Genomic DNA, 211804 nt, shown 5'->3' with positions numbered 1-211804 from the left:
AGACACAGTTCCAACACCCTGCTTCCTTCATTGAGAACGTTTCTATGACACGCTCTATATTTACTGCAGTTGTTGGAGCAATTTTGATATATATGCTCACAAGAGATGGATCCCCGGATTTTCCTTGGATTTCTCAGCTTTCTGCACTTACACCCGCGGATTTGGCAATTATAATCCTATTTAGTTCACTGATTAGCTCGTTTTATGGACCGAAGTTGCGCTCACGAAAATATTACAATGCTGGTCAAGAACATCAGGAATTGTATGATGAGATTTCTGATTTTATAGAGATGGACATTTCCAACCCCCGAAAGAATAACAAAGAGCTTCGTGAACGGTTGGATGAATTAAATGTACGACGCCATCGGCTCAACCAATCAACCCCTCAGCTCGGGGGGATCTGGTATTATGGTATGAAAATCTGGGGTTGGACCACTGAAAAGATCAACAAATCCTACTGTCTAATTGCCCCGTGGAAACAGACTCCACAAGGACTTTATAACACAATCCATCCATGCAATAATAATGACGATGATGACGATCCAGACACGTCGAAAGATGAAGACAAGAAGCCGGAAGAAATACTCCGTAAAAAAATTGTAAAGAGGAAGGAAGCTGAGCGGGCTGTAGAAAGGGGCCTGAGTGATACGGCATATCAGTCAGAATATTTCAAAGCTAGCTGAGTTGAGCAGAACCACAAATTGGATCTGCTCAGTTGGACGCGTAGTAATTGCAGGATTGGCTAATCGGACATGATTTACAGTGGGGTGTCTTTGAGGTACAGACAAGTGCCCCAAGGTCGAGAATAGCCAGATTGAAACTTCTCGCCATCTCGGGATTCCCGGGAGTCAAAGCTTCCAGAAGGGAATACACCTCATCGCTCTTGTGTGGCTGCTGAGGCATGTCGTACCCGAGTACCCGACCGATCACCCGGGCGAAGTTCGCATCCACAAGAGCTAGCGGTTCCCCGCGGGCAAACAGTTGTGTTCCCCGAGCCGAGTAGGTCCCAACGCGCCAGGGGAGCTGCAACTCGTCGATATTGTCCGGAAGCTCCCCATCGAACTCATCAGTGAATATTTCTCCCACTTCACGGAGGCTCCGTGTCCGCTGGTTAGCGAATCCAAGTGAGTGAACGGATTCCCGTATTTCTTCTTTTGAGGCATCGGCTAACGCTCCGGGGCCGGGAAACTGGTCAATAACGCTATCGTATACATTTTCAACGGCGTCTCCCCGTGTCCGCTGTAACAGGATCTCGGCAATATACACTTCCCACGGATCCGTACTCTTTCTCCAGGGGTATTCGCGTCCGTGAACTTCTAGCCACTCCAGTAGATCCGGAACACTGTGGACAAACTCGTTGATTCTCTTTTCTGGATCGGCTACACCACCCTCTCTGGCACAGCTAATTGCTCTGTCGACGTCGATCTGAGATTCATATACTTCTACAGAAACAGCCGTCTTTCCGAATGGTAGCAAGCACCTGTCAGTCACTTTTTCAGATCCTCAATGATGTTCTCGCCTTTTTCAGTGGAATTCCATAGACGTCCTTTCTTTCTATCTGGCGTTATGCATTCAGCCATACCATGATCTTCGAGGTCAGATAGGACATTGCTAACGTGGCTGAGGTAGTAATCCGTCATCTCGGACAGTTCTTTCGGGGTTCGAGGTTTGTCATCCAGTGCAAGTAGAATACTCTCTCGGTAGTCGCTAGCTTTCACCCAGGCGTACTCTTCAACGTCCATTCAGACCTGACAGTAGTCCATTGCGGAGTATTTAACTTGATTACATTATACACACAATATAGAGACATGGTTCGAACAGCAAGTTTAAACGACCATCACCACATTGGAGAGAACATATGACCGACGATCGCCTCACTGCAATTGACCTCTTTTGCGGAGCAGGAGGGCTCTCTCAGGGATTATCTGATGCCGGGTTTGAGACTCTCTGGGGTATTGATCACGAAAAGAACACCAAACCGACATACGAGGCAAATCACGGATGTGAAATGACGGTTGGTGACATCCGTGAAGAAGAACCACCGGACCTCGGGCTCGAAAAAGGCGAACTGGATCTGGTTGCGGGAGGACCACCCTGTCCGACGTTTTCTCTGGTGGGCAAGAGCAAGATCAATTCTCTTGAGGGAAGAGACAACCAGAGCGACGAGCGTCACCTTCTCTATGAAGAGTTTCTTCGGTTCGTCGATCACTACCAGCCGAAGGCCTTCCTGATGGAAAACGTGGAGGGAATGCTCTCGGCAGAAAATGAAAATGACGAGCCAGTGGTCAAGACTATCAAAGAACAGATGCGGGGCGAGAGACAGGTTGCGGATCTGGATCTGGATCTGAACTACACGGTTCGAGTCCAGCTTCTCGACGCTGCTGACTTCGGCGTCCCCCAGCACAGAAAGCGGCTGTTCTTCATCGGGAACCGGATCGGTGCCGATAATCCCGATATGGTGGAGTGGCAGTCTCACCGCTCACCCCGGAATGAGGAAGAAAAGAAAATCAAATACAAACAGGACCCATCAAAGCGTTCCAGCGAGGACCAGCATACTCTCGAAGGGTTCGTTGAGGAAGAGGAAGAAAGAGAATTCCCAACATTCCGAAAAGACATAGACAGCAAAGAGCCATGGAATACGGTTGCTGATGCTATCCTTGATCTACCACCAGTTTCACCAGACGGAAATACCCCACCCACGAAAGCAGAAGAATACGAACTTGGACCGATCTCCGAGTATCAGTACTGGGCCCGAAATCTCGAAGAGGAAGCCGACTGGGAAGATCAACCCCTGCTGAACCACGAGTGCCGTGGACACAATATGAGAGATCTCACCCTCTACAAACTGCTGGGTGAGGGGACGTCCTACATAATCGGAGATATTCCTGAAGAGCACCAGCCCTACAGAACAGATATTTTCCCCGACAAACTGAAAAAACAGAATCCAAAGGAGCCTGCTACCACGATCGTGGCCCATCTCTACAAGGACGGACACATGTTTATCCATCCGAACGAGGCCCGATCAATTACTGTCCGGGAGGCTGCCCGACTGCAGTCGTTCAAAGATACTTTCGAGTTCCCGGTCGCCCGTACCCACGCATTCAAACAGGTGGGGAATGCCGTCCCACCGCTACTGGCTCAGGCCCTGGGGACTGCGATTCGTGCAGAAATATTTGACAGGCCCGTTCAAGAGCAGGAACTTCAGAAAGCGGATTAAGTTGGGCCGGGATGCGGTTCCATAGGGTATCCAGATGAAAACCCCTTCTGCTTTCTCCAGATTTGAGCTGGTCGGATGCAAGGAGGATGAGATCGGAGCATTATGAAGACGGAAAACACCTAGTGATGCACTGGTCTAGTTGTTAAATTAAGACCGGTTGGCGAGGGATCTCTTGAATTGCTCGAGCTTTTGTGGGCGAACAGGGAATCTTGACCGTTTACACTATTTTGATGTCAACTTGCACCAGATCCTTCTCTCCGAGCGCTGCAATATCCTGTAACAGATTTTCGCGATCTCGGTCAAATTCTTGAGTTACTTCATCCCAGACAGACTCCGCTTGTTGGTCCTGATCATTTCGCTCGAGTAAATAAGTGAACAAATCCTCCTGCTCCGGTGTCAATTTTTCCCGAATCGGCTTGCGGACTTCTTCTTCAAGTTCTTTAGAGGATCGGAATAATTCAACAAGTTCTGCTGTCGAATCTGCGGACCGGGTATCATTTAACAGCCCATTCAGTTCGGACTTTTCCTCTTCTAAATCAAACTTTGTTGCCAACTGCCGTGTCGTCTCGATGTTCGAGGCCACCACCTTTTGTAACTCTTCCAGTTGCTCCTCAAGCTCGTCCGTGCTCTGTTGAACACTTTCGATATTGTCTTTGATGTCGCTAGTAGAATCCGCAGCGAAACTGCCATCCAACGCTTCTACCGCCTTCTCAACCTCTTGATCCAGTGCGGATACCTTCGTCTCGATTTCACTGGGCACCTCTCCGTCTGGGCCCCGATATTGCTCAAGTGAGCTGATACTGACTGAATCGAGTTCCTGCAGTGCCTCCTTCACAATCTCCAGAATAGAGACATACCGATTGATCGAATTCGATGGCCCTACCTCTTCCTCAACCAACTCAAGCGCGTCCTCAGCTGTGAATGATCCATCCGGCGCTTCAATTCTCTCAGCAAGGCTCTCGATATTCCCCCAGCTGCTGTTTATTTTGTCCAGCCATCGCGTCCAGCGTTCTGATGTCTGATTAATTGAAATCGCGATTGCATTAATCGAATTCTTTTTGGACACCTCTTCAGCCAGATTTTGCTCAAGAAGGGCCAAGATATCCCGGTAAAGTGTTTCCCCTGCACCCGTGGAATACTCAAGATTCCAATCGCCAACCCATGCTTCTTTCAATCGTGTTAATTCTTCCGCTAAACTCTCGAGGTCACTGACCGATGACACCGACCTGACATCCTCAAGAATCACCTGGTCGATGTCTTCCTGTGAATCCCCCAGAAGGCCTCGCAGCTGGTCATGTGCCCTCTTCGCATCCTTTACAGCCTGATTGGCCGCATCAATATCCTCTTTGACAACCTCTCGGAGGTCGTCCTGGACCTCGTCTGACAGCGGGGGGAGCCCTGTCGCGAGTAACCAGCTAAATATCTCATCAACAACAGCCTCCGCCTGCGGGCTGCGAAGAATCTCTGTCAACTTCTCAGCAACATTTCCTGTGGTCGTCGGAAACTCTTCAAGTTTGAGGTCATCATCGAGTAGCGTTTGGATCTCCTCATGGGCCACTTGTTGGAATGCCTCTTTCACTTGCTCCCGGTCATTTGGCTCCAGACCCGGGTTACTGCTACCGACTTGCTCTTCGAACTCGTCTTTGAGCTTTTCAATCGTCTTTGCTGCATTCTCATGCGCCGCCAGACTAGAGGAGACGTCATATCGAGTAAATACTGCACCGAGGCTGTCAAGTGTCATGCCGTATCCTCCATGAGGCCAATCACTGTTTCAAGCGACTCTCGAGTCCGTTCTCGTTTTTGTTCGATTTGCTGGATCTGCTGGTTAAATGTCTCGAGTTTATCTATTGGTTGCGCGAGGCTAACCAAATCCTGTTTGGCCTCATTGATGAGCTGCTCCCACTCGTCAATCGTCGCATCGATCTCGTCATCATCTTTATCCAAGTCAATCACTGGGAGATCAGACTTGAGTTCTTGCAACCTATCATCCCATCTTGAGTCGAGGTCCGTTTTCACCTGCTCTACCGGCGGCACGTCAATCGTTACGGAGGTGTCCTGAATTTCCTCGTAGATACGATCGATAGTGTTCAGGTGGCCATCTTTTGTTTCGTTGAGTTGATCCAGTTCATTAATGAGCATATCAATCTCGGAACGTCGGTCCTGTAACTGGGTATGGTACTGGCCAATACGCGTTTCGATAGTCGTGAACACAGATGTTCGCTGCTCTCGTTCGACGCCAAAAAGATATCTTATAATCTGGGAGTTGATCTGGTCAACACGTTCGATTACGTTCTCGAACTGATCAATTTCCGCAGAGGAGACCTCGATTTTTTCCGATGTGAAAGTATCATTATGCGATTGGAGTCGAGTGATTTCTTTTTGAGTATCCTCAATCGTCTCCCTGAGACTGTCCCGTGTCTCCGTGTACTCGGAATCAATATGTTCGCGATGGTTCTGGATTGCGCGAGTACCGTTAATTGTGCGAAGAAGGCGCTCAGCGATTTTTCGGTCATTCCCGGCAAATTGGCTGGTGAGCAGCCGTTCAATCGGGGCCTCATGGCTGTAAATTTCGCGGATGTCGATTTCCGGGTCGACCCGATTTAGAACGTTGAACAACTCTCCCGTCGCGCCCTCTTCGTATAATTGCTGGGCAGTCCGGAACTCATCCCGGAACCCATCTGTAGGGAGATCGTATGATAGACTGAAAACACGTTTGTACCCCGAAATATTGTCCGAACCGCCCGATATGTACCCCGAGTCATCAATATCGTTTTCCCGGAGAAATTTAACCAGGCTTCGGACATCCTCTGTTGCATCCGTTGCACCTGAAGCAAGCAACAAGTAATCAATGATTGTCTGATCAGTGACAATATCTTTTTCCAGCCTGTCATTCATATCACTCGCCCGATCAGTCTGGACTTCAATGGGGAACATCGAATGGAGAGACGCCTCAATTGCGTCTTCCTGTGTTTCGACTAGTTCGGTGACTGTATCGACGACACGTGGAAGATAGTAGTCAATTTTTCGTTCGTCCTCATCGGTGATCCGATCACTCTGAATGGTCGCTTGAAGATCAGCGTCAGGATCCGTCTCGAGCATGTTGTACAAAAGACTGGTTGTGAACGTATTGAGACGGCGTTCATCAAGGGCTTCAACGCGAAGTTTCCCAATCTCAAGTGCCTGTTCGACGGTTGGATCTTGGTCGCGGGCAACCGTCGTGACCGTCTCAACCGCTTCAGATGCTTCCTCACCAAAGAGCAAGATAAGAAACTGCTTGTTTGGGATCAGCCCCTCTTCCGAGACTGTCGACTCAAGGAATGATTCAACAAGCTCGTCGACTTCAGACTCACTTCCCGGGACGGGATAGAGTTCAACACTCATTGTGACTCTCCCTGTAGAATCTGACCAAATTCACGCAGTCGCTGCTCTGCGCTGTTATGATCCTCAAGCTGCTCTGCGAGATTAGCGAACTGTTCAGTGACACTCTGGCCTGTCGCAGCAAAGTTGAGCCGTGGATTCGTAATCAGACTTGGGAATGCTACTACTAATGTCTGCAGGCCGGGGCCAACATAACTCTCTGTCGTCAGCTCGTCGCTTTCAGAAAAGAGATCAAAAAACTTCCCGAATTCGCCGGCTAACTCTTCTGCAGTCGTGCTCTGGATGAACTGCAAGAGTTCGTAGAGGAAATCTACAGTTTCCTCCTCACCATCGCCGCTCTCCTCAAGTGCAATATCATGGATTCTCTCAGCAAGTGGTGCGAGCATGCGGTCTTTGCAAATAGTCCCGCGCTGGAACATCGGTGTTTGTGCAGCACCAAACACAAGCTCACCATCGCTATTTGATATCCCCCGTAGAATCCGTATGAGGAATCGTCGGACTAATTGATCCGATACGACAGCATCATCGTACTTGTCGAATCGATGAGTCCCTGCAAGGAAGGCATCTGCAACTGCATCAAGGCTCTCTGTGCCACTGTCAGTCAATACAGGTGAATCACTGGTAGCCAACTCGTCTACTGTTAGTCCCGCCATATTTTTGATTTGTGTGGGTGCTGGAGTAAACAGTGTAGCTGCAGTAAGATCTCGTTCCGTCTCCGTCAAGTCTTGAAGATATTCCTCAAGTTCCTCAAGTGCGATAATGTCCACTCGTGACATCGCCAGGTTCGGGATATCCGCAAGTGTATTGTAGCTTCCCTGAAGGCCATCTGGACGCATTTCGTAGCCCGAATTCGCAATTTCCAGCCATCCCGGCCGGCCGCGTGACATCCACCAAATAAAGTTTCGCTGTTCCGGAGTAATCTCTGATGCAAGTACTGATGGAATACTCTGGGGTTTTATGATTGGGAGAGTTACAGGATTGACACGCCGGTATTCTGCTTCCCCCAGTTCGTGAACACTTGCATACCCGAATCCCCCAATTAGATAAAACGAGGAGTTGCCTCGCTCGACTCGTTCGACGACCTCGCGTAGCGGTCCAGTTGTCTGGGCAACCATCTCGCCCAGCCGATTGTAACTTTCCTCCATTTCATCTACGATGAGGATGATCTCATCACTCTGCGTGGCAATCTCACTAAACTCATCTTTGGAGATTCCGAGAATGTCTGCATACTTTTTGACATCTGAGAGACGACCAGCATCCAATAAGTAGTCTCCGCGGTCGAAGTTGCCCTCGTCAGTGATCGTTGAATTGATATCGTCGAGTCGTGATCTGGCCACATCTTCCATTAGATCATGTAGTTTTTCTTGTGAGATTACCCCTGTTTCAGGGTACTCGTCATGGGATTCTAGGTCATCAAGAAGCTGACCCATCGTGACATACAGCGCTGGCTTTCCGGTGTTTGCATATGAGTATCTAAACAGATGAGACAGAAGTTGTGTTTTCCCAGCGCCAATGGCACCTATGATATAGGATGCTTGAGTGATTTCTTCGGGCCAGTTTCGAATACTGTTCTCGATTTCTTCACGACGCGACTGGTGTTCATCAGTCAGATCCTCCCAGTCAGTTTCCAGGGTTGGTGTCCGCTGTCCCTCGGTTCCGCTCATAAATAATCACCACCTTTGCTGACCACAAAATAGTTTGGATATAATACGTGCACAGATTGTGCAATTTTATTTATATTACCGTCGGTTCTCGAGTCCAGATATAACCGCCTGATTTCTGCCCGAAGCCTTGGAGGCCAGCGTACATAATCATCAAAAATTACCTCCTTTCGGTAGGGAGAAACCCATCTGATGATACTACAGCCTATTGTTGTATTCCTAGAGCCATCCAACCCCTGCTACAGGACTGACTCTATATCGACGGAACAAAACAGGTCTGAGTTACAGCACTGTTCGAGATACGAATTAATCTGCTCTACAGGGACCCCTTCCAGATACAACCCCATTTCAACAGCATTTTGCAGACTCTGATTAGTAAGATTAGCACTACCAACATACGATCGGTGACTGTCTACCACCATTGCCTTAGCATGCAACGACGCATCTTGGAACGCTGTCGTATCAATCTCAAACACACTGAATTTCTCCAGTTGTCCACCATCACGAATCCGTGACGCTAAACGTCCAATGTCATCTGCATTTGACTGATCACCTTTTTCGATATCTCGCGTGATCATCCGCAGTGACACCCCCCGTGCTGTAGCAGCAACGAATGCATCCAGTAACAGATCAAGCCCACCATCAGTGAAAAATGGGTTCACTACAACAACCCTTTCCGATGCTCCCGCGATCATTTCTATCATCCTGCCCGTAATACTGGAGTGCGGAATTCCCTCAATTCCTGACGGCGAACTCGTTACCACTTCGATCTCTGCAGGAGACTCTGTAAGAATAGAGTCAATAGCATCTTGGTTTTCCATAGACGAAAACCAATGAATTCGCTCAATCACCGTGTCGAACACGTTATAATTAATTTTATACACTCCGTCTTCCTCACTCAGCGCTAAAGCATCTACCAATACCAGCCGTTTTAGCACTGTCCGAGTCAGTTCCCGCGATACACCAAGTTCATCAGAAATCGCATCAACTGTTACGCCACCCTCAACGGCCCCAGCACAGTACTCAATCACTGCACCAAACATTCGCGGCGGAACACCCAACGACTGCAGGTTGTCCGAGAGATGTGCGATTGACTTAACGTCCATTGGTTAGCTCCCAGAAACCGGTGACGTCCCGGCTTGTTGTGGCTTCGCCATACAAATGCCCGCGACTCAAATTTTGATTGAAGTGCTGGCAACTAACTTCACTTATGTGCGTGCACGCATGACACGTCCCGTTCTGTTCAGCGCAAACCGGATCATATAGACAGAATCGGGATTCTTGCCGTACATCAGACAGCCAGTTCTCCAGATTCCGTTCAACTAGTGTATAAAGTCCTCCAATTGTAAAGGACTCCGTATGGTTTGAATAAATTGCTATGGATAATGCCTCAGGGAACAGGAACTCGGCAAGGCTCGTTCTCTCTATTCCCGAAAGCTGTGCAGCTTCTTTGATTAGCTCATGTGAGACCGTATGTAGCAACCCATGCACATGCTCTGTCACCTCGTCCATTTCGGACAACTCCGAGTATGGTCCAACAGTCTCCATACGATTATACACCAGTGCTCTTGTTTCCGCATCACTCAACTCCGCAGGGTCTTTAGACACCAGATTATTTATATATAACCACTCCGCGACAGCGATTGGGTCAAGCGACAACAAAATCGCCTCCGTCTCGGTCCGTGTTGCATAAATTGGAAGACCATTATCTTTCTGCGGAAACGCTTTGATTGCTGGGAAACGCCCCTCCTCAGGATCATCGAACGTTCGATGATACCCAAACACCCCTGTGAGAATCGGGAACTCGCTTGTCAACCGTAGCTCCGCAATCCCCGTTTTCGCGAACTCTGCCTCCCAATCAACCGGTCGATCAACATCCGCAAGGAACTCCGCAGTACGCTCACTCTCAATCTCTTCCAGTGTCCGCAGGAAATTCAAATGATTCCGTGACAGCTCCCGATCCGCATCTACAAGTTCATTCACCTGTTCCTGGACCTCACCTAGCTGCTCGGATTCCTCAACGAGGTCCCCGTACTTTTCTTGAAGAGCAGCCTTCTGTTCAGGCGACAGCGTATCGTCATTCAAGATATCTTCAACACCACTATCTCCGCCTGTATCCCTCTCCACGAGTTCCTGAACTTCTGTATCTGGATGTTCAAAGAGCCCGAGTGCAGCGCCAAGTGATACTTCCCGTACAGTGTCTATTTTTTCGGAGCCTTCTTCGAGGTCGTAGTGATGGTGGATATGAACATCTGTGAAACTGTGGATGCGATAGGCCATCGAAGCGCGATGAACAGTCGGTTGCATCGAGTTGCCGCAGTCACATTTACGGTATAGTCCGCTTGAAACTTCCTCATCACAGATCTTGCAGACCCAGCGGAAGTTCTTGTAACGCTCAGCACTGCTGTCAAGAATCATCCACTGGTCGTTGTGCCCATTCCGACAGCGCGGAACCGGAATCGATTCCATCTCCGAACACTCATCACAAACCATCACGTGGTGAATCTGCCAGAGCCGTCCGCTCCCGCAATGACTGCAGTTCACCGGCTCTGAGGCCAGTGATTCACGATTATAGGTGTGATCGACGACATGGCCACAATTCCGACACCGGAAAACGAGTGGAAATACTTTCGTAATGACAGAGTCTGGCTGCTGAATTGTCCAGAATTCTCGTTCTGGCGGAAGAAATCCTTGCGCTGGACCGTCCCAGTTATCCACTTTCGCCCGTACACTTTTAATTAGGTAGTCGGTATTAACCTCGTCTGAGATGTCGGTACTGGAGATTCCTTTGACTTGCTCGATTGTATCGTTCTCCGGGTTATCAAAGGTTTTCCCGGGCATAAACTGATACAGAACTTGCGCAAGGCCTCGCTGCATCAGTTCTCACCCCCTTTGTCGGCCAGATTTTCTACGATGTGTCCATCCTCTCGGGTTGGGAATACCTGAACTGACTGGTCGACATCTCGGAGGCTGAACATGGTTCCATGGTCGCCGGGAAGACTATCACTGACGAAGTTCTTTTGTTTGCTGTCGATTGCGCTCATGAACTGAGTGACTTTCCTCTCGATAACGTCTCTAAAGACCGGGCTCTTGTGTTTATCAGTACCATATATCTCGCAAAGATCTTCGATTAATTCTTTTTCGGAAATCATCCCCTGGGCGTGTGCCTTTGCGATCGTTTTTGTCTGGTAGGGAGACCCGATTTCTTGATAAATCTCGGTGTAGTGCTTCTGGAGGAGCAAGGACATGAACAGGCCGGGGAGGGTTCGTTTCACACTGAACTTTGCCCACCGATTGACTGGCACTGGCTCGACAAGCCAGTCTTGATATTCATGATATTTATCAAAATAATGGAAGTGACTACGATCACGTTCACGGATCGGGTGGAACGCGTCAACGATAATACCGGGGTATTTTCGGCCCACACGACTGCTGGACTGGATATATTCGGCAGTCCGGCGAGGCATTCCGAAGAAAATCATGAAGTTCAGAGCATCTAGGTCGACACCGTGGCTGATCGTGCTGGTCGCAATGATGACTTCCTCAGTGTCCGTATCGGGGTTATCGGGCAGGGATTCAAATCGATCAAGCATCTCCGAAACGGCCTGGAAACTGCTGTCCCCGCTGAGAGACATTCGATCGATCTCGTCGTATCCGTCTCTGGTGAGATCCTCATTAATCTGAGTTTCAATAGAGGTGTAGATCCGAGCGCCTTCTTTCTTGCTAATAACATAATTCACGGCGGTCTCATAGAAGCTAAGCAAATCACTGAGTTCGCTCAATGTATCAATAGTGTTGAAATCCTCGATTGAGAGGTCCTCGGCTGCCTCAAAGTTGTCCCGCAGATCTTGAACCGCGCGTTGCTGAGCCTCAAGAATGCTGACAACACTGTTGATGTGTGATCGATTCCACGGGGTAATTCCAAGAAAATATCGCTGGACTTCATTGGGGTCCTCAGTAGCGTAAAACGATTCCCGATATTCGGGTCCGGGGACTGGAAACAGTGTGGCGTCTCGCTGATAGAGATGCGAGATCTGATTCTCATAGGCTTCGATCGTCGCTGTAGCCGCGATCAATTTCGGTTTCTCGTGGTTGCTCCATTCGATGACTTTCTCCATTGCACTCCAGTAATGCGATTCAAATGTACCCAGTTCTTCTTTGACAAGGTGAAGCTCGTCCTGAATCTGGAGCCCGGGCACCGGATCCTTCGGGTACAATGACTGATGTTCATCAGCGTCAATCGAGCAGAAGTACTTCTCTGTGCATTCTGTCCCATCAGTAAACCCATGATCTGGACAGCGTTCCTCAACGTGCCCGAGGAGCAGCCGGAATTTCCGCTCGTACCCAAGTGCTGCGAGTTTATCCTGCGTGCCGATAACCATCGTCGGCAGGTGCCGGTAGATTTCGTTGTCGATGACGTAGATTGGCAACCGATCCCAGCTACACTCATTATTGATGCACGTATGATCGACAGTTAATTTATCTGGATTAAATTCAGTGATCACATCACCACTACATTTCGGACATTTGTTCAGGAACTGGTGGCCTTCACGAGAGATATTATGCAAGGAATCGTTCTTCCAGCGGTCCGCTAGCTCCTGTGCTTTCTGGAGATTCTTGGCCGAGTCTCTCGCATCAAGACTGCTCTGTGCAAATTCTTTCTTGATCAGATCACGTAGTTTATTTTCCGTCCCTCCCGTTAGATATCCGACCGAATAGCGGTCTCCACCAAGCGAGTGCCGTTCGCGGATTTCATCCGCGTACATAAACAGTTCCGTGATCCGCTGGAACTGCTGGAGACTCAATAGCCGCAACGGATACCGCATCATCGACGTTAAACCGATATTCTTCCCTCGAATTCGGTCAAAATGCATAGCCGTCACAACGAGGCCGAGATACGCCTCCGTTTTCCCTCCGCCAGTGGGGAACCAGAGCAGACTTACCTCCTCGCTCGGCGATACTTCCTCCGCGAGACTGGCGTGTTCGCGGGCAGCAAGGTCTGGCAGATTGGAGACTATAAATACAATCTGGAAAAGCCTCCACGAATCATACGCCCGGGACCCATCATCCTGTAGCACTTTCACGTCGAACGTTTCGTTCATCAACTCGAACGCCCATCGAATATCCTCGTATTCCTCGAGTACCTGGATTCCGCGTTCAAACCGCTTAATCTCGGCCTCAAAATCTGCCATCTGCTCACGGGCCTCCTCAGCCACCGAAGATCCGTATTCCGCTTCCAGTTCTGTAACTTTCGTACTCCAGACCCGGTCGCGATAGGCTTCCATTTCACCCTTCAAATCTCGCAGGATCTCCAGTGGCTCATCAGCCAATCGCTGGAATCGGGGTACTGACTCATCATCCTCCGGTTCTCGATGTCGATACCGATACTGCTCGTGAATCGGCAGACAGGTAGTCTGGAGCGTTTCTTGTTCCGCATCTGTGACGCGTTCAACTGAACAGTTAATCCCGTACCCCTCCAGTTCGCGGTCATAGCGGTAGTCTTCTGGCAGCCGCGTAAACCGGAACGGGGCAAACGAGACATCATTGATTTCGGACACTGAAAGGCCAGCACCGAAGATCGTGTGCTCGATCAGGTCTGGGTCCGGAGCATCACTGGCGATATTTTCCAGACTGAGCTTCAATTGTAATGGCCCTGTGTCATTCGGATTCAGCACATCGAGTGCTACTCGCACATCGAACTTGGGAGTCTGTAATTCGCGGTTAGCCTCTGCGGCATGCTTACGATAGGTTCCGGCGTCGTCGAACTCACCCTCATGAAAATCATCGATCAACTGCTCCCCAACCTGACCACTGCTGTACTGGAGCGGATCATCACGAATGTCTGCATGCACATCTTCTAATGCATCACCAATTGCATCTGCAATCGTGGCTTCCGCATCGTCCAGCGATCGCTCTATAGCTGCTATATCTGCTTCCGGCCCCGGCAGCGATACTGTGACAGGCTCTATATTGGGAGACAGTTTTCGATAGACTGACTGTTCTGTGTCGATGCCCCGGTCTTTCCACCGTGGAAAGATTCGATAGAAGACATCAAAATCCGGCTTGATTGCCACCTGTGGCCCGTCATCTTCTCGAACCACACGAATGATCATGTGCAGTGCACTTGGTGAGATTCGAGAATAGATATCATCGTCATCATGCTCGATATCCGCACGAGTCGGTGACAGCGCCCCCGAAAAATAGGTACTCGATGGAGCACTCCCAATGTGTGCGTCTTGATGGCCAATATGATCTGAAGTTGCTTGATTAGTTACCTCGTCCAGTAGGTACTCGGAGATAGCTTCCATATCCTCGATGCGCGGCGTTTTTTCCGTTGACTGTTCAAGCATGAGATATGTACCCTCTGGTCAGCACACACTATATATTCTTGGGAGAGAATCACTGCGGGAGAAACAAGATGTCGAAGATGCGGTGTTCTACGACTGTATGGGACAGCAGAAGGTTTTTATCTGATGCGCTGAGAGTATTGAATAGACCGTCCTTCCGTAATGTCTAATACAGATCCAACGAAGGTTGCGCTTTACCTCACTGGGGAATTGCTCGATCAGCTCCCCAATGGTACGCACATATACAAACTGGATCTTCACAAGATCCTATATCTGGTCCAAGCGAATCTGGGCGAAGATAATGATATTTCGAAAGCTCTTCCATTTTACTGGTATCTCCATGGACCCGTCAGTCAGCCAGCCTTCGATGCAGGTACCAGAGCCGCCCGTACCGGCGTCGCATCTGTCGAAGAGACAGGAGATGCGACAAAGTTTATGCCGGGGCCAGAGACACCGCCAGAGCCTTCGATCGGCAGTGCTGATCTGGACGAAGCGGTAGACCAGCTCGGAAGAGTAGTAGAGGAGTATCGGTTCCGCGAGCAACGCGATCGAATGCTTCAGGACGAGATCTATGTAGATGCGCCTTACGAGTTCCAACCGGAGTTCAAATTTACTACCCTGCCCGCACTGCAAAACTTTGCTTGCGAGGAGAACCGTACTGCGTCGGATCTCGAGCAAGTGCTGTACAGGGCGGAAGGGAAACTACCACTTGATCCCGCGTTTGAGGCGTTTAACACCCGTTTCAGCCGCTTTGTGTCACTAGCTGATACATTCCTCACAGCGGAGACGAACGAGTATCCTCTCCTGCGGGCCGAACTGACCGAACTTACTGAGACCACGTGGCAGGTCTTCTGCAATCGCCTTAGATACGAAACTGCCAGTGGAACGGATGCAGAAACGCTTGAACGGTGGGAACAACAGGCAAACCAGTCGCTAGCCACCTATGAGCAAAGTCTCACTGACTTTGAATCACGGTTGCTGGATGCAGGGATATACGCACAGAACGCGTCGCGTGCCACGGAAAATGAACCATGGGCGAAAGTGACAAAATCAATCCTGAACGAGAGTTAGCCAGTCTGAAGGGTCATTCCAAGCACTTCCTTGATGCTAATCTCTTGATTGGGTTCAGTGTGAAATGGGATGATATGCACTCGGCGAGTGCATATTATTTCGACATCTCGACTGCAGAGTACGTGACCAGCATCCGTGTCCATGAAGAGGCACGAAAGGTTGTCGAAACGTGCCGTCGGCGAACACTTCAGGTCGCCGCCCGTGTGGCGGATGACTTCTCAATAGGTGAAGAATACCGCTTGATAGATGATCTCCAACGGTTTGTCGACCGAGAATTTGACGATTTAAAATCGCCAGTAAAAAAGTACATTTCCCATCGAGAATCGATCTTTCAGCAACTTGCTCACAGTCCCCCAGACAACCTGAAGAATGAACTCCAACAGCAAATCAAGCAGGATTTTCAGGTGGCTGTCGCATTTTTGCAGAAACTCAAGACCCCCGAGAGCAGTCTCCATATCTGGACGGATGCACCCGAAGATCACTCACCAACTTATCCCGGGAAATTCAGCGATTTAAATCAGATTATGGAGAATAGCGATGATCGGGATTTGCTCCTTGATGCATACCATTATTTTGAAAAGCAGCAAGAAGATTCCCTGTTAATCGCCACATTAGACCGGTCGGATTTCGTTGAGGATCGATCAGCGCTTGAAGACACGCTGAGATCAATCAGGATTCTCGATCTGCTTGGCCTGTACCGGGTGACGGCCGGCCAGACTGCCACCCATGACCATTGAGAATCTCGAAACCAAGGCACGAGCATGCAGACAAGGCGATCTGCAGCCTCGGTATTTGACGGGGTGCAGGAACTAGTATGTCCGGATCTACAGACCGCGTCGAGCAACTGCTCGATAATTACGATCAGGTAGAAGGGGATCGACGGTGGGCGATCATCGACGAGCTCGAGCACGTTTTGGAACGACACCCTGAGCGAGTACTCCCATATACCAGCCGCTTTCTCAATTTATTCCACAATTCCAGTGGCGGTCTCAAAACGCGACTTGGGAAATTCCTTCAAAATCTGATACAGACTGATCCGGAGGTTGCCACAGGCGTTCTCGAAGAATTGGGCAGCGAGTACACGTCAGACGGAGAGGTTACGAGAGAAACATATTATCAGGCGGTTGAGACTCTTAGCGAAGTAGGGTCTAATGACGTTCTCAATGAGGTTTCTGCAAATGCTCTCAGCCCATTACTCCAGGGCAAAATCGACCAACGCATCGCGACCTACAATTTGCTTGCCCGTATTGGCGGCACGGAGAGTGTCAAGATACTGCTTGATTGGCGTGATGACGAAACCGGAGCCCCGGAAGAAGCCGCAGCCGATGCACTCGAAGTGATTCACGAGCGGGCCGTTACAGACCTGAATGCCGGAGAAGATTTGCCAACTGCTTTAAAGACGTTACAATTAATCGCAGCCGACCAGCCGGATCGACTACATGTTGATTTCGATCTACTGTATGAACTAGTCTGTGAGGGCGACGACGATGTTGCGACAACTGCAGCAGATATCCTTGTTGTCGTTTCCGAAAGTCCTGACGTTGAGACGGGTCTTTCTGTCTGGCAGCTGGTCACTGACCTCGATAAGACGGATCTCCGGGCACATGGCCGGGTCGTAGGCGCTGTTGCAGCCGGCGAATCAGCCGAGTTATCTGCAGTGATCAGCGAGCTCGTTGACCGACTGACTGGTGCCAAAGACAGATCTGAGCGGGAGCAATTGCTGGCTGCCCTGATTGAGGCGGGACGCATAAAATCCAGCAAAGAATTTCCCAAACTGGATCATATTGTGGGGCTTTCACGGGATGCAGAGGGATCGACTCGCGCCCTTTATATGAAACTGTTTGGCGGACTCACGCAAACAGTAGCCGATCCGGGTAGCCTCATCCCCGAGCTCCTGCGGGGATTGCAAAGCGAGGATCCGAAGATTCGTCGAGCGGCGAGCCATGCGCTCTCCGGGGTAAATCTATATCCAACGCCAGATGCGCTGGCAGCTTCCCAGGAGGACCCTGATCCAGATGTGCAAGAGCGAGTCGATACTGCGACCAATCAATCAGCTCCCGAAGGTTGTCTTCCCCTTCGCTTTGATTCAGAAGAGGAAAGCCGCCTGTTGGGATTGCAGGCATCATTGAAATATGCAACAGTGCAGGGGCGGTGGGATCCGATCGAGTTTGACGAGTACCACCAAGCACTGTTCCGTAATCTCGCGATGATGTATCAATCAGGTGGATCTGGCCGAGTTTTACTCCCGTATTATGTCCCTCATGCTGGTGTCCTTGTGCCACTGGAGCTTGCACTACAGGGAGCTCACCAATATGAGGGGGTCCGGGTAGCTGTGTATACGCCCGGAACCTCCGTCCAGTGGGGAACGCTCAAAGATTTTAGAAAAGCTCTTTCATCATATGGGTTTGGTGAAAAGGATAACATATCTGGGACAGCTCTGCCGGCGACCGAGTGGCTAACAGTAAGCCGTGTACAGGGAGACTCCGTGACTCCCTACAACACAGACGCCAGCGGACCAAATGAAGTGGTCTTGACAAAGTCACTGGAAGGATTAGCAGCAATAGACGCCCCCGATGTGATTGTTTGTAATCTCCAAGCCCACACATCAAGAAGTGAACCAGAGCTAATTGATGCAATTCGTGATGTCGCGCCAGAGACATCGGTAGTCTTCCAGTATAGTTTCTTCACGAAACACGACGCTGGGTATGGCTGGCCACGGTATGGGTATCCTGAAGAGCAAAGCCAAGGAATATCACGGATTGTATCGCGGCTACCAGCTCAGGCGCTGGGAACAGCAGGGCCGGAGACTGAAGAGGATCACATCGTGCCCGCTATTGATCAAGCCCGGGCGCAGATATGCCGGTTGTCCGATCCACGGTCGTTCATGCTCCATAGCTTCGGAGCCGGCGAGCTGATTGACCACATCAATGGAATTTACGAAAAGTACGTCGACCTTGACGAACCAGCGACAGAGGAGCTCGCTGGGACGATTCGGAGTCGGTTGTTTAATATACAGCGGCTCTCTGTTCCGACAGATCTGTACAACGAGTGGGTTCGAGAAGAATCTGTCAGGCAGGGCCGGTATTCACCTGAAACAACAGAACAGTTGCTTCACTCACTGGACCAGCTGCGTGATCAGTACGAGCAAGCGTACGTTCCAGCGACGGTCAGTGAAGTGATTGACCACCTCGAGGCGATGTACGACGCACTCTCGGAGTCGAATCCAAAATTCACATATCTTACAGAGCAACTGACGGAGGCGACGCAGACCGATGAGCGTATCGCGATCGTCTTTTTGTCTGGCCACATGCAGCAAGTGTTTGAGTATGCGATCCGTCAAACCACGTCGTATACGCCTGCAGATCTTGAGAAACTCGGAGTATATCTTTCTCAGCCCGACCAGTTCCGTGATTTTGATGTAGTTGATCGGGTACTCTTACCGGCAGATGTTCCGCCGCCTCTCGCGAATTATTATTTTGCGCCCAATGCCGAGAAGCTCGAGTTGCTCACTTATGGGACCGATCGCCAAGACCGTCTCGAGGGGTGGATTGACGAACAGGCCACTCGTATCCACGATCAACTGGGAGTACCCAATGAGATCGAGTGGCCAGCCCAACCGGAACTAAACGAACAGCCACATGGCCGCGACGTGGAGGAAACAGAGAAACCGTCGGAGGAATCACCGTTTCCGGACGTGGAAACATTCCAGGATACCAGTAGTGCGTTCACAGCCACTGGGCGCGGAATGGGTGCGTCGGGGGGTCCAGAGGCTCATGAGTCGGGCAAAGTAAGGATCTCAACCACGGATGCGAACGAAGTAGAGCTCGATTTTAGTCGATCAGTCTTGCTAAAGAAATCAAGCGTCGGGGAGAATAGCTCCGAGTTTACGTGGATAACTGCTCATGATCTTGTCACTGGAGATACGGTCAAGATTATCCCCGATTCAGTCCGACAAGAGCTTTACCAAGATGCACTGTCAGAACTCTACGGGGAAGGCCCATCTGGGTCTGAAATTATAGAGTCACTGGAAACGTGGTGGTCGACGATGCGGGAGATCTACAGTGAGTATGAAAATATCGGTGTGATTTACAGCTTACTTGATCGACACGGTATCGATAAAACGGAGGGAACTGTCAGAGACTGGTTCCGTGCTGTGATGGCAGCTGACGAACCAATCGACCTGGTCGAAAATCCAGATCTGACGATTGGGCCGGATAGCACGAGTGACATATATATCATCGGACAAGCTTTCGAGAAAGAGGAATTCACGGAGTCTGCAAATATCATTCAGAATGTTATGAAGCGGTTCCGGAAAGAAAACCGTGATCAGGGGCGCGAACTCAACCAACAAATCGCGAATAGCTTGACTGAACTTGACGCAGATATATCATCGCGAATCGTCACCCATACAATTGAGGATGTGACTCACCAGATAGATCGTTGAGACGGGTACTGTTCAGTTGCTTGATTTCTCACGTTAGGCTGCGAACTCTGGAACCAAATAGTCCCTTGCAAGAGCATCTGTACTCACGCGGAAATATCAGCATTTCCGATCTCAGACTCCACACCCGTGAACTCCACTACATCTTCTATGAATTGATCTGCTGGCCGAAGCGTATAGGAGAGATCATCGGCGTCATGGTACCGATTCCAGACAAACGAGTCCCGGGGGACATAGATCCGACTACCGTCGTTGCTGATATCCTCTAACTTCTCACGTGAAACATCAGCCATCAGAAGAGAGACAAACCAGACCTCATCAACACCAATCTCGGCTTCACGGGAGAGGCTCTGCCGGAACCGCTCTCGAAGCGTTCGCTTGCAGGAAAATCCAATACTACCCTCGGGTCCCTCGACCATGTTATCAATCTCAAGATCCCCGAAGTGTGCGGGATCTCCAGTTGCCGGGATCTCGAACCGGTCGAAGATATGCTGGAGTCCGGTCTCAAGAACGTTTCCTGCAGTCGATGCTCTACTCTGTCCAGCTCGACGTTCGTACTCCTGGACGATACCAGAGACAATCCGGGCTACTTCTTTTTCTCCGATGTGAGATTCTTCATCGAGATCGTTCATCATTTCGTGCACATAATCGATTAGAGGCTCCCGCTGAGCACCCAGTTGATAGGCCTCTCCGTCAAAATCGACATTGTACAGAGCATCATAGGCTTTCGATGGATCGAACCCCCCGGACTCCGTCCGGAGTGTCTGGTCCACTATCTCCACAATCTCATCTTCGCCATAGCTGGGAGTTGTATCCAGAATCTCACTGGTCCGGACGACTGCGTCAATAGCGATCTGGAATTCCCTGACGTCGTCCTCGTCGTCAATTCGACGCAGAATCCTTTCGACAAGGTCCTCCGTCTGGCGGTATCGTTTGGAGATATCGCCAGCATACATCTTATTTACTGAACCGGTGATGAGATCCCGGATCAGCTGTTTCTGTTCATCAAGATCTGACTCTCCATCCCAGCTGTTATCATCAAATGTACTGTCGAGGTGTCCAGAGAGCTGTCTCAGCATCCCTGTTTCCTTGGTAGCATAACTGCCATACGACGCCGCAACAAGATCACGAGCAAACCAGTACACCTTGAATTCTGAAGGATCTCCAGAGTAGTCTGCCATTCATCCTTCAGCAATTCACTAAAACGTCAATAGAACAGGTTACAATATTCACACATTATGGTTACATCCGTGCAACCAGACCCGCCTGAGCAAGCTTCTCACACCATTCCTCAACTCGGCTCTTGCTCGTGTTGAACTTCATCACTACTGAGTTCGTCGCCGGAGTTTCCCACGAGCGATTTCCGAGATGCTCAAGGATCCGTTCGTCAAGCGTACATGCCCCGTGGGCGGGCTGTTCATTCCCTCCAGCTCCGCAGACTCGCTCACAAAAGTTCGCTCCGGTGGACTCGTCGGGACTGAGCAAACGCGGTTTGTTTGCGAGGGTCGACGAGTTCATTGACTGACGAGCGAAGCGAGGAAGGAAATGGACTCGTCGGGATTTGAACCCGAGGCCTTCCCCGTGCCAGGGGGATGATCTACCGCTGATCTACGAGCCCGCGTCGCCAACAATTGATTTACCGCGGGCATAAATAAACCCCTCGAAACGCCCTCTGTCTCAGGGATCTGTCAGCGATCGAGCCTGCCGCCGGTAGTACAGATAGAGGATCCCCGCAGGAACGTTGATCGGCGGGATCCCGAGCAGTACACTCCAGAACCAGGGGCTCTGTCGCCAGTCGGTTTCGGTCGCAAGAGACCAGGCGTCCAGTGCGGTCACGGCTGGCAACACCACCAGCGTCACGAGAGCGAATCCGACGACCCACCACAGGGAAACGAAGCCAACGAGGAGCGAGGCGTAGAACGCGGCTGAAAACGCAAGCCCAGCCAGGATACCGACGATACCTAGGCGTGAGCCTCGGGGAGGGTGATCGGGAACGATCGGTACGTAAAACCCCTCCTCGACGGTGAGGAGTACGCGCTGTCCGTTGAGGTCCGCGAACGCTCCGGGATCAATCTCGAGTGTCGCCAACCAGCGTCCCAGCCGTTCGTTGGTGCCCGAGTCTGGATACTCGAAAAACGTGGTCACAGTCTCGTCGCGAACCGACAGTTCGATAGCCAGCGCCGTGTCGGTCTCGATGTCGACGGGGAACGCATCCGGGACAGCGTCGGCATCGACACGGCCAGCTCCCGTTACGCGTGCGACGATCGAGTCATCAACCTCGGTTGCGGCCGTCGGAGCGAGATCCGATTCAAGATCAAGAAACTGATCGGCGGTGACGTCCGCATCACGGGTGGTGAGGTCAGCCTCGATCGCGTCCATCGACGGCGCTTGTTCGTCGTCTGGGGATTCCTCTGCAGGCGCCAGTTCGTCGGCGGCGGAGTCCGCGTCGGTTTCGACAGTCTTCTTGGAATCCTCGTCAGTCATCAGAGCAGGCCTGTTACGAGAAGGTAGACGCCAAAGACATTAAGAATGCCCCCACTGGCAAGCCAGACAGGTGCCTGGCGGCGAAGCGTCTGCACGGTAGTGTCTTCGGTGCCCGAATCCGAGACGACGAAGCGATTGGTCATCTCGTCTTTGGTGATGAGGAGCCGATCTTCGGTCTCAATCGCGTCGGCAGCCTTGTTCTCCTGCTCACGGGCGTTCCCGAAGACGTAGATCTCCTCACCCGGTTCGATGTATCGCTCGACGTAGCGCCGTCGCTGCCGCGAAAACAACCCGAGCGACATGAAGAGGTTGAGAAAGGGCGAACTGACGTAGGCCCAGTATTTGAGCAACGTCCGTACCGAGATGTTCGTCGGGTGGAAATCGTCCTTTGTTCGCTCGATGAACCCCTTATTGTCCCCGTCGATGTCGTGGTGCTCCTCGAACTGTTGTACGTCTGGTGGTGTTCGCTCGTCGGTGCGTGCCGTTCGGGTTCCCGTGCCGTTCTCGACGAGGAGGTCGAGATCCGAGGGATCCACAGGCACTCGCCCGGTATCGTCTTCGATATAAAACGGCTGTCCGATGTCTCCGCGGCCTACTGTCACCCAGACAGGGATACGCATGCTTTTTCGATTCTTTCCGGTTGGAATCCGGATGATGCGCCGTTCCTGCACTTCGTACTGGCCATAGACGCAGTCACCATCCGAGAGCGGTTTGGGAACCGTGCCGTTTGCCGGGACAGCTTTCCCTTCGAGTTCTGCTCGCCCACCAGCCACCGATCGTGCCTTTTGGGTTGGTGTATTTGCGATGAGCTGGCTCGTCTGGTATTTCCTGAGACCGACGTAGCCAATATACAGGCCGAGTGGGACCAGCAGCAGCGGCCACATGATCGACTCCACGAGCAAGACCACCACGAAATCAGCCATTGGAAGCGAGAGCGGGTACATACTGTGCTCAGACGTTCAGGGCTTCTTCGTAGTCGGGTGCGTCCTTTGCTTCTTCCTCGGCCTCGAACTGTTCTTTGTTGTCGTAGCCTAACTGGTTCGCGATGAGAATGTACGGGAACTGCTCGATTCGGGTGTTGTACCGTGTCACTCCGTCGTTGTAGACAGTCCGTTTATCCTGGAGATCGGCCTCGATCGCCCGGACGCTCTCGATCTGGTTGAACATCTCTTCGGTGCCGTCGAGGTCTGGATGGTCCTCCATGCGCATCTCGAAGTTCATCATTGCCTGCTGGACCTGCTGGTCGGCCTGTGCCTGTTCGGCGGGGGTATTGGCGTTCCCTGCCGACTCACGGGCTTCGGCCAGTTCGATGTAGAGATCTTCCTGATCGAGGGCCTTCTTGGCGAAGTTGATCACGCCATCCAGTTCGTCGTTACGCCGCTGGAGCGATGTCTCGATGTCTGCGTAATGCTTGTCGACGCGATTCTTGAGATCGACGAGGTTGTTGTAGAGGTTGATTCCGTACCAGACCGCGCCTGCCCCGATTAAAAAGAGGACAAACACGATCAGGAGTATAACGATGGTTAGCGTAGACACCATGTGATATCGATGCGGGTTCGATTACATAAATCCATCTATACTATTTCTTTTTAAAATACTTTGGAGCGTATAGGAAAAGTCCAACAGAGAAAAACACCGTTCCCCCAACGACACCGTAGTTGACGCTCAACTGGAAACTATTGGTCGTGGGGGGTAACAGGTGTATCATCCAGACAGAACAGTTCGACATGCTTTTGTTCCGGCGCGACAGGAAATGTACGTGGGAACAACACGGCCGCAAATCTGACTCGCCGTCCACTCGGGCGGCTTGGGATTGCGGAAGTGAACCCGGCCACGTGGCCGGTCTATCGTTTAGCGGTCTGTGCGGTTCCTATCCTCAAACTATGGCACGAATGCATACCAGTCGCCGTGGATCGGCCGGTTCCGATCACCCGGCGGCAGACGAACCACCGGAGTGGAGCGACGTCGACGCCGACGAGATCGAAGCGCGCGTCGTCGAGCTAGCAGAGCAGGGACACAGCGCGAGCGAGATCGGGCTGGTCCTGCGTGACGAGGGCGTCAAGGGGACGCCGATTCCGAACGTCAAGCTCGCGACGGGCAAGAAAGTATCCGAGATCCTCGAAGAGAACGACGCTGACCCCGAACTCCCCGACGATCTGTACAACCTGCTCGTCCGTGCAGTTCGACTGTACGAGCACGTCGAGGAGAACCCACAGGACCACCAGAACAAGCGCGCACTGCAGAACACCGAGTCGAAGGTTCGCCGCCTCGCGGACTACTACCGCGGCGACGCGATCGACGAAGACTTCCAGTACACCTACGAGAACGCCGTCGAGATCATATAGATGTCTACGAGCGGGCGAGCAACGACCGACGCTGACGCTACAAGTGACATCGCCGCCCAGCTACGTGAGGCCGGATTCGTCAGGCTGTTCGCGCATGCTGACGGCGATTCGCTTGCAGCGAGTGGCGTCCTCGCCCGTGCACTCGACGAAATCGGCTCGCCGTTCCAGGTGAGCGTTGTCGAAACACGCGACGCCTACATCCGACGGAGTGAACGAGTGGACGACGCGCTCGTCGTTCCGATCGGTATCGACCCCGGTCAGACCGACGAGTCGGTGCTATCAGCGATTCGACCAACGACTCGCCCGACAAGCGCGACTGCGTTCGAGATCGCACGCGACCTCGGAGTAACACCCGATGCTGTGCTCGCCCTCGCGGGTGCGGTCGCGAGTGGAGCAGCTATCGGTGCAGATGATACGGCCGGGGTACTGGACGCCGCAGTGGAACGTGGCGTCGAACAGCGCCCCGGTGTCGGACTCCCGGTCGACGACCTGTCGGACGGACTCGCCCACTCGACGCTGTTTCACGCTTCCTACTCGGGACGCCCCGAGGCGGTACAGGCGACGCTCGCAGAGCTCGCGTTGCCAGCCGAACTGGACGCCGATGCACATCGGCGTATCGCGTCGCTCGTCGCGCTGGACGCGACGGCTGTCGACGAGGGACAGGCTCGCGCCGCCGAAGCGATCGAAGGCGCGCTGTCTCCCTACACGATTCCGGACGGTCCGTTTGCGACGGTCGAAGGCTACGCTGACGTGCTCTCGGCCGTTGCGAGTAACGCGCCGGGGACCGGTATCGCGCTGGCACTCGGGTACGACGCCCGGTCGGATGCACTATCGGCATGGCGTACCCACGCTGCTGCAGTCCACGACGGGTTGCAGAACGGGACGACCGGCCGGTACGACGGCCTGTTCGTCGCACGCGTCGAGGACGCTCCCGTTCGGACAACGGCACGACTACTGCTGCAGTACTGCTCGCCGGAACCGACCGCACTGGTCGTCTCCGCCGACGAAGCAGCTGTCGCTGCCGTCGACGAAGCAGGCGATGCTTCCGTCGAGGACGCACTCGCGAGTGCTATCGAAACGACCGGCGGCGAGTTCGCTGGTACGAACCGACGAGGCTACGCCAGATTCGAGGGCGAAACAAAGTCTTTCATCGCCGCGTTCAGGGAGGCACTATGAAACGCGCAAGCATCCGAACGACATCCGAGTACGCCGAAACGATCGCACGAGCGATCCGGCCGGACAACACGGACGAGATGGAGACACGCGTCGAGAACGCCGCCGACGTCGACGACACTGACCGTGTCGTCACGATCATCGAGCGCGAGACCACTGGTGGACTCCAGACGAACGTTGACGATTACGTTGTCAATGTAGATGTCGCAACACAGATCGTACAGCACGCCGACCAACATACCAACACACAACCATGAGTGAACGATCCGTATCCAAGCAAGCACAGGAAAAGCGGTGGTACACCGTCCACGCTCCCGAACAGTTCGACCGCGAGGAGCTGGGTGAAACACCCGCCGACGAACCCGACAAGGTTCTCGGCCGCAACATCGAAACAACGCTGGGCGACCTTCGAAACGACGCCAGCGAGAACAACACGAAACTGAAATTCAAGATCAACGACGTCGGTAGCGACGCCGCGTACACCGAGTTCATCAAACACGAACTCACGCGGGACTACCTGCGTTCGCTGGTCCGCCGTGGTGCCTCGAAGATCGAGGCCTACGTCACGGTCCTGACGACCGACGATTACCGTGTACAGGTCCAGCCCGTCGCGTTTACGACGAAGAAGGCTGACGCCAGCCAGGAGCAGGCGATCCGCCGCGAGATGATCGACATCGTCGAGGAAGCGGGCGCAGAGCGCTCGTTCGAGGAGCTCCTCGACAGCATCGTCGAGGGTCGACTCTCTAGCGCGATCTACGGCGAGGCAAAGACCATCTACCCGGTCCGCCGCGTCGAGATCCAGAAAACTCGACTCGAAGCACGTCCCGAGGAGGTCGCAGCCGAAGAGGAGACCTCTGTCGACGTGGACGAAGAAGACGTCGACGTCTAGCGGTAGCGCTCGAAATTTTTGTGAGCAGTACCGACAGGTGACAATGCTCAGTCGTCAGTGACGACCACGACCCCAACCATCCCGCCACGCTCGTGTGGAATACAGACGTAGTTGTACTCACCGGGGACCTCGAAGGTGGACCGATATGTACTCTGAACGTCGATATTTCCTCCAAGATCCCTGTGCCACGAGTCCCGAGCGGCCTCCTCGCTCTCGTACCCGCCCGAGGCGAAGTAGTCTGCGCCGTCGGGAATCGCGTTTTCGTAGGCGGTCACGGTATGGGCGCGTGAGCTCGTGTTTCGCCAGACGACGGTCTCGCCGACCGACGCCTCGTAGGTCTCGGGCGTGAACCCGTTGGCAGTCATCCCGATGTCGTACTCGGCGTCGCCGAAGGCTGTACAGCCAGCAAGCCCGGCGAGCGTCCCAGCGCCAAGCGTGGCGAGATAGGTCCGGCGCTCCATACGAACAGATGAGGATTTGAAGAATATAGGTCGCCCGATCTATCGGGATCTGTTCGCCACTCCCCGTCGGGTCGAATGTAAAAACGTAAGTTACGTCTGGGCATTTCACGGGCATATGCAGCCACGTTTCGTCGGCCGGATGAGTCTCGCCGACGCAGTGACCATCTCCAACGCTGCACTGGGATTTCTGACCGTGGTGGTCGCCTTTTCGGATCCGATGGCCGCGGCACGACTGCTCCTGCTGGCCGCGATCGCTGACGGCCTTGACGGCGTCGTTGCGCGCGCGTACGGCGGCTCACCGGCTGGCGAGTACCTCGATTCGCTCGCGGACGTGGCATCGTTCTCCGTCGCCCCCGCAGTCATCGTCTTCGTGGTTGCCCGCGACGGGCTGGCCGTAGGCGGTCCCGCACTGACTCCCGAAGCGGCGCTGGTATTCGGACTACCTGCCCTGTTCGTCGCGATGGCAGTGCTTCGGCTTGGGATGTACACCGCCTACGACACGCGCGATTCCTACACCGAAGGAGTACAGACGACGCTTGCTGCGACGATCATCGGTGCAGCGATTCTCGCTGGGCTCGGTGACCCGTACTATCTGCTCGGGGCAACGGCACTGTTCTGTTATCTCATGGTCGCGCCGATCGAGTATCCGGATCTACTCGCCCGTGATGCGTTTATAATGGGCGTCACCCACGCGCTCGCGATCCTGATCCCGACGTGGGCCGGACGCACCTTTCCGTACGCCCTGTTGATCCTCGGACTGGCGTATCTGACTCTCGGGCCGCGGTTCTACTGGCGCGACGATGTGTCGGGCACAAACGGAAACGCTTAGAAGGCCTACGCCAAGATATAGAGCTATATGAGTCCGGTCACGCTCCGACGTAGCGGGCAGGGCATGGAGGGGTCTACATGAGTGACGATGATACCGGCGACGACGGCGAGGCAGAGGTCACGATCGAACAGCTCCGGGAACGGCTCTCGGCGATCGAGGAACAACTCGACGAGGCAGAAACCGAAATCGATCTCGACGAGATAGAGAGCGAACTGAACGCGCTCGAAACCGATCTCGAAACAGCTGATCTCCCCGAGCCGGACGACGAAGACGAGGAACCTCCGGCGGAGGAACTCGAAGACGAGAAAGCGGAGCTCGAAGACCAGCTCGAAGAAGCACGCGGTCCATACGACGAGGACGTCATCGAGGAGATCGACGCTGCGATCGAGGAGATCGAGAGCGCGGAGTGGACCGAGGCCGGTCTCGATGAGATCGAGAGCGCGGTCGAACGGTTCCTCGATGGCGTCAATGACGAACTCGATGCTGGCCTCGAACTCGCCGCTGAACCGGAGATCGAGGACTTCGTCGCGGGGCTCGAAGACGCTGCCGACGCCATCGAGTCGACCGGGCTGGACGCCGACGCCGACGAGGAGGCAATCGGCACGCTGCTCGAAGCGGCCGAAACGCTCGTCGACGATATCGACGCCGCCGAGACGTGGAGTGACCTCTCGGTTCGCGAAAAGCTCGACCACCACGGTTTCTACGACGTGCTGGACCATCGCAAGGACTTCCCGCCCGAATGGCACTCGCTGAAGGTGTTCGAGAAGCGCGGCGATGTCGAGAAGATCCTCATCGCGCTCGACCTGCTCGATTCGGATTTCATGGAAGAACACTGCCTCGAAGCCCTCGAACGGATGGGCCGCGAGGAGGCCGTCGAGCCCATGATGGAGCGCGCCCAGAAGCGCGATCAGGACGCCATCCGTATTCTCGGCAAGATCGGCTCCGAGGAACCAGTCGAGATGCTTGTCGAGTACATCGACGGCGACGGCAATCCCGGCCTCCAGAAGGTCGTCATCAAGGCGCTGGGCGAGATCGGCTCCGAGGACGCGACGGAAGCCGTTGCCCAGAAGCTCGACTCCGACACCGAGGAGCTCCGCAGTCGCGGCGCGCGCGCACTCGGTCTGATCGGCGATACCCGCGCGATAGAGCCGCTCGCCGACACGCTCGCCGAGGACGACTCCGACACCGTTCGCGCCAGCGCGGCGTGGGCGCTCAACCAGATCGGCACCGAAGACGCGCTGGAGGAGGTCAGCCAGTACAGCGACGACCGGGCGTATCTGGTGCAGGCGGAAGCTGAAAAGGCGGTCTGAAGGGGTTCAATCTTAACTGTCGCCACGTTCGAGGCTGAGATCGACTTCCGTGCTGCGGACCACAACCTTGTCAGCGGAAGGATTCTCACACGTTGCAGTAACCTCATCTCCGGACTCAATATCATTGAAGTCACCTTCCCAGTCGTTGGCATCGAAGTATCGAGCCCACGCGTCAGCATGTGAGGATCCCTCAATAGTGATCTCAATTTCGTTATCGTGTGTGTGCGCCTGTTGCTCCTCCTGTATCGCACCGATCTGCATCGTGCTCTCGCTGCCGACCGCCGTAGGACCGTCTCCCTCGATACTGGCGTCAACAAAAGAGACGATCGCACGAGTCTCATCGGGGTCTTCGAGTTGCCGACAGACGAACTCCGGCTCACGGATCATTACGCTGTTTTCGTCGTCAGAGCGGAATACAGCCCCGAGTTCGTACGAAATGCGGGTGTTATCGTTGTCATAGTGCATCGCACCCATATCTTGATCGTTCAGTTCACTTATTCCATCAACCGAAATTGTTGGAGAAGACTCATCGATACTCATCCGCGCACCCCGTGGATTCAACTCGGCCAGTCGCTCCTGACCGCGATTCGTCTGGAGATCGTTGAACGACGCCCCCATCGAGGAGAAGGCGCGTTCGGCGTTGCGGTCCTGCTGGGCCGCCTGCGCGTCGCCGAGCGCACCGAGACCAAAGATGTAGACGACGCCGACCGAGGTGATGATGATACCAAAGACGAGCACAAAGGCGAGCAGGTCGCTGACTGCGCGGTCGCGCGCCGATGGGGTGTCAGTGGAGTCGGGTCCAAATGTCATGGCCGATCATTCCGTAGTTCTAGATTGTCGCCGTCGTGATGGATCCAGATCTCGCCGCCCTGTACCGGTGAGCCAGTATCAACGTCAGATTCAATAACAAGCGGCACCTCGACGCTGTCTGTCTGTCCCGATTCGAGTTCAAGACAGTAGCGATCTGGGTTTGTTCCCGAGCCCTCCCAGACCTTGCAGTCGTCAATTAGCGTGACGAAATACTGCCCGCCCGAGAGCCGTCGCGGATGTTCGGTCCGAACCGTTATCTCTCCGTCCGACTCCTGCTGTGCCGCCTGATCCACTGCCGTAATCTCGCCTGCCAGACGATCACCGATCGTCGACTTCTCATCGTAGGTCGCCCGATCCTTCTGGCTATCCAGAAGCGTCCCCGTCCCGATCAACAGCCCCGAAATCAGGATCGTCGTGATCCCGATCGTGAGGACGTGCGTGATCGTCACCGAGACGGCGCGGCGGTCGGCGGGGAAGGATTGTTTTCGGCTCATTAGTTGAGGTCCTCCAACTCAATCTCTCGATCGATCGTCGCCGATCGTGTTTCGTAGACTACAGTGACTGTAGCACTCTCAATTTCATTTTCATCTTCATCTGTTTCTGCATCAATACTTACATCGGCAATGGTAGGTCCGGACTCGGCGTACCGTTCGGCAAGTAGCTCTGGATACTCGTCTTCGATATCGTCCTCGAAGTCATCCACATCGTACTCATCGTCGTTCACTCGGTCGGCGTACTCGAGTACGGTCCGCTCGACATCCGACTCCAACGCTCCCGCATCTGACACCCCCGCATTCGCCGAACTCGACGCCATATTCGCAGTAAATAACGTCGTCGAGAAGACGACCACGATACCGATCAGTACGAGCGAAAAGACGACTGCTCCGGCGAGGATGAGCTGTCCTCGGTCATCAGTGTGTCCCATCATGGTTATCGGATCGTCAGTCGCACCTCGACGACGTTGTAGATCTGTTCCGTGTCATCTGTATCGCTGATCGGGTACGGTGTATCTTCCTGATCTAATTCACCGAGATCGTCCCCACCGCTGGGATTACATCCGTCATTCTCGATGAGGGAGTCATCGTTATACAGAGTCACCGTGCGAGTCACACTGACGCCGTCCCGCGTCGACGCACCCTGATAGACGATTCGACTGGCGTCGTCGTCGTAGCTTGTCTCTCCGTCAGCAAACTCGACGTTGTACGATCGATCGCGGTCCCCAAATGTCTCTTCGAGCATCGTCCCGAACTCGTTGTCGGGCGGTGCCGTCGATGGACCGGTTCCTCCGAACCATCCCTCACTCTCCGTGTCGTAACACCGTACCGTCTCCGAGAGCAGCTCTTCGTCGGCAGCGATCTGCATGATGTCTTTCGCCTCCTGTTCGATCTGGGCCTGATTCCCGGTCTCGCCGGTCGAGGGGAGTAACACGGCGGAGTTGAGCGCGAAGAGGACAGCAGTCAGCAGTATCATCGCACCAATGACGCCTTCGAGCGTGAACGCCTGTCCGCGTGTGTCCGACATGATTACCAGACCCTCACTGTGAGTCGGCAGGCTGGATCGCAATCATCCTCATTAACGTCGCCAAACTCTTCGTGATTAACCTGTACGATCCGGGAGATAGACGACGCATCCTGTTCCTGATGTTCGTGGCCCCCTCTTGCTCTCTCCTCACCGTCTGGTTCCAATTCAGTTAATGTAATTTCGACTTGAGACGTAGAGGCTAGCCCGAAATCTTGCTGAAGTTGTCCACCCTCTTCGTCAACCCACGACTCGTCAGTGAGGACATTTCGATCCTCTTCACCATCGACGATCAACATCCCAACACGTTCGGCCTGCGCACTGGTATCCTCACCCTGAATCGCCTGTCCGTAGGGGGTAAACAGCGTCGGGAAGTACGCAAACACCGCGCCGACGACCAGCAGGAAGATGCTGATACCGATCGCAAAGTCCTGGGCGGTCTGGGCGCGTTCTTCGGTCCAGAAGTTCGTCGTTCCCGCCATGTTAGGTGATCAACATCCAGGTCACCAGTGCGATTGTCATGAGGACGATCACGAACTTCATCCCGCTGAGGATCTCGGCGTCGCGGATGTAGCCGCTGATCATCCCCGAGAGGATCGCCTGCATCGTCACCGCGTGCAGGAACAACATCGACATGAGCTGCGTGTCGACGTCCGAGCCAAGTGCCTCGGGACCACCGCCAGCACCAGCCCCGTCAAGTTCGCCAGCATCGGCCGCACCCTCTGTCAGGCCGGCCATCACGTCGAGGAACTGGGTCTGGAGGATCGCCATCACGGCCAGCAGCGTCAGGTAGGTCATGATAATGATGACGACCTGCATCAGGGTCCGGGAGCGACGCTCGCGCTCGATATCGTCCTGGTTCTCGCTGGCCTGTGCAGCCGTCGTGAGCACGTCGGTGATCTGGCTGGAGGCCTCCTGAGCCTTGCTGATGAGTTTGATGGTCCGGGCCATCCGCGGCATGTGGTACTTGTTGTTGAACTCCACGAGGGCATCCCGGAGACTCATCCCGTAGTTGACCTTCGCGTACATCGTCTCGAACTCCGTGGCGAGCTTGCCCGAGGACGTATCCGAGACCGTGCTAAAGGACTCCAGGAGCGTCATCCCCGTGTCGTTCGCACTGGAAAGCTTTCGGAGACTGTCGGACATATCGCTGAGCACCTTCTTTCGGTGTCTGACGTTCCACTCGTAGAAGATCGTCAGTGGAATAAGAACGATGTACAGCGGCAGGTAGACGTAGGCGAACGTTCCCCAGACGGCGTTCTCTTGCATTCCCTCCCACGAGGTCGGCACCGAGCCGGATGCCAGAGCCGTGACGACGACGACGAGTGCAACGGGGACAGTCAGCGCGAGCGTCATTAGCGGGTTATCCCTGAAGAAGATATGTGGCCGGCGGATGATTTTGAGCGTTTCGTAGGTCCCCTCGCGGTCTTTCATGCGGTCGAAGACGCCGAACTCGCCGGTGTACTCCTCGACTAACCCGAGGTTGAGAATCCCGGTATCAGTATCGACCTTTACCCACTGACTCGAGCCCTCCGGATTGAGATAACCGTCACCCGGCTCGTCTTCTTTGACCGTCGAGATCAACACGAGGAATCCGAGACCGGTCAGGGGGACCAGCGCGTAGACGGTTCCGTACAGCATCATCGTCTGGTCCTGCCCCATCATTTCCATGATGACGAGAATGATAATTAGCAAGAGCGGGAACAGGGAGAGCGTCATGTACATCTCCCCGAACAGCTCCAGGGTTTCGAGGGTCATCTCCTGTTGCTGTTTGGCGGTTCGCATGTGCTTTTCCTTTTTGTCGTCGAGGAAGCTCTGCATGTCCCCGCCGCTGTTGACGATCGAGAGCATATCCGTCAGAAACTGACTCAGCTCGTCGCTGGGCGATGTCATCGCCTGGTTCCGGATCGCACTCCGGTAGTCAGTATCGAAATACTCGGTTTCCTGCACGATGGTCTGGAACTCACGGGCCACCTCGCCATAGGTGTCTTCGGCGTTGGCCATCGCTTCGAGGATTTCGAGTTGATTCAACCCCCCCACCGAGAGGGCGTACATGAAAGAGACCGCGTCGGGCAACAGCATGTTGATCTCGCGTTTCCGTGCGGACGACCGGGAGTACGGGACCGCAACGAGTGCGCCAAAGCCGACTGCAAACCCGATCGTCCCGAAGACGAGTCCAGTAACGGCGATAACCAGGGGGACACGCAGGCTGATAACCAGTTCCAGCAGGGCCTCGTTCGCGATTGGGATGCCAAGCAGTGGGTCCTGCCCGAACAGCCCCATGGCGACCAGTGAGTAGCCTAGCAGCGTCCCCAGCGCCCAGAGGATGACGCCGCTGATGACGCCGATCGCGAGCGCCCGCGAGATGTACATCTCGACCGTCGACGGCATCCGGGACTCGGCCAGTTTCTGCTCGACGTCGGCGACGAAGTCGCTATCGTCGGCGAACAGTCGCTCGTACAGCGGGTAGAACGCATCGCCAAGACCGTCACCGGAGCCAACGCCGCCACCGGAGCCCCCAGTCCTGTCGAGGCTCATCGTCAGTCCTCACCGTCCTCTGCGTCGAAGTCGACGTACTCGAATCCTTCTATCCGCTCGTCGATCACGCCACCGTCGTGTTCTTCGCCCTCATCGCTATCGATCTCGTCGAAGACGGTACCGTCCTCGTCGCTATCGATCTCGTCGAAGACGGTACCGTCCTCGTCACCCTCCGCCTCGGGGTGATCCGGCTCTGTACCCTGTTCGCTGGGCTCGTCGGGATCGACCGTCTCCCTGGACTGGTCGACCTCCCGTTCGACGGGAGCCGGACTCTCTGAAGGGGGTTCAACCTCCGGTTCGTCGGGAGTCTCAGTCCCCGTGGATCCATTGGCGGATTCGGTAGTGTCAGACGCTTGCTCGCCCTCTGTCGTAGCCGCACCCTCATCCGGAACTTCGATCGTAATCTCCGGTTCGGACTCGTCGTCCGCGGGCTGCTCCGCTTCCCCCTCGGGTTCTGTGTCCGGTTCTGCTGGCGTGGACTCCTGGGGATGCTCGACGTCGGTCTCGACCGGCCCTGCATCCTCGCCGAACGGTGCTTCGTCGCGATCATCGAACAGGGAACCGCCGTCCGGATCGTCGCGCTCACTGAACACACCAGACTCGGGCGTCTCCCCGAAGACGCTCGCGGTGTCGTCGGCAGGTTCTCCGTCCGAATCGTCGTCGCCCCCAACGTCAGAATCGCCGCCTGTGTCGTCATCCCACGTGGGGCTAACCGGCTCGTCGGTGTCTGCAGACGCCTGTGTTTCTGTACTCTGTTCTGGCGGCTCGTCAGGGACGGGAGCATCACCGCTGTCGGCCGGCTCTCCGCTCTCCGTCGCCGCTTCCGGAGACTGTGGAGCATCAGTCGATTCCTCAGCAGTACCATCACCCCCCGTTTCCGTTGATTCGGTGTCCGATCCCACTGCAGGAGTGTCGACCTGTTCGTCTTCCGGAGGTGAGGGAGCCGTTCCCGATGCGTCCGGGGCGGTCGAATCGGCAGTCGCAGTCTCTTCGGACTCCTCGTCAGGGACGGTCGCCGGTAGGTCGGACCCTGACTCCGTGGTATCCTCGACATCGGTAGCCTCTGCCGAAAGGTTCTCGATCGCATCCCGTGCATCCGTTGCAACCGTATCGGCTCCGCCCGCGTCCGCACTCGCTTCCCCTGTTACATCGTCGCCGCCGAAGAAGAACCCGTCCTCCTCCGAGAGCCAGCCAGGATCGTCGACATCGTCCATACCGAAGTCGAAGCTGTCTTCATCCACGCCGAACGCGTCGTCCGCCGCGTCGAACTCGAACTCGTCGGTCTCGCCGGTGACCTCCGTGTCCTCCGGCTCTGCCATGTCGTCCAACGTGGTAGAGAGTCCGCTCGGCGTCTTCCCACGATACTCCTCGAAGATCGACTCCTGTGCGCGTTCGAGAATGTCTGTGGCCTCGTTCATCCCTTCCTCGTTGGCGGATGGGCGCGGAACAAGCGCTTCCTTTTCGGGATCGACATCGATCAGAACGCTTTCCATCTCGCGGAGGTCCTCCAGACTGTCCTCTAGCTGTCCGTTGGCGATCAGCGTGAGAATGGTGTCCGGATCGTTGATGTACGCCTGGATCGTCGCCGCGACCTTGCTGTACTCGCTGAGATCGTTCTTGATCAGGTACGCCAGGATCGTCCGCCGTTCCTCCAGCTCCCGCTCGAGTCGCTCCTGACCCCACCCACGATCGAACTTGATCTCTTCTAAGGTGTTCGACTCACCCATCTTGAGGAACTCGTCGGTCTCGGCCTGCCACTGATAGACATCCTGAACGTTGATCTCGTCGTTCTCGGCGTCGTAGTGGTTGACCTCGGTGAGTTCCTTGTTCCGACGGACCTTGTGACCCTGTACCCGTGTCTGGGTCTGGATCGAGACCAGATCCAGCGCCGTGAACATCGTCTTCGAGACGTTGATCGGTTCGGTCGTGAACCGTTTGAGCACCTCACCGACGCTGTCTGCGTGGAACGTCGTGTAGGTGGTGTGGCCGGTCGACATGACCTGAAACAGCGTCCGACCCTCCTCACCACGGATCTCACCCATGACGATGTAATCAGGGCGCTGTCGCAGTGCGGCCTCCAGCAGGTCGAACTCGTCGACGTCGCCCTCGTCGTCGTCGGAGAAGGAGGGTCGAGTGATGCTGGCGATCCAGTTTCGCTGTGGCAACTCGACCTCCCGGGTGTCCTCGATGGAGACGATCTTGGTGTTCGAGGGGATGAACAGCGACACTGCATTCAGGCTGGTCGTCTTCCCAGATGCGGTACCGCCGGCAAAGATCAGGCTCTTGTGGTTCTCGATACAGAGCCAGAGGAAGGCCATCTCGTCGAGGCTGAAGGTGTTCCAGTTGATCAGGTCGATCGGCGTAAAGGGGACGTCTTTGAACTGCCGGATCGTGTAGTTCGTCCCGTGGTCGGACACTTCCCGGCCCAGTGTGAGCTGTGATCGTGAGCCATCGGGCAGCGTGGCGTCGACCTGTGGACGCCGCTTGCTGATACCCTTCCCGGAACGCTGGGCCAGTTTGACGACGAAGTCGTCCAGTTCGTCCTCCTCGTGATAGACGTTCGATATAATCTGCTCGTAGTCGGTGTGATAGACGAAGACGGGCGAGTTGTAGCCGTCACAGGAGATATCCTCGACGTTGATGTCGTGTTTGATACCGTCGATCCGCTCGTAACCGATGAAGTCACGTTTCAGCAGGTAGAGCAGCTTCTCGACCTGATACTCCGTTAGTGACTCCGGATCGTCGGCAAGGACGGCGGGTTCCGGGCGGACCTCGATCCCCTCTAGTTGCCGCTCCTCATCGTCATCTTCGACGTCTTTCCCCATCAGCTTCTTGATTTCGTCGACGATGCCGCTTTCCTGGTCGGCGGTAGCGCTGAACAGATCGTAGCGTCTGAGAAGCCGCTTTGTCTCTCGATCAAGGACGTCCTTACGACTTTCCTCGTCACCGGCGGTCGCTATCTCGTCGTCAGCGTACTTGATCGCCGTCCGGAGCTTTCCAGTGAGGAAGTCCCGGAGATTGTCCTCGATCTCGTTCTGGTGGGGCTCGATCAGGTAGTACTTTTTCTCGTTTTCCTTCTCGGAGTGAAAGAGGATGACGAAGGCGTAGGGTTTGTTGACCCAGTACCGGTTCTCCTCGCGAAAGTGGAGCTTTTTGGCCATCGGCACGGCCTTTTCGAGATCGTACCGATTGACGACCGTTGTGTAGCCACTGTCGGTAGTGAAAAACTCGTCTTCCTCGACCTCCTCGCGAACGTTGACCGTTCGTTCATCGATGAGATCGGAGAGTATCTCCGCCCGGTCGCCACCGGCATGTAGACGGCCCTCTACGGTGTCCGGATCGAAGCCCAGATAGTCCGATGGTTCCCAGGGAACCGGCTCGCCATCCGAGTTCTTGGGCGCTTTGACGTCCGTACCACGGCCCTCGTAGTAGAACTCCTGTTTGAAGTGTTCCCACTCGTACTCGTCTTTGACCGCGGCAGTCTGCATCGGGTCGATATACGACCAGAGCGTCCGGTCCCAGTCTTTCGCCCACGGTGCGGCAAAGTCGGCGACAACATCGGTAAAGCCGTCCGGCTGGAACCCGAGATAGGTGGCCGGATCGAGCGACGTATTCTGCCAGTCATCGCCAGTCGGCTTCGGCGGCTCGAGCTCCTCGTCTTCGCCACTGTCCAGACCGAGTTCTTCTTCGGGGGGATCCGGATAGAGATCGTCGACTTCATCACCGTAGCCAAACTCCTCCATAAAATCGGCCCACGTGTACTCCCCGACACGCACAGCATCCGAGGACGACTCCTGCTCGTCCTCGGCGGGAGCGGCCGACTCATCGGCGGATTCGAATCCACGTGACCCCGACTGGTCGGCGTCATCAATAGCCATTCGCTACCACCTTTACCTGATCAATCAAAAAACCTTCCGGCAATTATTATTAATGATAACTGGAGATGCAACGACTGCAGTTTCGCGATATATCCGGTTGTAGACGCTATGTGATGTAGTTTGCTGATTCAAAAGCAAAAATTTTTGCTGTGTATAGTAGTTATATGAAAAATCAACCCCAGGGAACGAGAGGTGTCATTCACCGATTGAAAAGTTCACATGTCCTCACTTCCAGTTCGGCATCTGGAGTCACTGGAACACTGCGCCAGCCGGATACGTGCTACAGCTTTCCGGCTCGTAGCCCGCATCGGAGAGTCCCGATCCCAGTGCGAACACCGTTTCACCGAGCATCGCCATGGAGGCCTGACCGCCAGCGTCGCTGACATCGTCGATGACTGTGGCGACCCGTGGCGTCAGTAACTCTGCTTCCCGTGCGAACCCACGCGAGGCGTAGATGAAACTCGAAAGGGTCGGTTCCTGTACGAGCAGTGAGAGTGCCTTTTCTCCGGCGCTGTTGAGCTGCTCGCCGCGCTCGTCGAGCACCGACTCCGTCGATAGCTCGTCATAGTGCAGGTATTCTACTCGGGCGCGCGATGGAACCGCATCGAGCATGTTGTGCTGTGGGCCGCCCGGTTCGAGTCTGATCGGAATCCCGCCTTTCGCCTGGGCAACGACATCGCCGAGGCCAGTCCCCGCCTGTACTTCCGCACCGTGTGCGATAGTGATCAATTCGTTCTCCGAGAGCCCCCGATCCAGAACCCGATTGGTCGCAATCGCTGCCCCCAGCGCGAGTGCCCCCGAAACACCAAACCCAGCACCCAGCGGCAGGTCGCTTTCTGCATCGACGAGCACGTCCGCGTTCAGGGCGTCGAGGACGCGGTCGACCGATTCGACCTCGATACTGGTATCGTCGAGATACACGGCACGCTCGTCGGCCGCCCGCACGGTGACGGTCACGCCATCGGACAGTGCCAGGCCAGCGCCCTGTGACCCGGCTTTCGTCGGATCGTCGTCCTCCGAGATGGTGAAAAATCCCGTAATATGTCCCGGGACGAACACCGTCGCTTCGTCGGTCATCGACTCGACCCTCGTGAATCCGCATCGCTCATGCCCGCGGTCTTTCGTGCCGATCCCAATAAACGTACAGTTTCGACGACGGGGAACGACTCGGAACGCAACTCCTCCTCAGCTAGCTGGACACGTCCATCCGGGTGCTGATCGGCATCCTAAACGAGTTCGTCCCGATCTTGCCACTCCTGTGAATCAGCCACGACAGCACGGAAAAGCGTGGGGGCTACCGGTCGATTCGGTCAGTTCACCGGACGGAGTCGAGGAGTAGGCGCTGCTCAACCCGTTTTATTTCCCGCTGGACGTCCCGCACCGCGTCGATATTCGCACTGATCGAGGAGACGCCCGCCTTGACGAGAAACTCGACCATCTCCGGTTTCGATCCGGCCTGCCCACAGATGCTGGTGTCGACGCCGTGTTCGCGACAGGTTGCAATCGTCGACTCTATCAGCTCAAGCACTGCCGGGTGAAGTTCGTCGAACCGATCCGCGACGACCTCGTTGTTTCGGTCGACGGCAAGCGTGTACTGGGTGAGATCGTTCGTCCCGAACGAGGCGAAGTCGATCCCTTCATCCGCTATTTCCTCGATCTGAAGCGCGCTCGCAGGCGTCTCGATCATCACGCCCCAGTTACGTTTGTCCGGATCGATCCCGACCTCCGACAGCAGAGAACGAACACGACGCACGTCATCCGCATCGGTCACGAGCGGGAACATTATCTCGATGTTATCGTAGCCCATCTCGTGCAGGCGCTTTACGGCCTCAAGTTCGTGACGGAACACGTCTGGCCTGTCGAGGCTCCGCCTGATCCCCCGGTAGCCGAGCATCGGATTGTGCTCGTGGGGTTCGTCGTCCCCACCCTGTAGTTCACGGAACTCGTCGGTTGGCGCGTCGAGCGTCCGGACCCGGACGGAGCGGGGGTAAAACGCATCTGCGACCGTTCGAATCCCGTCGATCAGTTCGTCGACGTACGCGTCGGCACCGTGATCAGCAACGTAGCGCTCGGGCGTCTTGTCGAGCGACAGCACCATGTGTTCGATCCGTAGCAGTCCGACACCATCCGCACCCAGCGCGGCCGCACGTTCCGCAGCGTCCGGGACCGAGAGGTTGACTTTTACCTCGGTCGCGGTCATCGGCTTCGTCTCCGCGGGCATCGCCTCGACATCTGGGGTGGGCTCCGAACTACTCGCGCTGGTTCCACTCGTGATGGCTCCCCGCTTGCCGTCGAGAGTGACTACCTGCCCGTCATCAAGCTGGACCGTCGCACTCTGCGTTCCGACCACGGCGGGCACGCCCAGCTCCCGGGAGATGATCGCCGCATGGCTCGTCATCCCACCTTCGTCGGTGACGATCCCTGCAGCCCGTTTCATCGCAGGGACCATGTCTGGCGTCGTCATCTCGGTCACGATTACGTCGCCCTCGTTGACCCTGTCGAGTTCGTCGAGCCTGTCGACGACCCGTACCGGACCCGTGACCGTTCCCGGACTCGCACCGAGTCCGTTGATAAGCTCCTCGCCTTCACCCGTCTCCTCCGAAACCGTCCCGCTCCCATCGGTTGTACCACTGTCTGGTGTGCCAGTATCGAGTACGTCAGTAGTCGATGCGGTCACGCCCTCCCGGTCCTCTCCCTCGCCGATCGTCGTGATGGGACGGGACTGAAGCAAAAATAGCTCGCCGTCCACGATCGCCCACTCGACGTCCTGTGGGCTTCCGTAGTGGTCTTCGACGCGCTCGCCGAGGGCGACCAGTTCGTGGAGCTCCTCGTCCGAGAGGACCCGTTGCTGTCGCCGGTGTTCGGGAACGGAGCTCTCGACAGTCTCACCGGTTTCTGCGTCTCTGACGTGCATGACCTTCTTGTCCGCGACCGTCGCGGTGAGGACATCCCCGTCCGCTCGATCAATCACGTAGTTGTCCGGCGAGACGGCACCAGAGACGACGGCCTCGCCCAGTCCCCACGCCGCCTCGACGATCATTCTGGGATCCCCTGTCGAGGGGTGACTCGTAAAGAGCACACCGCTCCGATCCGCGTCCACCATTCGCTGGACAACGACTGCGATGTTTACGCTCCTGTGGTCGAACCCCTGTTTCTGCCGGTAGTAGATCGCCCGCTGTGTGAACAGCGATGCCCAGCACTCGCGGATCCGTTCGAGCAGGCCCTCCTCGCGGATATTGAGAAACGTCTCCTGTTGCCCAGCGAAACTCGCGTCCGGCAGGTCCTCTGCTGTTGCACTCGACCGGACCGCGACGAACGGCTCCGTTCGTTCACTCCCGTCACTGACTCCGATCGAACGGTACGCGTCGAGTATCTCCGTCCGTACATCCTCGGGGAACTCCGTCTCGACGATCAGCGTCTGCGCTCGCTCCGCTGCATCGGCCAGCACAGCCGAATCTTCGACATCGACGTCGACGACGGAGAACAGTTCGTCGTCGATACCCGCCTCTTCGATAAACAGCCGATACGTTCCGGCACTAACCACGAACCCCGGCGGAACGGGGAGGCCCGCTCCCGTCATCTCGCCGAGCGATGCTCCTTTACCACCGACAATATCCAGATCGTCTCCCCCTATCTCGTCCAGCCAATATACTGGCATCTGTACTCGGAGTGATTACGAGCGAAGACAATAATTTACCGGAACGATCATGATAAATACTACTCGGTAGCGAGTAGCTCTTCCACAGCCCCTGAATAGATCTTCCGACCAACGTTTATTAAGTCAGAGTGAATGGTTTCCGGCGATGCAACTGACAGAAGCGTTACGATGGACAATCTACTACCGTGGTATCGCACTCGTCTCGTTCCTTCTCGGCCTCGCGCTCGCCGTGACAGGAGTGTGGTTCGGCTTCGTAGACATCGTCATGAGTCAGCTCCCGGGCCAGTCCGGTGGGGGATCGATCGAGATTACGAACATCGTGCTCGGATCCCTGTTGATCCTGTTTGGATTCGTGGTCTGGCAGATCGGCAAGACCGCAGCGTTCTACATGACGCTTACGGAGGCCACGGAGTCGGAGATGGCCGATCGGTTCGACACCCAGACGGTCAAAAGTGAGATCCTCGACGTGCTGGACGACCGACTCGCCGACATCCACGCCGACGTCGAGACGACGCGCCAGCAGGTCGGTCGCCTCGGCGTCGACGAACACGCCGAGGCCCTGACGACTGATCTGGAGGACGAGGGCGATCCGACGCCGACCGAACCGGATACTGGCGACGAGCCGCCGACGCCCGACCAGCCGACGAACACGCCGACAGACAATCAGTAGCGGGACCGACCCGTTCCAACTACACCTCGACGATCTCGTCGTCTTCGGCCGGCGGAACCGCCAGTTCACCCTCCAGAGAAGTAACCGCGTGGCCGCCGACCCGAATCCCGTCACCCACCCGAACGCGAACTGTGCCCGGACGATCTAGCACGTGCCCTTGCTCGAACAGCATCTCCTCGGGAAGCTCGCCCCCAAAGGCGTTCATCTCTCGGAGGTAGGCTCCGGCTGCCGCGCTTGCTGTCCCCGTTACGGGATCTTCCGATATGCCCACCGGCGACGCGAACGCCCGGGCGTGCAGCGTCGAGTCGGGATCGAGCGCGTCGAACGTGAACGCGTAGATCCCGGTGGCGTCGACCGCGGCACAGAGTTCGTCGATCGCGGCGTCGTCCGGTTCGGCGTTTAGCAACGCCTGAAGATACGTGACCGGGACCATCAGGAACGGTTCACCGGTCGAGGCGACGGCGGGCGACAGTTCGACCCCCGGTTCGCTGAGCGCAATCTCGTCGATCCCGAGCGCGTCAGCCAGTCGTCCGTACTCGATCTCGACCGGCCGTACCGTCGGAGAGTCACCGCCCATCCAGACGACGCCGTCGTCGGTAACCTCGATCTCGATACTGCCGACGTTCGTCGCGAGCGTGTGGGTTCCCGGTTCGATCGCGCCAGTTTCGGTCAGGTGGGCGTGCATGGCGACAGTCGCGTGGCCGCAGAGATCGACCTCTTCTTGCGGCGTAAAGTAGCGAATTGCCCGATCCGCCTCGTCGCTCTCGCTTACGAACGCCGTTTCGCTCACCGATAGCTCCCGGGCGATGGCCTGCATCTGCTCGTCCGCGAGATCGTCTGCCTCGGTGACGACTCCCGCGGCGTTGCCGGTCAGTGGCTCCTCGGTGAACGCGTCGACCAGACTGACTTCGATCGTCTCCTCGTCGTTCATGGCAGGACACACGGGGACCACTGCATTAGTGGTGACGACCGCGGGAAAAGGGGTGGCGCTCCCGGTACGGCGAGTGGATCCGCCGGTCCGACCGCAAACCCAACTGCTTTAGAGACTGCGGTGTGACCTACCGAGTGATACCGATGTCCGACCTTCCGGACGACTTCAACTGCACGATTACCGACTGGGAGTACATTTACGGGCTCTGTCGCGAGGTCAGCGACGACATCAAGACCGCCGAGTTCGAGCCGGACGTTGTCGTCGCGCTCGCCCGTGGGGGATGGTTCGCCGGGCGATGTCTCTGTGACTTCCTTGGACTCGACGATCTGGCGAGCCTGAAGATGGAACACTACGTCGGCACCGGACAGAAAGCCGACGAGCCACAGGTCCGCTATCCGATGCCCGAGGGAAGCGTCGAGGGTAAGGACGTGTTGATCATCGACGACATCGCCGACACCGGTGGCTCGATCAAACGCGCCGAGGAGTACGTCGAGGAGCGAAACCCCGGCGAGGTCCGAACGGCGACGCTCCAGTTGCTCGGTACAAGCGAGTTCCAGCCCGACTTCGTCGGGGAGCGACTCGACGAGTGGGCGTGGATCGTCTATCCCTGGAACTTCATCGAGGATATGATCGATCTCCTCACCGGCGTGATGGAGAAAGCCGATCAGGAGACGTTCGACGAGGAGTCGTTGCGACACCATCTCGCCGCATTCCACGACGTCCAGCGCATCGAGATGGAGATCGCACAGCCCGGTCGGATGGACGAGGTGCTCACCGAGATGGAACGCCGTGAAGAGATCGAGTACGCCGGAACTACTGACGCGGGCGAGGACTGCTGGCGGCTCTCCTGAACGGGACCGTCTACCGCTCCACAGCTCACCGACGCCGCCCGTCGTCCCGCACGTACTGGAGTGCAGTGACGTAGCGGTCGAGATCGATTCTGTCTCCCGATTCTTCGAGCCGCTCACGCATTCGTTCGGGTGTCATACGATACCATACACCACGACAAAATATAACACTTTCTCTCAAATGGAATGAGTAACGAATCTGGGATCGGAGGTTCGTCAGTCCGCCACTGCCTCTTCACTGCCGGTCACCGCGTTCGGATCCCGAACCCAGAGGTCGCCGAACAGCTCGTCCTGTTCGAGCCGGACGTGCCCGCGGTTCGCCAGAAAGAGCAAGGATAAATACGTCATCACGCGGCTGCCACCCGCGGTCGAAATTTCGGCGTAGAGCACCTCCGCACGCCCCGCCTCGTACTGTTCGCGCAGCGTCGCATGGACGTCCTCGATTACCGTCTCGATGTCCTCACCGTGGGTGTTGCTGGTTACTTCCGCCTCGGTCGGCTCTTCGTCGGCCCGGAAATCATCACCCGAGTGGTAATCCAGCGTCTGGGTGCCGCGCTGGAACCCCTGTGGCGAGCCGCTGGTGTCGTACTCGCGGGATTCTTTCCACCGCGAGTTGCGCTCGGCCTCGCGCAGTTCCCGGACCAGTTCGTCCAGGGTCTCGGGATTCCCACGCGCACTCTTGCGGTCGAGCCGACGCTCCATCTCGGCTTCGAGTCCTGCAACTGGATCGATCCCGGCGGGAGCATCGGCTGGAGCCTCCTCGAAGGCGGTTTCCCATGGCTCGGGCTCCGGATCGGACTCGTCGGGCCCCGCAAGCAGCTGGTCGCCTTTCATCCGCAACAGGACGCTCGCGTAAAACAGCGCTCGTCCCGATGTCCGGAGGTCAGCTTCGTCGAGTAGATCGAGGTACTTGTCGGTGACCGCGACGATGTCGATATCCCACGGGTCGATCTCGCCGTCTTCGGCCATCCCGACGAGCAACTCGACGGGTTCGACCCCGTCCTCGTCCGTATCCGTCACGTCGTCACCGTTTCCCGTATCCCCTTCGTCGTCGACAAACTCCTCGGGCAGCGGCGATTCGCTGTCCGAGCGAGAGTCGTGACCCGTGATATCCAGCGGAATGTCCTCTTCAGTCATCCGCGCTCACCTCGGCGTCACCCTCCAGTTCGCCCAGCTGGATTCCCGTTACCGCGCTGACGTTGTCGTCCTGCATCGTAACACCAATCGCACGCTCGGAGCGGTCCAGCATCGCCGAGCGATGGGAGACGACGATGAACTGGGCGTCGCCAGCGAGTTCATCGACCATCTCGCCGACGCGCTCGGCGTTCGCGGCGTCGAGGAAGGCGTCGACCTCATCGAGCGCGTAGAACGGCGCGGGGTTGTACCGCTGGATCGCGAAAATAAAAGCGAGCGCGGTCAGTGACTTCTCACCGCCGGACATCGAATCGAGGCGCTGAATCGGCTTGTCGGCCGGTTCGGCCTTCATCGTCATGCCGCCCTCGAAGGGGTCGGCCTCGTCTTCGAGATACAGGTTACCAGTACCGTTCGAGAGGCGTCCGAAGATATCCTGAAACTCCGCGTCGATCGCCTCGTAGGCGTCCATGAACGTCGCCTTCTTTTGAGCCTCGTAGGAGTCGATCCGCTCTTCGATGCCGTCGCGCTCCTCGACGAGCGTCTCCTTGCCCTCAGTTAGCTCGTCGAGTTCGGCCTCGACGTCGTCGTACTCTTCGATTGCCAGCATATTGACCGGCTCCAGCTCCTCCATCTCCGATTCGAGGCGCTCGACGGTCTCGGTCACCTCGTCATGGTCAGGGATCTCCTCGGGGTCGTACTCGCCGACCGCGCTTTCGAGTTCGTCGATCTCCCAGTCCAGACGCTCTGCTGTCTCGCGCTTCCCGGAGAGCTTGCTCTCGACACGACTCACGTCATCTGCTCGCTCGTCGCGGGCGGATTTGGCCTCACGAAGCTCCGCTTTGAGCGCCTCGCGCTCGTCTTTGAGTTCGGCCAGTTCGTCTTCGAGATCGAGGACCTCCTGGCGCTTTTCTTCGAGCTCCGCTTCTTTTTCCTCGATCCGTTCTTCGTACTCCGCGATCTCTTCTTCGCACTCTGCTTTGCGGTTCTGTGCCGATTCGACGGTCTCCTGAAGCTCCTCGATGGCGTCCTCGGCGTAGCCCTTTTCGAGCTGGTACTCGTTGAGATCGGCATCGAGGTCGTCCTGCTGGTCTTCGAGGTCGTCGATCTCGCCCTCGATCTCCTCGATTTCCGCCGTGAGTTCCGGGATCCGCGAGTCCGCGAGTTCGGACTCTAGCTCGTCGATATCGGCGTCGATGTCGGCAAGTGTCGACTCCTTGCTGTCGATCTCCTCGTCCAGTTCGGTCATCCGACCGTCGACGTCCTCGCGTTCGTCGCGGAGTTCCTCGAGTCGATCCTCCTTGCGCTCGATCTCCGTACGGATCTCCTCGATATCGCCCTCCGTGGACTCGATCTTCGACTCGATCGACTGTACCTGCTCTGCGGCTTTCGTCTGCCGGTCGCGCGCGTCGTCGAGGCGTTCCTCGACCGACTGGAGGTCCTCCTTGAGCGAAGCGCGTTCGTCTTGCAACTCGTTTATCTCCTCTGCGACCCGTTCGAGCTGTCCCTTCCCGCTCTTCGAGAAGGAGTATCGCGACCCGCTCGTCGAGCCGCCGGTCATCGCGCCGCTTTTTTCGACCAGTTCGCCCGACAGTGTCACCATGCGGTAGTCGCCCATGTACTGCCGGGCGGTCTCGATGTCCTCGACGACGAGCGTGTCCCCGAGCACGTACGAGAAGATCCCCGCGTACGAGGAGTCGAAATTGACGAGGTTGTACGCGAAGTCGACGACGCCGGGATCCGAGGGCTTCGAGGGGAGGCTCCGGCTGTGCATCTCGGTCATCGGCAGGAAGGTAGCCCGCCCGGCGTTGCGGGATTTCAGGTAGTCGATACAGTCCTGGCCGACGCCGTCGTCGTCGACGACCACGTTCGCCAGTCGCCCGCCTGCGGCGGTTTCACAGGCCGTCGCATACTCCTTTGGAACTCCGCCGAGCTGTCCGACGGTCCCGTGGACCCCATCGAGATTCCCGTTGAGAATCGTCGAGACGGCTCGGCCGTAGGATGAGTCCCCACTCTCGTCGGCGCGAGCGTCCAGTTCCGCGTACTCCTGTTGTTTGGCCTGGATCTTCTCGTCGAGTTCGGAGAGTTGCTCCTGGGTCGAACGCTTCTCGCGTCGCAGGTCGTCGACGACCTCCTGGATGTTCTCGCGGTTGGCGGTCGCTTTCTGCAACTCGGCGTCCAGATCTCCGATCTGGGATTCGAGCTCCGGAATTCGCTCTTCGGCGTCGTCGAGTTCGCGTTCGAGATCGGAAATCTCGTTCGAGCGTCGACGCGCCTCATCGAGCAGGCGATCCTTCTCGCGCTGGAGGTCGTTTCGCTCCTCCTTGATCGACTCGCGGTCCGCCTTCCGCTCGGCCAGTTGCTCCTTTAGCTCGTCGAACTCGGTGTCGATCGCGTCGATCTCGGCCTCGACCTCCGCGAGTTCGGACTCCTTGCTCTGGATATCCGCGGCGATCGAGGACTTCCGGACTTTCGTCTCGCGGATCTCGGCTTCGAGATCGTCGATCTCCTCCTGTTTGCGATCGATCTTGACAAAGGCCTCGCGCCGACGGTTTTCCGCCTCGTCGCGTTGTTCCTCGGTCGCCTCGATCTTGTCCTCCAGACGGGCGATATCGCCTTTGATCCCCTCGATTTCGCTTTTGATCTCCAGCTGTTCGTCCTCGCCTTTGCGCTGGATCTCTGCGTTCAGGTCTTCGAGGTCTTCTTCGAGACGGACGACCCGTCCCTGCCGTTCGTCGAGTTCTCGTTCGAGTTCATCGAGTTCGTCCTCTAGCTCCTCGATATCGTCTTCGACGCCATCCAGATCCGCGCGTTTGTCCTCCAGTTCGGCGGCCTTGAGATACCCCTCGTACTCCTCCTTTTCTTCGCGGAGGGACTGGTACTCAAGGGCAGTTTCTCGCTCGTCGCTCAGCTGTTCGAGGCGCGCTTCCTTCTCGTCGATCCGAAGCTGTATCTCGTCGATCTGCTCTTTGACGGCCTCCAGTTCCTCGAAGGCGTCTTCCTTTTTTGCATCGAACTCGGCGACGCCCGCGATCTGGTCGATGATCTCGCGGCGCTGGTGGGGCGTCATGTTGATGATCTCGGTCACGTCGCCCTGCATGACGACGTTGTACCCCTCCGGCGTGACGCCCGCCTGTGCGAGCAGATCCTGAATGTCCGAGAGATTGACCGAGCGTCCGTTCAGGTAGTAATAGGAGTAGTAGTTGTCCTCGGTCTCTTTGACACGGCGGCGGATGGTGATCTCCTCGATATCGCCGACATCCTCCGAGCCCGCGGCGTTTACCACCTGCCCCCGGTCGAGTGTTCCGTCGGCGTTGTCCAGCACGACCTCGACGCTGGCCTCTTTCGGTCCCGCAGCGGCGTCGCCGTCGTCGTATCCGGGGTTGTAGATGAGGTCGGTCAGTTTCTGTGCGCGGATACCGCGTGCACGGGCCAGTCCGAGCGCGAATAGCACGGCGTCGATGATGTTGGATTTTCCGCTGCCGTTCGGCCCGCTAACGGTCGTAAAGTCCTGATAGAAGGGGATCCGCGTCTTTCGTCCGAAGCTCTTGAAGTTGTCAAGAACGATCTCTTTGATATGCATGGTGAGTGACGCGGACGTGACGGTCCGAGTCAGGCGACGATGATGTCGTCGCCCAGCCCGGAGTCGTCCGGTTCGTCCTCAGCGTTGTCCTCATCCGTCTTATCGGCTTCGGCTGCGGCCTCCTGTACGTCCTCGGGCGCGGCTTCCCCCTCGGGTTCTGCTGGCATGCTCTCCTCCGACCCCGTGGAGCCAACCGTTGCGGCCGGTTCGGGATCGACTTCGTTCTCCAGCATTCGGACGCGCTCTTTGGTTTCGACGAGCTCCTCGGTCAGGCCACGGATCGTCGACTCCAGTTCCGACACCGTCGCTTCGAGTTCTTCGACGCGGTCGTTCGACATATCTATGACACGTACGCTCTGGCCTCATAAATCCGCGTCAGACAATGTATAACTTTCTGATGTGATTCTATCGCGCTACCAGCCGTCAGCGTTGTGCTTTGCCGAGCCGTAGCCGATCATGATCCCGCCGGTGAACACGAACAGGACGATCCAGAGCGCGTGATCGAGCGTGACGTCCTCGGCGAAGTACAGCACGAGCGAAAAAAAGCCGATACCGAACAGTAGCAGACCAAGCGACTGGAGCTGTACTGGTGACAGTCCGAAGGGGATGTCGGTCGGATTGGAGTCGGACATATTGGTAGGGATCCATCGGTGGTGGAAATATGTTGTGGATCGGCCGACCCGCTGTGAACGAGGGAGCAACTATTTGAATGTGTGGGTACAACGTACATACATCCATGGGGACAAGACGAGTGAACTTCCGGCTGCCGGAAAGTCTGGTCCAGAAAGCGGATGTCGCAGCCGAGATCACCCATAAAAACCGAACGGAGATACTCAAAGAGGCACTGCACGAATATCTGGAATCGGTAGAGGATGACGACCGGTTCAGGGAAGCAGTCGTTGATCTGTATCTCGACGGACGGATCGACTTCGAAGTCCTCGATGAGTTCGTCAGTCGACAGGACGCCGAAGCGATCCGTGCCTCGAAGCAGCTGCTCGAGAGCGGTGAAGAGATGGCCGACGATCTGGCAGGACTCTGATGATCGTCGCGGATACCAGTGCGCTTGTTACCATCGCCAGTATCGATTTGCTCGACGTCTTCCTCTCGGAGTTCGAGGTACACACCACGGAAACGGTCATCCAGGAGCTCGGAAACACGGCGGAGTACGACGACGTTCACGGCGAAGCAGCACGCACTGTGATCGAGAACCGATCGTCGATCGAGCGACACCCGACCGACTGTTCGACGGTGCAATCCTCCCGTATCGACGAGGGGGAAGCGACTACCGCCCGTCTCGCGAACGATCTATCGGCGGATTTCCTCATCACTGATGATCTGCGAGCACTGCCCGAACTCCAGTCCGTCGTCGACGGGCAGGTGGCCATCTCCCCGATAGTCCTGAAAGCACTCGTACAGCGCGATGTCCTGCCTCGCGAAACGGCACTCGAAAAACTCGATCGCGCTGCAGAAACTCGCGACTGGCTGGAATCGCCGATATACCGCAGAGCCAGGACGCTCTTCGATTGAGCCGGTATGTGCGGTCGTTTCGGTGTCGTTAGCCTTTAGCAGTCGGACCCCGAAGCGACTCACAATGACCGCGCAGGCGACCCAGCAGGACGCCGACCTCACCGTCGTGATCGGACTGGAGGTCCACGTCCAGTTAGAGACCGAGACGAAGATCTTCTGTGGCTGTTCGACCGACGCCGACGAGTCCGGGCCGAACACGAACACCTGTCCCGTCTGTCTGGGACTGCCCGGCGCGTTACCCGTACTGAACGAGGGGGCGGTCGAGGCCGCCGTCAAGGTCGGCAAGGCGCTGGACTCGGAGATCCCCGAGGAGACCCGCTTTCACCGGAAGAACTACTTCTATCCTGACCTGCCGAAGAACTTCCAGATCACCCAGTACGACGAGCCGATCTGTCAGGGCGGGGCGCTGGAAGTCAGTGTCGAGGGCGACCGCCGCGCCATCGGCATCGAGCGCGCCCATCTCGAAGAGGACCCCGGTAGCCTCCAGCACGTCGGCGGCTCGATCGACACGGCCGACTACACGCTGGTTAACTACAACCGCGCGGGCGTCCCGCTGCTCGAAATCGTCACGAGACCGGACTTCCGCAGTCCCGACGAAGTACGGGCATTCCTCGCGAAGATGGAGGAGGTCCTGGAGTATCTGGGCGTCTTCGACAGCACGCGCGATGGCAGCCTGCGCGTCGACGCCAACATCTCGCTGATCGAGGCTGACGAGCGTGACGGCGACGGCGAACTCAGCGACGAGGCGCTTGCTGCGGCCAACCGTACCGAGGTCAAGAACATCTCCAGTCACAAAGGGGCCGAAAAGGCGCTGGCCTACGAGGTCACGCGCCAGCGCAACGCGATCCAGCGCGGCCGCGGCGTCGAACAGGAGACCCGCCACTGGGACGAGTCCAAGGGGATCACCGTCTCGATGCGCTCGAAAGAGGAAGAAAAGGACTACCGCTACTTCGAGGAGGCGGATCTGCCCCCGCTGCAGGTCGCCGACTGGAAAGAGCGCATTGAGATCCCCGAACTCCCTGCTGCCCGCCGCGAACGGTTCCGTGAGGAGTACGGGCTCGGTGAGGAAGCCGCGAGCAAACTCACCTCGACGAAACAGGTTGCTGACTTCTACGAGGACGTCGCCGAGGCGTTCGACCCGGACCTCGCCGCCACGTGGGTCGCGGACAACCTGCTGGGCGAACTCAACTACCGGGATATGGCCATCACGGACGTCGCTGATCGCCTCGACGAGTTCATGCGGCTGGTCGAACTCGTCGACACCGGGGAGATAACGGTCAAAAACGCCGAGGAGCTCGTGCTCCGGGAGATGCTCGACGAGGGCGAGGATCCGGAGACCGTCGTCGAACGCGAAGGGCTGGAAAAGACCGCCGGCGATGCCGTCGCGTCGGCTGTCGCGGACGCTATCGACGAGAACCCCGACGCAGTCGAGGACTACCACGACGGGCAGGACGACGCGCTAAACTTCCTCGTCGGACAGGTGATGGCCGCGACCGGCGGAAGCGCGGATCCGGGAACGGTTAACCAGCTACTCCGCGAGCAGCTGGCGGACTAGAAACGTCCGGCACGCCGAGATGTGTATTCTTGAAGCCCAGCACACATGTCTGCAGAAAATAATGAGGGGAGAGGTTTCAAGTTGATAGGTGTCGGAGGGTGAGTATGGACAAAGAGAGTTTTCACGACCTGTCTACGGAGTCCAGTGCGACACTGGATGGGACGTCGCTCGCAGCCGAGGGGCCGAAAGCCATTTTCGAACCGGACGGTAGTGGATCGACCGCTGAAGCGGTCGTTTCGCTCGTCGCGGAAACCGGTGACCGCGATCCGCTCGATCTACCCCCACTCTACGATGCAGTCGATCCCGAAGCGCTCGACAGACTCTGTGCACGAACCAGTGACTCCGAACTGCGAGTCTCCTTCGAATATGCGGGCTATACGGTCCTCGTCGAGGGGACAGGGATCGTCCATCTGCTCGACGAAGAGTAGTCCCCCATTCGGCGAAGCCCGGCGTTCTCTTGTGGTTCCCGACCCCGAAAGCTTTACCAGCGGTCTGGCTCTACTGCTGACAACGACCGACACATACTGTCGGGGGTGGTTTGCTTGGAACTGATCATTACCGAAAAGGACAACGCAGCGCGTCGAATCGCCGATATCCTCAGCGGGGGCTCCGCCTCGTCGTCACGCCAGAACGGCGTCAACGTATACAAATGGGGTGGCAAGCGGTGTATCGGCCTCTCCGGTCACGTCGTCGGGGTCGACTTCCCCGAGGAGTACAGCGACTGGCGCGACGTCGAGCCCGTCGAATTGATCGACGCCGAGGTCGAGAAACGACCGACACAGGAGTCGATCGTCGCCTCGTTGCGTTCGCTCGCACGGCAGGCCGACCGCGTCACGATCGCCACTGACTACGATCGCGAGGGCGAGCTAATCGGCAAGGAGGCCTACGAACTCGTCCGCGAGGTCAACGACTCCGTGCCGATCGACCGCGTGCGATTTTCTTCGATCACGGACAACGAGGTGCAAAACGCCTTTTCCGAGCCCGAAGAGCTCGATTTCGATCTGGCTGCAGCGGGCGAGGCCCGGCAGGTCATCGACCTGATGTGGGGGGCGGCGCTCACCCGTTTTCTCTCGCTGTCGGCCCGCCAGCTCGGCCAGGACTTCATCTCGGTCGGCCGCGTCCAGTCGCCGACCCTGAAGTTGATCGTCGACCGGGAACGCGAGATTCAGGCGTTCGATCCCGACACCTACTGGGAGATCTTCGCCGACCTCGACAAGGACGGCTCGGCCTTCGAGTCCCAGTACTTCTATCGCGACGAGGACGGCAACGAGGCCGAACGCGTCTGGGACGAGCCGGTCGCCGAGGCGATCTACGATCGAATCGCCCGAGAAGACGGGCAGGTTACGGTCGACAGCGTCTCCCGGCGAACCCGTACCGACACGCCGCCCGCACCGTTCGATACGACACAGTACATTCGCGCCGCGGGCTCGCTTGGCTACTCCGCACAGCGGGCGATGAGCATCGCCGAGGATCTCTACACCGCGGGCTACATGACCTACCCGCGAACCGACAACACGGTCTACCCCGACGACCTCGAGCCCGAGGACCTGCTCGATTCCTTCGTCGGCCACCACACGTTCGGCGAGGACGCCGAATCACTGCTCGACCTCGACGGACTGGAGCCGACCGAGGGCGACGAGGAGACCACCGACCACCCGCCGATCCACCCGACCGACGAACTCCCGAAACGAGCCGACCTTTCCGAGGACGAATGGGAGATCTACGAACTCGTCGTCCGTCGATTTTTCGCGACCCTCGCCGAGGACGCCACGTGGGAGCACCTGAAAGTCGTCTCCGAGCTTGCCGGGGCGGTCGACGTCGAGCTCCCACACGAAACGGAGGCAGTGACGTTCAAGGCCAACGGCAAGCGGCTGCTCGAAGCGGGCTATCACGACGTCTACCCGTACTTCAGCACGAACGAGAACTACGTCCCCGACGTCGACGAGGGCGAACAGCTGTCGATCGTCGATAATCGTATCGAGGAAAAGGAGACCCAGCCCCCGCGGCGATACGGCCAGTCGCGACTCATCGAGACCATGCAGGGGCTTGGGGTCGGTACGAAGTCGACCCGCCACCACACGATCGAAAAACTGTACGATCGCGGCTATATCGAGAACGACCCGCCGCGACCGACACAGCTCGCGATGGCGGTCGTCGAGGCTGCCGAGGAGTACGCCGACCGCGTCGTCAGCGAGGAGATGACGAGCGAACTCGAAGCCGACATGACCGCCATTGCGGAGGGCGGGGCGACGCTCGACGACGTCACTGCCGAATCCCGCGAGATGCTCGAACGCGTTTTCGAGGATCTCACTGACTCGCGCGAGGAGATCGGTGACCACCTCCAGAAGTCACTCAAGGCCGACAAGCGACTCGGCCCCTGCCCGGAGTGTGGCGAGGACCTGCTCTTGCGCCGGAGCCGCGGCGGCTCCTCATTCATCGGGTGTGACGGCTATCCCGAGTGTGAGTACACGCTCCCGCTGCCGAGCACGGGCAAGCCGCTCATCCTCGAAGAGGTCTGTGAGGACCACGGCCTGAACCACGTCAAGATGCTCGCGGGGCGCAGCACGTTCGTCCACGGCTGTCCACAGTGCAAAGCCGACGATGCGGGCGAGGGACCAGTGATCGGGGCGTGTCCCGAGTGTGGCGACGAACACGACGGTGAACTCGTCATCAAGCAGTTGCGAAACGGCTCCCGACTCGTCGGCTGTAACCGATATCCCGACTGTGACTACTCGCTGCCGCTCCCCCGGCGCGGCGAGATCGAGGTCACCGACGAGCGCTGTGACGAACACGATCTTCCGGAGCTGCTCGTCCACAACGACGACGAGCCGTGGGAGCTGGGCTGTCCGATCTGTAACTACCGGGAATATCAGGCCCGCGAGAGCGACTCCGGGACGGATCTGGAAGCACTTGAGGGGCTGGGATCGAAGACCGCCGAGAAGCTCGCCGCGGCGGGCATCGAGAGCATCGACGACCTGACCGGCGCGCCAGCGGACGACGTGGCTGGTGAGGTCGACGGCGTCAGTGCGGACCGGATCCGGAAATGGCAGGCCGAAGCCTGACGAGTGTCGACAACAGCACTTTTAAACGCACGGGCCTTTTTACCGGTAACAATGGCTTTTGAGGAGCTCCTCGAGGATCCCGTCATCCAGAAGTACTTGCACGAGCTCGTCGGTCCGAAGGGAATGCCGGTCGCGGCGGCCCCCCCGGACGGCGAGGTAACTGACGAGGAACTGGCCGAGGAACTCGACATGGAACTCAACGACGTCCGCCGGGCGCTGTTTATTCTCTACGAGAATGACCTGGCGACGTATCGACGGCTCCGTGACGAGGATTCCGGCTGGCTGACTTACCTGTGGACCTTCGAGTACGAGAACATCCCCGAGAATCTGGAAGCGGAGATGCACCGGCTGTACGAGGCACTGGACGAGCGCCGGGAGTACGAGCGAAACCACGAGTTCTATCTCTGTGAGGTCTGTTCGATCCGCTTCGAGTTCGGCGAGGCGATGGACTTTGGCTTCGAGTGTCCCGAGTGTGGCTCCCCCGTCGAGGCGATGGAGAACACCCATCTCGTCGATGCGATGGATCGACGTCTGGAGAACCTGCGGGACGAACTCAACCTCGACAACGAGGTCGAGGTCTGATGGTCGTTCTCGCAACGAAGCTGTATATCGGCGGTGACGCGCGCGATCGCGCACAGGGCTCGCTGCGCTCGCTCGTCAACAACGATATCGGCGATCTCGACGTCGAGTTCGACATCGGCATTCGCCACGACGACTTCCCCTCGGTTACGATCGAGGGGCCGGACGCCGTGGCTGCCCGGAACCTCCTCACCGAGGAATGGGGAGCGGTCACCGACCAGTTCGAGTCCGGTGAGACCTACGTCGGCACGCTCGAAGGGTGGACTGACGACGGGTTCGTGCTCGACGCCGGACGCGAGGTCCTGATCCCGGCGTCCGAACTCGATCTCGGCCGTGGCAGCCCCGACCAGATCGTCGAACGGTTCGGGCTCGTCCAGCACATGCCCATGCGCTTTGTCTACGATCCGGACGGTTCCCGCCTCGCCGACGCGGAGATCGACCGCCTCTACGAGTGGACCCGCGGCGACGGGCGGGTCAACGTCAACAGCGCGACCCGCGCCGAGGTCCGGGCGACAGTCAACCGCGCCGGGCACGCACAGGACATCATCACCGTCGAGCGGCTCGGCCTGCTCGAACAGAGCATCGTCTGTCCGGAATCGACCGATCCACCGGGACTGATCGCCAGCATCGGCCAGTATCTGCCCGCCGAACTCCGGGCAGTCGTCCCCTGATCGCCCGCCTTCCACCACATGAACACGCGTCTGCTCGTCGCCACCGTGGCTGTTGCCCTGCTCGCCGTTACCGCCGGGTGTCTCGGCGGCGGCATCTCCGACGAACAGCTCGACGAGGAGGCCGAGTACGACTGGGAGACCGAGGAAGACGTCGTGATCGATATCTACGAGCCCGGCGGCTTCATCAGCGACACCGAGTATCGCGCGGTCTACAACGTCTCGGGACAGGATCGACTGACGCTGTATCAGCGTGGCATCACGACCGATAGCCCGGTCCAGATCCGTGCGGTCCAGTACCGCTCGGCCGACGGTGAGTTCATCAACGGCTCCGATCTCGACGTCGACTACGGCGACGACAGCACCGTCATTCACCTCCCGGACGACGAGGAGGGACAGCTTGCCTTCACGTCCAGTACCCAGTCCAAACAGCTGAGCCAACCGGCCTACGTCTCCGGCTCCTATCGAGTGATCCTCCCGGAAGGCTACGCGGCGAGTGACTTCCTGATCGGCCACATCAGCCCGCGGAGTGGCGAGAGTCAGGAGATCGATGGCCGGACCCACATCGTCTGGGACTCGGTTAGCTCCTCGCTCTCCGTGCAGTTCTACCTCGAACGGAACCAGTACATCTTCTGGGGATCGGTTGCGGTCTTCTCACTGGTCGCGCTCGGGGGCTACGTCTACTGGAAACGTCAGATCGAGGCGATCCAGGAGAAACGCGAGGAGATGGGCCTGAACGTCGAACAGCCCGACGAGTTCGACGACGACGAGCCACCGCCGGGGATGGGATAGCGCGACCCGTCCACGGCCACCACGTCGGATACTGTTATTATCGTTCGTTAACAATACTGGCGCATGACCAACGGGTACGATTACAGCGAGTACGACCGAGGGCGTGGCGTCAACTACTGGCAACTCGACCGGACGCTTCGGCGTGAACTGGCGCGCGTCTACGAGGACGACGAGTTCGAGTGGGCCGAACCCCGGCTCTCCGCCTTTGGCGCGGCATCGGGTCACGTCATCGCGGATACCGCGGACTACGTCGACGACCACGGCCCGGAACTGCGCACCCACGACAGGTACGGCAGCCTGTGCAATCGCGTCGAGTACGTCACAGAGCAGTTCGAGAACGAGCGGTTGGCCTACGGTTCCGGAGTCATCGCCGACGTCTTCCGCGCTCCGCCGGGCCGCTCCGAGCCGATGCCGATGAGCCACAACCTCGGTCTGCTCTATCTCCTCTCCTACAGCGATCCAGGGCTCGCCTGTCCGGTCGCGATGACCGGCGGCGCGGCGCTGGTGCTCGAACGGTTCGACAACGGCGAGCTCGACGAGTACTTCGCGGCGCTGACCAGCCGCGAGTACGACGAGCTGATCGAGGGGGCGATGTTTCTCACCGAGGAACAGGGCGGCAGTGATGTTGGGGCGACCGAGACGACGGCCACATACGACGACCAGGCTGACTGCTGGCGGCTCACCGGCGAGAAATGGTTCTGTTCCAACATCGACGCCGAGGGGACGCTCGCGCTCGCCCGAGCCGAGGACGCACCCGAGGGGACGGCGGGGCTCTCGATGTTTCTCGTCCCGCACGGCGACCCACACGAGGGCGTCCTGACCAAGGAACGCCGCGCCGAACGGGCGGATGCCACTGTAGACCGCGGCCTCAATCACCAGCGCTACCGGCGATTGAAGGACAAGCTCGGTACGATCAGCGTACCGACGGGTGAGGTCGAGTTCGAGGACACGAAGGCGTATCTCGTGGGCGAGGCCGAAAACGGGTTCAAGCAGATGGCACAGATGCTCAACCTCGAACGGCTCTCGAACGCTGCGGCGGCCTGCGGGATCATGGGCCGTGTCCTGTTAGAGAGCAAAGTGAAGGCGGTGAACCGCGAGGCCTTTGGCGAGACGATCGACCAGTACCCGCTGATGCGCGAGGATCTCGTCGATATGGCTGTCGATCACGAGGCGGCGACCGCCTTTACCTTCGAGACGGCGCGGCTGTTCTCCGAACACGTCGCCGCGGAGCGGGCTGGAGAGTCGGCCGACGAGGCGTATCGGCTCATGCGCCTCCTCACACCCATCGCGAAGCTCCGGACGGGACGAATGGCGGTCGAAACAGCCTCCTACGGCATGGAGATTCAGGGTGGGAACGGCTACGTCAACGAGTTCGTCACCCACCGACTGCTCCGGGACGCGCAGGTCCTGCCGATCTGGGAGGGCACGGAGAACATCCTCTCGCTGGACGTACTGCGCGCGCTCGATCGGGAGGACGCGTTCGACCCCTTCGCCGTCGCCGTCCAGGAGCGTCTCGACAGCGTCTCCCATCCGGGGCTTGCAGAGGCCGTCGAGACCGTTACCGAGGAGTTCCACGACCTCACCGCCGCGGTAGCCACGCTCGCGACGGAGGACGGCGAGTACGCACAGCTCTCGGCCAAACGGTTCGCCCACTATGCCTTCGACGTGTTCACCGCGAGTCTGCTCCTTGCGGAAGCCCAGGCCGAGATCGAAGCGGGTGATGGCCGTCTGGCCCTGGTCGCTCGGCGGTTCGTCGACCGACAACTGACATCACGCGATGCCCGTGGGATTACGAGTGGCGACCGGTTCGCGATCGAGCAGTTCGATCCGATCGTCCGGTGTTCGACCGTCGATCCGGCGGATCTGGCGGTCGACAGGGAGTCACCGACAGCGGCTGACGACTGACTTCGAAATCTGTAGTAGTATACTTCAATATATGTAGTAATACACTACAAAATCTGTAGTATTACGCTTCACAGTTCGAAGTGTTGGAGGAAGGGGGCATCACCGATCGGCTCCCGGCGCGTTTTTATTCTCGACGCCGTAACGACCGGGTATGCACGTCGCGCTGGTCAACGTCGGTGACGAGATACTGACGGGTGACACGACGAACACGAACGCGACCTGGATCTGCGCGCGCCTCGACGAGCGCGGCGTCGACGTCGGGCGGATCGCCGTCGTCCCGGATCGTGTCGGCGAGATCGCCCGCGTGGTCAACGAGTACCGCGTCGAGTACGACGCCGTGCTCGTCACCGGTGGACTCGGGCCGACCCACGACGACAAGACGATGGAGGCTGTTGCAGCCGCGTACGGTCGGTCAGTCGAACCGAACGAGGAGGCTCTGGAGTGGATCGTCGAGGAGGGCGGCTACGCTCGCGACGATCTCACCGAGGGCACGAGTCACATTCCGGCCGGTGCGCGCCCGCTGCACAACGATGTCGGGGTCGCGCCGGGCTGTGTCGTCGACGACGAGGTGTACGTCCTGCCGGGCGTGCCCGCCGAAATGAAGGGAATGTTCGAGTCGATCGCCGCCGAGTTCGTCGGCGAGGACCGGTACGCCGAGACCGTCTCGATCGACGAGCCGGAAAGCGCCCTCCTCGATCGGATCGAGGAGCTACGCGAGGGGTTCGACGTCGGTGTCGGCGTCTATCCCGGCGAGTACGTCCGCATCAAGCTGACAGGCACCGACATCGCTGCAGTCGAGTCGGCGGCCGGATGGCTCCGCGAGCGTGTCGACGTTCGGGTCGAAGAAAACGAGTAGCGAGTTATCGGTACAGGAAGAACAGCCACGCGAGCGTGAGCAGGATACTTCCGCCGAGGACGACGAGACTGGCTTCCCACATTGGCAGTGCGGTTTCGAGAGGCATCGGGTTCATAGGCTCGTGTTTCCAGCGTGGTCTCTTAAACTTTGAGAAGCATTCTGGGGCCTCTGGTTTACTAAGCCGCGAGCACGTACGGGACCTATGGACGCGCAGGCGACCGCACGCCTCGTGATCGATCGTGTGAGCGAGGACAACGTCACGTTTCTGGCCGCCAGTATCGCCTACTACGCCTTCTTTTCGATCGTCCCGTTACTACTGTTGACGCTGTCGATCGGTTCACTCGTCGGCGGCGAGGCCTTCGCCGAGCGGATCGTCGCGGTGGTCGAGCAGCACCTCTCCTCGTCGGGCGAAGAACTCGTCAGCGACGCCGTTGGGAACCCACAGGGTCGGGCAGGGGCGTCGATCGTCGGCCTGCTCGGGCTGACCTGGTCGGCGATCAAGGTGATCCGCGCGGTCGATATGGCGTTCGACCGGATCTACGAACCGGATGTGATGACCACCCTGCCGCGCCAGATCCGGAACGGGCTAACAGTCCTCCTGCTGGTCGGGCTGGGGGTCGTCGTCATGGTCGGCGTGGGGGCGCTCATCCGTCGACCGACTGTCGTCGACCTTCCCTTCATCGACGTATTCGGCTGGCTCGCCCTGATACTCGGCCTGATGGTCGTGTTTCTGCCGCTGTACTACGTGATGCCGCCCACGGGGATGACCGTCCGGCGGGCACTGCCCGGCACTGTCGTGGCTGCCGTCGGCTGGATCGGCCTGCAGATCGGTTTCCAGATCTACACTGCCTACGCCGCGAACTTCGAGGCGTACGGGCTACTCGGCGGTGTCTTGCTCTTCCTGACGTGGCTATATTTCGGCGCGATCCTGATTCTGCTCGGTGCTGTCGTGAACGCCGTCCTCAGCGAGGAGGCGACGCCGACGGTCGGGACGGAGTCCGCGGCGGTCGCCGAGTAACCGACAGCCGGTCGGTAGCTGGCTGCGAATACCTGACAGCCGCCCTTTTATTGGTTGCCACGCTACACCGAGGTATGCGTCGTATCGGCGTCGTCGTGAATCCGGTTGCTGGCATGGGCGGACGCGTTGGCCTCAAAGGAACCGACGGGAAAGTCGTGGAGGCGATCGAACGCGGAGCCGAGCCGCGGGCGGTCGATCGGGCAGTCACGGCGCTCGACGCGCTCGCACGTCACGACTCATCGGTCGAAGCGTTTGCCGCAGGCGGGGTGATGGGAGCCGACGCCGTGCGCGAGGCAGGGTTCGATCCCGTCGTGGTGACCGATCCGGCGGGGGGCGTACCCGGAGAGACGAGCGCCGAAGACACCCACAGAGCGGTTCGGGCGTTCGTCGACCGCGAGGTCGACCTCGTGCTGTTCGTCGGCGGCGACGGTACTGCGGTCGACGTGGCGAACGCCCTCGATGAGGCGGACGTCGAGACGCCCATGCTCGGCGTCCCCGCGGGCGTCAAGGTCTACTCGTCGGTGTTCGGCGTGACACCGCGGGACGCGGGGCGAATCGCGGCGACGTTCGACCGTGTCGAGGACCGAGAAATAAACGACATCGACGAGGACGCCTATCGGGGCGGTGCGGTCGAGACGGAGTTACGCGCTGTGCGACCCGTGCCAGTCGCCGACGAGCTACAGGCAAGCAAACAGATCGGCGGGGGCAGCGTCGAAACACTTGCAGCCGGGTTCGCGGCGTCAGTTATACCGGGCACGACCTACGTCCTCGGCCCTGGAAGTACGGTCGGCGCGATCAAGCGGGAACTGGGTTTTGCGGGATCCCCACTTGGCGTCGATGTCTGGCGGGCAACGGCGTCCGAGGATGGGCCTGCAGGGGAGTTGCTGGTTACGGATGCAAGCGAAGCCGAGATCCTCGACGCGCTGGGCGAGCAAAACGTTGCTGTCGTCTCGCCGATTGGCGGGCAGGGGTTCGTGTTCGGTCGTGGCAACGATCAGATCTCCCCCACCGTACTCAACCGGTGTGACGTGGAGATCGTGGCCTCAAAGGCAAAGCTGGACGGGCTGGACGTACTCCGTGTCGATACGGGCGACGAGGAGACGGACGAAGCCCTCAGTGGGTGGACGAAAGTCCGTGTGGGACGGTTCGAACAGCGGATGATGCAGGTTCGCTAGCCCTGCGAGTGTATTCACGCATATTATCACTCACGCGCGAATATTATGACTTCTTCTCAACGTCTCAAATATAGATAAGACTAAGGTCCCCACCACGTTATATGGGGGCATGGAAACGCGTAAGGTGCAACGACTCGGACCGTCGACGCTTGCAATGACCCTGCCCGCCGAATGGGCCGCCGAACACGACGTCGAGAAAGGCGACGAGGTGTCCCTGCGAATGAGCGGCAAAGGAACCCTGACAGTGCTCTCGGAGTCGGCAAACACCGACGACTCGGAGGCGATTATCAGGGCCGACGATCTCGATGCGAATGCTGTCGAACGCGCGATCGTGGCCCAGTACGTCCTCGGCCGGCGCGTCATCCGGATCGACCAGACCGAGGGCGCGCTGTCGAGCGACCACATCAACGCGGTCTACCGCGCGGAGACCCAGCTGATGGGCCTTGGCGTGATCGAGGAAACGCCCGAGAGTATCGCGATCCGGTGTTCGGTCGATCCCGAGGATTTCACGCTCGATAACCTGCTGGAACGGCTCGAATCGACGGGCTCGACCATGCGCGGTGAGGCAGTCAAAGCCCTCGCACACGGGAACCCGGATCTCGCTCAGCGCGCGCTGAACCGCGAGCGGCAGGCGAACAAGATCTTCGTTCTCCTCCTGCGGCTGATCTTCACCTCGTATCAGAACCCCAACCTCGCGCGGGCCGTCGGACTCGGCGACGGCTTCCCGCTGATCGGCTACCGGTCGATCGCGAAGAACCTCGAACTGACCGCCGACAACGCCGAGGACATCGCCGAGATCGTTATGGAGACCGACGACCACTCACTGCACGTCGACAGCGATACCGTGCGTCGGATCCGGGAGTTCACCGACGACGTCGACGAGCTTACCGAACTCGCGGTCGAGAGCGCGGTCGAACGCGACTACGACAAGACTATCGAGGCGAGACAGCGCTTCCACGAGATCGGCGACCGCGAACAGGAGATCCTCTCGGATCTGCCCGAGATGGACAACGAGGACCTCCTGCAGGTCCGTGAAGTGCTCGTGAGTCTCAAACAGACGGCCGAACACGCGATGCGCACCGCCGAGATCGCGGCGAATCTCGCGCTCAACGAGGAGTCCGAGCACACGACGATCAAGTAGCTACGTCTCGTTGCCGAAGATATCCGTCTCGATGGTCTCCTCGTGATCGAGCGCCTCGACGGGTACCTGGAACGTCTCCCCACCCACCTCGACGGTGAGCCAGAACTGCATCTCCAGCTCGGTGGTCTGTTCGTTCTCCAGATGTGTCACCCACCACTCGTCGAGGCTGTCGTTGTCGATCACGGTGACTGTCTCGACGGTCTCCTCGGCGTCGGGTGCAATGACGTACTCGCGCTCGGTCGAGCCACCCCCGACCACCACGTCGTTCATCGTGATCTCGTACTCTAGCTGTGTGACGGTCAGCGGCACCGGCTGGGGGTTGTACGCGACAAAATCGATCTCCATCGGCGTCGCCTCCTCGGAGACGTCGCCCCATTCACCGCTCGTCTCGTTGATATAGAACAGGGGATCGGAGACCTCTGTGAGCAGTCCCAGTTCCGAGTCGTCGTCCGGGCTCACTGGCTGGGGTTCCTCGGAGTCGAACTCGCCGATCAGATCAGTTTCGACCTCCCGATCGTACTGGTAGCTGGCGGTACGGCTGAACCGGTCGTGGGTGATATCGGCGTCGACGACCATCTCGCTTCGCTCGCCACGGTCAATGTGGCTGGCCCACCACGGAGGAATCGCCTGATTATCCATCTCCGTCGTCAGATCGACGGTCGTGTTCCCGGTTCCGACCTCGACGCCCTCGCGCTCGCCTTCGGCGAGTTCGACATCGTTCATCGAGACGGTGTACGCGACCGTCGCGTCGCCAAAGCTGATCCCGATCGGGTTCGGATTGTCGATGATCAGCTCCGTTTCGATCTCCGTGGTCGAGTCGTCCACCGCACCGAACTGGTTGTGTACGTCCGCAACTCCGGGGACACCGATGACTCCCAGTCCCGCTGCGAGTCCGACTGTTCCGACGAAGCCGACCAGCACGACTCCCGCGATCTTCAGCTTGCTGCCGAGCAAGACAGCTTTGAGCGCGCCGAGTGACATCTATCTGCCAGCCTCGGCAGCGACGCATAAAAATCCGTCGTGGTGCTGTGGCGTCTGGCAAGAGCTAAGTTTCCCCCGGAAAAACCTCGGTATATGACTACACAGTCGGCCCAGCCGACGGACAAGGGAACCGGATATGCGGTACTGTTCGGCGTGCTCGCAACGATCAGCGCAGCAGTGATGTACGTCGGAGCGACCTCGCTCGCACCGCAGATGGTCGGGGCTGCCGGGTTCGCCGCGGTGCTCGTCTTCGGCGCGCTGGCGATCCTCGCGCTGCACGTCTACAGCTAGCGCGAAAAGTGTTAAGCGCCTTGATGCCTAATCAGGGGGTAGGATGACCGAGTACACGGAGGAAGAGCGACGTATCGTCGCGCACTTGCGGGAGAGCGCCTCCGGAGGAGAGGGGTATTTTCGAGCGAAGGAGATCGCCGAATCGCTGGGACTGACGGCAAAACAGGTCGGTGCACGGCTTCCCACGCTGGCCGAAAAGGCAGATGAGGTAGATATCGAGAAGTGGGGACGCTCGCGCTCGACGACGTGGAAAGTGACGGTCAGCTAAACCGTTCCAGCGGATTTTTACCCGCGTAGTCGTCAGGGTAGTACATGACTGTCCGGGTGGAGCGAACGTTCGAGTTGCCCGTGCCGCCGGAACGCGTCTGGGAGTTCATCGTCGACCCGGAGCAACGAGCCCGCTCGATAAGCGTCGTCTCCGATTTTACCCTCGACGACGAGGATGGCCGGAAAGCGACGTGGACGGTCGACCTGCCGATCCCGCTCGTCAACAGGAGCGCGAGCGTCGACACGGAAGACGTCCGCCGTGATCCCCCCGAGTACGTGAAGTTCGTCGGTCGCTCGAAACTCATGCGGGTCACCGGCGAACACGAAATCGAAGCGACCGGGACGGGAAGTCGGCTCACCAATCGATTCATCGTGGACGGTCGGCTCCCGGGTGTCGAGCGCTACTTCGAGGCGAACCTCGACGACGAACTCGCCAATCTGGAAGCGGCGATCCGGGAGGATACAACAACGAACCCATGAAACTCACGCTGGCCCAGATCGAGGTGGAGGCTGCGGACATCGAAGGAAACCGCCGTCGTGCCGAAAGCGCCATCGAACGCGCGGCGAGTCAGGGTGTCGATCTCGTAGCCCTGCCCGAGATTTTCAACGTGGGCTACTTCGCGTTCGATGTCTACGAGCGGTACGCCGAGCCGCTGGAGGGTGAGACGCTGACGCGGATCGCCGACGCGGCGGCCGATCACGGGATTGGGGTGATCGCCGGGAGTATCGTCGAAGATCTGGGAGCGACCGAGACGGCATCGACGCCAGCCGAATCCGGACTCGCCAACACGACTGTGTTCTTCGACCGGGAAGGCAATCGGCAGGGAATCTACCGCAAGCGCCACCTCTTTGGCTACGACTCCGCGGAAGCCGAGTTCCTGGTGCCCGGCGAGCGCGACACCGTCGTCGAGTTCGAGGGGTTTGACGTCGGGATGACGACCTGTTATGATCTGCGCTTTCCCGAACAGTTCCGACGGCTCACCGAAGCGGGCGCGACGCTCGTGGTCGTGCCAAGCGCCTGGCCGTACCCGCGGGTGGAACACTGGGAGACGCTCTCACGGGCCCGCGCGATCGAAAACCAGCAGTACGTCGCTACGGTCAACGGTGCGGGCTCCTTCGACGATACGACGCTTCTCGGTCGCTCGACGGTGTATGATCCGTGGGGAACGACGCTCGCGTCCTCGGACGACGAGCCCGCGCTGGTAACCGCGGAGATCGAGTCGGACGTCGTCGAGCGCGTCCGGGAGGAGTTTCCCGCCCTCCGGGATCGACGCCAGTGACGGAACCGTAGATTTATACGGCGACGACCCAAAGCAGGGATGCTGGCAGCACGACGCTTTTCACGTCGCGCCAGCAATCAACGCTCGTCGCGCTCGACCCGTCCACGCCGGGGCCATCCTAGGTGGCTCCGGTACTACGGCCTCGACTCCACCCCTCTCACTTTCGAAACCGCCAGCCCCGGCTACTCTTCGCTCGTTTTGATGTCTGCCGAGAGCCCCTGTGCCATCTCGATCTCGTTGCTGTTGTTCAGCGTCCAGGCGGTCCGATCGGTCACCGATTCGATCACCTCGCGGGCGCTCGGCGAGCCGGTGCCGGACTTTTTGACCCCGCCGAAGGGAAGCTGGACCTCCGCACCGATACATGGCAGGTTGGCGTACGCAAGCCCGACCTCCGCCCGGTCGCGATAGTAGTTGAGCTGTCGGTAGTCCTCCGAGACGATGGCTCCTGCAAGTCCGTAGGGCACGTCGTTGTGGATCTCCAGTGCGCGCTCGATATCTCCCTCGTACTCGATCAGGGCGACGTGCGGCCCGAACACCTCCTCGCGGAGACAGCGATGCTCGGGGCTGTACTCGATCTCGTAGACGAACGGGCCGACCCAGTTGCCGTCGGTGTCGGGCACAGCATCGGCGTCCAGTTCGGCCCGGTCGACGAGGACCGTCGCGCCCTCCTCCCGGGCCAGCTCGTTGTACCGGGCGAACTTCTCGATCTGTTCTGCGTCCACGAGTGGCCCCATGAACGTCGATTCGTCGAGTGGGTTCCCGACAGTGACGTCCTCGGCAAGCGCCACAAAGCGCTCTTTGAACTCGTCATAGACGTCGGTATGAACGATCAGGCGTTCGCTGGAGACACAGCGCTGCCCGGTGGTCTTGAAACTCGACATGACAGCGCTGTGGACCGCGATATCGAGGTTCGCCTGCTCGGTGATCACGATGGCGTTTTTCCCGCCCATCTCGCAGGCAGCCGTCTTCCCCGGTTCGCCGCCGACCTGATTCGAAATTCCGTGACCGACCTCCGCCGATCCGGTAAACAGCACGGTGTTCACGCGGTCGTCGTCGACGATCGTTGCCCCGGCGTCCCCAAAGCCCTGTACCATGTTGAATACGCCGTCGGGAACGCCGCTTTCCTCGACCATCTCCGCGATGATCTGGCCACACCACGGCGTCTGTTCGGCGGGTTTCCAGACGACGGTGTTGCCCTCCACGAGCGTCACGGCCATATGCCAGAAGGGGATCGCGACCGGGAAGTTCCACGGCGTGATACAGCCGACGACGCCCCGTGGTGTACGCCGCATATAGGCGTCCTTCGAGCCGATCTCGCTCGGTACCACGTCTCCGTGTGGATGCCGGGCGTTGCCCGCCGCCCACTCGACCATGTGGGCGGCCTCGACGACATCTGCTCGGCCCTCGCTGATCTCCTTGCCACACTCCCGGGTGACGATTTCGCCGAGTTCGTCCGTTCGCTCGCGTAACTCGTGATAGATCTCCCAGAGATACTCGGCACGGTCGACGTAGGAGAGCGCGCGCCACTCCTCGAACGCGTCGTCTGCAGCGGCGACGGCCTCGTCGACTTCCCGCCCGGTTCCGCGGTGGAACTCGGCGAGGGTGTCGCCGGTTGCGGGATCCGAACTCTCGAATCTCTCCGATCCGTTCCCGTCGGTCCATTCGCCGTCGATGTAGTGGCCATATGTCATGGTCGAACCTGATTGAAGTTGATCGTCGACCGTGAAAAAACCATCTCTGCAGGAAGTAATTAGACGTGCGTATGAGAATGTATGGTTTTACTGTCCGGTCGTGGTTCGCGGTGCGTCAGCCGCTTTTTCGATCTCGCCTTTGACCTGCATGGCGTCGAAGTCGTGATCGGGGCGCAGTTTGACGAAATCGAGGAACTCCCGGGCGGCAAGCAGGTCCTCGACGGAGTTGTGCGAAAGCGCGTGCTCGACTGCGGCCTCGGCATCGATCGCTGGCGCGAGGACTGCCAGCGCGCAGGCCAGATCGTAGGCGCGTGCGCCGTCCATCCCGTCCTCGCGCACGCTGGTCGCATCGATGAAGTAGAGCTCGCCGTCGACGACGAGCACGTTCTCGGCTCGCAGGTCGCCGTGTGCCAACCCGTGGTCGTGCATTCGGGCGAGCGACTCGAATAGCTCGTCGGTGTAGGAAAGCTTCTCCATCGGCGAGAGATCACCGAGCGAACGGAAGTCATCGAGATACTCCAGCACGACGACGCCAAACTCCTGGTACTCGAAGACACCAACCGGCTCCGGTGTGTTGAGCCCGATCTCGCCCATCCGCTCGTTGGCGTCGAGTTCGTGACGCCCCATCTCAACGGGCCCGTCAAAACGCTCGAAAAAGCCCGCCGTCCCACTGGAGAACGCGCCGATGTTGCGCGCGCCAGTCAGCACGGCGTGGACGAACGCATTCTGTGGCGTGATGATCTTCACGAACCACTGCTCGTCGACGACCAACGGCGTCGACAGCCAGTTATCCGCCTCCAGAAACTCGATACGCACCGACTCCTCGTCGGCGCGTTCAGCGAGTTCACGGCCGACGCCCTCCAGATCGGACCAGTCGACCGTCCCCCGCACGAGACCACGCAGATCCATTACTGCTGGCAAGGTCGGCGATACTTAAAATTCTCCCGGCGAACGGGTTCCTGCATGATCGTTCGTCGTATTTATGTCCCATCCTGCTCTACCTCGTAATATGGACTTTCGGATCCCCGACGAACACCGGATGATGCGCGAAGCCGTTCGGGAGGTCTGTGCGGCCGAAATCGAGCCGATCGCCCAGGAGATCGAAGACGAACACCGGTTTCCCACGGAGGTCTTCGACGAACTGGCCGCGCTCGACGTCATGGGCGTCCCGGTGAGCGAGGAGTACGGCGGGCTGGGTGGGGACCAGCTCATGTACGCGCTGATCGTCGAGGAACTGGGTCGGGTGTCGGGCGCGGTCGGACTCTCCTATGCCGCCCACGTCAGCCTTGCCTCGAAGCCCATCGAGGCGTTCGGAACCGACGAACAGAAAGAGCGCTGGCTCCGCCCGCTGGCCGAGGGCGAGCATATGGGCGGCTGGGCGCTGACCGAACCGTCGAGCGGAAGTGACGCCAGCGACATGGACACGACCGCCGAGACGGACACCGCCGAGCAAAGCTCGGCGAGCTCTGCGCCGGAAGCGACGCAGAACGGCGACGAGTGGGTACTGAACGGCACCAAGCAGTTCATCACGAACGCCAACGTCGCGGGGTCGATCCTCGTCAAAGCGGTGACCGATCCCGGCGCGGGCTACGACGGCATCTCGACGTTTATCGTCGATCCCGGCGACGACGGCTTCGAGGTCACCGCCGTGTGGGACAAGATGGGGCTGAACGCTTCCCCGACCTGCGAGATTCAGCTCGACGACGTCCGGCTGCCGGCGGATCGCTTGCTCGGCAAGCCGGGCGAGGGCTGGACGCAGACGAAGGTCACGCTGGATGGCGGGCGCATCTCCATCGCGGCGCTCTCGGTCGGGCTCGCACAGGGGGCATACGAGGCCGCGAAATCGTACGCGACGGAACGCGAGCAGTTCGGCCAGCCCATCTCGAAGTTCGATGCCATCCGGAACAAGCTCGTCGCGATGGACCGGAAGATCGAGCGCTCGCGACTGCTGACCCACAAAGCGGCCTGGATGTACGACCAGGGCGAGGACGTGACGAAGGCGAGTTCGCTGGCGAAACTCGACGCCAGCGAGACGGCTCGCGAAGTCGCGGAGGAAGCCGTCCAGACGCTCGGTGGCTACGGGTACACCACCGACTTCGCGCCCCAGCGGTTCTATCGGGACGCCAAACTGATGGAGATCGGGGAGGGAACGAGCGAGATTCAGGAGCTTGTGATCGGTCGGGAGCTGGGGCTGTAGTACCTCTCTGATTAGGTTTCTATCTTTAGGCCTGCGGGGATGTAGAGTCTTCAGAGAGCGGAGTGAACGCAGCCACCGACCAGCGCGGACAGGTCGGCGTCGAGACGCTGATCGTCTTCATCGCGATGATCCTCGTCGCCGCCATCGCCGCCACCATGATGATCACGACGGTTAGCTCCCTGCAGAGCACCGCGGAGACGAGTAGTCAGGACTCACAGGACCAGGTGACCAACCAGCTCCTGATACTGAGCGCGACCGGGACGGTGGACACGAGCGCGTCTGAGCCACGGATCGACCGGGTTCGGCTAAGCGTGATGCCCGCGCCGGGGGCGAGCGAGATCGATCTGTCGGGGGCTTCGATCGAGTACATCGGGAGCGACGGCGTCCGGAATTATAGCTACGAGGCTGCCTACGGCAACTCCTTCGAGGTGATCGCCTCGGCGGATCCGGATGGGACTGCGCCGGTACTCACCTCCAGAGACGACCGGTACACCATCGCGTTCGATCTCGACGCCGGCGGCCGCGATACCACGCTGGCGACCGGCGAGAGCGCGACACTGCGGATCGTGGGAGCCTCCGGCGCGGAGACCACCTGGATCGTCACTGCGCCCCACTCGCTGGACCGGGCCGACGACGGGGACGTCGTCGAACTCTAATTATCATGGGCCGTTGCAAGGCTCGCAGGGCTTCCGTTGGTCGGGATCCCCGTCCAGCCGATCTTCGACCTGCTGGTGGCTCACCTCGTACTGCTGCTCACGTCGGTCGCGAGCTGTTCTTTCGTCGTCGTCTCCTGGGCCGAAATGACGATCCCGTCGAGGACGCGAAGCAGGATCTCGCCGTCGTCCGCGGGGTGCTCGCCGATGACGTAACCTAGCTCGACCGCTTCGAGTCTTTCATCGGTCGGGTTCTCGATCGCATGGACGATCGCCGACTGGCTCAGCGTCGTCGTCTCGTCGATGTGCTCCCAGCCGAAGCCTCGGTCGGTGCCGTAGGTCGATCCAACAGGGAGCGTGAGCTCCCCACCGATGCGTGCGCCCGCTGTAATTTCCCATTGATCGCTCACCTCCGTGGGCGGGACCGGTTGCGCAAACTCTTCTTCGAGTCGCTCTCCCTCAGCCGAGCCGGCTGTCGCAGAATACATGAGATAGCCGCCACCAACAGTGACGGCTCCACCAAGCACATATGGATTGGACAATACCGAGAGAGTTCGTCGTCACCGCGGTCACCAGATGCCCACTCGGTGAACCGCCTCGGGGTCAAGCCCCGTGGCATTCGCCTTGAAATTCTGTAAACCCCTCGAGCTCGCGCGCAGCGTTGCGTCGATAGTTCCCGCCGTCGCCACCGCGGCCTTTCCCCTTGTCCTGAAGGTAGCGCTAGAGGGAACTCTCTAGTGGCTGATCAGCGCGTTCTCTGGGTGTCATGGTTCCTCGTTCGCGTACTGGTAGGTCGGACGGACATCCGTGAGGAGCTCTTCGACAATTTCCCAGAGAATCAGGGAGGGAGTCTCATGTTCGAGTGTGATCCCCCAGCGGTCCTCCGTATCAGCGGTTGAGTACTGGAAATGCGCGTGACCGAGATCAGGATGATCCTCATCCTGGTGCCAGCCAGCGTGAAAGCCTGTGTTCGGATCGTTGTAGTTGATGCGGAACCAATCGTGTGGCTCCTGTCGATACCACTTGACGGTCAGTTCCGGCGAATCAGGGCCCGTTGGGGGATCCAGACGGACCGGATCGAAAGTTGCCCGCAGCTGTTTTCCCTCGATATCGTCTGGAATGTACTCGACCGCCGTGATCTGTGGCACGCGGTCAAGGACGTCTCGTTTTAGCTGGTCGTAGAGGTTCGCGTTCGGATCACCACCTGGATGCGGGACCGACATCCGTTAGCTGCTGGCCTCAGCAGGTTCTGTCGTTGGGGCCAGAAAATCCCATTCGCGTATGGCGAACCCAACGATTTGGATGCGGCGCTGGAGGTGGTCCCACTCGCGGGCGATCTCACGACGACGATCTTCCTCGTCGCCATCAAGAGATTCGTCAGCGAGCGTCCCACGAAGCTGATTTGGTGATTCAATGCCGAATTCGTCCTCCCAGTCGCGAATCTGCGCCTTCATAGTGGCGAGCCGGTCCGTAAGCTCCTCGACAGTGTGTCCACTGTCTCGAAGACGCATCGCCTCCTGCATTGCCTGGCGACGGTAATCAGGGTAGTATGTCGTGTGAGTACCGCCGTCGTCACGGTGGAGGATGCCGTCCTCGACGAGTCGCTCAAGGACGCGCTTGGTTGGTTCGTGTGACCAGCCCGCTTCGGAGGCGATCCAGTTAGCCGTCTGTGGCTCCGACAGCTGCCGAGCAACCATCCGCACGCGGTCTTCACCTGTGGTCTGGCGTTCCATCAGGCCCTCGGAGTTCGATTCATCTTCGGTCATACACCATCGTTCGGGCCCTGTCTTAATATAGATTGAGGTCAGTAGTCCCATATCGGATAGTTCAACGTAGTCGTAATTGACCTAAAACACAGTCTGGATACCGATCACTCTGAGCACTTCTTCTTCAAGTTCGTAGTACTCGACGACTTTTCGCTGCCAGTGGGATCGCTTGGCTTCCGTTGGTCGGGGTCCCCATCCAGCCGATCTTCGACCTGTTGCTGGCTCACCTCTGTCGCGAGCTGTTCTTTCGTCGTCGTCTCCTGGGCCGAAATGACGATTCCGTCGAGGACGCGAAGCAGGATCTCGCCGTCGTCCGCGGGATGCTCGCCGATGTCGTAGCCCAGTTCGCCAGCTTCGAGTCTTGCGTCGGTCGGGTTTTCGATCGCATGGCCGATCGCTGATTGGCTCAGTGTCGTCGTCTCGTCGATATGCTTCCAGCCGAAGCCTCGGTGGTTACCGTAGGTCCTGCCAGCAGGGAGCGTGAGTTCCCCACCAGAGTATGGCGGGAACGGCCTATCCGGAGCCAGCACGTTTTGGTCTTCGGTAATCGTTGCAGGAACTGGTCTGACAAAGCGCTGGGTCTCCTCGCCTTCAATTGGTTCAGGTGAGGAGGTCACTTCGACATATGCATACGTTCCTGGACCTGCTGCAGTCGACGTCCCTGCCACAAAAATAGCAAGTTTAGCATATCCAGCGGTTGCTGGTACTCGGCACTGTGGGGGTACCCGGAGTGGCTCCACGCCAGAGACCACGGCGAAGCCACGGACCACCGCGCCCGTGGTACTTCACATCGTTAGCTCTTTGGGATACTCAGTAAGGTTTTCGTAGCCGTTCTCGGTGACGACCACGAGATCCTCGATGCGGATCCCGCCGACTTCGGGATCGTAGAGACCGGGTTCGATCGTGATGATCTGGCCAGCCTGTAGCTCGCCGCCAGTGGGGTTCAGGCGCGGGAGTTCGTGGACGTCCAGACCGATCCCGTGACCCGTCCCGTGGATGAAGCCGATCTCCGTGGATGGATCGTCCCTGAGCGTCGCGTAGCCGGCCTCCTCGTACACGTCACAGACAGCGTCGTGGACGTCCGCCCCGGTCGCACCGGCTTCGACGGCGTCGAGTGCGGCCTGGTGTGCCTCGTGAGTAATTTCGTAGCGCTCGCGGAGTTCGTCGCTTGCGGTCCCGCGAACGAACGTACGGGTCATGTCGGCGTGATAGCCCGTCTCCTTGTCCCGCGGGAAGATGTCGATGACGATCGCCTCGTCCGCTTCGAGCGGGCCGCTCCCGCGGTCGTGGGGATCCGCACCGTTCGCGCCGCAGGCGACGATCGTCTCGTCGAGCGCACAGCCGCGGCGCAGCAACTCGATCTCGATGGCCTCCTTGACGCGCTCGCTCGTCAGCACGTCGCCGTCGTGGACGAGCTGGCCATCCTCGACCGTCGCGCCCTCGATCAGCTCCTCGGCGCGGGCCATTGCGGCTTCGTTGGCGCGCTGGGCGCGCCGGACGTGTTCGATCTCCTCGTCGGTCTTGACCGAGCGGATTTCGGTGATCACGCCCTCGCGCTCGACGGAGATGTCGAGGCCGTGTTCGCGCAGACCGTCGGCGGTCCCGGTCGGGAACCGCTCGGGGACGAGCACCGACTCGACATCGTGATCAGCGAGGAAGGCGGCGATCGTCGCCAGCCGGGCCGCTCGTGGACCATCCTCGGCGGCTCGTTCCTGATAGTGGTACTCGTCGAGCCGAGAGATCGAGTCTGCACGGCTCTCGGAGACAGCACGGCCGTACTCCAGCCCGGAGACGAGCAGGTGTGCGCCGGCCCCATCGTACAGAGCAATGAAGGGATCCGGCGCGTCGAAGCCACAGACGTAGGTCTGGTCGGAGTCGTCGTGGCCGTCGAAGAGGTAGCCGTCCGCGCCGCGGTCGTCGATTGCGTCAGCGAGTCGGGAGAGGTCGGGTTCCATACGACACGGTCGGGACCGAGCGAGTATATAGCTCGGGGCTTTTGTGCCGTGGCATCCTCACTACGGTTCTTCGCGATCGTCGTCGGCAGTCATGTTCTGGAGTTTCTCGGCGGCGTCATCACTGCTCTCGGTTCGGACTTCCGTAACGTTGTCCGGATCGAGGCCGGTGGGATCCGAGGACTCGCTCTCGTCGTCCTTGTCGGCCTCGTTCGTTTCCTCTGCCTCGGAGCCGATTCCCAGCCACGATTGCAGTCGATCGAGTACTCCCATACCGGACCTCTGTGTGCCGACCGACTTCGATGTTCGGATGGCGTTCCGGTACTGTGATACCCCTCCCGTTCGTCGGGGCGGATATGAACGTCGAAATCACGCCGTCGACCGTCACCGGGACGGCAAAGGCACCGCCGTCGAAGAGTTACACTCACCGTGCCGTCCTCGCTGCAGGCTACGCCGACGGCGCGCTGGTCCACGATCCGCTCGACAGCGCCGACATCCGGGCGACACGCCGGGCCGTCGAGGCCTTCGGCGGTGCGGTGAGTGAGACCGATGGAACACTCGACATCACGGGGTTCGGGGGGCGACCCGAGGTGCCCGACGATGTGATCGACTGTGGCAACAGCGGCACGACAACGCGGCTCGTCACCGCGACCGCGGCGCTCGCGGATGGTATCACCGTGCTCACGGGCGATGCGTCCCTCCGATCACGTCCCCACGGCCCGCTGCTCGACGCCATCGACCAGCTCGGCGGCAGCGCCCGCTCCAGTCGCGGGAACGGGCAGGCGCCGCTCGTCATCGAGGGGCCGATCTCGGGTGGGACCGTCTCGATTCCGGGCGATGTCTCCTCGCAGTTCATCTCCGCGCTGCTGTTTGCCGGCGCGGTGACCGACGAGGGGATCGATATCGACCTCGAAACCGAACTCAAATCCTCGCCCTACGTCGATATCACGACCGAACTGATGGCAGCCTACGGTGTGGATGCCCGCCGTACTGACGAGGGGTTCACGGTCGCAGGCGGTCAGTCCTACGCGCCCGGGGGGGGCGAGTACTCCGTGCCCGGCGACTTCTCCTCGATGTCGTACCTGCTCGCGATGGGGGCAGTGGCTGGCGAGGACGCCGTCGAGGTGCAGGGTGCCCACCCGAGCGCGCAGGGCGACAGCGCTATTGTCGGGATCCTCGAAGACATGGGCGCGGTGATCGACTGGGATCAGGATGCGGGAGTGATCACCGTCGAGCGCAGCGACCTGACGGGTACGACCGTCGATGTCGGCGACACGCCAGATCTGCTACCGACGATCGCCACCCTCGGCGCGATCGCGGACGGCGACACCCGAATCGAGAACGCAGAACACGTCCGGTACAAGGAAACCGACCGGGTGAGCGCGATGGCCGACGAGCTGGGCAAGATGGGCGCGTCGGTGACCGAGGAACACGACGTGCTGACGATCCACGGCGGCGAGACCGAGCTCTCCGGCGCGACAGTCGACGGCTGTGACGACCACCGGATCATCATGTCGCTCGCCGTGGCGGGACTCGTGGCTGACGGTCCGACCACGATCACCGGCGCGGAGCACGTCGACGTCTCCTTCCCCGATTTCTTCGACGTGCTGGCGGGGCTTGGTGGGGACGTATCCGAATCTGAGTAACGCGTCGACACTCTCCGACATACTTTTTGTCCAACATCTGTCACTGTCGCGTATGGAAGATGCCACAGTGCAGTTCGAAGACGATTCGGAATCGAGCGTCGAAATCAACGAGCGCATGTTCACGCTGATCGGGGCGGCAGGGGCGGTGATGAACCTCGTCGCATTCAGTGCGGTCGGCTATCTCGCGCTGGAGAGTGTCGCCTACGGTGTGATCGTCGGGGTCTTCGGCAGTGTCGGCTCATATCTGTTCTTGCCGTGGTTCATGGGAATCTCGGCGGTACAGGAACAGGTCGAGGAGGAGATCGGATTTACGGAAGCGAGCCGTCTGGTCCCGGCGAGCGCACAACTAGGCGTGCTCGGTGCGGGGCTCGAAGTCGGCTCGATCGTCGCGATCGGGGTTGGACTTTCGCTTGCCGAACCGGACCCGCTGATCGGCGCAGGTGCTGCCATTGCGACGACGCTCGTGATCTACCTCGTCGGATCGACGCTGCTGGACTTCTAGATCGCGGCTCCTTCGCGTTCTCCCCCTCCCTCGGGAGAAAGTGTAACATTGTGTACAATGTAACATATCGTGATATCGAATGACAATTGGGTAGGGGGCAACTGTCAAGACCCCCACATTGATACTCGGGGCGTCCAGTTGTGCGAGGTAATGAGTCAGGCGACGCTCTCGGCAACGGCGTACCGGAACTCGAACCTGTTTTCGGGCTACTATCTGGACGAGCGTGTCGAGGATCTGGATGCATGGGACTGCGACGAGGAGGCCGAGGCGGTCTTTACGGAGCTACAGGAGCTCTGGGAGCACGAACGCGACCTCGTCAGCTCGTACAAGGAAGACGAGCTACTGGGGAGCTGGATCGACGAAGTGCTCGACGTGCTCGGGTTCGGGACGCTTTCGGAAACCACGTTGCCCGATGGCAGTGGCTACAACGACCGCCTGCTGTTCGAGTCCGCGGACGCGCGCCGCGGCGCGTCCCTGAAGAAGAAATCGGGCGATAGTCAGGCGATGTACAACCTCGCGAGCGCGGTGCTCGAAGCCAAGCAGTGGAACGCCGACTTCACCGAGCGCTTTGCCGAGCAACGATCCTATCGTGACGCTTCCCACCAGACCAAGTACTATCTGGATCACACGCCAGAAGATCTGCGCTGGGGCGTCCTGACGGATGGGCGCAAGTGGCGGCTGTACGGCACCAAAGACTACGCCACCGAAACGTACTACGAGGTCGACCTGCCCGAGTTGCTCGAACGCGGCGATCTGGAGGCGTTCAAGTACTTCTATCTCTTCTTTCGCCCCGCGGCCTTCCGCGAGGTCTCGGGCACGACCTTCCTCGATACCGTCTGGTCGGAGTCCGAGACGGCCGCACAGGAACTCGGCGAGGACTTACAGGACAACGTCTTCACCGCCCTGCGCGTGCTCGGCGAGGGGTTCGTCGAGACCAACGATCTGGGGATTGACCCCGACGACGCGGCCGCCCGCGCGGAACTCAAAGAGCAGTCCCTCGTCTTGCTCTATCGTCTGATGTTCGTCCTCTACGCCGAGTCACGTGGGCTGATCCACCCCGACGACCCCGCTTCGGAGGCCGAGTACGAGGAGCACTTTAGCCTCGACCAGTTGCGATTCGAGATCCACGAGGAGATCGACGCGGGCGGCGATTTCGAGGACTACAGCGAGCACTCGACCACCATGTGGTCGCGCCTGCAGGATCTCTTTCGCCTCGTGGACTCCGGCGAGAAGTCGCTCGGCATCCCGCCGTACAACGGCGGCCTCTTCGACGAGGAGACCCACGAGTTCCTCGCCGACAATCAGGTCGCGGATCGGTACATCGCGGAGGTGATCTACCGCCTCGGCACCACGGAGGCCGACGACGGCTCCTTCGTGCTGGCGGACTACGCCGACCTCGATACGCGCCATCTGGGGACGATCTACGAGGGCCTGCTCGAACACGAGTTTCGCATCGCCGACGCGGAGATGGCCGCGGTCGCATCGGACGGCGGGCAGGTCTGGCAACCCGCCACCGAGGTCAGCGTCGCCGATGCCGTCGAAACCGTCGACCGGGGAAGCCTCTACGTGGTCAACGACGACGGCGAGCGCAAGGCCACCGGCGCGTACTACACCCCCGATTACGTCGTCGCGTACATCGTCGAGGAGACGATCGACCCCCTGCTTGCGGAAATCGACGAGGAGCTTCGCGCCGATGGACTGGAGCCGGGCGACCGCGAGTACTTTGCCCGGTACTGGCGGCGCGTCCTCGATCTCAAGGTGCTCGATCCCGCCATGGGGTCGGGCCACTTCCTCACCAAGGCCACGGGCTATCTCACCGAGCAGGTGATGCACGTGGTCCGCGAGCAGGAGATCCAGAGCTACGACGAGCAGGAGATCCGCCGCGATATCGCCAAGGAGTGCATCTACGGCGTCGACATCAACGGCATGGCGGTCGAGCTGGCCAAGCTCTCGATGTGGCTCGAAACGCTCGCCGAGGACCAGCCGCTGGCCTTCCTCGATCACCACCTCAAGGCGGGCAACTCGCTGGTCGGCTCGGACGTCACCGAGGTGCTGGCCGACGACACCGAATCGGAGGGCGGCCAGCTCACCCTCACCCAGGCGCTGGCCCGCGTGCGCCAGCAAACCCTCGAACACGTCATGGAGCTGATGCAGGATCTATTGGATATCGAGAATACAACGCTCGATGATATCAAGGACATGGAGGAGCTGTACGCGGAGATCCGCGAGGACGATCTGTACCAGCGCCTGTTCGCGCTGGCGAACGTCCACACCGCCGAGCAGTTCGGGCTGGATGTGCCGGAGGGCGCGTACGAGGAGATGGCCGGAGCCATCGAGGACGCCGACGACTGGGCCGAGATCGAGGGTGAGGACTGGTTCACGTCGGCGCAGGCGATGGCCGCCGAGGAGGGCTTTTTCCACTGGGAGCTTGAGTATCCGGAGGTCTTCTTTGGGGCTGGTGGGGAGAAGGCTGAGGATAGTGGGTTTGATGCGGTTGTTGGGAATCCGCCATGGATGGACTTTCAGAAAATATCCGATCTAGACCGGCAATATCAGCGAGATCAGTTTGGATCAGCAAAAGGAAAGTATGATTTATATGTCGTATTTGTTGAACGTGCATTAAATCTTCTTCCAAAAGGGTCAGGAGAGTTTGGTTTTATTATTCAAAACAGGTTCTTGTCAAGCGAATATGGAAAAGGAATAAAAAAGATATTGGAAAAAGACACTAATGTCAAATCACTATTTGATTTTGAAGATGCAAATATCTTCGCTGGGACAACTACCTATCCCCTGATTTTATTGACTACTAACAGTGAAATACAAGAATTCGATTATGTTCATATGGATGACGCTACTCCGAAAGAAGTATCTGAGTTCCTAGGATCCAATAAAAGCCGGAATAAAATATCAGTTGATAAGCTAGATTCGGGTAAAACCTGGATTTTCCCAACAGCTGAACAGCAAGGGGTCGTAGACAAGATTGAAAATGCAGATTTCGTCAGACTATCGAAGATTACAGAAGATATATCGACAGGGGTGAAAACAAATTTCAAGGAAGCTTATGTCTTTGAGAAGCCGATCGAGCAGATACCGGTAGAAAATGAGTTGCTACGACCAGTTCTTGACGGTGGCGATATAAAACGCTACTCACACCCACAAATTGATAAGTACATACTGTATCCTTATAAACAAATTGAGGGCGGAGAAATTAAAGTAATCGAATTGGAGGAATATCCGTTGGCATCTGAGCATCTTACAGCTTATGAAGAAGAACTTCGAGACCGCTTATTCTATGAAAAAACCGTGATGGAGATGGGCAAGGAGTGGTTTGAATATCCTTATACAAGCGAGAATCTTCTTGACTCAAAATTACTTTTCCCAGACATTTCACCGGAACCACGTGCGACTTTCGATTCGACTGGTGAGATATTAGTTCTCAATACTGCATACGGAGCAGTACTTAAAAATGGAGTAGAAATGGATGAAAAGTACGTTTGTGGGTTGTTTAACTCTAACGTCCTTAGATTTATGTTCACAATGATAAGTCCCAAACTGTCTGGAGGATATTATCGATTCCAAACGCAGTATGTGGGTCAACTCCCTATAATTGATCCCATAGACTCTGGAGAAATTGAAGCAAGCCAGATTGAGCAAATTGAACAACAAATATCCAAGGAACCAGCGAGCGACATTCTTTCGAACTTCGATAAACTTGGTTCTCCGACACGGATCACACATGAAGTTATTAAAGAACAATCTACCAAGATGGTGCACCTTTCAGAACAAAAATCGGACCTCAACCTCTCCCTGCGCGACCACCTCGGCACCTACGAGGACGGCCAGACGCTCGCGGACGTCGGGCTGACCCAGCCCCCGAAGGGCGCGGCGGACTCGATCCTCCAGCAGACCGCGGCGGAGCGCCCGAACCTGCGCGTCGGCGAGGCGAGCGTCAGGCGGGAGTCCGAGTCGACTGTCGAGATTCGGCTGACGGCGCGGTACAAACCGGACGACGAGGACGACCACGAGACCGACCAGTGGGGCTACACCGAGACGCACCCGATGGCCGCGTTGCGGATCACCGACCTCACAGAACTGGAAGCGGACCTGATCGAGCAGTTCGTGCCGATGGCCGTCGACGAGGCCGGCGGCTTCGCGGGCTTTCGCGAGACCGCGACGAAGACCAACTCGCTGGTGGACCGCTTGCGCTCGCTGACCCTGCCGCGGGTGGCGGACGTGGAGGCCGGGCTGGAGAGCTACATCGAGACGAAAGCGCGCGCCGAGGAACTGGAAGAGAAGATCGAGAAGACTGACGAGTTGATCGACGAGATCGTGTATGAACTGTACGGGTTGACGGACGAGGAGATCGAGATTGTCGAGGAGGCTGTGGGAGAATAGTATCCGCGGCCGAATCCTGTGAGGCCGCGGCCTTTTTCGCCCACCGGAAGACTCGTCTTCCGAGCCTTGCTTCGCTTCGCTCAGCAAGACACGTTTTTGCGCCGAGTGGTGGAGGAGCACCGCGGGGGCACCCAGGTGGAAAAAGGTGGTCGCAGGTTGTCGAGGAGGCTGTGGGAGAGTAGGGTCCGCGAATAGCGAGTGAGTAGCCGAGCGGGACATCAGCAACCAGAAAGCCCCCGTGGCGCTCGGGTCGGACTCAGTTGGACACACTACAGCCAGAAAGCCCCCGCGGCGCTCGGGTCGGGCTCAGTTGGTCACACTACAGCCAGAAAGCCCCCGCGGCGCTCGGGTCGGACTCAGTTGGTCACACTACAGCCAGAAAGCCCCCGCGGCGCTCGGGTCGTCTGCAGCCGTGCGCTCCTCACATACGTTGCGGTGCTACTGGCTGCGGACTCCCCGACCGCCACGGCCCCTTTCGATCCCTCCCACCGCAGCCACACCCTCCCCAGCCGATTCCTCGCTCGCAGGACTCGCTCGTCATCCCTCGCACGGCGCTGGCTCGTCATAGACGACTCGCCAGCGCGCGCCGAAGCGCTATCCGAGCGATCGACACGACTACTGAATCGACATGCTGGTGTACAGGCTGTGTGGATCGACTGGGGACTGCGCGTAATCCGCGAACAAAGTGGCAGCACCGAGATGGAAAAGGTGGCCGTGAGTAGCGCCACGAATGGGGTGTTGCCGAAGTTTACAATCGTATGGGTGTAAGGCATTATCGGCGGTTGTTCATCAATAGAGAACAATACGGGATAGATCACGGTACCTCCGGGTCCACTGTGTTCTCCTGACCGCGAGTATAAATAGGAACTATCGATCCGCACGTCCGACCGGCGGTAATGGTACTGACTCACACATTGTTCACCGATAGTGAATGACAGAGGTGAAAATAATTATAATTATTGTTAACTATAGATCTGTACAGGAGCTATTGCTGGACTACAGCGCCCAGATCGCTCGCTTTCGGCAATATACGTCTACTAGAATGTTGTTCCCTGATAGTGAACAGAGATTGCGAGCGACAGACAGCCAGCTACGCACCGAGTAGCTACTCGGCAGGATGGAGTACTGGTCAACAGGGGTAGTCGGGAGTGATCCCGTGAGTGGATATGGATACCCTGTCGTGGACTGACGAACGGTCGGCAGATGTAGTCTGCCAGACGGTAACAGTATCCGCAGCTAAAAATAGATTTTGATATCCCCTACTGCTCGGCCAGCCATCCGACCGCGTTTCGGAGCAATCGCCGATACGATGGCTGTTCGAGGGCTTCGGGCGTGTGGCCCAGCGAGGCGTAACAGATGCGTCCCGCGCCGTGGGTCTTCGTCCAGACGACCGGGTACCGGTCGAGCTCCTCGTGATCCATCCAGGCGAGCACCTCGACATCCTCGTCGTGAGCGAGTTTGTACGGCTCGTCGAACACGCGAAAGTCCGAAACGCCGTCGATGATCGGATGCTCCCGCTCGACGATCTCGACGCCGAACTCGGCCTGCTCGGGGTGGCCGAGAAAGTGCCCGCCGAGGAACGCTCGCAACTCGGGCAGGGGCTCCTCGCGTGGAGTGACACTCCCGTCGCCGTCCGGCTGGCTCGTGAGGTCTGCGGCGCAGTGGAGGCCGAGGTAGCCGCCGCCGGACTCGATAAAGGAAAACAGACCAGCGCGCTGCTCGTCGGTGAGCGCGCTATCCGTGAGATAATCGACGACGATGTCGTACGCCGAGAGATCGGTCAGCGCAGACCTGTCCGTCGTGCTGGTGATGACTGTCGTTTCGCCGAGCGCGTCCTCGATGTGTGGTCCCATCTCGTCGAGCGAGTGGAAGGGAAAACGGGTTTCGCCGACAAGCAGGACGTGTGGCTGGGTCATGGTGATATAGAGTTGTCACCGTAGCATCATTGTCGTTGTGGTTTCCCACCGAAAATATGGGGCCAGCTATCCTTCCATGCCGCCGAAGGACAGCCCGCTCTCGACGTAGCGCTGACTGAAGAAGTAAATCAGCGCCACCGGCAACGCATACACCAGCGCGAACGCCGAGAACTGACCCCACGGCGTACTGAACTCGTCAATCAGCCGATACAGACCAACCGACAGCGGATGATTATCCGCACTCAGCAGGATCTGGACCAGAATGAACTCGTTCCACCCAGCCAGGAACACGAAGATCAACACCACCGCCAGCCCCGGCTTCGACAGCGGCAACACGATCTCCCACATCACACGCCACCGCGACGCACCATCCATGATCGCCGCCTCCTCATACGACTCCGGGATGTTATCCATGAACGTCTTCAGCAACCACGTGTTGAACGGAATCGCACCCGCCGCGTACAGCGCCGAAACAGCAAGAAAGCTGTTCAACAGCCCCAGCTGGTTGAACACCACGTAGATCGCTATCAGCGCCGCGATCGAGATCCCACCACCCACCTGCGTCAACAGCACATAGCCGTACAGCAACGGTTTACGCCCCTTGAACTCACGCCGCGAGAACGCGTACGCAGCCGGGATGATCAGGATCATCGAGAACACCACCGTGGGGATCACCAACTGCAGGCTATTCGCCAGGAACGACCCGGTAAACGCTTCCCACATACCCACAGTCGGAGCCTCCTGATAGTTGGGCCGGAAGAAAAACCCGGAGTCGTACCACAGCCACTCGAACGCAGCCAGGTTGTACTCCGTCGGCGACGCGAAAAAGCCCTCCTCGTACAGGCTCGCCGCGCCCGTCCCCGCCGCCAGCGCCACGTTGATCATATAATACAGCGGGAACAGGATGATCAACAGGAGCACGATCGCACCCAGCGTCGCACCCGCTGTCAGCCCAACCTCTCGATAGGACGCCCGGCCATCCCGGAGCGCTCTGATCGTACCGATCACTTCACGACCCGCGCGGATCGGTGCCTTTGCCCCGTGGACGATGTCATCCTTGAGATCACCAAGGATGCTTTTGCTCATACTCATTGGTCCGAGAGTCCCTCCGCGAGTCTACCTTTTCTGACGTTGATCCACATGAACATGCCGATGAAGATCAATGCGATCACCATGATCGCTGCACCGATCCCCATCCGCGGCGGCGACTGGAACGCCTCCCGGTATCCGTACAGCAGGATGAACTCGTTGTACCGCGACGGGCCACCGTTGTTGAAAATAAACGGCACCAGGAACTGCTGGAACGACGTCGCCCCAGTCAGAATCGACGCGAACCAGACCGGCCGCTTGATCGCCGGCAGCGTCACGTGGATGAACCGATGCAGATAGCCCGCACCGTCGACTTTCGCCGCATCGTGCAGCTCGCCGGAGACATCCTGGAGGGCGCTGACGATAATGATCAGCATGAACGCATACGCCAGCCACAGCTCCGTAATCACATAGGAGGCAAACGCCATCCAGCGATTGAAGAACCAGCCGATCGGCTCGGGGTTCTGCCCAAGGAAGCCGGCAATATTGATATAGGCCTCGTTAGCGATGCCAAAGCGTGCCGGACTGAACATCTGTCGCCAGACGGTGATCGTAAAGACCGGCGGTAGGCCAAGCGGAATAATCGCCAGCGCGCGCATGTAGCGCTTGCCACGCACGCGGTCGTGCGTGAACACAAGTGCCATCGCTACGCTGAAGATGATCTTGAGGACGACACTGACGAAGACGAACAGCCAGGTGACGCCCATCGAGGTCCAGAACTGGCTGTCCTGAACGAGTCGACCGTAGTTATCGAGCGCAACGAAATCGTACGTGCCCCGAATGAGATCCTCTGCCCCACCGGCGTTGGTAAAGGACAGAAAGATCAGATACATGATCGGGTAGAGCATGAAGATCCCGTAGGTCAGCAAGCCGGGAAGGACCAACAGCCCCGCCTGATCATCTTTCGAGGGCAGACGCTGTGCTACCCAGGACCGGTCGGCGTTTTCACTGGAAAAACTCATGGAAGAATATAAAACGTTCGTTAGATGTCTTCCCACGCGTCGCGGACATCTTCAGCTGCCTGCGTGAACCGCTCTTCGATGTCGGCATCCCCGGTCAGCACTTCAGACAGTGCGTCGTATGTTGGCTCCCAGACCTGATTCATCTGTGTGTCGGCTGGCATCGGAATCCCCATCTCGAAACTCTCGGAGAACGCTTCGAGTTCGGTCGGTAGCTCGTCGCTTCCAACCAGGTTCTGGTGAACCGGGATGTAATTGTGATCCTCGACAAGACGCAGAAGCACGTCCTCGTTTGTCGTCATCCACTCCGCGAAGTCGACTGCGACCTCCCGTCGGTCCTCGTCTTCGGCGTTCGCGTCCGCGAAGTAGTACATGTCAACGCCCGTGTACGGTCGCGGCTCGTTACCGTCGATCGTCGGCAACGGCGCGACCCCGAGATCGACATCCTCGGACTCCTGAAAGTCGTTGACGGCCCATGGACCGTTAATCATCAGCGGTGCGTTTCCGTTGTCGAACGTACTGAACTGCGGGTCGTACTCCAGATCTGCAGGCGCGTACTCGTACAGGACGTCCCGGACGACCTCGATGCCGTCCCACATTTCGGGCTGGTCGAGTCCCGTATCACCGACTTCCTGATCGTAGTAGTAGCCTCCGAAGGCGTGGTTCGCGAACGTGACCATGTACTCGTTGAACTCCATCGCGAAGCCATACTCACCATCACCTGGGCTGTGGAACTCCTCCATGATGGCTTCCATCTCGTCGAGTGTCTCCGGAGGTTCGTCGATCAAGTTCCGGTTGTACATCAGCGTCGGCACTTCGCCACCGGTCGGCAGGGCGTAGGTCCCGCCCTCGTACCTGATAGCGTCGACACCGGTGTCGACGAACTCTTCTTCGACGTCGATCGTCAGATCGTCGCTTATTTCGTACACGAAGCCTCGGTCGACGTGGTCACCGAGCCAGTCGTGTGCCCAGTCGTAGAGCTCCGGTCCTTCACCTGCGGCGACTGCCGTCTCGATCCGGTCACCGAGTTCGCCCAGCGCTTCGTCGGCGACCTCCCAGCCTTCCTCGTTCTCGTCGTTGTACTGTGAGATGATATCCTCGACCGTGTCGAGTTCGGACCCCTCCCGCTCGTGCCAGATCAGCGCATCGCCGGATGGTTCGTCGTCGCCCCCGATACAACCGGCGAGCATACTTGCTGCTGCGATACCGCTGGCTCCTTTAATAACCGCTCGTCTATTGAGTGCCATTGATACTTCGTGCGCATATTGAGGCCTGTACTACATAATCGTTTGGGTTGTATACTGGACAGTGAATCCCGATGTCGAGTAAATACGCCGCCTTGGCCCCCGTCGAGTACACGTTCGATCTTCACAGATTGATCCCTGCGTTGCCTCGATTCCGGCGTCCAGATCTGTGGAATCCTATCTCGGGACCTGCAGGATCGGAGAACTTAAGAGACTGATCGGCCTCTACCATACCATGTCGATAGGAGTCTGTTACTTCCCCGAGCACTGGCCGAGCGAGCGCTGGGAACAGGACGTCGAGGAGATGGTCGAAGCTGGAATCGAGTACGTCAGGATGTCGGAGTTCGCGTGGGCACAGCTAGAGCCCGAGCGTGACGAGTTCGACTTCGAGTGGCTCGACACGGTCGTCGATCACCTGCACGAGCAGGATATTGATGTCGTCCTCTGTACGCCGACCGCGACGCCACCGCGCTGGCTCGTCGACGATCACCCGGACATTCTACAGGAAGAGGACGACGGGACGAAACGGGAGTTCGGAAGCCGCCGCCACTACTGTTTCAACTCGGAGTCGTACCGGCTGGAAACTGCCCGGATCGTCGACGAACTCGGCGAACACTTCGCCGATCATCCCGGCGTCGTCGGCTGGCAGATCGACAACGAGTTCGGCTGTCACGGCACGCTCCGGTGTTACTGTAATGACTGTTCGGCCGCGTTCAGCGAGTGGCTCGAAGACCGCCACGGCGACATCGAAGCGCTCAACGACAACTGGGGGACCGACTTCTGGAGCCAGCAGTACGACCGCTTCGAGCAGATCCAGCCGCCACGTCACACCGCAGCGTGGCACCATCCGTCGCTCCTGCTCGATTACGCACGCTTTACGAGCGACAGCGTGGTCGAGTTCAACGCCCTGCAGGCCGACCTGCTGAACGACCACAACGACGACTGGTTCATCACGCACAACTTCATGGACCACTACCCCGAACTCGACAGCTACGACGTCTGCGAGTCGCTCGACTTCGCGTCGTGGGACTCGTACCCGACCGGCTTCGCCCAGGAGCGCGGCGACCCCTCGACCGACGAGCTACTCGTGGGCGATCTCGACTGGGTTTCCTTCAATCACGATCTCTACCGCTCGGCGGCCGACGCGCCGTTCTGGGTGATGGAACAGCAGCCGGGCGACATCAACTGGCCGCCGTACTCGCCCCAGCCCGCCGAGGGTGCGGTCCGACTGTGGGCTCACCACGCGATGAGCCATGGTGCGGAATCGGTCGTCTACTTCCGCTGGCGGCGCTGCCGCGAAGGGCAAGAGCAGTATCACGCCGGACTGCTCGACGCCGACGGCAGCAAAGCGCGTGGATACGAGGGTGCAAGCGAGGCCGCGAGCGAGCTGGTGGGACTCCCCGATCCTGGTGAGGTCTCGTCGTCGGTCGCCGTGCTTCACGAGTACGACAACCTCTGGGCGGTCGACGAGCAGGCGAACACCCCGGACTTCGAGTACTGGGAGCACCTCCACGGCTACTACGCCGTGCTTCGGCGCCGTGGCGTCTCTGTGGATGTCGTCGAGCCGACCGCGGCGCTCGACGAGTACGACGCCGTCGTTGCACCGACGCTCTACCTGATCAACGAGGAGCGGGCGGACGCGCTCGAATCGTACGTCGAAGACGGGGGCGAGTTGCTCCTGACGCTCCGCTCGGGCGTCAAGGACCGACACAACAAGCTACTGAACGCGTCTGCGCCCGGCCCGCTGGCCGACCTCGTCGGAACGACTGTCGACGAACACGAAGCCCAGCACCCGAAACAGGAACAGGTCGTCGAGTACAGGGGGGAGACTTACGGCTACCACACCTGGAACGAGCGGCTCTCGCCCGACAGTGCAACCGTCGTCGGGACGTATGCCGCAGGCTCGCCTGACGGGCTGGCCGCGATCACCGAACACGAGTTCGGGGCCGGATCGGCGGTCTACTGCGGGCTCTGGCCCGATGAGGACCTGACGGATCGGCTCGTCGACGACTTGCTCGACAGAGCCGGCGTCGAGGCACTCTCAGAGCCGCTGCCGGACAACGTCCGCGTGACCGAGCGTGGCGGGAAGACATGGGTCACGAACGGTACCGGCGAGTCCGTCGAGATCGACGCATCCGCGGACGCCGAGTTCCTGCTCGGCGAGGCGACCGTCCCGGCCTATGACCTCAGTATCGCGGATGGTCCTGTCACTGGCCTCGACGTCAAGGTCGACGAGTCACAGTCGTAAGCGGTACCGACGGAGGAATCCGTTCGACCCGTCGTTTGGCAGTGTTATCGATTCCCCTGGCACGTCACAGAGCGTTCAGTTCGACGGCTCCACTCCGCAGGCGAACCCTTATTACCAATCGGCAACTCCCCGACATCATGCGCATACGAAATATACCGGGCAGCCGGTCTTCAACAGTGTTATCCTGGTATGGGGGTGCTATCGTCGACGCGCTTGCAATCGGAACGCTTCGGCGACCGGTACGGGTGACGAGATGACGCCCACACCCCGACCCGACGGGCCGAGCGACCGGCAGTCACTGAACGGCATCTGGGAGTTCACTGCCGAAACAGCAGAGGGTCCCGACCAACTCGACGGGAACTGGAACCCGCACAGCGTTCCCGCCGAGTGGACCCACGAGGGGTACGAGGTCGATTCCTACCTCGGTGAGGACGGCTGGAAGGACGTCGGCCCCTCGGACTACGAACGGGGCTGGTATCGCCGCGAATTCGCAGTTGATGACGACTGGGACGGGAGCCGACTCAAACTCCGCTTCGGTGCGGTCTACACCCACGGCGAGGTATGGGTCAACGGCCAGCGTCTGGGCGAGCACGACGGCGGCTACACCCCCTTCGAGTTCGACGTCACCGGAATCGTTGACACCGGCGAGAGCAACACGATCACCGTTGCTGTCGCCGAGGAGACCCTCGCGACCGATATGGGCTGGGGTACCGGTCGGGGCGGCATCACCCGGGACGTGACGCTCTTTGCCGTCCCGGACTGTCACCTTTCGGCGTGTCAGGTCGAGACGGAACTTCCGGACGAGGACGGCAACGCTATTGTCCGCGTGCTCGCTACGGTGACCAACGAGGGGGAGGTGAGTGTCGACGACGCCGTCCTCACCGTCGACCTCACTGATCCGGACGGCAACCGCGCCGCATCGGTCGAGGAAGAACTTGATCTGATCGATCCCGGTGAAGAACTCCAGCACGTCGTCGAACTCGAACTCTCGGAGTACACGACGTGGGATCCCGTCCATCCGGAGCTGTACGATCTCGACGCCACGATCTCCGCTGGCGGGGAAGAACACGCAGTCGATCAACGAGTCGGGATCCGCGAGATTGACGTCGAGGGAACCGAGTTGCTCGTCAACGGCCAGCCAGTCACGCTTCGCGGCGTCAACTGGGAGGAAGTCCACGAGGATCACGGCCAGTCCGTCCCGGCGGAGCAGACCTACCAGGACATGAAGCTGCTCCGCGAGGCGAACGTCAACTACGTTCGGACAGCCCATCACCCGCCCTCGGAGGCGCTGCTCGACGCCTGTGATGAGCTCGGATTGTTTGTGGAAGTGGAGGCCCCGTTCTTCCAGCTCGACGCTGCCGACCCGTACGACGATGACCTCATCGTCCAGCAGACCGCCGAGATGGTCGAACGCGATCGCAGTCACACCTCCGTCTTCTGCTGGTCGCTCGGCAACGAGGGGGACCCGGGCGGTATCGAGGGCCACTACGACGCCGCAGCGACGGTCGATCAACTGGACGGCACGCGACCGGTGATCTACCACTACGACCAGTGGAACTTCGCCGACGACACCGTGGATCCGCTGGATCTCGGCGTCGACGTAGCGAACCACCACTACCCCGCGACACGGCCCGGATTCGGCGTTCAGAACTTTGCAGCGTTTGAGATTCCAGTCCTGTTCGGGGAGTTCGGTCACACCTACACGTACAACGGTCACGAGCTAGCAACAGATCCTGGCGAACGCGACGCCTGGGTAGCGGTCTTCGAGAAGACGTGGGAACAGGTCCGGGACGTCGACGCCTGCATCGGCGCGGCGATCTGGGCAGGTGGCGACCAGATCCAGCCAGCAAGGGGAGTAGAAGACGGCAAGATCGTTGGAGCCGACGAATACCGGTGGGGACTGGTGGACGGCCTCAGACGCCCCAGACCCGAACTCTGGCACGTCACGAAGATCTACTCACCAGTACAGGTCGTCTCGACCGACTGGTCCGACGACGAACTCGTCGTCGACGTAGAGAACCGCTGTGAGTTCTCGACGCTCGCGGAACACACCGTCGAGTGGCAGGCAGGCGACGACAGCGGCGAACTCGACCCCGAGATCGCTCCCGGTGAGACCGGCACGGTGACGATCCCCGTCTCATCGGCCGAGGAGGCGGTACTGCGAGTCGACGATCGACGGGGGTTCACCGTCAACACGTTCGAGTTCACCCGTCGCGAGGCGAGCGTCGACGCCCCGGCGACAGAACTGGGATCGGACGCGGTCTCCGGGACTGCCAACGCAATCACTATCGACGGTGCCGACTACACGGCCACGATCGATCGAGAGACCGGCCACGTCGAGATTACGCACGGGGACGATCCGGAGCCGATCGTCGACGGGATCGATATCGGCATGACGCCCTCCGAGGATGGCGAGTCACCGCCGTACTACGGTGACGCCCTCGAACACCGGCTCGATGGACGGTCCCTACAGGACGTACAGGTAGTCGAAGGCGGTGGGGCCGCCGAGATCACAGTCGAATACGACGTTGCAACCGGTACCGTACTCCTTCGCCCGCTTGAGGAGGGCATCCACGTGGAGTACGAGTACACGCTCACCGAGGAGCAAGACAGCAAAGAAGCAGGTATCGTGTTCTCGATGACGGAGGATCACGAGACGCTCTCGTGGACGCGCGATGCGGACTGGAGCACGTACCCTGACGCGTACGATCATATCGGACGGGAGAACGGGACTGCGAGAGCGTTCCCGACTGGCGAGCGACCGGAGGATGACGTCGCCCGGTTAAACCGCGACGTCCAGTGGGCCGACGGCGTGACGAAACACGGCTCGAACGACTTCCGAAGCACGAAGCGGAACGCACTGTCGACAACGCTCACGAACGCCGACGACGGTCTCGGTGCGCAACTATGGCCACGGACCGGTCAGCACGTCCGATCGATGGTTCGTGACGATACGGTAGACATGTTCGTCCTCGATCGACGGATCGGCGGTGTCGGCCTGAGCTTCCTCGATCGGCTGATGCTCCTCGGTGAGGACGCGACAGTCGAATCAGGAACCGGGTTCTCCGGTGCCGTGACCCTCGGGGTGGCGGTGGAGAACTAACGCACGATCGGCAAGCAAGCGGGACGGGTGACGATCATTCGATCGAAGCCCTCTGGATCGTCTATATCTAGATTGTACAAGAGGAATATTTATTAACAATCAACATTACGTGTGATATATGCCCAAACGGGTTACAGAGACGTCAGTAGACCGGCGTGCAGTATTGACATCGGTCGCAGGAATCGCCGGCGGTGCAATCGTCGGAACCGGGGGAGGCAAAGCGGGTCAGTTGTCGGAGGTCGAAGCGCTCGACGGTGACGTCCTCGACGGAGTACGGCTGACGCCCCGGCCGGCCGCGGACGGCGACGGGCGGCAGTCACTCAACGGCACCTGGTCGTTTTCGGCCGCGACGGTCGATTCTCCCGACGCTCTCGACGACAGCTGGAGCGACCACGAGGTCCCGGCCGAGTGGAACCACGAGGGACACGAGGTCGACTCCTATCTTGGCGAGGACGGCTGGGAGGATCTCGACCCCTCGGACCACGAACGTGGGTGGTATCGACGCGAATTCGAGGTCAGCGAGGACTGGGAGGGGAACCGACTGAAACTGCGCTTCGGCGCGGTCTACACCCACGGCGAGGTGTGGGTCAACGGCCAGCGCCTTGGCGAACACGACGGCGGCTACACCCCGTTCGAGTTCGACGTCACCGACGAAATCGAGGTCGGGGAGACGAACACTGTCGATGTCGCGGTCACCGAGGAGACCCTCGCAACCGACATGGCCTGGGGAACCGGCCGTGGCGGCATCACGCGGGGTGTAACCCTGTTTGCCGTCCCCGACTGTCACCTGTCATCGCTCCACATCGAGACGGAGCTTCCGGACGGGGACGGCCCGGCGACCGTTCGGCTCCGTTCGACCGTAGTCAACGAGGGGAGTGGGACAGTCGAGGACGCCGTTCTCAGTGCCGACCTTGCAGACCCGGACGGCGATCACGCCGCAGCGGTCGAGGAGACGCTCGACCCGATCGATTCCGGTGGAGAAATCGAGCACGTCGTCGAGATCGAACTCGACGAGTACGAGACGTGGGACCCAGTTCACCCCCGCCTGTACGACCTTGACGCGAGCGTGACTGCGGGCGGCGACGACCACGCGACGAGCGAACAGATCGGGATCCGAGAGATCGAGGTCGATCACGTCGAGCCGGAGTCGAACGAGTCGGAATCGGAGGAAGACGACGATGGGATCTCCCCGGACCCCGAGGACGCCCTCGCCTGGCTGAACTTCGAGGATGTCGAGAGCTCGATGGCGACTGACGAGTCCGGAAACGGGAACGACGGCGAGCTGGTCAACGACCCCGCACTGGTCGACAGCCCCTCGGGAACGGCGGTCGACTGTGCTGGCGACGGCCACGTCGTAATCGGAGACGGAAGCGCTCTCAGCTTCACCGAGCCGGGGTTCAGTGTCCAGATAACGTTCCAGTACACCGGTGACGGGCATCTGTTCTCGAAGGATGACCAGTATGCGGCGGGCATCTGGGGCGGCGAACTGGACTTCTGGGCAGAGGGCGAGGGAGGCTGGCCCGGTTCCGCTGGCGGCGACCTTTCCGTGGGTGAGTGGTACACCGGAACCATCGCAATGGATGACGACGAGATCCGTCTCTACGTCGACGGCGAGCAGGTCGGCTCGGCAAGCCACTCCGCTGACTCGCTCGCCGAGTACGACGATGCGCCGCTGTACATCTCCCAGGACTGGGACGACGACGCCGAACCGGTCGTCGACGAGTTCCTCGTGTTCGATACCGCACTCGGAACGAGCGAGGATTCCGACGACGGGGGCGAGTCGGAACCGAGCGACGCCTCGGAACTGCTGATAAACGGCGAGTCCGTTACGCTGCGTGGCGTCAACTGGGAGGAGGTCCACGAGGATCACGGCCAGTCCGTCCCGCCCGAGCAGACCTACGAGGACATCGAGATGCTCCGCGAGGCGAACATCAACTTCATTCGAAGCGCACACCACCCGCCGTCGGAAGCACTGCTCGATGCGTGTGACGAACTCGGGCTGGTCGTTCAGGTGGAGGCTCCGCTCTTCCATCTCTGGGAGGAGCCATACGACGACGATCTGATCGTCCAGCAGACCGTCGAGATGGTCGAGCGGGATCGCAACCGGGCCTCCGTCTTCTGCTGGTCGCTCGGCAACGAGGGATGGCCCGAAGATATCGACGGCCATTACGAGGCCGCCGAGGCGCTCGCAGGGCTGGACGACACCCGGCCGACGATCTACCACTTCGACCAGTGGGGGTACGGCGACGACGTCGATCATCTGGGCCTCGGCGTTGACCTGGCGAACCACCACTATCCCGCGACACGGCCCGGCTTCGGCGTCGACGAGTTCGACGATCTCACCGCACCGATCATGTTCGGGGAGTTCGGCCACACCTACACGTACAACGGTCGCGAGCTGGCAACCGACCCCGGCGAGCGCGACGCCTGGGTAGCGGTCTTCGAGAAGACGTGGGAGCAGGTCCGGGATGTCGACGCCTGTATCGGCGCGGCAATCTGGGCCGGTGGCGATCAGACGCAGCCCGATCGCTGGTGGGAGGACGACGACCTCGTCGAGGTCGAGGAGTACCGCTGGGGACTGGTCGACGGTTACCGGCGCGTCCGTCCCGAACTCTGGCACGTCAAGAAAGTCTACTCACCGGTTCAGGTTCACTCGACGGAGTGGGGCGAGGAGGAGCTCACCCTCGACGTGGAGAACCGCTGTGAGTTCTCCGACCTCGACGAGCACACCGTCGAATGGGAGACTGACTCGGATGGCGGCGAGCTCTCGCCCGACATCGCGTCAGGCGAGACCGGGACCGTATCGATTCCCGTCACCGTGGACGACGAACAGGTCCACCTTCGGATCGAGGATCGTCGCGGGTTCACCGTCGACACGCTAGTCGTCGAACGAGAGGATGACGAGCTGGACGTCCCTGCAGAGACACTCGGATCTGACGCCGTTTCCGAGGGAGACACAGTCGAACTCGTTGCGGGCAACTACGAGGTGTTGGTCGACCGAGAGACCGGCGACATCGAGGTGACCCCTGCTGGAACCGACGATCCGATCGTCGAGGCCATCGATCTGGGAATGACGCCCTCCGAGGGCGGAGAATCACCGCCCCACTACGGCGACGCGCTCGAACATCGGCTCGATGGCCGCTCCGTCGACCGCGTTGATCTCGTCGACGACGGGTCGGCCGTCGAGATCGGGATCGAGTACGAGCGAGTGGACGGCATCATCCGTCTGTCCCCGCTCGACGGCGGCATCAAGGTGGAGTACGAGTACTCCCCTGCGGAGGATATCGCGATCAAAGACGCAGGCATTGTTCTCTCGGTTGCGAGCGACCACGAGACGCTCTCGTGGGACCGCGACCCCGACTGGAGCACCTATCCGGAGGAGTACAAGCACATCGGTCGGCCCGAGGGGACTGCGGCGGCGTTCCCGAACGACGAGCGCCCCGACGATGACGTCGCACGGCTCGATCGGGAGGTACAGTGGGCAGAGGATGTGACGAAACATGGCTCGAACGACTTCCGCGGGAAGAAACGCCACGTTCGTTCAGCCTCGCTCACCGACGCGGACGACCACGGTCTCGACGTCTGGCCGGGCAGTGACCAGCACGTCCGTGCGATGGTACGGGACGACACCGTTGAGCTGTTCGTGCTGGACCGATCGATCGGCGGTGTCGGTCTCGACTTCCTCGATCGGCTCATGCTGCTCGAACAGGATGCGACGATCGAGTCCGGCACGGAACTGAGCGGGACAGTGACGATCGGGCTGGCGGGCTACGACGCACCGGACGATGGGAACGGTGACGACGAGCCGCCGGAGGACGACACTGCAGACGATGACGAGACCCCCGGTTTCGGCGCGCCAGCAGCGGGCGGAGCGGTTACCCTTGCGGGACTGTACAGGGCGTATCGCTCGACCGACAACGAAGCGGAGTAGGCCCGTCCCGGTTCGGCGATAGTGAACAGTTTTTTGCGCACTCGATTCGTTGCTATGGCCATGCCCACCGACAGCATCCCGGTGCAAGCCCTCGCGACGACGGCTGCAGTCGTCGAGACGCTCGACGAGCGCGACGGTGCAGGCGTCACGGAGGTCGCACGCGAACTCGACCTGACCAAAAGCGTCGTCCACAACCACCTGAACTCGCTCGTGGAGCTGGGGTACGTCGAGAAGCGCGGGACGACCTACCGCGTCGGTATCGGCGTCGCCGGGCTCGGGCTGACTGCCCGTCGTCGGTCGCCGGTGTTCGCCGCTGCCAGGGAGCAACTGGAGAGTCTGGCAACGACGACAGGCGAGGTCGTGACGCTCGTCGTCGAACACGAGGGGCGGGGGCTCTGTCTGTACGCGACTGGTCACGAGGCGATCAGTGACTCCCCGGAAGGGACGCGAACGCCGCTGCACACGACGGCTCCCGGGAAAGCGATCCTGGCCGAATATTCTCGTGAGGAGGTCGGCCGGATCGTCGAGCAACACGGCCTCTCCGGACGAACCGAATACACGATTACCGACAGTGACGCACTGTTCGACGAGCTTCGGACGGTCCATGATCAGGACATCGCGTTCGAGCGGGACGAGTACGCCGACGGGCGGCGTGGACTGGGTGCCTCGATCGTCGACAGTACCGGGACCGTTCTCGGTGCCATCGGCGTCCATGGCCCGGCAGAGAGCCTGAGCGGTAAGCGTCTGGAAGAGGATCTGGTGGGGCTCGTAGTAAGCAAGGCGAAAGCGATCGAACTCGGACTCGACTAGGACGGTGTTCATCACTGGAGAACATCTCCGGATGGACGGCAGTGTATTGACAGACATATGTATGTAATACGTCGGTGCTCAACCGACACGCCGACAGGCGTTCTTCATTAATGAACAGGTGGTGCAGAGCGCGTGAACCGGTCGAAACTGCTGCGGGCTGGTGCTCGCAGCCGAGGAACTGGCACAACTGTTAAGCACTCGCCGTCGGAACTCGTGGTATGGAGTACGATGTTGCAGTCATCGGCACCGGTACTGAGCCCGACGACCCCGGCCGTGACGGCTACGCGATGGCCTACCATCACGCCGCAGCCTACGAGAAAATCGACGGCTGCGAGCTTGTCGCGTGTGCAGATATCGTCCCCGAGAACGCCGATGCCTTCGCCGAGGAGTTCGGGATCGAAGACGTCTTCGAGGAGTACGATCGGATGCTTGAGGCAGTCGAACCGGATATCATCTCGGTCTGCGTTCCGCCCGCCGTCCACGCCGACATCGTGGTCGACTGCATCCGTTCGGGCATCCCCGAGGCGATCCACTGCGAGAAGCCGATGGCCGACACGTTCGGCGGCGCTCGACGGATGGCCGAGGCGGCGGCCAGCCACGACGTGCAGGTGACCTTCAATCACCAGCGGCGGTTCAGCGACGCCGTCCGGACCGCAAAGCAACTGCTCGAGGACGGCGAAATCGGGGAACTCCGACGCGTCGAGTTCTCCGCGATCGGCATCTACGATTACGGCTCTCACTCCTTTGACCTGTGTAACTACTTCAACGACGAGCACTCCGCGGAGTGGGTTATGGCGCAGGTCGACTACCGGGAGGAGAACGTCCTCTTTGGCACGCACAACGAGAATCAGGCGATCGTCTTCTGGGAGTACGACAACGGCGTCAGCGGAATCGCCGGAACGGATGAGTCCCACGAGGGTCCCGCCGCCGCAATCGGCTGTCACAACCGGCTTGTCGGCTCGGAGGGGACGATCGAAGTCGGCTCCGAGGCCGAGGACGCACCGCCGCTCCGGATCCGCCGTGACGGCGGGGACTGGGAGACGGTCGAGACCGAAGACGGGCTTCACGGCTGGGCGTTCATCGATCGGGCGATCGCCGAGAACGTGCGATGTCTCCGTGAGGACGACGAACCGGAGCTGTCCGCCGAGAACGCGCTGACTGCGACCGAGTTGATCTTCGGCGCGTACGAATCCGCACGCCGCCGCGGGCGCGTCGAGTTCCCGCTCGACATCGACGACAACCCGCTCGAAGCGATGGTCGAGTCCGACGACCTGACGCCCGCCCCGCGAGGTAAGGAGTAATGGTGCGCCTCTCGGTCTGTCTCGATATCGTGTACGACGACGAGCCCTACGAACGCCGGATCGAGCGCGCAAGTGCCGCCGGTGCCGACGCGATCGAGTTCTGGGACTGGCGCGAGAAGGATCTGGAGGCCGTCGCGGCCGCCGCGGACCGCGAGGGATTGCCGATCGTTGGCTGCACGGCGGGCGGGACACTGACCGATCCCGCGAGCGTCGAGGACGCCGTTGCGACGATCCGCGAGTCGATCGAGACCGCCGCGGAGTACGGGATCCCCACGCTCATCGTGACGACTGGCCCCGATCAGGAGGCGCACGACCGACACACCCAGCACGAGACGATCGTCGAGATACTGAAAACGGTTGCGCCGGACGCCGAAACCGCGGGCGTCACGCTCGTACTCGAACCGCTGAACACGGCAGTGGACCATCCAGGCTACTACCTCACCAGCACGGCAGAGGGCATCGATATCGTCGATGCGGTCGATTCGCCACGGGTGAAACTGCTCTACGACGTCTACCACCAGCAGATCACCGAGGGGAACGTCATCGAGACGATGACCGAGTACGTCGATCGGATCGGACACGTACACATCGCCGATGTGCCGGGCCGTCACGAGCCCGGAACCGGCGAACTCGCCTACGGCAACGTCTTCGACGCGCTCGATGACGCCGGGTACGAAGGTTACGTCGGCTGTGAGTTCCGCCCGACCGGCGATCCGGACGATGCAGTCGAGGCGACACTGGATCTATAATAACAATTTTGTACTGGGCCATCAAATCAACTGACAACACAATCAACTATGCATATCACAGACTACGAACTGTTCGAGGTGCCGCCGCGGTGGCTGTTCCTCAAAGTCACGACGAGCGACGGGACCGTCGGCTGGGGCGAACCCGTCGTCGAGGGGCGCGCGAAGACCGTCCGCGGCGCGGTCGAAGAGCTGATGGACAACTACCTGCTCGGGGAAGACCCTGGCCGGATCGAACACCACTGGCAACGGCTCTACCGGGGCGGCTTCTACCGCGGCGGGCCGATCCTGATGAGCGCAATCGCAGGCATCGATCAGGCGCTCTGGGACATCAAGGGCAAGCGCTTCGACGCGCCAGTCCACGAACTGCTCGGCGGCGCGACCGCCGACCGGATCCGCGTCTACCAGTGGATCGGAGGGGACAGACCCGCTGACGTGGGGAACGCGGCGGCACAGAAAGTCGATGCCGGGTTCACGGCGCTGAAGATGAACGCCACCCCCGAAATGCGTCGGATCGATACGCCAGCAGCGGTCGACTCCGCACGCGACAGGATCGCGGAAGTTCGCGATGCGGTCGGCGACGATGTGGACATCGGCGTCGACTTCCACGGCCGTGTCTCGAAATCGATGGCCAAACGCCTCGTCGAGGCGCTCGAACCCTACGAGCCGATGTTCGTCGAAGAGCCCGTCCTTCCCGAGCACAACGATGCACTCCCCCAGATCGCCCAGCATACGACGACGCCCATTGCGACGGGCGAACGGATGTACTCGCGCTGGGATTACAAGGAGCTGTTCGAGCAGGGCGTCATCGATCTGATCCAGCCCGATCTATCTCACGCTGGAGGGATCACCGAAGTGAAAAAGATCGCCAGCATGGCCGAAGCCTACGACGTGGCGATCGCACCGCACTGCCCACTCGGCCCGATCGCACTCGCCTCGTGTCTCCAGGTTGACGCCTGCACGCCGAACACGCTCATTCAGGAGCAGAGCCTCGACATCCACTACAACGAGACAAGCGATGTGCTCGACTATCTCGAGGACCCCGACGTCTTCGAGTATCACGACGGCTACGTCGACCTGCCGACCGATCCCGGTCTGGGTATCGAGATCGACGAGGAGACGGTTCGCAAGCGCGCCGAACAGGAGGTCAACTGGCATAACCCCATCTGGAAACACGACGACGGCAGCGTCGCCGAGTGGTAACCATGCCGGAGTACACACCTGTTGAGGGGCGATTCGAGGACTCGGTCGTCGTGGTGACCGGTTCGACGCGCGGGATCGGTCGCGGCGTCGCGAAACGGTTTGCGGCCGAAGGTGCGTCGGTCGTCGTCACTGGCCGTTCCGCGGAGATTGGCGAGGACGTCGCTGCATCGATCCGCGAGGACGGCGGCGAGGCCGTGTTCGTCGAAGCAGACATGCGCGAACCGGACGACATCGCCGCGCTGATGCAGGCGACCGCCGAGGAGTACGGCGGCATCGACGTGCTGGTGAACAACGCCGGTGTCCAGACCGAAACCAGCGTGACCGAAGCGACGATGGAGGACTGGGAGTTCGTCCTCGAAACGGATTTCCGGGCCTACTGGCTGTGTGCGAAGGAGGCCGTCGAGTATATGGACGAGGGTGTCATCCTGAACATGTCCTCGAACCACGCCCTGCTGACGATGCCGAGTCACTTTCCCTACAACGCTGTCAAGGCGGGTATCAACGGGATGACCCGGGCGATGGCGCTCGATCTCGGCCCCGAGATCCGCGCCAACACGATCAGTCCCGGCTGGATCGAGGTCGAACGAACCCGTGAGGAACTCCCGGAGGGACGAATCGAGGAGGTCGAGTCGATCCATCCAGTGGGTCGGATCGGGACACCCGAGGACGTCGCGGGGGTCGCCACGTTCCTCGCCAGCGACGATGCCGCCTTCATCACCGGCGCGAACCTGCTCGTCGATGGAGGGCGTACTGCATCGATGCAGGACGATACGCTTCCCGACTACCGGGAGAAGTGAGAATGTTCGTTTCTCGTTGATATTCTTGCAGTCTATTATTTGTACAGTATAGCAGTTGATATAGTAGAATTTGCACACATTCTACACATTGTACAGTTATTTTTGGGCTGGGAACATCGGTACTCGATCCGCTCGAAACTCGACTGTCTCTGGACGCGTGGCCTGTACCCCCAATGCGTTTGACTGACGTTTCTACAGCCCCCGATAAAAGATATTGTGAAATTAGATGAATTAGAATTGTTCCGCATATTTACATTTGCGCACTACAGAGACAGATGAGTCGACCCTCGACACGACCCGAGTGTTACTGCCTACATCTGTGTTTTGTCGTCCAATCTATGATAGGGCCGAACACACCAACAAAGACGGAGAAACGAGAATATATGTAGGTAGAGCACCCATAATCCATGAAAAAGGAGGATCTCCTCATCTGGCCGCGGTTACTAAATATAAAAATTTTATCATACATGCCAGAACTATAGTTTGCTGTGAGCTGTCGCACAGATCGCCCGAACCGGAACGTTATACACGACGGACCTACTGTTGGGGAACGATGAGTACGGAGACGCAGATCACGACAGTCGAGGACGTCCCGGACGATACGACCGTGCTCGTGACTGTCCGTGACGTCGAGTCGGGCGAGGAACGCGAGGCGATTCTGACAGAACTGGACGACGGCGTTGCTGGATGGCTGAACTCCTGCCAACATTTCACCCACATCGCCCTGGACAAGGGGTCGGGCGCACCGATGCGGAACGGCGAGATCATCTGTGCGAACCACGGAGCGTACTTCGAATCCGAGAGCGGTCTGTGCACCCATGGTCCCTGTGAGGGCGCGTATCTGGAAGCGCTCGACGTGACGACGGAAAACGGGGCGGTCTATCTGTCTGATGACGACTACGAATTCGTTTCAGAGGGAGGCATCGACGGGGATGATGCCGATCGGACGTCGACGTCGAACGTCGAGTTCTAGTCGATCCGGAAGGCTGGTTCTTCGATCCCCTCGTGTTTGCAGTCGGGACATCGCGAGGGAACGTTCGCGAGATCGTCGAACTCGTCGAAACCACACTCCCGACAGGTCGGTGGTGCGACGAGGAGCTGTTCGTCGCTGCCATCCAGCGATCGTGCGAGATGCTGAACGTGGGTCAGCACGCTCCCGACCGAGACGTCGAACTCGGCTGCCAGTCCGCTCGGCGTCTCGGTGCGTTCCCGGAGCGTCCGGGCGATCCGTTCGCGAGTCGTTTCCTCTGCTTCGCGCATGGGTGTCTGATCGTCGTATCGTCGCAAAACGCTATCGGTCGCCGCGTTAATCACTGGCCGCTCGTCGAACCATCGTCGAGGGCGTCCGCCCGTGCTGACGGCTGACCGAACATCCCGAGCAGCTTCCGGGCATGCTCACGCTTTGCGAGGAACACCTCGCTGAGCGTCGGCGGATTCTCGATTCCTGCCCCGTCGATGATCGATTCCGGGACTGCGATCGTATCCGGCGGAATCCCCGAATCGCCGTGAACCGAGAAGTGCTGTCGGTCGAGTTTCATCACCAGCGGTGCGTCGAGACGCTCTACCCCATCACCGGTCGCGTACAGCTCCTCGTTCACCTGTTCGTGTTGCTCTCGCTGCATGACCGCCCGATCACCGTCGAACGGTTCGACGTACAATCGACCGAAGTAGTAGCCGCTGGAGAACTCTTCGAACATGCTATATGGTAACAAGAACCGCGATTGGGTATAAGCCTTCCGGCAAAAGCACTGCTTGCGCGGCACCTGGTGTTCTGGCGGATGCGCATTTGGATCATACACGCCCGGTATTACGCAATCTCTGCTCGTTTTAAACTCTCATATGCCGTATCAGGCGGTTTCTCGGGGTCGATGAACGGAACGAACAAAAGTGCGCTTTTTTACGAGTAGTGATGGTAGGACTGATCAATGAGACCCCGTCGTGCCCTCGTACTCGCCGCGGTTGCCGCTCTCGGTATCATCGCCGTCGTCTCTCTCACAGGGGCGACAGCGGTGGCACTCGACGAAGGGGACGAAGCCGAAAGTGCCGAGAACGCGAGTCTCGGCATGCAGACCGGTTCGTTCATGCAATCGAGCAGTGCGGGTGCGGAAAGCGCGGTGAGTGAAGGGATGTTTGACGCCGAGTACGACCGGGCCGATGATCGGGCAGCAGTGCTCGAAGATCGTGCGATGGGACTCGACGCCAGGCTGACAGCACTCGAACAACAGAAAGCATCGCTCGAAGAGCGTGAGGAGGACGATATCAGCACGGAGATCAAGATGAGCCGTGTTGCGAGTCAGATTCACTCGATCGATCGCGAAGTGAACAACTCCGCCGCGCGCGCGACGCAAGCGGGCCATTCCGGTGCAGCCTTCGATGACCTCTCCCAGGGCGTCGCCGACCTCCGAGGGCCCGAGGTTGCTGCGGCAGCAGGCGCAACTCCCGGCGGCCCCGCCCCTGAAGACGTCGGCCCCCCAGAGGACGTCCCGGCGCGAAACGATAGTCCGGGCGACGATACCGAGCAGGGCTCCGACGATCAGCAAAACGATGAACCGCCGGAGACCGGGCAGTCCGACCGTGACGTCCCGCCTGCCGACCCGTGAGTCTCGGTAGAGAGCACCGGCTACCAAGCAGACACGCTTTTGATCACTGACAGCCAACTTACGGTAGATGGACTCTGCAGCCCTGCTCGATCTCCTCGGTAACGAAAATCGCCGACGGATCCTCCGGCTTCTCGCGCACAAGCCCTGCTATGTCACCGAGATCAGCGAGTATCTCGACGTCAGTCCGAAAGCGGTGATCGATCATCTGCGAAAGCTCGAGGAGGCAGGGATCATCGAGAGCCGCACGGACAGCCAGCGGCGCAAATACTTTCATATCTCCCGCAATCTCCGTCTCGAAGTCAACGTCTCCCCCTACGAGTTCGGTACGAAAAGCGCGTACCCGCGCAATCGGGCGCTGGACGTGACGACGTGGCGATATCTCTCGCTCGATATCCACGCCAGCCGCGACGGCGACGACAGCCAGTCGCTGGCTGCCGAGCTGCGCGAACTCGAACGCCTCGAAAACGAACTGTCGATGGCCCAGCGCTGGGTGCAGGGCCGGCTTACCGACGTGCTCGATCGGCTCACTGACGAACTCGAGGCGACCGAGAACAGCCGCCTGTACGCCGACGTATTGCTCGAATTAGCCGAGCGACCGCGGGGCACCGACGCGATCAGCGACGCCGTCGACGCGCCGCCCGGAATGGTCGAGCAAGTCCTCGCCGAGATGGCCGAAGAAGGACTCGTCAGCCGCGTCGAGGACGGGTGGACGCTCGTGGAGTGATCAGAGGTCCTGTGTCAGGCCGACGCGCAGGTCGCGCCCGAAGTAGACGCCGAGGACAGCGAGGAGGACACCCGCCGCCGCACCGATGCCGGTCAGCGTCAGCATCGACCCAGTCACGGTCGCGAGCGTAAGGTTTCCGAAGAGGACGCCGAGTGCGCCGACCAGCCCACCGGCGACGGCGGATTCGCCGTATCGTCGTTTCCCGCTCACGAGGCCGACCGTGAACGCGCCGACAAACACGCCGAGTGGCCCGCCGACGAGGGGGACGAACATGCTGCCAAGCTGGCCCAGGACGGTGAGGACGGCAAAGACGACCAGAAACAGCTTCGGAGCGAAATACTCCGCAAGCCGTGACTCCGCGGTGGAATCGGTGGAGTGCTCTGCCTCGGGCGTCTCCGGCGAATCGTCGAGGATTCCCTCGTCGAAACCGCCGCCGTCGACCTCCGGGTCGCGGGATCTGGAGAGCTGATCGGTGCGTTCGCTCATACCTATGAGTTGACCGCGACGCCAATGGGCTTTTGGGTTGGGGGCAACTCGCTCCGGTCGCTTCCGGCTGCGAGCCGACGAAAGGGTGGGTTCAAGTCCCGCCGGTCTGAACCATGGCGTATGAACGCAGGCGATCACGTGCGGATCGACCGCGATGGACAGCACTACGAGGGCGTCCTCCTCCCCTCGACAACCGCCGAACATCTGGTGGTCAAACTGGCGGGAGGCTACAACGTCGGTATCGACCGCGAGGGGGCCACTGTCGAGGTTCTCGAATCGAATGTCCACGAGATCGAAGAACCCGGAGACGAGGGGGGTTCGACCGTCGAGTTCGACGAAGAACTGCCGACCATCTCGCTGATCTCGACCGGCGGCACGATCGCCTCGACCGTCGACTACCGGACCGGCGCAGTGACGGCCCAGTTCGACGCCGAAGACGTCCTTCGCGCTGTGCCGGATCTGGCTGGACGCGCGAACTACCGCGGGCGCGTCGTGGCGAACATCCTCAGCGAGAACATGACGCCCGACGTCTGGATCGATCTCGCCGAGGCCGTCCACGAGGAGATCGAGGCCGGGGCCGACGGCGTCGTCGTGATGCACGGCACCGACACGATGCAGTTCTCCGCGAGCGCGCTGTCTTTCATGCTCGATACGCCGGTACCGATCGTCTTTACCGGCAGCCAGCGCTCGGCTGACCGCCCCTCGTCTGACAACGTCATGAACGCCGTCTCGGCGGTCGAAGCCGCGAAAAGCGACTGCGCGGAAGTGCTCGTCTGTATGCATGCCGACGAGTCCGACGACCGCTGTGCCCTCCACCGCGGGACACGGGTTCGGAAGAATCATACGTCCCGCCGGGACGCCTTCGAGACAGTCGGCGCGGAGCCCCTCGGCGAGATCGACTACGACGACCTCGAAATAGAGTGGCGGCGCGACTACGTCGAGCGGGATGAGACGGATCTCGATATCGCGGCCGACCTGAACGCCGAGGTCGCACTGGTGAAGTTCACGCCCGGTTTCGATCCGGCGATCCTCGATCTTGCGGCCGAGAAAGACGGGATCGTGATCGAGGGGACGGGGCTGGGACACGTCCACTCCGACCTGATCGAACGGATCGGCGAGATCGTCGACGCCGGGACGCCGGTCGTCATGACGAGCCAGTGTCTCGACGGGCGGGTCTGTGATCGCGTCTACGACACCGGTCGAGACCTGCTCGACGCCGGCGTGATTGAGGGCGAAGACATGCTGCCGGGAACGGCAAAAGTCAAACTGATGTGGGCCCTGGCGAACAGCGACGATCCCGAGACGGCGATGCAGCGGCCGCTCGCGGGTGAGATCACCGAGCGATCGGTACCCTGGGAGTAAACCGATGCCCGAGTTCAGCGTCCGTCAGGCGCGGCTCTCCGACTACGAGGCTGTCGCCGGGTTCACCGCGGACACGTGGCCCGACCAGGCGACGGGCGACTACATCCCTCGCGTCTTCGAGCAGTGGGTCGAGAGCGACGGTCCTGACCAGCGAACCTTTGTTCTCGAAGCTGACGGCGAGGTCGCCGGGCTGCTGCAGGGCGTCATGCTCTCTCCGTACGAGGCGTGGGCACAGGGGATGCGCGTCGCGCCTGCGGCCCGCGGTCACGGCGCGAGCCGACGCATGAACGACCGCGTCTTCGACTGGGCAGCCGAGCGGGGTGCGACGGTCTGTCGGAACATGGTCTTTTCCTGGAACATGGCCGGACTCGGCACCAGTCGTTCGGTCGGCTACGATCCCGGCACGGAGTTCCGGTGGGCGCTGCCGACGCCGGACGCCGACGCGACCGCCGAGACCGATCACCGGGTCGTCGAGTCGCCCGACGCGGCGTGGACCTACTGGACCCGGAGTGACGCGAATGCCGCCCTCGGGGGACTCGCCCTCGACGTCGACGAACCGTGGGCGCTGGCCACACTGACCCGGGAACGACTCGCGAGGGACGCCGAGCGAGTCCTTGCGATCCAGAACGACGGAACCGAGGCGTTTACCTTCCGACTCCGACACTACGACCGGGAGAACGAGGACGGCGAGGAGCTGACGTGGGCCGAGTACGGGGTCGCCGCGTGGGCCGACGTCCCCGCTGCCCGCGGGCTCTTTGCGGCGATCCAGCGTGACGCCGCGAGTGTCGGTGCCGATCAGACTCGCGTCCTGCTCCCCGAGACGCCCAGACACGTCACCGATGCTGTCCACATCGGGAGTGGGGTGAGCGAGGATCCGGATTTCGTGCTGGAAGCCGACCTCTCGACGCGGAACTGAGGGGAACATAGTCTTCGGTAGTCGCCGGGAGCCGTACTTTCTTGATGGTCTATCCTGTCGGTTCGACGCATGGAGATCAGCGACGACGACGGAGTCCGCACCGTCACGTTCGACCGGCCCGGCGTGATGAACGCCCTGACGATGGAGACGGCGACGGAACTGGCCGAGACGATCGAGGACGTCGAGCCGGATACACACGACGCGGTAGTCATAACCGGCGAGGGTGAGGCGTTCTGTGCAGGCGGTGATATCGAGACGATGGTCGATACCGAGCCAAACGCCGTCGAGACGTTCGACGGGATCGCCGAGACGTTCGGGCGCGTGGTCGAGTCCGCACTCACCTCGCGCGTCCCCGTCGTCGCAAAGGTAAATGGCGACGCGGTGGGTGCGGGGCTCGCACTCGCTGCAGTCAGTGATTTCGCATACGCTGCCGAATCCGCGAAACTCAGCTGTGCGTTCGTGCGTGTCGGCCTGATTCCCGACACCGGCGGAACCTTCCTGTTGCCGCAGCTGGTCGGACTCCGAACTGCGAAGCGACTAACAATGACTGGCGAGTTTATTTCGGCGGCCGAAGCGGCCGAACTCGATCTGCTCAACGATGCCGTTCCCGACGACGGCCTCGACGGCCGTGTCGAGGAGCTACTGGAGACCCTCCGGAAGCGACCCACCGAAACCGTCGGGCTGACCAAACGCGCGCTCCACGAAAACGCGAGCAAGCACTGGCGAGAGGCGCTCGACCACGAGAATACGGTGCAGACAATGGCCCGTGATACGCCGGAACACGAGGAAGGCGTCGCGGCGTTTCTCGAAGGACGCGACCCCAAGTTCTAGCTACCCGCCGCTGACCGGCGGAAACAGCGCCAGCTCGTCGCCGTCGTCGAGCGTCGTATCGAGACCGTTACCGTTTGCGCCCACGTCCGAACCGTTCCGCAGGACGTTGATGTGCTCTCTGAGCTCTCCCTCGTCGGTCAGTACCCGCGACTCCAGCGCCTCGTGCTCGGCGAGGAGGGCGTCCAGCGCGTCGCCAACAGTGGCCCCCGACCCGACATCGACCTCGACGTGCTTGCCGCCCGCGTGTTCGGCGAGATCAGCGAACAGTTTCCACTCCATACGAGGCGGTCACCGCCCCGCGAGCAAGTAGCTTGCGCCTCGCATTCCGACGCCGGTTTATACGATACCCGCGTTACGCATCACGTATGGCCTGGAGTCGGAAACTGCTCGCCGCCCGCGCGGCGGTCGGGTTGACGACGCTCGTCGCGGTACTGTCGGTCCTGACCGGCATCTTGCACATCGGGAACGTCCGGTTCGAGGCAATCATCCCGCTGGAGCCGTACATTCCGAACGCGATCCAGCGAACCGCTGGCTTTACCGGCACGCTCACCGGCTTCCTCATGCTCGGCGCGGCGTACGGCCTCAAGCGCGGGCTTCGGGTCGCCTGGTACGCGGTCATCGTCCTGTTGCCGTTCACTGCCCTGCAGGGGCTGGTCCAGTCGAGTCCAGTCTCGCTCCCACTCGTCTTTCTCTCGCTGCTCTCGATGCCCACGGTCGCTCTCCACCGACAACAGTTCGAGCGTGAGCTCGCTCTCTCGACGACCCAGCTCGCCGCGGCGATCGCACTCATTGGCACGCAAGCGTACGGAACGGTCGGAACATATATTCTCCGTGACGACTTCCAGGACGTCAGTACGATACTCGACGCTTTCTACTATACTATCGTCACGGCAACGACGGTCGGGTACGGTGACGCACATCCAGTTGGCCCCGAAGGACGACTCTTCGCGATGTCGGTCGTCGTGTTCGGCACGGCAAGTTTTGCGGTCGCACTCGGGTCACTTTTGGGGCCCGCCATCGAAGCCAGACTCAGTCAGGCACTCGGAAAAATGAGCGATTCACAGCTAGAACTCCTCGAAGACCACGTCCTCATCCTCGGCGATGGCGATCTCACTGATCCCATCATCGGAGGGTTGCAGGACAGCGAGACGGATTTCGTCGTAATCACGACCAACAGAGACCGCGTGTCGACGCTCTCGGAACGCGGGATCAAGGCGTTTGCCGGGAACCCGAGCGACGAGGGGCCGATGCACAGAGCGAAAATCGGGAAGGCGCGGGCGCTGGTCGTCGCGACCAATGACGACGCACAGGACGCACTGGCGATCTTGACGGCCCGACAGCTTCAACCAGATATCCGGATTGTCGCCGCAGCGACCGACCGTGATAACGTCGCCAAGCTTCGCCACGCGGGTGCCGATACCGTGATCAGTCCAGCGACCATCGGCGGACAGATGCTCGTCGACTCAGCGCTTGGGGGGAACGATACCTCGGTCCCGGGACTCTCGAATATGCTCGGAGACGACAGCGAAGATGAATGATGACGAACAGACATAAACTTCGACTACGGATCGCATAACCGCCGTCCAGAAGGACTCCAATCGGATTATACAACCTGGTTGCAACAGTACCACAGTTTGGGCATCTTTTTATTATTGGATCGTGGAAGTCGGACTACAGCCGTTCCGTCACACGGGGGTGTGGGGGGACAGAGGGATTCCAATGATGGCCGGACAACAGCACGAACGACAGCTACGCATCGAACGAAACGATAACTCGTTTGTCGTCGACCACGACACGCCAGAGCGGACGCCAACTGTACTGATCGAGGCCGTTGCCTCGCTACGTGATGTCGACCAGACCACACTCGAACCGCTTTATAATACGGTTGATCCGGAAGTACTCGGATCACTCTGTACAGGCACCGATTGCTCACTTCGGATATCGTTCCAGTACGAAGGGTATGCCGTAACCATCTTGGGTGACGGCCGGATCAGACTCGTCGAGGAACCCGAAGATAACTAGAACAGCTCGCCGTATCTAGTTACACTGCCACGAAAGCAACCAAGTTCTGCAACCCACAGACACAACGATTATAGTTCCTGCCTGCATGGTAGAAAATGGCATGGCTTCTCCACAGACAGCGAATGCGGGCCACTACCGGATCGGGGAGCCACAGTTACAGCAGGGCTGTTCAGGCATCGAGTGTACCGTCGGTGAGATTCTTTCTTCGGACCTATTTCTGGTCGCGATCGCGGCAGTTGCGACGATCGCGCTCGTCGCGTTCACCTATCTCGCGAGCGCTCGCAGAGAGTGTTCAGAAGAAACGGAGCGGGTTCGGGCCGAAAAGCAAGCGTTCGGACGCTTCGTGAACGAGATCAGCGAACTACAGCCGTCGACGATGCAACCACAGATGGTGAGCAACGGCGGTGCGACGATGAGCCGGACCAACACCGGGCCAGCATCGACGCAGCTGCACGACGTCTACGAACTGTACGAAAATACCGTAATGGACGTCCCTCACTACGAAGCGGATTACGGCGAACCCCTGCGGGAAAACATGGCGATCGAACTCGGCGAGGAGGTTACCACAGCGCTCGATACGACATCCGAGTTCACCCCCCAGATCAAACAGGCCCTCGTGCGGAAAGGTACCGAGACAAAAACGAGTCGGGAACGGTTTCTGCGGACCCTCGAAGCGGAATCCGATTCCATCCAGCGGACACACGACGCGCTGGCAAACATCGACCGCCGGGTCGAGGATATCGACGAGGACAGACGCCTCGGGCAGTCCTACGAGGAACTCGAACACCACTGGCGGGAACTGGACGCGCTGGAAGACGAGTGTGAGTCCGTACTAGAACGGCGACAGGGACAGGTCCGTTCCGGAGTTAGCGCGTCACACTGGCGCGGCGACGGCCACAGCCTCTGTGCATACCTCTACGAGTCCCTGCCGGTCGAGTATCCGGCACTCGCGGAGGGAACGCTGCTGTTCGACCGCGTCAGGACGACGAAACGGAAGTTCACGGAGTCGCTGACTCGGCGGGTGTAGCTCCCGCAGGACTCCTGTTCCTCGTTTTCCAGAAATTGTTGCCGGCTACTACGACGATAACCCTAACGCTGGGTAGTTAGATCGTTCCCGTTCGTGTCTGCTGATTCTCGCCCAGAGACAGTAATAAAAAGAGTTCATTTGTCGGGATAAACAGTCGTCGGAAGTAGATCGGATTCGTGCGCCTTTCCCGGAGCAGGGGAAGGGTTTCCCGTTACAGTAGCTGCATTATACAGAGGAGAACGAAACGGATGACAAGCCATGACCGAGCTACTATCCGGCGTATGGACACGGTGGTCAACGGACCGCTATGAGGAGGGACAGCAATGACGCTCGACAGCCCGGTGTTTGTCGATCCGTCGTGGGTCGAGAAACACAGCGACGTGACGCTCGTCGACGTTCGCGAACGGCGAGAGTACCGGGATGTCGGCCACGTCCCTGCGGCAGTAAACGTCCCGTTCGATAGCGTCCGGGATCCCTCAAGCGTCGCGACGGGGATGTTACCCGGCCGGGAGGCGTTCGAGACGCTGCTTGGCGACGTCGGAATCTCGAACGGCGAGACGCTGGTCGCCTACGACGGCGGTGACGGGGTCTACGCCGCCCGATTCCTGCTGACCGCGGCTGTCTACGGTCACGGCGGGAACCTGTATCTGGTCGATGGGGGCTTCGACGCGCTGCGCGATCGACTCGGCGTCACGGCCGATCCGGTTGACCCCGAGCCGGCCGAGTACGACGCCGACGAACCGGACGCACAGCTCCTCGCCGATCGCGATGACGTGGAGGCGGCGGTCGATGCCGAGACGACACAGGTCGTCGACACACGGACTGCCGCGGAGTACGACCACTCCCACGTGCCGACCGCCACCCAGCTGAGCTGGGAGCGCTTCGTCGACGACGATGGTCGGCTCCGGCCGACAGACGAGATCGAGTCGATCCTCGACGAGCAGGGTCTCTCTCCGGAGACGGCGATTGTCCTCTACTGTAACACCGCCCGGCGGCTCAGCCACACGTTCGCGGTCCTGACGGAACTCGGTTACGAGGACGTCAGCTTCTACGAGGGCAGTCTTACGGACTGGGTTCGGGCAGAGTCGCCCGACTGGGACCCCGAACGGCTCTACGAGCGCGTCCGGGCGGTCGCCGCCGACGGGTTCGAGGCGCTTCCTCACGAGCTCGGCGAGGACATTTTCGGCCGCCTCCACCTGATCGGGCTGTACACCCAGAAACAGGACGGCTACTTCATGCTCCGGACGAAGGTGCCAAACGGCGTCCTGACTGCCGAGCAGGCCCGCACCTACGGCGAGATCGTCGACGAGTTCGCTCGCGCACCCGGCGAGTACGGCGGTACAGAGCAGAACCCCGAGTTCGGCGACGGCTTCCTCGACGTGACGACCAGACAGGGCCTGCAGGCCCACTGGGTCCGCGTCGAGGACATGCCCGAGATCTGGGACCGCTACGAGGAGGTCGGCCTGACGACGATCCAGGCGAGCGGCAACACGCTCCGGAACGTCGTCGCCTGTCCCGCCTCCGGGCTGGGCGAAGAGGTCACCGACGTCCGGTCCCTCGGTGAGGACATCGCCGATGCGTTCGAGGGGAACCAGCGCTATGCGAACCTGCCGCGCAAGCTCAAGGTGAGTCTGAGCGGCTGTCACGAGAACTGCGGCCGGAGCGAGATCCAGGACCTCGGCTTTACGCCTGCTATCAAAGACGGCCGGGACGGCTTCCACGTGAAACTCGGCGGCGGCCTCTCGGACGGGCCGCGAGCAGCCACTGATCTCGACATCTTCGTCGAACCGGAGCAGGTCGAGCCGCTGACGCTCGCCGTCGCCGACCTGTTCATCGAGCATGGGAGCTACATCGACACGGCGGTCAATCGCCTGAAGTTCATCGTCGAGGAGTACGGAATCGATGGGTTCCGCGAGGAGCTAGAGCGGTACGTCGACTTCGACTTTGAGGACGCCGGGAAGGACCTCACCACGAGCTACCGGGGCGACCACGTCGGCGTCCACGAGACCGAGGACGGCTACTACGTGGGCCTCAACCTCCCGACCGGCCGCATGCGGGGCGAGGAACTGGTCGAACTGGCCGACCTCGCCGAGCGGTACGGGAGCGGCGAGCTCAGGCTGACCGCGAACCAGAACGTTGTCATTGCAGGAGTCCGCGAGAACGCGCTCGACGACCTGCTCGCCGAGCCACTTCTGGAGCGGTACAGTCCCGATCCGGGGCCGTTTACCCGCGGGATCGTCACCTGCACCGGGGCGGAGTTCTGCAAGTACGGCGTCGTCGAAACCAAATCACGGGGGATCGAGTGGGCGCGCATGCTCGATTCCTGGCTCGCGGAGACCGACCGCGTCGACGAGTCCGACCTTCCCGACGCCGTCCGGGTCCACATGTCCGGCTGCTCGGCCTCGTGTGCCCAGCCCCAGATCGGGGACGTCGCCATGCGCGGCGAGGCCAAACGAACGCCGGAGGGGACGAAAGACGCCGCTGACGTCGGCCTCGGTGGGGATCTCGGCCGGGGTACGTTCGCCGACTGGATCGCCGGGTCGGTCGTGCTCGATGACGTACCCGACGGGATCACACGGCTCGTGTCGGCGTACGCGGCCGACGGCGGTACAGAAGCGTTCTCCGGGTGGACCGAGCGCGTGCCAGACGCCGATCTGCGGCAGCTGATCCGCGGGGAAGCCCGTGCGGACGCGGTCGTACAGGACGGTGACCGAGCAGCGAGTGAGGTGAACTGATATGTCCGAGCGCGACCCTGGTATTCCAAGCAGTACAGCGAGCAACCGATCCGTGCCGAGCAAGGGCGGCGACCCGCGGGAGCAGGCGGCCGAATCGGCGGCCCCACCCGGCAAGACGTGGTTCCGCGATCTCGACGAGGCGGTCATCGAATCCGACCGCTGTACCCAGTGTGGGACCTGTGTCGCCGCTTGCCCCGCCGATTCCATCGGCATCGACAGCGAGATGGAGCGGCCGACCCTCGTCAAAATGTGCACCGGCTGCTCGCGCTGCTGGGACTACTGCCCGCGCAGTGGCCTGCGCTACGAGCGCCTGATCGAGGACGTCGAGTCGGCGGTTCCGGAAGGCGTCGGGGCGACCTACAGCGCCCGCGCCGCAGACGAACCGGTGGCTGCAGCCGGACAGGACGGTGGCGTCGTTACGACGCTGCTGGCCGAACTCATCGACGCGGGCGAGATCGACGGCGCTGTAGTCGCCACCAAGAGCAACGAGCCGCTCCACGGTACGGCCACGCTGGCGACGACCCGCGACGAACTGGTCGAGAGCGCTGGCAGCTTCTACAACCAGACCATGCAGGCCGGTCGGATCACCGAGTTGATCGAGGCCTCGGAGCTGGACGATCCTGCTGTTGCTGTCGTGGGGACGCCCTGTGTGATCGAGGGCGTCACCGCGCTCTCGGAGTACGGCTACGAGGGCGAACTCGACGAAGTCGTCCTGACGATCTCGCTGATGTGTACCCGCGCGTTCGAGTCGCGACGGCTCCGCGATGCGATCGCCGAACTCGGCGTCGATCCCGAAACGGTCGCAAAACTCGATGTCGACGGCGGAACGCTCTTTGGCTACGACGCCGACGGCGCGGTCCTGTTCGACCGGGACGTCGATGCGTTCGGCCACGCTGGGCTGAAGGGCTGTGACGAGTGTGCGGACTTCGTCGGCGGGACAGCCGATATCTCCGCCGGGAGCGTTGGCAGTAGCGACGGGAAGACCACGCTACTCGCTCGAACCCAGCGAGGCGAGCGCGCGGTCGAGACGGCTGCAGACACGCTCGAACTCGCAGCCCTCGAACAGGAGCCAGTGCTGGAGAAAGTCAGTTCGTGGAACGCAAAGCGTGCCCGCTCCATCATCCCTCGCGAGTACGATCCGGAGGGGGACCTCGACATCTCCCACGCGGCCCACCACGAGGCGTACGACGGTACCGATCGGGAGGCTCAGCCGCTCAATCCGGCACGCGTCCACCAGTACGAGGAGTGGTGTTGATCGGACGGCACCACGCCGTCTCCCCGGGCCACGCCGGTTGGCGCTCTGAGATAACAACGGATCGAACAGACCGAAACCCATTCGGTCGCCGCCGCGCGACTGGCTAGCCATGGACTCGCGTCGCGTCTGGCTCGTCGCGATCTTCCTGTTCGTGATGGGCGATGCCGTCGCGACGCAGATACGGGGGGCGCTTCTGGAGAGCTTTCAGTCGTCGTTCGGTGTCTCGGAAGCGCTCCTTGGACTGGTTGCGCCCGCCGGGACGGTCGGGTTCGTCGTCGCGGTGCTTGCGATCGGGTTCGTCTCGGGACGGATCGATCTCAAGCGGACACTCCTGATCGGTGTCGCAGCGACGACCGTTTCGTTGCTCGTGATGAGCGCCGCTCCAGTCTACTGGCTATTTCTTGCGGTGATGGTCGGACAGGGTGCGGCGGTCGGTGCGTTCCGCGGCGTCGACCGGCCGATCCTCTCGCATCTCTATCCGAGTCGTCGGGGGCGGATCTTCGCGCTGTACTCGCTGGCATGGGCGCTCGGTGCGGTGACAGGTCCGGTGCTTGTGAACGCCGTTCTCTCGGTGACGGACTGGCGCGTCACTTACGCGATACTCGGCCTGTTTTTCGTCCCGATCGGGCTGCTCATCTGGCGAACCGAGCTCCCGGCCAGCACTGACAACGAACAGTCGCTCTCACTGGACGCGCTACGGACGCTGGTGCGACGTCCAGCGGTGCTCGGAGCGATAATCTGTATGGCACTTCTCGGCGGGATAGAGGGTATCTTCTTTACGTGGCTGCCCTACTACGCGAGCACGATCGTTCCGCGGGACCTCGCTAACCTGCTACTATCGACGTTCCTGCTGGCGTACATCCCCGGTCGCGTACTGAACACGTGGATCATCGAGCGGGTGAACTATCTCTACCTGAGTTTCGGGTTCACGCTGGCATCGATCCCCGTACTGCTGGTCACGTTCAGCGGCATCGGTGGATGGGCCCTCTTCATGTTGGTTTTCCTCGCTGGGTTTCTGATCTCCGGGCTGTTTCCGACGCTGCTGTCGTTCGCCGTCGAAGCCAGCCCCGAGTACAGCGGTCCGATCAGCGCGATGACGACCGGCGGGACGTACACGGGAATTGCGCTTGCTCCACTCGGCGTCGGCGTCGTCGCTGAACTCGTGGATATTCAGGCCGCGATGTATCTGACCCTCGGTCTCGCTATTGCATTGCTGATCGGGACGGTCGTGACGTGGGCCGCGACACGTGGCTCCGCCGGGGCCAATGCCACCTCGGCGTGAACCCGGCAACAGGATCAAGATAGCTCGGAAATGTGTTTCAGGATATGCTCCGACGCGCTCGCGAGAACGGACCCGCCCTGCTCGTGCCGCTCGCCTGGACGTTCGTCACTGCGGTCCATCTGGATCTGGCGAGCGAACACGCACTGCTGATCGCCCACCTCGTGATGGCGACGATCATCGCCGGGTTCACGCTCCTCTCGTGGGGCGAGATGGCGGAGGGCGTACTATTGCTCTGGCGACGCGTCCTGCTGGTCGGGTTCGCCATCACGCTGGCGGGTATCGTCGGGTTCGTTGTCGACAGCCTCGCTGTCCTGTTGTTCACCGCGAGCCTGATCGGCTGGATGATCGTTCCCGGTATCGCGCTGGTGAGGACGGGGCGACAGGTCCAAGTCGGCCCGCGTGTCTACGTGATCGGTGGAGGACTGAGTCTGGCCGGGGCAGCCGTATACGCCGCCGGAGCGCTGGTTGGTGGTGGCGTCTGGCTGTCCGTATTCGGCCTGACACTGGTCAATATCGGCCAGACTGCAGGGATCGTCAACGCGGTCTACCGGTACTGAGAGAACTGCACGAAGGACTGGTTTTATACGTTATCTGGCTGATGTATATGTATGAAACAACGACTCAACCTGATCTTCAATCGGGCGAAGTACGCGGCGATCGGTGCGGCGGTCGGCGCAGCAGTCGGTGGGATCGTCAGCAAGAACGCCGCGAGTACCGGCGGCGCAATCGGCGGCCTCGTTGGCGCGGTTGTCGGCGAGACGCGTGTTAGTGCCGAAACGGTGTACGAGCAGTTCAAAGATAGTCTGTCCGACTACGAACTCGGCTCCGGAAGCGAAGCCCCCGAGACCGAGTAACACGACGTTTACTCCGGACTACCGGATTCCCGGTCCCCGATCTCGGCGACGCGATCGGCGATATCCGTCCCGCTGCTTTCGCCGGGCAGAATGTCACCCAGCGACGCCCCCAGCGCTGCGGCTGCCCAGATAACGGTGATCCGTGCCAGCATCTCGAAATTCGACGGTCCCTCGGCAGTGAGCCGCCCCCACATGAGCATCGTCCCGGCGGCGACACAGAGGGAAATCAACAGCACGGCAGTCAGTCGTTTTGGCAGGAATCCAAACAGCAAGCGGACCTGCACGTTGCGGATATCGGTGAAATAGAGCAGACCGCTCACCAGTCCCACGATGAACAGCACGTTGATGACAAAGAAGATCGGGATAGAGGCCACGGTGAACTCGACGAACCACTCGGCGATCTCGAAGACGCCGTCCTCGACGAGAAGTGGGAGCGCAAAGATAATTCCGCCGACAAACCCCTCTGCGATATCTCTCGACGTGTATTTTCTGATGCGGTCACTGCCGGGCACTGATTCGAGCATCCGCCGCGTTCGACGGACTTCCTGTCGCTCTTTCGAGGTATCTACCGTTCCCTCCAACTCGTCCAGTTGCCGCAGGACGTCGTTGATATCGTAATCGGTCGGTGATTGTCTCTGATCTTTTCCCTCGGAGCTCATATCGGCTACCAGAGATCGGCAATATAAAAAAGCGTATACCTCGACAGCCCCCTCCCGACTCCCGGAGCGCGAACCGTATTCGGCTGCTGGTCCGCAGGCACGAATGATTAAGTGTGTCGACCGGGAACAGACCGGTAACATGGGGAACAAAAACAAGACGATCTCGTTTCGGGTGAACGAGGACGCCTTCGAGACGCTCCGGGAGATCGCCGAGGAGCGCGATATTTCGCTCTCGGCCGTCTTCCGGGATTACGTCGACCAGCTTGTCGCCCACGACGGACAGGTACAGGTCGTCCCCGAGAACGAACTGGGGCCAACCGCCGAGGACGGCGAGTTCCCACCGAGCGTCACTGTCCCGAAGAGTTTCATTCGGGAACACGAGCGTCTGGAGCTCGAAGCCGAGCACCTCCGCGAACAGCTGGACGAGTACAAAGGCTACGTTGCACATCTCCGCGAGCAGGTCGACGAGGATGAAGCGGAGGACGTGATCTATCTCGAAGACCTCGATGACGAGAGCGGTGAGTCCGACGAAACGGTCCGACTTGGTTAGCGCGACAGTTCCCGTTTTGCCGTCCGGGCGGCCTCCTGTGCCTCACGGTTGCCATCGACCTTCGCCAGCTCCTCGGTCGCTTCGAGCGTCCGGACGCCCTGGTCGAGAAAGGAGAGGATATCGCCCGGATAGGCATACAGCATGTAGTCGTCGCTCATCACGTCCACGATGGCGTCCGGCCCGAGGCCCTCCGCCCGGAGTTCGAGCAGGTAGCGGATGAACTTCCGCTCGGGACAGCCACAGTAGGGGTTGTTATCGCAGTCACAGTCCAGAAAGTCCTCGGCGAACTCGAGCACGCGATCCCGCGTCGCGTCGTCGAGTTGTTCGAGCCCACCGCCCTGAAAGAGGATATCGAGCGTCGCCCCCTTGAACGCCCCCTTCGGAATGTTTGTGTCGAGCTGGGAGCTGAGCTGCCGGTGGTTCTTGACGTAGATCTTGTCCGTGATCGCCACAGTTGGATTCTTCTACGCCGCTGTGGGGCAAAAGACTCCCGATCTCCCACAGAGGCGTGTGAACACCTCGCGTAGCGCCCCCGAGGCGTAACCTATTTTAACGGAGCATAGACTATTTCGAGGTACGTGTCCGGGTTGGGGTAGTGGACTATCCTTCAGCCTTGTGGAGGCTGAGACGCGGGTTCAATTCTCGCACCTGGACCTTTTCGCTGGGAACGGACGTGACCAGCGTAAAGTCCGTCCAAGAGAATTGAAGCAGGGAGTGGAGCGGAACGACCGGGGTTCAATTCTCGCACCTGGACCTTCCTGCGACGGTCTCGTGAGAGAGCGAACGAGACGTAGTGGTGGCTTGCCACCACCGAAAACGGACGTGAGGAGCGGACGGTGTGACGTGCGAGATTGAACCACGCGAGTCGAACGGAGTGAGTCTCGCAGTCAGGTTCAATCTCGCATCTGAACCCCCCGTACCAGTGCTGTGACCAGAAAAGCACCGCCCGCGCCGCAACGATTATACTGGCGGCCCAACGACACGGGATAATGGCTACTGGATCCCGCTCCTCTATCGAGGTTCTCATCGTCGATGACAATCCCCGGTTTGGCGAGTTGGCGGAGATGTTTCTCGAAGACGAGTTCGACGATCTCGCGGTCACGACTGCAACGAGCGCTGACGCGGGCGAGCGGCTGTTAGCTGAAAACGATATCGACTGTATCGTCAGTGATTATCAGATGCCGGAACGCGACGGAATCGAGTTCTTGCAGGCCGTTCGGGAGGATTCGCCGGAGCTCCCGTTCATCCTGATGACTGGGAAGGGTGACGAGACGGTTGCCAGTCGGGCGATTACGGCGGGCGTCACCGATTACATCAGGAAGGAAGCCGGGAGCGAACACTACGATCTGTTGGCTCACCGGATCCGAAACGTCGTCGAGCAGCGCCGGACCGAAGCGGCAAAGCGAGCGCGTAACCGGCGGATTCGACGCGTCTATGAACGGATCGATGACGGCTTCGTCGCGCTGGATACGGAGTGGCGGCTAACGTATATGAACAGCCATGCCAGCGAGTTGCTCGACAGGGACCGCAAGGAGCTGCTCGGTCAGTCCATTGCGGACGTGTTCCCAGGGATCGAAGAGACCGAGTTCTACGACGCGGCGACGGACGTCCTCGCGGAAAAGGAGGCGTTCACCGTTGAGGAGCACTACGACATACTCGACGCGTGGATCGAAGCGAGGATCTACCCGGATATCGACGGGCTCTCGGTCTACTTCCGTGATATCACGGAGCGGAAAGAGCGCGAGAAGTCGCTGGAGCGGTCTCGAAAGCGATATCATGCACTCGTCGATACAGCTCCGACCGCGATCCTGGTAACTGATGCGGAGACAGGTGAGATCGTGGAGGCGAATCAGGCTGCAGAGAGCATGATCGGCTACTCTACCGACGAGCTGTCCGGAGAGCATCATAGCAAGATCCATCCAGAAGAGGACAGAGAGCTGTACGAATCGCTCTTCCGTGAGCGTCTGAATAGCGGGTCGGGACTGGTCAACCGTCACGTCGACGGCTCACAGATATACATCGAGCGGGCGGACGGCGAGCGGATCCCGGTCGAGATCTCCGCACAGGTCATCGAGCTAGCGGACGAGCGGCTTGTCCAGAGCGTCATCAGAGACGTGGTCAAACGGTCGTGACCGGGGTTATCGGACCGGCTCGGTCTGGTCCCCGAGTGACTCCACACCGGACGACCGAATGACATCCAGCGCAGTCATCAGGTCGGTGCGCGAGACCAGCCCCACAACGGTTCCGAACTCGTCGACGACAAGGAGTCGGCCGATATCTTCCTGCTGGATGGTCGTGATCGCTTCCATGGCGTCGGCATCGGGCGAAATCGTTCGGAGGTCACGTGTCATGATGTCATCGACGGTGTATGCGTCCCGTTCGACGGGCTGGACCTCTCTGGCGTCGTCGAGCGTGACGACACCGACAGGCCGCCCATTGGACATTACTGGGTATCCGGTATGACGTTGTGTGAACATCTTCTGAAGTAGTTCGGAGACCGCCATCTCCGGCGGGACGGTGTGGAGTCGTTCTGCGGGCGTCATCACGTCCGCGACGGTCACGCCTTCGAGTGCGGCCTTCGTCAGCACTTGCCTCGCCTCCGTCGACGCCGCGATGTAGACGAAGAAGGCGACACCAATCATGATGATGTTGAACGAAAACAGACCGAACAGCCCCAGCAGCACGGCGAAGAACTTCCCGACCTCGGCGGCCGTCTCGGTGGCGCGGGCGTACGGTCGGTTTCTGGCGAGAAACGCCCGGAGAATCCGTCCTCCGTCCATCGGGAACGCCGGTATCATGTTGAAGACGGCGAGGACGACATTCAGGACGGCGAGATAGCCGAGTACGAACAGCGTTCCGAAGGACACGACAGGTGTGGATTCGAACGGGTCGACGAGCAGGACACCGACGAACAGACCGTAGCAGACGAGGCCGACGAGTACGCTGACGATCGGCCCCGCGATAGCGATATTGAACTCCTGTCGCCAGTCTTCGGGCATCTCCGAGAGCGCGGCGATGCCGCCGAAAATCCAGAGGGTGATCGAGTCAATGGGGTAGCCGTATCGCATCGCGACAAAAGAGTGGCCGAGTTCGTGCAACAGAATGCCGACAAACAGCCCGACCGCTGCAGTAAATCCCAGGATCCACGGTGTCAGCCCGGTGGTGATCGCGTCGACTTCGATCCCCGCCGCGATTGCATCGTTGAGCAACTCCGTGGTAGCCGTGATCTGAGACCCGATCAGATACGCGAACAGCGGTAGTACTAGCAAAAAGGTGAGATCGAGCTTGATCGGGATACCGAATGCGGTACCGATCCGGAAACTTCGCATACCCTCTCTTGGGGTGGGACGGCCTTGAATCTCCGGCCATCGCCGTGACCGGTACTACGCTTCGACGTCGATATCGTCGTCCTGTGTGTCGTCAGTTGCGTCGGCTTTCGGGACGTGGATCTCCAGGGTGCCGTTCCCGCTGATCGTTGCGGTTGCTGCATTCGGGTCTACCTCGGCGTCGGACGGAAGCTCTACTTCGCCCGTGAGCGCGAGTCCGCGGCCGGGAAACACTGTCTCGAACCCGTCGTGCCCCTCACGGAACCGGTCGATACGGACATGGAGGCTTCCTTCGCTGAACCGCACCTGAACGTCGTCCCGGGCAGTTCCGGGTGCATCGAACACAGCCAGAATGGCGTCGTCGCTTTCGAGCAGGTCAACCGGGATCGCCTTGCTCTCCTGTACATTACTGGAGACACGTCCGACGCCGCGAAGGAGCGTATTACTGACTGAGCGCCCGATCTCCCGGAGCGTCATACGACGATCTCCTCGAGTACGGACGAACGCTGACAGTACGGACAGACGAAGTCGTCGACTCCCACGTCATCGGGCATATCGTAGGTGTAGTGTAACTCCAGCATATCAATCTCGCACTCATCGCTCGTACATTCGACTTCCAGAGTCGGTGGCATATCAACTCCTTGGGGCGTCAGGGAAAAACCGTTTTCGGCGGCGGTGGTTCAGGCGGGGAACGTCACTGTCCGCGTCGACTCGACATCGTCAGGGTGTATCGTTCGCCCGTCGACCGAGACCGGCTCGCCGTTCGAGAGTTTTCCGAACGCTGGCCCATCGGGGACGCCAGCCTCGCGGGCGAGTGAGGGATCGAACGCCGTCGTTTCCGCGATAATTTGCCCGTTCTCACGGCGAACGGTCTCGTACTCCTCTGCGAGCACGTCGACGAGCGCGTCGATGAGCACATCGTAGTTGGACGGCTCCGAGACGGCCACCCGACCACGGACTCGGTTGCCGTTCTCGACGGTCTCGAAAGCCAGCGTCGTCCGCTCGACTGCACTCCGTACCGTTTCGGACGCGATCCCCTGTGCCTCGTCGAGCAGGCCAGTCGGGAGCTCGTGAATGGTGTAGTCGTCCCAGTTGTCAGGCACCGTTCCGAATCGTAATCCGCCATCGATCGGGGAAAGCGCCGATTCGAGATCGTCTGCAAGCGCGAGTGGAACGTCGTCGACTTCCCGGAGCCACGTCTCGCTCACGATCCGGTAGCCCGATTCCGAGAGCTCCCGCCTGACATCGTCGAGATCGCGGTCAGTATCCGCGACGAGCGCGAGCTCGCCCTCGCTTTGCCTGAACGCTTCGTCGAGGACATCGCGGTGTCGCTCCGGGGACCCGAGCTCATCGAGCGTCCAGTCGGCAGCGATGTGGCCGACGTGCCAGTCGGTTTCACGGATAAGCCGTTCGAATCGCGGCGCGTAATGACCGCCTCCGATCCCGACGAGGTGTCGCCGTGGCGGTTCGCTGTTCGGTGCCCCGATATCACCCTCCAGACGCTTCGCATGTGGCTCCACGCCCCGGAGGTCGAGGATCGAGCGCGCAACGGCGGCCGCGGCTGTGGAATCTGCCCACTCCGCTTCGCCGCTTCCCAGTTCGACGAACATGGAGGGGATGTCGATCTCGGTCGGACCGTGGTGGGTACACTCGATCCCGGTGTCGTAGTCGGCTGGAGCGTGTTCGTCGAACGCCGAGAGGATTGTCGAGAGGGCGTTCGGACAGGTGGGGGCAAGCGAGCGATCCTGACCACCGAACTCGGCCGGGCCGAAGTTCCCGGTGAAATGAGCCGTCAGCAGAGGTCCTGTTTCCCCAGAATGCCGGGACGCAAAGACGAGGAGGTCCGGATCCTCAAACGGCTCGGCGGCATCGTCGAGTTCGAGATGCCAGTCGTCGAAGGTGCGAAGCTCGAAGCCATCGATTCGGAAGACATCGCCGCCGCCAGCGGCGTCCTCGCGGCCTTCGTCGACGCGTCTGTCCCAGTCCCGTGCTGCCAGTAGCTGCTCGAAGATCTGTTCGGACGCGGAGTCCGCCCTGCTGACGACGATCGCGATCACGATACGTACGAACGGTCGAGGGGAGTAAAGCGCATCGTTACCTGTGAGGGCCTGGCTCCGGACGTATCCGACCCCGCTCCGAACCGCTTATGGCCCGGGAATGGGTTCTCACGGCCATGGACGTGTACGGACTTCTCGGCAACCCGGTCGGTCACTCGCTGTCCCCGCCCATGCACGAGGCGGGCTACGAAGCGCTCGGTATCGACGCTCGATACGTTACGTTCGAGCCCGAGCCCGCAGAACTCGGTCGGGCGATCGATGGCGCGGAGGCGCTCGGTATCTCCGGACTGAACGTCACGATCCCGTTCAAACAGGACGTACTGGACCACGTCGACGTCGACGAGATGGCGTCCCGGATCGGCGCGGTCAATACGATCGACTTTACCGGCGAGACGGTGACTGGCCACAATACGGACGCGGCGGGCGCGCGACGTGCCTTCGAGCGCCACGGTGTCTCTCTCGACGGCGAGACCGCAGTGGTCGTCGGTGCGGGCGGCGCGGGCCGTGCGATCTCGTTCATGCTCGCGGATGCTGGCGCATCTGTTGATATCGCCAACCGAACGGAATCGAGTGCGCACGACCTCGCCGCAGTAGTGCCTGAGGCGATGGGACACGGGCTCGATTCACTGGAGGCACTGTTGGCGGACGCCTCGGTGCTGGTCAACGCGACCAGCGTCGGTATGGAAGAGGATGCAACCCCGGTTCCGGCCGAGGCCCTCCACGGTGATCTGGCGGTTCTCGACGCGGTCTACCGCCCGCTTGAAACCCGGCTCCTGCGCGATGCGGCGGCACAGGGAGCGACGACGATCGATGGCGCGTGGATGCTGCTGTATCAGGGCGTCGAGGCGTTCGAGCGCTGGACCGGCCAGGACGCCCCGGTCGATGCGATGAACGAGGCGCTCCGCGCAGCGCTGTGAAGATCGAGCCGGTGTCGGACGGGTTTAAGTATAACGACTATCAAGTATCCTGCAATGTCACTGTTGGACAAGCTGAAGTCGCTTCTCGGGCTCGGCAGCACCGACGAGAAGCAGCGCCAGGACGTTGGCGTGACGGTCGAACGAGACGTCGGTGGACACGATCCCGACGCAGACGCCACCGAAACGGGCGGCGACGTGGATGTGGACGAGGACACCGCCGAAGAAGACACCGACGAGGAACCTGACGACGCAATCGGGGAACCGGAAGAGGAGACCGACGCGGAGGACGAACCGGTCGACGAAGACGAACTGATCGACGAAGCAGAACCGGACGACGAAGTCGTAGAAGACGATGTCGCCGAGGACACCGAGTCGGAACACGCAGTCGAGGAAGATGACGATCCGGAAGACGATGCAGACGTTGCTGCGGATGACGACGACACAGAAGACGACGAAACAGCGGAGGACCCGACAACCGAGAAAGACGAACTCGAAGATATCAAGGGAATCGGGCCCGCGTACGCAGAGCGACTCGCGGATGTGGGGATCGAGTCGATCGCCGACCTTGCCGACGCCGACGCGGCCGAGATTGCGGCCGAAACCGATCTGTCGGAGTCCCGCGTCGAAAACTGGGTCGAGCAGGCAAAAGTCCGGTAAGGTATTGATCGAACCGGAAGACCATTATTCGGCGCGTCCCTTCCCGCAGGCATGGACACACCGTCGGTCGTAACTACCAGCAAGGAGTTTCGAGCGACGGCCACGGATGTCGATCCGGGTACGCGAATCCCGGTCGAGGTCCGCGTCGAGGTCGAGGATCCCTTCGAGGCGTATCGGCGGGCACGGGATGGCCCAGGGGGTGTCATCCTCGAAACGACCGGCGGTCAGCCGGGATGGGGATACTTCGCCGTCGATCCGGTCGAAACGATGACGGCCCGTCCCACTGCCGCGATGTGGGACGAGTCGAACCGGGACCGGGGGATCGGCGTCTCCGGCCACGAATCCCCGTCGCTTGCCGCTCTGCAGGGCCTACTAGATGGTGAGACACTCGTGAGAGGCGAGTGTTCGGTACCGTATCCCTGCGGTGCGTTCGGCTGGTTCTCTTATGATCTGATCCGGGAGATCGAGGACCTGCCCGAAAGGGCAGTCGACGATCGCTCGCTTCCGCATCTGCAAGTTGGCGTCTACGACAGGGTTGCTGCGTGGGAAGAGCCGAGAGCGGGCAAGACGACCCTTCGAATCACCGCCTGCCCCCAGGTAGATCCTGCCGATCCCGACCGCGCGTACGAAACGGGGCGGGAACGAGCGCTCGCGCTTGCGACTGCTGCCCTGAAGGGCGATCCAGCGGTCGGTTCGCCGCCAGTCACGGGCGACACTGCGGAGTTCACAAGCGATTGTGGGCAGGAAGCGTTCGCCGGCCGCGTCCGGACGATCAAGGAGTATATCCGCGCCGGGGATACCTTTCAGACGAACGTTTCACAACGTCTGACCGCTCCCGCGGCGGTCCACCCGGTCGACACGTACGCGGCCGTCCGGTCGGTCAACCCTGCACCGTACTCCGCACTGCTGGAGTTTCCCGCCGCAGATCTGGTCAGCGCCAGCCCTGAACTCCTGCTGGAGCGCGAGGGCGACCGGATCGAGACCGAACCGATCGCCGGGACGCGCCCGCGCGGTGCGACCGAGGCCGAGGACGAAGCACTCGAAGCCGAACTCACGGGCGACGAGAAAGAGCGGGCAGAACACGCGATGCTGGTCGACCTGGAACGCAACGACCTCGGAAAAGTTGCTCAATACGGCAGCGTCGACGTCTCCGAGTACCGGCGTGTCGACCGGTACTCCGAAGTGATGCATCTCGTCTCCCGCGTCGGTGCAAAGTTGCAAGCAGATGCCACGCTCGCGGACGCCATCGCCGCCGTCTTCCCCGGCGGGACGATCACCGGCGCACCGAAACCCAGAACCATGGAGCTGATCGACGAGGTCGAGGCGACCCGACGGGGGCCATATACCGGCTCGATCGGCGTCCTCGGCTTTGACGGGCGGGCCACGCTGAACATCGTCATTCGGACGCTCGTCCGGCAGGTCGACGAGTACCATCTCCGGGTCGGTGCCGGAATCGTACACGATTCGGAGCCCGAACAGGAGTACGCCGAAACGCTCGACAAGGCACGCGCGCTCGTCAGGGCCGTAGACGAGGCACTCGGCGAGCAGGCGGCGATGGAACTCGACGCCGGAGGTGGGGAGTCGTGATGCTTGTCATCGACAATTACGACTCCTTTGCGTATAACCTCGTCCAGTTCGTCGCGGAAGCCGAGGCGGGAGAGTGTGATTTCAGGGCGACCGATCAAGAAAGGGTCATCGTCCGACGAAACGACGAGATCGATGTTGAAGGGATCCGTGAACTCGATCCCGATGGGATCGTGGTCTCTCCCGGTCCCGGCACGCCGGCCGACGCTGGTGTCTCGATCCCGATCTTTGCTGAGACAACGTATCCGACGCTCGGTGTCTGTCTCGGGCATCAGGCGCTGTGTGCGGCCCACGGCGGGCCGGTGGTGAACGCGCCCGATGTTGTCCACGGGAAACCCTCGACGATCGATCACGATGGGCAGGGAATCTTCGACAACATGCCCGAACGGTTCCGGGTTGGGCGCTATCACTCACTGGCAGTCGAACGAGAGGATCTCCCGGACCCGCTCATGGAGACGGCCCGAACCGACGACGAGCGATCGATACTGATGGCCGTCCGGCACCAGGAGCGCCCCCACATCGGCGTCCAGTTCCATCCCGAGAGCATTCTGACCGGACCGGTCGATCGCGACGACGATCGGGACGGCCTCGATCTGTCGGTCGGCAAACGTCTGATCGAGAACTTCTGTTCGTTCGCGAGACGCGCCGACGGGGGAGCCAAATCATGAAGTACCACGTCGATGGCGAGCTCGTCCCGGAGTCAGAGGCCACGGTGAACGTCCGCGATCGGGGCTTCATGTACGGTGATGCTGCGTTCGAGACGATGCGCGCGTACGGCGGTTCCGTCTTCGAGTGGGAGGCTCACGCCGACAGGCTGGCGAACACTTGCGAGACACTCGGGATCGACCACGGGATCGATGACGAAGAACTCCGCGAACGCGTGCTCGAAACGCTCCGGGCCAACGACCTGACCGACGCGTACCTCAAACTCTCTCTCTCACGTGGCGTCCAGCCCGGCAAGCTAACGCCGGGCCCGACCACGGACCCGACAGTAGTCGTCATCGTCGCAGAACTTCCACGCGGGGGCACGGAAGGAGACCCCGTCTGGGACGGTCCTGCGACCGTCCAGACCACGATGACCCGGCGGATCCCGGACGCCGCAATCCCGGCCAATGCGAAGACGCACAACTATCTCAACGGCATCCTCGCACGGAACGAGTTGATCGATGACGCCGACGAGGCACTGCTGCGTGATACTGACGACTACGTCGCGGAGGGAGCGACGAGCAACGTGTTTTTTGTCGGCGAGGACGGGCTTCACACGCCGAGCCTCGACGGGCCGGTGTTGCCGGGGATTACCCGGTCAGTCGTCATCAGCCTCGCAGACGAGGCCGATATTCCGGTCTATACTGGCCAGTACACCCCCGACGACGTTCGCTCGGCAAAGGAAGCGTTTCTGACGAACTCGACGTGGGAGCTCCGACCGATCGAGACGCTTGATGGCATCGAGATCGGCGGCGGACCGGTGACCACGCTGCTCTCCCGCCGGTTCGACGCGCGTGTCGAACGGAATCACTACGAGTAATCAGTGGAATTCGAGCAGTCGGCCACGTAACGTTTAATCCCCTCGGCCGAGGACTCGGAGATAGATGCAGGACGACCGGATTGCACTCGGCCTCGACCTCTTGCGCTCGCTGGAACACGATGAGCTGAGTGTCGCCGATGCCGTAGACAGGCTGGAGACCGTCTCCACACATCCATCAGTCACCAGAGAGATCCTCGATACCGCGGAGAAACGCGGGATTATCGAACGTGAGGATGGGATCATCCGCCCGAAACACAGCGAGTTTGTCAGCTACGAGAGTCAGGTCATTCAGAAAGACGGTGAGTTCGAGTGTCAGCGCTGCGGGTCCGGCCTCTCGACCGGGCACTTCATCAAGTACGATGCGGGCGAACTGGGGCCCTTTGGCTCTTCGTGTATCCGGAAGGTCACCGGCCGCGACTGAGCTCCTCGATCAACCGCTCGATCGCCTCGCGCTGTTTGTCGAGCCGCTCGTTCTGATGTTCCACGACGGCCCGGAGCTCGGCGAGTTCCTCAGCGATGTCGTCACCGTCCGGATCGCTCTCGGCCGGTTCGAAGCCGACATCCTCGAAGTCGAACCCGTCGTCATCGGCTGTCTCCGTCGACGCTTCGTCCTCAGTCGTCGGCCCGGGGTCGTCAGCCGATTGTGAGCGGTCGTTGGCACCCACCGAGTCCGACTCGGTCGCGTCAGTATCAGGCGCTTCGGTCTCCGCAGGACCGTCCGATGGATCCGCTGGCTCAGCTGTCTCTACTGCCTCCGTTCCACCCGAGTCGTCTATCACCTGTTCAGCAGAGAGCTCCTCGTCGCCCTCGGTCGACGGTGGGTTCGCTTCAAGCGGATCGACGCCTTCGCCGAAGGCCACCCCACCAGCACCCGGCTGCTCGGCTGGCTCCTCTTCCTCGGACGCGTTCGCGGTCCGTAGCTCCTCGATCGAGTTGACGCCGTGGTACGCGGTCAGCGCCTCGGACAGTTTGCTCTCGACGTCCCGTGCCTGATCGTTCGGGGCTTTGATCCGCTGCTGGCGACCATTCACTTCGAGGACCACCTGTGTAGCGACGCTCCCCTTCTCGAAGGTCAGGTCGGTCACATCGTCGTAGTGGAACTCCTCATAATCGGTATCCCAGACGGCTGCACCGATGTGTTTGACCAGCCGCTCGCTCGTAACGATCAGCGTCAGCTCGCTGAATCGATAGGTCGACAGCACCGTCTCGCCCGGTTCGGTGATCCCTGCGGCGTTCATGATCCCGGCCACGACGGGATGGGTTACGTCGTCAGCACACTTCGAGGGAATCGTGAACTCGCGGGTCCCGTCGACCGGATAATCGAGACTGAACCGTGTTTTGCGCCGGCCCTCAGAGATGGTCAGCCGCTCCGCATCGTGGGGATACTCTTCGACCGACTCGTCGCTCAACAGGCCCTCGGCCCGGTAGATCAGCGTTCGGGTCGGCGTGATGTACAGTTTGTCCTCTCCGCCCAACGGCACCGACGCGGCGACCGTCTCTCCGTCGAGAGCGGATTCTACGACACCGGGTTCGCTCATGCACGTGTGTTCTTCCCCCATGGCTTAAAACTGCAGGCTCCGATCGCGATGTGAATGAATGACACACGAACCCGAAGCAGATGAGAAGCTTAAAGATAATCAGCGGACAACTCGCAGGTGAGCCCGGGTGGCTTAGCTGGACATAGCGCCGCACTCATAGGGTTCAGAGATTCGGTGCGGTTCCTTGGAAGCCTCTCATGTCCGTACGAGGACTGCCGAGCCTCGAACCTGGGACATGCGGAGATCGAGGGTTCGGAGCCCTCCCCGGGCATTTTCACGACGTCACGAACGTCAGTGAGTGACAAGGCTGTGAAAATGCCCGAATGATGCGTAGAACCCGTTGGTCTCACGCGAACGGAGTGAGGGTGAGGCAGGAAAGACGAGCGAAGCGAGTCTTTCCGAGGTTCGGAGCCCTCCTCGAACCACGTTTCCACGGACATCCCGAACGTCCGTCCCGAAGGATTTTTTGTCCAGTGTCTACCTTCCAGCGTATGTTCCGATCAGGCACGTTTGTCGCCGAACAGCTTTCTTCCGTTACCGACGAGCAGATTCAGCCGAATGGGGTCGACCTGACCGTCGCGAACGTCTTCGAACAGACGGAGCCGGGGCGGATCGGTCGAGACGGGAAATCGATCGGCGAGCGCGAAGAGCTAGCCCCGTCAGCCGAGACGGAGACGTACCACCTCGATCCCGGACATTACATTGCCCGATACGGAGAGACGATTTCGATCCCCGAGGGACACGTCGGGTTCGTTCTGCCGCGATCGTCGCTTATGCGAAACTCCGCGATGCTTCACACTGCGGTGTGGGATGCTGGCTACACGGGCCGCGGCGAGGGACTGCTCGACGTCAACCACGAACTCGAACTCCAGCAGGACGCCAGAATCGCCCAGCTCGTCCTGTCCCGTGCCGAACACGTCGGATCCTACGATGGATCGTATCAAGAAGAGAACCTGTAGGAGGTGCTTACTCGGATCTATATCGGTGTGAACAATCCGAGACGGTTTCACACTCAGACTGGCAAGACTGTGCGCTACTCTCCGACGTCGCGGCACTCACTCGAAGAAAAATCTGCTTAAAAGCGAGAAGTCACTGGCAATCCGCTCGACATCCCTGTGAACGGTTATCCGTCATTAAGAGGCCTCCGATGATAGCGTACGTCGGCACAATATGAGCCAAACCATGTCGTCAGACGAGACAGGGTCCACGATGGAGGCCGGTGCGGACACGGCCCTCATTGCATCGGTAGTATCGGTCGGGCTGGCACTGTACGCCTATTTTGCGCGTGGTGACCGCGAGTTGGGGATCTTCGTTGGTCTCTGGGCACCAACGATACTGACGCTCTCGAACCACTTCAAGCAGCGCGACATCGAACAACAGCTTCAGTCGATGCCCCTGGCGGGGTCGTCCGGGAACGTTCGTGAGACGATCGAAGAGCTGATTCAGTCCCGGAGCTGACCGAACCTACTGTTTTTTGCCGACTGTTTGAGTACTTGACGACCAGAACTACTGTAGTCTCCCGTCCTCTGAGTTTCGAACAGGCATGTTGGTAGGCGTCATCTCGGACACGCACGACAACGTATCGGCCGTAGACCGCGCCGTATCGGTCTTCGAGGAACGAGGTGTCGAGACGGTCATCCACTGTGGTGACGTGATCGCACCACCCGTCGTTCGCTACTTCGATGGGCTGGAAGTCCACGGCGTTCTCGGGAACAACGACGGCGAGCTCGATGGACTGGAGTCCGCTTTCCGTCAGCTCGGGAACGGAAGCAAACTCCACGGGCGCTTCACCAAACTGGAGTTCGACGGGACGACGTTCGCCGTGCTTCACGGTGAGCGTCTGGACGACGTCGAGGCACATGCCGCATCGGGCGAGTACGAGTACGTCTGTTACGGCCACCATCACGTCGCCGAGGAACGCGAGGTCGACGGAACGACCGTGCTGAACCCGGGTGCTCACTTTCCGACAGTACCGGAAGAACACCACAGCATCGCGATCGTCGACACCGAGAGCGACGACGTCGAGTTCGTCGCCGTCGCAGAGTAATAACACTGAGGGCAATCCCAAACAACGCACGGTCATGGACAAGCAGGACCTCCGCGAGCGCATCTGGGACGAGCTAGAAGAGAGTGGCGAGGCGCGGTTCCCATTCCCGCCACATGGCCGGATTCCCAATTTTGCAGGTGCTGACGACGCCGCCGAGCGTCTCTCTGAACGATCCGAGTGGAGAGCCGCCGATACCATCAAAATCAACCCGGACTCCCCACAGCGGCCGGTCCGGCAGCGAGCACTCGAAGCGGGGAAGACGCTGTATATGGCGGTCCCGCGGCTCCGCGACGCCGATTGCTTCCTCCGACTGGATCCGGATGAGATCGACGACTACAATCGGGCCACGACGATCGCCGGATCGAGCGAACTTGGGGTTCAGGTCGGTCCCGACGCAGTCGAGTCGGTCGACCTGATCGTCTCCGGGAGCGTCGCCGTCACCGATGACGGGGCGCGGATCGGCAAGGGAGAGGGATACAGCGATCTGGAGTACGCGCTACTGGATACGCTGGGACTGGTCGACGACGTGACGCCGGTCGTCACGACCGTCCACGAGTTACAGGTCGTCGACGAGGACGTCGCGGTCGACGAGCACGACGTCCCACTCGACCTAGTCGTGACGCCGGACCGAGCTATCGAAACGAACACGAGCTATGATCGATCGGACGGGATCGACTGGTCGGCGCTCGACGACGAACGGATCGAGGAGATGCCGGTCCTGCAGGAGCTACGAGAGGGCTAGAACGGGTGGCCATAATTGGGCAAACAGGCGACACGACGCCAGCCCCGAGGTGGTGTGTCGCGCTACGGCAATCCACAGCGGGTGGGTTGACGGAGGATACCGAGGGATTGCCCCGGTTTCGTATATATACCTGTGCGCGACGAATACCTCAGGGAGCTACAGCGGCGTCGCCAGCGCCCAGGAGTCGCTCGTTGGATCGATCCGGTGGGGTTCCGCGCCGCGCTCGGCGAGAATCCCCGCGTGGTAGAGCAACGCTTTGAGCTGGAAGATCGTCGCCGAGTGATAGACGGTTCCGTCAGCGAGCGCCTCCCGGTCGAGGGTATTTTCGTCCGCGAACACTCGCTCGCGGGCGTCCTCGGTCCCACGAACGAACAGCTCTATCGCGAAGGCTGGGTGGTGTTCGTACAGGTGGAGCACCAACTGCCGCAGCGACGGGTCGGACCGTCCGGCGTCGGCGAGTGCCTGTAGCTCCTCGACCAGCAGGGGCGTCGCGGGATACTCGGAGAGCACACGACGGGTGAACTGTCCCCACGCTGGCGCCTGCTCGGCGAATCGCTGTCGAGTCCGTCGCCAGTTGTCGAACTGAGCCAGGGCGTCGTCGAGCGATCCATCCGTCCGTTCGAGCGCGAATCGAACTACTTCGCGCCCGAGTGGCGTGACGTGAACGTCCCCGCTCGGCTCCGATTCGATCAGACCGAGAAACCGTGCACCGGTTCGGGCACTGTCGACCGCTCCGACGACGTTCTCCTCGATCAACGTCTCCGTGGGGCCGTCGTGATGAACCGCCAGCGGGTATGCGAGGTAGTTCTTCGGGTGGTTCAGACCGAACGACTGATCGGCGACGCCCTGTGCGCTCGTCTGGAAGCGGATCGCACTGGCAGTCATCGGCGACTCCGCACCGACGAGCCGTGGCGCTTCGAGGACGTCAATGTCACCGTTCCCTGCGACGCCGAGAACGCCCACATTCAGGTCCTGTGCAAGCGATTGTGCTGCGGCGCTGATAGCATCCTGCGGCGCGGCGAGATAGGCGGCGTTCGCCTCCGCGATTCGGTCGTGCGCCTGAACGATCCCCTGTTCGACATCGACGTAGTCGTCCTCACGATGCCCCTTCGCCTCGACGGCGATCAGCGGTGGGTGATCCCGCGCAGGGTCGCCAAAGACCCACTCCTCATCGAGCCATCCCACGCCGACGAGGTCGGGATAACCCGTGCCGATTTCGATCCTGTTGAACGGCGACAGCGACTCCGTAATCCGCGGGTCGACGCGCCGCTCGGCGAGCCACCGTTCGGTCGCGAACTGTGTGTCGACGACCGCGTAGCCGTGCTCCCGATTATCCCCGGGAAAGAGGGCGCGTTTCGTGTGGGCGAGTACTTCGGGTTCCGTTGGCCCGATCTCGCCAGTCCGTACTGGCATCTCGTGTTCGGTTTCGGGCTGTGGTACGTATAGCTGTCGGCTACCCGAACTGATCGAGACCGGTCTGGGGGTCACTCTCCGGCGCGTCGACCGGCTCGATTATCTCGGGGGAGTCGTTTCTGGGATCGTTCACCGCAGCGGAGATTGGGTACTTCTCGAAGCCGTCACCCGAGTGTGGGTCGAGCAGTTCCGCTTTCGACTGTGGCGACTCGCTCAACCATGCCCGCTCCTCGTCGGCGTCGAAGACGACTGGCAATCGGTGATGGAGCGGCTCCATGAGCTCGTTCGGTGACGTCGTCAGCACTGTCGCGGTGATCGTCGAGTGATCGCCGTCGGTCCAGCGCGACCAGAGACCCGCCATCGCGAACGGCTCCCCATCTACCCGTTCGATCCGGAACGGTTGTTTGCCGTCCGTGCGCTCTTGCCACTCGTAGAAGCCGTCGGCGAGCACGAGACAGTGTCCCCCGGTCGGGCGGTCAGCGTCCGCCTGTTCGTTCCGGCTAAACGCGTCGCGGAAGGCTGGCTTCTCGTCGACAGTCTCGGTCCGCGCGTTGATCAGACCGTTCCACTCACCGGGATTGTCAGTCCAGTGTGGGACAAAGCCCCACGATCGGAGTTCGACGTTTCCGGACGTCTCATCCCGGATGACCGGGACGTCGTCCTCGGGAGCGATATTGTAGGACGGGTCGTACGAGGCAGGTACTGACACGTCGAACCGTGACTCCAGTGTCTCGGGCGAGGCAAACAGGGAGCTGCGACCACACATATACGTCAGTACGGGTCGGTGGATGGAAAACCCTCTCGGGAGTACTCGGTTCGTGGTGCCGAGATGCGCCATGAGGAGTGTCGGAGCTGGCAGTAGACTAATATCATGGTAGTTCGTAGCATTGCATATGGGCCACGATGATGAAGAAACAGGATTCGTCCTCCTGGATGACGAGGAACCGACCGAGTTCGTGCTCGTAGAAGAGGAGGTGGAGACGGGGATCGTCGCTGTGCCGGACGCCGATGCGCGGTATCCCGGACTCCAGCCGGTCGAATCGATTGGCGAGACCGGTTTCGTGATCGTCGAAGAGCCGGACGACTCCGGCGAAACTGACTTTGTCCTCGTCGAGGAGGAGTCGGACTCGAAGCTCCCGGTGCGACATCCCGACAGATCGTTCCCGGGGATCGACACCCGGTAAGCTACTCGGCTGTTTCGCCAGCTATGACACCGCCGATCGCCCCGAAGAGCGCGGGGAAGACGAGCCCGGCGAGGAAGATCCCCGCCACGAGGTCGGGTGCTGCGCTCGCGTCGCCAAGCGTCACCTCGAACAGGAAGATCCCCGCGACCGAGAGGAGCAAGTACCCGGGGATGATGCTCAGCCCGGCGATTGCACCGTCGTTTGCGTTCTGCGCTGCGCTGTATCGCGCCACTGCCAGTCCGCCGCCGATCAGGAGCAGCGGTGGGATCACGTAGAGAAGCATCGTGAACCCGTCCTCGCCGCCGATGAACGCTTCCGACCCGAAGAAGGGAACGTTCTGGAACGTCGTATCGACGAAGTGGGCGTTGTAGAACACCCAGCCGACCATCTCGTAGGTCGCTGGGTCCTCACCAATAAAATCGAGGAACTGATTGAGCTCCGAGTCGCGGAGTTCACTTCCGGCGATCAAGTATGTGAACAGGTAGCCGAGGACCCACGTCAACAGTCCAGCGACGCTGCCCTGGACCAGCGGTACATTCTGGAGGCGGCTGTCCGATTGGGACATATCTACCCTGGGTCGTCCCGCACAAAAATACCTGTTGGCCAGGACCGAAACCAATGTGATGGGTGGCCGACAACGCCTGACTATGGACGTCGAAACGTATCTCGACCACTACGCGGAGACACAGGGCGTGCTGCCCGAACGGCTCGACGCCTTCGGTGAGCAGTTTCGCGAGCAGGGGTATCTCACGCGCGACCAGCTATACGATATCGCCTACGAATCCTCGACCCGGAGCGCGTACCACGTCGAGAAAAATCCGGAAGATCGCTGTGAGACGGTGACGGCGAACGTCCTGACACTCGACGACGACTTCTCGCAGATCCAGCTGTTGACGGGCCTTTCGGGATTCAAGGCCCCGACAGCGTCCTGTATCCTCGCTGCACTCGATCCGGAGCGTCACGCCGTTGTCGACACCCGAGTCTGGGCCTCGCTCGACAGGCTTGGCTATCTCGACGGGCGCAAAGAGTCGTTCGACGCCGACGATTACGTGACGATGATCGGCCCGATCCGCGATATTGCGGCGGACACCGGATACTCCGCTGCAGAGGTCGGGTACGCGTTGTTTGCCTACGACGTCGAGAAACGAGAGGGAACGCTCCACTGACCGAGCACGTAAGACGTGAGAGAACCTCCACAGAGGTATGCACCCGTATCCGTCGATCCCGTCACTCGATTCGGCTGCCGACGAGCTACTCGAGGATGGACACCTCTGGATTCAGGAACTGATCGACGGGGACTTGCTCCGGTTCCGGATTGACGGTTCGGGCGGTCTTCAGTTCGGCGATCGATCTCGACTACTTTCGCCAGACGACATCCCGATGGAGTACCGGTACGCTACACAGTGCGTCGAACGATCGCTCGATTACGAGGCAGCCCTGAGCGCCGATCTCGATGGCGTCGTCTTCTACGGTGTCGCGACGTACCAGCGGACCGTTCCGTACGACTGGGATCGGATCCCGCCGGTGCTGGGAATCAACGTCTGGGACGGCGAGCGGTTCCTGCCGCCGGACACCGTCGAGCAGGCCTTCAAGCGCCTCGGCCTTGACCCAATAAATACGTTCGCAAGGGAGGTTCGGGCCACTGACTTCGACCCCGAATCGTACACTGTTCCCGAGTCTAACTGGTACGACGGGCAGGCCTACGGTGTCGTACTTCGCTCAAAAAGCGGGAACCGCGCAGCGATCCAAGCCGAGCAGTTCCGTGAACCTGAGGAGACGCAACCGACTGCCCCAGACCCGGCCAAGATCGTCGACGAGTTCGCCACGCCGGGGCGACTGGAGCGCGCGGCAGCGACGCTGTCCGAGCAGGGGGGTGCGCCCGAGTCCGACGCCCTGTTCGACCACCTGTTCGACCGACTGCTACGGCAGGAACATCGGGCGCTAGTCGAGGGGAACGCCGACCTCGGGAGAGTCCGGGCACGGCTTTCCAAACGGATCAACGACTCGCTCACGAACTGAGCGTCGACGCGATAACCGAAAATAGCGAGACGGAACTCAGGGCTGTTCGCCGGTCTCGATGGAGAACTCGCCGCGGGGGTACGCGACACACGTTAACGTGTAGCCGTCTTCGAGCTCCGCATCGCCAAGCATCGACTGGTCGTCGTGCTCGATGAAGTCGTTGGTGTTGCCGTCGATCTGTCCAGCACACGAGACACATGAGCCTTCACGGCAGGCGTAGGGCAGATCCCACCCCTCGTCTTCGCCCGCTTCGAGAATCGTCTCGTTGTTTGCGACCTCGATCGTCTCCCCCTCTTTCACAAAGTCGATCTCGTAGTACTCGATCTCGTCTTCGGGGATATCTCCCGGGCCACTCTCCTCTTCGACCGCTTCGCCACCCTCCGCGAGTTCGCCACCGGCTTCGCCGCCGCCGATGGCACCCGCGGGTGCGCCGCCGCCGATCGACCGGTTCATCGGCTCGGGGAAGTCCGTCTCGGGTACCGACTCCGCGCGCCGTTCGAGAACTTCCTGGGAGATATCTTCGTTCGATGTCCATCCCGTCCCACGGGAGAAATGCATGAGCACGGCGATCAGGGTCAGACTGAACCCGATCGCGATCCCCAGCTCGTTAAACATGAGAGGGGGTTCGGATTGCGGGTTTAATTGTATTGTGATTATTGGCGGATCGTCCGCCAGATGCGGACGTTGATATCGGCGGACAACCACGGGATCACATGGACGTCGACAGCCCCACTACGCTCGAGATCCTCTGTTATGACGGGTTCGACGAACTCGACGTGGTTGGACCGTTCGAAGTGTTCACCACGGCCGCGGATCGCGGATGTTCGATCGACGTTCGACTCGTGACGTTTGCCCCAACCGATCGGACCACCGCCAGCCGCGGCCTGACGATCGAAGCGGATGGCCCGATCGGGGACGACCCCGACCTGCTCGTCGTCCCCGGCGGCGGGTGGAACACACGCGGCGAGGCAAGCGCGTGGGCAGTCACCCAGAACGAGGTAGCACTCGATGCGATCCGACGTCGCCACGACGCGGGAACGACAATCGCCGCCGTCTGTACTGGTGGGATGATCCTGGCAACCGCAGGTCTGCTGGATGGACGCCCGGCGACGACGCACGCCTCGGCCCACGATCAGTTATCCGACCACGGTGCAGTCCCTGTCGACGCTCGCGTCGTCGACAACGGCGATATCCTGACAGCAGGTGGGGTCACGTCCGGGATCGACCTGTCGCTGTGGATCATCGAGCAGATCTGTGGTGCCGATATCGCAGACGGGGTCGCGACAACGATCGAGCATGACCGGAGCAACGACATCCGTGTCATCGAGTGAAACCAGCCGGTCGCCTGGCTAGATGAGAGAGAACCGTGGCCGAGCCGAGTGGTTACTCCTCGCGCGCTACCTCGTGTCGCCCGAAGCCGTACCGAAGCCGGTTCGCGAGCCGCCGGGAGAACCGGTCCGAGCGGCTCCCGAAGCGCTCGGCGAGCGCCTGATAGATCAGCGGCGTCGGCACCTCCTGTTCGAGCGCTTCCTGCACCGTCCACGTCCCCGTTGAACCACCGGCGACGTGATCGGCTACGTCGCCCAGTTCGTTGCCCTCCTCGCGGAACGCCTCCTCGCAGAGCTCCAGGAGCCACGAGCGGATGACTGCGCCGTTGTTCCAGGTGTTGGCGACGGCTTCGAGATCCAGATCGTACCGGCCGTTCGCCAGAAGCTCGAACCCCTCGCCGTAGGCCTGCATGAGCGCGTACTCGACGCCGTTGTGAACCATCTTGACGTAGTGGCCGCTTCCGGCGGGACCCATTCGATCGTGTCCCGCGGGACCCGTGGCGACGGCGTCGAATACGGGCTTCAGTTCCTCGTACGCCCATTCGGGACCGCCGATCATCAGCGAAAAGCCCAGTTCGGCACCGGCCGGGCCGCCACTCGTTCCACAGTCGAGATACGCCACCTCCGTCGACTCGGCGCGACGCACGGAATCCTGGAAGTAGGAGTTCCCGCCGTCGACGACGATATCGTCGGCGTCCATATGTGGTTCGAGGTCGTCGAGCGCGGCGTCGACCGCCCCTCCTGCGGGGACCATCAACCAGATCCGCTTTTCGGTTCCCAGCTGTTCGGCCAGATCGACAACTGACTCCGCCGGGGTCGCGCCAGCGTCGACTGCCGTTGCGACGGCTTCTTCATCCAGATCGAACGCGACGACATCGTGTCCCGCATCGAGCACGCGGTCGACGACGATCTGCCCCATACGCCCAAGACCGATAACGCCCAGTTGCATACTACCCGATCCATGCCCGGGGGGCCTATGCGTTGCGATTCGATCGGACGAACTGTCGCGACGCCACTCTCTCGGCGGGTGCAAAACAGGGAAAAAAGACGAACGGACTACAGCTCAGTGAACCAGTCGCGTTTGTCGAACAGGTAGACTGCAGAGCCAGCGAGGACGACCAGTGGCACCGCCCAGCGAATGACCCCGTCAGCGTAGCTGATCGGCATGCTCTCACCGGTGAGTACCCACGCGATCAGCCCGGCGAGGATTGCGATCTGTCCGACCAACACGACCATCATGGCACCCCATGCCCACGACTCGATGTTCCAGACGCCCTGGATGACGTACAGCTGTACCGCGACCAGTACCAACATTCCGAAGATGAACCACGTGATACCATCCACTCCGGCAAGGCTGAAGTCCAGCCACACCGTTCCGTCCATGTCCGCGATACCGAGCATTGCAAGCGCCATCCCGAGCAGGACGAGATAGGCGTCGAGCACACAGATGCCCCGGATACCGGATGGGATCGAAGTAACCCGTTCGTGTGACGACATACCGCGCCCTACGATCGTTTGTTGTAAATATTTTTCTAACTTTATCTGATGCGCCTCATCAGACGAGCGCACCCGAAGACAGCAACCCGGCAATAACCAGCAAGAGGATGCCGACTACCGACGCCGCACGGAACCAGCCGAGCGTCTCGTGAGCGGGTGCGCGAACCTTCTTCGCCTGCAACCCGTCGACGAGACGACTACCACTCACTTCGATCAGTCCCATCAGGACGAGCCATAGCCCTAGCATCGCGAGAACGAGCCAGCCGTTTGGCGTGCCAGTCAGGTCGGCGGCCGTATAGAAGCTCGCGGCCATGTGGCTGCCGGTGAGCAACAGGATCACGGCACTGACTCGGGAGACAGTTCGAAGCGTCCCCGTCGCCATTTCGACCGGCTCGGGTTCGAGGTGACCCTCTCTGGCGAGCGGCAACACGCCAACAGTCATGAATACAACACTACCGACCCAGACGGCGGCGAACACCTGATGAAGGGTGATCGAAACCGCGTCGACCAACGTCATGAACGGGATGTATTAATCGGGGGGCTATCAGGCTTGCTGTCCGCGCTCGCTACTCGGGGAGACAGTCCGCACAGACCAGATTGACCCGCCGGTCGTCGCTCGCTTCGGTTGTCGTCTGGAGGTCAACGACCGAGTACTGCTCGCCACAGACCTCACAATCGGTCGCCGCGCCGTCTACCAGCGACTCAATGCCGATTTCGGTGAGCCCGTTCGGCCCAGTAAACAGGTTATCGATGCGGTCGTCGACGCTCTGGACGGCTCCGCCGTCGCTCGCCATGTCGTCGGCCAACCCCTCCGGAAGTGCGCTGCTCCCGCTACCGAGGTCAAGCGGCGACTCGGGCTCGTCAGGGCTGTCTGCTTCCGAGGACGTGGTGTCTGTCGACCCATCACCGACGAGTTCGACTGCCGAGAGAACATCGGTCTCCGCCCGTTCGAGACGCTGTTCGACCTTGGCAAGTGCCTCGCTGAAAAACTCCGATGCCAGCTCGCCCGGCAGCGTGTCCGCACCGTAGATCTCGTCGACAATCTCCGTTCTGAGCTGCTCGGGCGTCATCCCATGTCGTGTGGCTGTCGCCGATAGCGCGGTGTTTTCGCGTTCGAGGCGGGTCGAGCCGTCGGCAGTGAGATAGTGACTCACGATCAGCGATAGTCTGTCGGCTGTCTCCTCGCTTGCGTCCCAGTCGGCCGGGAACACGTCGTCGATTGCAGTTCGAATCGTCCCCGGCGAATCGGTGGTTGAAGACGCGGACCCGGATGGGTCGTCTCCCGTCACATCGGTCACCGTCTCGTCTGTATCGGGAGCCGAGGCAGTGACTGATTCAGAGCCTGACTCCTCGGTATCGAGTTCGGCTTCCGCCAGATCACAGATGACACTCAGGCTCTCCTGGACAGACGAGGAATCGTAGCCCCGATACTCGCGGAACAGTCGCTCTACACGGTCGTGTAGCTCTCGGGGTATCCTCGCCTCAACGTACGGATCGTCCCCGTCTGACTGGTCCCGCTTCATACACTATTACAGGATTCTCCACGTACAAATAAATTTCCGTACCCGTGTATCCGTCGTCTTGTCGGCTCTCGTGCGGTTACCGGTACAGGATTGCTAGCACACTGCGCTCCCCACTTCCTTCGTACTTATTTTATCCCGGCGACGGCATGGCCGATCGGTCGACGAAACGCAGTGTACACCAGTGAGACGACGATCCCGGTCACTGCCAGATACCGGATCGCACCGTCGAAAATGACGAGGGCGGGCACGGCAAAGACCACTCCGGCGACAAAGTCCTCGGGCGCACCGTCGTACCGGACCCAGCGTTTCGCCGGAAGCCATCGATCCGCTGCATGGAGGTAAACCGCGTGATCGAGGTCCGATTCCCACGGAACTGCCGACGGTGTCCCCCCGAGCGCGTCGCTGAGGGAGTGAACTGCAGCGGCGACCAGAAACGTTGCTATGCTCACAGTAACGACATCGGTGACGACGTACGCGAGCCCCAGTGCGGGGAGTGCGACCATCGTGTAGTAGCCCGGAAAGTGCAGCGTCCGCCGGTGTTCTGCGAGGACGTCCAGATCGGGGAAGATCCCACCCGCGATACCGCCGATCGCTGCGGCGACGGCGAACTCGGGAGCGATCACCGCGACGACTGCGGCGATCGCGAGGCCGACGAAACCGTGGGTGGTCGCCATCATCGACCGAGCGTATGTCGATTGTCGATATATGCCTTGTGTCTCCGCGTGAGTAACTTCTTTCATCATCCCCTCACAATAGAGGTGTATGAGCGTCACGCTGTACCAGCTTGACGGCTGTCCGTTCTGTGAGAAAGTCGCCGATCGCCTCGACGAGGTCGGCGTCGAGTATGACTCGGTCTGGGTCGACGCGATGCACTCGGATCGGAACGAAGTAAAACGCGTCTCCGGCCAGCGAGGTGTCCCGGTCATCGTCGATGAGGACCGCGGAATCACGATGTCCGAGTCCGACAATATTCTGGACCTGATCGACCGGACGTACGCCTGAGACGGAAGTCGTCTCGACACGCGGGAACGGAACACCACACTGATACTACCCCCGTGATAGCTTGAGGTATGCAACTCGAGGAGTACTGGGGCGTCGGACCGAAGACCCGCGAGGCGCTGACGGACTCGATCGGCGTCGAGGACGCGGTCCGGGCCATCGAGAACGGGGACGTGCGGGCGCTTACCGAGGCGGGGCTTTCTCGTGGGCGGGCGACACGGATCCTCCGCCGAGCCAACGGCGGCGAGGGGATGGACGTGCTCGCCACGGGCGACGCCCGGGACGTGTACAAGGAACTGCTCGATCTGATCCAGACCCACGCGGTGACCCGCGGAGCTGCCGACCGGATTCGGGTCCTGACGCCGCTGCTCGATACCGACGAGATGACGGCCCGACTTGATACCGTGCTGGCGACACGGGACGCCTGGACGGCGCTTGACGAGGCCGACCGCGAACGGGTTCTCGACGCTTTCGCGGCGTACGACGAGGCCCAGGAAGGCGAGCGTGCTGCCGTCGACGCGGCTCTAGCGCTGATCGACGCGGGCGTCGTCGCGGCGAGCGAGCAGGCGACAGCAGGGGACGGCGAGGACGTCTTCGCGCCGCTCGGGAATCTCGACCGGGACGCACTGGCCGACGCAAGCGCCGCGCTCGCCGGGCTGGACGGTTCGACCGTCGTCGAAGGCGTCGACGAGGAACTCGACTCGCTCCGGGACTCGCTCGCCGTTGTCGAACGCCTGGACGCGAACGCGCTTGACGTCATCGAGGCGCTGCGCGAGGACGGCGTCGGCGGAACCGAGGAGTTCCAGACGGCGTTCGTCGAACACGTCCGATCGGAAGCCGACGTGACCATCGACCGGGTGCGGGACGCGATGCCCGGCGACGCTATCGACGCGACCGACTTCGTCGGAACAACCCTTCGCGAGCTCTCGACCGACCTCCGGAGCGCCGTCTCCGAGCGTCGCGAACTGGTCGCCAGCGACCTCCGCGGCGACGTCGCGGCGGCCCGCGAGGACGTTGATGCCGCTGTCGAGACCGTCGACGACATCGCCTTCTATCTCTCGCTGGCGCGGTTCGCACTGGCCCACGAAATGTGTCGCCCCGAGTATATTACTGCTGACCGGGAGACAGTCGGCGTCGTCGATGCACTCAACCTCTCGCTTGCCGCCGAAGACGAGAGCGTCCAGCCGATTACCTACGCTATCGGCGAGCACACGCTCGCGGAGTACGACGACGTGCCGCCACGCGCTGACGACCGGACGCCGCCCGCCGAGCACCGCGTCGCCGTGGTGACTGGCGCCAACAGCGGTGGGAAGACGACGCTACTGGAGACGCTCTGTCAGGTCGTCCTGCTGGCCCAGATGGGGCTACCGGTCCCTGCCAGTCGCGCACAGGTCTCGACGTTCGATTCGATCGTATTCCACCGCCGTCATGCCAGTTTCAATGCGGGCGTGCTCGAATCGACCCTGCGCAACATCGTCCCGCCGGTCTCGACCAACGAGCGCACGCTGATGCTCGTCGACGAGTTCGAGGCAATCACGGAGCCCGGTAGCGCCGCGGACCTGCTCCACGGGCTTGTTCGATTGACGGTCGATCGGGGCGCTCTCGGTGCCTTTGTCACCCACCTCGCGGATGACCTCGAACCGTTGCCAACCGCTGCGCGAACGGACGGTATCTTCGCGGAGGGGCTCTCGCCGGAGCTGGAACTCGAAGTCGATTACCAGCCACGGTTTGGAACTGTGGGGCGCTCGACGCCGGAGTTCATCGTCTCGCGACTGGTCGCCAACGCGGACGACCGAAGCGAGCGCGCCGGCTTCGAGACGCTCGCCGAGGCAGTCGGTCACGACGTCGTTCAGCGGACGCTGGCTGACGCCCGCTGGAAGGAGTGAGCACCGAGCGTATTATCACCCGACCGGTAGTACTGACGTTCATGTCCCCCGACCCGTTCGACACGTCCTCCACGGAGCCAGCGGAGCCGAACAGCTCGACTGACGACTTCTCGAACCCGATCGCGAACGCGATTCTCGGGGCTGTCGTCGGTATCTTCCTCTCGTTTATCCCCTTTGCCCCGCTGCTGGGCGGTGGTGTTGCCGCCTATCTTCAGGGTGGGACGCCGAGTGACGGCTTGCGGATGGGACTGGCCGCCGGGCTGATCATGCTGATCCCGTACCTGTTTGCGGCTATGTTCGTGACTGTTCTCCTGACAGGTATGGCAGCGCAATCATCGTTCGGACTGGTCGTCCTCGGTGCGCTCGCGCTGGGGTCGCTCTACACGGTCGGGCTCAGTGTTGTTGGTGGCTACCTCGGGATTTATATTCGACAGGAACTGTAGCGGCTCAGGCATCGCCTTGCTTGCGCCCATCGGCGGTCCCAATACCTGGAATCGCGACGTGGGACTCGACCCGATCCATGATTTTCGTCGCCGTCAGTACGATACCGAGGTAAACGACCGCGAGGAGGCCGAAGATCGCCGTGTACTCGAATGTCTGGGCCGCAATATCGCTCGCCACATAGTAGAGCTCGGGGACAGTAATGAACGCTGCCAGCGAGGAGTACTTGATCAGGTAGACGACCTCGTTCGTCCACGCCGGAATGGCGTACCTGAGCGTCTGTGGCAGGACGACATAGCGAATCCCGTCGTACTGTGAGAGCCCGACTGCGCGCGCCGCGGTGAGCTGTCCCTCGTCGACGCTTTCGAGCGCGCCGCGGATGTACTCGGCCTGATAGGCCGAGCCGTTGATCGTAAAGCCGATAATTGCGATCCAGAACGCCTGTTCAGGGATCGAGCCGTAGCCGACCAGCGGCGCGTCCTGCAGCCAGATCGCCAGCGGGAGGCCATAGTAGAGCACGAACAGCTGGGCGAGCAGCGGCGTCCCGCGGATCAACTCGGTGTACGCGAGTGCGGGCCATTTCAGGGGCCCGCCGTAGACGCGCAACACCGCGAGTGGGACGGCGATAAAGAAGCCGAGAATGATACTGACGCTGGTCAGAACGATCGTGTACCACGCCGCGCCCGCGAGTGCTGGTGCGAGATCGACGGCGATAGCCACGGTCGACAGCAGCGTCGCCGCCCACTCGATCGGAAGCCCGACCATGCCGAGCCCCTCGGATACGTCGCCGACCGACGCTGCTGCGGCATCGAACGGTTCCCGTGGCACGAAGTTCTCTCCGGCACCCGGGCCCACGCCGATCCGGGCGAGCACCCAGTCGTTGAGCCAGCGTGTGACGAGCCATCCCCAGAATGCGACCCCTGCGAGGGCGCCAAGGACGGGTCCGGGCTCCGCAGACGTTGAACGGAACCGTCCGGTCGGTGACTCGGTCGTCTCCGCTCCACTCATCCGATCTCACCGGGTTCACTCATGGCTGATACTCTGGAAGAACTGCGCGGTTCGTTCCTCTTCGGGGTTCTCGAACAGCTGTTCGGGCGGTCCTCGCTCGACGATCTGTCCGTCGTCAAGGAACGTGATTCCGCTCGCTCCGCCGCGCGCAAAGCGCATCTCGTGGGTGACGACCAGCATGGTCATCCCCTCCTCGACGAGCTGGGCCATCACTTCGAGCACGCCGTTCGAGAGTTCCGGATCGAGTGCGCTCGTGGGCTCGTCGAACAGCATCACTTCGGGATCCATCGCGAGCGCGCGGGCGATGCCGACGCGCTGTTTCTGGCCCCCCGAGAGCTGTGCCGGATACGAGTCGGTCTGGTCGCCGAGCCCGACGCGATCTAGCTCCTCGTTCGCTCGCGTTCGGGCGGCGTCCTTGTCCATCCCTTTGACTCGTCGGAGCCCGAGCATGACGTTCTGCCGGGCGGTGAGATGGGCAAAGAGGTTGATATCCTGAAATACCATTCCGATCTGCTGGCGGACCTCATTGGGATCGGTGTCGTCCGCACAGACGTCGACATCGCGCAGGTAGATGTGGCCGCTGTCGACCTCTGTGAGCCGGTTGACACACCGCAGGAGCGTCGACTTGCCGCTCCCGCTGGGACCGACCAGCACCTCGACATCACCCCGCTCGATGTCGAGATCGACGCCACGGAGCACTTCCTCGTCCCCGTAGGATTTCCAGAGGTCCTCAATACGGAGAAGCGGCGCTGTCTCGGATGCAATACGACTGGATCGGTCGGTCTGGGAGTCTGTCACGACGATTCACCTGGGATTGCGAAGTATTGCTCGACGTAATCGAGCGTGCGGTTCGTCCCGAACGTCAGGATGAAATACAGCAAGCTGGCAAAGAGGAATACCTCCAGCACGGCGGTCGTCTGCTGGACGAACAGATCGTCGCTCCGTTTCAGCAGTTCGCCAAGACCGATCGCGAAGGCGATCGAGGTATCCTTGAGGACGATCGTAAACTCGTTTTGAAACCCGGGCACGGAACGGCGAAGCGCCTGCGGGACGACGACGTGTCGGATCGCCTCGAACCGACTCATACCGATCGAGCGCGCGGCTTCCATCTGCCCGTCATCAATACTGCTGAGCGCACCACGGAAGATCTGCGACTGGTAGGCTGCACTCCGGAGACCGAGGGCGAGCGTCGCGGCGAAAAACGCCGTTCCGATCCCGTCAGGGGCGGCAAAGGGCGTCGGACCGAGCAGGACGTCGAGTCCACCGAATGCCGCGTTGATCGGACCGAGCAGATACTCGATCGGCATGACGAAGTACATGTAGATCATGATCACGAGGATCGGCGTGCCACGGAGCAAGATACCGACGTTCCGGACGGCGCTTCTGAGATAGCCATCCCCGTAGGTCTCGATCGCACCCGCCGGGAAGCCGAGTGCAAATCCGAGGAGAATACTGACGACAGTCAGCACGATGGTGATGACGACCCCACCAAGCAGGTAGTCCGCGTTCCGGAAGACGAACTGCCAGTCCTCGCCCAGCAACGACCAGACCGTCTCCACCACGAGCGGCGACGTCTCTCCCGCTATCGCCCACAGGGATGTCGTCAACAGCGCTGGCAGATCCATCTATGTGTACGCTTACTCGCCGAACCAGGTCGACGTGATTTCTTCGTATTCGCTGCTTTCCTCGACTGCAGCGACACCGTCACTCAGCGCGGCCTGCAGATCCTCGTCCTCCTGTCGGATGCCGAAGCCGTACTCCTCGCCAGTCTCGTAGACGAACGCGACCTCGACGTCCCGCTCGGCCTCGAACGTCTCCGCGACCGGCTCGTCCAGTACGACCGCATCGATCAATCCGCTTTCGAGGTCCTCGACGGCGAGCACGTAGTTGTCGAAGGAGGTGTAATCCCCCTCGTCGATAATCCCGGCCTCGATCAGATCGTCGCGAACGACGGTTTCGCCAGTCGTCCCGCTCTGTGCACCGACAGTTTGTCCCTCGAAGTCATCCAGCGACTCCGGCTGGAAGTCTCCACCGGTCTGGACGAGAATCGACTGATCCGAGCTGTAATAGGGATCGCTGAATGCGATCTGTTCCTGACGTTCCTCACTGATGGTCATCGCTGCTGCGATAACGTCGATGTTCCCGTTGTCGAGCGCCGGGATCAGGGAATCGAACTCTAGCTGTTCCCATTCTGCGAGCTCGTACTCGGTCTCGTCGACGACAGCTTCGAGCAGGTCGATGTCGAAACCGACCAGCTCGCCGTCCTCGACCATCTCGAATGGCGGGAAGCCGGGTGCGGTCCCGGCAACGATCGTGTTCTCGCCGTCGGCTTCCTCGCCGTTCTCGTCGTCGCCTTCGAGACAGCCAGCGAGTCCAGCGATGCTGGCAGCGCCCGCCAGTTTCATGTAGTTTCTCCGATCAACGAACCGGTTTCCCTGAGTCATGTGTAATTACAGTGTCGCCATCCGTCTTAGGAGTTAAGATATATATCTACATGTGTTGCTATTATTTACCCAACACTTTCTTTCGTCGTAGCTGCATCAGACACTGAAGTTGCGCGGAAGCCAACTTATTTTGTATTCGGGATGTGATACTGACTCGTGCCAACGATTTCCGATCTATTCGTCCATCCGGTCAAATCTCTCGACTCACACCGCGTCGACTCGGCACGGCTCCGCGAAAGCGGCGCGCTCGACGGCGACCGACAGTACGCTATCGTCGACGAGGACCGCGAGTACGTCAACGGGAAGCGCGAGCGGGCGGTCCACCGTATCGAGTCCTCGTTCGATCCCGAAGCGCGGGCGCTGACCGTGAGCGCACCAGATCGGGACGCCGCGACGTTCAGCCTCGACGCCGAGCGGGGCTCGCTCAACGCCTGGCTCTCGGAGTACTTCGGCTACCCGGTGAGCGTGATCCGAGATCCAGGGGGGATGCCCGACGATACGGACGCATCGGGACCCACGGTGATCAGTCGAGAGACGCTCGACGCGGTCGCGGGCTGGTTCGACGGCATCGATGCGACCGAGATGCGTCGCAGGCTCCGCCCGAACATCATCATCGAGGCGGGCGAGCCGTTCTGGGAGGATCAGCTATACGCCGATCGCGACTCCGTCGTTCCGTTCCGACTTGGCGACGCCGAACTCGCTGGTGTCAACCCCTGCCAGCGCTGTGTCGTGCCGACGCGCGACCCCGATACCGGTGCGGAGACCGAGGGGTTCCGGGAGCGCTTTGTCGAGCGCCGGGAAGCGACGCTTCCGGAGTGGGTCGACCGAGACTGGTACGACCATTACTTCCGACTGATGGTCTGTACGCGCCTCGGAGAAGACGCCGCCGGGTCGACACTCCGGGTCGGCGACGAGGTTACAGTGATCGAGTAGTATCGGCATATTCCAGCTTCGCGCTTGCGTCCCGCAACAGCCCGTCGAGAATCTCCGGGGTCGTCGGATGGTACGAGCGATCCGGTATCTCCCGCACGTCTAGACCCATCTCGACGGCTATCTGCATCGTCTTGGCCATGACGTCGGCGTGGTAGTGCAGACCCTGATAGCCAAGGACGGTCCCGTCCTCGCCGACGACGAGCGTGGCCCGCCCCTCTGGGACTGCTTTGGTCTTGAACACGCCGTCGTCGCTGGCGGATCGCGTTACCGCGATGTGATCGATCCCTGCTGCTGTGGCACTGGCTTCGGAGTGGCCCACTCGGGCGTACGGATAGACACCCAGTCCGGAGAAGACGACGTGATGATGGACGTTCTCGTACCCATCTGTGGGATCGCCTCGTGAGTGCGCCAGAATGTTCTCGGCGGCTTTGAACCCCTGCTCCTTGGCGACGTGCAAGATTGGTTCGTGCCCGTTGGCGTCGCCCACGACAAACACACGTTCGTCGTCACGCGCCTGCATCGGGTCCTCGACCCAGTCCGGGCCCGGCTCCAGTGCGGTGTGGTCGAGTCCGAGCCCGTCCAGTGCGGGTTTCCGACCGGTAAAGAGGAACAGCTCGTCAGCCTCGATGACGTCGCTGGAGGCCTCCCCGTTCGGTGGCTCGTGGTCAACGTGCAGTCGAACGCCGCCCTCATCAGTCGATTCGAGCCGTCGCTCGTGGGTATGTGTCCTGACATCGATATCGAAGTTCTCCTCGTAGATATCCAGAAGCTCAGCGCCGTACTCGGAATCGGCTTCGTCGAGCGGGACAGCGTCGTGTTCGATCACCGTGAGATCGGTCTCACCCGCCTCGGCGATGTAGGGGGCCAGTTCCAGCCCGACGTAGCCAAAGCCCATGACGATTCCCGAGTCCGGGAACCCGGTGGTGTCCAGCACGTCCGCACTGGTCGAGAAGTCCGTCTTGTCGATTCCGGGCAGGTCGGGGACGTCGACGGTCGAGCCTGTCGCGATTACGAGATAGTCCGGCTCGATCCTTCGGTCGCCAACTGCGAGCACACGATCGTCGACCAGCCGTGCGGTGTCGTGGATGAACTCGACGGTCTCGCGCTCGGCGAGGTCGTGAACCGCCGCGCGACGATGTTCGGCGAACCCGAGCGTGTGATCGTCTTTCGTGGCGACGACCTGATCGAGATCGATCTCCGGCGTGCCACGCACTCGATCGTCGTGTCTCGTTTTGAACCGTGCTTCTCCGGCCGACAGCACCTCCTTGGAAGGCATACACCCATCCAGAATACAGAGCCCGCCACCCGGATCGCCGTCGTCGATCAGGGTCAACTCGACGCCGTCTACGTCCACGAGATCGCCGGCTACTGCTACACCGGCGCTGCCGTACGCGCCGATGATCGCTACGTGTACCATGTCCGAAAACGAGGGGCAACGGGCTTAGTAGTTTGTCCGGTTGGGCGATACTATGCACAACCAGAGCGGCTCCCGGTGGCCGCCAGCTACCGCGAAATATCCTGCATGTCGTCGCCGATCACTGCCTCGACCTCCGGTTTCGTCACGGTCGCGATATCGCCCGCGATCGTGCGTTTGAGCGACGCCGTCGCCGCCGCGTACTTGAGCGCTCGCGGGACGTCATCTCCCGACAGGCGACGCGCCAGGAACGCCCCGACGAACGCATCGCCGGTCCCGATGGCGTCGTGAGTGTCAGACTGGTAGATGTCCTGTTCGTAGACTGTGTTATTGTGCCACGCGAGCGACCCCTTCTCCCCGTTGGTGACGATCACCGTCTGCAGATTATACTCGGCCGCAAGGTGATGGGCCAGTTGCCGTGGGTCGCGCTCGAAGTTCAGCACCTGCTGGGCATCGCGGAACGGAACGACGAGGATGTCGACCGCCGGAAACAGTCGAGTGAGTGTTTCTCGGGCTTCTTGTTCCGACCACAGGCTTGACCGGTAGTTGACGTCGAAGGCAGTCTTCGTCCCCGACTCTTTGGCAGTTTTGAGCAGTTGTGCGGTCGTCTCCCTGAGACGGTTCGAGAGTGCAGGGGTGATACCGCTGGTGTAGAACACACGCGCCTTGCGGATCGCATCGAGATTCAGCTCCTCGGGATGGGTCGTCTGGACTGCCGCACCTTTCCGATCATAGATGACATTCGTCCCCCGTGGCTTGCCCCCGTATTCGAGGTAGTACGTCCCCTGTCGTCCCTGATCGCTCCACGCCACGTCGACATCGACGCCGTGCTGTTGAAGCCCCGAGACGACCCGCCGCCCCAGCGGCGAGTCAGGGAGTTTCGAGAGCCACGTCGCGACAGCGCCCAGTCGCTCGGCCGTAACTGCGACGTTGCTCTCCGCGCCCGCGGCGCGAAATTCCAGTTCACGCGCCGTCTCGACACGCTCGCCCTGTGGTGGCGAGAGTCGAAGCATCGTTTCGCCGAAGGTAACGAGATCGCTCATGGCTCGGCCAACGGCCGCGTGTAGTATAAGTTCACCTACTTGCAAAATCCGGGGGTATGGCCCCCCACCCGACAGGACGGCTCAGTGGGGGCCGTGCGGCGCAGCGGACACCGCCGCATACTAGTTGCCGTTGGCCATTGTCATATGCTTTGTGCCGTCAAGAGCAGCCAGCTACCCGCTGTGGCCTGGATAATCCCGCTCGAACCGATCCTCCAGTTCCGTTCCATCGATCTCGATGACGACCGGTCGTCCGTGCGGGCAGGCATAGGGGTTCTCACACTCGTCGAGGCGGTCGAGCAGGTCCATCACCGACCCCTCCTGAAGCGAGGTATTACCCGTGATCGAGGGGTAACACGCCAGATCGCCGATGAAGCCATCGGCGAGCGACTCGACTGCTTGCTCGCCCGCGCTCTCGTCGGCGTCGATGACCGACGAGAGCACGTCTCGCAGACGCTCGGGTGCGAGCGTCTCGTCGAGGACTGCGGGGACCGTCGTCACGCTGACACGGTGGCCCTCCCGGTTCGCATAGAAGCCGAGCGACGCCAGCGCTTCGCGGTAGGAATCGAAGAGTGCCGCCTCGCCTGCCGTCAACTCGATCTCGACTGGCTGAGCGAGCGACTGGGCAGTCGTGTCTCCCGAAAACGCCTCCTGCAAGCGCTCGTAGTTCACCCGCTCGTCGGCGGCGTGCTGGTCGATCAATACCAGTCCGTCGTCCGTTTCGGCGACGATGTAGGTGTCGTGTAACTGACCGAGTACGCGCAGTCGTGGCAGGCTGTCGTAGCTCGCCTCGGCGGTGGCGACCTCACCCGATAGCGTCTCCTGGTCGTGCGGGCCGGTGAACTTCGCAGAGTCGGTACTGGCCGGGGAGTGCCGGGAGCTGTCCTGCGGTTCCGGTCGATCCGTGCTCCCAGCACCCGACTCCGGACTCGATGCGCTGCCGGAATCCGAGTCGACGACGTGAGCTGTCGAGGTGTCCATCGGCGTCGAAGCGGGTGTCGGATCGGGTTCCGCAGTCGTATCGGCGTCGTGGGTCGATCTCTCAGTCGCCGATCCCGTCGTCCGCGATGGGCTATCCGATTCCGGGCGGGACGCCGCTGCAGTCGAGTCTCCGTCGTTAGTATCTGGCCCATCCGTCGATGGCGAAGTCCCGGTAGTCGACGATGCAGACTCCCTATCGTCGACTCCCGCCCCGGACTCCCGCTCTACGGATTGGTCCGACGCTGATTCGCCATCCGACGGGCCAGCGCCCGAGAGCATCGTTTCCGTACTTGGCGTCACCTGCGTCTCATCGGGGGCCGAACGCCCGCGCGGGGCCGACGACCGGACCAACCCGTGATCCAGCAGGGCGTCCTCGACTGCAGCTTCGAGTTGCCGCTTGAATCCTGCCTCGTCGTCGAACCGGACCTCCATCTTTCGGGGGTGGACGTTGACGTCGACGGTATCGGCGGGGACCGACAGATCGAGCACGACGAACGGGTAGCGTCCGTTCCCCAGCTGGCCGTCGTAGGCGTCCATGATCGCCTCGCGGGCCGCGCCGGAGGTGACGTAGCGGCCGTTGATGAACGTCGAGACGTACTCGCGTGTGCTCCGGTTGGTCTCCGGATGGCTCACGTAGCCCGAGATACCGTCGAGGGGTCCCTCCGGGAACTCGGAGCCGACCGCGGGCTCGGCGTCGACCGGGATCATGTCCGTGGCGACGTCTTTTCCATAGACCGAGAGGATCGTCGACTGGAGGTCGTCCTGTCCGGTCGTCGCAAACACCTCTCGACCGTCGTGTTCGAGCGAGACGGCGACGTCCGGGTTCGCCAGCGCGTACTGAGTGACGACCCGGTTGACGTGGGTGAACTCCGTGGTTTCGGTCTTGAGGTACTTCTTTCGGGCGGGAGTATTGAAAAACAGATCCGTTACTTCGACCGTCGTTCCCTCGGGACAACCCGCGGGCTCGACGGACTCGACCTCGCTGTCGACGAAGACCAGTTTCGTCCCCGCCCCCTCCGCGCCACGGGGCTTCGTAGTGATCGTCAGCCGGGCGACCGCCCCGATCGTGTGCAGGGCCTCGCCCCGAAACCCGAGCGTGGCGACGCCTGCCTCCAGATCGGAAACGTCGTCGATCTTGCTCGTCGTGTGCTCGCGGACCGCGGCGCGGACGTCCGCCTCACTCATGCCCATTCCGTCGTCCCGGACCCGGATCGACTCGGTTCCACCGGCCTCGACTGAGACGTCGATACGCGAGGCGTCGGCGTCGAGGCTGTTCTCGACTAGCTCTTTCACTGCGGAGGCGGGCCGCTCGACCACCTCGCCCGCAGCGATTCGCTGGACGGTTCGCTCGTCTAACTGCTTGATATCTGTGTCCGTCATGGTGTCATCGACGCCGACCTGGGCGTCGTTCGAGTATCACGTTGGTTACGAGCGGGGGATCATGAAGCCTGTTGCTCGCTCGGCTGTCTGCACTCTCCGGGTAAATAGCTTCGAAAAGTGTAGCTATTTACTTCGAACTTTGTAGTATTATGACCGGGCACTTCAGACGGTGCTCACGACCCTCTCGCCGAGCATCTCGTCGAGGTCCTCCTCGGGCTCGCCGGTCGGCTGCAACCCGAATTCGGCCTGTATTTGCTCGACGAGATTCGGCGTGAGGAACTCTGGCAGCGTCGGGCCGAGGTAGATGTCCTCGACGCCGAGCGAGAACAGGCCCAGCAAGATGGCGATGGCCTTCTGCTCGAACCACGAGAGCACGATCGAGAGGGGGAGATCGTTGACGCCACAGTCGAGTTCCTCCGCGAGCGCCGTCGCCATCGAGACGGTCGAGATGGAGTTGTTACACTGGCCGAAGTCGATGTACCGGGGGATATCGGTGCCGGGGACCGTCCCGTAGTCGATGTCGTTGAACCGGAACTTCCCGCAGGAGGTCGTCATGATGACACAGTCGTCCGGGATCGCCTTCGCCAGTTCGCGGTAGTACTCGCGGCCGGGCGTCGGGGCGTCACAGCCGGCGATCACGAAGAAATGGCGGAGCTTGCCAGCCTCGATGGCGTCGACGATGGCATCGAGCTGACCGAGGAGTGGCTCGTGGTGAAAGCCAGTCGAGATGGTCCCGTCACCCTCCCAGTCGACCTCGGGGGACTCCTTTGCCGTCTCGATGACCGGGCCGAAGTCGTCGGTGTCGACCTCCTCGACGCCGGGGAGTCCGGCGATCCCGCTCGTATAGAATCGATCGACGTACTCCGCTTTGGGCGGCTGGACGCAGTTCGAGGTCCCCAGAATTGCGCCGGGGAACTCCTCGAACAGCGTGCGCTGATCGTGCCAGGCCTGCCCGACGTTGCCTTTCAGGTGGTCGTATTTGGCGAGTTCGGGGTAGCCGTGGGCCGGTAGCATCTCCGAATGTGTATAGACGGTGACGTCCTCGTCTTTCGACTGTTCGAGGAGCTGTTTGAGCGCGTAAAGGTCGTGGCCGGTGACCAGAATCGGATGCCCCTCGACGTCGTTCTGGGGCACTTCGGCGGGTTCGGGAATCCCGAGTTCGGTCGTGTGGGCCTCATCGAGCAGTTCCATCGCGCCGACCGCCGCCTCGCCGACGTCCATCGCCACGTCGAAATGGGAGTCGGGATCGAAGTTGACGTTGGTAAGCGACGTGTACAGCCCCTCGTGAAGCAGCTGATCGACCTCGGGATCCTGATAGCCCATGTCGCGGGCGTGGGAGGCGTAGGCGGCGACGCCTTTCATCCCGTAGGTAATCAGCTCCTGGAGGCCCTGAATATCCGGCTCCTTGCCACAGACGCCGCGGGTGGTACAGCCCCCGACGGGGGTCTGCTCGCATTGGTTACAGTGCATCACCAGCGGCTCGGCGCTACAGCATCCTAAAAGACGAACCCGGCTCCTGCTCGGTGAGGCCACCACCGAACATGTTCGGCAACAGGATCGAGCACGTCGACGAGTCGCCTCAGTCGTCGAGCCGTTCACGCCACTCTTGGACCGCGCTCATCAGCTCTATGGGCGATGTCTCGGCGATGTCGACCGCGCTCAGCTCGTCGAGCACGTCGGCCGCGTCCTCGCCGAACTGCTCGGTAAGGAGGTCCGAGCCACCTGTCTCGCCCGGATCCGCCGCGTCAGCAGTTGCCGCGTCCCCGCCGTCCGCCGACGCCGTCGTCATCTGCCCGCTCCCGACGTCGAAGACGACCTGTTTCGTCTCCGCGGACCCACCACCGCCACTGCCTTTCGCCTCGATGGCCTTCTCCTCGCGCAAGCGCTGGAGGACGGTGTTCGAGCGGTCGACCACGGGTCCGGGAACGCCCGCCAGATCGGCGACGTGGATGCCGTAGCTTCGATCCGTGGGGCCGTCCCGAACCGTCCGGAGAAAGGTCACCTCGCCGTCCCGTTCGTCGGCGGCAACGTGAACGTTCGCCACGCGGTCGAGGTGATCCGCGAGCGTCGTCAACTCGTGATAGTGCGTGGCAAAGAGCGTCTTCGCGTGGACCTCGTTGTGCAGATACTCGGTTGCCGCCCAGGCGATAGAAATCCCATCGTATGTTGCGGTTCCCCGCCCCACCTCGTCCAGGATCACGAGTGACTCGTCGGTCGCGGCGTGAAGGATCTTCGAGAGCTCCTGCATCTCGACCATGAACGTCGATCGACCCTGCGCCAGCTCGTCCAGCGCGCCGACACGCGTGTAGATGCCATCGACCAGCCCGATCCGGGCCGATCGGGCAGGAACGAAACTGCCGATCTGGGCCAGCAGGACGATCAGCGCCGTCTGGCGCATATACGTCGATTTCCCGGACATGTTGGGGCCGGTGACGATCAGGAAGACCCGTTGCTCGGACAGCGAGAGGTCGTTCGGGACGAAGTCGGTCGTCTGCTCGACGACCGGGTGTCGGCCCGCTTCGATGTCGATGCCCTCGCCCGGCGCGGCGAGTGTCGGACATGTCCAGTCGTTCTCGACGGCGTGGACCGCGAGGCTCGCCAGGACGTCGACCTCGGCGAGCGCCCGCCCGACGTCCTGTAAGGTCTCCGCGCAGTCGGCGACCTGCTCGCGGAGCTCACAGAACAGCTCGTACTCCAGTTCGCCGCGCCGTTCCTCGATCCGCATGATCTCGCGTTCCCGTTCGGCCAGCTCGTCGGTCCGGAACCGCTCGGAGTTTTTCAGCGTCTTGACGTTCTCGTAGTGGTCGGGGGCCTCGTCGGCCGCCGACTTGCCGATCTGGATGTAGTAGCCGTCTGTCTTGTTCCGGCCCACGCTGACGTGGCGCAGGTCATACTGGCGGCGTTCGCGCTCTTCGAGCGTGTCGAACCACCGTTCGAGCTCCTCGTGGCCCTCGATCAGCTCGTCCAGTTCCTCGTCGTAGCCGCGAGTGAGCAGGCCACCTTCCTGTACCGTCTTCGGTGGGTCCTCCGCGAGCGCGTCGTCGAGCGTGTCGCGTATCTTTGCGGCCCGGTCCCGATCCGGGCGCTCGATGATCGCTTCGAGCGGCGTGTCGGAAAGCTGTGGGGCGTTCCCGATGATCTCCTCGACGGCGGGCAGGACAGCGAGGGTATCCCGCACCGCCAGCAGATCGCCCGCGTCCGCGCTGCCCGATGTCGCCTTGCTTGCCAGGCGCTCCAGATCGTAGGCGTCCCCGAGCACCTCGCGGAGCTCCTCACGGGCCAGCGCCGCCCCGGTCAGCGCGTCGACCGAGGCGAGGCGCTCGTCGAGGGTGTCGCGTGACTGGCGGGGGCGCTGAAGCCACGACTTGAGCCGTCGCCCGCCGGGGCTGGTGACGGTGTGATCGAGAACGGAGTACACCGATCCCTCGACCCCGCCCTGCATCGTCTCGGTCAGCTCCAGATTGCGCTGGGTCGTCGAATCGAGCTCGGCGAACGCGGCGTCGCCGTAGCGCTGCAGCCGCGTTATCGATGCCAGCAGGCCGGTTCCGGTTTCCTCGACGTAGTCGACGATCGCTCCCGCGGCCCCGACCGTCGCAGCCGCCTCGATGTCGACGCTCTCCAGACTGGCCGCGCCGAACTGCTCGGTGAGGGCGTGTCTCGCCTGTCCCGGGGCGAACGCGCTTGACTCGTGGAGCGTGAGCGTCGCACTCGTCCGGTCGCGGATCGTCCCGAGCAGGTCGTCGTCCTCCCGAACTCTCGGCCCGGGCAGCACCTCGACGGGATCGAACCGGTAGAGTTCGGTGAGCGCGCCGTCGCGGGCATCCTCGTCGTCGACCGTCGTCACCGAGAACTGGCCGGTCGTGACGTCGGCAAAGGCGAGCCCGTAGACGCCGTCGTCTTCGACGACGGCTGCCACGTAGCGGGCGTCGGCATCGGTCACATCGAGCAGGGTGCCGGGCGTCACGACGCGCGTGATCTCGCGGACGTGGCCGGACTCGGTCTCGCGCTGGTCTGCGACGGCGACCCGGTAGCCCCGCTCGACGAGCGCTTTCAGATACGGCGTCAGCTCCGAGACGGGTACCCCTGCCATCGGATACTTGACGCCCCCAGAGGACTTCTTCGAGGTCTTGAGATCGAGTTCCTCGCCAACCAGTTCGGCGTCGTCATCGAAGAACTCGTAAAAATCGCCGACCTGCATCGCGAGCACGTCGGTGTCGCTGTCGGCTTTGAGCGACTTGAACTCGCCGACGATCCCTTCGGCTTCGGTCATGCTCGTAGCACGTCCTCTCGCGAATAAAATACTGCGGTTCCGAAAATGGGGCAGGGTCACGCAAATAGATGATTGTATGAAATTGTGAGCGGCACGGAGAGACAGACTCTACAACAACGTCTGTTGTTACCGGATATATACCGGATGAATCCTGTCGGTAACTAATGCATGATTTTATATTACTTCAGAGAATTGTAGCCGACTATGCTGAATTTGTTCCGCCGGATCGTTCCTAACCGGATACGTAGTAGCTACGCGGCGAAGTTCGCCATCGTGGTGCTCATTCTCGCAATCTCCGTGGCCGTCGTCGGGGGTGTCGCCACGGCACTGATGTCCGATCAGGTCGAACAGAGTGCAAAAGAGGATCTCGAGTCGACTGCCCAGTCCGACGCACAGAGCGTCGATAACTGGCTCGAGCAGAGCGCGATAGAGGTTCTTTCGTTGTCACGAGAGGATCGCCTTCAGGCCGATACGAGTGACGAAGGCGTTAACACCTATCTCGAGGAGTTCCGTGGTGACCGGGGTGACGACAACAGCGCCAACACGCTGACACACGTCCATCTGGTCGATACGTCGACCGGTGATATTGTCGCGTCCTCATCACCCATAGAACGTGGTGAGAGCTACACCGCCGAGGATCGGCCGTGGCTCGACGAGCCGAACTTCGAGCACAGAAACGTCGATGTTACGGAGATGTACGAGTTAGATGATGATCCGTATATAGCGTTCCATCGTAGCGTTTCGGGTGACGACGATCGAATCATCGTCGGAGTTCACAACATGGAACCAGTCGGGACGAACATTCTCTCTGGAGATCGGATCGGCGGTGCAAGCGGTAATTCCTACTCGTTTACCATCGATGAGCGCGATACGATTCTGATGGACGATGTCAACGTCGGTGAGGACGTCGGCCAGACGTATCCGGAAGACAGCCCGGTACTGGATGCCGCACGCGATCTTGATCGCAACGAAGCAGCATCGATGGAAGTCGACGCGCAGTTCGTCCCCGATAAATCCGGTGTCGGGGACGAGGACCATGTCGTCGGCTACGCAGCACCCAGAGATAGCGACTGGATCGTCGTGGTCCACTCCCCACAGAGTCAGGCCTACGGGTTCGCTGACACCCTGACGACGTACGGTGCCTTCGCGACGGCAGGCGGTGTGCTTCTCATCGGGATCATCGGACTCGCACTCGGCCGGAACACCGCCGTCGCGATGGACCGGCTGACCGCCAAGACCGAGGAGATGGAGCAGGGGAACCTCGACGTCGACTTCGAGACCCAGCGGATCGATAACATCGGCCGGCTCTATGCAGGCTTTGCCAACATGCGCGATGCCCTGCGCGAACAGATACGCGAGGCCCAGCAGGCCCGCGAAGAGGCCGAATCCGAACGCGAACGCGTCGAGCGGATCAACCAGGATCTGCAAACCTCAGCCAGAGAATACCGTGCAGTGATGGGGCAGGCAGCAGATGGCGACCTCTCCGTCAGGGCGACCGTCGACGCCGACAACGAGCAGATGCGTGGCATCGGGGAGGACTTCAACGCCATGCTCGACGAAATCGAGGCGACCGTCGAACAGCTCAAACGGTTCGCGACGGAGGTTGCGACGGCCAGTGAGGAAGTGACCGCGTCCAGTGAGGAGGTTCGGAGCGCAAGCGAACAGGTGACCGAATCGATCCAGGAGATTTCAGACGGTGCGGAGCGACAGAACGAGTCACTGCAGTCGGTTAGCCAGGAGATGAGCGGCCTCTCGACGACGACCGAGGAGATCGCTTCCTCGTCGAACGAGGTGGCCGACATCGCCGAGCGCACCGCCCAGACCGGTCGCGATGGCCGCGAGGCGGCACAGGAAGCGATCGAGGGGATGGCGACGATCGAGGCCGAAAGCGAGCAGGCAGTCGAGGAGATCGAGGCGCTCCAGGAGGAGGTCGCCCAGATCGACGAGCTGCTGGAGTTCATTACCGAAGTTGCAGAGCAGACGAACATGCTCGCGCTCAACGCCAACATCGAAGCCTCTCGCTCCGGCGAGTCCGGCGAAGGGTTCGCCGTCGTCGCCGAGGAGGTCAAAGAGCTGGCTGCAGACACGAAAGACGCTGCAGAGGATATTGAAGACCGGCTCGAACGGATCAAATCCCAGACCGACGACACGGCGGAGGAGGTTCGTAAAACCAGTACCGAGATCACGGACCACACGGAATCCGTCCGAAAGGCCGCGGAGGCGCTCGACGAGATCGCCGACTACGCCCAGGAGACCAACACCGGTGTGCAGGAGATCTCGGCGGCGACCGAACAGCAGGCCGCGTCCACCCAGGAAGTCGTCGCGATGGTCGACGAGGCGGCGACGATCTCCGAGGAGACCACCGCGGAATCCGAAAACGTTGCCGCGGCAGCCGAACAGCAGACGACCGCGCTTACCGAGGTCTCACGCTCGGCCTCCGATCTGGCCAATCAGGCCTCACAGCTCTCCGAAGCACTTGATCGCTTCGAGACTGATGCGGATGCCGAAGGCGGAGTCGGAGACGATGGGGACAGCGCGCTCCCGGCCGCCGAAGACGAGGCCGTTGAACCGCCTAGCGACGACAGTACCCCCGGTCAGACAACTGAGGAATCCGGTGCGGACGACCATGTTGACGACGACCCGCTCGACGCAGATGAGGAGCCGCCAGAATCAACCGAGGAACCACCGGCGTTCGATACGGAACCGGAAGAGGAGAGCGGGTCGGATCCCGCATCGCTGAACCGGACCTCCTCGGGCGACGATGCGATCAACTTCGGAGCCGATGATTCTGAGGCGGGCGACGAGGATGCAGACCTCGACGCTACAGCGCAGGCGGCCGCCGATACCAACCCGTTCGCTGACGACTCTCCCGACGAGCAAGTGAGTGAGTCAGCGACCGAAACGGACCCGCTCGCCGAAACCGCATCACAGGACGCTGCGGGAGCGCCAGCGAGCGAGGGGGACGCAGAAACAGAACCGGAACAAGACGCCGAAGTAGAACCGGAACAAGACGCCGAATCTGACAAAGAAGAACCGCCAGCCGAGTCGGACGGCGAGGAAAGCGAGGACAGTACGAACGACGATATGTTCTCGTTCGTCGAGTCCGGTCCCGATACGGAGCCGTCCGACGATAGCTGATCGCCCGGTCTGCTGATTTTATTGCTCTTCGCGTTCGAGTTCACCAATCTCCTCAGCAACTGCGTCCACTGTCGAACCGCAAACGGAGTACACCCGGGTCTCCCCACGTTCTTCGAGGACGATCGGATCTTCAGTAGCCCCTGCTGCAGAGTCCCGACACGCGGATCGAATCGGTGCGTCCGCGCTGTAAGTGTGCCGGGTGGACGGGAGGTGATCCGGGTCGGTGTCGAGCGTCACCGAGACAGCAAACCGTACCGTTGGAATCGCATCTCGGACGCCGAGGAGCCGCTGCACGACTCGCTCGTCGGCAGTGTTTGACGAGCGAGCAGCTCCGTCGAAGGCCACCGTGTCTGTTACGACGTCCGCTCTGGATTCCGCATACCGACTGGCGGCGGCGAGGTGTACCTGTGACCCGCCACCGCCGATCTTCCGGACTCGCTTTGCGAGCGTTTCGAGTCGCTGGTCGAGCTGTCGTTGATCCGCACGGTTTCGAAGGTCGACCAGGTGGTGAACGGCTCCGGCCCCCTGTCCGACATCGTGGTGGTAGCGGACTGCACTGTGCATAAACTCGGTCCCCCACTCGACAGCGTCGAGGACAGAATCACCGTTCGCAAGTCGAGCAGCGACCGCACTCGACAGGGTACAGCCCGAGCCGTGCGTTGCGTCCGTGTCGATTCGAGGATGTTCGAACTCCTCGATGTCCGTTCCGGTAACGAGCACGTCGACGACTGTTGCTTCGTCCTCGTGGAGATGGCCTCCCTTGACGAGCGCGGCCTCTGCACCCATGCCGACGAGTGTTTGGCCCGCAGACCGCGCGTCCGCGGTCGTCTCGATGGATTCGCCAAGCAACACCTCCGCCTCGTCGGCGTTCGGTGTGACGAGCGTGCTTTCTCCGATCAATGTCTCGTAGGCATCCTCGGCGTCGGCGTCGAGCAGCCGATCGCCGGAGGTCGCGACCATCACCGGATCGACGACAGCGGGAGCGCTCGCAGTCGCCACCCGGTCGGTCACGAGTTCGATCACGTCGGCGCTTGCGAGCATCCCCGTCTTGATTGCTGCAACCTCGAAATCGTCGAAGACGGCATCACACTGCGCGTCGATTTCGTCAAGTGGCAGGATCTGTGAGCTGGTCAGCCCGGTCGTGTTCTGGGCCGTCACGGCTGTGATTACGCTGGTGGCGAACGCCCCAGTCGCTTCCATCGTCTTCAGATCGGCCTGAATGCCTGCACCGCCGCCGGAGTCGCTTCCGGCGATCGTCACCGTCACAGGGCGTCGCTCGGGGGCTGGGGGTTTCATGCGCTGTAATATAAGTTCGAGATATAAATGGGTGATGGGATTTTGCAGTTGGCGACAGTCCACGGAGGCTGTCCGGACGACATATTATCTCTCGCGGGTACAATCGCATATGCGAAACTTCACGATCGGATCGATCACGAAGATACCGATCCGGCTGAACATCACGCTCGTCGTCTTCTTGCCGCTGCTTGCGTATCTGATCAGTCGACCCGAACAGCTGGCGGCGTACGCGACTGCCGTCGAGCTGGTCTCGCCTCATGCCGTCGATGCCGACGCGCTCGCGAGCGGGCAGACACCGCTCTTACTCGGGGCCACGGCCGCAGTCGGGCTGTTCGCTAGCGTGCTGGTCCACGAACTCGGTCACTCATGGACTGCACGCTACTTCGATGTCGGGATCACGTCGATCACGCTGTGGATCTTCGGCGGGATGGCCCACATGGAAGAGCTTCCGGAGGACTGGAACGTCGAGTTCTGGATCGCCATCGCCGGGCCGATCACGAGCCTCGTGCTTGCCGGGGGGTTCTTTGCGGCACTCCAGGTCGTCCCAGCGTCGGCTCCGCTCGTCCTCTACGTCGTCGGCCTGCTTGCGGTTCTGAACGTCTCACTGGCAGTGTTCAACATGCTTCCTGCGTTCCCGATGGACGGGGGGCGGGTGCTGCGCGCGCTCCTCGCGAGACGACGCCCCTACGCATCCGCAACCAGGACCGCGGCCGCAGTCGGGCAGGGCTTTGCTGTCATGATGGCGATCTTTGCCGTCCTCTCCGGAGCACTCTTGCTCCTCCTGATCGCCATGTTCATCTACGTCGCGGCCTCCGCGGAGTCGCGGACAACGGTCGTGCGTGATCTGCTTCGCGGGATCACGGTTCGGGACCTCCTGACCGACCGCGGTGATGCCGTGGACGCGGACGACACCGTCCAGTCGCTGCTCGAACGGATCGTCACCGAGCGCCGGAACGGCTACCCCGTCGTCGAGGGATCCGAACTGGTCGGCCTCGTCACGCTGGCCGAGCTGCGTGACGTCGACCCGGGCGAGCGCGACAGTCGCCGCGTTTCTGACGTGATGCGTGCGGATCCACCGACGATCGCTCCAGACGCGGACGCCTTCGAGGCACTCATGCTCATCAGCAAAGAGCGAACGGATCGCATCGTCGTCGCCGAAAACGGGCAGGTGCACGGAACGATCTCCCAGCGCGACCTGATGACCGCACTGGAGACGACTCAGGGACTGGGCACCGTTTCTGCCGCCGATCTGGACGCCGACGGCTACGCCTGATCGGCAGTCCCTGTACGACGAATAGCTGCCTAGACGCCCTCGATCAGCCGTTCTAGCTGTTCGGGCGGGACCGCACCGCGGGCGCTGTGGTCGTCGTACACGAAGGTCGGCACGCCGGTGACGCCACGCTGGTAGGCAGCCTCGAACTGCTCGGAGACCGTCCCAGCGAGCTCCTCGTCCTCGATCGCCGCCCGGATCTCGTCACCGTCGAGTTCGGCGTCCACGGCGATCCCGGCGAGCACGTCCGGGTCGCCGATGTCACGGCCATCCTCCCAGAGCGCTTCGAGAATCGCTATGTCGAACGCGAGCCATCGCTCGTATGGGTACTCCTGTTTCACGTGGTAGGATGCGATCTGGGCATTCAGCGAGTCGACGTCCCGCGAGAGATCAAGCGCCATGTCGGCGTCGTACCGCTCTGCGAGCCGCTGTACGTTCTGTTTTGCCTGCGCGAAGTACGCCTCGTCCTTGCCGTCGTCCACGCTCTCGTCGATCTCACCGTCCGGGCCGCGTTTCTGTGCCCGGAGATCGAACGGGTGCCAGTCGATCTCGATCGGCTCCTCCCGACCCGCCTGATAGCTGTCGAGTGATTTGCGTCCGAGATAGCAAAACGGGCAGACATAGTCGGAATAGATCGTGAGTCGGTCGTCGGTCATAGATGGGCTAGTGGCCTGTGCTACAAGAGAGTGACCCCCACCCGCGCGAACTACCGGTTTTCGACGCGGCTACTCCGGTCCGGTAGTTCGATGCAGCTACTTCGCGTCCCGGAATCGAACCTCAATCCCATCGGGATCTTCGATCGCCAGCGCGTCGTCGACCCACCGTGCTCCGGACAGATCGTCGGCGAGCCGCTCAACGACTGACTCGGGGACGACCACCTCGAAGTACTCCAGCCCGCAGTGGTCACCCACGGGCTCCTGTCGACCGTTCCAGCCGTTGATGCCGACGTGATGGTGGTAGTCCCCGGCGGCAAGGAAGGTGGCGTTCCCCGGAAAGGCAGCCGATATCTCGAACCCCACATCGTCGACGTAGAACGATCGGGCACGGTCCAGATCGGTCGTCTCCAGATGGACGTGACCGATGTCGGTCTCTTCGGGGACCGACCGGTCGGGATCGCCGTCGGGGAGCGCCCCGCGTTCCAGCGGGAGCGTGTCCATCGCGACACGCCCCGCCGAATCGCGCGACCACTCCGATTTCGGCCGGTCACAGTAGATCTCGACGCCGTTTCCCCCGGGGTCGGAGAGATAGAGTGCCTGACTGACCAGATGGTCGGACGCGCCATCGAGCACCCATTCACGTTCGATCCGCACGAGCGCGTCCGCAAGTGCAGCCTCGTCCGGAACGCGAACGGCGATGTGAAACAGCCCTGCGGCTTCGGATGGGCGCTCGGCCGCATCCGGATCACCGTCGAGTTCGAGGAGTACGTCGCCGCCAGCGCCGAGCGTGGCGTAGTCCGAGGAGCGATCCAGCGATTCCAGTCCCACTACGGTCTCGTAGAACTCGACGACGCGCTCCAGATCGTTCACACGGAGCCGGACTCGACCGATTGTCGTGTCGGCGGGGAGCGTACCGGTCATGATATACAGTTGGGACCGGATCAGCAAAAAGTCGACTGCAGAACCGTCTGCTGGGTACTCGGGAGACCAGAAAAATCGGCGTCGAAACGCGTCTACTTGCCGCGGTTGCGGTCGCCGCTGATCGATGGTTTCGTGTGCTCGGTACCCTTGCCACGACCCTGCTGGCCACGACCGCGCTGACCGGCGCTGGTCTTGCCACGGTAGGACCGACCCTGATGGGTATCGTCGCAGATCCAGTTGAGATCGTCGTCGTTCTGGATGGCGGGGTGGTTGGGGTCGATGAGGATTACCTCGAACCACTTCTGGCTGCCGTCCTCCCCGACCCAGTAACTGTTGAGGACGCGGAGGTTCTGGAACTTGCGGCCGGAGCGCTCCTCGGCGATCCGCTGGAGGTTCTTCCGGCGGGTGACGCGGTTGACGCCCTGTCGCTTGGTTCGGCGACCGGCCTTGTGTCGCACCTTGCGGGCCGATCCTTTGCGGACCGACACGCGGGCGACGACGACGCCCTGCTTGGCCTTGTAGCCGAGTTCGCGTGCTTTATCCAGACGGGTGGGTCGATCGACGCGCTCGATCGCTCCCTGATCCCGCCAGTCCTGTTTGCGCTGCCACTGGAGTTCGGCAAGTTTGCCGTCGCCCGGGTTCTTCCAGGCTTCCTTGATGTGTGAGTAGAAACTTCGTGCCATATGTTTCACCACGGGCGTTGGGTGGTTCAGCCGGGAGTCCGGCCACATTCCGTCCTGTCGATGACAGGTGCCCGCTGGTGCCCGTCGTCCAGCGAGTTACTTGGGGATACCGCTGTTCGGAGTTTAAGGCCTTCGAAAGCAGCTTCGATCCATCATCGAGCGTCGAGTAAGACGGGGTTTCGCCCGGTAATACCGTCGTGTGCTACTGAAAGCTCGCAGTACTGCTAATAGCAGTAACATTACAAAGAGGCCAATCATCCTACGAGAGTCTATGGCATATGCCAAGCTGTTCGGCTATACCGGCTGGGAGTCGATGATCGAGAGTGTTCAGTTCCTGCCGGTACAGCTGACCGGCGATTTCCTCCAGTGGGCGATCCTGTTTTTCGTCCTCGCGATCATCGCCGCTGCCGTTGGCGCACGCGGCATTGCAGGCGTCTCCATGGAGATTGCCCGGATCTTCATTCTGATCTTCCTCGTTCTGGCGATTATCTCGCTGTTGCTGTGAACCAGTAGGGGAGACCACTGGGTGATTAACCATGAGCACAAAAGACGATGCAGAAAGCGCACTTCGATCACACGTAACAAAAGTAAAAGAAGACCTCATGACCGGGGTCTCTTTTATGATACCGTTCGTAACTATCGGCGGTATCTTCCTTGCAGTCGGGTTTATGGTCGCCGAGCTGCCGTTTACCGCCGGCGATACCGAGACCCTTTTTGAGGAAACGGGGTCGCTGGGCTGGTATCTCGGGGAAATCGGCGTCCTCGGTCTGGAGATCATGATCCCAATTCTGGGCGCGTACATTGCGTACGCGATCGCTGATAAACCCGGTCTGGCACCCGGTTTTATCCTTGCCTACGCGATCCAGCAGCCACACATCGTCGAGGCTGCCGGTGAGACTGTTGGCTTTACCGCCGACGGTGCAACTGCGGGCTTCCTCGGTGCGATCGCCGCCGGTCTGCTAGCGGGATACGTTGCTCGCTGGATGAAAAGTTGGTCCGTTCCGTCGATGCTGAAGCCGATGATGCCGATTCTGGTCATTCCCGTGCTAACAGTGGCGTTGCTTGCGCCGCTGGTTGTCTTCGGGCTCGGCGTCCCGATTGCCATCGTCGACGACGCGCTGACGTCGACGCTCGATGGAATGCAGGGTGCTAACGCCGCATTGCTGGGCGTCATCCTCGGGGCGATGATGGCCTTCGACATGGGTGGCCCGGTCAACAAGGTTGCCTACGTCTTCGGCGTCGCACTGGTCGCAGACGGTATTACTGGTCCGATGGCTGCAGTGATGATCGCGGGGATGACCCCGCCGCTCGGACTGGCAGTATCGAACCTCGCGTTCCCGCACAAATACCCCGACGAGATGCGCGAGAACGCTATCGCCGCGATCCCGATGGGCCTCTCGTTCATCACCGAAGGGGCGATTCCCTACGCCGCTGCTGATCCGCTTCGCGTGATCCCGAGCATCATGGTCGGTAGCGCCACGGCAGCAGCGACCGCGCTGACCCTCGGCGTCGGTATGCCTGCACCGCACGGCGGCATCTTCGTGGTCGTGCTGGCCGAGAACGTGCTTGGCTTCCTCGGTGCGATCGTGCTGGGTACTGTTGTGACCGCTGCGATGGTCACGCTGCTCAAGCCAGACCAGGCCGCTGTCGACTCCGTCGAAGCAACTGCAGACTGATCACGCTAACGTCTTTTATTACCCAACCCGAAGACAAACTATGACAACTGAAGGTGGCCACAAACCGTTGACGACTGATCTGATCGCCCTGGACGGTGCACCGACTATCAAAGAGCCGTGTATCGAATTCCTGCTCGATCTGGCCGTTGATGCCGGGCGAGTCACGGATCGAGAACAGGCACTGGAGGATCTTCTGGCACGTGAGGAGGATGCAACGACCGGTGTCGGCATGGGTATCGGTATCCCCCATGCAAAAAGCGCAGGCGTCGAGTCTCCAACGATCGCGTTCACTCGAGTCGATGACGGCATCGACTTCGATGCGATGGACGACGAGCCCGCCACGCTGATCTTCATGCTCCTCGTGCCCGAGGAGGGTGGTGAAGAACACCTCTCGATGCTCAGTTCGCTCTCCCGATCACTGATGCATGAGGAGAACCGTGACGCTCTCCACGAGGCAGAATCCCCAGAGCGTGTCGAAGAGATCATTCTGGAGGCGATCAACAAATGATCGAACGCACCGTCACAATCGTTCCCGAGGACGGCCTTCACGCCCGCCCGGCCTCGAAGTTCGTCGAAACGGCAAACGAGTACGACAGCGAAATCACCGTCAAGCCAGAGGGGGGCGACGCCGTCAACGCGGCGAGTATGCTCGCCGTCACCGGACTGGGTGCAAAGTCCGGCGACGAAGTTCTCCTCACGGCGGATGGTCCGGACGAAGAAGACGCGATCGAGGCGGTTGCGAAGGTACTCACAACACCGGAATCCGAGTATGAGTAAAACACTTCCAGGCGTCGGCGTCACGCCACTCTCCGGGCTCGGCCAGGCGCGGTGGTACCGTCCCGACGAGCGCCCGGACCCGGAATCGATCGAGGCCGGTGAGCCCGACGCCGAACTGAAACGGTTCGCGGACGCACAGGAGCAGGCACGCGAGGAACTCGAAACCGAGCGCGAACAGACGGCAGAACGCGTCGGCGAGGAGGAAGCCGCAGTCTTCGACGCACACCTTCAGTTCCTCGACGATCCACAGATCACCGACGGCGTCGAAGCGGCGATCGACGACGGCGCGGCCGCAGAGGCGGGTGTCGCCCGTGCATTCGGTAGTGCTATCGAGCAGTTCGAGGGGATGGAGGGGATGATGGCAGAACGAGCGGACGACATGCGAGATATCCGCGACCGTCTGCTCCGGATTCTCTCCGGCGGCGAGCGGATGGATCTGGCTACACTCCCCGAAGGGACCGTGCTGCTCGCAGAACGGCTCACGCCGAGCGATACAGCACAGCTCGATCCCGACCGCGTGGCAGGGTTCGCAACCGCAACCGGTGGACGAACCTCCCACGCCGCAATCTTCGCGCGGTCGCTCGGGATTCCGGCCGTCGTCGGCGTCGGCGAGGACCTGCTGGAGATCGATGAGGGTGCAGACGTCGCAGTAGACGCCACGAACGATGACGTCATCGTCGATCCGGACGAGGAGACTCGCAAGCGAGTCACTGCCGGACGAGACGTCGAGATCCGCACGGAGCCCGTCGAGACTGCAGATGGCGTCGAAATCGAGGTCGCTGCAAACCTCGGGACGACCGCCGAACTCGACGGGGCCGTCGAACAGGGCGCGGACGGGATCGGCCTCTACCGAACCGAGTTCCTGTTTCTCGACCGGGAGCAGCCGCCAGACGAAGACGAGCAGTTCGAATCCTACGCGGAGGCGCTCGAAGCCTTCCCGGAAGGACGCGTCGTGGTTCGGACCCTCGATGTCGGCGGCGACAAGCCGATCCCGTATCTCGATGCCGAAGACGAGGAGAACCCGTTCCTTGGCCATCGTGGAATCCGACGCTCGCTGGAGGACGACAGCAATCTGTTCGAGACCCAGCTTCGTGCACTCTTGCGTGCGGCTGCAGAGGGAGACGGCCGGTTGTCGGTGATGTTTCCCCTGGTCTCGACCGTCGACGAACTCGATGGTGCGCTTGACGCCGTCGATGCCGCTGCCGAGTCACTGTCGGCCGACGATATCGAGTACGAGCGACCGGAGCTCGGGGTGATGATCGAGACTCCAGGTGCGGTACTGATGGCGGATGAACTCGCCGAACGAGTCGACTTCTTCAGCATCGGGACGAACGACCTCGCACAGTATGTCATGGCCGCCTCGCGCGAGAACGACGCCGTGGCCCATCTGCACGATCCGCTACACCCCGCCGTGTTACGAGCGATCGACCGGAGCGTCGACGCCGCTCACGACAACGATACGTGGATCGGGATGTGTGGCGAAATGGCGGGAGATCCCACGGCAACGGAACTACTCGTCGGGCTGGGACTCGACGAGCTCAGCATGAGTGCAGTGACGATCCCGGAGGTCAAAGCGAAGGTTGCGGAAACTGATACGCAAGCGGCTCGGGAGCTCGCAGAACGGGCAGTGAGCGCCAGTACTATCTCCGAAATACGTGAACTACTAACTGATACATCATGAAATTCGTAGCAGTCACAGCCTGTCCGACCGGTATCGCGCACAGCCAGATGGGTGCAGAGAACCTGGAAAACACCGCAACGAAGCGCGGTCACGAGATCGACGTCGAGGTACAGGGTGCGATGGGGACCGAAAACGAGCTATCGGCAGAGGCCATCGAGGCAGCCGACGCAGTGATCATCGCAGCGGACACGTCCGTCAGCCAGGATCGCTTCGAGGGGAAACCCCTCGTCAAGTCCAATATCAAAGGCGCGGTAAACGATGCCGACGGCCTGATCGACGAGGCAATCGAGAAAGCCGGTGGGGACATAGGCGGCGAGACCGAGGAACAGATCGACGAGTCGACTGCCGAAGACTCCGAGGACCCGGACACCGAAGACCACGAGGAGCCAACCCCGGAAACGTCGGAGTCTGACCAGACAGCCGTCGATGACTCGTCGGACCGCGAGAAAAGCGGCGGGCTACTCGGCAAGCTCAAGAGCATCTTCTCCTGAGCGGTCATCCGGTTTCGAAACCGCTCTTTTTTGTGGAGACGGCACGGAACCCACACTCATTTATCCTTCACTGACCGGTGTGTCCGGCCAACTTCTCGACGTGTGAGGGCGTACAGGCTGCCGGTAATAGTCACGGAGAATGAAACCGTTCTCATGTCTGGTGGCTAGCTCAGATGCAGTAGTTGTGACTGGGTTACTCGATGTATATGATCCCAACTACCCACACGTCACTAAACAAGTTTAGTTGTATTATACCAATCTCATTAGGAAAGTTTTATGTGATAGTCACCACCACCAGATATTGCGGCTAAAATAGAGAGCCCCCACATATGGGGTTAAGAGCCTGGAGGATTAATTAGTGACAACTATGGACTGCCCGGACTGCGGGAACGAGCAAACACGCGTCATCGATACAGGGACCAGTGCCGACAGAACCTCCGTCAGACGGCGCCGCGAGTGTCAACGCTGTTCGTTCCGCTTTACGACGTACGAACGTCCGGAGTGGGAGTCCCTCCAGGTGAAAAAACGCGGCGGAACCATCGAATCGTTCGACCGGCAGAAACTCCGCGCAGGGATTGAGCGAGCCGTTGAGAAGCGTGATGTGACCGAGACAACAGTGACTTCTCTCGTCGACGATATCGAGAGCGAACTACAAGACCGAGAGGCACGTATCGTCTCTTCGAGTCTCATCGGCGAACTCGTCTCTGAGAACCTCCGTGCGCTCGATAAGGTCGCTTACATTCGATTTGTCTCTGTTTATAAAACATTCTCCGAGCCGCAGGAATTCCTGAGAGAACTTGATGCAGTCCTGGATTCAGAACTTGACGACTTCGAAGCCCCAGACGAACCACAATGATACAAACACACGTAGATCAAGCAGATGTTCGGTCAATCCTTGACCGGACGAGCATAGATCATAAACAGACGTACAGAAAGCGACACAGGTGCATTCGAACGCACCGAACCAACCAACGACGGGGACAGAAGCCAACCTGCAGAGGACGATTCCTCCGGGTACGTGACAATGACTGAAAACAAAACCACAGGCGGAGATACGGAGACCGACATTTTCTCGGAACGAACACAGCTAAAACCGTATGAGTACACCGATTTCCTCGACTACAAGGATGCGATACGGAACAGCTACTGGGTTCACACGGAATTCAACTTTTCAGGGGACGTTCAAGATTTCAAGGTCAATACAACTCGTGCCGAGAAGACCGTCATCAAACGGACGATGTTGGCTATCGCACAGATCGAGGTGCAGGTAAAGACATTCTGGTCAGATATCTACGAAGAGATGCCCAAAGCAGAAATAGGCAGTGTCGGCATGACCTTTGCAGAGAGTGAAGTGCGACACATGGACGCTTACAGTCACCTGCTCGATGTGTTAGGGATTACAGACGATTTCGAGCAGGTGACTGCAGTGCCGGCTGTAAAAAACAGAATAGAGTATCTCGATGAATGTCTGGGAAGTACTCACAGTGACGACAAAGAAGAATATGTGATGAGCATCCTTCTGTTCAGTACGTTCGTCGAGCATGTCTCACTGTTCAGTCAGTTCCTGATAATGACAAGCTTCGACAAGTACGAGAAGAAATTCAAGGGAATATCCAACGCTGTCGAAGCAACCAGTAAAGAAGAACAGATCCACGGGCTGTTCGGAGTGGAGCTGGTAGATACGATCAGAGAAGAGAACCCAGAGCTGTTCGATGATGAATTCGAGGCGGATATCCAAGAGGCCTGTAAGCAGGCCTACGAGGCGGAGATGGATATACTGGATTGGATATTCAGTGAGGGAGAACTGGAATTCCTTCCCAGAGAGTGGATAGACGAGTTTTTGAAAGACCGATTCAACCAGAGTCTGGAGAATGTCGGAGTAGATCCAATGTTCGAGACAAATGATGACCTACTTGACGAAACTCGCTGGTTCGATGAGGATATTATGATGACGAAGGACAACGACTTCTTCAGCAAGCGATCGACCACCTACAACAAACACACGCAGAGCGTTACAGCCGAGGAGATGTTCTGACAATGGCGCAAACAGAGCTCACACAGGTCAGAGAACAGCACAAAGAACCGTTCTACTGGTTGAATGAGGACAGCAAAGAGTTCCTCAGAGAAGGATACCTGGTTGAAGGTGTTGAACCGAAGGAAAGAGTCAGACAGATAGCAGAAAACGCTGAAGAGATCTTGGATGAAGAGGGCTTCGCAGACAGGTTCTACGACTACATGAGTAGAGGGTTCTACAGTCTCGCAAGCCCGATCTGGGCGAACTTTGGACTGGACAGAGGTCTCCCTATCAGCTGCTTCGGCAGCTACATGGAAGACGATATGGAGAGTATTCTCTACACGCATGCCGAAGTCGGTGAAATGACCAAGTTGGGCGGAGGCACAAGCGGATACTTCGGTGAAATACGGCCAAGAGGCAGCCCAATAACGAACAACGGAAAGAGCAATGGGAGTTATAGTTTCACAGAACTGTTCGATACTGCTATCAATGTGGTGAGTCAGGGTGAAACTCGAAGAGGTCAGTTTGCAGGGTATATCGATGTTGAACATGATGATCTCGAAGAATGGCTCAACATCAAGACCGAGGGTGACCCGATACAGGATATTTTCTACGGTGTCATCATCGGTGATGAATGGTTCCAGGAGATGATCGATGGTGATGAAGAAAAGAGAGAGACGTGGGCAAAGATCATCGAGACACGAATCAATATCGGCGTCCCCTATATTATTTTTAGAGGCAACATGAATGAGGGGAAGCCACAGGTCTACAAAGACAAGAACTACGAGATAAACGCATCCAACCTGTGTACCGAGATAGCACTACCTGCCACACCGGATGAGAGCTTCGTCTGCTGTCTCTCAAGTATGAATGCTCTCCACTACGACGAGTGGAAGGACACGGATGCAGTTGAAACTCTGACGCGCTTCCTTGATGCCGTGATGGAGGAATTCATCCAGAAAGCAGAAGGGACACAGTTCATGGAACGGGCTGTGCGGTTTGCAAAAAGACACAGAGCAATAGGAATCGGCGTCCTCGGTTGGCACAGTTACCTCCAGAGCAACATGATCCCTTTCGACAGCATGGAGGCAATGCAGAAAAACGAAGAGATATTCCGGACGATCAGAGAGAAAAGTTACGAGGCGAGCAAAGAGCTTGCCGATCAGTTCGGTGAACCAGAGGTACTTGAGGGATATGGCAGGCGCAACACGACGACGATGAGTGTGGCTCCGACGAAATCGAGCAGTGTCATTCTGGGCCAGGTCAGTCCGAGTATTGAACCGCTAAAGTCGAACTACTTCGTGAGAGATGGAGCAAAACTCAAATCGACTCAAAAGAACAGATTCCTTCAAGCAATACTGAAAAGGCAAGGTAAAGACAAGAGAGAAGTCTGGGACAGTATCGCGAATAAAGATGGTAGCGTGCAGCATCTCGATTGTCTGACGGACGAACAAAAAGAAGTCTTCAAGACATTCGCTGAGATACCACAGATGGCAATCATTAACCAGGCAGCGCAGAGACAGAAACACATAGATCAGGCACAGAGCCTGAACATCTCGATTGATCCAAGTGAAGTGAGCGTCAAAGAGATCAATCAACTCTACATAGAGGCCTGGAAGAAAGGAGTGAAAAGTCTCTACTATCAGAACAGCGTGAATGCTGCACAGAAATTCAGCCGAAATATTCTCGAATGCAAGGCCTGTGAGAGTTGATCACCCATCGGCCGGTATGATAGAATAGTCCGTCTACATTCTTGGCACGAGTGCCAGGCAGTTCGCCGAGTACGTCGAACACATCACCGACTGGCACCCTGAACAACTCGACTTATTTGAACAGTACGGCACTGACAATTCGTTTCCGTGGATGTCCGAGCAAGTCGACCTGTACAGGGGGAAGAATTTCGTCGAGACGCAGGTAACTGAATGCCAGAGCGGGGGTAGCGCTCGACCACGTTCCGTATAGCAACGTGGTCCCCTGGCTGTCTTCGAAGCATAGCTGTATCTCCTGACGGAGGAGACCTTACTGCGTCTCTTGAGGTTGTTCCCAACTAGTGCCAACAGAGCAATCGCGACGGGCTGTCTTTCAAACTATCGCACCAGCCAGATAGTTTTGATATAGCTCCATATAGTTTACTGGTGGATAGTTGCCACCCTTACGATGGACGGTCAAACTCCAGGAGGGGCGTCGATTCCTGCCCGTAGTGCGGCGAACGACGTCAGAACGTGTGAGTTTCGACCCGGTCGAACTCGTTATTCTCGATTGAATCGGCCAACGCCGGCACGTCGTACTCCTCGACGTGCTGGGGATACTTGCGGCGGAAGTAATTCACGATGTTGTCGACATCCCGTTCGAGGAACTCCTCGGCGTTCTCGTGGTCGGCCGGGATCGCCTGAGGCCAGTCGAAGATTGTGATTCCGTCAGTGCCGACGAAGACGTTGTACTCGCTCATGTCCGCATGAACCCACCCCTCGCGGTAGGCCGTCTGCATCTCGCGGAGGACGAGATCCAGAACTGGGAGTACCTGTTTGTCTTCCAGCCCTGTGCGCGAGAGCTCGACACCGTCGATCTTCTCCATCACGATTGCGTGGCGGTTGTGATCGATTGGGCGAGGCACGGAGACATCCGGATACAGGGTTTCGAGCGCCTCGTACTCGCGTTCCGCTGCCTTCCGTGCGGTGTAGAGCCAGGAGACGTGCTGACGATCCGAGGTGTAGTCACGTTCTTTCATCACCTCACGGAAGTTTGTATACCCCTCACGGTGGAACTTCAGTGCCATTGGCTCGTAGGACTGAACCTCGAACACGTCGCTTTCCTTTCCGACGCCGAGCGACGCCCCGAATCCGGTGATCGTCTCTCGCTCGGCGAACGTCCGCAACGCCAGCGCATCGTAGCCCTCGAACGTGAGCGTGTACCCCTCGTACTGGATCGTCTTCCGTTCGATCAATCCCCGGTCGAGACAGCGATCAAGTCGGTACTCGACCTCCTCGGGAGTGAGATCCGCAAAGTCCGGGAGCTTCTCGCGCGATACCCACTCGGAAAACCGCATTCCCTGTTCGACTCCCGACAGGAGATAGAAGTCCTCGGGGTCGAGCTCCGGGAGGATCCCGGCGACGTTCTGTACCATAGGGAGACGTATCGCCTGCGCGTGCATAAGCACCATGCGTTGGTCCATACGTAGCTAATAAATCATATGCTGCGATATAGAATTGGAACACTGCCAATATTCTTCTTTTGGAAATATAGCGACACTGTATATCGGAAAGACGATTCGATCAGACAATAGACGTGGTATTTTTGCTCCTCTGGGAACGGAATACCTTCTACAACGAGCGATTGCGGACCACGAGTCGGCAGCGGAGACAGGTCTCGAAAAACGACGGTCAGTACTTTGGCTCTGCGCCGGTCGTCTCGTATACCTCGTCCATCAGTTCGTCACGACGACCCTGCCAGGCGTCGAAGCCCTCGGGTGAGGATGGGTAATCATCGTAATGTTCCAGTAACTTGTCGGCAAGTCCTTTGGTCTGGTAGAGTTTGTAGATGCTTCCCCAGTGACCAAAGCTCCTGTAGGCGGTCTTGAGCTTCACGGACAGCGGGATCGACGTCGATCCGGAGTACAGCGATTCGGCGATCTGTTGTCCCGGTAGGGCCGCCAGCAGACTCGTTAGCTCGTCGAGTTCGCCGCCCGTGATGTGGATGTTGTAGACGTCGAGTGCGGCGTAGCGTCCGCCGAAGTGATCCATCACGCGCTCGTTGTACTCCCACAGGGCGTCCTCGGTCGGGCCGCCGTTCGAGAGCGCGTCGACGATGGTTTCGGCGGCGTACTGGCCGGCGTAGGCCGCACCGGCGATCCCCCCACCAGTCGTCGGATTAACGTGGGCGGCGGCATCGCCGACCGCGACGTAGCCCGGCGCAACCGCGGAGTCGTAAGGACGTCGGGTTGGGAGCGATGCGCCGAGTTTGTCCTCGACTTCTGCGCCCTCGAACTCCTCGCGGTTCTCCAGATCGTCTTTGAGATCCTCGACCAGCGTCATCGGTTCCTCGTTCATCTGGAAGCCCAGTCCGACGTTGATCTCGGTATCGGTGCGCGGGAAGTACCAGAGATAGCCCGCGGCACGCTCGGTCGGCTTGAACACCAGCGCGTCGTCCCACTCGACGGGTTCCTGAACGTGGACGATCTCACGGTAGGCCGAACAGAACTGCGAGTATCTGACGTTCGTATCGAACGTCGCGTCGTCGAGTTCGGCGAAGTCCTGGAGTATCGACAGCGCGCCCGCGGCGTCGACGACGACCTCGGCCTCGTAGGTTCGTGGCTCTCCCTTCCGGGCCGTCTCGATGCCCGTCACACGACCCTCATCATCCTGATTAACATCCTTGACGACGGTGTCGTAGTGAAGGTCGGCACCGGCTTCTTCCGCGCCCTCGATAAGCAGACGACCGAACTCCCAGCGGTCGATCACGGCGAGCTCCCCCGGCACCGGGATCTCCAGCACCTCGTCTTCCTGTGGAATCTCGAAGCGGCCGTGGTCGACTTCGGTGTTGGTGAAGGCCGGCTCGATTTTCGAGCGCGGAATCGAGTCGGGGAAGTTTGATGCCCCTTTCAGCGCGTCACCGCAGGCGATGTGTCCCGCTTCCTCGCTATCTTTGCGGTCGACGATGACGACGTCGAGTCCGGCGTTTGCGGCGGTCGCAGCAGCGTAACAGCCCGAAGTCCCCGCGCCGACGACAACGACGTCGTACTCCGATGTGGTCATAAAGACGGGTCGTATCCCCACGGTCAAAACGTTTTACTTGTCGGATACACTCGTCCGGTGCCGTCGACGACAACCTATTTGTTCCAAACTGGCCTCTCCGGAGACGTGAGCGACTACGAGTACACGACGACGATCGAAAAACGGTACAACGATTTCGACACTTACGGCCACGTCAACAACGCGGTGTATGTCACGTATCTCGAATCGGCGCGGATCAAGTTCTTCCGGGATGTGATCGGTGATCGTGACGTCTCAACGGTGATCGCCCACGTCGAAGTCGATTACGAGTCGCCCATCCTCGTCGACCACGAGGTCACGGTCGCCGTGCGCGTCGCCGAGTTCGGCACGACGAGTGTGACACTGGACTACGAGATCCGTGCCGATGGCGAACGCGCGGCGACAGCCCGGACGACCCAGGTGATTCTTGACGAGGATGGCGATCCCCGACCGGTGCCCGAGGAGTGGGCGGAGCGGCTCGCCCTCGATGTCACGTAGTGGGCTCCAACCCCGTCGGCGGGCCAGTCCGTGTTGTACGGCCCGGCTCTCCAGTGATTGAAATATCAATATTTTAATACACGCCACGCGTACAGATCCTATGCGACGACGAATACTTTTGAGTGTAGTTGCCGGTGCGATCGGGACGGCCTCGGCCGGCTGTCTGGATGCTATCGATACCGGCGGCAACAACGAGGAGGATGCAACCAACGCCGTCGAAGGGTTTTACGACGGGGTCGTCGACGACGATGAGGCCCAGATCGAGGCGAATTACTGGGGAGACATCGACCGCGTTCGACAGGAGGCGGGTGTAGGGATCCACCCGATCGGCGTTGGCTACAGCGAAGTAACGGCTGTGAATCTACAGACGATCGAGGGGCACTCGCTGGAGGAGTTCCTGTCGTTCCGGACCGGGCAATCGGGCGGCCAGCTGGACGAAGAACTCGACCGCTGGGAGGAAGGCATTCCGACGTATCTGGAGGATATCGGTGTCGATAGCTATCAGCTCGTCTACGTCGAGGCCAATACCGAGGTGTTCGGCGAGACCGAACTGGAGACCGATTACCTGTTCGTCGTCGAATCCGACGGTGAGTGGTACGTTGCGGACATGCCCGCCACGAATGACGTGTCGCTCTTTCACGTAGGGATGCAGGCGATGGCGTTCGAGCCGGAACACCTGACTGTCGAGGTTGGACGCGAGGTCGTCTGGCGGAACACTGCTGCTCGTGCCCATACCGTCACAGCCGTCTCCGTTCCGGAGGGGGCCGCGTATTTTGCGTCCGGGGGCTCCGCCTCCTACGAGGACGCCGAGGCAGCCTATCACGACGACTTCATCGGTTCGCTCGATCCGGGTGACGAGTACAGCCACACGTTCGCGGTTCCCGGAACCTACGAATACGAATCGATCCCGTTCGCGGGTGAGGCGACAGGGACAATCGTCGTGGAGGAGTGATCCAGGGGAATAAAGAGTTTTATCGGGTTCGTTCGTAGCAGGGGAGTATGACCGAGCACACCGTCGAGTTCGTGGGCCGCGACGAGTCGATTACGGTATCGGAGACGGAGACGATTCTCAGCCGCTGTCTCGAAGAGGGGATCGCACAGGAGTACTCCTGTCGCGTCGGGATGTGTCTGGCCTGCACGGCGGAAATCGTCGAGGGTGAGGTAACCCAGCCCGCTGCCAGAGGTTTTACAGAGGCCGAGGCCGAGAACTACGCGCTGACCTGCATGGCCCGTCCGCAGTCGGACGTCAAACTCGATCGCGGGAAGTACCCGCCGAGCATCGACGAGGACGTCGCCGCCGAAGCAGGCGCGGGCGACGCCGCTGCCGACGACTGAGCCGTGCGGGTACGCCACGAGAGCGAGGGCGGTTCTGCAGTACTGGCCTCGACCGTCGACCGCGCAACCGGGGTTCTCTCACGAGGCCGGGGACTCATGTTCCGGCGATCGATCCCCGACGACTACGCGCTGGTGTTCGAGTTCGACGGCGTCGCCTCGCGCAGTCTCCATATGCTCTTTGTCCCCTTCCCGATTGACGCCATCTGGATCGCCGGTGGCGAGGTCACGCGGGTCGAGACGCTGTCGGCGTGGACTGGCCTGGGGAAAGCGAAGGCTGATCTGGTGATCGAGTTGCCAGCGGGTGCTGCGGCTGACGTCTCCGTCGGTGACCGAGTCTCAGTGCTCGAATAATCGCCCAGCGGACAATACTACAACTTTCGAAGTATAATACTTCAATTTACGAAGTTAGTCGTATCCGCCGTTGCTGGGACCATGTCGGGGCGGGACGACGGGATGCTGTGGAACCGTGAGGTTTATCAGCCGTGTGCGCTTGTATCACGATGGATATGACACGAGAGGACTCCTCTCAGTCGGATTCCGAGGATAGAGGAAGTCGGGGCAACCCGGCTGGGCGCGAAATTCTCGGGGACGAGTGACCAACACGTGAACCCTGGAGATTCGCGCGGCTTCTTCGGCGGCGACCCCGCCACGAATCCGCTGTACGACGACGAGACAGATGTATCGCTCCTTGATACGACGCTACGCGACGGCGAGCAAGCGCCGGGCATCTCGCTGACGCCCGACGAGAAAGCTGACATCGCCCGAGCGCTGGATCGTGCGCAGGTCGACGTCATCGAGGCAGGTAGCGCCTGCACCGGCGAGGGCGAGCGCCGTACCATCAAACAGGTAACCGACCTCGATCTGGACGCGACGATCACCAGCTTCGCCCGTGGCGTGCAGAACGATATCGACCTCGCGCTCGACTGTGACGTCGACGGCGTCACTATCGTCGTGCCGGGAAGCGATCGCCACATCGAAACGAAAGTAAACACGACCCGCGAGGAAGTGATTGCCGACACGGCCGAACTGGTCGAGTACGCGCGCGATCACGGCCTCTGGACCGAGGTGATCGGCGAGGACGGCAGCCGTGCGGATCTCGGATTCCTCGAAGAGCTCATGGCGACGGCCTTCGACGCCGGGGCGACCCGCGTCTGCTACGCGGACACCGTGGGTCACGCCGGGCCGGAACGATCCTACGAGATCGTCTCCACGCTCGCGGAGTACGGCCCGGTCAGTGCTCACACCCACGACGATCTCGGGATGGGCCTGACGAACGCGCTGGCGAGCGTCGCGGCTGGCGCGGATCTGGTTCACGGCACTGTCAACGGGCTGGGCGAACGTGCGGGCAACGTCGCGCTCGAAGAGGTCGCGATCGCGCTCGATCACAGCTACGGGATCGAGACGGTTGATACGACGCAGCTGTACAGCCTCGGACAGGCCGTCGCACAGGCCACGGGCGTCCAGCTCCCGCCGAACAAGGCGGTGACCGGCGAGAACGCCTTCACCCACGAGAGCGGCATCCACACCGACGGGACGCTCAAGGACGACCGGATGTACGAGCCCTATCCACCGGAGAAGGTCGGCCGAGAGCGCCGGATCGTGCTCGGCAAACACACCGGTCGCGCCGGAGCACGCGCCGCGCTCGAAGAACACGGCGTCGAGGTCGACGACGAGGAGCTTACCCGGGTCGTCAAGCGCATCAAGGAGATCGGCGACCGCGGCAAGCGCGTCACGGACGCCGACCTGCTCGCGATCGCGGAAGACGTCAAGGGGACCGACCGGGAACGCCGCGTCGAGGTGCTCGATCTCACTGCCGCGAGTGGGGGCGGCATCCCAACAGCGAGTGTTCGGCTGCGGGTCGACGACGAGGAACGCGTCGCCTCGGGCACCGGCAGCGGGCCGGTCGATGCCGCCGTGACAGCGGTTCGCGAGGCGATCGGCCAGGTCGCAAACGTCTCACTGGACTCCTACGAGGTCGATGCGATCACCGGCGGCACGGACGCCGTCGTCACGGTCGAAGTCGAGATGAGCCGGGGCGACCACTCGGTAACTGTCGCAAAAAGCGATACCGACATCACCTCCGCGTCGGTCAGCGCAATGGTCGATGCGATGGATCGGCTCCTGACTGTGCCGGGCGAGGAGCCGGACGTGCTGGCCGACGACTGAACTACGGCACCGACTCCGTTTTCTTCGATTGGCAAGCCAGTCAGGCCCGTCAGATCGGTCAATCTTCGCCGTAGGGGCCGACTACTATTATCTGGATAGTCGTCTGTTGAGACGATGGCTGCAACTCTCACCATCAGCATCGAACTCGAACTCGGCTGGGGCGTCCACGATATCGACGAGTGGGGCCACCTCAGCGATCGCGGCCGGGCGGAACGGGAGTATCTCCACACACTGCTCGATCTCTGTGACGAAGCCGAGGTGCCGATCACCTTCGACGTGGTCGGGCACCTGTTCTCTACTTCGTGTGACGGCGACCACGGTGGTCCAGCGCCCGAGGGGTGGTTCGACGCCGATCCTGGAACCGACGTCGCGACCGATCCGCTGTTTTACGCCCCCGATATGATAGAGGCGATCCGCTCTCGATCTGTCGGTCACGAACTCTGCACACACACATTCTCGCATCTTCCGGCCGCAAAAGCGACCGACGCAGAGATGGCACGCGATCTCGCACTCGCACAGCGCCAGCACGAAGACTCTCTGGGAGAGCAAACACCGTCGCTCGTCCCCCCTCGTCATTACGTCCCATCCGCCAACGTGATGCAGGAGGCTGGGATCGAAATCGTCCGTGAGAGTCTCCCAACTGGGACCACCGGTATCCGGCGGGCAACGGAACTGCTCTTTGCGCCACCGCCAGCGATCGAGCCGACAATCCAGGACGGCATCGTCAGAACCTACTGCTCGACGCCCGCCACGCTGACAGCGCCGGCGCTTCCGTCGGGCCAGCGATCCACCCATCCCGTGTTCCGACCGCTTCCCGTGCGCCTGCGCCAGCGACTTCACGCTCGTGCGCTCGATCAGGCGACCGGTCCTGCGATCCGCGAGGACGGGCATCTCCACCTGTGGTGTCACCTGTACGACCTCGCGAACGACGCGCAGTTCGAGCCCATCGCCGCCTATCTCCGCCGCCTCGGCGATCTCGCCGACAGAGAACTGGTTGAGATCGTTCCGATGGCGACGCTCAACGAACGCCTTCGCAGTCGTTACGACAGCGCCGCGAGATCCGTGACAGCAAGCGACCAGGAGTCGTAGCCCACTTAACTCGTGTCCTGCTCGGCAAACGTGATCGACCAGTTAGCGAGCGTCTGCGCCGGGCGAACTGACGCCGGCCAGCTGTCGGCCTCACGTGTGGCCGGGCGAGCGACGAGCGTCGTCGGCGAACTCACCGCGGACAGCGGGAGCCGCGTGTCCGAGAGGAAGCCAAACGCGGTACAGACGTGTTTCGGGAGGGTCTGAGGTGCCAGGATCGCATCTGCGTCGGGATGATCGTCGATCACGGTTGCGAGCAGCGCTGCCGTCGTATCGTCTGCTGGTGTCACCGGGACCACATCGGTGAGTCGGACGTGTCCTGGCTCCGTGGCCTTCCTGCCTACGACAGCCCCAGCGACCGGTTCGCTGCTCTCGTGGACGAGATAGTATCTGTAGATCCAGTCCGGGTTGTCGAAACGCCAGTTCCAGAACTGCTCGTCCCTGAGAACGTGTATTTCGTCCGGAGCGGCGTCTCGGTACAGCGTCAGTAACGCATCGACCGGGGCCTGATCGTGTTTCGAGACGGTCGTCCCGCTCGGTGGCTTCGTCAACGCGTCCCTGATTCCGAGATACGCTCGCTGGACGGTCCGCACGACTGCACCCCCGAACCGCTCCGCCGTCGATCCGTTTCCAACGCGCCTCGGGAGTCGATGGAGCCGATATCGCGTGGCGATGTGTCCGATCGGCTTCCAGCCCAACTTCTCGTAGCCCCCCTGGGAGTGCCAGTTTGGAAAGTTGAAAAACAGCGCAGCTTCGTGATCGGCGTATCGCTCGATGGCACGCGCGGTCATCCGCGTGAACAGTCCCTGACGCCGGTGATCGGGATGGACCATGGTGTCACAGGGTTGTAACGCAAGCTCACGATTAGCCGTGACCTGCAGCGCCAGCGCGAGAAACGGCCGGGCACCGACGATCCGGTCGTGGCCGTTCGTCGCAACGATGATCGGCACGTGATCCACGTACGGGTTCTCCCGATACTTCCAGTCGAACCACTCTGTGCCCTGTTCGGCACCGAACACAGTCTCGTACAGCTCGCGGAACGAAGCTCTGTCCCCCGACTCGAACTCCCGTATGGTGTATGACGTACTCCGTTGTGTCATTGTTCCGAACTACGTCCACCGCGAACGAAAACGTACGTGTGGACCCGGACAGGCGACGGTCGACCGGTTAGCCATCAGGTCTATATTTGCAGACCCGTTTTCGTACGAGTACAGACTGGTATGTCCCTCTATACTGTTCTCTGGGATGAAGCGAGCAACGAACTCGCCCGCGAGGCTGTCGGGCCGACAGCGCCTGCGTTCGACCTGATCACGCATCTCGGCGACGGGGCGTTGCTGGTCGTCCTCGGCGTTCTCATCTACTGGTTCGGCGCGCCGGACAACCGCCGGGATCGGGCGTTCGTGATCGCGGTCGGCATCGCCGCGCTTGCCCTGTCGGCCGGACTCAAAGGGATCTTCCAGATCCCCCGCCCCGAGTTGGCGTTCTCCCCCGAGGCCTATCCGGGCTACACCTTCCCGAGCGCCCACGCGATGGGTGCAGCAGCGTTTTACGGTGCACTCGCCGTGACAATGGAGTGGGGTCGTCGTCGGATCAGATACGTTCTTGCCGGAGGGATCATCGGCCTTATCGCCCTCTCGCGGGTCGTCATGGGCGTCCACTACGTCGGTGACGTCCTCGTCGGCGTCGCGCTCGGTCTCGCGCTCGTTGCCGTCGGCATCTGGCTGGCACGGGAGGGTGTGTTCGATCCTGGACCCACCTTTGTGCTCGCGGCCGGAATTGCGGTCGGGGCGCTCTTGCTGGGTTCGCGGCAGTTCGTCTCGCTCACCCTCGGAGCCTCGCTGGGTGGCACTATCGGCTGGTACTACGTTCGGGATCGACGGACTACTGATACCGGTGCAGCGGTGCTGGCGATCGGGGTACTCGCACTCGTCGGAATTCTGCTCTTGCGCGTGATCTCCGAGTTCCTCGGGATCTCCGTGCCCAGCATCGCATTTAGCCCGCTGGTCATTGGAATCGAGATCATCGGATTCACGTTGCTGACGGCGGTTACACTCGTACTTCCTGCGTTCGCCATTCGGATCGAGGATCGACCGACAGTACAGCGCTTACAGCGGGCGCTACCCTTCCGCGGACGTCGGTTCGAGGCCGAGGACACCCCACTCGGTGACGATTGAGGTACTCATTTACGAGAGATCGGCTTCTGCCGGTTCGTACACCTGAACCCAGCCATCGCTCCGCACCTTCACGAGATATCCGGTATACTGAAACTCGACGGTGCCGACACCCTGGCGCGAATTCTCGGTAACGTCCGGGCCAAAGAACGCCGCTTCGATCGCTGGCACGTCTACCGACTCGTACAGCGGTGGCGATTTTATTTCGCCGGGGGAGCGGTCTTCGGCTTCCGCAATCGCGTAGACAATAACAGTCGTGAGCTCTCTTTTCCCGTCAGGTCTGTAGTGCCGCTGTGCTACCTGCGACCAGTGGGTGTTGGCCTCCGAGGGTGGGTCGTCGTCGCTCATGGTACCGCCGCTAATTTCCTTCGTCATGCATCTCACTCCGTGCGTGTGCTTCCTGATTGGCGTCGACGCTGGCACCGATCCCTTCGAGCGCGGTAAGGACCTGTTCGGTGTGCTCAGCGGGTGTGATCGTTTCCATGGCATCATCGAACGCAATCACGCCCTCGTCAACCAGCTTCGGGACGTGTGCGTGGTACAGCGACACACTCACCGCCTCACGCTCGCGCTCGCTTACCTCGTGTTCAGGGATGTCGTTCTCCCACGCCGCGATCTTCGTCGCCAGCTCCGTCAGTGACCATTCGGTATCTTCGAGCAGTGTGTAGCAGAGATACCGACGTCGGGGATGGCCCAGTGCCTCGTACGCGGGGTCGATTTCCAGGACGTCAGGCGGCAGTGATCGGCCATCAGGCGATGTGGACGTATCGGACCGCGTCTTCTCGTTCGGGTCTGGTTCGCCAGCCATGAGGGAATCAGGCGATACAGGAGTATAACACTTCCCCAAAGCCACCTTAGAGAGGCTCTATCCCCAGTTACGTCTATTTGTGTGCCAGCAGGTTGCGTATCGGCAGCTATGGTTTCGACGCTCACGAGTGCGAGGGACACGGAGGTCTCTCACCGGTCGTTGCGTCGATAGAAGCGCCGAGGAGGAGATTTGAACAACGCGAAGACGGTCGCTCCCCCCGGTCGCGCTGCGTCTTCTCTCATTCAAATCTCCACGTGACCGTTTACACTCAGCAGAGGCGAGCGACACAGCGGTCGCTCGCCGTGTTGCTTCGTGAAAACGCCGAGGAGGAGATTTGAACTCCTGTGTCCGGATGGACAGTTGCTCTCGAAGCAACCGCCTTGGCCAGGCTAGGCTACCTCGGCTCAATCATTACTTCCCGGCCGCACAGTTTATCGGTTTCGGTTCGGGCGTCGAGTGGCATCGGTACACATATGTGGGGCGACTGTCCCTACCAAACCATGGACGTAGCTGAAGCGAGCGAGGAGTGTGAAGCCGTCCTCGACTCCATTTCTGGTGCTGTCATCGCTGATCGTGAGTTTCTCGAAACCGTACTGCTCGGCGTCGTCTCCCGCGGGCACGTCCTGCTGGAAGACGTTCCGGGGACCGGAAAGACGCTCACCGCGAACAGCTTTGCGTCGGCGCTTGGACTCTCTTTCTCCCGGGTCCAGTTCACTCCCGATCTGCTGCCGACCGACGTGACGGGGACCCACATCTTCAACGAGCAGGAAGGCACGTTCGAGTTCAGCAAAGGACCGATCTTCGCGAACGTGGTGCTGGCCGACGAAATCAATCGTGCACCGCCGAAAACGCAGGCCGCCCTGCTCGAAGCGATGGGTGAGGGCCAGGTCACCGTCGACGGCGACACCCACGAGCTACCGGATCCGTTTTTCGTCATTGCGACACAGAACCCGGTCGATCAGGAAGGGACGTTTCCGCTCCCCGAGGCGCAGGTCGACCGCTTCCTCGTCAAGAGCTCGATCGGCTACCCCGAGGCAGCGGGCGAGGAGGAACTCCTGCACCGCCGCCTCGGGCGCGTCGAGCAAGTGCCGAGCGTCGAGCGTGCGATCTCCGAGAAAGCGGTCTCGGAACTCCGTGAGGTACCCGAAACCGTCCAGGTAACCGACGATATTGTCTCCTACCTCGTCGAAATCGTCGGACGGACCCGTGCATTACGCCAGGTCTCGGTCGGCGTCTCACCACGCGGGACCCAGAGCCTGCTTGAGGCATCACGCGCTCGCGCCGCGATGGTGGGCCGTGACTACGTGACGCCCGACGATGTGGCCGAAATCGCGAAACCGGTGCTGGCCCACCGCCTCGTCCTGACGCCCGAGGCGAAAGTCGACGGCGTCTCGAAGGGCGCACTCGTCGACGACGTGCTCGACGCCGTTCCCGTGCCGACGGTCGAGTAGCGACCGGGTTACCAATCGTCGCCGATCTGTTCTCGTTCCCGTTCGTAGCCAGCCGCCGTCCGCCACGACCGACCGGTAGCGACGTGTTCGACGCGATACCGCTCGCCACACACCCCACAGCGTCGTGTGTTCGGCTCGGTTACGGTCACCGACGCGCGAAACCGGTCTGCCGACCAGTCACAGTCCTCGTCGGTACAGACGAGTCGAAGTCGTGGCTCGCTGAACGGGCTACAGTGTCGCGGTGCATCGATTTCCTCAGCTTTGTTCCGAAATCGCTCGCCGTGACCGGACGCGCCAAATTGCTGGAACTCCCAGGCGTGGACGAGTTCGTGGCGGATGACGTCGGTTATCTCCTCCCAGCCGTGCTCTCGGTAGGCGTCCCAGGCGAGCCTGATCGTGACGTCTCCGCTATCGCTATCGTACCGACAGGAACCGGCGCGACGCCTGGCCCGATGAGATACTGTCCACTGGACCGCGCCGAGATCGACGTCGATCGGGATGTCCTGGGCATACGCCCGTGCTCGATCCAGAACGTCGGCTTCGGACCCTTCAGCCTGGTCTGTCTCCGAGTGCATATGAGTTTGAGCTACGGTTGGTGTTCACTGTGCTTAGTTTCAGGGAACGAAACGCGGGTGCCAGTGCAACGGAACCCGAGCCGGTCCCTCAGACGTCGAACGACGGTGCTGAAATATTCTCGTCTTCGGCAGTCTTCCAGGACTGTTCTGGTTCCCAGCCCAGCGTCGCCGTCGCCTTCGCGTTCGTGTAGGCGGACTCGTCACCCTCCAGCCTGCACTCTTCGGGAAGCGAGCCGTATCCCGCCTCGATCGCATCGGCCGTGTCGACCCCGAGGAAGTTGTCGGGACCAAACACGTTGTACACTTCGTGCCCCTCTGGAGCCTCGTCAATCGCCGCCTCAACGAAGGAAACGACGTCCCGGACGTCGACGTAGGACCAGAAGTTCCCGAATCTGCCCGCACTCTCGAAGTCGAACGCCTCCCTGATCGACGTGATCTGATAGCGACCCGGATACTGGATCCACGTCGGCCGCATCGTCGTGACCGCCACGTCGAACGCGTTGGCAACTCGCTCTGCAGCGGCTTCGCCAGCCAGTTTCGAGGTCTCGTAGCCGTTCCAGGGGGCGACGGGATGCTCTTCATCGACGGGGAGATACTCGGGGAGTTTTGGCTCCGGCCAGTGAGTTCCATAGACTGTCTCGCTCGACGCCCAGACGACGTCCGCCCCGGCACGCCCAGCCGCTTCCAGTACATGAAACGTACTCACGGCGTTGTTCTCGTAGACGTCGCCGCCGGCGTGGTTCTCCTCGTGAGGAATATTTCCAAAGTGGACGACGGTCGACGGATCGGCGTCAACGATCGTCTCCCAGACCGGCCCCTGCTGGGTCAGATCCACCTTCTGAAAGCTTACCCCTTCGATCCCCGTCGTCGCCGGAAGTCGCTGATCAAGCGCAACGACCTCGTAGTCGGCTCTGAGCCGATCGACGATCCATTTTCCTGCTCCTCCGAGTGCGCCTGTAACGACGATAGTCTCCATCATACCGGACTATTGTGCTCTATGTGTATAATCATTCATTTCAAAATGGCTCATGCCTGGGTCCTCTCTTTTTTAGCTCGGTCACGAACGGTTGTGTATGGAGTACACTACACTCGGCTCCACGGGCATGGAAGTCTCGAAGATCTGTCTCGGCTGCATGAGCTTCGGTAGTGAAGAATCGTGGATGCTCGACCGGGAGGAAAGCCGCGAGTTAATCGAACGAGCGATCGATCTCGGAGTGAACTTCTTCGATACCGCCAACGCCTACTCCGATGGGGAGTCCGAGGAGCTTCTTGGCGATGTCCTCGCCGAGTATGACCGCGACCGACAGGTCGTCGCGACGAAGGTCCGGTTTCCGGTCGGCGACGAACATCCGCATGCGGCCGGCCTCTCCCGGAAGACGATCGAGCAGGAACTCGAAGCCAGCCTCGATCGACTGGGAATGGAGACCATCGATCTCTATCAGACTCACCGAATAGATCCGAACACTCCACCGGAAACGACGCTTCGAGCACTTGATGATGCGGTGCGGCGCGGGGACGTCCGGCACGTCGGAACGTCCTCGATGTGGGCACACCAACTCGGCCGTCGTCTGCGGATCAGCGAACGGGAAGATCTCGTCCAGTTCGAGACGATGCAGAACCACTACCACCTCGCCTATCGGGAGGAAGAACGAGAGATGTTGCCGCTGTGCGATCGCGAAGATATCGGGGTGATCCCGTGGGGGCCACTCGGTCAGGGCTTCCTCACTCGTCCGTTCGATGCGCTCGAACGTACCGACCGTGGCGATCCGGACAACCACCATAACCCGACAGCCGACTACGCTCGTGGGGGTGGTCGGGAGATCAACGAACGCGTGGAGGAACTTGCCGACGAGTACGGCGTCACGATGGCTCAGGTCGCACTTGCCTGGCAGTTCCAGAACGAATACGTGGATGCCCCCATTGTCGGCACGACCTCGGTCGAACATCTGGAGCAGGCAGTCGAGGCGCTCACAATCGATCTCTCGGAGTCCGACGTAAAGTATCTGGAGGAACCGTACGAACCACAGCCAATCGTCGGTCACGAGTGACGCCGTGCGTGCGGTGATCAGGGGGGAGCCCCAGTGTCACCGGAGGGACTTTGCAATACTCCGAGTAGATAAGATCGATATATAAAAGAAAGTTTATATTTCGGTGTGTCAAGGATGTGGTTGTCGCTACGATATAGCTGTCGATCAGTCGTACTGTTCATCCTACTGTACGACAAACCACGGTCGTCAGTCTCAATCCATAACCGCCGTAAATAAGCTCAAACAAGTTGGTGGGACCGTTGCAGTCAATTAGGTAGCTGGCGTGTTGCCTGCTATAGCTGGGATATCTGTCGTACTCCGTACCGGATGAGTTTGATTGGGGAGATTGTGCATTAATCTTGTGAGATATAAACAATATATTGAGGTACTGTACTATATCACGAAATCAAAAATAGTACTGACTTCTGTCACAAAAATCGTTGATTTGGTCAATTTCAGGTAATTTGTGACCCGGTCCCCAGCTTGAACTCCTCTGCTATACAGCAGCCAAATATTGTGGCATTCTTGCAATTATCGCCGTATTTGCGCAATCGCCAGTTGTTCAAGACAGAAAAAATATGATTAATGGAAAATGACAAAAATAAATGATTGGATTTAAAATACTGGAGTCTACAGATAAGCAAGGCGATTGCCTCGGGGTCGTTCGAGAGAGCGAAGCCCTCTCGTGATGACGAGACGCTCTGCGTCTCGAACCACTTGACCCCGAGGCGGTTCACCGGAAATAGCTGCAATTCGATCGAGGGACACTGTTCGTTTGCACGGATACGTGAGCTGTCCCGGATATCGAGTAGCTGTCGATCCTGCGGCTGAACCGGCCGCAATAAATTACAGACGTATGCATGTAAATCCTGCACAGGGTATGAACACCGTCAGGAACTCATTACGGGCATATGTCTGTAAACAACTTCTGTATTCGCGTGACAAGAATATTGGTGGGATTGCCTCCCTGTTTTATTCGTGAGAAGTCCGGTCGATAACCGACAAAATGTATAGCTGACGGATGTTGGTTGTGTTCCGAATTCGCGTCTTACACTGTTACCGTAGTAGCCTGCACAGTGCGATTGCCACGACCCCTCTGCTCAATCGCGGCTCCCTCTCTTGCGTTCCATTGTTGTCCGGTGTACCTGAGTCACCTGTCGAGACTGGTGTTCGTTACTATTGCAAGTCATCAACCCCCAACAGTCTACAATAAACATTACATAACTAATATTATATTTTTGCTTTTTGGATCACATAATCTAAAACCGCAATACATCAACCGTCCAAAACCATATCTTAAATTATGTGTTAGGAGCTATTAGACATTTTTATTAAAATATCGGTTTGGACATGCTTATATGCTATTAGAGAGCTACAGACTTCTTGATGCCCTTCTAAAGGCCCGCTGACTACAAAGGTAATATTCATATCCTATCTTATAGTATTGCTGTTGAGTCAACCCCCCGCCACGCGTGTGACTGCAACCGATATCCCTCCTCAACTAGAATCTCCAGAGCTCCTGACGACGATCAGATCTATGAGGCAAAACAAGCACGGTCGTGAACGTGAGTTCCGACATCACCGGTGTAGTTGTCCCGATTTTTCGGCGTACCGCTATGTACAGACACTGCTACTCCAGGTACCGGAATGGACCCTACTGTGAACAGTCGGATAACGACTAAGGAAAATAATTATATAGTATGACTATGAACACCTATATGCAATGGGAGACGAAAGCATACCAGCCGATAGAGCAGTCGCATCGAAAAAACGCAGGAGGGTACTTCAAGCTGCTGGACTAGTGGGTGTGTCCAGTCTTGCGGGATGCTTCGGTAACGGCGATGACGGGCCAGGAGAGGAGGAAGAACTCCCGGACCCATCGGAGACTGAATTCGTGGACACGGAGTTTGTGACGCCGGTCGTCGTCCCGCCACAGAACATGCAGTTCAATCCATATAACGACAGCAACTACCCCTGGCGCCCGGGCCTGGTGCTGTTCGATGACCTTGTTTATCTGGAAAAACTCGACAACACGTTCCGGCCCGGCGCCGTGGCTGATTGGACGGTCACGGAGTCGGATGTCACACTGGAGCTCCGTGATGGCCTCACCTGGCATAACGGCACTGACATTACCGCCGAGGACTTGGTTCGGAAGTTGAAGCTAGAGATCCACGACGGGAGCAATCTCGGGAACTACGTTGACCTCGACACAATCGTAGCCTCGGACGATTCCACCGTCGAGATGGAGTTAGAGCAGACAGTGGGCGAGGAGATGTTGCTCAACTTCTTTATGGAGATTACACTGGATACTCCTGCGGAGTACTATCAGGAGTTTCTGGAGGACTTCGAGGATGGCGGCGAAGGCGAGAACGCGGACGGTGAAACACTCGGCGAATTCACGATCGAAGAACCGATCGGGAGCGGGCCATTCGCCTTCGAACAGACAGTCGAACAGGAGCTCCATCTCGAACGGTTCGAGGACCATCCCGACGCCGACAACATCAATTTCTCCGGATACCACTGCCGGTTCCTCGATACGAACGAAGGGCGCTGGCAGGAACTTGAGGCCGGCGAAATCGACGGCCTCCATACTGTGTTTACGCCGCCCCATATCGTCGACGGGTTCCCGGATCACGTCCGTGAATTCCTTCTTGAATCCAACTTCGGAATGGGGATCCTCTGGGACCACGATCACAAACACTTCGGGCAACGGGAGGTTCGCCAGGCGATCGCCCACGTTATAGATCGTGAGACGGTAGCCTCGAACGCCGGCCCCAACACCGAAGCGCCGGTGAGCACGCCGTCGGGAATCCTGGGCAATCACGACGGAACAGCCGACGAGTGGCTCGGTGACCACGCTGATGGCTTTAACCAGTACGAAGTGGATACCGATCGTGCAGCGGAACTGCTCGAAAGCGCCGGGTTCGAGCGCGAGGATGGCACGTGGGTCGACGAGGACGGAGACGTTCTCGAGTTCCCCGTGAAAGCGCCGTCCGGCTACAGCGACTGGGTCGATGCGATCCAGACGTTCAACGACGCTCTCAACGACTTCGGCATCGAGGCGGAGTTCGTCTCCCGGGACGAAGCCGCGTTCTGGGGCCAGGACATTTATGGCGACGAAGGCTTCGATGTTGCGCTTCACGAATGGGCGAATGTCCAACGCCATCCGTACTTTAGTCTGGAATGGCTCCTCGATAGCTGGGATACGGAGAACGTTCGGAACTACGATAATAGCGAAATCGAGTTGCCCCCTGTCGGCGAAGAGAGCGGCTCCGAAACGTTCGTCCCGGAAGAGGATCTCCAGGAACTCGCTACAGCAGCTGATGCCGAAGAGGAACGCGAGTACGTCCAGCGGCTTGCATGGGTCGTCAACCAGGACCTCGTGATGTTGCCGGTCATGGAAAAGCAGGATCAGTCGTTCATTTCCAGAGATCGGTTCATGGCTGCCTCGACGGATGATCCGGACGCACACGTCGACTTCCCGACAACCTACCTCGTCCGAAAAGGGAAACTCGTTGCCAGAGAAGAATGAACTGCCAGTCCACTCCAAGTAACGTATGAAACGATATCTCGTGGAACGCACCGGGCAACTGGTGGTCACCATCTTTGCAGTGATGTCGCTGACGTTTTTTTTGATTCGGGGACTTCCAGGCGGACCTGCGGATGCAATACGGGCTGATCTCATCCAGAACAACCCTGAGATGAGTACCGACCAGATCAACCGGCGAGTCGAGGCCCAACTGAACGTCATGCCCGACGCCCCGCTCCACGAGCAGTATGTCTCCTACGTTGCTGCACTACTCCGTGGAGACATGGGGCAGTCAATTTCACAGGGGGCGCCGGTCACCGAAATCATCGCGAGCGCAGCTCCGTGGACGATCTTCATGATCGGAACCGCTGTGGCGTTCGCGTTCGTGATCGGGATCTCGGCTGGTGCCATCATGGCCTACCGCGAGGGAACGAAATTCGATACCAACTCGACTGTCCTGGCGATCCTGATGAACTCCATTCCCGATTACATCTACGGGCTGATCTTCCTCTGGGGACTCTCGTACCAACTGGGCGTCTTCCCGACTGGAGGACGATTCTCCAGCACGACCGAGCCGACTGTCAATCCGCTTGCACCGGTGGAGACGTTGACGTTCTTCGGTGACGCTCTCTACCACGCCGCGTTGCCGATCACGTCGATTGTGTTCGTCGCCTGGGGCGGCTGGGCACTCGGGATGCGTGGGAACAGCATCCAGGTGCTCGGCGAGGACTATCTCCGTGTCGCTCGTCTCCGTGGGCTCCCACAGCGACGGATCGCGTTACGGTATGTCGGTCGCAACGCGATCCTTCCGATGTACACGTCAATGCTGATCACGATTGGGTTCCTACTCGGCGGATCGATCATTATCGAGCAGGTGTTCGCGTATCCGGGAATGGGCTACTACATGATCGAAGCACTGCAGCTACGCGATTATCCACTGATGATGGGTGTGTTCCTGATCATTACGATCACCGTCGCGCTCGGCGTGTACGTTGCAGACCTCACGTACGGCATGATCGATCCACGCGCCAGCGTAGGTGATTCACAATGAGCAATCGAACTGACTCGGTCGACCTGCTGGAGAGCACCGAGGCAATCGAAACGGTCGCTGACGAAACACTGGACAGACGCGAGCGGTGGGCACTCACCATTGAGCGTAGCCTTCTTGCTCCAGCTCGAATCGTCTGGGCAGATATGCGGGCTCGCGTCGGTATCGTAATTATCTCTCTGTTCGTCGCGATGGGCGTGATCGGCACGCGTATCGTCGACGAACCGCGAACCAACCAGGGAGAACGTCTCGAACCGGCGTTTCAGAGTCTCGCACACCCGCTTGGAACGGACGCCGTTGGGCGTGATGTTCTCGGACAGATCGTCCACGCCACACCGAACATGCTGTTGATGATCCTTTCAGGCGGGCTGTTCGTTACGGTGATGGCGACCGTTGTCGGGACAACTTCGGGCTATCTCGGCGGAAGTACGGATCGATCGATCATGGCAGTTACTGATATTGTGATGACGATCCCTGGACTGCCACTCGTCGTGATTCTGGCCGCAGTGCTGACACCAACAAACCCAATCGTAATCGGCGTGATCCTGACGATCAACGCATGGGCTGGTCTAGCACGGGCCATTCGATCACAAGTCCTGACGATCCGGAGGAGCCCTTACGTCGAAGCATCGAAAGCAATGGGGATGTCGACGGCATCGATCTCACGACGTGACATTCTACCGAACATCATGCCGTACGTGCTGATCAACTTCGTCAACGCGGCACGAAACGTCATCTTCGCATCCGTTGGTCTGTACTTCATCGGTGTGCTCCCCTACGACGGCGTCGTCAACTGGGGCGTTATGATCGATCTGGCCTACCAGGGCGGTGGGCTCCAGTCGATGGCGGCAGCACACTGGCTGTTCGCCCCGCTGATCACGATTACCCTGCTTTCGTTCGGGCTAATCATGTTCTCACAGGGTACAGACCGGATGTTCAATCCACGTGTCCGCGCTCGACACTCGACGACGACGAAGACCGACGACGAGGACGGAGCAGCATCGGCACCCACAGGTGATCACGCATGAGCAAACAGGAAGAACTCGACCAGACGACCGGTAGCCCAGACCCGATCCTTGAGATTCGCGATCTGAACGTTTATTTCGAGATGGACCGCGGGAGATCGCGGGTAATCGACGACGTTGATCTCGACATCCAGCGAGGCGAGATCATCGGGATCGTCGGTGAATCCGGATCTGGGAAGTCGATGCTTGCCTCCTCGTTGCTCGATGCGGTCGTCGAGCCTGGCGTCACTACTGGCGAGGTAACCTATCGGACGACGGACGGTGAGGAAGTCGACGTGCTCGACCTCCCCGAGGAGGAGCTCCGGGAGTTCCGCTGGGAGCAGATCTCGATGGTGTTCCAGGGGGCGCTCTCCTCGTTTAATCCGACGATGGCGATGCGCGAACACTTCGAGGAGACCCTCGAAGCGCACGGGTACGCCGTCGACTCGGGGATGGAGCGCGCGGCAAACGTGCTGAGCGATCTGTATCTCGATCCAGACAGAGTGCTGGACTCGTATCCACACGAGCTGTCCGGCGGGATGAAACAGCGGGCGCTGATCGCGCTGGCACTCGTGCTGGAGCCGGAGGTGCTCGTGATGGACGAGCCAACAGCAGCACTCGATCTGCTTATGCAGCGCTCGATCGTGAGCCTGCTATCGGAGATCCGTGACAAGTACGATCTGACGATGGTGTTTATCACCCACGATCTGCCGCTGGTCACGAAGCTCGCGGACCGGATCGGCGTCCTGTACGCCTTCGAGCTCGTGGAGCTTGCGGACACGGAGTCGATTCTCCGGGATCCCGCACACCCATACACACGAGCGCTATTGAATGCGACGCCAAACCTCGATGCGCCACTCGAAGAGATGCGCCCGATCGAGGGCTCCGCACCCGACCCGGTGAACGTCCCGGCGGGCTGTTCCTACCACGAGCGGTGCCCGCTGGCCACTTCCAAGTGTGAACGCGATCCACCGTCGTTCGAGCGGATTAGCGAGACTCAGGAGGTCGCCTGTCACCACTGGGAAGACGTCGACGAGATCCCGCTGACCACGGAGGTCGACCAATGAGCTCCGACGAGACGGTCGTCTCGCTGTCCGGTGTGGACGTCCACTTCGAGTCCGAAAGCGGCAGCCTCAACCCATTCAAAGATCCACAGACGGTTCGGGCTGTCGACGACGTCGATCTCGAAATCGCCGAAAACGATGTTATCGCCATCGTTGGGGAATCCGGCAGCGGAAAGACGACGCTCGGGAAGGCCGCGGTTGGACTCCAGAAGCCGACGAACGGAACGATCAGCTATCGGGGACAGGACATCTGGAAAGCACAGAAACGTTTCTCGAATCCGGATATTCCGTTTTCCGAGATCCGTCGCTCGCTCCAGATCATCCATCAGGATCCGGAGTCGTCGTTGAACCCCCACAAATCGGTTCGATCGTCCCTGGAACAGCCCCTGAAGAAGTGGCAAACGAGCCTCGGACCGGAAGACAGAGAAGCCCGGATCCTCGCCATGCTCGAAAAAGTCGGGATGTCGCCCCCACACGACTACGCGGAGCGATACCCACATCAGCTGTCCGGCGGCGAAACCCAGCGTGTCGCTCTCATCCGGGCCCTGCTGATGAACCCCGATCTCATACTCGCCGACGAGGCCGTGTCGGCGCTCGATGTCTCCTTGCGCGTGGAGATGATGGATCTCATGTTGGATCTGCAGGACTCGTTCGATACGTCGTACCTGTTCATCAGTCACGACCTCTCGAACGCGCGTTACGTGGCCGAGCATGCGGATGGGTATCTCGGCGTGATGTATCTCGGCGAACTCGTCGAGTTCGGACCCGCAGAGGAGGTCCTGCAGAACCCACAACACCCCTATACCAAGGTGTTGCGGTGGGCGACGCCGTCTCTCGAGATCACGGATGCGACGGAGCCGCCGGTTCGGACGATTGACATTCCGGACCCCGTGGATCCGCCCTCGGGATGCCGGTTCCACACGCGATGTCCGCACGCGACCGCGCACTGTCGTGACAACGCACCGAAGAGCCGATCGACTGACGTCCCGGAGCATCGCACTGCGTGCTATCGCGTCGACGAGCACAGCGAGTACTGGAATGCGGAACCGCTGGAGGGTGCCAGCCTTGACCGATAATCACGTCGCTTCGGATGTCGGGCGGGGGCCGGATACAATCCGTGCCCCCCGACGCGACGTACAGCCTTGCGAACACTACATACGGTAACAACACAATGGATACCAATACCCAAACCAGACAGAAGCGAAACAGTATCGATATCGAGGAGAAGCTCGATCAGCTCAGCCTCCGAGAAAAAGCCGGACAGCTTGCGGGAACGTACGTCGGAACAATGGGTGAAACGCGCACCGTAGAGGATGTCGTTGAGCTGATGCGAGAGTATGGGCTCGGATTTGCAACGCCGTTTGGCTACGGTGCTTCGCCGATCAGAGACCCAGTTGAAGCTGCTGAAACCGTAAACCGACTCCAGCGGATCGCTGTCGAGGAGACGGAGCATGGTATCCCGCTGGCTGTGCCGGTCGACGCGATTCACGGGAACGCCTACCTTCAGCAGGCGACGATCCTTCCGCACAATGCTGGGCTGGCGGCCACACGAAACCGAGAACTTGCTACTGAGGTTGGGGAGCTGACGGCGACTGAAGTGGCAGCGACTGGTGGGAAAGTCACGTACGGGCCAACCTGTGATGTCGCACTGGACCCACGCTGGGGCCGAACGTTCGAGAGCTTCGGCGAGTCGCCGTATCTGTGTGGTGAGTTCGCCGCGGCGAAAGCCCGTGGCGTGTCCACAGCAAGCGAGCCGGTCGCGGCCATGGCAAAACACTTCCCGGCATACGGCGACCCCAGTCGGGGCGAGGACGCAGCGCCGGTCGATAAATCACGGTCTTCGATCCGGCGTGATTTCCTTCGCGCGTTCGAGCCCGTCCTCGACGCCGGGATCGATGCGGTGATGCCGAGTTACAACTCGATCAACGGTGTACCCTCTCACGCATCCTCGCATTTCCTTCGGGACGTTCTTCGCGACGAGATGGATTTCGACGGCTACGTCGCCTCGGACTGGAACGGGGTGAACATGCTGCACGAGCACCATGGCGTTTCAAGTGATCGCCGCGGATCGATCAAACAGTCGATCGAAGGAGGCGTCGACGTACACTCGCTCGGCGAGGGCGAACATGTCGAACACGTCGTCGACCTCGTCAAATCCGGTGAAATCGACGAGGCGCTCGTCGACGAGGCTGTCCGTCGTATCCTTACCCTCAAAGACGACCTTGGACTCTTCGAGGATCCGTACGTTGATGTCGACCAGGTGGCGACAACGCTCGGGCGTGAAGAACACCAGGATGTCAATCTCGAGGCGGCCCGTCAGTCGATGACCCTGCTGCGAAACGAGGAGGAGACACTCCCCTTCTCGACGGATCTCGACGAGGTGCTCGTAACCGGCCCCAACGCCGACGAACTTTCACACCAGGTCGGCGGATGGAGTCTCAAACCCGATGAGGGCCTCGAGGGTGAGACGGTACTCGACGGCGTCGAATCCATCGTCTCCGATGACACGACGGTAACGTACGAACGCGGCTCGGGAATCCGAGCGGAAGATGACATCGAAGCGGCCGCGGCCACTGCTGCGGACGCCGACGCTGCGGTTGTCGTTCTCGGTGAGAACTGGTACCTCCACGAATTCGGACCACAGGATGTTACCGGGCCGACAGGAGAGTTCCCGAAACGGACTTCGCTCTCCTTACCGTCCGCCCAGCGTGAACTGCTCGAAGCGATCGTCGAGACGGGGACTCCCGTCGCTCTCGTTATGATCGCCGGTCGGCCGCTCTCGATCTCCTGGGCAGCCGAACACGTCCCCGCGATCGTCCAGGCGTACTATCCCGGTAGTGCGGGTGGCCGTGCAGTGGCAGAAACAGTCTTCGGAGAGATCAATCCGAGCGGCTCGTTACCGGTGTCGGTTCCCCGGTCGACCGGCCATCTTCCGGTACGGCACAACTACCTTCCCGGGCCAACGCCAATCGGCGCTGACGAACACGAGTCCTCGTACGATCCGCTCTGGGCGTTCGGACACGGACTCTCCTACACGGAGTTCGAGTACCGGTCGCTCGAAACTGACATCGCTACCGTCAGCAGCGACAGCACGGTCACGGTCGATGTCACGCTCGCGAACACCGGTGATCAGGCCGGCGCGACGGCAGTCCACGTCTTCGCCAGCCGGCCGGTGAGTTCCGTCGTTACCCCGGCCAAGCAACTGGTCGGATTCGACCGCGTCGAGCTGGCCCCCGGCGAAGAACAAACAACCTCGCTGGAGGTCGACGCAGAGCAATTCACGGTCGTCAGGCCGGATGGGGAGTCGGTGCTCGAACCGGGTCGCGTCGAATTGTCGTGCAGTGAGATGACTCGCACTCTCGAAATCGAATAGCGCTGCTGCAGGAGCGATTCAGCGTTCGGATCGAGAGTCGGTCCCTCCGCGGGGCTGCTCGTTCTCAACCGCTGTACTCGATGTTGAGGACGTCGACCCGTCGCGCATTGATATCCTCGAAGACCGCAGCCCAACCGCCCACACTGACCATCTCGTCACCGGTATCGATGACCATCGTTGCATAGGTCGCCAGTTCGGTGAGAGACGGTTGGTGCTCGTCTATCTGTTGCTGTGGGTAGGTCATCGACTCCACCCGTCCAGTGATGGTGATATCGGAGTTGGTTCGGATCTCTGAACCACTGACCTGGATAATTACATCGAAACCGTCCGCCTGTACTACCGAATAGAAATCCCGCAAGAATTCTTTGAGACTTACGTAGGCTATCGTTGTCGGGTCGTCCCGATACACAGTCGGATACAGGTTCCAGAGGCAGGTCAGAAAGTACCAGTGGAAAATGAACGGAAGGATCCGATCGTGGATCAACACCCCGTAGGTCTCGTCGGACCGACTGTTCGGGGCGAAACAGACCCGGTGTCGATCGAGAATAACCAGGAAGGGGCCGGGGATCGAACACGCGCGAAGTTCAGAGACAGCCCCTTCGAGCATCTCGTCCTCGATCGGTATATCACCGTGATCCGGGAGGTATAGCGTCGTCCTGACGATAACACCCCTGTCTCGGGCATCCTGCAGTTCCGGGAGCAACTGTTGCAGTTGGGCAGGGGTCGCAGCGATTTCGACGACTGTATCCGCATCTTCGATCCCGGCGAGTGCCTGCTCGACCGCGCTCTTGGGATGTTTCGTGACACTGATCCGATAATCGACGGTGTCCGGCTCTCGATACCGTTCCTTGATGTCGTCAGCCGCGTCCGTCAACAGCTCCCCCCGCGACGCCAGATCATCGAACACCGTTTCCGGTGGCTCCGGTTGCGCGTACAACTTTTCCTGGTCCATCGTCTCGATATACTCACGTTCCTCTAGATTCCGAAGGACATCGTATATTTGAGAGGATGGCACAGAGCATTTCCGTGCGATTTCGACGGCTGGAGCCGCACCCAGATCGAGCAACGTCAGATACGCGTCCGCCTGATACTCGGTTAGTCCGGCGTACTTCAACGCTTTCCTGACGTGTTCGCGGTCCATATCTGATCGTTGTCTCGGGATGGGAAAATTCTATGGTATTACATCTCATAGACACCTCACACATTGCTCCTCGATTAGTGATTCCTTGATAGCTGTGCGCACGGGACTACAGAGTACGTTTCGGCACTCGGAAGCCAGACAGGGCCCCGTGGAAGTTGGCCATGCCTCATCGGTTACTACAACGGTGCAAAACGTACAAACAGAGGATGGTCGTCGAACCAATGATGAGGAGATTAAAAAGCATAATTCCGCGGGTATACTCATCGAAGGACCCAAACGCGAACGAGAACGCCGCCAGACTGAGAAGGAGTACATTCACAGCGAGTACCCCAAACCAGATGGGTCTGTATGCACAGACGTGCTTCCAGAAACGGTCGCCGAATGAGTCGGCAGTGTCCATTGCTACTGTGTAGGGAGTATCGGCTTTTTGTTTTATCGCTTTGGTTGGACAGCAACACCGTCTCTGTTCTCGGATACAGGGGTGTATTCAGATACACGGCCCTCCGTGGTTTGGTACTAGCTCGTGTGATTGACGTGACTGCACTGCCAGTCGGGTTGGCGATGCCGATATTCCGAATGATTTATATTAACTGTATATGTACATATTGATTGATGCAGAGATACATCAGCCGCCGTTACCTCTTAGGAGCCAGTGCTACAGGTCTAACGGCTACGATTGCGGGCTGTTCGAGTAACGGGACAGACAACGGCGAGCCAAGCGACGAGGAGTCCGCTAACGGCGAACCGGGCGACGAAGAGTCGGAGCAGGAAAGTGATGAAGACGTTGTGTCAGTTGGCAATGCCAGCTACCGAACGACGAAACCAGCCGATAGAGGTCAGCCACCCACAGAGGTCTATGTCAGCGAGGAACGTCAAGGCGATCCCCTTCCGACCAATAATTGGTGGGGAGCGCTCATGTGGGAGGGGCACCTACTCGACAACGACGCGTTTCTCTGGAGCCACCCACTCGTGAGTTCGACTGGCGAGCAGGGGTTCGTATTCGGCGGTCAGGGTGACTGGCACGTCGGGGACGGACCAGCCGGCCCGAACTTCGCGACGCGTCCGATCGAGCTCGCGGCGACCGTCGGCTTCGAGGGGGCGGAGTTCGAGGAGTCCGTCGTGACCGACTGGACGGACTGGTCAGTCTCGTTCGCGATGGAGAGCCCGAACGGGCGGATCGATGCGACGCTCGTTCGAGGGTCGCCGTACGTGTACTTGCGCGCAAACGGCGACGACATCAGTATTGAATTCAACGAAGCGGATGCTGACCCAGTCGTCTGGGCAGATACTGACTCAACAGTCGGCCTCAGCGTCGACAATGCTCACTACGGGCTGTACGCCCCCTCCGATGCGGAGTTGTCGTTCGATGGCGACGAAACGTTTGCCTCGTCGCTCGGCGACGGCGATTACCTGACGATCGCGTTGCTGCCCGAGGGGAATGAGGACACGCTCGAAACGTTTGGTGAGTACGCTCACGCTCACGTCGTCGATACACAACTCGAATGGAAGTACGACGAAGACGCGAGCGAGGTCCACACGACGTACCAGTTCGAGACAGAAGCGATGGAAGGCGACGCATCGGGGACGATCACGGGTATGTTCCCACATCAGCACAAGTACACCGACGAACAGTCGCTCGGATACACGTACGAATCGCCACGCGGGACGCTGCAGACGATCGAGACCAGTTCGTACCGCGTCACGCATACCTACCCCGGTATCCTTCCCCATCTGCCGGATGTCGGTGGATACGACGACGAGCGTCTCGCTTCGTATCTCGCCGACGAGACGAGCAGGCAGATCATCAGGCCCGGGCTCGAAGGCGATGGGGAGGGAGCCTACTGGGCGGGGAAGAACTTCAACCGCACGAGTGATCTCATCGGTATCGCACAGCATCTCGACGACGCGGACCGATCCCAGCAGCTCCTCGATGCGATGCAAGAATATCTCGAAGATTGGTTTCAGGCAACCGACGAAGACGGCTCACTTGCCGACTCTCGCGTCTTCTATTATAACGAGCTATGGGGCACACTGATCGCGTATCCAGCTCTCCACGGCGCGCCCGAACTGCTGAACGACCATCACTTCCACTACGGCTACTATATTCGTGCAGCAGCCGAAATTGCGCGTACTGACCCGGAGTGGGCCAGTGAGTCCGAGTGGGGAGGGATGGTAGACCTGTTGATCCGGGACTATGCGAACCCCGATCGTGACGACGATACCTTTCCGTTCTTGCGAACGTTCGATCCCTACAGTGGCCACTCGTGGGCAGGCGGTCCATCCGGGGGTGTCTTCGGGAACAACCAGGAATCAAGCTCTGAGGCGATCAACGCCTACGCGGCGATCATTCAGTGGGGCGAGTACACGGACAACGAGGAGCTTCGAGACCTCGGCGTCTTCCTGTACACTCGGGAGGTAAACGGCGCTCGTGAGTACTGGTTCGACGAGGACGGCGACTCCTTACCGGAGTTAGAGGACTGGCAGTTCGACCAGGCGACGATGGTCTGGGACAACGGTGTCGCGTACACGACATGGTGGACTGACAATCCCGAACCAGTTCACGGCATCAACTGGTTGCCGGTCGGCGGCCACTCGCTCTATCTCGGACTCAATACATCGTATGCTGATGCCAACTACCGAACTGTCGAGGATGCCGTCGATGGTAACTTCTCGTACTGGGAAGACGTGATGTGGAAGTATCGAGCGCTCTCGGATCCGGACGACGCAATCGAACAGTTTGACGCTGACGGTGAGGAGTACGATCCCGAGTTCGGCACCTCACGAGCCCACACCTATCACTGGATCGCTACTCTGGGCGAGATTGGATCACCCGATCCGACGGTTACCGCTGATGCCCCCCTGGCAGCCGTCTTCAGCGAGGACGATGAGCGCACGTACGTCGCATACAACGCCGGCGAGGAAGACAGAACAGTTTCGTTTTCAGACGGAACGACAATCGAAGTCAGTCCACACGAGCTGAAAACCAGCCACCAATAGGCTGCAAGCCGCCCCCAGTCCAGTACCCGGTACGCATACTGGACACCAAATTCACGTTTCACTATAGATATAGGATTGAATAATTAACAGTTATAGCACATGTTAGTTTGACCCGGTCGGGAAGATCACGAGACAATATCGTGAATTGCCAGAAAACAAGTAGAGTGCTTCTACAGCGATTTGAGGGAAAATTATACGTTATTCCTGCCGACCGAAGGTCGGTCCCAGCCAGCCGTCAAAACATAGGCTTTGAGCCCGATAACCGCGTTATTAGCCCAGAACGAGGAAGTCTGTCGATCACCTTGCACAACCCAAAATCCTAAACACTAACCACCATACAGCGCTACGATTTTATGCCCAACAATCCGATCTTCGATTTATTCAGTGCTATAGCGTAGTGGAAGGTTGTACCCTCTGTTGTGCATACAAACCGGCTGTGTTAACGTGTATTATTTCAATATATTCTTGCAAAGTTATTATTTGGTGGGTGGCGTTGTAGTCAAGCATCGAAAGTCATCTGGAGTCCGGTGTTACCGATTGTTCCACAATCTTTCCCGTGATAGTGTCAACCGGATCAACGAGGTATTTGTTTCACCCTCCGCGTTTCCGGTACCAGACCCGCTCGCCGACGGGAGATTCTCCCTCATCGATCGCCAGCCGGCTCACGAACAGGTCTCGGATAGCGAACGTCACGATGAGCTCGACAGTCTGGCTGTCCTCAGTACGGACCTCCACGATACAGTGACCGTCTCGTTCTATGACCCGCTCGATCGTTCCGACGGACCAACGGTCGATGTCGTGTGTTGGCTTCTTGGCATGGATTCGGTCGTGTGGCACAACCAGATGTTGGTGACGGGGGTGCTTGGTGCTGCCGGGAGCGTACTTTCTGCCTACTTTGAAAGCACTATTGAAATACTAAAATTTAAGTTAGAAAAAAGAGCATAGAATTCCTATGCACGAGGGAGCATCGCTGGAGCTGACGACCGATCCCGCCGAGTCTATGACTCGCTCGGAGGGGGCCGTCCCCCCGCCGCTATCGCCTGATGATTCGGAAGCGTGGTACGCTCCGAACGTTCGGGAACAGTACGAGATCCATCCCGGGGTCGTTGCAACGATCCGGGAGCACAACAACGAGTTCAGGTACGAGATCCGAGAGCCGTCACTGTCAGAGACGGATCGGAAACAGCTCGAAACCGTCCGATCACATTTCGAGGATGCGAACCTTGCCCGTCCACTGACCAGGGAGGGAACGATCGAACGAATGGATCAGGGGTTTGATCCGAAATATCGTGACGTACTTCGACGATTACTCGACTGTTCCACTCCGGCACGACGCCGTCTTTCCTATCACATCCTCTGTGAACTCCGTTGTCTGGGAGATCTCACGCCGCTCGCACTGGACGAGCGGATCGAGGTAGCAGATAGTTCGGGTGAGCAACTCGTCGTTCACACCGAAAACTACGCGCCTGCAGGAACCCCATTTTCCCCGAGCCCGGAGTACATCGATCGGTTCGTCAGCGAACGGCTCACGACCTATCACGTCGAGTTCAGCGGGTTCGAGATACCGGTCGTAATTTATCGGGAGAACCTCCTCGGGCGAGACTCGTTTACGACGAAGTACGCCGTACAGGAGCCCGATCTGTTGCCGAACGACGAGGCACTGGTCGCGGAATGCAAAGAACGGATCTGGGAGGCAAACGTCGATGGCTTCGTTGAGGACCGAGAATCGTTCGTTCGGGACCGCGCCCGGCGGGTCCTCTCCAGATTACTGGCTGCGCGGCGTACACGCGCATGGCCTGACGCCGTCCGTTTTCGTGCCCGGAGCGCGCTCGCTGAGTACGACCTTGCAGTCCCGCCGGTCGACAGCCGGTACTCCGACGACCGACTTTCGGATATGATCTACTACGTCCTCCGCGACTATGTCGGTGAGGGGAAACTTACAGTTCCGATCCGCGACCGCCATCTCGAAGATATCGAGGCCAACCGCGTGGGCGAACGGATCAAAGTCGTGCCGCGGGCCGACGTGGGTCACGGCGACCGGATCCCAACGAACCTCCGGTTCGAGGACGAAACGAGCTTTATTAATGTCGTTACACAGTTGGCGGCCGCAGACGGGACCGAGTTGAACGCCTCGAATCCTAGCGCGAAAGTGAACCTCTCTCCCGATGGCGTTGATGACGAGGTGACGATCCGCTGTGCAGTTGCGCTCGGCGTGATCAGCGAGGACGGTCCTCATATTTCGGTTCGCAAACAGGCACCCGAAGCGATGACACCGATCGACCTGATAGAGCAGGGCAGCATTTCGACTGAACTCGTCGCATTGCTATGGATGCTATACGAGCAGCACTCCGTCGTTCTGTTCTCCGGAGCAACTGGCGTTGGGAAAACAACCCTGATGAACGCCCATATGCCGTTTGTCGACTTCCGGGATCGGCCGATCAGTATCGACGAAGGCTCCCGCGAAGTCCGCTTGCCACACGAGACTGGTGTCTCGCTGACCACGCGAGAGCACGAAAACGAGTACAAGCAGGTGACGATGGCCGACCTGATGACCGAGTGCAACTATCTCAATCCGGACGTCGAAGTGATCGCAGAGATCAACACCGCCGCGAGCTTTGAGACGTTTGCCGAATCATTGAATACCGGCCATGGAATCATCGGAACCACTCACGCCGAAAACGTCGAAAAGCTCGTCAATCGGGTCGTCGAACAGGGACTTCCTCCGTATCTGCTGCGCGAAATCGATCTCGTCATTTTTCCAAAACACGTTGGCGGACACCGATACGTCGGTACCGTTATCGAGTTTCTGTCTCCTGAGGAGTATGAGCAGGTCGGCGGTGAGTGTGGTATCATCGACAAGGAGGGTACGGAGGTCCACTGGAACCGGATCGGGGGTCGAAACGAACGGGGAGAGTTCACCTTCGAGTATTCACATCCGAAACTGGAGACGACGAGCGATGGGCCGCCCGAGGAGTGGCCACACCACTCTGCCCGGCAGCAACCGATCCTCAACGACTCACGGTTCGACGGCGACACGTCCGGACGTACAGCGTCTACCGACCCCGAAGATACACGAGAGTGTGGGCTCCGGACATTCCATTCTATTGCCAACAGATCCGATCGCCCGGTTGCGGCCGTCGAGGCGGAGTTCCATCGAAAGCACCGGTACGTCCGCTATCTTCGAGAAGACGGCGTTGACGAGTTTACCGAACTGTTCGAGTTCCTCGCCGATCTCCGTACCAACGAAGCCGCAACCGTCGAACGAGCGAGTGCCGATGCCGTAGGGGATACCAATGGGTAGTTCGGCATCGGAGTCAGAGCGTCGTTCCCGGAGTGCCCGGCGGCTTCCGACAATCGACCGTGGCCTGTACGCACTGTTCTCCCGACATGCGGATCGCCGCCGACACGATACGGATCGTCGAAACTATCGCGGCACCAATATCCGTACGAGTTTCGGCGTGTATCTTTCGCGAGTATACGCTGTCTCGTGGCTCGCGTTTGTGATCGTCTCTGTCTGTGCAACGCTGGTCATGCTCTCGGTTTCGTCGTTCCCGATCGAGAGCGCGGGATCAGTACCGCTAATTTCTGTACTATCGAATATCCAACGGCCGTATCTCGCAGTCGGGCTAGGAGTCGTCGCCGGAGCGGTTGCGAAGTACGCGGTCATCCACCTCGGCGGTCAGTACCTCCGCTGGACAGCGAGTGCACGACGGACGGAGATCAATCACACGCTCCCCGGAGCAGTCCGATATCTCCGAGTGCTCTCAACTGGGAGTGACAATCGACGCGGCATGCTCCGGAAAGTCGCCGCAAACCGGGACGCCTACGGGCAGACAGCAGTCGCGTTCCGGAAGGCGTTGAACAAGGCAGCGTTGACCGGAAGCCTTGACCGAGGGCTACGAATCGTTGCCCGTGATACACCGTCCCGAAACGTCCTTGCCCCGTTTGTTCTGAAGTTCCGGGAGCACGCCGAGCAAGGTGGCGAAGAGCTAACGAGTTATCTCCGGATGGAGAGCAGGATGCTATCGCATCAGCAATCCCGGGCCCGGGACCGCGCCGAGTCGTTTCTGGAGCTACTGGCGGAGCTGTTCATCGTGTTGCTGGTACTACCGGCACTCCTCGTCATCGTTGTCACCGTGTTGAGCGTTCTCTCGCCGGGGCTCTCCGATCCGATCGGTGCTCCCATAGGGACTGTCACTGGCCAGCAACTCCTCATCTATGGGAGCGCCGGATTCGTCCTCATTACTGGACTGGTTGCCGCAGCGCTCGTCTCGCAAGTTCGCCCACACGATCACGCCGAGCCCAGTTATAATCGTCCTCCGGATATCGTCGGGCATTTCGTTACTGCAGGCTCGAACCCGGCAAGTGCATCGGTCGTCTTTGCCCCCCTCGCAGTACTGGTCGGAGCGGCGCTCTATATGAGCCGCGTAACGCCGATTAATGTCGTGTTGCTGACCTACGTTTCGTGGACCGTCCCGGTTGGGATCGTTGCAGTGCGCCGTGCACGACGTAACGAGGCGAAAGATCGGGAGATAAAGGACTTCATCCATGCGGTTTCGGGCCACGTCAAACTCGGCCGTCCGTTTCCAGAAGCGGTCGCGCGTGTCGCGGCCGATGTCGACCTCGGCGCGCTCGACGATGACGTCAAAACCCTCGCGTTCAACGCGAACCTGACGACCAAAGACGGAAATCTGCGAACGGACGCACTCGACTCGTTCGTCGATCGAATCGGGACGCCGATGGCCGAGCAGACGATCGGGCTCGTGACCGGCGCACTGGAGGCGGGCGGCGATGCGGAGGATATCTTCGAGACGTTACAGACCGAGGTTGGTCGGCTGCATCACGAGAAGCAAGCGCTCCGCAACGCGATGCTGGTTTACGTCACGGTCGGGTGGACGACGGCGTTGTTAATTATCGGGATCATGGTCGCGGTAGACAGCTATGTCATCGACGGGTTTGCTCAGCTATCTGCAGTTTCCGAGCCCACCACGGGCGTCGCTATGGACGCCTCGACGATCGACCCTGAGCGCGATCAGTTCCGGTTTTACGTCGTGACACAGGCGACGATGCTCGCGTGTGGCTGGTTCGCCGGTGTGGCCAGCCGCGGCCTGTACGAAGGGTTGTTTCACTCGGGTGCACTGGTGTTTGTTGCATATCTGGTGTTTTCGGGGGTCGGGATAGTATGACACCGATAGTATCGGACGATCGCGGACAATCCAACGTGATCGGCGTCGCGCTCTTGCTTGCGATCACTGTTATCGGTATCGGAGGGATGGCTGCCGGGATCGGTGCGGTTATTGACGAGAACGCGGACGCCGCCGATGCGACGACCGTCGCGGACGGTTTCGATGATAGCCTCCAGCCGACATCGACGACGGGTCATCGGATCGGAGAGGTGCGGTTCACCAGCGGACAGGTCGGAATTGAGCCCCGACAGTTGCGCGTGCTGAACGAGACCGGTCCGATCGAGACAGTCCCGGTCGACGCACTGGTCTACAAGTCCGGAGAGACGCGTGTGGCGTACCACAGCGACGCTGTTGTGCGCGGAGCGCCCGGAAACGCGTGGTTCCGGACCGAACCACCGATCACTGTCGATCAACGATCGGAGGGCCCGATCGTGATCAGCGCGGCACAGTTGAATGCGAGCCATATCGGTATTGGTGGTAACTCCGATCAGCCAGTACAACTGGAAACGGATGTCTCACACGAGCGCCACGACCTCGGTACGGACAGCTACCGCATCGCCGTCGAGACGTCGACGCCAGGTCCGTGGGAACGGTATTTCGAGGAGACCGGTGCGACGGTCGAGACAACGGATCGCCAGTTCGCCGGGGATAGCGAGACGAGCGTCGTTGCCAGCGTCGATGGGGATCGAACGGCGTACTTGATCACCCACGACCTGCGACTGGAGGTGAGCCATGGCTGATAGGGCGGTGTCGGCCGTTGTCGGCAAAGCACTGGAAGCCTCGATCGTGATCATCTACATCGGTCTGCTTACGACGACGCTATACGCTGGGGTGCTCCCCGAGTACCGGACAGCCGCCGCGACGGAGGTGGCGGATCGGACGGTCGCTGACGTGAGCGGTGATCTACAGACGGCAGTTCCGTCGAGTACAGCCACGAACCGGACGGAACAGCAGGTTGATCTCCCCACTACAATTCGGGGCGAGACCTACTGGATACGCGTCCAGAACGGTGAAATCGTACTCGAACACCCACATTCGGATGTTGCTGAGCAAGCACCGATCGTCTTGCCTCGATCGGTCACATCGGTTGAGGGGGAGTGGCGAAGCGACGAGCAGCCCGTCATCACGGCCGAGCGGTCGGATGATACCATCGAGGTACGGCTCGAAACGGGTGAGCGATAATGCAGGGCGACTCGCCAGCCCGTGGTCAGGCCAACCTCGTGGCACTGGCGGTTGCCGTCGTCGTTCTTACTGCCGCACTGGGTGTCGGGCTCGCGATCGCAGATGGTGCGTTCGGCGACGCGGAGCGGGATGCGACCGAACGGGCGACCGCAGCGAGCCTTGCCGAGACGCTGGTGCATCCGGACTCCTCGCTCTCCGCCCGCCACAACGTCCTCAACGCTAGCGCTGTGGCCCAGTTCGAGTCACAGGATATCGATACCCGCCATACAGGACTCGAAGCGCACGACGTTACGGTACGACTGGACGACGAGACGCTCGCAACGACTGGAGATACGACTGCTGGCACGACAATCAGACGAGTCGTACTCGTCGAAGAGCGACAGTCGGCCACACGGATGCCGGGGCTATCGGGGGCGGGTGACCCCGCCGTGACGCTACCGCGCCGTACCGATCGAGTCGTTCTCACGCTCGATCCGAACGACGACACGACGGTGTCCACTGTTCGGATCGATGAACGGGTCGAACTGCACAACGAATCCGGACTCGCAGGTGAACACGAGGTAACGGTCTCGCCACTGGAAACGGCGACACTCGGGATCGAAGCGAACGGGGAGTTGTCCGAGGGCGACGTCCGGATCGAGTACTTCCCGGTTCGGACACGGTCGGCTGTACTGGAGGTGACAGTTGATGCGTGACGGCCGAGGACAGCTCTCGACTCCGGTTGCCGAGGCGGGCCTCGGCGTGATCCTGATATTCGCCGTCGTCTCGACGTTTGCCCTTGGTGTTCCCGCACCGGACACCCAGCAAGCCCAGCTCGATCTCTACGCGGAGGATACGGCGACAGTTCTTTCGGGAGAAGCCCCCCGACATCAGGACGCGACGCGTCTTACCGAACTCGCCCGGAGCGAGGACGCATTCGAGCGCGAGCACGAGCACGCCGACCGTCGGCTCGACGAGTTGCTCCCGGATAACGTGCTGTATCAGATCGAAACCGACCACGGTATCGCCGGAATGGAACGCCCCGGCGGCGTTCCCTACGGTAGCGCAACGGTACCGACCGAGCACGGGGACGTGACGATCAGAGTGTGGTATGCGTGACTGATCTCACTCCGGACGCACGGGGACAACTTGTCTTGCTGGCCGCGGCCGTGATCGCGTTTGCGCTGGCGACCGGCGCGCTGGCATACCTGCAGGTCGGTTCACATCCGGACATCGACCCGCGCAGCGAGGAAGGCTCTCCCGAGCGCATTGTGGGCGCGCTGGATCGGAGTGTCCACGACGCCACGGCATCCGTGCCCGAGCAGTACGACTGGGACGAGCGCGAGTCGGCAGTCGGTGAACTTGAAGACGACCTCGAACCGCGTGTCGAGACGCTCCGCGTCTCCGAACTGGAGCGATCAGTCGTGCATGAGATTGCTTACGACGAGACCGATGCAGCGACATGGGCGGCTGACGACTGCCCGAGCGGCCCGGATCGACAGTTCGGCGACTGTGAGGCGATCGGCGGGATCGTCGTACAGGAGCGGGCGGGGGGGACGCACGTACTCGGAGTGTCGTTCGAGATCCGGAGTACTTCGGAGCGGGTCACACACGAGACGAGCGTTCGAGCGACTGGCCAGCAGTAACTACTACCGTTCCAATTTTCAGTAGCTTTCAGTAGTACACCGTACAAAACGGGTACACTGCTGGACGACTGGGCCGCATCCATCACTACTATCCGAATTCGACTCGGGCAAGGCGACAGCAGGCGCTATGACAGCCGACCCACCACCAGTGGCCGCCTCAGCTTGATCGGGTTCGTAGGCAAGAACGCCACGCCCGAATGTGAGCCGCGTGCCAGCGTCAGAAGCGAGTTCTGACGAGGATCGCAGTCCATCGGACTGCTCACCAGCGGAACGGCCAGCTAGCACGATTTCAGAATCCCCCCTGTAGGAGGATG

At 60.1% G+C, this 211804-nt stretch carries 193 protein-coding genes, 4 tRNA genes and 2 pseudogenes; 114 read left to right on the top strand and 85 right to left on the bottom strand.

Translation table 11 applies throughout. The annotated features are described in order from the left end of the window. On the top strand, positions 1 to 683 hold a 683-nt coding region (locus AArcSt11_RS11950), incomplete at its 5' end, for a hypothetical protein (RefSeq protein WP_250597325.1). Positions 684 to 711: 28 nt separating this feature from the next. Here AArcSt11_RS11950 and AArcSt11_RS11945 read toward each other — a convergent pair. Together AArcSt11_RS11945 and AArcSt11_RS11940 are read right to left on the bottom strand one after the other, a co-directional pair. Then, positions 712 to 1491, bottom strand: a complete 780-nt coding sequence (locus tag AArcSt11_RS11945; protein WP_250597322.1) for an HhH-GPD family protein — start codon at positions 1489 to 1491, stop codon at positions 712 to 714. Next, on the bottom strand, positions 1488 to 1742 hold the full coding sequence (locus tag AArcSt11_RS11940; RefSeq protein WP_250597320.1) for a helix-turn-helix domain-containing protein: 255 nt from the start codon (positions 1740 to 1742) through the stop codon (positions 1488 to 1490). The genes AArcSt11_RS11945 and AArcSt11_RS11940 overlap by 4 nt, the downstream gene beginning before the upstream one ends. Before the next feature lie 116 nt (positions 1743 to 1858). On the opposite strand from AArcSt11_RS11940, the gene AArcSt11_RS11935 reads away from it, so the two are divergent. Next, positions 1859 to 3217, top strand: coding sequence for a DNA cytosine methyltransferase (locus tag AArcSt11_RS11935; protein WP_250597318.1), 1359 nt, complete (start codon positions 1859 to 1861; stop codon positions 3215 to 3217). A 217-nt stretch (positions 3218 to 3434) separates the two neighbouring features. On the opposite strand, the gene AArcSt11_RS11930 is transcribed toward AArcSt11_RS11935, so the two are convergent. The 6 genes from AArcSt11_RS11930 to AArcSt11_RS11905 form a co-directional block, all read right to left on the bottom strand. Beyond that, positions 3435 to 4958 (bottom strand): hypothetical protein, encoded by a 1524-nt coding sequence (locus AArcSt11_RS11930; RefSeq protein WP_250597317.1) that lies wholly within the window; start codon positions 4956 to 4958, stop codon positions 3435 to 3437. After that, complete coding sequence (locus AArcSt11_RS11925) at positions 4955 to 6598, bottom strand: hypothetical protein (RefSeq protein ID WP_250597316.1); 1644 nt, start codon at positions 6596 to 6598, stop codon at positions 4955 to 4957. The genes AArcSt11_RS11930 and AArcSt11_RS11925 overlap by 4 nt, the downstream gene beginning before the upstream one ends. Further along, positions 6595 to 8259: a hypothetical protein gene (locus AArcSt11_RS11920; protein ID WP_250597315.1), complete on the bottom strand. Its 1665-nt coding sequence runs from the start codon at positions 8257 to 8259 to the stop codon at positions 6595 to 6597. The genes AArcSt11_RS11925 and AArcSt11_RS11920 overlap by 4 nt, the downstream gene beginning before the upstream one ends. Positions 8260 to 8495: 236 nt before the next feature. Beyond that, the gene (locus AArcSt11_RS11915) at positions 8496 to 9362 is read right to left on the bottom strand and encodes a phospholipase D-like domain-containing protein (protein WP_250597313.1); all 867 of its coding nucleotides are present in this window, start codon (positions 9360 to 9362) and stop codon (positions 8496 to 8498) included. Then, on the bottom strand, positions 9352 to 11133 hold the full coding sequence (locus AArcSt11_RS11910; RefSeq protein WP_250597310.1) for a DUF8724 domain-containing protein: 1782 nt from the start codon (positions 11131 to 11133) through the stop codon (positions 9352 to 9354). The genes AArcSt11_RS11915 and AArcSt11_RS11910 overlap by 11 nt, the downstream gene beginning before the upstream one ends. After that, the gene (locus tag AArcSt11_RS11905; protein ID WP_250597308.1) at positions 11133 to 14606 is read right to left on the bottom strand and encodes a helicase-related protein; all 3474 of its coding nucleotides are present in this window, start codon (positions 14604 to 14606) and stop codon (positions 11133 to 11135) included. The genes AArcSt11_RS11910 and AArcSt11_RS11905 overlap by 1 nt, the downstream gene beginning before the upstream one ends. A 159-nt stretch (positions 14607 to 14765) precedes the next feature. Between AArcSt11_RS11905 and AArcSt11_RS11900 the strand changes: the two genes are divergently transcribed. The 3 genes from AArcSt11_RS11900 to AArcSt11_RS11890 all read left to right on the top strand — a co-directional run bounded on the left by AArcSt11_RS11900 (position 14766) and on the right by AArcSt11_RS11890 (position 20118). Beyond that, positions 14766 to 15674, top strand: a complete 909-nt coding sequence (locus AArcSt11_RS11900) for a hypothetical protein (protein WP_250597306.1) — start codon at positions 14766 to 14768, stop codon at positions 15672 to 15674. Further along, positions 15635 to 16411, top strand: a complete 777-nt coding sequence (locus AArcSt11_RS11895) for a hypothetical protein (protein ID WP_250597304.1) — start codon at positions 15635 to 15637, stop codon at positions 16409 to 16411. Before AArcSt11_RS11900 ends, AArcSt11_RS11895 begins: the two co-directional genes overlap by 40 nt. Before the next feature lie 77 nt (positions 16412 to 16488). After that, positions 16489 to 20118: a DISARM anti-phage system protein DrmE domain-containing protein gene (locus AArcSt11_RS11890; RefSeq protein ID WP_250597302.1), complete on the top strand. Its 3630-nt coding sequence runs from the start codon at positions 16489 to 16491 to the stop codon at positions 20116 to 20118. An 83-nt stretch (positions 20119 to 20201) separates the two neighbouring features. Here AArcSt11_RS11890 and AArcSt11_RS11885 read toward each other — a convergent pair whose 3' ends face one another. The 5 genes from AArcSt11_RS11885 to AArcSt11_RS11865 form a co-directional block, all read right to left on the bottom strand. Continuing rightward, complete coding sequence (locus tag AArcSt11_RS11885; protein ID WP_250597301.1) at positions 20202 to 21296, bottom strand: PDDEXK family nuclease; 1095 nt, start codon at positions 21294 to 21296, stop codon at positions 20202 to 20204. Between the two features lie 365 nt (positions 21297 to 21661). Then, positions 21662 to 21733 (bottom strand) — tRNA-Ala (locus tag AArcSt11_RS11880). Positions 21734 to 21792: 59 nt separating this feature from the next. Continuing rightward, the gene (locus AArcSt11_RS11875) at positions 21793 to 22599 is read right to left on the bottom strand and encodes an L-rhamnose-proton symporter family protein (protein ID WP_250597300.1); all 807 of its coding nucleotides are present in this window, start codon (positions 22597 to 22599) and stop codon (positions 21793 to 21795) included. Then, positions 22599 to 23522, bottom strand: coding sequence for an E3 ubiquitin ligase family protein (locus AArcSt11_RS11870; RefSeq protein ID WP_250597299.1), 924 nt, complete (start codon positions 23520 to 23522; stop codon positions 22599 to 22601). Before AArcSt11_RS11870 ends, AArcSt11_RS11875 begins: the two co-directional genes overlap by 1 nt. Positions 23523 to 23550: 28 nt before the next feature. Then, the gene (locus AArcSt11_RS11865; protein WP_250597298.1) at positions 23551 to 24138 is read right to left on the bottom strand and encodes a LemA family protein; all 588 of its coding nucleotides are present in this window, start codon (positions 24136 to 24138) and stop codon (positions 23551 to 23553) included. 344 nt (positions 24139 to 24482) lie between these two features. Here AArcSt11_RS11865 and AArcSt11_RS11860 point away from each other — a divergent pair, with 344 nt between their 5' ends. Genes AArcSt11_RS11860 through AArcSt11_RS11845 form a run of 4 tightly spaced genes read left to right on the top strand, consistent with a single transcriptional unit; the run spans position 24483 to position 27006 of the window. Then, complete coding sequence (locus tag AArcSt11_RS11860; RefSeq protein ID WP_250597297.1) at positions 24483 to 24944, top strand: 30S ribosomal protein S15; 462 nt, start codon at positions 24483 to 24485, stop codon at positions 24942 to 24944. Further along, positions 24945 to 26120: an exonuclease RecJ gene (locus AArcSt11_RS11855; RefSeq protein WP_250597296.1), complete on the top strand. Its 1176-nt coding sequence runs from the start codon at positions 24945 to 24947 to the stop codon at positions 26118 to 26120. It begins immediately after the preceding gene. Next, positions 26117 to 26374 carry a KEOPS complex subunit Pcc1 gene (locus AArcSt11_RS11850; RefSeq protein ID WP_250597295.1) on the top strand — a complete coding sequence of 86 codons (258 nt, stop codon included), beginning with the start codon at positions 26117 to 26119 and terminating at the stop codon, positions 26372 to 26374. Before AArcSt11_RS11855 ends, AArcSt11_RS11850 begins: the two co-directional genes overlap by 4 nt. Then, on the top strand, positions 26371 to 27006 hold the full coding sequence (locus tag AArcSt11_RS11845; protein ID WP_250597293.1) for a 30S ribosomal protein S3ae: 636 nt from the start codon (positions 26371 to 26373) through the stop codon (positions 27004 to 27006). The genes AArcSt11_RS11850 and AArcSt11_RS11845 overlap by 4 nt, the downstream gene beginning before the upstream one ends. 47 nt (positions 27007 to 27053) lie before the next feature. Here AArcSt11_RS11845 and AArcSt11_RS11840 read toward each other — a convergent pair whose 3' ends face one another. Continuing rightward, entirely contained in the window at positions 27054 to 27467 is a 414-nt protein-coding gene (locus AArcSt11_RS11840) for a cupredoxin domain-containing protein (RefSeq protein ID WP_250597291.1), read from the bottom strand. Between the two features lie 115 nt (positions 27468 to 27582). On the opposite strand from AArcSt11_RS11840, the gene AArcSt11_RS11835 reads away from it, so the two are divergent. Together AArcSt11_RS11835 and AArcSt11_RS11830 are read left to right on the top strand one after the other, a co-directional pair. Next, a complete protein-coding gene (locus tag AArcSt11_RS11835; RefSeq protein WP_250597289.1) occupies positions 27583 to 28296 on the top strand; it encodes a protein sorting system archaetidylserine synthase in 714 nt (237 codons plus the stop codon). A gap of 77 nt (positions 28297 to 28373) precedes the next feature. After that, positions 28374 to 29606: a HEAT repeat domain-containing protein gene (locus AArcSt11_RS11830; RefSeq protein ID WP_250597288.1), complete on the top strand. Its 1233-nt coding sequence runs from the start codon at positions 28374 to 28376 to the stop codon at positions 29604 to 29606. 12 nt (positions 29607 to 29618) lie between these two features. Here the strand turns inward: AArcSt11_RS11830 and AArcSt11_RS11825 are convergent, their stop codons facing one another. From AArcSt11_RS11825 to ppsA, 9 genes are all read right to left on the bottom strand, one after another. Continuing rightward, positions 29619 to 30416 (bottom strand): DUF7289 family protein, encoded by a 798-nt coding sequence (locus AArcSt11_RS11825; RefSeq protein WP_250597287.1) that lies wholly within the window; start codon positions 30414 to 30416, stop codon positions 29619 to 29621. Continuing rightward, entirely contained in the window at positions 30413 to 30910 is a 498-nt protein-coding gene (locus AArcSt11_RS11820) for a DUF7266 family protein (protein WP_250597286.1), read from the bottom strand. The genes AArcSt11_RS11825 and AArcSt11_RS11820 overlap by 4 nt, the downstream gene beginning before the upstream one ends. Continuing rightward, positions 30910 to 31344 (bottom strand): DUF7261 family protein, encoded by a 435-nt coding sequence (locus AArcSt11_RS11815; RefSeq protein ID WP_250597285.1) that lies wholly within the window; start codon positions 31342 to 31344, stop codon positions 30910 to 30912. The genes AArcSt11_RS11820 and AArcSt11_RS11815 overlap by 1 nt, the downstream gene beginning before the upstream one ends. Before the next feature lie 2 nt (positions 31345 to 31346). After that, a complete protein-coding gene (locus tag AArcSt11_RS11810; RefSeq protein WP_250597284.1) occupies positions 31347 to 31937 on the bottom strand; it encodes a DUF7288 family protein in 591 nt (196 codons plus the stop codon). 2 nt (positions 31938 to 31939) lie between these two features. Continuing rightward, positions 31940 to 32416, bottom strand: coding sequence for a DUF7287 family protein (locus AArcSt11_RS11805; RefSeq protein WP_250597282.1), 477 nt, complete (start codon positions 32414 to 32416; stop codon positions 31940 to 31942). Between the two features lies 1 nt (position 32417). Then, positions 32418 to 34472: a type II secretion system F family protein gene (locus tag AArcSt11_RS11800; RefSeq protein WP_250597280.1), complete on the bottom strand. Its 2055-nt coding sequence runs from the start codon at positions 34470 to 34472 to the stop codon at positions 32418 to 32420. A gap of 2 nt (positions 34473 to 34474) precedes the next feature. Next, entirely contained in the window at positions 34475 to 38350 is a 3876-nt protein-coding gene (locus tag AArcSt11_RS17095) for an ATPase, T2SS/T4P/T4SS family (protein WP_353617764.1), read from the bottom strand. Between the two features lie 249 nt (positions 38351 to 38599). Further along, positions 38600 to 39427, bottom strand: coding sequence for a pantoate kinase (locus AArcSt11_RS11790; RefSeq protein WP_250597278.1), 828 nt, complete (start codon positions 39425 to 39427; stop codon positions 38600 to 38602). 238 nt (positions 39428 to 39665) lie between these two features. Next, entirely contained in the window at positions 39666 to 42008 is a 2343-nt protein-coding gene (ppsA, locus tag AArcSt11_RS11785) for a phosphoenolpyruvate synthase (protein ID WP_250597277.1), read from the bottom strand. 145 nt (positions 42009 to 42153) lie between these two features. Here ppsA and AArcSt11_RS11780 point away from each other — a divergent pair, with 145 nt between their 5' ends. Then, a complete protein-coding gene (locus tag AArcSt11_RS11780) occupies positions 42154 to 42678 on the top strand; it encodes a hypothetical protein (RefSeq protein WP_250597276.1) in 525 nt (174 codons plus the stop codon). A gap of 19 nt (positions 42679 to 42697) precedes the next feature. Here the strand turns inward: AArcSt11_RS11780 and AArcSt11_RS11775 are convergent, their stop codons facing one another. Next, complete coding sequence (locus AArcSt11_RS11775; protein WP_250597275.1) at positions 42698 to 43609, bottom strand: PhzF family phenazine biosynthesis protein; 912 nt, start codon at positions 43607 to 43609, stop codon at positions 42698 to 42700. Positions 43610 to 43752: 143 nt separating this feature from the next. Here AArcSt11_RS11775 and AArcSt11_RS11770 point away from each other — a divergent pair, with 143 nt between their 5' ends. Continuing rightward, on the top strand, positions 43753 to 44460 hold the full coding sequence (locus AArcSt11_RS11770; protein ID WP_250597274.1) for a phosphoribosyltransferase: 708 nt from the start codon (positions 43753 to 43755) through the stop codon (positions 44458 to 44460). A 213-nt stretch (positions 44461 to 44673) separates the two neighbouring features. Here AArcSt11_RS11770 and AArcSt11_RS11765 read toward each other — a convergent pair whose 3' ends face one another. The 4 genes from AArcSt11_RS11765 to AArcSt11_RS11750 all read right to left on the bottom strand — a co-directional run bounded on the left by AArcSt11_RS11765 (position 44674) and on the right by AArcSt11_RS11750 (position 49803). Further along, positions 44674 to 45594 carry a segregation and condensation protein A gene (locus AArcSt11_RS11765; RefSeq protein ID WP_250597273.1) on the bottom strand — a complete coding sequence of 307 codons (921 nt, stop codon included), beginning with the start codon at positions 45592 to 45594 and terminating at the stop codon, positions 44674 to 44676. Next, positions 45587 to 49171, bottom strand: coding sequence for a chromosome segregation protein SMC (gene smc / locus AArcSt11_RS11760; protein ID WP_250597272.1), 3585 nt, complete (start codon positions 49169 to 49171; stop codon positions 45587 to 45589). Before smc ends, AArcSt11_RS11765 begins: the two co-directional genes overlap by 8 nt. A gap of 29 nt (positions 49172 to 49200) precedes the next feature. Further along, on the bottom strand, positions 49201 to 49509 hold the full coding sequence (locus AArcSt11_RS11755) for a DUF7518 family protein (protein WP_250597270.1): 309 nt from the start codon (positions 49507 to 49509) through the stop codon (positions 49201 to 49203). A 75-nt stretch (positions 49510 to 49584) separates the two neighbouring features. After that, complete coding sequence (locus AArcSt11_RS11750) at positions 49585 to 49803, bottom strand: hypothetical protein (protein WP_250597269.1); 219 nt, start codon at positions 49801 to 49803, stop codon at positions 49585 to 49587. 104 nt (positions 49804 to 49907) lie between these two features. Between AArcSt11_RS11750 and AArcSt11_RS11745 the strand changes: the two genes are divergently transcribed. The 13 genes from AArcSt11_RS11745 (at position 49908) to AArcSt11_RS11685 (ending at position 63449) form a co-directional block, all read left to right on the top strand. After that, complete coding sequence (locus AArcSt11_RS11745) at positions 49908 to 50210, top strand: ribbon-helix-helix protein, CopG family (protein ID WP_250597268.1); 303 nt, start codon at positions 49908 to 49910, stop codon at positions 50208 to 50210. Beyond that, entirely contained in the window at positions 50210 to 50698 is a 489-nt protein-coding gene (locus AArcSt11_RS11740) for a PIN domain-containing protein (protein ID WP_250597267.1), read from the top strand. Before AArcSt11_RS11745 ends, AArcSt11_RS11740 begins: the two co-directional genes overlap by 1 nt. Positions 50699 to 50762: 64 nt before the next feature. Further along, entirely contained in the window at positions 50763 to 52253 is a 1491-nt protein-coding gene (gatB, locus tag AArcSt11_RS11735) for an Asp-tRNA(Asn)/Glu-tRNA(Gln) amidotransferase subunit GatB (protein WP_250597266.1), read from the top strand. 104 nt (positions 52254 to 52357) lie between these two features. Further along, entirely contained in the window at positions 52358 to 52681 is a 324-nt protein-coding gene (gene ddfA / locus AArcSt11_RS11730; RefSeq protein WP_250597265.1) for a DdfA family disk-determining factor, read from the top strand. Positions 52682 to 52795: 114 nt separating this feature from the next. Further along, positions 52796 to 55315, top strand: a complete 2520-nt coding sequence (locus AArcSt11_RS11725) for a DNA topoisomerase I (RefSeq protein ID WP_250597264.1) — start codon at positions 52796 to 52798, stop codon at positions 55313 to 55315. Between the two features lie 51 nt (positions 55316 to 55366). Continuing rightward, positions 55367 to 55897: a transcription factor gene (locus AArcSt11_RS11720; RefSeq protein WP_250597263.1), complete on the top strand. Its 531-nt coding sequence runs from the start codon at positions 55367 to 55369 to the stop codon at positions 55895 to 55897. After that, on the top strand, positions 55897 to 56565 hold the full coding sequence (locus AArcSt11_RS11715; RefSeq protein ID WP_250597261.1) for a DUF2110 family protein: 669 nt from the start codon (positions 55897 to 55899) through the stop codon (positions 56563 to 56565). The genes AArcSt11_RS11720 and AArcSt11_RS11715 overlap by 1 nt, the downstream gene beginning before the upstream one ends. An 18-nt stretch (positions 56566 to 56583) precedes the next feature. Further along, positions 56584 to 57354, top strand: coding sequence for a DUF5803 family protein (locus tag AArcSt11_RS11710; protein ID WP_250597260.1), 771 nt, complete (start codon positions 56584 to 56586; stop codon positions 57352 to 57354). Between the two features lie 63 nt (positions 57355 to 57417). Continuing rightward, positions 57418 to 59259 carry an acyl-CoA dehydrogenase family protein gene (locus AArcSt11_RS11705; protein ID WP_250597259.1) on the top strand — a complete coding sequence of 614 codons (1842 nt, stop codon included), beginning with the start codon at positions 57418 to 57420 and terminating at the stop codon, positions 59257 to 59259. A gap of 151 nt (positions 59260 to 59410) precedes the next feature. After that, complete coding sequence (locus tag AArcSt11_RS11700) at positions 59411 to 60115, top strand: competence/damage-inducible protein A (protein ID WP_250597258.1); 705 nt, start codon at positions 59411 to 59413, stop codon at positions 60113 to 60115. Between the two features lie 202 nt (positions 60116 to 60317). Beyond that, positions 60318 to 61133 carry a YihY/virulence factor BrkB family protein gene (locus AArcSt11_RS11695; protein ID WP_250597257.1) on the top strand — a complete coding sequence of 272 codons (816 nt, stop codon included), beginning with the start codon at positions 60318 to 60320 and terminating at the stop codon, positions 61131 to 61133. 74 nt (positions 61134 to 61207) lie between these two features. Then, entirely contained in the window at positions 61208 to 62308 is a 1101-nt protein-coding gene (locus AArcSt11_RS11690; protein ID WP_250597256.1) for an ATP-NAD kinase family protein, read from the top strand. A 109-nt stretch (positions 62309 to 62417) separates the two neighbouring features. Next, on the top strand, positions 62418 to 63449 hold the full coding sequence (locus tag AArcSt11_RS11685; protein ID WP_250597255.1) for a phosphate signaling complex PhoU family protein: 1032 nt from the start codon (positions 62418 to 62420) through the stop codon (positions 63447 to 63449). Here the strand turns inward: AArcSt11_RS11685 and AArcSt11_RS11680 are convergent, their stop codons facing one another. Continuing rightward, complete coding sequence (locus tag AArcSt11_RS11680; protein WP_250597253.1) at positions 63450 to 64430, bottom strand: LEA/WHy family protein; 981 nt, start codon at positions 64428 to 64430, stop codon at positions 63450 to 63452. Positions 64431 to 64523: 93 nt separating this feature from the next. On the opposite strand from AArcSt11_RS11680, the gene AArcSt11_RS11675 reads away from it, so the two are divergent. Genes AArcSt11_RS11675 through AArcSt11_RS11660 form a run of 4 tightly spaced genes read left to right on the top strand, consistent with a single transcriptional unit; the run spans position 64524 to position 66268 of the window. Next, positions 64524 to 64721: a DUF7525 family protein gene (locus AArcSt11_RS11675; RefSeq protein ID WP_250597251.1), complete on the top strand. Its 198-nt coding sequence runs from the start codon at positions 64524 to 64526 to the stop codon at positions 64719 to 64721. Between the two features lie 43 nt (positions 64722 to 64764). Beyond that, entirely contained in the window at positions 64765 to 64989 is a 225-nt protein-coding gene (locus tag AArcSt11_RS11670; protein WP_250597250.1) for a DUF7123 family protein, read from the top strand. Between the two features lie 44 nt (positions 64990 to 65033). Continuing rightward, entirely contained in the window at positions 65034 to 65468 is a 435-nt protein-coding gene (locus AArcSt11_RS11665; RefSeq protein ID WP_250597249.1) for an SRPBCC family protein, read from the top strand. Beyond that, entirely contained in the window at positions 65465 to 66268 is an 804-nt protein-coding gene (locus AArcSt11_RS11660) for a carbon-nitrogen family hydrolase (protein WP_250597248.1), read from the top strand. The genes AArcSt11_RS11665 and AArcSt11_RS11660 overlap by 4 nt, the downstream gene beginning before the upstream one ends. A 182-nt stretch (positions 66269 to 66450) precedes the next feature. Here AArcSt11_RS11660 and AArcSt11_RS11655 read toward each other — a convergent pair whose 3' ends face one another. Then, a complete protein-coding gene (locus tag AArcSt11_RS11655; protein WP_250597247.1) occupies positions 66451 to 67959 on the bottom strand; it encodes an aldehyde dehydrogenase family protein in 1509 nt (502 codons plus the stop codon). Positions 67960 to 68046: 87 nt separating this feature from the next. Continuing rightward, entirely contained in the window at positions 68047 to 68868 is an 822-nt protein-coding gene (locus tag AArcSt11_RS11650; protein WP_250597246.1) for an RIO1 family regulatory kinase/ATPase domain-containing protein, read from the bottom strand. A gap of 100 nt (positions 68869 to 68968) precedes the next feature. Between AArcSt11_RS11650 and AArcSt11_RS11645 the strand changes: the two genes are divergently transcribed. Both AArcSt11_RS11645 and AArcSt11_RS11640 read left to right on the top strand, forming a co-directional pair. After that, positions 68969 to 70156 carry an acyl-CoA dehydrogenase family protein gene (locus tag AArcSt11_RS11645; RefSeq protein WP_250597245.1) on the top strand — a complete coding sequence of 396 codons (1188 nt, stop codon included), beginning with the start codon at positions 68969 to 68971 and terminating at the stop codon, positions 70154 to 70156. A gap of 62 nt (positions 70157 to 70218) precedes the next feature. Beyond that, on the top strand, positions 70219 to 70812 hold the full coding sequence (locus AArcSt11_RS11640; protein ID WP_250597243.1) for a flagellin: 594 nt from the start codon (positions 70219 to 70221) through the stop codon (positions 70810 to 70812). An 80-nt stretch (positions 70813 to 70892) separates the two neighbouring features. Here AArcSt11_RS11640 and AArcSt11_RS11635 read toward each other — a convergent pair whose 3' ends face one another. The 7 genes and pseudogenes from AArcSt11_RS11635 to AArcSt11_RS11605 form a co-directional block, all read right to left on the bottom strand. Next, on the bottom strand, positions 70893 to 71297 hold the full coding sequence (locus tag AArcSt11_RS11635) for a hypothetical protein (protein ID WP_250597241.1): 405 nt from the start codon (positions 71295 to 71297) through the stop codon (positions 70893 to 70895). Positions 71298 to 71344: 47 nt separating this feature from the next. Further along, positions 71345 to 71577: pseudogene (locus AArcSt11_RS17220) on the bottom strand (hypothetical protein); the annotation flags it as partial. Continuing rightward, complete coding sequence (locus AArcSt11_RS11625) at positions 71574 to 72032, bottom strand: hypothetical protein (protein ID WP_250597239.1); 459 nt, start codon at positions 72030 to 72032, stop codon at positions 71574 to 71576. The gene AArcSt11_RS11625 and the pseudogene AArcSt11_RS17220, both read right to left, overlap by 4 nt. 3 nt (positions 72033 to 72035) lie before the next feature. Then, on the bottom strand, positions 72036 to 72575 hold the full coding sequence (locus AArcSt11_RS11620; RefSeq protein WP_250597238.1) for a DUF7342 family protein: 540 nt from the start codon (positions 72573 to 72575) through the stop codon (positions 72036 to 72038). Between the two features lie 104 nt (positions 72576 to 72679). Further along, positions 72680 to 73243 carry a hypothetical protein gene (locus AArcSt11_RS11615; protein WP_250597237.1) on the bottom strand — a complete coding sequence of 188 codons (564 nt, stop codon included), beginning with the start codon at positions 73241 to 73243 and terminating at the stop codon, positions 72680 to 72682. 117 nt (positions 73244 to 73360) lie between these two features. Continuing rightward, on the bottom strand, positions 73361 to 74530 hold the full coding sequence (locus AArcSt11_RS11610; RefSeq protein WP_250597232.1) for a M24 family metallopeptidase: 1170 nt from the start codon (positions 74528 to 74530) through the stop codon (positions 73361 to 73363). 60 nt (positions 74531 to 74590) lie between these two features. After that, positions 74591 to 74800, bottom strand: coding sequence for a hypothetical protein (locus AArcSt11_RS11605; protein WP_250597230.1), 210 nt, complete (start codon positions 74798 to 74800; stop codon positions 74591 to 74593). A gap of 83 nt (positions 74801 to 74883) precedes the next feature. On the opposite strand from AArcSt11_RS11605, the gene aroA reads away from it, so the two are divergent. The 3 genes from aroA (at position 74884) to AArcSt11_RS11590 (ending at position 81070) form a co-directional block, all read left to right on the top strand. Continuing rightward, the gene (aroA, locus tag AArcSt11_RS11600; protein ID WP_250597229.1) at positions 74884 to 76173 is read left to right on the top strand and encodes a 3-phosphoshikimate 1-carboxyvinyltransferase; all 1290 of its coding nucleotides are present in this window, start codon (positions 74884 to 74886) and stop codon (positions 76171 to 76173) included. 52 nt (positions 76174 to 76225) lie between these two features. Continuing rightward, entirely contained in the window at positions 76226 to 76675 is a 450-nt protein-coding gene (locus AArcSt11_RS11595) for a hypothetical protein (RefSeq protein ID WP_250597228.1), read from the top strand. Positions 76676 to 76825: 150 nt separating this feature from the next. Then, positions 76826 to 81070 (top strand): Eco57I restriction-modification methylase domain-containing protein, encoded by a 4245-nt coding sequence (locus AArcSt11_RS11590; protein WP_250597227.1) that lies wholly within the window; start codon positions 76826 to 76828, stop codon positions 81068 to 81070. A gap of 1259 nt (positions 81071 to 82329) precedes the next feature. Here AArcSt11_RS11590 and AArcSt11_RS11585 read toward each other — a convergent pair. The 4 genes from AArcSt11_RS11585 to AArcSt11_RS11570 form a co-directional block, all read right to left on the bottom strand. Further along, positions 82330 to 82986, bottom strand: a complete 657-nt coding sequence (locus tag AArcSt11_RS11585; RefSeq protein ID WP_250597226.1) for a ThuA domain-containing protein — start codon at positions 82984 to 82986, stop codon at positions 82330 to 82332. 66 nt (positions 82987 to 83052) lie between these two features. Continuing rightward, positions 83053 to 84078, bottom strand: a complete 1026-nt coding sequence (locus tag AArcSt11_RS11580) for a sugar ABC transporter permease (RefSeq protein WP_353617762.1) — start codon at positions 84076 to 84078, stop codon at positions 83053 to 83055. Beyond that, positions 84075 to 85037 (bottom strand): carbohydrate ABC transporter permease, encoded by a 963-nt coding sequence (locus AArcSt11_RS11575; protein WP_250597224.1) that lies wholly within the window; start codon positions 85035 to 85037, stop codon positions 84075 to 84077. The genes AArcSt11_RS11580 and AArcSt11_RS11575 overlap by 4 nt, the downstream gene beginning before the upstream one ends. Before the next feature lie 20 nt (positions 85038 to 85057). Beyond that, positions 85058 to 86281, bottom strand: a complete 1224-nt coding sequence (locus AArcSt11_RS11570; RefSeq protein ID WP_250597222.1) for an extracellular solute-binding protein — start codon at positions 86279 to 86281, stop codon at positions 85058 to 85060. Positions 86282 to 86513: 232 nt separating this feature from the next. Here AArcSt11_RS11570 and AArcSt11_RS11565 point away from each other — a divergent pair, with 232 nt between their 5' ends. The 9 genes from AArcSt11_RS11565 (at position 86514) to AArcSt11_RS11525 (ending at position 101390) form a co-directional block, all read left to right on the top strand. Then, positions 86514 to 88526, top strand: coding sequence for a beta-galactosidase (locus AArcSt11_RS11565; protein ID WP_250597220.1), 2013 nt, complete (start codon positions 86514 to 86516; stop codon positions 88524 to 88526). A gap of 253 nt (positions 88527 to 88779) precedes the next feature. Beyond that, positions 88780 to 91629, top strand: a complete 2850-nt coding sequence (locus AArcSt11_RS11560; protein ID WP_250597218.1) for a glycoside hydrolase family 2 protein — start codon at positions 88780 to 88782, stop codon at positions 91627 to 91629. A 118-nt stretch (positions 91630 to 91747) separates the two neighbouring features. Continuing rightward, positions 91748 to 95560 (top strand): glycoside hydrolase family 2 TIM barrel-domain containing protein, encoded by a 3813-nt coding sequence (locus AArcSt11_RS11555; protein ID WP_250597216.1) that lies wholly within the window; start codon positions 91748 to 91750, stop codon positions 95558 to 95560. A 60-nt stretch (positions 95561 to 95620) separates the two neighbouring features. Beyond that, positions 95621 to 96370, top strand: coding sequence for an IclR family transcriptional regulator (locus tag AArcSt11_RS11550; protein ID WP_250597214.1), 750 nt, complete (start codon positions 95621 to 95623; stop codon positions 96368 to 96370). 218 nt (positions 96371 to 96588) lie between these two features. Then, positions 96589 to 97671, top strand: coding sequence for a Gfo/Idh/MocA family protein (locus AArcSt11_RS11545; RefSeq protein WP_250597212.1), 1083 nt, complete (start codon positions 96589 to 96591; stop codon positions 97669 to 97671). Further along, entirely contained in the window at positions 97671 to 98420 is a 750-nt protein-coding gene (locus AArcSt11_RS11540) for a hydroxypyruvate isomerase family protein (protein WP_250597210.1), read from the top strand. Before AArcSt11_RS11545 ends, AArcSt11_RS11540 begins: the two co-directional genes overlap by 1 nt. A gap of 48 nt (positions 98421 to 98468) precedes the next feature. Beyond that, on the top strand, positions 98469 to 99620 hold the full coding sequence (gene dgoD, locus AArcSt11_RS11535) for a galactonate dehydratase (RefSeq protein ID WP_250597209.1): 1152 nt from the start codon (positions 98469 to 98471) through the stop codon (positions 99618 to 99620). Between the two features lie 2 nt (positions 99621 to 99622). Continuing rightward, positions 99623 to 100417 (top strand): SDR family NAD(P)-dependent oxidoreductase, encoded by a 795-nt coding sequence (locus tag AArcSt11_RS11530; RefSeq protein WP_250597208.1) that lies wholly within the window; start codon positions 99623 to 99625, stop codon positions 100415 to 100417. A gap of 553 nt (positions 100418 to 100970) precedes the next feature. Next, positions 100971 to 101390, top strand: coding sequence for a Rieske (2Fe-2S) protein (locus AArcSt11_RS11525; RefSeq protein WP_250597207.1), 420 nt, complete (start codon positions 100971 to 100973; stop codon positions 101388 to 101390). On the opposite strand, the gene AArcSt11_RS11520 is transcribed toward AArcSt11_RS11525, so the two are convergent. Then, the gene (locus AArcSt11_RS11520; protein WP_250597206.1) at positions 101387 to 101677 is read right to left on the bottom strand and encodes a transcriptional regulator; all 291 of its coding nucleotides are present in this window, start codon (positions 101675 to 101677) and stop codon (positions 101387 to 101389) included. The two genes, AArcSt11_RS11525 and AArcSt11_RS11520, sit on opposite strands and share 4 nt — an antisense overlap. A gap of 50 nt (positions 101678 to 101727) precedes the next feature. Next, positions 101728 to 102114 (bottom strand): DUF5802 family protein, encoded by a 387-nt coding sequence (locus AArcSt11_RS11515; protein WP_250597205.1) that lies wholly within the window; start codon positions 102112 to 102114, stop codon positions 101728 to 101730. Positions 102115 to 102342: 228 nt separating this feature from the next. On the opposite strand from AArcSt11_RS11515, the gene AArcSt11_RS11510 reads away from it, so the two are divergent. Beyond that, the gene (locus tag AArcSt11_RS11510; RefSeq protein WP_250597203.1) at positions 102343 to 103017 is read left to right on the top strand and encodes a hypothetical protein; all 675 of its coding nucleotides are present in this window, start codon (positions 102343 to 102345) and stop codon (positions 103015 to 103017) included. A 67-nt stretch (positions 103018 to 103084) separates the two neighbouring features. Continuing rightward, positions 103085 to 103741 (top strand): ArsR/SmtB family transcription factor, encoded by a 657-nt coding sequence (locus tag AArcSt11_RS11505; RefSeq protein WP_250597202.1) that lies wholly within the window; start codon positions 103085 to 103087, stop codon positions 103739 to 103741. Here AArcSt11_RS11505 and AArcSt11_RS11500 read toward each other — a convergent pair whose 3' ends face one another. After that, positions 103742 to 104227, bottom strand: a complete 486-nt coding sequence (locus AArcSt11_RS11500) for a DUF8526 domain-containing protein (RefSeq protein WP_250597200.1) — start codon at positions 104225 to 104227, stop codon at positions 103742 to 103744. 120 nt (positions 104228 to 104347) lie between these two features. Here AArcSt11_RS11500 and gatD point away from each other — a divergent pair, with 120 nt between their 5' ends. From gatD to AArcSt11_RS11485, 3 genes are all read left to right on the top strand, one after another. Continuing rightward, entirely contained in the window at positions 104348 to 105589 is a 1242-nt protein-coding gene (gene gatD / locus AArcSt11_RS11495; protein ID WP_250597198.1) for a Glu-tRNA(Gln) amidotransferase subunit GatD, read from the top strand. 4 nt (positions 105590 to 105593) lie between these two features. After that, entirely contained in the window at positions 105594 to 106505 is a 912-nt protein-coding gene (locus AArcSt11_RS11490; RefSeq protein ID WP_250597196.1) for a GNAT family N-acetyltransferase, read from the top strand. 69 nt (positions 106506 to 106574) lie between these two features. Beyond that, positions 106575 to 107336: an enoyl-CoA hydratase/isomerase family protein gene (locus AArcSt11_RS11485; protein WP_250597194.1), complete on the top strand. Its 762-nt coding sequence runs from the start codon at positions 106575 to 106577 to the stop codon at positions 107334 to 107336. On the opposite strand, the gene AArcSt11_RS11480 is transcribed toward AArcSt11_RS11485, so the two are convergent. Next, positions 107337 to 107615 (bottom strand): ubiquitin-like small modifier protein 1, encoded by a 279-nt coding sequence (locus AArcSt11_RS11480; protein WP_250597193.1) that lies wholly within the window; start codon positions 107613 to 107615, stop codon positions 107337 to 107339. It lies immediately after the preceding gene. Between the two features lie 86 nt (positions 107616 to 107701). Between AArcSt11_RS11480 and AArcSt11_RS11475 the strand changes: the two genes are divergently transcribed. The 8 genes from AArcSt11_RS11475 (at position 107702) to AArcSt11_RS11440 (ending at position 116511) form a co-directional block, all read left to right on the top strand. Next, positions 107702 to 108874 (top strand): NAD-binding protein, encoded by a 1173-nt coding sequence (locus AArcSt11_RS11475; RefSeq protein WP_250597192.1) that lies wholly within the window; start codon positions 107702 to 107704, stop codon positions 108872 to 108874. Between the two features lie 181 nt (positions 108875 to 109055). After that, positions 109056 to 109358, top strand: a complete 303-nt coding sequence (locus tag AArcSt11_RS11470; protein ID WP_250597191.1) for a HalOD1 output domain-containing protein — start codon at positions 109056 to 109058, stop codon at positions 109356 to 109358. Between the two features lie 100 nt (positions 109359 to 109458). Continuing rightward, on the top strand, positions 109459 to 110385 hold the full coding sequence (locus AArcSt11_RS11465) for a DUF7260 family protein (protein ID WP_250597190.1): 927 nt from the start codon (positions 109459 to 109461) through the stop codon (positions 110383 to 110385). 323 nt (positions 110386 to 110708) lie between these two features. Next, a complete protein-coding gene (locus AArcSt11_RS11460) occupies positions 110709 to 113120 on the top strand; it encodes a ferredoxin-like domain-containing protein (protein WP_250597189.1) in 2412 nt (803 codons plus the stop codon). A 1-nt stretch (position 113121) separates the two neighbouring features. Further along, on the top strand, positions 113122 to 114375 hold the full coding sequence (locus tag AArcSt11_RS11455) for a Coenzyme F420 hydrogenase/dehydrogenase, beta subunit C-terminal domain (protein WP_250597187.1): 1254 nt from the start codon (positions 113122 to 113124) through the stop codon (positions 114373 to 114375). Between the two features lie 109 nt (positions 114376 to 114484). Then, complete coding sequence (locus AArcSt11_RS11450; RefSeq protein WP_250597185.1) at positions 114485 to 115657, top strand: MFS transporter; 1173 nt, start codon at positions 114485 to 114487, stop codon at positions 115655 to 115657. Between the two features lie 44 nt (positions 115658 to 115701). After that, positions 115702 to 116214 carry a hypothetical protein gene (locus AArcSt11_RS11445; protein ID WP_250597184.1) on the top strand — a complete coding sequence of 171 codons (513 nt, stop codon included), beginning with the start codon at positions 115702 to 115704 and terminating at the stop codon, positions 116212 to 116214. A 51-nt stretch (positions 116215 to 116265) separates the two neighbouring features. Further along, positions 116266 to 116511 carry a YMGG-like glycine zipper-containing protein gene (locus AArcSt11_RS11440; RefSeq protein ID WP_250597183.1) on the top strand — a complete coding sequence of 82 codons (246 nt, stop codon included), beginning with the start codon at positions 116266 to 116268 and terminating at the stop codon, positions 116509 to 116511. Between the two features lie 8 nt (positions 116512 to 116519). Here the strand turns inward: AArcSt11_RS11440 and AArcSt11_RS11435 are convergent, their stop codons facing one another. Beyond that, positions 116520 to 117170, bottom strand: a complete 651-nt coding sequence (locus AArcSt11_RS11435; RefSeq protein WP_250597182.1) for a DUF2391 family protein — start codon at positions 117168 to 117170, stop codon at positions 116520 to 116522. A gap of 139 nt (positions 117171 to 117309) precedes the next feature. Here AArcSt11_RS11435 and AArcSt11_RS11430 point away from each other — a divergent pair, with 139 nt between their 5' ends. Continuing rightward, positions 117310 to 117720 (top strand): DUF8146 domain-containing protein, encoded by a 411-nt coding sequence (locus tag AArcSt11_RS11430; protein ID WP_250597181.1) that lies wholly within the window; start codon positions 117310 to 117312, stop codon positions 117718 to 117720. On the opposite strand, the gene AArcSt11_RS11425 is transcribed toward AArcSt11_RS11430, so the two are convergent. Further along, positions 117717 to 118172 carry a DUF5814 domain-containing protein gene (locus AArcSt11_RS11425; protein ID WP_250597180.1) on the bottom strand — a complete coding sequence of 152 codons (456 nt, stop codon included), beginning with the start codon at positions 118170 to 118172 and terminating at the stop codon, positions 117717 to 117719. The two genes, AArcSt11_RS11430 and AArcSt11_RS11425, sit on opposite strands and share 4 nt — an antisense overlap. A 129-nt stretch (positions 118173 to 118301) precedes the next feature. Between AArcSt11_RS11425 and AArcSt11_RS11420 the strand changes: the two genes are divergently transcribed. Both AArcSt11_RS11420 and AArcSt11_RS11415 read left to right on the top strand, forming a co-directional pair. Next, positions 118302 to 118374: transfer RNA gene (locus tag AArcSt11_RS11420), tRNA-His, on the top strand. A 335-nt stretch (positions 118375 to 118709) separates the two neighbouring features. Further along, complete coding sequence (locus tag AArcSt11_RS11415; RefSeq protein WP_250597179.1) at positions 118710 to 119852, top strand: PAS domain-containing response regulator; 1143 nt, start codon at positions 118710 to 118712, stop codon at positions 119850 to 119852. Positions 119853 to 119858: 6 nt separating this feature from the next. Here AArcSt11_RS11415 and AArcSt11_RS11410 read toward each other — a convergent pair whose 3' ends face one another. From AArcSt11_RS11410 to AArcSt11_RS11395, 4 genes are read right to left on the bottom strand one after another with little or no spacing between them, the layout of a single operon-like run. Beyond that, positions 119859 to 121049, bottom strand: coding sequence for a CBS domain-containing protein (locus tag AArcSt11_RS11410; protein ID WP_250597177.1), 1191 nt, complete (start codon positions 121047 to 121049; stop codon positions 119859 to 119861). A 54-nt stretch (positions 121050 to 121103) separates the two neighbouring features. Further along, positions 121104 to 121523, bottom strand: a complete 420-nt coding sequence (locus AArcSt11_RS11405) for an Hsp20/alpha crystallin family protein (RefSeq protein ID WP_250597175.1) — start codon at positions 121521 to 121523, stop codon at positions 121104 to 121106. Beyond that, positions 121520 to 121678, bottom strand: a complete 159-nt coding sequence (locus AArcSt11_RS11400; RefSeq protein WP_238477372.1) for a DUF7559 family protein — start codon at positions 121676 to 121678, stop codon at positions 121520 to 121522. Before AArcSt11_RS11400 ends, AArcSt11_RS11405 begins: the two co-directional genes overlap by 4 nt. Before the next feature lie 48 nt (positions 121679 to 121726). Continuing rightward, positions 121727 to 123103 (bottom strand): D-aminoacyl-tRNA deacylase, encoded by a 1377-nt coding sequence (locus AArcSt11_RS11395; RefSeq protein WP_250597173.1) that lies wholly within the window; start codon positions 123101 to 123103, stop codon positions 121727 to 121729. A gap of 116 nt (positions 123104 to 123219) precedes the next feature. Here AArcSt11_RS11395 and AArcSt11_RS11390 point away from each other — a divergent pair, with 116 nt between their 5' ends. The 6 genes from AArcSt11_RS11390 (at position 123220) to AArcSt11_RS11365 (ending at position 128207) form a co-directional block, all read left to right on the top strand. Then, positions 123220 to 124020: a shikimate dehydrogenase gene (locus tag AArcSt11_RS11390; protein WP_250597171.1), complete on the top strand. Its 801-nt coding sequence runs from the start codon at positions 123220 to 123222 to the stop codon at positions 124018 to 124020. Between the two features lie 54 nt (positions 124021 to 124074). Continuing rightward, positions 124075 to 124677 (top strand): helix-hairpin-helix domain-containing protein, encoded by a 603-nt coding sequence (locus AArcSt11_RS11385; RefSeq protein WP_250597169.1) that lies wholly within the window; start codon positions 124075 to 124077, stop codon positions 124675 to 124677. A gap of 51 nt (positions 124678 to 124728) precedes the next feature. Beyond that, positions 124729 to 126264 carry an aminodeoxychorismate synthase, component I gene (gene pabB, locus AArcSt11_RS11380; RefSeq protein ID WP_250597167.1) on the top strand — a complete coding sequence of 512 codons (1536 nt, stop codon included), beginning with the start codon at positions 124729 to 124731 and terminating at the stop codon, positions 126262 to 126264. Continuing rightward, positions 126264 to 126929, top strand: a complete 666-nt coding sequence (locus AArcSt11_RS11375) for an anthranilate synthase component II (RefSeq protein ID WP_254714824.1) — start codon at positions 126264 to 126266, stop codon at positions 126927 to 126929. The genes pabB and AArcSt11_RS11375 overlap by 1 nt, the downstream gene beginning before the upstream one ends. Next, on the top strand, positions 126926 to 127786 hold the full coding sequence (locus AArcSt11_RS11370; protein ID WP_250597163.1) for an aminotransferase class IV: 861 nt from the start codon (positions 126926 to 126928) through the stop codon (positions 127784 to 127786). The genes AArcSt11_RS11375 and AArcSt11_RS11370 overlap by 4 nt, the downstream gene beginning before the upstream one ends. A 64-nt stretch (positions 127787 to 127850) precedes the next feature. After that, positions 127851 to 128207 (top strand): DUF5830 family protein, encoded by a 357-nt coding sequence (locus AArcSt11_RS11365; RefSeq protein ID WP_250597161.1) that lies wholly within the window; start codon positions 127851 to 127853, stop codon positions 128205 to 128207. Here AArcSt11_RS11365 and AArcSt11_RS11360 read toward each other — a convergent pair. Next, positions 128191 to 129324 (bottom strand): DUF7115 domain-containing protein, encoded by a 1134-nt coding sequence (locus tag AArcSt11_RS11360; protein WP_250597159.1) that lies wholly within the window; start codon positions 129322 to 129324, stop codon positions 128191 to 128193. The two genes, AArcSt11_RS11365 and AArcSt11_RS11360, sit on opposite strands and share 17 nt — an antisense overlap. Before the next feature lie 121 nt (positions 129325 to 129445). Here AArcSt11_RS11360 and AArcSt11_RS11355 point away from each other — a divergent pair. The 5 genes from AArcSt11_RS11355 to AArcSt11_RS11335 all read left to right on the top strand — a co-directional run bounded on the left by AArcSt11_RS11355 (position 129446) and on the right by AArcSt11_RS11335 (position 132113). After that, positions 129446 to 129595, top strand: a tRNA-Met gene (locus AArcSt11_RS11355). Between the two features lie 220 nt (positions 129596 to 129815). Then, positions 129816 to 130283 carry a deoxyuridine 5'-triphosphate nucleotidohydrolase gene (locus tag AArcSt11_RS11350; protein ID WP_250597157.1) on the top strand — a complete coding sequence of 156 codons (468 nt, stop codon included), beginning with the start codon at positions 129816 to 129818 and terminating at the stop codon, positions 130281 to 130283. A 211-nt stretch (positions 130284 to 130494) separates the two neighbouring features. Further along, positions 130495 to 130782: a hypothetical protein gene (locus AArcSt11_RS11345; RefSeq protein WP_250597155.1), complete on the top strand. Its 288-nt coding sequence runs from the start codon at positions 130495 to 130497 to the stop codon at positions 130780 to 130782. Positions 130783 to 130867: 85 nt separating this feature from the next. Continuing rightward, complete coding sequence (locus tag AArcSt11_RS11340) at positions 130868 to 131371, top strand: metallophosphoesterase (RefSeq protein ID WP_250597153.1); 504 nt, start codon at positions 130868 to 130870, stop codon at positions 131369 to 131371. Positions 131372 to 131405: 34 nt separating this feature from the next. Continuing rightward, positions 131406 to 132113, top strand: coding sequence for a 5-formyltetrahydrofolate cyclo-ligase (locus AArcSt11_RS11335; protein WP_250597150.1), 708 nt, complete (start codon positions 131406 to 131408; stop codon positions 132111 to 132113). A 156-nt stretch (positions 132114 to 132269) separates the two neighbouring features. On the opposite strand, the gene AArcSt11_RS11330 is transcribed toward AArcSt11_RS11335, so the two are convergent. Both AArcSt11_RS11330 and AArcSt11_RS11325 read right to left on the bottom strand, forming a co-directional pair. Continuing rightward, positions 132270 to 133526: a hypothetical protein gene (locus AArcSt11_RS11330; protein WP_250597149.1), complete on the bottom strand. Its 1257-nt coding sequence runs from the start codon at positions 133524 to 133526 to the stop codon at positions 132270 to 132272. 40 nt (positions 133527 to 133566) lie between these two features. After that, positions 133567 to 134292, bottom strand: a complete 726-nt coding sequence (locus tag AArcSt11_RS11325) for an SOS response-associated peptidase (protein ID WP_250597148.1) — start codon at positions 134290 to 134292, stop codon at positions 133567 to 133569. Positions 134293 to 134419: 127 nt separating this feature from the next. Here AArcSt11_RS11325 and AArcSt11_RS11320 point away from each other — a divergent pair, with 127 nt between their 5' ends. Continuing rightward, the gene (locus AArcSt11_RS11320) at positions 134420 to 134710 is read left to right on the top strand and encodes a hypothetical protein (protein WP_250597147.1); all 291 of its coding nucleotides are present in this window, start codon (positions 134420 to 134422) and stop codon (positions 134708 to 134710) included. A gap of 1 nt (position 134711) precedes the next feature. Here AArcSt11_RS11320 and AArcSt11_RS11315 read toward each other — a convergent pair whose 3' ends face one another. Next, complete coding sequence (locus AArcSt11_RS11315) at positions 134712 to 135275, bottom strand: DUF7978 family protein (RefSeq protein WP_250597145.1); 564 nt, start codon at positions 135273 to 135275, stop codon at positions 134712 to 134714. Between the two features lie 82 nt (positions 135276 to 135357). Here AArcSt11_RS11315 and AArcSt11_RS11310 point away from each other — a divergent pair, with 82 nt between their 5' ends. Together AArcSt11_RS11310 and AArcSt11_RS11305 are read left to right on the top strand one after the other, a co-directional pair. Next, a complete protein-coding gene (locus AArcSt11_RS11310) occupies positions 135358 to 135876 on the top strand; it encodes a hypothetical protein (RefSeq protein ID WP_250597143.1) in 519 nt (172 codons plus the stop codon). A 37-nt stretch (positions 135877 to 135913) separates the two neighbouring features. Next, positions 135914 to 136729: a hypothetical protein gene (locus tag AArcSt11_RS11305; protein WP_250597142.1), complete on the top strand. Its 816-nt coding sequence runs from the start codon at positions 135914 to 135916 to the stop codon at positions 136727 to 136729. A 36-nt stretch (positions 136730 to 136765) separates the two neighbouring features. Here the strand turns inward: AArcSt11_RS11305 and AArcSt11_RS11300 are convergent, their stop codons facing one another. After that, the gene (locus tag AArcSt11_RS11300; protein ID WP_250597141.1) at positions 136766 to 137344 is read right to left on the bottom strand and encodes a 2Fe-2S iron-sulfur cluster-binding protein; all 579 of its coding nucleotides are present in this window, start codon (positions 137342 to 137344) and stop codon (positions 136766 to 136768) included. Positions 137345 to 137442: 98 nt separating this feature from the next. On the opposite strand from AArcSt11_RS11300, the gene AArcSt11_RS11295 reads away from it, so the two are divergent. Then, positions 137443 to 138060, top strand: coding sequence for a DJ-1/PfpI family protein (locus AArcSt11_RS11295; protein WP_250597140.1), 618 nt, complete (start codon positions 137443 to 137445; stop codon positions 138058 to 138060). A gap of 52 nt (positions 138061 to 138112) precedes the next feature. Here the strand turns inward: AArcSt11_RS11295 and gnd are convergent, their stop codons facing one another. From gnd to AArcSt11_RS11270, 5 genes are all read right to left on the bottom strand, one after another. Continuing rightward, positions 138113 to 139006, bottom strand: a complete 894-nt coding sequence (gene gnd, locus AArcSt11_RS11290) for a phosphogluconate dehydrogenase (NAD(+)-dependent, decarboxylating) (RefSeq protein ID WP_250597139.1) — start codon at positions 139004 to 139006, stop codon at positions 138113 to 138115. A 107-nt stretch (positions 139007 to 139113) separates the two neighbouring features. Further along, positions 139114 to 139554, bottom strand: coding sequence for a hypothetical protein (locus AArcSt11_RS11285; RefSeq protein WP_250597138.1), 441 nt, complete (start codon positions 139552 to 139554; stop codon positions 139114 to 139116). 58 nt (positions 139555 to 139612) lie between these two features. Continuing rightward, positions 139613 to 140071: a CopD family protein gene (locus AArcSt11_RS11280; protein ID WP_250597136.1), complete on the bottom strand. Its 459-nt coding sequence runs from the start codon at positions 140069 to 140071 to the stop codon at positions 139613 to 139615. Between the two features lie 49 nt (positions 140072 to 140120). Next, a complete protein-coding gene (locus tag AArcSt11_RS11275) occupies positions 140121 to 141077 on the bottom strand; it encodes a hypothetical protein (RefSeq protein ID WP_250597134.1) in 957 nt (318 codons plus the stop codon). A gap of 125 nt (positions 141078 to 141202) precedes the next feature. Next, entirely contained in the window at positions 141203 to 141754 is a 552-nt protein-coding gene (locus tag AArcSt11_RS11270) for a metal-dependent hydrolase (RefSeq protein WP_250597132.1), read from the bottom strand. Between the two features lie 85 nt (positions 141755 to 141839). On the opposite strand from AArcSt11_RS11270, the gene AArcSt11_RS11265 reads away from it, so the two are divergent. From AArcSt11_RS11265 to AArcSt11_RS11255, 3 genes are all read left to right on the top strand, one after another. Next, positions 141840 to 142079: a glutaredoxin family protein gene (locus AArcSt11_RS11265; protein WP_250597130.1), complete on the top strand. Its 240-nt coding sequence runs from the start codon at positions 141840 to 141842 to the stop codon at positions 142077 to 142079. A gap of 68 nt (positions 142080 to 142147) precedes the next feature. Then, positions 142148 to 143962: a MutS-related protein gene (locus AArcSt11_RS11260; RefSeq protein WP_250597129.1), complete on the top strand. Its 1815-nt coding sequence runs from the start codon at positions 142148 to 142150 to the stop codon at positions 143960 to 143962. Between the two features lie 41 nt (positions 143963 to 144003). Beyond that, a complete protein-coding gene (locus AArcSt11_RS11255; protein WP_250597128.1) occupies positions 144004 to 144405 on the top strand; it encodes a DUF5518 domain-containing protein in 402 nt (133 codons plus the stop codon). 4 nt (positions 144406 to 144409) lie between these two features. Here AArcSt11_RS11255 and AArcSt11_RS11250 read toward each other — a convergent pair whose 3' ends face one another. From AArcSt11_RS11250 to AArcSt11_RS11235, 4 genes are read right to left on the bottom strand one after another with little or no spacing between them, the layout of a single operon-like run. Further along, positions 144410 to 145411, bottom strand: coding sequence for an amino acid ABC transporter permease (locus tag AArcSt11_RS11250; RefSeq protein ID WP_250597127.1), 1002 nt, complete (start codon positions 145409 to 145411; stop codon positions 144410 to 144412). Between the two features lie 15 nt (positions 145412 to 145426). Further along, the gene (locus AArcSt11_RS11245) at positions 145427 to 146209 is read right to left on the bottom strand and encodes an amino acid ABC transporter ATP-binding protein (protein WP_353617757.1); all 783 of its coding nucleotides are present in this window, start codon (positions 146207 to 146209) and stop codon (positions 145427 to 145429) included. After that, a complete protein-coding gene (locus AArcSt11_RS11240; protein ID WP_353617756.1) occupies positions 146206 to 147036 on the bottom strand; it encodes an amino acid ABC transporter permease in 831 nt (276 codons plus the stop codon). The genes AArcSt11_RS11245 and AArcSt11_RS11240 overlap by 4 nt, the downstream gene beginning before the upstream one ends. 12 nt (positions 147037 to 147048) lie before the next feature. Next, positions 147049 to 147855, bottom strand: a complete 807-nt coding sequence (locus AArcSt11_RS11235; RefSeq protein ID WP_250597126.1) for a basic amino acid ABC transporter substrate-binding protein — start codon at positions 147853 to 147855, stop codon at positions 147049 to 147051. Positions 147856 to 148011: 156 nt separating this feature from the next. Between AArcSt11_RS11235 and AArcSt11_RS17090 the strand changes: the two genes are divergently transcribed. After that, the gene (locus AArcSt11_RS17090; RefSeq protein WP_250597125.1) at positions 148012 to 148788 is read left to right on the top strand and encodes an MOSC domain-containing protein; all 777 of its coding nucleotides are present in this window, start codon (positions 148012 to 148014) and stop codon (positions 148786 to 148788) included. Here the strand turns inward: AArcSt11_RS17090 and AArcSt11_RS11225 are convergent. From AArcSt11_RS11225 to mutS, 5 genes are all read right to left on the bottom strand, one after another. Further along, positions 148772 to 150205, bottom strand: a complete 1434-nt coding sequence (locus AArcSt11_RS11225) for an FAD-dependent oxidoreductase (protein ID WP_250597123.1) — start codon at positions 150203 to 150205, stop codon at positions 148772 to 148774. The genes AArcSt11_RS17090 and AArcSt11_RS11225 overlap by 17 nt on opposite strands. Positions 150206 to 150291: 86 nt before the next feature. After that, the gene (kdgK1, locus tag AArcSt11_RS11220) at positions 150292 to 151245 is read right to left on the bottom strand and encodes a bifunctional 2-dehydro-3-deoxygluconokinase/2-dehydro-3-deoxygalactonokinase (RefSeq protein ID WP_250597121.1); all 954 of its coding nucleotides are present in this window, start codon (positions 151243 to 151245) and stop codon (positions 150292 to 150294) included. Between the two features lie 171 nt (positions 151246 to 151416). Further along, the gene (mutL, locus tag AArcSt11_RS11215) at positions 151417 to 153603 is read right to left on the bottom strand and encodes a DNA mismatch repair endonuclease MutL (RefSeq protein WP_250597119.1); all 2187 of its coding nucleotides are present in this window, start codon (positions 153601 to 153603) and stop codon (positions 151417 to 151419) included. Between the two features lie 162 nt (positions 153604 to 153765). Next, positions 153766 to 155073 (bottom strand): hydroxylamine reductase, encoded by a 1308-nt coding sequence (gene hcp, locus AArcSt11_RS11210; RefSeq protein ID WP_250597117.1) that lies wholly within the window; start codon positions 155071 to 155073, stop codon positions 153766 to 153768. Between the two features lie 109 nt (positions 155074 to 155182). After that, on the bottom strand, positions 155183 to 157873 hold the full coding sequence (mutS, locus tag AArcSt11_RS11205) for a DNA mismatch repair protein MutS (RefSeq protein WP_250597115.1): 2691 nt from the start codon (positions 157871 to 157873) through the stop codon (positions 155183 to 155185). 204 nt (positions 157874 to 158077) lie between these two features. Here mutS and AArcSt11_RS11200 point away from each other — a divergent pair, with 204 nt between their 5' ends. Next, positions 158078 to 161011 carry a methyl-accepting chemotaxis protein gene (locus AArcSt11_RS11200; RefSeq protein ID WP_250597114.1) on the top strand — a complete coding sequence of 978 codons (2934 nt, stop codon included), beginning with the start codon at positions 158078 to 158080 and terminating at the stop codon, positions 161009 to 161011. Positions 161012 to 161029: 18 nt separating this feature from the next. On the opposite strand, the gene thiD is transcribed toward AArcSt11_RS11200, so the two are convergent. Continuing rightward, positions 161030 to 162307, bottom strand: a complete 1278-nt coding sequence (gene thiD / locus AArcSt11_RS11195; protein ID WP_250597112.1) for a bifunctional hydroxymethylpyrimidine kinase/phosphomethylpyrimidine kinase — start codon at positions 162305 to 162307, stop codon at positions 161030 to 161032. A 109-nt stretch (positions 162308 to 162416) separates the two neighbouring features. Between thiD and AArcSt11_RS11190 the strand changes: the two genes are divergently transcribed. Then, positions 162417 to 163580, top strand: a complete 1164-nt coding sequence (locus AArcSt11_RS11190) for a site-2 protease family protein (RefSeq protein WP_250597110.1) — start codon at positions 162417 to 162419, stop codon at positions 163578 to 163580. A gap of 29 nt (positions 163581 to 163609) precedes the next feature. Here AArcSt11_RS11190 and AArcSt11_RS11185 read toward each other — a convergent pair whose 3' ends face one another. The 3 genes from AArcSt11_RS11185 to AArcSt11_RS11175 form a co-directional block, all read right to left on the bottom strand. Further along, on the bottom strand, positions 163610 to 164233 hold the full coding sequence (locus AArcSt11_RS11185) for a DsbA family oxidoreductase (protein ID WP_250597107.1): 624 nt from the start codon (positions 164231 to 164233) through the stop codon (positions 163610 to 163612). A 96-nt stretch (positions 164234 to 164329) separates the two neighbouring features. Beyond that, positions 164330 to 165154 (bottom strand): VOC family protein, encoded by an 825-nt coding sequence (locus AArcSt11_RS11180; protein ID WP_250597106.1) that lies wholly within the window; start codon positions 165152 to 165154, stop codon positions 164330 to 164332. Between the two features lie 92 nt (positions 165155 to 165246). Then, positions 165247 to 165837 carry a 50S ribosomal protein L15e gene (locus AArcSt11_RS11175; protein ID WP_238477414.1) on the bottom strand — a complete coding sequence of 197 codons (591 nt, stop codon included), beginning with the start codon at positions 165835 to 165837 and terminating at the stop codon, positions 165247 to 165249. 313 nt (positions 165838 to 166150) lie between these two features. Here AArcSt11_RS11175 and AArcSt11_RS11170 point away from each other — a divergent pair, with 313 nt between their 5' ends. From AArcSt11_RS11170 to AArcSt11_RS17085, 10 genes and pseudogenes are all read left to right on the top strand, one after another. Continuing rightward, the gene (locus tag AArcSt11_RS11170) at positions 166151 to 166342 is read left to right on the top strand and encodes a DUF1328 domain-containing protein (RefSeq protein ID WP_250597335.1); all 192 of its coding nucleotides are present in this window, start codon (positions 166151 to 166153) and stop codon (positions 166340 to 166342) included. Between the two features lie 31 nt (positions 166343 to 166373). Further along, positions 166374 to 167513, top strand: a complete 1140-nt coding sequence (locus AArcSt11_RS11165) for a PTS fructose transporter subunit IIC (protein WP_250597105.1) — start codon at positions 166374 to 166376, stop codon at positions 167511 to 167513. A gap of 40 nt (positions 167514 to 167553) precedes the next feature. Further along, positions 167554 to 168021, top strand: coding sequence for a PTS sugar transporter subunit IIA (locus tag AArcSt11_RS11160; protein WP_250597104.1), 468 nt, complete (start codon positions 167554 to 167556; stop codon positions 168019 to 168021). Further along, positions 168018 to 168290 (top strand): HPr family phosphocarrier protein, encoded by a 273-nt coding sequence (locus tag AArcSt11_RS11155; RefSeq protein ID WP_254714823.1) that lies wholly within the window; start codon positions 168018 to 168020, stop codon positions 168288 to 168290. Before AArcSt11_RS11160 ends, AArcSt11_RS11155 begins: the two co-directional genes overlap by 4 nt. Next, the gene (gene ptsP, locus AArcSt11_RS11150; RefSeq protein WP_250597103.1) at positions 168283 to 169971 is read left to right on the top strand and encodes a phosphoenolpyruvate--protein phosphotransferase; all 1689 of its coding nucleotides are present in this window, start codon (positions 168283 to 168285) and stop codon (positions 169969 to 169971) included. Before AArcSt11_RS11155 ends, ptsP begins: the two co-directional genes overlap by 8 nt. Next, complete coding sequence (locus AArcSt11_RS11145) at positions 169968 to 170462, top strand: PTS fructose transporter subunit IIB (protein WP_250597102.1); 495 nt, start codon at positions 169968 to 169970, stop codon at positions 170460 to 170462. The genes ptsP and AArcSt11_RS11145 overlap by 4 nt, the downstream gene beginning before the upstream one ends. Positions 170463 to 170829: 367 nt before the next feature. Further along, positions 170830 to 171318, top strand: a complete 489-nt coding sequence (gene nrdR, locus AArcSt11_RS11140; protein WP_250597101.1) for a transcriptional regulator NrdR — start codon at positions 170830 to 170832, stop codon at positions 171316 to 171318. Between the two features lie 168 nt (positions 171319 to 171486). Continuing rightward, positions 171487 to 172497 (top strand): ribonucleotide-diphosphate reductase subunit beta, encoded by a 1011-nt coding sequence (locus AArcSt11_RS11135; RefSeq protein ID WP_250597099.1) that lies wholly within the window; start codon positions 171487 to 171489, stop codon positions 172495 to 172497. Between the two features lie 2 nt (positions 172498 to 172499). Beyond that, on the top strand, positions 172500 to 174188 hold the full coding sequence (locus AArcSt11_RS11130) for a ribonucleoside-diphosphate reductase subunit alpha (protein ID WP_250597097.1): 1689 nt from the start codon (positions 172500 to 172502) through the stop codon (positions 174186 to 174188). Positions 174189 to 174225: 37 nt separating this feature from the next. Then, positions 174226 to 174438 (top strand): annotated as a pseudogene (locus AArcSt11_RS17085) (ribonucleotide-diphosphate reductase subunit beta); the annotation flags it as partial. A gap of 253 nt (positions 174439 to 174691) precedes the next feature. On the opposite strand, the gene AArcSt11_RS11125 reads toward AArcSt11_RS17085, so the two are convergent. Both AArcSt11_RS11125 and AArcSt11_RS11120 read right to left on the bottom strand, forming a co-directional pair. After that, positions 174692 to 175600, bottom strand: coding sequence for a serine/threonine-protein kinase RIO2 (locus tag AArcSt11_RS11125; protein WP_250597095.1), 909 nt, complete (start codon positions 175598 to 175600; stop codon positions 174692 to 174694). Positions 175601 to 175856: 256 nt separating this feature from the next. Beyond that, positions 175857 to 177227 carry a geranylgeranyl reductase family protein gene (locus tag AArcSt11_RS11120; RefSeq protein ID WP_250597093.1) on the bottom strand — a complete coding sequence of 457 codons (1371 nt, stop codon included), beginning with the start codon at positions 177225 to 177227 and terminating at the stop codon, positions 175857 to 175859. Between the two features lie 105 nt (positions 177228 to 177332). On the opposite strand from AArcSt11_RS11120, the gene AArcSt11_RS11115 reads away from it, so the two are divergent. From AArcSt11_RS11115 to AArcSt11_RS11090, 6 genes are all read left to right on the top strand, one after another. Next, a complete protein-coding gene (locus AArcSt11_RS11115; protein WP_250597090.1) occupies positions 177333 to 177722 on the top strand; it encodes an acyl-CoA thioesterase in 390 nt (129 codons plus the stop codon). A 100-nt stretch (positions 177723 to 177822) separates the two neighbouring features. Beyond that, positions 177823 to 178674: a cupredoxin domain-containing protein gene (locus AArcSt11_RS11110; RefSeq protein WP_250597088.1), complete on the top strand. Its 852-nt coding sequence runs from the start codon at positions 177823 to 177825 to the stop codon at positions 178672 to 178674. Between the two features lie 47 nt (positions 178675 to 178721). Beyond that, complete coding sequence (locus AArcSt11_RS11105) at positions 178722 to 179057, top strand: 2Fe-2S iron-sulfur cluster-binding protein (protein WP_250597087.1); 336 nt, start codon at positions 178722 to 178724, stop codon at positions 179055 to 179057. 3 nt (positions 179058 to 179060) lie between these two features. Then, the gene (locus AArcSt11_RS11100; protein WP_250597086.1) at positions 179061 to 179408 is read left to right on the top strand and encodes a DUF192 domain-containing protein; all 348 of its coding nucleotides are present in this window, start codon (positions 179061 to 179063) and stop codon (positions 179406 to 179408) included. Between the two features lie 306 nt (positions 179409 to 179714). Then, the gene (locus tag AArcSt11_RS11095) at positions 179715 to 181223 is read left to right on the top strand and encodes a (R)-citramalate synthase (protein ID WP_250597330.1); all 1509 of its coding nucleotides are present in this window, start codon (positions 179715 to 179717) and stop codon (positions 181221 to 181223) included. Positions 181224 to 181337: 114 nt separating this feature from the next. Next, positions 181338 to 182312, top strand: coding sequence for a polysaccharide deacetylase family protein (locus tag AArcSt11_RS11090; RefSeq protein ID WP_250597085.1), 975 nt, complete (start codon positions 181338 to 181340; stop codon positions 182310 to 182312). A gap of 5 nt (positions 182313 to 182317) precedes the next feature. Here AArcSt11_RS11090 and AArcSt11_RS11085 read toward each other — a convergent pair whose 3' ends face one another. Continuing rightward, on the bottom strand, positions 182318 to 183409 hold the full coding sequence (locus AArcSt11_RS11085; protein ID WP_250597084.1) for a GNAT family N-acetyltransferase: 1092 nt from the start codon (positions 183407 to 183409) through the stop codon (positions 182318 to 182320). 120 nt (positions 183410 to 183529) lie between these two features. Here AArcSt11_RS11085 and AArcSt11_RS11080 point away from each other — a divergent pair, with 120 nt between their 5' ends. After that, positions 183530 to 184483, top strand: coding sequence for a phosphatase PAP2 family protein (locus tag AArcSt11_RS11080; RefSeq protein WP_250597083.1), 954 nt, complete (start codon positions 183530 to 183532; stop codon positions 184481 to 184483). A gap of 9 nt (positions 184484 to 184492) precedes the next feature. On the opposite strand, the gene AArcSt11_RS11075 is transcribed toward AArcSt11_RS11080, so the two are convergent. The 3 genes from AArcSt11_RS11075 to AArcSt11_RS11065 form a co-directional block, all read right to left on the bottom strand. Next, positions 184493 to 184855: a HalOD1 output domain-containing protein gene (locus tag AArcSt11_RS11075; protein WP_250597082.1), complete on the bottom strand. Its 363-nt coding sequence runs from the start codon at positions 184853 to 184855 to the stop codon at positions 184493 to 184495. Continuing rightward, positions 184839 to 185288, bottom strand: coding sequence for a DUF7344 domain-containing protein (locus AArcSt11_RS11070; protein WP_250597080.1), 450 nt, complete (start codon positions 185286 to 185288; stop codon positions 184839 to 184841). The genes AArcSt11_RS11075 and AArcSt11_RS11070 overlap by 17 nt, the downstream gene beginning before the upstream one ends. A gap of 319 nt (positions 185289 to 185607) precedes the next feature. After that, positions 185608 to 185692 (bottom strand) — tRNA-Ser (locus AArcSt11_RS11065). Between the two features lie 96 nt (positions 185693 to 185788). Here AArcSt11_RS11065 and AArcSt11_RS11060 point away from each other — a divergent pair. Then, entirely contained in the window at positions 185789 to 186739 is a 951-nt protein-coding gene (locus AArcSt11_RS11060) for an AAA family ATPase (RefSeq protein ID WP_250597078.1), read from the top strand. An 8-nt stretch (positions 186740 to 186747) separates the two neighbouring features. On the opposite strand, the gene AArcSt11_RS11055 is transcribed toward AArcSt11_RS11060, so the two are convergent. Both AArcSt11_RS11055 and AArcSt11_RS11050 read right to left on the bottom strand, forming a co-directional pair. Next, positions 186748 to 187314, bottom strand: a complete 567-nt coding sequence (locus AArcSt11_RS11055; RefSeq protein ID WP_250597076.1) for a SprT-like domain-containing protein — start codon at positions 187312 to 187314, stop codon at positions 186748 to 186750. Between the two features lie 88 nt (positions 187315 to 187402). Next, positions 187403 to 188293 (bottom strand): NAD-dependent epimerase/dehydratase family protein, encoded by an 891-nt coding sequence (locus AArcSt11_RS11050; protein ID WP_250597075.1) that lies wholly within the window; start codon positions 188291 to 188293, stop codon positions 187403 to 187405. Between the two features lie 94 nt (positions 188294 to 188387). On the opposite strand from AArcSt11_RS11050, the gene AArcSt11_RS11045 reads away from it, so the two are divergent. From AArcSt11_RS11045 to AArcSt11_RS11015, 7 genes are all read left to right on the top strand, one after another. After that, entirely contained in the window at positions 188388 to 189362 is a 975-nt protein-coding gene (locus tag AArcSt11_RS11045; RefSeq protein WP_250597074.1) for an aldo/keto reductase, read from the top strand. 1786 nt (positions 189363 to 191148) lie between these two features. After that, complete coding sequence (locus AArcSt11_RS11040; protein WP_250597073.1) at positions 191149 to 192873, top strand: ABC transporter substrate-binding protein; 1725 nt, start codon at positions 191149 to 191151, stop codon at positions 192871 to 192873. A 25-nt stretch (positions 192874 to 192898) separates the two neighbouring features. Continuing rightward, on the top strand, positions 192899 to 193921 hold the full coding sequence (locus tag AArcSt11_RS11035; RefSeq protein WP_250597072.1) for an ABC transporter permease: 1023 nt from the start codon (positions 192899 to 192901) through the stop codon (positions 193919 to 193921). After that, positions 193918 to 194946, top strand: coding sequence for an ABC transporter permease (locus AArcSt11_RS11030; RefSeq protein WP_250597071.1), 1029 nt, complete (start codon positions 193918 to 193920; stop codon positions 194944 to 194946). The genes AArcSt11_RS11035 and AArcSt11_RS11030 overlap by 4 nt, the downstream gene beginning before the upstream one ends. After that, positions 194943 to 195989, top strand: a complete 1047-nt coding sequence (locus AArcSt11_RS11025) for an ABC transporter ATP-binding protein (RefSeq protein WP_250597069.1) — start codon at positions 194943 to 194945, stop codon at positions 195987 to 195989. The genes AArcSt11_RS11030 and AArcSt11_RS11025 overlap by 4 nt, the downstream gene beginning before the upstream one ends. Then, complete coding sequence (locus AArcSt11_RS11020; protein ID WP_250597067.1) at positions 195986 to 197062, top strand: oligopeptide/dipeptide ABC transporter ATP-binding protein; 1077 nt, start codon at positions 195986 to 195988, stop codon at positions 197060 to 197062. The genes AArcSt11_RS11025 and AArcSt11_RS11020 overlap by 4 nt, the downstream gene beginning before the upstream one ends. Before the next feature lie 95 nt (positions 197063 to 197157). After that, a complete protein-coding gene (locus AArcSt11_RS11015) occupies positions 197158 to 199359 on the top strand; it encodes a glycoside hydrolase family 3 N-terminal domain-containing protein (protein ID WP_250597065.1) in 2202 nt (733 codons plus the stop codon). A 64-nt stretch (positions 199360 to 199423) separates the two neighbouring features. Here the strand turns inward: AArcSt11_RS11015 and AArcSt11_RS11010 are convergent, their stop codons facing one another. Next, positions 199424 to 200500 (bottom strand): TrmB family transcriptional regulator, encoded by a 1077-nt coding sequence (locus tag AArcSt11_RS11010; RefSeq protein ID WP_250597063.1) that lies wholly within the window; start codon positions 200498 to 200500, stop codon positions 199424 to 199426. A 612-nt stretch (positions 200501 to 201112) separates the two neighbouring features. Between AArcSt11_RS11010 and AArcSt11_RS11005 the strand changes: the two genes are divergently transcribed. Beyond that, positions 201113 to 203497 (top strand): glycosyl hydrolase, encoded by a 2385-nt coding sequence (locus AArcSt11_RS11005; RefSeq protein ID WP_250597060.1) that lies wholly within the window; start codon positions 201113 to 201115, stop codon positions 203495 to 203497. A 591-nt stretch (positions 203498 to 204088) separates the two neighbouring features. Here AArcSt11_RS11005 and AArcSt11_RS11000 read toward each other — a convergent pair. After that, positions 204089 to 204334 carry a DUF7861 family protein gene (locus AArcSt11_RS11000; RefSeq protein WP_250597058.1) on the bottom strand — a complete coding sequence of 82 codons (246 nt, stop codon included), beginning with the start codon at positions 204332 to 204334 and terminating at the stop codon, positions 204089 to 204091. Between the two features lie 115 nt (positions 204335 to 204449). Between AArcSt11_RS11000 and AArcSt11_RS10995 the strand changes: the two genes are divergently transcribed. The 7 genes from AArcSt11_RS10995 to AArcSt11_RS10965 are packed head-to-tail and all read left to right on the top strand — an operon-like array spanning position 204450 to position 211490. Beyond that, complete coding sequence (locus AArcSt11_RS10995; protein ID WP_434803500.1) at positions 204450 to 206798, top strand: type II/IV secretion system ATPase subunit; 2349 nt, start codon at positions 204450 to 204452, stop codon at positions 206796 to 206798. Then, entirely contained in the window at positions 206791 to 208683 is a 1893-nt protein-coding gene (locus tag AArcSt11_RS10990) for a type II secretion system F family protein (RefSeq protein ID WP_254714821.1), read from the top strand. The genes AArcSt11_RS10995 and AArcSt11_RS10990 overlap by 8 nt, the downstream gene beginning before the upstream one ends. Continuing rightward, positions 208680 to 209423, top strand: a complete 744-nt coding sequence (locus AArcSt11_RS10985) for a DUF7289 family protein (protein WP_250597054.1) — start codon at positions 208680 to 208682, stop codon at positions 209421 to 209423. The genes AArcSt11_RS10990 and AArcSt11_RS10985 overlap by 4 nt, the downstream gene beginning before the upstream one ends. Then, positions 209416 to 209865 (top strand): DUF7266 family protein, encoded by a 450-nt coding sequence (locus AArcSt11_RS10980; RefSeq protein WP_250597053.1) that lies wholly within the window; start codon positions 209416 to 209418, stop codon positions 209863 to 209865. The genes AArcSt11_RS10985 and AArcSt11_RS10980 overlap by 8 nt, the downstream gene beginning before the upstream one ends. Further along, positions 209865 to 210560, top strand: a complete 696-nt coding sequence (locus AArcSt11_RS10975) for a DUF7263 family protein (protein WP_250597052.1) — start codon at positions 209865 to 209867, stop codon at positions 210558 to 210560. Before AArcSt11_RS10980 ends, AArcSt11_RS10975 begins: the two co-directional genes overlap by 1 nt. Further along, positions 210553 to 210963, top strand: coding sequence for a DUF7262 family protein (locus AArcSt11_RS10970; RefSeq protein ID WP_250597051.1), 411 nt, complete (start codon positions 210553 to 210555; stop codon positions 210961 to 210963). Before AArcSt11_RS10975 ends, AArcSt11_RS10970 begins: the two co-directional genes overlap by 8 nt. Further along, positions 210960 to 211490: a DUF7261 family protein gene (locus tag AArcSt11_RS10965; RefSeq protein WP_250597050.1), complete on the top strand. Its 531-nt coding sequence runs from the start codon at positions 210960 to 210962 to the stop codon at positions 211488 to 211490. Before AArcSt11_RS10970 ends, AArcSt11_RS10965 begins: the two co-directional genes overlap by 4 nt. The last annotated feature ends 314 nt before the right edge of the window (positions 211491 to 211804 follow it).

The organism is Natranaeroarchaeum aerophilus, from assembly GCF_023638055.1.
Taxonomy (GTDB): Archaea; Halobacteriota; Halobacteria; order Halobacteriales; family Natronoarchaeaceae; genus Natranaeroarchaeum; species Natranaeroarchaeum aerophilum.
The sequence above is the reverse complement of the archived record's forward strand: the minus strand, read 5'-3'. Positions and strand labels throughout refer to the sequence as shown.

Bases quoted from the DNA above. Each gene is read 5' to 3' on its own strand.
- AArcSt11_RS11080 (WP_250597083.1), top strand. From the start codon at position 183,530: ATGTCCCTCTATACTGTTCTCTGGGATGAAGCGAGCAACGAACTCGCC.
- AArcSt11_RS10985 (WP_250597054.1), top strand. From the start codon at position 208,680: ATGACACCGATAGTATCGGACGATCGCGGACAATCCAACGTGATCGGC.
- AArcSt11_RS11485 (WP_250597194.1), top strand. From the start codon at position 106,575: ATGGAGATCAGCGACGACGACGGAGTCCGCACCGTCACGTTCGACCGG.
- AArcSt11_RS11390 (WP_250597171.1), top strand. From the start codon at position 123,220: ATGGACGTGTACGGACTTCTCGGCAACCCGGTCGGTCACTCGCTGTCC.
- mutS (WP_250597115.1), bottom strand. From the start codon at position 157,873: ATGACCGAAGCCGAAGGGATCGTCGGCGAGTTCAAGTCGCTCAAAGCC.
- AArcSt11_RS11550 (WP_250597214.1), top strand. From the start codon at position 95,621: ATGCCCACCGACAGCATCCCGGTGCAAGCCCTCGCGACGACGGCTGCA.
- AArcSt11_RS11500 (WP_250597200.1), bottom strand. From the start codon at position 104,227: ATGAGCGAACGCACCGATCAGCTCTCCAGATCCCGCGACCCGGAGGTC.
- AArcSt11_RS11895 (WP_250597304.1), top strand. From the start codon at position 15,635: ATGGGCGAAAGTGACAAAATCAATCCTGAACGAGAGTTAGCCAGTCTG.
- AArcSt11_RS11890 (WP_250597302.1), top strand. From the start codon at position 16,489: ATGTCCGGATCTACAGACCGCGTCGAGCAACTGCTCGATAATTACGAT.
- AArcSt11_RS11270 (WP_250597132.1), bottom strand. From the start codon at position 141,754: ATGATGGCGACCACCCACGGTTTCGTCGGCCTCGCGATCGCCGCAGTC.
- AArcSt11_RS11405 (WP_250597175.1), bottom strand. From the start codon at position 121,523: ATGACGCTCCGGGAGATCGGGCGCTCAGTCAGTAATACGCTCCTTCGC.
- AArcSt11_RS11090 (WP_250597085.1), top strand. From the start codon at position 181,338: ATGGCTGCAACTCTCACCATCAGCATCGAACTCGAACTCGGCTGGGGC.
- gatD (WP_250597198.1), top strand. From the start codon at position 104,348: ATGAACGCAGGCGATCACGTGCGGATCGACCGCGATGGACAGCACTAC.
- AArcSt11_RS11905 (WP_250597308.1), bottom strand. From the start codon at position 14,606: ATGCTTGAACAGTCAACGGAAAAAACGCCGCGCATCGAGGATATGGAA.
- AArcSt11_RS11265 (WP_250597130.1), top strand. From the start codon at position 141,840: ATGAGCGTCACGCTGTACCAGCTTGACGGCTGTCCGTTCTGTGAGAAA.
- AArcSt11_RS11370 (WP_250597163.1), top strand. From the start codon at position 126,926: ATGAAGTACCACGTCGATGGCGAGCTCGTCCCGGAGTCAGAGGCCACG.
- AArcSt11_RS11840 (WP_250597291.1), bottom strand. From the start codon at position 27,467: ATGGAGCGCCGGACCTATCTCGCCACGCTTGGCGCTGGGACGCTCGCC.
- AArcSt11_RS11070 (WP_250597080.1), bottom strand. From the start codon at position 185,288: ATGGCTGGCGAACCAGACCCGAACGAGAAGACGCGGTCCGATACGTCC.
- AArcSt11_RS11055 (WP_250597076.1), bottom strand. From the start codon at position 187,314: ATGCACTCGGAGACAGACCAGGCTGAAGGGTCCGAAGCCGACGTTCTG.
- mutL (WP_250597119.1), bottom strand. From the start codon at position 153,603: ATGACGGACACAGATATCAAGCAGTTAGACGAGCGAACCGTCCAGCGA.
- AArcSt11_RS10995 (WP_434803500.1), top strand. From the start codon at position 204,450: ATGCACGAGGGAGCATCGCTGGAGCTGACGACCGATCCCGCCGAGTCT.
- AArcSt11_RS11325 (WP_250597148.1), bottom strand. From the start codon at position 134,292: ATGTGTGGTCGCAGCTCCCTGTTTGCCTCGCCCGAGACACTGGAGTCA.
- kdgK1 (WP_250597121.1), bottom strand. From the start codon at position 151,245: ATGAGCGATCTCGTTACCTTCGGCGAAACGATGCTTCGACTCTCGCCA.
- AArcSt11_RS11255 (WP_250597128.1), top strand. From the start codon at position 144,004: ATGTCCCCCGACCCGTTCGACACGTCCTCCACGGAGCCAGCGGAGCCG.
- AArcSt11_RS11440 (WP_250597183.1), top strand. From the start codon at position 116,266: ATGAAACAACGACTCAACCTGATCTTCAATCGGGCGAAGTACGCGGCG.
- aroA (WP_250597229.1), top strand. From the start codon at position 74,884: ATGAACGTCGAAATCACGCCGTCGACCGTCACCGGGACGGCAAAGGCA.
- AArcSt11_RS11885 (WP_250597301.1), bottom strand. From the start codon at position 21,296: ATGGCAGACTACTCTGGAGATCCTTCAGAATTCAAGGTGTACTGGTTT.
- AArcSt11_RS11815 (WP_250597285.1), bottom strand. From the start codon at position 31,344: ATGATGGGACACACTGATGACCGAGGACAGCTCATCCTCGCCGGAGCA.
- AArcSt11_RS11200 (WP_250597114.1), top strand. From the start codon at position 158,078: ATGCTGAATTTGTTCCGCCGGATCGTTCCTAACCGGATACGTAGTAGC.
- AArcSt11_RS11750 (WP_250597269.1), bottom strand. From the start codon at position 49,803: ATGTCCGACTCCAATCCGACCGACATCCCCTTCGGACTGTCACCAGTA.
- AArcSt11_RS11365 (WP_250597161.1), top strand. From the start codon at position 127,851: ATGCAGGACGACCGGATTGCACTCGGCCTCGACCTCTTGCGCTCGCTG.
- AArcSt11_RS11275 (WP_250597134.1), bottom strand. From the start codon at position 141,077: ATGAAGCGGGACCAGTCAGACGGGGACGATCCGTACGTTGAGGCGAGG.
- AArcSt11_RS11860 (WP_250597297.1), top strand. From the start codon at position 24,483: ATGGCACGAATGCATACCAGTCGCCGTGGATCGGCCGGTTCCGATCAC.
- AArcSt11_RS11635 (WP_250597241.1), bottom strand. From the start codon at position 71,297: ATGTATTCTGCGACAGCCGGCTCGGCTGAGGGAGAGCGACTCGAAGAA.
- AArcSt11_RS11075 (WP_250597082.1), bottom strand. From the start codon at position 184,855: ATGACGAAGGAAATTAGCGGCGGTACCATGAGCGACGACGACCCACCC.
- AArcSt11_RS11515 (WP_250597205.1), bottom strand. From the start codon at position 102,114: ATGTTCGAAGAGTTCTCCAGCGGCTACTACTTCGGTCGATTGTACGTC.
- AArcSt11_RS11745 (WP_250597268.1), top strand. From the start codon at position 49,908: ATGGGGACAAGACGAGTGAACTTCCGGCTGCCGGAAAGTCTGGTCCAG.
- AArcSt11_RS11505 (WP_250597202.1), top strand. From the start codon at position 103,085: ATGGACTCTGCAGCCCTGCTCGATCTCCTCGGTAACGAAAATCGCCGA.
- AArcSt11_RS11050 (WP_250597075.1), bottom strand. From the start codon at position 188,293: ATGATGGAGACTATCGTCGTTACAGGCGCACTCGGAGGAGCAGGAAAA.
- AArcSt11_RS11810 (WP_250597284.1), bottom strand. From the start codon at position 31,937: ATGTCGGACACACGCGGACAGGCGTTCACGCTCGAAGGCGTCATTGGT.
- AArcSt11_RS11465 (WP_250597190.1), top strand. From the start codon at position 109,459: ATGGCTTCTCCACAGACAGCGAATGCGGGCCACTACCGGATCGGGGAG.
- nrdR (WP_250597101.1), top strand. From the start codon at position 170,830: ATGGACTGCCCGGACTGCGGGAACGAGCAAACACGCGTCATCGATACA.
- AArcSt11_RS11695 (WP_250597257.1), top strand. From the start codon at position 60,318: ATGGACGCGCAGGCGACCGCACGCCTCGTGATCGATCGTGTGAGCGAG.
- dgoD (WP_250597209.1), top strand. From the start codon at position 98,469: ATGCATATCACAGACTACGAACTGTTCGAGGTGCCGCCGCGGTGGCTG.
- AArcSt11_RS11460 (WP_250597189.1), top strand. From the start codon at position 110,709: ATGACGCTCGACAGCCCGGTGTTTGTCGATCCGTCGTGGGTCGAGAAA.
- AArcSt11_RS11920 (WP_250597315.1), bottom strand. From the start codon at position 8,259: ATGAGCGGAACCGAGGGACAGCGGACACCAACCCTGGAAACTGACTGG.
- AArcSt11_RS11170 (WP_250597335.1), top strand. From the start codon at position 166,151: ATGATCGAGAGTGTTCAGTTCCTGCCGGTACAGCTGACCGGCGATTTC.
- AArcSt11_RS11915 (WP_250597313.1), bottom strand. From the start codon at position 9,362: ATGGACGTTAAGTCAATCGCACATCTCTCGGACAACCTGCAGTCGTTG.
- AArcSt11_RS11300 (WP_250597141.1), bottom strand. From the start codon at position 137,344: ATGTTTAACGAGCTGGGGATCGCGATCGGGTTCAGTCTGACCCTGATC.
- AArcSt11_RS11935 (WP_250597318.1), top strand. From the start codon at position 1,859: ATGACCGACGATCGCCTCACTGCAATTGACCTCTTTTGCGGAGCAGGA.
- gatB (WP_250597266.1), top strand. From the start codon at position 50,763: ATGACCGCGCAGGCGACCCAGCAGGACGCCGACCTCACCGTCGTGATC.
- AArcSt11_RS11430 (WP_250597181.1), top strand. From the start codon at position 117,310: ATGGGGAACAAAAACAAGACGATCTCGTTTCGGGTGAACGAGGACGCC.
- AArcSt11_RS11340 (WP_250597153.1), top strand. From the start codon at position 130,868: ATGTTGGTAGGCGTCATCTCGGACACGCACGACAACGTATCGGCCGTA.
- AArcSt11_RS11445 (WP_250597184.1), top strand. From the start codon at position 115,702: ATGCTCCGACGCGCTCGCGAGAACGGACCCGCCCTGCTCGTGCCGCTC.
- AArcSt11_RS11660 (WP_250597248.1), top strand. From the start codon at position 65,465: ATGAAACTCACGCTGGCCCAGATCGAGGTGGAGGCTGCGGACATCGAA.
- AArcSt11_RS11470 (WP_250597191.1), top strand. From the start codon at position 109,056: ATGATGGCCGGACAACAGCACGAACGACAGCTACGCATCGAACGAAAC.
- AArcSt11_RS11045 (WP_250597074.1), top strand. From the start codon at position 188,388: ATGGAGTACACTACACTCGGCTCCACGGGCATGGAAGTCTCGAAGATC.
- AArcSt11_RS11480 (WP_250597193.1), bottom strand. From the start codon at position 107,615: ATGGAGTGGAAACTGTTCGCTGATCTCGCCGAACACGCGGGCGGCAAG.
- AArcSt11_RS11850 (WP_250597295.1), top strand. From the start codon at position 26,117: ATGAAACGCGCAAGCATCCGAACGACATCCGAGTACGCCGAAACGATC.
- AArcSt11_RS10975 (WP_250597052.1), top strand. From the start codon at position 209,865: ATGCAGGGCGACTCGCCAGCCCGTGGTCAGGCCAACCTCGTGGCACTG.
- AArcSt11_RS11875 (WP_250597300.1), bottom strand. From the start codon at position 22,599: ATGACTGACGAGGATTCCAAGAAGACTGTCGAAACCGACGCGGACTCC.
- AArcSt11_RS11800 (WP_250597280.1), bottom strand. From the start codon at position 34,472: ATGAGCCTCGACAGGACTGGGGGCTCCGGTGGCGGCGTTGGCTCCGGT.
- AArcSt11_RS11315 (WP_250597145.1), bottom strand. From the start codon at position 135,275: ATGTCCCAATCGGACAGCCGCCTCCAGAATGTACCGCTGGTCCAGGGC.
- AArcSt11_RS11260 (WP_250597129.1), top strand. From the start codon at position 142,148: ATGCAACTCGAGGAGTACTGGGGCGTCGGACCGAAGACCCGCGAGGCG.
- AArcSt11_RS11585 (WP_250597226.1), bottom strand. From the start codon at position 82,986: ATGACCCAGCCACACGTCCTGCTTGTCGGCGAAACCCGTTTTCCCTTC.
- AArcSt11_RS11620 (WP_250597238.1), bottom strand. From the start codon at position 72,575: ATGACCGAAGATGAATCGAACTCCGAGGGCCTGATGGAACGCCAGACC.
- thiD (WP_250597112.1), bottom strand. From the start codon at position 162,307: ATGAAACCCCCAGCCCCCGAGCGACGCCCTGTGACGGTGACGATCGCC.
- smc (WP_250597272.1), bottom strand. From the start codon at position 49,171: ATGCATATCAAAGAGATCGTTCTTGACAACTTCAAGAGCTTCGGACGA.
- AArcSt11_RS17095 (WP_353617764.1), bottom strand. From the start codon at position 38,350: ATGGCTATTGATGACGCCGACCAGTCGGGGTCACGTGGATTCGAATCC.
- AArcSt11_RS11865 (WP_250597298.1), bottom strand. From the start codon at position 24,138: ATGGTGTCTACGCTAACCATCGTTATACTCCTGATCGTGTTTGTCCTC.
- AArcSt11_RS11305 (WP_250597142.1), top strand. From the start codon at position 135,914: ATGCACCCGTATCCGTCGATCCCGTCACTCGATTCGGCTGCCGACGAG.
- AArcSt11_RS11705 (WP_250597259.1), top strand. From the start codon at position 57,418: ATGACCAACGGGTACGATTACAGCGAGTACGACCGAGGGCGTGGCGTC.
- AArcSt11_RS11435 (WP_250597182.1), bottom strand. From the start codon at position 117,170: ATGAGCTCCGAGGGAAAAGATCAGAGACAATCACCGACCGATTACGAT.
- AArcSt11_RS11610 (WP_250597232.1), bottom strand. From the start codon at position 74,530: ATGGAACCCGACCTCTCCCGACTCGCTGACGCAATCGACGACCGCGGC.
- AArcSt11_RS11665 (WP_250597249.1), top strand. From the start codon at position 65,034: ATGACTGTCCGGGTGGAGCGAACGTTCGAGTTGCCCGTGCCGCCGGAA.
- AArcSt11_RS11910 (WP_250597310.1), bottom strand. From the start codon at position 11,133: ATGCAGCGAGGCCTTGCGCAAGTTCTGTATCAGTTTATGCCCGGGAAA.
- AArcSt11_RS11240 (WP_353617756.1), bottom strand. From the start codon at position 147,036: ATGGATCTGCCAGCGCTGTTGACGACATCCCTGTGGGCGATAGCGGGA.
- AArcSt11_RS11555 (WP_250597216.1), top strand. From the start codon at position 91,748: ATGCCCAAACGGGTTACAGAGACGTCAGTAGACCGGCGTGCAGTATTG.
- AArcSt11_RS11645 (WP_250597245.1), top strand. From the start codon at position 68,969: ATGGACTTTCGGATCCCCGACGAACACCGGATGATGCGCGAAGCCGTT.
- AArcSt11_RS11415 (WP_250597179.1), top strand. From the start codon at position 118,710: ATGGCTACTGGATCCCGCTCCTCTATCGAGGTTCTCATCGTCGATGAC.
- AArcSt11_RS11855 (WP_250597296.1), top strand. From the start codon at position 24,945: ATGTCTACGAGCGGGCGAGCAACGACCGACGCTGACGCTACAAGTGAC.
- AArcSt11_RS11775 (WP_250597275.1), bottom strand. From the start codon at position 43,609: ATGAACGACGAGGAGACGATCGAAGTCAGTCTGGTCGACGCGTTCACC.
- AArcSt11_RS11060 (WP_250597078.1), top strand. From the start codon at position 185,789: ATGGACGTAGCTGAAGCGAGCGAGGAGTGTGAAGCCGTCCTCGACTCC.
- AArcSt11_RS11575 (WP_250597224.1), bottom strand. From the start codon at position 85,037: ATGAGTTTTTCCAGTGAAAACGCCGACCGGTCCTGGGTAGCACAGCGT.
- AArcSt11_RS11105 (WP_250597087.1), top strand. From the start codon at position 178,722: ATGACCGAGCACACCGTCGAGTTCGTGGGCCGCGACGAGTCGATTACG.
- AArcSt11_RS11400 (WP_238477372.1), bottom strand. From the start codon at position 121,678: ATGCCACCGACTCTGGAAGTCGAATGTACGAGCGATGAGTGCGAGATT.
- AArcSt11_RS11930 (WP_250597317.1), bottom strand. From the start codon at position 4,958: ATGACACTTGACAGCCTCGGTGCAGTATTTACTCGATATGACGTCTCC.
- AArcSt11_RS11830 (WP_250597288.1), top strand. From the start codon at position 28,374: ATGAGTGACGATGATACCGGCGACGACGGCGAGGCAGAGGTCACGATC.
- AArcSt11_RS11540 (WP_250597210.1), top strand. From the start codon at position 97,671: ATGGTGCGCCTCTCGGTCTGTCTCGATATCGTGTACGACGACGAGCCC.
- AArcSt11_RS11655 (WP_250597247.1), bottom strand. From the start codon at position 67,959: ATGACATATGGCCACTACATCGACGGCGAATGGACCGACGGGAACGGA.
- AArcSt11_RS11805 (WP_250597282.1), bottom strand. From the start codon at position 32,416: ATGGCGGGAACGACGAACTTCTGGACCGAAGAACGCGCCCAGACCGCC.
- AArcSt11_RS11520 (WP_250597206.1), bottom strand. From the start codon at position 101,677: ATGCGCGAAGCAGAGGAAACGACTCGCGAACGGATCGCCCGGACGCTC.
- AArcSt11_RS11690 (WP_250597256.1), top strand. From the start codon at position 61,208: ATGCGTCGTATCGGCGTCGTCGTGAATCCGGTTGCTGGCATGGGCGGA.
- AArcSt11_RS11385 (WP_250597169.1), top strand. From the start codon at position 124,075: ATGTCACTGTTGGACAAGCTGAAGTCGCTTCTCGGGCTCGGCAGCACC.
- AArcSt11_RS11225 (WP_250597123.1), bottom strand. From the start codon at position 150,205: ATGGTACACGTAGCGATCATCGGCGCGTACGGCAGCGCCGGTGTAGCA.
- AArcSt11_RS11650 (WP_250597246.1), bottom strand. From the start codon at position 68,868: ATGGATCTGCGTGGTCTCGTGCGGGGGACGGTCGACTGGTCCGATCTG.
- AArcSt11_RS11790 (WP_250597278.1), bottom strand. From the start codon at position 39,427: ATGACCGACGAAGCGACGGTGTTCGTCCCGGGACATATTACGGGATTT.
- AArcSt11_RS11715 (WP_250597261.1), top strand. From the start codon at position 55,897: ATGGTCGTTCTCGCAACGAAGCTGTATATCGGCGGTGACGCGCGCGAT.
- AArcSt11_RS11020 (WP_250597067.1), top strand. From the start codon at position 195,986: ATGAGCTCCGACGAGACGGTCGTCTCGCTGTCCGGTGTGGACGTCCAC.
- AArcSt11_RS11005 (WP_250597060.1), top strand. From the start codon at position 201,113: ATGCAGAGATACATCAGCCGCCGTTACCTCTTAGGAGCCAGTGCTACA.
- AArcSt11_RS11605 (WP_250597230.1), bottom strand. From the start codon at position 74,800: ATGGGAGTACTCGATCGACTGCAATCGTGGCTGGGAATCGGCTCCGAG.
- AArcSt11_RS11310 (WP_250597143.1), top strand. From the start codon at position 135,358: ATGGACGTCGAAACGTATCTCGACCACTACGCGGAGACACAGGGCGTG.
- AArcSt11_RS11525 (WP_250597207.1), top strand. From the start codon at position 100,971: ATGAGTACGGAGACGCAGATCACGACAGTCGAGGACGTCCCGGACGAT.
- AArcSt11_RS11450 (WP_250597185.1), top strand. From the start codon at position 114,485: ATGGACTCGCGTCGCGTCTGGCTCGTCGCGATCTTCCTGTTCGTGATG.
- AArcSt11_RS11145 (WP_250597102.1), top strand. From the start codon at position 169,968: ATGAAATTCGTAGCAGTCACAGCCTGTCCGACCGGTATCGCGCACAGC.
- AArcSt11_RS11330 (WP_250597149.1), bottom strand. From the start codon at position 133,526: ATGCCAGTACGGACTGGCGAGATCGGGCCAACGGAACCCGAAGTACTC.
- AArcSt11_RS11625 (WP_250597239.1), bottom strand. From the start codon at position 72,032: ATGTCGGTCCCGCATCCAGGTGGTGATCCGAACGCGAACCTCTACGAC.
- AArcSt11_RS11035 (WP_250597072.1), top strand. From the start codon at position 192,899: ATGAAACGATATCTCGTGGAACGCACCGGGCAACTGGTGGTCACCATC.
- AArcSt11_RS11345 (WP_250597155.1), top strand. From the start codon at position 130,495: ATGAGCCAAACCATGTCGTCAGACGAGACAGGGTCCACGATGGAGGCC.
- AArcSt11_RS11490 (WP_250597196.1), top strand. From the start codon at position 105,594: ATGCCCGAGTTCAGCGTCCGTCAGGCGCGGCTCTCCGACTACGAGGCT.
- AArcSt11_RS11845 (WP_250597293.1), top strand. From the start codon at position 26,371: ATGAGTGAACGATCCGTATCCAAGCAAGCACAGGAAAAGCGGTGGTAC.
- AArcSt11_RS11025 (WP_250597069.1), top strand. From the start codon at position 194,943: ATGAGCAAACAGGAAGAACTCGACCAGACGACCGGTAGCCCAGACCCG.
- gnd (WP_250597139.1), bottom strand. From the start codon at position 139,006: ATGCAACTGGGCGTTATCGGTCTTGGGCGTATGGGGCAGATCGTCGTC.
- AArcSt11_RS11925 (WP_250597316.1), bottom strand. From the start codon at position 6,598: ATGAGTGTTGAACTCTATCCCGTCCCGGGAAGTGAGTCTGAAGTCGAC.
- ddfA (WP_250597265.1), top strand. From the start codon at position 52,358: ATGGACAAAGAGAGTTTTCACGACCTGTCTACGGAGTCCAGTGCGACA.
- AArcSt11_RS11015 (WP_250597065.1), top strand. From the start codon at position 197,158: ATGGATACCAATACCCAAACCAGACAGAAGCGAAACAGTATCGATATC.
- AArcSt11_RS11475 (WP_250597192.1), top strand. From the start codon at position 107,702: ATGGCCTGGAGTCGGAAACTGCTCGCCGCCCGCGCGGCGGTCGGGTTG.
- AArcSt11_RS11580 (WP_353617762.1), bottom strand. From the start codon at position 84,078: ATGAGTATGAGCAAAAGCATCCTTGGTGATCTCAAGGATGACATCGTC.
- AArcSt11_RS11165 (WP_250597105.1), top strand. From the start codon at position 166,374: ATGAGCACAAAAGACGATGCAGAAAGCGCACTTCGATCACACGTAACA.
- AArcSt11_RS11720 (WP_250597263.1), top strand. From the start codon at position 55,367: ATGGCTTTTGAGGAGCTCCTCGAGGATCCCGTCATCCAGAAGTACTTG.
- AArcSt11_RS11185 (WP_250597107.1), bottom strand. From the start codon at position 164,233: ATGACCGACGACCGACTCACGATCTATTCCGACTATGTCTGCCCGTTT.
- AArcSt11_RS11030 (WP_250597071.1), top strand. From the start codon at position 193,918: ATGAGCAATCGAACTGACTCGGTCGACCTGCTGGAGAGCACCGAGGCA.
- AArcSt11_RS11130 (WP_250597097.1), top strand. From the start codon at position 172,500: ATGGCGCAAACAGAGCTCACACAGGTCAGAGAACAGCACAAAGAACCG.
- AArcSt11_RS11755 (WP_250597270.1), bottom strand. From the start codon at position 49,509: ATGTCGAACGACCGCGTCGAAGAACTCGAAGCGACGGTGTCGGAACTG.
- AArcSt11_RS11590 (WP_250597227.1), top strand. From the start codon at position 76,826: ATGAGTCAGGCGACGCTCTCGGCAACGGCGTACCGGAACTCGAACCTG.
- AArcSt11_RS11160 (WP_250597104.1), top strand. From the start codon at position 167,554: ATGACAACTGAAGGTGGCCACAAACCGTTGACGACTGATCTGATCGCC.
- AArcSt11_RS11155 (WP_254714823.1), top strand. From the start codon at position 168,018: ATGATCGAACGCACCGTCACAATCGTTCCCGAGGACGGCCTTCACGCC.
- AArcSt11_RS11135 (WP_250597099.1), top strand. From the start codon at position 171,487: ATGACTGAAAACAAAACCACAGGCGGAGATACGGAGACCGACATTTTC.
- AArcSt11_RS11285 (WP_250597138.1), bottom strand. From the start codon at position 139,554: ATGTCGTCACACGAACGGGTTACTTCGATCCCATCCGGTATCCGGGGC.
- AArcSt11_RS11410 (WP_250597177.1), bottom strand. From the start codon at position 121,049: ATGCGAAGTTTCCGGATCGGTACCGCATTCGGTATCCCGATCAAGCTC.
- AArcSt11_RS11825 (WP_250597287.1), bottom strand. From the start codon at position 30,416: ATGACATTTGGACCCGACTCCACTGACACCCCATCGGCGCGCGACCGC.
- AArcSt11_RS11900 (WP_250597306.1), top strand. From the start codon at position 14,766: ATGTCTAATACAGATCCAACGAAGGTTGCGCTTTACCTCACTGGGGAA.
- AArcSt11_RS11740 (WP_250597267.1), top strand. From the start codon at position 50,210: ATGATCGTCGCGGATACCAGTGCGCTTGTTACCATCGCCAGTATCGAT.
- AArcSt11_RS11350 (WP_250597157.1), top strand. From the start codon at position 129,816: ATGTTCCGATCAGGCACGTTTGTCGCCGAACAGCTTTCTTCCGTTACC.
- AArcSt11_RS11685 (WP_250597255.1), top strand. From the start codon at position 62,418: ATGGAAACGCGTAAGGTGCAACGACTCGGACCGTCGACGCTTGCAATG.
- AArcSt11_RS11700 (WP_250597258.1), top strand. From the start codon at position 59,411: ATGCACGTCGCGCTGGTCAACGTCGGTGACGAGATACTGACGGGTGAC.
- AArcSt11_RS11565 (WP_250597220.1), top strand. From the start codon at position 86,514: ATGTCGATAGGAGTCTGTTACTTCCCCGAGCACTGGCCGAGCGAGCGC.
- AArcSt11_RS11110 (WP_250597088.1), top strand. From the start codon at position 177,823: ATGCGACGACGAATACTTTTGAGTGTAGTTGCCGGTGCGATCGGGACG.
- AArcSt11_RS11295 (WP_250597140.1), top strand. From the start codon at position 137,443: ATGGACGTCGACAGCCCCACTACGCTCGAGATCCTCTGTTATGACGGG.
- AArcSt11_RS11770 (WP_250597274.1), top strand. From the start codon at position 43,753: ATGTCCGACCTTCCGGACGACTTCAACTGCACGATTACCGACTGGGAG.
- AArcSt11_RS11010 (WP_250597063.1), bottom strand. From the start codon at position 200,500: ATGGACCGCGAACACGTCAGGAAAGCGTTGAAGTACGCCGGACTAACC.
- AArcSt11_RS11360 (WP_250597159.1), bottom strand. From the start codon at position 129,324: ATGAGCGAACCCGGTGTCGTAGAATCCGCTCTCGACGGAGAGACGGTC.
- AArcSt11_RS11280 (WP_250597136.1), bottom strand. From the start codon at position 140,071: ATGACGTTGGTCGACGCGGTTTCGATCACCCTTCATCAGGTGTTCGCC.
- hcp (WP_250597117.1), bottom strand. From the start codon at position 155,073: ATGCACTGTAACCAATGCGAGCAGACCCCCGTCGGGGGCTGTACCACC.
- AArcSt11_RS11670 (WP_250597250.1), top strand. From the start codon at position 64,765: ATGACCGAGTACACGGAGGAAGAGCGACGTATCGTCGCGCACTTGCGG.
- AArcSt11_RS11545 (WP_250597212.1), top strand. From the start codon at position 96,589: ATGGAGTACGATGTTGCAGTCATCGGCACCGGTACTGAGCCCGACGAC.
- AArcSt11_RS11125 (WP_250597095.1), bottom strand. From the start codon at position 175,600: ATGGTACAGAACGTCGCCGGGATCCTCCCGGAGCTCGACCCCGAGGAC.
- AArcSt11_RS11570 (WP_250597222.1), bottom strand. From the start codon at position 86,281: ATGGCACTCAATAGACGAGCGGTTATTAAAGGAGCCAGCGGTATCGCA.
- AArcSt11_RS11190 (WP_250597110.1), top strand. From the start codon at position 162,417: ATGCGAAACTTCACGATCGGATCGATCACGAAGATACCGATCCGGCTG.
- AArcSt11_RS11820 (WP_250597286.1), bottom strand. From the start codon at position 30,910: ATGAGCCGAAAACAATCCTTCCCCGCCGACCGCCGCGCCGTCTCGGTG.
- AArcSt11_RS10980 (WP_250597053.1), top strand. From the start codon at position 209,416: ATGGCTGATAGGGCGGTGTCGGCCGTTGTCGGCAAAGCACTGGAAGCC.
- AArcSt11_RS11375 (WP_254714824.1), top strand. From the start codon at position 126,264: ATGCTTGTCATCGACAATTACGACTCCTTTGCGTATAACCTCGTCCAG.
- AArcSt11_RS11235 (WP_250597126.1), bottom strand. From the start codon at position 147,855: ATGACTCAGGGAAACCGGTTCGTTGATCGGAGAAACTACATGAAACTG.
- ppsA (WP_250597277.1), bottom strand. From the start codon at position 42,008: ATGCCAGTATATTGGCTGGACGAGATAGGGGGAGACGATCTGGATATT.
- AArcSt11_RS11335 (WP_250597150.1), top strand. From the start codon at position 131,406: ATGGACAAGCAGGACCTCCGCGAGCGCATCTGGGACGAGCTAGAAGAG.
- AArcSt11_RS11175 (WP_238477414.1), bottom strand. From the start codon at position 165,837: ATGGCACGAAGTTTCTACTCACACATCAAGGAAGCCTGGAAGAACCCG.
- AArcSt11_RS11085 (WP_250597084.1), bottom strand. From the start codon at position 183,409: ATGACACAACGGAGTACGTCATACACCATACGGGAGTTCGAGTCGGGG.
- AArcSt11_RS11675 (WP_250597251.1), top strand. From the start codon at position 64,524: ATGACTACACAGTCGGCCCAGCCGACGGACAAGGGAACCGGATATGCG.
- AArcSt11_RS11835 (WP_250597289.1), top strand. From the start codon at position 27,583: ATGCAGCCACGTTTCGTCGGCCGGATGAGTCTCGCCGACGCAGTGACC.
- AArcSt11_RS11765 (WP_250597273.1), bottom strand. From the start codon at position 45,594: ATGACTGAAGAGGACATTCCGCTGGATATCACGGGTCACGACTCTCGC.
- AArcSt11_RS11510 (WP_250597203.1), top strand. From the start codon at position 102,343: ATGAGACCCCGTCGTGCCCTCGTACTCGCCGCGGTTGCCGCTCTCGGT.
- AArcSt11_RS11250 (WP_250597127.1), bottom strand. From the start codon at position 145,411: ATGAGTGGAGCGGAGACGACCGAGTCACCGACCGGACGGTTCCGTTCA.
- AArcSt11_RS11595 (WP_250597228.1), top strand. From the start codon at position 76,226: ATGGAAGATGCCACAGTGCAGTTCGAAGACGATTCGGAATCGAGCGTC.
- AArcSt11_RS11870 (WP_250597299.1), bottom strand. From the start codon at position 23,522: ATGGCTGATTTCGTGGTGGTCTTGCTCGTGGAGTCGATCATGTGGCCG.
- AArcSt11_RS11710 (WP_250597260.1), top strand. From the start codon at position 56,584: ATGAACACGCGTCTGCTCGTCGCCACCGTGGCTGTTGCCCTGCTCGCC.
- AArcSt11_RS11320 (WP_250597147.1), top strand. From the start codon at position 134,420: ATGGGCCACGATGATGAAGAAACAGGATTCGTCCTCCTGGATGACGAG.
- AArcSt11_RS11560 (WP_250597218.1), top strand. From the start codon at position 88,780: ATGACGCCCACACCCCGACCCGACGGGCCGAGCGACCGGCAGTCACTG.
- AArcSt11_RS10970 (WP_250597051.1), top strand. From the start codon at position 210,553: ATGCGTGACGGCCGAGGACAGCTCTCGACTCCGGTTGCCGAGGCGGGC.
- pabB (WP_250597167.1), top strand. From the start codon at position 124,729: ATGGACACACCGTCGGTCGTAACTACCAGCAAGGAGTTTCGAGCGACG.
- AArcSt11_RS11530 (WP_250597208.1), top strand. From the start codon at position 99,623: ATGCCGGAGTACACACCTGTTGAGGGGCGATTCGAGGACTCGGTCGTC.
- AArcSt11_RS11940 (WP_250597320.1), bottom strand. From the start codon at position 1,742: ATGGACGTTGAAGAGTACGCCTGGGTGAAAGCTAGCGACTACCGAGAG.
- ptsP (WP_250597103.1), top strand. From the start codon at position 168,283: ATGAGTAAAACACTTCCAGGCGTCGGCGTCACGCCACTCTCCGGGCTC.
- AArcSt11_RS11120 (WP_250597093.1), bottom strand. From the start codon at position 177,227: ATGACCACATCGGAGTACGACGTCGTTGTCGTCGGCGCGGGGACTTCG.
- AArcSt11_RS11680 (WP_250597253.1), bottom strand. From the start codon at position 64,430: ATGTCACTCGGCGCGCTCAAAGCTGTCTTGCTCGGCAGCAAGCTGAAG.
- AArcSt11_RS11180 (WP_250597106.1), bottom strand. From the start codon at position 165,154: ATGACCGGTACGCTCCCCGCCGACACGACAATCGGTCGAGTCCGGCTC.
- AArcSt11_RS11455 (WP_250597187.1), top strand. From the start codon at position 113,122: ATGTCCGAGCGCGACCCTGGTATTCCAAGCAGTACAGCGAGCAACCGA.
- AArcSt11_RS11780 (WP_250597276.1), top strand. From the start codon at position 42,154: ATGCAACTGACAGAAGCGTTACGATGGACAATCTACTACCGTGGTATC.
- AArcSt11_RS10990 (WP_254714821.1), top strand. From the start codon at position 206,791: ATGGGTAGTTCGGCATCGGAGTCAGAGCGTCGTTCCCGGAGTGCCCGG.